The organism is Psychrobacter sp. 1Y6, assembly GCF_052258385.2.
In the GTDB taxonomy this organism is placed as follows: domain Bacteria; phylum Pseudomonadota; class Gammaproteobacteria; order Pseudomonadales; family Moraxellaceae; genus Psychrobacter.
The window spans coordinates 749,727-980,412 of sequence record NZ_JBQQEW020000001.1 but is presented as its reverse complement, the minus strand read 5'-3'; the positions used below and the strand labels follow the sequence as shown (position 1 = coordinate 980,412).

General features: G+C 42.0%; 206 protein-coding genes, 4 tRNA genes and 2 pseudogenes (2 of these 212 only partly in view). 107 read left to right on the top strand and 105 right to left on the bottom strand.

The genetic code is table 11. From position 1 onward, the window contains the following. From ACTXGF_RS17860 to secB, 3 genes are all read left to right on the top strand, one after another. On the top strand, positions 1 to 379 hold the 3' portion of the coding sequence (locus ACTXGF_RS17860; RefSeq protein ID WP_057760987.1) for a rhodanese-like domain-containing protein. Its footprint begins 77 nt before the window's first position; only the last 379 of its 456 coding nucleotides appear in the window; its start codon lies off the left edge, out of view; its stop codon occupies positions 377 to 379. 329 nt (positions 380 to 708) lie between these two features. Continuing rightward, on the top strand, positions 709 to 972 hold the full coding sequence (gene grxC, locus ACTXGF_RS17855; protein WP_021813631.1) for a glutaredoxin 3: 264 nt from the start codon (positions 709 to 711) through the stop codon (positions 970 to 972). Between the two features lie 198 nt (positions 973 to 1,170). Beyond that, positions 1,171 to 1,623, top strand: a complete 453-nt coding sequence (secB, locus tag ACTXGF_RS17850; RefSeq protein ID WP_057760989.1) for a protein-export chaperone SecB — start codon at positions 1,171 to 1,173, stop codon at positions 1,621 to 1,623. 191 nt (positions 1,624 to 1,814) lie between these two features. Here secB and adk read toward each other — a convergent pair whose 3' ends face one another. The 6 genes from adk to ACTXGF_RS17820 form a co-directional block, all read right to left on the bottom strand. Continuing rightward, positions 1,815 to 2,468: an adenylate kinase gene (adk, locus tag ACTXGF_RS17845; RefSeq protein ID WP_180952604.1), complete on the bottom strand. Its 654-nt coding sequence runs from the start codon at positions 2,466 to 2,468 to the stop codon at positions 1,815 to 1,817. A gap of 335 nt (positions 2,469 to 2,803) precedes the next feature. Beyond that, a complete protein-coding gene (gene ccmI, locus ACTXGF_RS17840) occupies positions 2,804 to 4,084 on the bottom strand; it encodes a c-type cytochrome biogenesis protein CcmI (RefSeq protein WP_443533903.1) in 1,281 nt (426 codons plus the stop codon). Beyond that, entirely contained in the window at positions 4,081 to 4,569 is a 489-nt protein-coding gene (locus tag ACTXGF_RS17835) for a cytochrome c-type biogenesis protein (protein ID WP_443534048.1), read from the bottom strand. Before ACTXGF_RS17835 ends, ccmI begins: the two co-directional genes overlap by 4 nt. Positions 4,570 to 4,634: 65 nt before the next feature. Beyond that, entirely contained in the window at positions 4,635 to 5,312 is a 678-nt protein-coding gene (locus tag ACTXGF_RS17830; protein ID WP_443533905.1) for a DsbE family thiol:disulfide interchange protein, read from the bottom strand. Between the two features lies 1 nt (position 5,313). Continuing rightward, positions 5,314 to 7,344, bottom strand: a complete 2,031-nt coding sequence (locus ACTXGF_RS17825) for a heme lyase CcmF/NrfE family subunit (RefSeq protein WP_201571266.1) — start codon at positions 7,342 to 7,344, stop codon at positions 5,314 to 5,316. Between the two features lie 280 nt (positions 7,345 to 7,624). After that, positions 7,625 to 8,959, bottom strand: a complete 1,335-nt coding sequence (locus ACTXGF_RS17820) for a DUF445 domain-containing protein (protein ID WP_101206367.1) — start codon at positions 8,957 to 8,959, stop codon at positions 7,625 to 7,627. Positions 8,960 to 9,452: 493 nt separating this feature from the next. On the opposite strand from ACTXGF_RS17820, the gene mrdA reads away from it, so the two are divergent. The 8 genes from mrdA to scpB all read left to right on the top strand — a co-directional run bounded on the left by mrdA (position 9,453) and on the right by scpB (position 17,532). Further along, complete coding sequence (gene mrdA, locus ACTXGF_RS17815) at positions 9,453 to 11,438, top strand: penicillin-binding protein 2 (protein WP_191113959.1); 1,986 nt, start codon at positions 9,453 to 9,455, stop codon at positions 11,436 to 11,438. Positions 11,439 to 11,507: 69 nt separating this feature from the next. Continuing rightward, on the top strand, positions 11,508 to 12,194 hold the full coding sequence (rsmD, locus tag ACTXGF_RS17810) for a 16S rRNA (guanine(966)-N(2))-methyltransferase RsmD (protein ID WP_443533906.1): 687 nt from the start codon (positions 11,508 to 11,510) through the stop codon (positions 12,192 to 12,194). 210 nt (positions 12,195 to 12,404) lie between these two features. Next, positions 12,405 to 12,833: a 50S ribosomal protein L13 gene (rplM, locus tag ACTXGF_RS17805; protein WP_057761004.1), complete on the top strand. Its 429-nt coding sequence runs from the start codon at positions 12,405 to 12,407 to the stop codon at positions 12,831 to 12,833. A gap of 10 nt (positions 12,834 to 12,843) precedes the next feature. After that, entirely contained in the window at positions 12,844 to 13,230 is a 387-nt protein-coding gene (gene rpsI, locus ACTXGF_RS17800; RefSeq protein WP_021813618.1) for a 30S ribosomal protein S9, read from the top strand. A gap of 332 nt (positions 13,231 to 13,562) precedes the next feature. Then, on the top strand, positions 13,563 to 14,651 hold the full coding sequence (locus tag ACTXGF_RS17795; protein ID WP_443533908.1) for an LpxL/LpxP family acyltransferase: 1,089 nt from the start codon (positions 13,563 to 13,565) through the stop codon (positions 14,649 to 14,651). A 108-nt stretch (positions 14,652 to 14,759) separates the two neighbouring features. Beyond that, a complete protein-coding gene (gene trpS, locus ACTXGF_RS17790) occupies positions 14,760 to 15,845 on the top strand; it encodes a tryptophan--tRNA ligase (RefSeq protein WP_443533909.1) in 1,086 nt (361 codons plus the stop codon). Positions 15,846 to 15,983: 138 nt separating this feature from the next. Beyond that, positions 15,984 to 16,847: a segregation and condensation protein A gene (locus ACTXGF_RS17785; RefSeq protein ID WP_443534050.1), complete on the top strand. Its 864-nt coding sequence runs from the start codon at positions 15,984 to 15,986 to the stop codon at positions 16,845 to 16,847. A 124-nt stretch (positions 16,848 to 16,971) separates the two neighbouring features. Continuing rightward, the gene (gene scpB / locus ACTXGF_RS17780; protein WP_443533911.1) at positions 16,972 to 17,532 is read left to right on the top strand and encodes an SMC-Scp complex subunit ScpB; all 561 of its coding nucleotides are present in this window, start codon (positions 16,972 to 16,974) and stop codon (positions 17,530 to 17,532) included. A gap of 120 nt (positions 17,533 to 17,652) precedes the next feature. On the opposite strand, the gene lolA is transcribed toward scpB, so the two are convergent. From lolA to rplU, 4 genes are all read right to left on the bottom strand, one after another. Then, complete coding sequence (lolA, locus tag ACTXGF_RS17775; RefSeq protein WP_185156619.1) at positions 17,653 to 18,336, bottom strand: outer membrane lipoprotein periplasmic chaperone LolA; 684 nt, start codon at positions 18,334 to 18,336, stop codon at positions 17,653 to 17,655. Positions 18,337 to 18,714: 378 nt separating this feature from the next. After that, positions 18,715 to 19,302: a hypothetical protein gene (locus ACTXGF_RS17770; RefSeq protein WP_443533912.1), complete on the bottom strand. Its 588-nt coding sequence runs from the start codon at positions 19,300 to 19,302 to the stop codon at positions 18,715 to 18,717. A gap of 276 nt (positions 19,303 to 19,578) precedes the next feature. Then, positions 19,579 to 19,836 carry a 50S ribosomal protein L27 gene (gene rpmA / locus ACTXGF_RS17765; protein ID WP_021813611.1) on the bottom strand — a complete coding sequence of 86 codons (258 nt, stop codon included), beginning with the start codon at positions 19,834 to 19,836 and terminating at the stop codon, positions 19,579 to 19,581. Positions 19,837 to 19,927: 91 nt separating this feature from the next. Further along, positions 19,928 to 20,239 carry a 50S ribosomal protein L21 gene (gene rplU / locus ACTXGF_RS17760; protein ID WP_057761012.1) on the bottom strand — a complete coding sequence of 104 codons (312 nt, stop codon included), beginning with the start codon at positions 20,237 to 20,239 and terminating at the stop codon, positions 19,928 to 19,930. A 569-nt stretch (positions 20,240 to 20,808) separates the two neighbouring features. Here rplU and ACTXGF_RS17755 point away from each other — a divergent pair. From ACTXGF_RS17755 to hemB, 5 genes are all read left to right on the top strand, one after another. After that, positions 20,809 to 21,834: a polyprenyl synthetase family protein gene (locus tag ACTXGF_RS17755; RefSeq protein ID WP_296211439.1), complete on the top strand. Its 1,026-nt coding sequence runs from the start codon at positions 20,809 to 20,811 to the stop codon at positions 21,832 to 21,834. Positions 21,835 to 22,660: 826 nt separating this feature from the next. Next, a complete protein-coding gene (locus ACTXGF_RS17750; RefSeq protein WP_296211437.1) occupies positions 22,661 to 24,064 on the top strand; it encodes an efflux RND transporter periplasmic adaptor subunit in 1,404 nt (467 codons plus the stop codon). A gap of 34 nt (positions 24,065 to 24,098) precedes the next feature. After that, entirely contained in the window at positions 24,099 to 27,329 is a 3,231-nt protein-coding gene (locus ACTXGF_RS17745) for an efflux RND transporter permease subunit (protein WP_296211435.1), read from the top strand. Continuing rightward, the gene (locus ACTXGF_RS17740; protein WP_296211434.1) at positions 27,326 to 29,140 is read left to right on the top strand and encodes an efflux transporter outer membrane subunit; all 1,815 of its coding nucleotides are present in this window, start codon (positions 27,326 to 27,328) and stop codon (positions 29,138 to 29,140) included. The genes ACTXGF_RS17745 and ACTXGF_RS17740 overlap by 4 nt, the downstream gene beginning before the upstream one ends. Positions 29,141 to 29,408: 268 nt before the next feature. After that, on the top strand, positions 29,409 to 30,416 hold the full coding sequence (hemB, locus tag ACTXGF_RS17735) for a porphobilinogen synthase (RefSeq protein ID WP_443533913.1): 1,008 nt from the start codon (positions 29,409 to 29,411) through the stop codon (positions 30,414 to 30,416). Between the two features lie 88 nt (positions 30,417 to 30,504). On the opposite strand, the gene ACTXGF_RS17730 is transcribed toward hemB, so the two are convergent. Then, positions 30,505 to 31,482 (bottom strand): glutathione S-transferase family protein, encoded by a 978-nt coding sequence (locus ACTXGF_RS17730; RefSeq protein WP_443533914.1) that lies wholly within the window; start codon positions 31,480 to 31,482, stop codon positions 30,505 to 30,507. A 311-nt stretch (positions 31,483 to 31,793) separates the two neighbouring features. On the opposite strand from ACTXGF_RS17730, the gene ACTXGF_RS17725 reads away from it, so the two are divergent. Beyond that, positions 31,794 to 31,870 (top strand) — tRNA-Val (locus ACTXGF_RS17725). A gap of 241 nt (positions 31,871 to 32,111) precedes the next feature. On the opposite strand, the gene ACTXGF_RS17720 is transcribed toward ACTXGF_RS17725, so the two are convergent. Beyond that, on the bottom strand, positions 32,112 to 32,336 hold the full coding sequence (locus tag ACTXGF_RS17720) for a helix-turn-helix domain-containing protein (RefSeq protein ID WP_238051263.1): 225 nt from the start codon (positions 32,334 to 32,336) through the stop codon (positions 32,112 to 32,114). Positions 32,337 to 32,486: 150 nt separating this feature from the next. Between ACTXGF_RS17720 and ACTXGF_RS17715 the strand changes: the two genes are divergently transcribed. From ACTXGF_RS17715 to ACTXGF_RS17700, 4 genes are read left to right on the top strand one after another with little or no spacing between them, the layout of a single operon-like run. After that, positions 32,487 to 32,702 carry a hypothetical protein gene (locus ACTXGF_RS17715; RefSeq protein WP_045447035.1) on the top strand — a complete coding sequence of 72 codons (216 nt, stop codon included), beginning with the start codon at positions 32,487 to 32,489 and terminating at the stop codon, positions 32,700 to 32,702. An 11-nt stretch (positions 32,703 to 32,713) separates the two neighbouring features. Further along, on the top strand, positions 32,714 to 33,925 hold the full coding sequence (locus ACTXGF_RS17710) for an Arm DNA-binding domain-containing protein (protein ID WP_238051261.1): 1,212 nt from the start codon (positions 32,714 to 32,716) through the stop codon (positions 33,923 to 33,925). Beyond that, positions 33,912 to 34,202: a hypothetical protein gene (locus ACTXGF_RS17705; protein WP_238051260.1), complete on the top strand. Its 291-nt coding sequence runs from the start codon at positions 33,912 to 33,914 to the stop codon at positions 34,200 to 34,202. The genes ACTXGF_RS17710 and ACTXGF_RS17705 overlap by 14 nt, the downstream gene beginning before the upstream one ends. 10 nt (positions 34,203 to 34,212) lie before the next feature. After that, positions 34,213 to 34,533 carry a hypothetical protein gene (locus ACTXGF_RS17700; protein ID WP_238051259.1) on the top strand — a complete coding sequence of 107 codons (321 nt, stop codon included), beginning with the start codon at positions 34,213 to 34,215 and terminating at the stop codon, positions 34,531 to 34,533. Between the two features lie 105 nt (positions 34,534 to 34,638). Here ACTXGF_RS17700 and ACTXGF_RS17695 read toward each other — a convergent pair whose 3' ends face one another. Beyond that, positions 34,639 to 35,685, bottom strand: a complete 1,047-nt coding sequence (locus ACTXGF_RS17695) for a TRAP transporter substrate-binding protein (protein WP_238051258.1) — start codon at positions 35,683 to 35,685, stop codon at positions 34,639 to 34,641. 477 nt (positions 35,686 to 36,162) lie between these two features. Here ACTXGF_RS17695 and ACTXGF_RS17690 point away from each other — a divergent pair, with 477 nt between their 5' ends. Both ACTXGF_RS17690 and ACTXGF_RS17685 read left to right on the top strand, forming a co-directional pair. After that, positions 36,163 to 37,326 (top strand): iron-containing alcohol dehydrogenase, encoded by a 1,164-nt coding sequence (locus tag ACTXGF_RS17690; protein WP_238051257.1) that lies wholly within the window; start codon positions 36,163 to 36,165, stop codon positions 37,324 to 37,326. Between the two features lie 49 nt (positions 37,327 to 37,375). Beyond that, positions 37,376 to 38,275, top strand: a complete 900-nt coding sequence (locus ACTXGF_RS17685; RefSeq protein WP_443533917.1) for an SMP-30/gluconolactonase/LRE family protein — start codon at positions 37,376 to 37,378, stop codon at positions 38,273 to 38,275. Positions 38,276 to 38,394: 119 nt separating this feature from the next. Here the strand turns inward: ACTXGF_RS17685 and ACTXGF_RS17680 are convergent, their stop codons facing one another. The 7 genes from ACTXGF_RS17680 to ACTXGF_RS17650 form a co-directional block, all read right to left on the bottom strand. Continuing rightward, positions 38,395 to 39,219, bottom strand: coding sequence for a M48 family metallopeptidase (locus tag ACTXGF_RS17680; RefSeq protein ID WP_443533919.1), 825 nt, complete (start codon positions 39,217 to 39,219; stop codon positions 38,395 to 38,397). Positions 39,220 to 39,247: 28 nt separating this feature from the next. Continuing rightward, the gene (locus tag ACTXGF_RS17675; protein ID WP_443533921.1) at positions 39,248 to 42,550 is read right to left on the bottom strand and encodes a type I restriction endonuclease subunit R; all 3,303 of its coding nucleotides are present in this window, start codon (positions 42,548 to 42,550) and stop codon (positions 39,248 to 39,250) included. 71 nt (positions 42,551 to 42,621) lie between these two features. Further along, complete coding sequence (locus tag ACTXGF_RS17670; RefSeq protein ID WP_443533923.1) at positions 42,622 to 43,614, bottom strand: restriction endonuclease; 993 nt, start codon at positions 43,612 to 43,614, stop codon at positions 42,622 to 42,624. Positions 43,615 to 43,693: 79 nt separating this feature from the next. Next, positions 43,694 to 44,374 carry a hypothetical protein gene (locus tag ACTXGF_RS17665; protein WP_443533924.1) on the bottom strand — a complete coding sequence of 227 codons (681 nt, stop codon included), beginning with the start codon at positions 44,372 to 44,374 and terminating at the stop codon, positions 43,694 to 43,696. Positions 44,375 to 44,724: 350 nt separating this feature from the next. Continuing rightward, positions 44,725 to 45,318: a hypothetical protein gene (locus ACTXGF_RS17660; RefSeq protein WP_443533926.1), complete on the bottom strand. Its 594-nt coding sequence runs from the start codon at positions 45,316 to 45,318 to the stop codon at positions 44,725 to 44,727. Between the two features lie 171 nt (positions 45,319 to 45,489). Further along, positions 45,490 to 46,722 (bottom strand): restriction endonuclease subunit S, encoded by a 1,233-nt coding sequence (locus tag ACTXGF_RS17655; RefSeq protein ID WP_443533928.1) that lies wholly within the window; start codon positions 46,720 to 46,722, stop codon positions 45,490 to 45,492. After that, positions 46,712 to 48,247, bottom strand: a complete 1,536-nt coding sequence (locus ACTXGF_RS17650) for a type I restriction-modification system subunit M (protein ID WP_443533930.1) — start codon at positions 48,245 to 48,247, stop codon at positions 46,712 to 46,714. The genes ACTXGF_RS17655 and ACTXGF_RS17650 overlap by 11 nt, the downstream gene beginning before the upstream one ends. An 857-nt stretch (positions 48,248 to 49,104) precedes the next feature. On the opposite strand from ACTXGF_RS17650, the gene ACTXGF_RS17645 reads away from it, so the two are divergent. From ACTXGF_RS17645 to ACTXGF_RS17615, 7 genes are all read left to right on the top strand, one after another. Continuing rightward, entirely contained in the window at positions 49,105 to 50,493 is a 1,389-nt protein-coding gene (locus tag ACTXGF_RS17645; RefSeq protein ID WP_443533932.1) for a GntP family permease, read from the top strand. A 411-nt stretch (positions 50,494 to 50,904) separates the two neighbouring features. Continuing rightward, entirely contained in the window at positions 50,905 to 51,411 is a 507-nt protein-coding gene (locus ACTXGF_RS17640; protein ID WP_443533933.1) for a hypothetical protein, read from the top strand. Next, a complete protein-coding gene (locus tag ACTXGF_RS17635; RefSeq protein ID WP_443533935.1) occupies positions 51,408 to 53,894 on the top strand; it encodes a site-specific integrase in 2,487 nt (828 codons plus the stop codon). The genes ACTXGF_RS17640 and ACTXGF_RS17635 overlap by 4 nt, the downstream gene beginning before the upstream one ends. Next, on the top strand, positions 53,881 to 57,237 hold the full coding sequence (locus tag ACTXGF_RS17630) for a tyrosine-type recombinase/integrase (protein WP_443533937.1): 3,357 nt from the start codon (positions 53,881 to 53,883) through the stop codon (positions 57,235 to 57,237). Before ACTXGF_RS17635 ends, ACTXGF_RS17630 begins: the two co-directional genes overlap by 14 nt. Positions 57,238 to 57,276: 39 nt before the next feature. Further along, on the top strand, positions 57,277 to 57,837 hold the full coding sequence (locus ACTXGF_RS17625; RefSeq protein WP_443533939.1) for a hypothetical protein: 561 nt from the start codon (positions 57,277 to 57,279) through the stop codon (positions 57,835 to 57,837). Between the two features lie 241 nt (positions 57,838 to 58,078). Next, the gene (locus tag ACTXGF_RS17620) at positions 58,079 to 58,579 is read left to right on the top strand and encodes a hypothetical protein (protein ID WP_071002016.1); all 501 of its coding nucleotides are present in this window, start codon (positions 58,079 to 58,081) and stop codon (positions 58,577 to 58,579) included. A gap of 133 nt (positions 58,580 to 58,712) precedes the next feature. Beyond that, positions 58,713 to 59,123 (top strand): hypothetical protein, encoded by a 411-nt coding sequence (locus ACTXGF_RS17615; protein ID WP_443533941.1) that lies wholly within the window; start codon positions 58,713 to 58,715, stop codon positions 59,121 to 59,123. Between the two features lie 119 nt (positions 59,124 to 59,242). Here the strand turns inward: ACTXGF_RS17615 and ACTXGF_RS17610 are convergent, their stop codons facing one another. Beyond that, entirely contained in the window at positions 59,243 to 59,662 is a 420-nt protein-coding gene (locus ACTXGF_RS17610; RefSeq protein WP_296207204.1) for a hypothetical protein, read from the bottom strand. Between the two features lie 254 nt (positions 59,663 to 59,916). Between ACTXGF_RS17610 and ACTXGF_RS17605 the strand changes: the two genes are divergently transcribed. Continuing rightward, entirely contained in the window at positions 59,917 to 60,363 is a 447-nt protein-coding gene (locus ACTXGF_RS17605; protein WP_296207202.1) for a hypothetical protein, read from the top strand. A 318-nt stretch (positions 60,364 to 60,681) separates the two neighbouring features. Here ACTXGF_RS17605 and ACTXGF_RS17600 read toward each other — a convergent pair. Both ACTXGF_RS17600 and ACTXGF_RS17595 read right to left on the bottom strand, forming a co-directional pair. Beyond that, positions 60,682 to 61,008 (bottom strand): annotated as a pseudogene (locus ACTXGF_RS17600) (DDE-type integrase/transposase/recombinase); the annotation flags it as partial. A gap of 493 nt (positions 61,009 to 61,501) precedes the next feature. Then, positions 61,502 to 61,864, bottom strand: coding sequence for a hypothetical protein (locus tag ACTXGF_RS17595; RefSeq protein ID WP_075107616.1), 363 nt, complete (start codon positions 61,862 to 61,864; stop codon positions 61,502 to 61,504). A 401-nt stretch (positions 61,865 to 62,265) separates the two neighbouring features. On the opposite strand from ACTXGF_RS17595, the gene otsB reads away from it, so the two are divergent. From otsB to ACTXGF_RS17565, 6 genes are read left to right on the top strand one after another with little or no spacing between them, the layout of a single operon-like run. After that, on the top strand, positions 62,266 to 63,153 hold the full coding sequence (gene otsB, locus ACTXGF_RS17590) for a trehalose-phosphatase (protein WP_290177299.1): 888 nt from the start codon (positions 62,266 to 62,268) through the stop codon (positions 63,151 to 63,153). A 21-nt stretch (positions 63,154 to 63,174) separates the two neighbouring features. Further along, positions 63,175 to 64,737: an alpha,alpha-trehalose-phosphate synthase (UDP-forming) gene (locus ACTXGF_RS17585; RefSeq protein ID WP_443533944.1), complete on the top strand. Its 1,563-nt coding sequence runs from the start codon at positions 63,175 to 63,177 to the stop codon at positions 64,735 to 64,737. A 19-nt stretch (positions 64,738 to 64,756) separates the two neighbouring features. Next, entirely contained in the window at positions 64,757 to 65,842 is a 1,086-nt protein-coding gene (locus ACTXGF_RS17580) for an acyl-CoA dehydrogenase family protein (RefSeq protein ID WP_443533946.1), read from the top strand. Continuing rightward, positions 65,830 to 66,690, top strand: coding sequence for a PIG-L deacetylase family protein (locus tag ACTXGF_RS17575; RefSeq protein WP_394123858.1), 861 nt, complete (start codon positions 65,830 to 65,832; stop codon positions 66,688 to 66,690). Before ACTXGF_RS17580 ends, ACTXGF_RS17575 begins: the two co-directional genes overlap by 13 nt. After that, positions 66,674 to 67,399 carry a class I SAM-dependent DNA methyltransferase gene (locus tag ACTXGF_RS17570; RefSeq protein ID WP_443533948.1) on the top strand — a complete coding sequence of 242 codons (726 nt, stop codon included), beginning with the start codon at positions 66,674 to 66,676 and terminating at the stop codon, positions 67,397 to 67,399. Before ACTXGF_RS17575 ends, ACTXGF_RS17570 begins: the two co-directional genes overlap by 17 nt. Positions 67,400 to 67,443: 44 nt before the next feature. Beyond that, on the top strand, positions 67,444 to 68,121 hold the full coding sequence (locus ACTXGF_RS17565; RefSeq protein ID WP_443533950.1) for a glycosyltransferase family 2 protein: 678 nt from the start codon (positions 67,444 to 67,446) through the stop codon (positions 68,119 to 68,121). A gap of 34 nt (positions 68,122 to 68,155) precedes the next feature. Here ACTXGF_RS17565 and ACTXGF_RS17560 read toward each other — a convergent pair whose 3' ends face one another. Next, the gene (locus ACTXGF_RS17560; protein ID WP_394123861.1) at positions 68,156 to 68,596 is read right to left on the bottom strand and encodes a hypothetical protein; all 441 of its coding nucleotides are present in this window, start codon (positions 68,594 to 68,596) and stop codon (positions 68,156 to 68,158) included. 326 nt (positions 68,597 to 68,922) lie between these two features. Here ACTXGF_RS17560 and ACTXGF_RS17555 point away from each other — a divergent pair, with 326 nt between their 5' ends. Then, positions 68,923 to 69,606 (top strand): DUF421 domain-containing protein, encoded by a 684-nt coding sequence (locus ACTXGF_RS17555; RefSeq protein WP_443533953.1) that lies wholly within the window; start codon positions 68,923 to 68,925, stop codon positions 69,604 to 69,606. Positions 69,607 to 69,609: 3 nt separating this feature from the next. Here ACTXGF_RS17555 and ACTXGF_RS17550 read toward each other — a convergent pair whose 3' ends face one another. Both ACTXGF_RS17550 and ACTXGF_RS17545 read right to left on the bottom strand, forming a co-directional pair. Further along, complete coding sequence (locus tag ACTXGF_RS17550; protein WP_394123862.1) at positions 69,610 to 70,080, bottom strand: CinA family protein; 471 nt, start codon at positions 70,078 to 70,080, stop codon at positions 69,610 to 69,612. A gap of 140 nt (positions 70,081 to 70,220) precedes the next feature. Continuing rightward, on the bottom strand, positions 70,221 to 70,529 hold the full coding sequence (locus tag ACTXGF_RS17545) for a CsbD family protein (RefSeq protein WP_423608971.1): 309 nt from the start codon (positions 70,527 to 70,529) through the stop codon (positions 70,221 to 70,223). Between the two features lie 331 nt (positions 70,530 to 70,860). Between ACTXGF_RS17545 and ACTXGF_RS17540 the strand changes: the two genes are divergently transcribed. Then, entirely contained in the window at positions 70,861 to 71,289 is a 429-nt protein-coding gene (locus tag ACTXGF_RS17540) for an MgtC/SapB family protein (RefSeq protein ID WP_443533955.1), read from the top strand. Between the two features lie 211 nt (positions 71,290 to 71,500). Here the strand turns inward: ACTXGF_RS17540 and ACTXGF_RS17535 are convergent, their stop codons facing one another. Both ACTXGF_RS17535 and ACTXGF_RS17530 read right to left on the bottom strand, forming a co-directional pair. Then, a complete protein-coding gene (locus ACTXGF_RS17535) occupies positions 71,501 to 71,818 on the bottom strand; it encodes a DUF4172 domain-containing protein (protein ID WP_394123864.1) in 318 nt (105 codons plus the stop codon). 629 nt (positions 71,819 to 72,447) lie between these two features. Continuing rightward, a complete protein-coding gene (locus ACTXGF_RS17530; protein ID WP_443534051.1) occupies positions 72,448 to 72,537 on the bottom strand; it encodes a hypothetical protein in 90 nt (29 codons plus the stop codon). 100 nt (positions 72,538 to 72,637) lie between these two features. Here ACTXGF_RS17530 and ACTXGF_RS17525 point away from each other — a divergent pair, with 100 nt between their 5' ends. Then, on the top strand, positions 72,638 to 73,066 hold the full coding sequence (locus ACTXGF_RS17525; RefSeq protein WP_290177554.1) for an MgtC/SapB family protein: 429 nt from the start codon (positions 72,638 to 72,640) through the stop codon (positions 73,064 to 73,066). A gap of 62 nt (positions 73,067 to 73,128) precedes the next feature. Here the strand turns inward: ACTXGF_RS17525 and ACTXGF_RS17520 are convergent, their stop codons facing one another. Further along, positions 73,129 to 75,321 carry a heavy metal translocating P-type ATPase gene (locus ACTXGF_RS17520; protein WP_443533957.1) on the bottom strand — a complete coding sequence of 731 codons (2,193 nt, stop codon included), beginning with the start codon at positions 75,319 to 75,321 and terminating at the stop codon, positions 73,129 to 73,131. A gap of 177 nt (positions 75,322 to 75,498) precedes the next feature. On the opposite strand from ACTXGF_RS17520, the gene cadR reads away from it, so the two are divergent. After that, entirely contained in the window at positions 75,499 to 75,930 is a 432-nt protein-coding gene (gene cadR, locus ACTXGF_RS17515; RefSeq protein ID WP_057761031.1) for a Cd(II)/Pb(II)-responsive transcriptional regulator, read from the top strand. Between the two features lie 124 nt (positions 75,931 to 76,054). On the opposite strand, the gene ACTXGF_RS17510 is transcribed toward cadR, so the two are convergent. After that, positions 76,055 to 76,858, bottom strand: a complete 804-nt coding sequence (locus ACTXGF_RS17510) for a PaaX family transcriptional regulator (protein ID WP_443533960.1) — start codon at positions 76,856 to 76,858, stop codon at positions 76,055 to 76,057. Between the two features lie 99 nt (positions 76,859 to 76,957). Between ACTXGF_RS17510 and ACTXGF_RS17505 the strand changes: the two genes are divergently transcribed. Then, complete coding sequence (locus tag ACTXGF_RS17505; RefSeq protein WP_443533961.1) at positions 76,958 to 78,616, top strand: isovaleryl-CoA dehydrogenase; 1,659 nt, start codon at positions 76,958 to 76,960, stop codon at positions 78,614 to 78,616. Between the two features lie 185 nt (positions 78,617 to 78,801). On the opposite strand, the gene map is transcribed toward ACTXGF_RS17505, so the two are convergent. The 5 genes from map to ocd form a co-directional block, all read right to left on the bottom strand. Further along, positions 78,802 to 79,575 carry a type I methionyl aminopeptidase gene (gene map / locus ACTXGF_RS17500; RefSeq protein ID WP_443533963.1) on the bottom strand — a complete coding sequence of 258 codons (774 nt, stop codon included), beginning with the start codon at positions 79,573 to 79,575 and terminating at the stop codon, positions 78,802 to 78,804. Beyond that, the gene (locus tag ACTXGF_RS17495; protein WP_057761037.1) at positions 79,568 to 79,774 is read right to left on the bottom strand and encodes a ParD-like family protein; all 207 of its coding nucleotides are present in this window, start codon (positions 79,772 to 79,774) and stop codon (positions 79,568 to 79,570) included. Before ACTXGF_RS17495 ends, map begins: the two co-directional genes overlap by 8 nt. Positions 79,775 to 79,990: 216 nt before the next feature. Continuing rightward, positions 79,991 to 81,394: a YjiH family protein gene (locus tag ACTXGF_RS17490; protein ID WP_443533965.1), complete on the bottom strand. Its 1,404-nt coding sequence runs from the start codon at positions 81,392 to 81,394 to the stop codon at positions 79,991 to 79,993. 96 nt (positions 81,395 to 81,490) lie between these two features. Continuing rightward, complete coding sequence (locus tag ACTXGF_RS17485; protein ID WP_238051837.1) at positions 81,491 to 82,507, bottom strand: arginase; 1,017 nt, start codon at positions 82,505 to 82,507, stop codon at positions 81,491 to 81,493. 30 nt (positions 82,508 to 82,537) lie between these two features. Further along, entirely contained in the window at positions 82,538 to 83,632 is a 1,095-nt protein-coding gene (ocd, locus tag ACTXGF_RS17480) for an ornithine cyclodeaminase (RefSeq protein WP_443533968.1), read from the bottom strand. A gap of 168 nt (positions 83,633 to 83,800) precedes the next feature. Between ocd and ACTXGF_RS17475 the strand changes: the two genes are divergently transcribed. The 4 genes from ACTXGF_RS17475 (at position 83,801) to ACTXGF_RS17460 (ending at position 85,886) form a co-directional block, all read left to right on the top strand. Beyond that, on the top strand, positions 83,801 to 84,232 hold the full coding sequence (locus tag ACTXGF_RS17475; protein ID WP_057761040.1) for an Lrp/AsnC family transcriptional regulator: 432 nt from the start codon (positions 83,801 to 83,803) through the stop codon (positions 84,230 to 84,232). Between the two features lie 301 nt (positions 84,233 to 84,533). After that, positions 84,534 to 84,929: a hypothetical protein gene (locus ACTXGF_RS17470; RefSeq protein WP_290177546.1), complete on the top strand. Its 396-nt coding sequence runs from the start codon at positions 84,534 to 84,536 to the stop codon at positions 84,927 to 84,929. A 10-nt stretch (positions 84,930 to 84,939) separates the two neighbouring features. Next, positions 84,940 to 85,470 carry a hypothetical protein gene (locus ACTXGF_RS17465; protein WP_443533970.1) on the top strand — a complete coding sequence of 177 codons (531 nt, stop codon included), beginning with the start codon at positions 84,940 to 84,942 and terminating at the stop codon, positions 85,468 to 85,470. Further along, positions 85,467 to 85,886: a hypothetical protein gene (locus ACTXGF_RS17460; RefSeq protein ID WP_201567283.1), complete on the top strand. Its 420-nt coding sequence runs from the start codon at positions 85,467 to 85,469 to the stop codon at positions 85,884 to 85,886. Before ACTXGF_RS17465 ends, ACTXGF_RS17460 begins: the two co-directional genes overlap by 4 nt. Positions 85,887 to 86,321: 435 nt before the next feature. Here the strand turns inward: ACTXGF_RS17460 and ACTXGF_RS17455 are convergent, their stop codons facing one another. The 9 genes and pseudogenes from ACTXGF_RS17455 to rutA form a co-directional block, all read right to left on the bottom strand. Beyond that, positions 86,322 to 86,918, bottom strand: coding sequence for a malonic semialdehyde reductase (locus ACTXGF_RS17455; RefSeq protein WP_443533972.1), 597 nt, complete (start codon positions 86,916 to 86,918; stop codon positions 86,322 to 86,324). 18 nt (positions 86,919 to 86,936) lie between these two features. Further along, entirely contained in the window at positions 86,937 to 87,713 is a 777-nt protein-coding gene (rutD, locus tag ACTXGF_RS17450; protein ID WP_443533974.1) for a pyrimidine utilization protein D, read from the bottom strand. A 111-nt stretch (positions 87,714 to 87,824) separates the two neighbouring features. Then, positions 87,825 to 88,502 (bottom strand): annotated as a pseudogene (gene ribB, locus ACTXGF_RS17445) (3,4-dihydroxy-2-butanone-4-phosphate synthase); the annotation flags it as partial. A gap of 109 nt (positions 88,503 to 88,611) precedes the next feature. Continuing rightward, entirely contained in the window at positions 88,612 to 90,111 is a 1,500-nt protein-coding gene (locus ACTXGF_RS17440; RefSeq protein WP_443533976.1) for a CoA-acylating methylmalonate-semialdehyde dehydrogenase, read from the bottom strand. Positions 90,112 to 90,151: 40 nt separating this feature from the next. Further along, complete coding sequence (locus ACTXGF_RS17435) at positions 90,152 to 91,510, bottom strand: solute carrier family 23 protein (protein WP_443533978.1); 1,359 nt, start codon at positions 91,508 to 91,510, stop codon at positions 90,152 to 90,154. A gap of 33 nt (positions 91,511 to 91,543) precedes the next feature. Then, complete coding sequence (gene rutF / locus ACTXGF_RS17430) at positions 91,544 to 92,125, bottom strand: NADH-dependent FMN reductase RutF (RefSeq protein WP_191114002.1); 582 nt, start codon at positions 92,123 to 92,125, stop codon at positions 91,544 to 91,546. A gap of 132 nt (positions 92,126 to 92,257) precedes the next feature. Then, positions 92,258 to 92,641 (bottom strand): pyrimidine utilization protein C, encoded by a 384-nt coding sequence (rutC, locus tag ACTXGF_RS17425; RefSeq protein WP_057761062.1) that lies wholly within the window; start codon positions 92,639 to 92,641, stop codon positions 92,258 to 92,260. 75 nt (positions 92,642 to 92,716) lie between these two features. After that, on the bottom strand, positions 92,717 to 93,436 hold the full coding sequence (gene rutB, locus ACTXGF_RS17420) for a pyrimidine utilization protein B (protein WP_404692613.1): 720 nt from the start codon (positions 93,434 to 93,436) through the stop codon (positions 92,717 to 92,719). A gap of 14 nt (positions 93,437 to 93,450) precedes the next feature. Next, positions 93,451 to 94,554, bottom strand: a complete 1,104-nt coding sequence (gene rutA, locus ACTXGF_RS17415; RefSeq protein ID WP_443533981.1) for a pyrimidine utilization protein A — start codon at positions 94,552 to 94,554, stop codon at positions 93,451 to 93,453. Positions 94,555 to 95,064: 510 nt separating this feature from the next. Here rutA and ACTXGF_RS17410 point away from each other — a divergent pair. Next, entirely contained in the window at positions 95,065 to 95,700 is a 636-nt protein-coding gene (locus ACTXGF_RS17410) for a TetR family transcriptional regulator C-terminal domain-containing protein (RefSeq protein WP_443533983.1), read from the top strand. Between the two features lie 272 nt (positions 95,701 to 95,972). Then, positions 95,973 to 96,251, top strand: a complete 279-nt coding sequence (locus tag ACTXGF_RS17405) for a peptidylprolyl isomerase (RefSeq protein WP_102078430.1) — start codon at positions 95,973 to 95,975, stop codon at positions 96,249 to 96,251. A 228-nt stretch (positions 96,252 to 96,479) separates the two neighbouring features. Here ACTXGF_RS17405 and ACTXGF_RS17400 read toward each other — a convergent pair whose 3' ends face one another. Further along, a complete protein-coding gene (locus ACTXGF_RS17400; protein ID WP_443533985.1) occupies positions 96,480 to 97,418 on the bottom strand; it encodes a pirin family protein in 939 nt (312 codons plus the stop codon). A gap of 268 nt (positions 97,419 to 97,686) precedes the next feature. On the opposite strand from ACTXGF_RS17400, the gene truC reads away from it, so the two are divergent. Beyond that, positions 97,687 to 98,460 carry a tRNA pseudouridine(65) synthase TruC gene (truC, locus tag ACTXGF_RS17395; protein WP_443533986.1) on the top strand — a complete coding sequence of 258 codons (774 nt, stop codon included), beginning with the start codon at positions 97,687 to 97,689 and terminating at the stop codon, positions 98,458 to 98,460. Positions 98,461 to 98,708: 248 nt separating this feature from the next. Continuing rightward, positions 98,709 to 99,080: a hypothetical protein gene (locus ACTXGF_RS17390; protein WP_198325452.1), complete on the top strand. Its 372-nt coding sequence runs from the start codon at positions 98,709 to 98,711 to the stop codon at positions 99,078 to 99,080. Between the two features lie 468 nt (positions 99,081 to 99,548). Here ACTXGF_RS17390 and ACTXGF_RS17385 read toward each other — a convergent pair whose 3' ends face one another. Together ACTXGF_RS17385 and ACTXGF_RS17380 are read right to left on the bottom strand one after the other, a co-directional pair. After that, positions 99,549 to 100,421: an alpha/beta fold hydrolase gene (locus tag ACTXGF_RS17385; RefSeq protein WP_443533988.1), complete on the bottom strand. Its 873-nt coding sequence runs from the start codon at positions 100,419 to 100,421 to the stop codon at positions 99,549 to 99,551. 7 nt (positions 100,422 to 100,428) lie between these two features. Further along, the gene (locus tag ACTXGF_RS17380) at positions 100,429 to 101,220 is read right to left on the bottom strand and encodes a class II aldolase/adducin family protein (protein WP_443533990.1); all 792 of its coding nucleotides are present in this window, start codon (positions 101,218 to 101,220) and stop codon (positions 100,429 to 100,431) included. An 85-nt stretch (positions 101,221 to 101,305) separates the two neighbouring features. Between ACTXGF_RS17380 and ACTXGF_RS17375 the strand changes: the two genes are divergently transcribed. The 10 genes from ACTXGF_RS17375 to ACTXGF_RS17330 all read left to right on the top strand — a co-directional run bounded on the left by ACTXGF_RS17375 (position 101,306) and on the right by ACTXGF_RS17330 (position 112,547). After that, the gene (locus tag ACTXGF_RS17375) at positions 101,306 to 101,995 is read left to right on the top strand and encodes a Crp/Fnr family transcriptional regulator (protein ID WP_443533992.1); all 690 of its coding nucleotides are present in this window, start codon (positions 101,306 to 101,308) and stop codon (positions 101,993 to 101,995) included. 141 nt (positions 101,996 to 102,136) lie between these two features. Next, the gene (locus ACTXGF_RS17370) at positions 102,137 to 103,855 is read left to right on the top strand and encodes a phosphoethanolamine transferase (RefSeq protein WP_443533994.1); all 1,719 of its coding nucleotides are present in this window, start codon (positions 102,137 to 102,139) and stop codon (positions 103,853 to 103,855) included. Positions 103,856 to 103,961: 106 nt separating this feature from the next. After that, entirely contained in the window at positions 103,962 to 104,657 is a 696-nt protein-coding gene (locus ACTXGF_RS17365) for a response regulator transcription factor (protein WP_443533995.1), read from the top strand. A 127-nt stretch (positions 104,658 to 104,784) separates the two neighbouring features. Then, complete coding sequence (locus tag ACTXGF_RS17360) at positions 104,785 to 106,125, top strand: sensor histidine kinase (protein ID WP_443533996.1); 1,341 nt, start codon at positions 104,785 to 104,787, stop codon at positions 106,123 to 106,125. Positions 106,126 to 106,302: 177 nt separating this feature from the next. Continuing rightward, complete coding sequence (locus tag ACTXGF_RS17355) at positions 106,303 to 106,776, top strand: diacylglycerol kinase (RefSeq protein ID WP_443533997.1); 474 nt, start codon at positions 106,303 to 106,305, stop codon at positions 106,774 to 106,776. A 134-nt stretch (positions 106,777 to 106,910) separates the two neighbouring features. Further along, a complete protein-coding gene (locus tag ACTXGF_RS17350) occupies positions 106,911 to 107,735 on the top strand; it encodes a PAP2 family lipid A phosphatase (protein ID WP_443533999.1) in 825 nt (274 codons plus the stop codon). A 230-nt stretch (positions 107,736 to 107,965) separates the two neighbouring features. Further along, positions 107,966 to 108,580, top strand: a complete 615-nt coding sequence (locus ACTXGF_RS17345; protein ID WP_443534001.1) for a YceI family protein — start codon at positions 107,966 to 107,968, stop codon at positions 108,578 to 108,580. A 121-nt stretch (positions 108,581 to 108,701) separates the two neighbouring features. After that, a complete protein-coding gene (locus tag ACTXGF_RS17340) occupies positions 108,702 to 110,087 on the top strand; it encodes a c-type cytochrome (RefSeq protein WP_443534053.1) in 1,386 nt (461 codons plus the stop codon). A gap of 70 nt (positions 110,088 to 110,157) precedes the next feature. Next, positions 110,158 to 111,759: a flavin monoamine oxidase family protein gene (locus ACTXGF_RS17335; RefSeq protein WP_443534003.1), complete on the top strand. Its 1,602-nt coding sequence runs from the start codon at positions 110,158 to 110,160 to the stop codon at positions 111,757 to 111,759. A 92-nt stretch (positions 111,760 to 111,851) separates the two neighbouring features. Next, complete coding sequence (locus ACTXGF_RS17330) at positions 111,852 to 112,547, top strand: c-type cytochrome (RefSeq protein ID WP_443534055.1); 696 nt, start codon at positions 111,852 to 111,854, stop codon at positions 112,545 to 112,547. A 27-nt stretch (positions 112,548 to 112,574) separates the two neighbouring features. On the opposite strand, the gene ACTXGF_RS17325 is transcribed toward ACTXGF_RS17330, so the two are convergent. From ACTXGF_RS17325 to ACTXGF_RS17265, 13 genes are all read right to left on the bottom strand, one after another. Then, positions 112,575 to 112,988, bottom strand: a complete 414-nt coding sequence (locus ACTXGF_RS17325; protein ID WP_443534004.1) for a PaaI family thioesterase — start codon at positions 112,986 to 112,988, stop codon at positions 112,575 to 112,577. A 142-nt stretch (positions 112,989 to 113,130) separates the two neighbouring features. Further along, complete coding sequence (locus ACTXGF_RS17320) at positions 113,131 to 113,673, bottom strand: DUF3124 domain-containing protein (protein ID WP_443534005.1); 543 nt, start codon at positions 113,671 to 113,673, stop codon at positions 113,131 to 113,133. 44 nt (positions 113,674 to 113,717) lie between these two features. Continuing rightward, entirely contained in the window at positions 113,718 to 114,419 is a 702-nt protein-coding gene (locus ACTXGF_RS17315) for a potassium channel family protein (RefSeq protein ID WP_057761091.1), read from the bottom strand. Between the two features lie 89 nt (positions 114,420 to 114,508). Further along, positions 114,509 to 116,269, bottom strand: coding sequence for a TrkH family potassium uptake protein (locus tag ACTXGF_RS17310; RefSeq protein WP_443534007.1), 1,761 nt, complete (start codon positions 116,267 to 116,269; stop codon positions 114,509 to 114,511). Positions 116,270 to 116,481: 212 nt separating this feature from the next. Next, positions 116,482 to 117,420 carry a DMT family transporter gene (locus ACTXGF_RS17305; protein WP_443534008.1) on the bottom strand — a complete coding sequence of 313 codons (939 nt, stop codon included), beginning with the start codon at positions 117,418 to 117,420 and terminating at the stop codon, positions 116,482 to 116,484. A gap of 78 nt (positions 117,421 to 117,498) precedes the next feature. Then, the gene (locus ACTXGF_RS17300) at positions 117,499 to 118,653 is read right to left on the bottom strand and encodes a flavin monoamine oxidase family protein (protein WP_443534010.1); all 1,155 of its coding nucleotides are present in this window, start codon (positions 118,651 to 118,653) and stop codon (positions 117,499 to 117,501) included. Positions 118,654 to 118,784: 131 nt separating this feature from the next. Continuing rightward, entirely contained in the window at positions 118,785 to 119,207 is a 423-nt protein-coding gene (locus ACTXGF_RS17295; protein WP_443534012.1) for a tetratricopeptide repeat protein, read from the bottom strand. Between the two features lie 443 nt (positions 119,208 to 119,650). Then, positions 119,651 to 120,139: a M48 metallopeptidase family protein gene (locus tag ACTXGF_RS17290; RefSeq protein ID WP_443534013.1), complete on the bottom strand. Its 489-nt coding sequence runs from the start codon at positions 120,137 to 120,139 to the stop codon at positions 119,651 to 119,653. 110 nt (positions 120,140 to 120,249) lie between these two features. After that, on the bottom strand, positions 120,250 to 122,295 hold the full coding sequence (locus ACTXGF_RS17285; protein ID WP_443534015.1) for a choline BCCT transporter BetT: 2,046 nt from the start codon (positions 122,293 to 122,295) through the stop codon (positions 120,250 to 120,252). A 292-nt stretch (positions 122,296 to 122,587) separates the two neighbouring features. After that, on the bottom strand, positions 122,588 to 124,288 hold the full coding sequence (betA, locus tag ACTXGF_RS17280) for a choline dehydrogenase (RefSeq protein ID WP_443534017.1): 1,701 nt from the start codon (positions 124,286 to 124,288) through the stop codon (positions 122,588 to 122,590). Between the two features lie 118 nt (positions 124,289 to 124,406). Further along, complete coding sequence (gene betB / locus ACTXGF_RS17275) at positions 124,407 to 125,909, bottom strand: betaine-aldehyde dehydrogenase (protein WP_443534019.1); 1,503 nt, start codon at positions 125,907 to 125,909, stop codon at positions 124,407 to 124,409. Between the two features lie 131 nt (positions 125,910 to 126,040). Beyond that, on the bottom strand, positions 126,041 to 126,610 hold the full coding sequence (locus ACTXGF_RS17270; protein WP_443534021.1) for a TetR/AcrR family transcriptional regulator: 570 nt from the start codon (positions 126,608 to 126,610) through the stop codon (positions 126,041 to 126,043). 1 nt (position 126,611) lies between these two features. Further along, complete coding sequence (locus ACTXGF_RS17265; RefSeq protein ID WP_057761111.1) at positions 126,612 to 126,956, bottom strand: DMT family transporter; 345 nt, start codon at positions 126,954 to 126,956, stop codon at positions 126,612 to 126,614. Positions 126,957 to 127,461: 505 nt separating this feature from the next. On the opposite strand from ACTXGF_RS17265, the gene ACTXGF_RS17260 reads away from it, so the two are divergent. The 3 genes from ACTXGF_RS17260 to ACTXGF_RS17250 all read left to right on the top strand — a co-directional run bounded on the left by ACTXGF_RS17260 (position 127,462) and on the right by ACTXGF_RS17250 (position 129,112). Next, positions 127,462 to 127,537, top strand: a tRNA-Asn gene (locus ACTXGF_RS17260). Between the two features lie 190 nt (positions 127,538 to 127,727). Further along, the gene (locus ACTXGF_RS17255) at positions 127,728 to 128,057 is read left to right on the top strand and encodes a hypothetical protein (RefSeq protein ID WP_057761113.1); all 330 of its coding nucleotides are present in this window, start codon (positions 127,728 to 127,730) and stop codon (positions 128,055 to 128,057) included. A 323-nt stretch (positions 128,058 to 128,380) separates the two neighbouring features. Further along, the gene (locus tag ACTXGF_RS17250; protein WP_443534022.1) at positions 128,381 to 129,112 is read left to right on the top strand and encodes a hypothetical protein; all 732 of its coding nucleotides are present in this window, start codon (positions 128,381 to 128,383) and stop codon (positions 129,110 to 129,112) included. Between the two features lie 693 nt (positions 129,113 to 129,805). Here ACTXGF_RS17250 and ACTXGF_RS17245 read toward each other — a convergent pair. Beyond that, entirely contained in the window at positions 129,806 to 130,333 is a 528-nt protein-coding gene (locus ACTXGF_RS17245) for a helix-turn-helix domain-containing protein (RefSeq protein ID WP_443534024.1), read from the bottom strand. Between the two features lie 272 nt (positions 130,334 to 130,605). On the opposite strand from ACTXGF_RS17245, the gene ACTXGF_RS17240 reads away from it, so the two are divergent. The 8 genes from ACTXGF_RS17240 to ACTXGF_RS17205 all read left to right on the top strand — a co-directional run bounded on the left by ACTXGF_RS17240 (position 130,606) and on the right by ACTXGF_RS17205 (position 138,559). Continuing rightward, positions 130,606 to 130,923, top strand: a complete 318-nt coding sequence (locus ACTXGF_RS17240) for a helix-turn-helix domain-containing protein (RefSeq protein WP_443534025.1) — start codon at positions 130,606 to 130,608, stop codon at positions 130,921 to 130,923. Continuing rightward, the gene (locus ACTXGF_RS17235; protein ID WP_443534027.1) at positions 130,920 to 133,217 is read left to right on the top strand and encodes a Mu transposase C-terminal domain-containing protein; all 2,298 of its coding nucleotides are present in this window, start codon (positions 130,920 to 130,922) and stop codon (positions 133,215 to 133,217) included. The genes ACTXGF_RS17240 and ACTXGF_RS17235 overlap by 4 nt, the downstream gene beginning before the upstream one ends. 96 nt (positions 133,218 to 133,313) lie before the next feature. After that, a complete protein-coding gene (locus tag ACTXGF_RS17230) occupies positions 133,314 to 134,084 on the top strand; it encodes an AAA family ATPase (protein ID WP_443534029.1) in 771 nt (256 codons plus the stop codon). A 12-nt stretch (positions 134,085 to 134,096) separates the two neighbouring features. Further along, complete coding sequence (locus tag ACTXGF_RS17225) at positions 134,097 to 134,819, top strand: hypothetical protein (protein ID WP_443534031.1); 723 nt, start codon at positions 134,097 to 134,099, stop codon at positions 134,817 to 134,819. Continuing rightward, positions 134,812 to 135,180, top strand: a complete 369-nt coding sequence (locus tag ACTXGF_RS17220) for a host-nuclease inhibitor Gam family protein (RefSeq protein ID WP_443534032.1) — start codon at positions 134,812 to 134,814, stop codon at positions 135,178 to 135,180. The genes ACTXGF_RS17225 and ACTXGF_RS17220 overlap by 8 nt, the downstream gene beginning before the upstream one ends. A gap of 276 nt (positions 135,181 to 135,456) precedes the next feature. Then, complete coding sequence (locus ACTXGF_RS17215) at positions 135,457 to 136,485, top strand: nucleoid-associated protein (RefSeq protein WP_443534034.1); 1,029 nt, start codon at positions 135,457 to 135,459, stop codon at positions 136,483 to 136,485. 2 nt (positions 136,486 to 136,487) lie between these two features. Further along, positions 136,488 to 137,759 (top strand): hypothetical protein, encoded by a 1,272-nt coding sequence (locus ACTXGF_RS17210; protein WP_443534035.1) that lies wholly within the window; start codon positions 136,488 to 136,490, stop codon positions 137,757 to 137,759. A 110-nt stretch (positions 137,760 to 137,869) separates the two neighbouring features. Continuing rightward, complete coding sequence (locus ACTXGF_RS17205; RefSeq protein WP_443534037.1) at positions 137,870 to 138,559, top strand: hypothetical protein; 690 nt, start codon at positions 137,870 to 137,872, stop codon at positions 138,557 to 138,559. Between the two features lie 113 nt (positions 138,560 to 138,672). Here the strand turns inward: ACTXGF_RS17205 and ACTXGF_RS17200 are convergent, their stop codons facing one another. After that, entirely contained in the window at positions 138,673 to 138,828 is a 156-nt protein-coding gene (locus tag ACTXGF_RS17200; protein ID WP_443534039.1) for a hypothetical protein, read from the bottom strand. Positions 138,829 to 138,943: 115 nt separating this feature from the next. Further along, on the bottom strand, positions 138,944 to 139,105 hold the full coding sequence (locus tag ACTXGF_RS17195; RefSeq protein WP_443535648.1) for a hypothetical protein: 162 nt from the start codon (positions 139,103 to 139,105) through the stop codon (positions 138,944 to 138,946). A 295-nt stretch (positions 139,106 to 139,400) separates the two neighbouring features. On the opposite strand from ACTXGF_RS17195, the gene ACTXGF_RS17190 reads away from it, so the two are divergent. After that, positions 139,401 to 139,592, top strand: a complete 192-nt coding sequence (locus tag ACTXGF_RS17190) for a hypothetical protein (RefSeq protein ID WP_443535650.1) — start codon at positions 139,401 to 139,403, stop codon at positions 139,590 to 139,592. 227 nt (positions 139,593 to 139,819) lie between these two features. On the opposite strand, the gene ACTXGF_RS17185 is transcribed toward ACTXGF_RS17190, so the two are convergent. The 3 genes from ACTXGF_RS17185 to ACTXGF_RS17175 form a co-directional block, all read right to left on the bottom strand. Next, a tRNA-Ser gene (locus tag ACTXGF_RS17185) sits at positions 139,820 to 139,910 on the bottom strand. Positions 139,911 to 140,002: 92 nt separating this feature from the next. Beyond that, positions 140,003 to 141,151 carry a type I glyceraldehyde-3-phosphate dehydrogenase gene (locus ACTXGF_RS17180; RefSeq protein WP_443535656.1) on the bottom strand — a complete coding sequence of 383 codons (1,149 nt, stop codon included), beginning with the start codon at positions 141,149 to 141,151 and terminating at the stop codon, positions 140,003 to 140,005. Between the two features lie 159 nt (positions 141,152 to 141,310). Next, positions 141,311 to 143,248 (bottom strand): DEAD/DEAH box helicase, encoded by a 1,938-nt coding sequence (locus ACTXGF_RS17175; protein WP_443535652.1) that lies wholly within the window; start codon positions 143,246 to 143,248, stop codon positions 141,311 to 141,313. Between the two features lie 326 nt (positions 143,249 to 143,574). Here ACTXGF_RS17175 and exaC point away from each other — a divergent pair, with 326 nt between their 5' ends. The 8 genes from exaC to ACTXGF_RS17135 all read left to right on the top strand — a co-directional run bounded on the left by exaC (position 143,575) and on the right by ACTXGF_RS17135 (position 153,958). Beyond that, the gene (gene exaC, locus ACTXGF_RS17170) at positions 143,575 to 145,101 is read left to right on the top strand and encodes an acetaldehyde dehydrogenase ExaC (protein WP_114700459.1); all 1,527 of its coding nucleotides are present in this window, start codon (positions 143,575 to 143,577) and stop codon (positions 145,099 to 145,101) included. 157 nt (positions 145,102 to 145,258) lie between these two features. Continuing rightward, the gene (locus tag ACTXGF_RS17165; protein ID WP_201568881.1) at positions 145,259 to 145,585 is read left to right on the top strand and encodes a DUF779 domain-containing protein; all 327 of its coding nucleotides are present in this window, start codon (positions 145,259 to 145,261) and stop codon (positions 145,583 to 145,585) included. Between the two features lie 190 nt (positions 145,586 to 145,775). Then, positions 145,776 to 147,404: a GMC family oxidoreductase gene (locus ACTXGF_RS17160; RefSeq protein ID WP_443535654.1), complete on the top strand. Its 1,629-nt coding sequence runs from the start codon at positions 145,776 to 145,778 to the stop codon at positions 147,402 to 147,404. A gap of 609 nt (positions 147,405 to 148,013) precedes the next feature. Beyond that, positions 148,014 to 149,654 (top strand): ABC transporter substrate-binding protein, encoded by a 1,641-nt coding sequence (locus tag ACTXGF_RS17155; RefSeq protein WP_443534355.1) that lies wholly within the window; start codon positions 148,014 to 148,016, stop codon positions 149,652 to 149,654. A gap of 195 nt (positions 149,655 to 149,849) precedes the next feature. Continuing rightward, a complete protein-coding gene (locus tag ACTXGF_RS17150) occupies positions 149,850 to 150,866 on the top strand; it encodes an ABC transporter permease (protein WP_057761126.1) in 1,017 nt (338 codons plus the stop codon). A 140-nt stretch (positions 150,867 to 151,006) separates the two neighbouring features. Next, entirely contained in the window at positions 151,007 to 151,921 is a 915-nt protein-coding gene (locus ACTXGF_RS17145) for an ABC transporter permease (RefSeq protein WP_057761128.1), read from the top strand. Position 151,922: 1 nt separating this feature from the next. Then, positions 151,923 to 152,990: an ABC transporter ATP-binding protein gene (locus tag ACTXGF_RS17140; protein WP_443534358.1), complete on the top strand. Its 1,068-nt coding sequence runs from the start codon at positions 151,923 to 151,925 to the stop codon at positions 152,988 to 152,990. Further along, positions 152,987 to 153,958 (top strand): peptide ABC transporter ATP-binding protein, encoded by a 972-nt coding sequence (locus ACTXGF_RS17135; protein ID WP_379543010.1) that lies wholly within the window; start codon positions 152,987 to 152,989, stop codon positions 153,956 to 153,958. Before ACTXGF_RS17140 ends, ACTXGF_RS17135 begins: the two co-directional genes overlap by 4 nt. Positions 153,959 to 153,985: 27 nt before the next feature. Here ACTXGF_RS17135 and ACTXGF_RS17130 read toward each other — a convergent pair whose 3' ends face one another. The 5 genes from ACTXGF_RS17130 to serS form a co-directional block, all read right to left on the bottom strand. Next, complete coding sequence (locus tag ACTXGF_RS17130) at positions 153,986 to 154,984, bottom strand: NERD domain-containing protein (RefSeq protein WP_443534361.1); 999 nt, start codon at positions 154,982 to 154,984, stop codon at positions 153,986 to 153,988. Between the two features lie 40 nt (positions 154,985 to 155,024). Beyond that, positions 155,025 to 155,774, bottom strand: coding sequence for a DUF3239 domain-containing protein (locus tag ACTXGF_RS17125; protein ID WP_160022247.1), 750 nt, complete (start codon positions 155,772 to 155,774; stop codon positions 155,025 to 155,027). Positions 155,775 to 155,927: 153 nt separating this feature from the next. After that, on the bottom strand, positions 155,928 to 157,274 hold the full coding sequence (locus ACTXGF_RS17120) for an RHS repeat domain-containing protein (protein WP_443534363.1): 1,347 nt from the start codon (positions 157,272 to 157,274) through the stop codon (positions 155,928 to 155,930). Positions 157,275 to 157,495: 221 nt separating this feature from the next. Beyond that, the gene (gene tkt / locus ACTXGF_RS17115) at positions 157,496 to 159,493 is read right to left on the bottom strand and encodes a transketolase (protein ID WP_443534365.1); all 1,998 of its coding nucleotides are present in this window, start codon (positions 159,491 to 159,493) and stop codon (positions 157,496 to 157,498) included. 295 nt (positions 159,494 to 159,788) lie between these two features. After that, positions 159,789 to 161,075 (bottom strand): serine--tRNA ligase, encoded by a 1,287-nt coding sequence (gene serS / locus ACTXGF_RS17110; RefSeq protein WP_443534367.1) that lies wholly within the window; start codon positions 161,073 to 161,075, stop codon positions 159,789 to 159,791. Between the two features lie 498 nt (positions 161,076 to 161,573). Here serS and ACTXGF_RS17105 point away from each other — a divergent pair, with 498 nt between their 5' ends. Continuing rightward, a complete protein-coding gene (locus ACTXGF_RS17105) occupies positions 161,574 to 162,233 on the top strand; it encodes a YcxB family protein (protein WP_296208352.1) in 660 nt (219 codons plus the stop codon). A 266-nt stretch (positions 162,234 to 162,499) separates the two neighbouring features. Beyond that, positions 162,500 to 162,985 carry a Dps family protein gene (locus ACTXGF_RS17100; protein WP_160022561.1) on the top strand — a complete coding sequence of 162 codons (486 nt, stop codon included), beginning with the start codon at positions 162,500 to 162,502 and terminating at the stop codon, positions 162,983 to 162,985. A 118-nt stretch (positions 162,986 to 163,103) separates the two neighbouring features. On the opposite strand, the gene ACTXGF_RS17095 is transcribed toward ACTXGF_RS17100, so the two are convergent. From ACTXGF_RS17095 to ACTXGF_RS17085, 3 genes are all read right to left on the bottom strand, one after another. Then, the gene (locus tag ACTXGF_RS17095; RefSeq protein ID WP_443534369.1) at positions 163,104 to 163,808 is read right to left on the bottom strand and encodes a DUF2057 family protein; all 705 of its coding nucleotides are present in this window, start codon (positions 163,806 to 163,808) and stop codon (positions 163,104 to 163,106) included. A 102-nt stretch (positions 163,809 to 163,910) separates the two neighbouring features. Then, entirely contained in the window at positions 163,911 to 164,714 is an 804-nt protein-coding gene (gene hda / locus ACTXGF_RS17090) for a DnaA regulatory inactivator Hda (RefSeq protein WP_443534371.1), read from the bottom strand. A gap of 328 nt (positions 164,715 to 165,042) precedes the next feature. Further along, complete coding sequence (locus ACTXGF_RS17085) at positions 165,043 to 166,149, bottom strand: AI-2E family transporter (protein ID WP_191114044.1); 1,107 nt, start codon at positions 166,147 to 166,149, stop codon at positions 165,043 to 165,045. 499 nt (positions 166,150 to 166,648) lie between these two features. Here ACTXGF_RS17085 and purM point away from each other — a divergent pair, with 499 nt between their 5' ends. Together purM and purN are read left to right on the top strand one after the other, a co-directional pair. Next, entirely contained in the window at positions 166,649 to 167,710 is a 1,062-nt protein-coding gene (gene purM / locus ACTXGF_RS17080) for a phosphoribosylformylglycinamidine cyclo-ligase (protein ID WP_443534373.1), read from the top strand. Beyond that, positions 167,710 to 168,402 (top strand): phosphoribosylglycinamide formyltransferase, encoded by a 693-nt coding sequence (gene purN, locus ACTXGF_RS17075; RefSeq protein ID WP_443534374.1) that lies wholly within the window; start codon positions 167,710 to 167,712, stop codon positions 168,400 to 168,402. Before purM ends, purN begins: the two co-directional genes overlap by 1 nt. A 162-nt stretch (positions 168,403 to 168,564) precedes the next feature. Here purN and ACTXGF_RS17070 read toward each other — a convergent pair whose 3' ends face one another. Next, on the bottom strand, positions 168,565 to 169,938 hold the full coding sequence (locus tag ACTXGF_RS17070) for an NAD-dependent succinate-semialdehyde dehydrogenase (RefSeq protein WP_443534375.1): 1,374 nt from the start codon (positions 169,936 to 169,938) through the stop codon (positions 168,565 to 168,567). Positions 169,939 to 170,341: 403 nt separating this feature from the next. Continuing rightward, complete coding sequence (locus ACTXGF_RS17065; RefSeq protein ID WP_057761159.1) at positions 170,342 to 171,331, bottom strand: LysR family transcriptional regulator; 990 nt, start codon at positions 171,329 to 171,331, stop codon at positions 170,342 to 170,344. A gap of 698 nt (positions 171,332 to 172,029) precedes the next feature. On the opposite strand from ACTXGF_RS17065, the gene ACTXGF_RS17060 reads away from it, so the two are divergent. Together ACTXGF_RS17060 and ACTXGF_RS17055 are read left to right on the top strand one after the other, a co-directional pair. Next, positions 172,030 to 173,616, top strand: a complete 1,587-nt coding sequence (locus ACTXGF_RS17060) for an isocitrate lyase (protein WP_101206309.1) — start codon at positions 172,030 to 172,032, stop codon at positions 173,614 to 173,616. 153 nt (positions 173,617 to 173,769) lie between these two features. After that, entirely contained in the window at positions 173,770 to 175,368 is a 1,599-nt protein-coding gene (locus tag ACTXGF_RS17055) for a CYTH and CHAD domain-containing protein (protein ID WP_443534378.1), read from the top strand. 148 nt (positions 175,369 to 175,516) lie between these two features. On the opposite strand, the gene ACTXGF_RS17050 is transcribed toward ACTXGF_RS17055, so the two are convergent. Next, positions 175,517 to 176,032 carry a L,D-transpeptidase family protein gene (locus tag ACTXGF_RS17050; RefSeq protein ID WP_443534380.1) on the bottom strand — a complete coding sequence of 172 codons (516 nt, stop codon included), beginning with the start codon at positions 176,030 to 176,032 and terminating at the stop codon, positions 175,517 to 175,519. A 140-nt stretch (positions 176,033 to 176,172) separates the two neighbouring features. On the opposite strand from ACTXGF_RS17050, the gene ACTXGF_RS17045 reads away from it, so the two are divergent. Further along, complete coding sequence (locus ACTXGF_RS17045; RefSeq protein WP_443534382.1) at positions 176,173 to 177,441, top strand: hypothetical protein; 1,269 nt, start codon at positions 176,173 to 176,175, stop codon at positions 177,439 to 177,441. A 145-nt stretch (positions 177,442 to 177,586) separates the two neighbouring features. Here ACTXGF_RS17045 and ACTXGF_RS17040 read toward each other — a convergent pair whose 3' ends face one another. Further along, positions 177,587 to 178,825, bottom strand: coding sequence for an argininosuccinate synthase (locus ACTXGF_RS17040; protein WP_057761167.1), 1,239 nt, complete (start codon positions 178,823 to 178,825; stop codon positions 177,587 to 177,589). A 335-nt stretch (positions 178,826 to 179,160) separates the two neighbouring features. Between ACTXGF_RS17040 and pyrC the strand changes: the two genes are divergently transcribed. From pyrC to ACTXGF_RS17020, 4 genes are all read left to right on the top strand, one after another. Then, a complete protein-coding gene (pyrC, locus tag ACTXGF_RS17035; RefSeq protein WP_443534383.1) occupies positions 179,161 to 180,231 on the top strand; it encodes a dihydroorotase in 1,071 nt (356 codons plus the stop codon). Positions 180,232 to 180,522: 291 nt separating this feature from the next. Then, complete coding sequence (rnt, locus tag ACTXGF_RS17030) at positions 180,523 to 181,182, top strand: ribonuclease T (protein ID WP_101206451.1); 660 nt, start codon at positions 180,523 to 180,525, stop codon at positions 181,180 to 181,182. Between the two features lie 280 nt (positions 181,183 to 181,462). Then, a complete protein-coding gene (locus tag ACTXGF_RS17025) occupies positions 181,463 to 181,660 on the top strand; it encodes a hypothetical protein (RefSeq protein ID WP_134292217.1) in 198 nt (65 codons plus the stop codon). 52 nt (positions 181,661 to 181,712) lie between these two features. Then, positions 181,713 to 181,788: transfer RNA gene (locus ACTXGF_RS17020), tRNA-Glu, on the top strand. A 242-nt stretch (positions 181,789 to 182,030) separates the two neighbouring features. On the opposite strand, the gene ACTXGF_RS17015 is transcribed toward ACTXGF_RS17020, so the two are convergent. The 11 genes from ACTXGF_RS17015 to ACTXGF_RS16965 form a co-directional block, all read right to left on the bottom strand. Then, positions 182,031 to 182,639, bottom strand: a complete 609-nt coding sequence (locus tag ACTXGF_RS17015) for a BLUF domain-containing protein (RefSeq protein WP_201608401.1) — start codon at positions 182,637 to 182,639, stop codon at positions 182,031 to 182,033. 415 nt (positions 182,640 to 183,054) lie between these two features. Then, positions 183,055 to 183,783, bottom strand: coding sequence for a 2-C-methyl-D-erythritol 4-phosphate cytidylyltransferase (gene ispD, locus ACTXGF_RS17010; RefSeq protein WP_443534385.1), 729 nt, complete (start codon positions 183,781 to 183,783; stop codon positions 183,055 to 183,057). A 170-nt stretch (positions 183,784 to 183,953) separates the two neighbouring features. Continuing rightward, positions 183,954 to 184,259, bottom strand: coding sequence for an FtsB family cell division protein (locus tag ACTXGF_RS17005; protein ID WP_191114054.1), 306 nt, complete (start codon positions 184,257 to 184,259; stop codon positions 183,954 to 183,956). A gap of 166 nt (positions 184,260 to 184,425) precedes the next feature. Then, positions 184,426 to 185,742 carry a phosphopyruvate hydratase gene (gene eno / locus ACTXGF_RS17000; protein ID WP_443534388.1) on the bottom strand — a complete coding sequence of 439 codons (1,317 nt, stop codon included), beginning with the start codon at positions 185,740 to 185,742 and terminating at the stop codon, positions 184,426 to 184,428. Between the two features lie 323 nt (positions 185,743 to 186,065). After that, on the bottom strand, positions 186,066 to 188,426 hold the full coding sequence (locus ACTXGF_RS16995) for a heavy metal translocating P-type ATPase (protein ID WP_443534389.1): 2,361 nt from the start codon (positions 188,424 to 188,426) through the stop codon (positions 186,066 to 186,068). A 236-nt stretch (positions 188,427 to 188,662) separates the two neighbouring features. Beyond that, positions 188,663 to 188,887, bottom strand: coding sequence for a heavy-metal-associated domain-containing protein (locus ACTXGF_RS16990; protein WP_201578727.1), 225 nt, complete (start codon positions 188,885 to 188,887; stop codon positions 188,663 to 188,665). Positions 188,888 to 189,144: 257 nt separating this feature from the next. Continuing rightward, positions 189,145 to 189,399, bottom strand: a complete 255-nt coding sequence (locus tag ACTXGF_RS16985; protein WP_443534391.1) for a heavy-metal-associated domain-containing protein — start codon at positions 189,397 to 189,399, stop codon at positions 189,145 to 189,147. Positions 189,400 to 189,426: 27 nt separating this feature from the next. Next, positions 189,427 to 190,302: a 3-deoxy-8-phosphooctulonate synthase gene (gene kdsA, locus ACTXGF_RS16980; RefSeq protein ID WP_201571001.1), complete on the bottom strand. Its 876-nt coding sequence runs from the start codon at positions 190,300 to 190,302 to the stop codon at positions 189,427 to 189,429. Positions 190,303 to 190,517: 215 nt separating this feature from the next. After that, on the bottom strand, positions 190,518 to 192,152 hold the full coding sequence (gene pyrG / locus ACTXGF_RS16975; RefSeq protein ID WP_191114059.1) for a CTP synthase: 1,635 nt from the start codon (positions 192,150 to 192,152) through the stop codon (positions 190,518 to 190,520). 192 nt (positions 192,153 to 192,344) lie between these two features. After that, positions 192,345 to 193,421: a porin gene (locus ACTXGF_RS16970; protein ID WP_443534394.1), complete on the bottom strand. Its 1,077-nt coding sequence runs from the start codon at positions 193,419 to 193,421 to the stop codon at positions 192,345 to 192,347. Positions 193,422 to 194,031: 610 nt separating this feature from the next. Then, on the bottom strand, positions 194,032 to 196,230 hold the full coding sequence (locus tag ACTXGF_RS16965; RefSeq protein ID WP_443534396.1) for a malate synthase G: 2,199 nt from the start codon (positions 196,228 to 196,230) through the stop codon (positions 194,032 to 194,034). A 550-nt stretch (positions 196,231 to 196,780) separates the two neighbouring features. Here ACTXGF_RS16965 and ACTXGF_RS16960 point away from each other — a divergent pair. After that, positions 196,781 to 197,578: a MiaE family protein gene (locus tag ACTXGF_RS16960; protein WP_443534398.1), complete on the top strand. Its 798-nt coding sequence runs from the start codon at positions 196,781 to 196,783 to the stop codon at positions 197,576 to 197,578. Between the two features lie 177 nt (positions 197,579 to 197,755). Here ACTXGF_RS16960 and ACTXGF_RS16955 read toward each other — a convergent pair whose 3' ends face one another. The 6 genes from ACTXGF_RS16955 to mtgA all read right to left on the bottom strand — a co-directional run bounded on the left by ACTXGF_RS16955 (position 197,756) and on the right by mtgA (position 202,278). Beyond that, on the bottom strand, positions 197,756 to 197,956 hold the full coding sequence (locus ACTXGF_RS16955) for a hypothetical protein (RefSeq protein ID WP_443534399.1): 201 nt from the start codon (positions 197,954 to 197,956) through the stop codon (positions 197,756 to 197,758). A 72-nt stretch (positions 197,957 to 198,028) separates the two neighbouring features. Then, positions 198,029 to 198,355 carry a hypothetical protein gene (locus tag ACTXGF_RS16950; protein WP_443534400.1) on the bottom strand — a complete coding sequence of 109 codons (327 nt, stop codon included), beginning with the start codon at positions 198,353 to 198,355 and terminating at the stop codon, positions 198,029 to 198,031. A 67-nt stretch (positions 198,356 to 198,422) separates the two neighbouring features. Then, on the bottom strand, positions 198,423 to 198,680 hold the full coding sequence (locus tag ACTXGF_RS16945) for a hypothetical protein (RefSeq protein WP_341610144.1): 258 nt from the start codon (positions 198,678 to 198,680) through the stop codon (positions 198,423 to 198,425). A gap of 63 nt (positions 198,681 to 198,743) precedes the next feature. Then, positions 198,744 to 198,914, bottom strand: coding sequence for a hypothetical protein (locus ACTXGF_RS16940; RefSeq protein WP_443534402.1), 171 nt, complete (start codon positions 198,912 to 198,914; stop codon positions 198,744 to 198,746). 290 nt (positions 198,915 to 199,204) lie between these two features. Continuing rightward, positions 199,205 to 201,403, bottom strand: a complete 2,199-nt coding sequence (gene ppk1 / locus ACTXGF_RS16935) for a polyphosphate kinase 1 (RefSeq protein ID WP_443534655.1) — start codon at positions 201,401 to 201,403, stop codon at positions 199,205 to 199,207. Between the two features lie 185 nt (positions 201,404 to 201,588). Further along, on the bottom strand, positions 201,589 to 202,278 hold the full coding sequence (gene mtgA / locus ACTXGF_RS16930; protein ID WP_102093061.1) for a monofunctional biosynthetic peptidoglycan transglycosylase: 690 nt from the start codon (positions 202,276 to 202,278) through the stop codon (positions 201,589 to 201,591). A gap of 297 nt (positions 202,279 to 202,575) precedes the next feature. Between mtgA and ACTXGF_RS16925 the strand changes: the two genes are divergently transcribed. The 6 genes from ACTXGF_RS16925 (at position 202,576) to ACTXGF_RS16900 (ending at position 207,847) form a co-directional block, all read left to right on the top strand. After that, entirely contained in the window at positions 202,576 to 202,884 is a 309-nt protein-coding gene (locus ACTXGF_RS16925) for a glutaredoxin family protein (RefSeq protein WP_443534404.1), read from the top strand. 56 nt (positions 202,885 to 202,940) lie between these two features. After that, positions 202,941 to 204,140: an alpha-hydroxy acid oxidase gene (locus ACTXGF_RS16920; protein ID WP_443534406.1), complete on the top strand. Its 1,200-nt coding sequence runs from the start codon at positions 202,941 to 202,943 to the stop codon at positions 204,138 to 204,140. Between the two features lie 201 nt (positions 204,141 to 204,341). Next, a complete protein-coding gene (locus ACTXGF_RS16915) occupies positions 204,342 to 205,427 on the top strand; it encodes a rhomboid family intramembrane serine protease (RefSeq protein ID WP_443534408.1) in 1,086 nt (361 codons plus the stop codon). A 147-nt stretch (positions 205,428 to 205,574) separates the two neighbouring features. Continuing rightward, positions 205,575 to 206,387: a MipA/OmpV family protein gene (locus ACTXGF_RS16910; protein ID WP_439265107.1), complete on the top strand. Its 813-nt coding sequence runs from the start codon at positions 205,575 to 205,577 to the stop codon at positions 206,385 to 206,387. 184 nt (positions 206,388 to 206,571) lie between these two features. Beyond that, a complete protein-coding gene (locus ACTXGF_RS16905; protein WP_443534410.1) occupies positions 206,572 to 207,387 on the top strand; it encodes a DEAD/DEAH box helicase family protein in 816 nt (271 codons plus the stop codon). Further along, positions 207,380 to 207,847 carry a hypothetical protein gene (locus tag ACTXGF_RS16900; protein WP_443534412.1) on the top strand — a complete coding sequence of 156 codons (468 nt, stop codon included), beginning with the start codon at positions 207,380 to 207,382 and terminating at the stop codon, positions 207,845 to 207,847. Before ACTXGF_RS16905 ends, ACTXGF_RS16900 begins: the two co-directional genes overlap by 8 nt. A gap of 270 nt (positions 207,848 to 208,117) precedes the next feature. Here the strand turns inward: ACTXGF_RS16900 and fumC are convergent, their stop codons facing one another. After that, positions 208,118 to 209,521: a class II fumarate hydratase gene (fumC, locus tag ACTXGF_RS16895; RefSeq protein WP_102092240.1), complete on the bottom strand. Its 1,404-nt coding sequence runs from the start codon at positions 209,519 to 209,521 to the stop codon at positions 208,118 to 208,120. 212 nt (positions 209,522 to 209,733) lie between these two features. Here fumC and ACTXGF_RS16890 point away from each other — a divergent pair, with 212 nt between their 5' ends. Together ACTXGF_RS16890 and ACTXGF_RS16885 are read left to right on the top strand one after the other, a co-directional pair. Further along, positions 209,734 to 210,399 (top strand): 5-formyltetrahydrofolate cyclo-ligase, encoded by a 666-nt coding sequence (locus ACTXGF_RS16890; protein WP_443534413.1) that lies wholly within the window; start codon positions 209,734 to 209,736, stop codon positions 210,397 to 210,399. Beyond that, positions 210,399 to 210,647: a hypothetical protein gene (locus ACTXGF_RS16885; RefSeq protein WP_443534415.1), complete on the top strand. Its 249-nt coding sequence runs from the start codon at positions 210,399 to 210,401 to the stop codon at positions 210,645 to 210,647. The genes ACTXGF_RS16890 and ACTXGF_RS16885 overlap by 1 nt, the downstream gene beginning before the upstream one ends. A gap of 35 nt (positions 210,648 to 210,682) precedes the next feature. On the opposite strand, the gene ACTXGF_RS16880 is transcribed toward ACTXGF_RS16885, so the two are convergent. Both ACTXGF_RS16880 and ACTXGF_RS16875 read right to left on the bottom strand, forming a co-directional pair. Continuing rightward, positions 210,683 to 210,898 (bottom strand): hypothetical protein, encoded by a 216-nt coding sequence (locus ACTXGF_RS16880; RefSeq protein WP_197176127.1) that lies wholly within the window; start codon positions 210,896 to 210,898, stop codon positions 210,683 to 210,685. Between the two features lie 127 nt (positions 210,899 to 211,025). Further along, positions 211,026 to 212,387, bottom strand: coding sequence for a Na+/H+ antiporter family protein (locus ACTXGF_RS16875; protein WP_443534416.1), 1,362 nt, complete (start codon positions 212,385 to 212,387; stop codon positions 211,026 to 211,028). Positions 212,388 to 212,821: 434 nt separating this feature from the next. Between ACTXGF_RS16875 and lon the strand changes: the two genes are divergently transcribed. Next, positions 212,822 to 215,425 carry an endopeptidase La gene (gene lon / locus ACTXGF_RS16870; protein WP_443534418.1) on the top strand — a complete coding sequence of 868 codons (2,604 nt, stop codon included), beginning with the start codon at positions 212,822 to 212,824 and terminating at the stop codon, positions 215,423 to 215,425. A 361-nt stretch (positions 215,426 to 215,786) separates the two neighbouring features. Then, on the top strand, positions 215,787 to 216,344 hold the full coding sequence (locus ACTXGF_RS16865) for a superoxide dismutase family protein (RefSeq protein WP_427621567.1): 558 nt from the start codon (positions 215,787 to 215,789) through the stop codon (positions 216,342 to 216,344). A 408-nt stretch (positions 216,345 to 216,752) separates the two neighbouring features. Here ACTXGF_RS16865 and topA read toward each other — a convergent pair whose 3' ends face one another. After that, positions 216,753 to 219,419 carry a type I DNA topoisomerase gene (gene topA, locus ACTXGF_RS16860; RefSeq protein ID WP_443534420.1) on the bottom strand — a complete coding sequence of 889 codons (2,667 nt, stop codon included), beginning with the start codon at positions 219,417 to 219,419 and terminating at the stop codon, positions 216,753 to 216,755. A 283-nt stretch (positions 219,420 to 219,702) separates the two neighbouring features. After that, complete coding sequence (locus ACTXGF_RS16855) at positions 219,703 to 220,299, bottom strand: hypothetical protein (RefSeq protein WP_101205178.1); 597 nt, start codon at positions 220,297 to 220,299, stop codon at positions 219,703 to 219,705. A 357-nt stretch (positions 220,300 to 220,656) separates the two neighbouring features. Here ACTXGF_RS16855 and ACTXGF_RS16850 point away from each other — a divergent pair, with 357 nt between their 5' ends. Then, positions 220,657 to 221,196 (top strand): DUF2799 domain-containing protein, encoded by a 540-nt coding sequence (locus ACTXGF_RS16850; RefSeq protein WP_227679306.1) that lies wholly within the window; start codon positions 220,657 to 220,659, stop codon positions 221,194 to 221,196. Between the two features lie 225 nt (positions 221,197 to 221,421). On the opposite strand, the gene ACTXGF_RS16845 is transcribed toward ACTXGF_RS16850, so the two are convergent. The 3 genes from ACTXGF_RS16845 to ACTXGF_RS16835 all read right to left on the bottom strand — a co-directional run bounded on the left by ACTXGF_RS16845 (position 221,422) and on the right by ACTXGF_RS16835 (position 223,711). Next, complete coding sequence (locus ACTXGF_RS16845; RefSeq protein WP_201548193.1) at positions 221,422 to 221,823, bottom strand: ExbD/TolR family protein; 402 nt, start codon at positions 221,821 to 221,823, stop codon at positions 221,422 to 221,424. A gap of 130 nt (positions 221,824 to 221,953) precedes the next feature. Then, positions 221,954 to 222,643, bottom strand: a complete 690-nt coding sequence (locus ACTXGF_RS16840) for a MotA/TolQ/ExbB proton channel family protein (RefSeq protein ID WP_443534422.1) — start codon at positions 222,641 to 222,643, stop codon at positions 221,954 to 221,956. Positions 222,644 to 222,751: 108 nt separating this feature from the next. Further along, positions 222,752 to 223,711 (bottom strand): energy transducer TonB, encoded by a 960-nt coding sequence (locus ACTXGF_RS16835; RefSeq protein WP_443534424.1) that lies wholly within the window; start codon positions 223,709 to 223,711, stop codon positions 222,752 to 222,754. A gap of 485 nt (positions 223,712 to 224,196) precedes the next feature. On the opposite strand from ACTXGF_RS16835, the gene ACTXGF_RS16830 reads away from it, so the two are divergent. From ACTXGF_RS16830 to ACTXGF_RS16815, 4 genes are all read left to right on the top strand, one after another. Then, the gene (locus tag ACTXGF_RS16830; protein ID WP_443534426.1) at positions 224,197 to 225,249 is read left to right on the top strand and encodes a siderophore ABC transporter substrate-binding protein; all 1,053 of its coding nucleotides are present in this window, start codon (positions 224,197 to 224,199) and stop codon (positions 225,247 to 225,249) included. Between the two features lie 82 nt (positions 225,250 to 225,331). Further along, positions 225,332 to 226,417, top strand: coding sequence for an ABC transporter permease (locus ACTXGF_RS16825; RefSeq protein ID WP_443534427.1), 1,086 nt, complete (start codon positions 225,332 to 225,334; stop codon positions 226,415 to 226,417). Positions 226,418 to 226,513: 96 nt separating this feature from the next. After that, positions 226,514 to 227,599: an iron chelate uptake ABC transporter family permease subunit gene (locus ACTXGF_RS16820; protein WP_443534430.1), complete on the top strand. Its 1,086-nt coding sequence runs from the start codon at positions 226,514 to 226,516 to the stop codon at positions 227,597 to 227,599. Between the two features lie 76 nt (positions 227,600 to 227,675). Next, positions 227,676 to 228,446 (top strand): iron ABC transporter ATP-binding protein, encoded by a 771-nt coding sequence (locus tag ACTXGF_RS16815; protein ID WP_443534432.1) that lies wholly within the window; start codon positions 227,676 to 227,678, stop codon positions 228,444 to 228,446. A 534-nt stretch (positions 228,447 to 228,980) separates the two neighbouring features. Here the strand turns inward: ACTXGF_RS16815 and ACTXGF_RS16810 are convergent. Both ACTXGF_RS16810 and ACTXGF_RS16805 read right to left on the bottom strand, forming a co-directional pair. After that, positions 228,981 to 230,252, bottom strand: coding sequence for a PepSY-associated TM helix domain-containing protein (locus ACTXGF_RS16810; RefSeq protein WP_443534434.1), 1,272 nt, complete (start codon positions 230,250 to 230,252; stop codon positions 228,981 to 228,983). Positions 230,253 to 230,474: 222 nt separating this feature from the next. Beyond that, a protein-coding gene (locus ACTXGF_RS16805; RefSeq protein WP_443534436.1) for a TonB-dependent receptor domain-containing protein crosses the window boundary here: on the bottom strand, positions 230,475 to 230,686 show its final stretch. 1,870 nt of this gene lie beyond the right edge of the window; the window shows 212 of its 2,082 coding nt (coding positions 1,871-2,082); the start codon falls outside the window, past its right edge; its stop codon occupies positions 230,475 to 230,477.

The window sequence follows — 230,686 nt, the reverse complement described above, 5'->3', positions numbered from 1 at the left end:
TACGATTGAAAACAAACGTAGCGGTAGAAAAATATCGCCTAACACGCTTGGCATGATGGTCAATTCTCAAAACGCGCAGCTTATCGATATTCGCGCTAAAAAGAAGTTTGAATCAGGCTATATTCAAGGCAGCCGCAACATACCGTTCACTGACCTCAAAGACCGCTTAGAAGAGATTCGTGCGATTGAGCAGCCAGTGATTATCATCTGCGACATGGGCGTTCAAGCAGGCGCTGCGATTCAGATGATTGGTAAAGATAGTGTCTATCGCTTAGAGGGCGGTATTGGCGGCTGGCAAGGCGCTGGCATGCCATTGGTTGGTGTAAAAGACGCCAAAGCAAAGGCTAAAGGTAAAACAAAACCAAGTCTAAGCAAGTAACAGACCTGTATAAGCGCTTAAGTGAAGCGTTTATACACATCGCTTAGCTGATGTCTATGTGACCTGACTGACGCTATATAAAAAAGACACCTTTTTATCAGGTGTCTTTTTTTGTAGCTTATTTATCATTTTTTACAGCACTAAAATACGTTTTGAGCCAAAACAGCTTGAATTTGTCATGCCCATCCCCACTTTAGTAATGAGCATCACCGAATGCATTTTTGCTTTACTCATTGATAACAGACTATACCAACGCTTAGACTATGATAATTTATCGTGCTCTTTATAATATGTTTGTTATCCCATAAATTTATAAATAAGGATTTACCATGACTGTATCTGTAAAAGTTTACACTACCCCTATCTGCCCATACTGCTCAAACGCCAAGCAACTACTAAAAACCAAAGGCGTTGATTATGAAGAAATCGGCATGCACGATATGAGCAGCGAAGAGCGCCAAGCACTGATGAAAAAAACCAATAACTACCGCACTGTGCCGCAAATCTTCGTTGGTGAAACCTTTGTCGGTGGTTTTGATGAGCTCAACCAAATGAACCAGCAAGGCAAACTTGACGAGCTATTAGCCGGTTAATCTGCTACCTTTCTTTACTGTCTGTCTTTATTTATGTAAAGATAGGCAGTGTCAGGTTTTAATAGAGCAGTAAGCAGTAAGAAGTAATAAGAAAAATATCGAGACAATACCAAAAAATAGTCTCGATTTATATTACAATGAACGTTTATTAAAATGACGATTTGTCCAATCATTTGATTTAATTTTAGAGGATTTACCATGGCTGAAGAACAAGCACAACCACAATTGGCACTAGAACGCATCTATGTAAAAGACATGTCTCTTGAAGTCCCAGGCGCTAGCGTATTCACCAAAGAGTGGAACCCAGAGCTTGACATCAATTTGTCTAGCAACGCTGAAAAACTAGATGACGATCACTATCAAATCATCCTAACTGTGAGCGTTACTGCCAAAAATGCGGAAGAAGCAGCATTTATCGCTGAAGTGCATCAAGCAGGTATCTTCTTACTAAAAGATATCCCGGAAGATCAAATCGGTCAAATTTTGGGCGCATACTGCCCTAATGTGTTGTTCCCATATGCTCGTGAAGTCATCAGTGACATCGTGACGCGTGGTAGCTTCCCACAATTGCTACTAGCACCTGTGAACTTTGATCAAGCATATGCGCAAAGCCAGCAGCAAGCACAAGTTGATGCTCAAGGTAACGCATAAGCATTAATTAAAATATATGAGCTTTATCAGTCGTATATTTGATAAAAGACCGTTTACTTATGATGAGTAAGCGGTCTTTTTGTGTGTGTTCTCATAAGGCATAAAAACATCAGCCATAAAAAAACCCTGCTATTAAACAGGGTCTTCAACGACTACATCGACTGGCTAAATTCCTTAGCTAACATCGAAAATTAGCCTTTTAGTGCAGACAAAATTTGCTGCTTAACGTCATCGATACCTTGTGTACCATCAAACTTGTCATAGTTAGGCGCATCATCGCCTTCTTTAGCTTTGTCTTGGTAAAAACCAACCAATGCTGACGTTTGCTCATGATAAGTAGATAGACGGTCACGGATAGTCGCTTCTTGGTCATCTTCACGCTGGATAAGCGCTTCACCAGTGACGTCATCGATGCCTTCAACCTTTGGTGGATTGTGATCGACATGATAAACACGACCTGAACCTGGATGCTGACGACGGCCAGACAAACGGCTCACGATTTCGTCATCAGGTACGCTGATTTCGATAACATGATCGATAGCAACATCAGCGTCTGCAAGTGCTTGCGCTTGAGGAATAGTGCGCGGGAAACCATCTAGGATACAACCATTCACACAATCAGGCTTAGCGATACGCTCTTTCACTAGGTTGATAATGAGGTCATCAGAAACCAAACCACCAGCATTCATGATATCTTTGGCTTTTTTGCCAAGCTCGCTACCTTCTTTGATTGCTGCACGTAGCATGTCGCCAGTTGAGATCTGTGGAATATCATATTCTTTAGAAATAAACTGGGCTTGGGTACCTTTACCGGCGCCTGGTGGTCCTAGTAAAATAATACGCATCATTACACGACTCTCCTTAATAGATAGGATTTTGGGATTAATAAAACTCTGGGATTAGTTGTTTGCAAAGCTACCTTACCTTGTGGCCCTGCAAAGCTCAAGTATTTTCATTATTGATATGACAAGTTGGCATGACTTATCTGTTCATACATGGTCAATTCAAGATAAAAAGTAATAGAATTGACTGCGTTTGAAACGCCCATTTATATATCTGGGTTCACTTCATATCTCTTTCAAATTAGAACAATCATAGCACTGCTGCTCGCGTCCGTACTGAGCAGCAGCGTCTATATAATAAATACCATTAGCGTCCGGTATTTATCATACTACTATGGCTATGGCACTTGCTGATTGATTTCCACGTTGACCTGATTTTGTTCTGCACTGATGACCACTGGATTGCCTGAGAGGTCGCCTGACTCTGCGGTAGCATTGCCACTATGGCTGATACGAGCGATGACCGCTAGCTGTACTTTATCAGAACGAGCCGATCCTAGAGTACGCTCTGGCATCATAGCATCAAGATCACTTAGGCTAATAACAGCTTCGCCTTGTTTGATATTGCTAATTGGTAGACGCTTAGCAGCAAATGGTGGACCACCTTTTACATCACGTATCGCCACAAACAGCGTATCGTCAGCTTTTACCAATGGTAACAGACTAGCATTAATTTTGATTGTCACTTCGACGCCTTCAGAGGCTTGCTGCTGCTGCATGACTACATTAGCACTGAGCTCGTCTAGACTTGATAGCGCTTGCGTATGATCACCTGGTTTGGCCGCGATACTGTCACGCAGACGTTTAATCCAGCCTTGCGCTTGATCGAAGTTGCTAGCACGTGCTTCACCCATCGCCATAAGCATCTGTGCGCCCTCATGCTCTGGATTTGTAGTCAGTATGTTTTCTAATACACGGCGGCTATTTGCATCTAACTGACCCTTATTAGCAAAGAAACTGATCTGCGCATAAGTGGTCGCAATCTCTTCGTTGTCAGGTGATAGACGATAAGCGCGCGACAAGGCCTCTAATGCCGAATCAGTCGCCTCTAATGACAAGAATAGCTCTGATAGGCGCATCCAGCGATTATAGTCACCGGCATGACGATAGACGTTAGTCTGCATGGCACTAATCAGCTGATTACCATCCTCAATTGCCCAAGCAGGTGGCTGATCGATTCTACCTGTTAATAGATCGTCCGCCACTTGACCGACTTTGTCCTCAGCAGCCCACAGCTCAAAGACAGGTGTGCGATCACCGACCATCAGATATGCCATGGCAGTCAATACAGGCACCCAAACCATAATAATCAATCGGCTTTTGATACCTGGCGTGACCATCGGTGACACTTCACGCTGAGCATCCAAAAGCTGACGTTCAAGCTCAAGTTTTTGGTTTTGATAGTGATGGTCATCAATGATACCACTGTCTTTGTCTGTTTTCAGCTCTGCTAGTCGCTCACGAAACACAGCAACGTTGATATCCAGCAGTTGATTATCCACAGGCTTACTATGCGAACGCGGTGCTCTTAACCACGGCTTAATGGTGATAATGCCCAATAGTAGAGCGACAAGTAAACTTAGCGCAATAAATAAGCCAACAGTAGAAAATATGGTCATTTTTTGCCCCCAAGGCTTGTAGTGTCGTCTTTGTCATCGTTATTAGCTCGTGACAATAAGCGATCAAGTTCTGCTTTTTCAGCGGCAGACAACGCTTTGACATGGTTGTCTACTGCGACACCACTCTCGCCGCTGGCGACAAGCTGACGGCGTTTACTATGCCAAAACCAACCGACCAATAAAACGATCAATAATAACGGTGGGAAAAACCATAAAATCCATGTTGAAGGACGTACTGGCGGCTTATAACTGATAAAGTCGCCATAACGCTCTTGCATATAGGCTCGAATCTCGCCATCACTACGACCATCTTTTATCAAATCATAGGTTTTTTGCTTTAAGTCTTGCGCAATTGGCGCATCAGAACCTGCTAAGTTCTGGTTTTGACATTTCGGGCAGCGCAGCTCTTCGATAAGACCGCGATACTGGGCTTCTTGTTGCACAGAATCAAAATCGTAGACATCAATGGCAGCGAAGCTTGCCATGCTGAATAGACAAGCGATAAACAAGCTTACTAACTTTATGGTCGCGTTTCTTATTTGATAGGCTATCATTTGCACGCCTCCGCAACTTGGCTTGGATCTGGACTGACACCATTATTACTAGCGTCATTGAGTACCATCAAGCAAGGCGTAATACGACTTTGCCAATTGCTCTCATTGATCTCACCGATGATATGCTGACGAATAATCCCATCACCATCGACGATAAAAGTCTCAGGCGCACCTGTCAGACCTAAGTCTAGAGCGAACTGCCCTGACAAGTCCTGAATAGACATAGAGAACGGGTCACCACCGCGATTCAGGTACCCTAACGCATCACCAATATCATCTTTGTAGTTTACGCCTACTAAGTTAACACCGCGCTCTTCTAGCTTCATCAAAAAAGGATGCTCAATGATACAAGTTGGACACCAAGAGCCCCAGATATTCATGAGGAATGGCTTATCTGGCAAGTTGTCATTGGTCATGATACGACTCGTATCTGATAATAATGGCAACTCAAAAGCAGGTACTGGACGCTCAAGCGCCGTATTGGTCACGATATCAGTCGGTTTGCCCAAACGCATATAGAGCATAGCGACCAAACCAATAAAGATAACCAGCGGAATCAAAAACCCAATTTTAAGTTTTTTCTTAGTTTTTATTTTATTGCTGCTCGCAACTTTAGGGTCTTTGACAGCCTCTTGCTGAGCTTTTTTATCAGGTTCATTGTTTGAGGTAGTCATATTAACGCTCCCCTATCTTTGTAGCTGACGTATCCAAATCTGCAACCGTCGCGAAGCCTGATTTTTTGGCCGCGATTTGCGCAGGTGTTTTGGTTTTTTTGATACGGTAACGATTGTCTAGCATACTGAGCAATGCGCCAAACGCCATGATAAGCGCACCCAACCATATCCAGCGGATAAGCGGTTTGACATAGATACGGAAAGCCCATTCATTGCTATCTTCAGCAATTGGCTCACCAAGTGCTACGTACACATCACGCATCAGATTGGCATCAATCGCAGCTTCTGTCATCGGCATCATACTGATAATATAGTTACGCTTTTCAGGATATAACGTGGTCACTTCTTGACCGTCTTTACTGACTGTTACTTCTGCTTGCGTGGCGTCAAAGTTACTGCCTTTTACTTCACTAAAACCTTTCACCGTAAAATCATAGCCTTGCACATTGACACTATCATTAGGCCCTAATGCCACATCGCGCTCAATGCTCAACGTGCTGGTAAATGCCACGCCGATGACCGCAATAATGACGCCAATATGAGCGGTTTGCTGACCCCAGTAGCTTAGACGCAACTGACGTAAGCCATTTAAACGACTTGGTGCATTTTTGGTCTTGTCTTTGAAATCGACAACCATCCATAACAACACCCAAAAGCTCACAGCCAACGTGACACCGATATTTAGCATCGCTGATGGACTGGTGAAATAGGTGATAATGGCGGCCAATACCAAACTACTCACCGCAATAACCATGCCAGCACCCAATAACGGGCGGCTGTCTTGTTTCCAGCGGATATTGGAGCCCATACCCATCGCCACCAGTAGCAGCCATGTCAACGGCACAAATAGAGCGTTGAAGTATGGAGGGCCAACAGATACCTGACCTAAATTAAAGGCATCAGCAATAATAGGATATAGCGTACCAAGTAGTACCACTAAGGTTGAAATGAGAATAATAACGTTATTAATCACCAAAAATGATTCACGTGAGATAAGTCGATACTGACTCTCGACCGTCAAACGCCAACCACGTACAGCAAACATCAACAGACCACCGCCGACGATGATACCGAGGATGACTAAAATCACTAGACCACGCGTTGGATCAGCGGCAAACGAATGCACTGAGGTAATGACACCTGAACGTACTAAGAACGTACCAAGCAAGCTAAGCGCAAAAGCAAAGATTGCGAGCATAATCGTCCATGCTTTAAATACACCGCGTTTTTCAGTGACAGCAAGTGAATGCAGTAGCGCTGTTCCTGCCAACCATGGCATCAATGAGGCGTTTTCTACTGGATCCCAGAACCACCAACCGCCCCAGCCAAGCTCATAATAAGCCCACCATGAGCCAAGCGCGATACCGACTGTTAAGAATCCCCAAGCAGCCAATGCCCATGGACGCGACCAGCGTGTCCATACTGCATCCAAACGCCCTTCCCATAGTGCTGCCATACAAAACGCAAATGGCACAACCATGCCTACGTAGCCCATATAGAGCATCGGTGGGTGAATAATCAGACCAAAATCTTGCAATACAGGATTTAGATCCGCGCCATCAACAGGTAGATTGGGTAATGTGCGATCAAACGGCGATGAGGTAAAGATAAGCATCGCTAACATCATCATCTGCACGCCTGCCAGTATCACCAGCACTCGTGCACGCATAGACAACGGCAACCCACGGCTAAAGTAAGAGACCAGCGCACACCAAGTGGCCATGATGGTCATCCACAATAGCAGCGAGCCTTCATGCCCGCCCCATGTCGCCGATAGCTTGTAATACCAAGGCAGCAATGTATTGGAATGCTGAGTGACATAGACGAGACTAAAATCGTTGTAATAAAAGCCTGCCATCAGCGCAGCAAATGAGGTAATCATTGCCGCAAATTGTGCCCATGCCAGACTTGGCGCCAAACGCTGCCAAGCGACGTGGTCACGCATGACGCCAATGGTTGGTAGTACCACCTGCAAAATCGCCAATATAAAAGCGGCCAGCAAGGCAAAATAACCCAATTCTGTGATTAACATACGGTCTAACCTTGTTTACCTTGGATACAATTAAGGGTTCACCGATGGCATTGCTAGCCACTGGCAAACGCTAATAGTCCTTTATGCGGTCATAGTTTACGGTTAAAAACTGAGGTTTCAATTGCTGTAAAAGCACATAAAACCCGCTACTATCATTGTGACGTATCAATATGAATGATTGATACAAAATGCTTATCTGTTGCTAATTTTACATTTTTTAGTTATTCAAAGCTTATTCAATACAGCCGTTCATGACTAATTAAAAATACTTATTAATGCATTATTGCATCGAGGGGAAAAATACTAACACTAAATGCAACCAACCTGCTAGAAAACCAGTCAAACCGCCCAAAACAATCAACGTCATCTCATCCTCTCGGAAAGCGGGACGCAACAGATTTTGAAACTCATTTGGCGTTAGCGCACGTATTCTATCGCGGAACAGACCAAATATCTTACTGGCTCGGCTTTCATTTAGCTCAGGATCTCGTAGTGGTACCATCGTCGCGACAATAGATTTGTCGATAATGGTATTTTTAAGTTGTCCATAATCACGGCGACCCAATCCCACACGTAATGTCGTGCTAATCACTGGTGACTCTAGCACCGTATATAGATGCGATTTCATCAAATCACGGGTTTGCGCTGAGCGATCACCATACATCATCTCATTCATGATGTTCTCTAAAGTGACCAAATCCTTTACCACAATTTCAGCAAAAACCTCAGAAACTTCCTCTTGGCGCTTCATAAAGCCACCTTGTAAGCGATACTTTGCGATATGCGGTATAACGGGTTTGATAAATGGAAAGCGACTCTGCACCGTAAACAGCTTCAAATAAGGTATGAAGTGCGGCTCTACTGGATTAAACACCATCCAAATGGCAATCCAATTGGTGAGAAAACCCCAAATGGCGGCAAAGAACGGTACGGTCCAATGCTGCGGCACCACCAAAAATATAAACATCTGGATAATACCAAATACCAAACCAATCAAAGCACTAATGTGCCAGATAAAGTCTATCTCTTTTTGACCGACCTTTAAAAACATATTGACCATCAGACGACGATCGTTTTCCATGGTATTGACAATCATTTTACGCATATCGACCAAGTCTTCGACATGATAAGTCAAATCTGTCACAAGCGACTGCATAATACTAGGTAGCTCTTTATGAGCTTGCGCATAGACACGACGCTTTAGGGCGTAAGGCAAATTGCCCCATAATGCTGGCGAGTGATCCAGCATAATCTCATCAATCAATGGCTCAAGGTTTTTGTCCACCGTATCAGTGACAAATATCGCCATTTGCTCAGGTTCCATCGCCTTAAAAAACTCATCAAGCGAACCGAGTTTTGAGAGCGTCTGGTCAACGATAACCCCTGATATCTTGCCCGCTTTGCGCGGAACAATACCTTGCCAACCGATACCTGGCAACCCAAAAAATGGGAAGTTAGGAATACGAATACCCCAGAACTTGACCGGATAGAACAGCATCTTGAGCGCCATCCACACATGTACCCAAGTGACGAATGCCGTCACTGGTGGAATGGTCAGCATTGCAAAGAACTCTGGGTGTTCAGCTATCGTCTGCCATAATGAATTTACGTCCATGACTTATCTAGTCCCTGACAGGTTGATTGTCGTTGCTAATATTGTCGCTACTGATAACGAGACTTTAGCAAAATGAGAACGTTTCAAAAGACGCTCCGCCCATAATAACTACTATAAAATAAATCGCCTGATTTTAGCATACTTGCCATTTATTAGCACATATAGACCAGCGGCAAGTTGTGACTAAAGATGACATGGTTCATATCGTCTGCTACCCAACAAAAACCTAAATATAAGCCAGTTATTGGTCAGTAGATAATCAAGACAAAATATATGACTGAGTACTGCGCCTGCTCATTTGTTCTGTTATAATTTGTAGTGCAATAACAAAGACTACCTGCGTATAAATGACTGCATGACGATTTCACACCATACCCTTCTATGTGATTGAAATAATTTGCATTATCTTTTAGACTCACCGCACTTTGGTTAACCAACCTGCCCTCTTATTTTTCTTTTATTGACTCACTGACCGTTTGGGCTCTGATCTTCTATGAATAAACCGATAACTCCCAATACCGAACAGGTCAACAGCACCTTTACCAATCGTATTATCATCTTTGGGATCATAATATTGATTGGTTTGGGCGGTTTGATAACACGTTATGGATATTTGCAGGTCTACGCTCATGATCAGTACACAACGCAAGCCGATAACAACCGTATTAAACTGATATCTGCGCCGCCTAGTCGTGGCTATATCTATGATCGTAATGGAGTAATACTGGCAGACAATCAGCCAGTCTTTACAGCGATGCTCAGCCCTGATGAGGTCGAAAACCCTGAGCGTACGTTGCATCTGCTTGCGCCGATTTTTGATTTAACCGATACAGATATCACTGACATCTTGGCGCGTCTAAGTAAAAATAAAAACGATCCTGTGACGATTAAGATTGATTTAACAGAAGCACAGTTGGCTCAGTTTAGTGAACGTAAGCCATTCTTCCGTGGGGTCTCTATCCAAAGCAAGCTTACGCGCTCTTATCCTTATGATGAGCTGTTTGCTCATGTCATCGGCTATGTCGGACGTATCAATGACAAAGAGTCAAAGCGTATCGATAAAGACCGTTACGCTGGTACTGACTTGATTGGTAAAATCGGTATCGAGGACTACTATGAAGATATTTTGCTTGGGCAACCGGGTTATCAATCGGTAGAGACAGACGCACATGGTAATATCTTACGCCAACTGGATACCAAGCCGCCGATAGCGGGTAACGATATTACGTTGAGCTTGGATTATGGTTTGCAAACTATTGCCCAACAGCAGCTCGATGGACGCCGCGGCGCAATCGTTGCGATAGACCCAAAAAACGGTGACGTCTTGGCATTTGTTAGTAATCCAAGCTACGACCCTAACCCTTTTATATCGGGTATCTCTTTTAAAGATTATGATGATCTGCGTGAAGATTTGGATCAGCCGCTGTATAACCGTGCGCTACAAGGTACCTACCCACCTGGCTCTACTATCAAGCCATTTGAGGGTTTAGGCGGTATTCATTATGGTCTACGCGATTGGAACAGTACTATCTATGACCCTGGCTACTTTAGCTTACCTGGAGACACGCATCGATTCCGCGACTGGAAACGTGGCGGTCATGGCACGGTAGATCTAAAAAAATCCATCGCGATGTCGGTCGATACTTATTATTATAAGTTGGCTTATGAGATGGGTATTCAGCGTCTGCACGATTGGATGGTACGCTTTGGTTTTGGTGAGGATACTGGTATTGATTTACCTAATGAAAAATCAGGCATCATGCCATCACCAAAATGGAAAAAAGACACTTACGATAAGGACTGGCTACCGGGTGAGACCATCTCGGTCAGTATTGGACAAGGGTATTTCTTGGCAACACCATTACAGATTGCTAACGCTACAGCCATGACAGCCAGTAAAGGTCAGCATATCACCCCGCATTTATTAAAGAGCAGTGACGGCGCCGCGGACGTCAAAATTATTACTAAGCCAGATGGTAAAATTGACTATAACGGTAAGCCGTCTGACTGGTTGCGCATGCATGATGCGATGGAAAGCGTGGTAGAAAACGGTACAGGACGCGGTATCTATACCCCACGCTATCGTATCGCTGGTAAAACAGGTACTGCACAGGTGAAGTCTATCGCGCAAGGCAAACGCTACGACAAGTCAGCGATTGATAAGCGCCACTGGGATCATGCTTGGTTTAATGGTTTTGCCCCAGTAGAAGACCCGCAGATTGCCCTCGCAGTATTGGTCGAAAATGGTGGCGGTGGTAGTGCTGTTGCAGCGCCTATTGGCCGTGCTCTATTTGATTACTGGGTATTACAACGCAAGACAGATCCTGTGTTGCCTCCTTCTGCTGATGAGCTAAAAGTCATTAAACGCCAAAAGGCTTTTGAAAAAGCCATGCGTGATGCCATTCGCGATAAAGAAGCAAAAGCATTGGAGGAGAAAGAAGCCGCGGAAGCCGAAGCGGCAGCAGCGACATCTGAGTAACTAGACGTTTAAGTACTTAATAGTATAAAAAGCAAAACCTAGCAAAGAATTGGTAAGCGAGACACAATAATGAAAAAAGCCTCAAATGGACGCGCACCAAAGAATAACCGTAAGGCGAAAAGTGTGTCGGTGGGTGATGTGCGCATCATTGGCGGTCAGTTTAAGCGCCGTATTGTAAGTTTCATCGATGCAGATGGCCTGCGCCCGACCCCAGATCGCTTGCGGGAGACTTTATTTAACTGGCTACTCGCTGACATTCATGATGCCCATGTGCTCGATAGCTGTGCTGGCAGTGGCGTACTAGGGTTTGAAGCGTTATCTCGCGGTGCGGCCCACACAACATTTATCGAAATCAATCCAGCACAAAGTAACATGCTACGTCAGAGCGCTGAGCAATTACGCCTTGAATCTGCTGCTTATCAAATCATCACTGGCACTGCTGAGCAAGTATTGCGTCAAGAGCAGCTGACTGCGCGCCCTTTTGACATTGTATTTATCGATCCGCCTTATGCTCAGGATTTATGGCAGCCTATTTTGACTGCGCTTATTACCAATGTTTTAATAAATACTGAAACATTGATTTATTTAGAAGCTGATAAAGATTTGTCAGCACAGCTTAAACAATTGGAAGCGTCGCTAAATGAGAATTTAGACCCTCAATCAAGCGTTACTCAGCAGCCAATCACTTTTGAATGCTTGAAACAAACCAAAGTCGGACAAGTTGTCGCTGGACTTTATCGTCTATCATCGTCATAATTGTCGGGTTAATGAAAGCCGTTAACGTATTTTACAAATGTTTAGAACCGCTAAAAACTGGCCGACGCTGCAGTTTAATGTATATAAGGCGAAAATAAACCCCAATGCAGCTTGCAAGCGTAGGCGCTACTGCTTATAATGTGCAGTCTGTTTTTTGAGAGCCCCGTTCCCAGCTAAACTCTCAACGAATTCTAATTTTAAGGTTTTATCATGAAAACACTTAGTGCAAAACCAGCTGAAGTGACCCATGACTGGTATGTCGTAGATGCTGACGGCAAAACCCTTGGTCGCTTAGCCACTCAAATCGCAACTCGCTTACGTGGCAAGCACAAGCCTTCTTTTACTCCGCACGTTGATACTGGTGACTTTATTGTTGTCATCAATGCTGACAAAATCACGGTAACGGGTAAAAAAGCACAAGACAAAAAGTACTATCGTCACAGTGGCTACCCAGGTGGTATTAAAGAAACCAACTTCAATAAGTTGCTTGCACATAAGCCTGAAGATGTTCTACACAAAGCAGTTAAGGGTATGCTTCCAAAGGGCCCTCTTGGCTATGCGATGATCAAGAAGCTGAAACTTTATGCGGGTACTGATCATCCACATACTGCACAGCAACCTAAAGAACTAGACATCTAAGGATATACTTATGGAACGCAATTACGGAACTGGTCGCCGCAAGACGTCTACTGCTCGTGTATTTTTATCAAAAGGTACTGGTAGTATCGTTGTTAACGGTAAGCCACTTGACGAATACTTCAGTCGTGAAACTTCACGCATGGTTGTACGTCAGCCATTAGAACTACTCGACTCTGCTAACGCATATGACTTATATGTAACTGTTGCAGGCGGTGGTATCAGTGGTCAAGCTGGCGCAATCCGCCACGGCATCACACGTGCATTAATCGAAGCTGACGAAACTTTGAAGCCTGCCCTAAAAGCAGCTGGTTTTGTTACTCGTGATTCACGTCAAGTTGAACGTAAGAAACTGGGTCTACGTAAAGCACGTAAACGTCCACAGTTCTCAAAACGTTAATCAAAACTCTCTCTTATCTTTTTGCTGCGGTTGTCTTTTTCTCAGAGCTTCAGTAGTAAAGTTAAATAAGAGTCTGGTTTTGCAAAACCTTATAAGCTGGTCACAGCTTATAAGGTTTTTTTATGCCTACTGATAGCGTGTTGATTATCTGATTGACTTAATCAAACAAGCTTTGTTTTATGGTGATAATCAACATGAGCACCTTGTTTCGACACTACAAAGTAGATCGTCTATAGAAATTCTAACTTGCAAAGCATTAAACGCTACCCCATCATATCAGTAACTTTTTATTATTAGCCATGATGCCTCAAACCGTGCCGCAGAAGGATATTATGAAAGCGCCAGAACAATTCGACCCTAGCAAGCCATCTGCCAATAGCAGCGTGCTCCCTAGCACGAAACAGTCGGCTAAGTCGCCTGCGATACCGGCTGGCACACCGACGATTACCCAAAATCATAAGCGTACAGCGCAAGCAGATAACAAGCCATTTCAGTGGCAGTTCTTATCACCTAAGAATTGGGGCATTTGGCTGTTGTTTTTGATAATGCTACCCATGATATATCTGCCGTTACGTTGGCAGTTTTGGCTAGGCCGTAAGCTTGGTATATTGATTTATAAAGTTGCTGGCTCACGTAGACGCGATACATTAATCAACCTGAAGTTGGCGTTCCCAGAGAAGCCTGAAGCTGAACGTGAATTAATGGCCAAGCAAGTCTTTGTAAATCAAGGCATTGGTGTGTTTGAAACGTTATGCGCTTGGTTCAGGCCAGATATATTTACTAGAACTGTATCCATCTCAGGGTTACAGCATATTGTTAATGCGCAAAATGAGCAGCGACCAGTTATCCTGCTCGGTGCACATTATACGATGCTAGATTTGGGTGGCCTATTATGTGCACAGTTTTTCCCAGTAGATTGTATGTATCGTACACAGAACAACCCTTTATTAGACTGGTTTATTTATAATGGTCGTACCAATATTTTTGGTAAGCAAATCTCTAGTCGTGATATGCGAAGCTTAGTTACCTCTATCAAAGCGGGACACGTCATCTGGTACTCTCCTGATCAAGATTATGGTCTTAAGCAAGGTGTCATGGCGCCATTCTTCGGTGTGCCAGCCGCAACGATTACTGCATCGCGTCGCATGGCGAAACTGGGTAGCAAAGCACAGCCGCCAGCTGTCATGGCACTGCATACTTATCGGCAAACGCCTGACAACTTGCCGCGCGGTAAACGTCCCCATTATCATTTAACAATTACGCCAGAATTAGACAATTATCCAAGTAAAGATGAAGTCGCTGATGCTACTCGGGTTAATAAAGTTTTAGAAGGACTCATTCGTATTGATCCCACTCAGTGGATGTGGTTTCATCGCCGCTTCAAACATGGGCCAAACGGTCGTACCGATATCTATAAGTAAGCCTTTATTCCCAAAAATACTGGTGAAGTTTGCTATACTTTGCGGCTAATATTTTGCATTTTAGCTATGCACTGATAATAATTTAATAAACAAAATAACGGATTTTCCATGAGCAATAACAGTACTCCTGACAATCAAACTTCTGATACTTCAACTGAAGCCAAGCGCATCCTGACTGGTATCAAACCGACTGGTATTCCGCATTTAGGTAACTATGTTGGTGCGATTCGTCCAGCTATTGAGTCTATTCAAAACAGTGATCATGAAGCGTTTTTCTTTTTGGCAGACTACCATGGCATCATTGGTTGTTATGACCCTGCTATCATTCATGAATCGACGAGAGCCATTGCCGCTACGTGGATTGCTTGTGGTCTAGACCCTGAGCGTGTGACGTTCTACCGTCAGTCAGACGTGCCTGAAATTCCAGAACTTGCTTGGATTTTGAACTGCTCATGTGCCAAAGGTTTGATGAACCGCGCCCATGCCTATAAAGCAGCCGTTGATATCAATACAGAAAAAGCCGATGTCGATCCTGATCAGGGTGTCACCATGGGGCTGTTTGGTTATCCAGTACTAATGGCGGCTGATATCTTGATGTTTAATGCGACCCATGTACCTGTTGGGCGTGACCAAGTGCAGCATATCGAGATGGCGCGTGATATCGCAGGTACTTTTAATCATCGTTATAAGTCGCTTTTCACGCTACCGTCAGCAGTCGTTGATAACGATATACCGCTGCTTACTGGGCTTGATGGCCGCAAGATGAGTAAGAGCTATAGCAATACTATCCCCCTATTCGGTGAGCCAAATCCACAGGTTAGTCCTGAAAAACAGATGCATAAAGCCATCATGAAAATTGTGACTAACTCACAGCTACCTGATGAGCCAAAAGATCCTGATGATTCAGCTACCTTTGAGATTTATAAAGCATTTGCTACCACTGAAGAGATTGCTGCTATGCGTGCGCGTTATGCCGCTGGTATTGGTTGGGGCGACGCTAAGCAAGCCCTGTTTGACAAGATTAATGATGAAATCGCGCCATTCCGTGCACGTTACGAAGAGCTGATGGCCAATCCAAAAGAGCTGGAAGAAATCTTGCAGATGGGTGCGAATAAAGCCCGTCGTCATAGTCGTAAGCAACTAGACAAAGCTCGCCGTGCTATCGGCATCCGTCCGCTTGCTAAGCTTAAATAATCGTTGCTGGAATAGTCGTTTCACTGACGCAATTTATGATCAAAGCGGGTGCTAAACGTGCAAACTGAACCAAACACCAAACAGGCGGCTTTGTCTAATGCCGCCTTATCTGCTATGGCTGATTCAACTTCTGAGCCTATGGACAATCAGAGCGATCATGATAAATCAGTCAACCATGATATGTCGCTACGTATCTATCAGACGCCTGTACAGCATTTGCCAGAAGATCTATATGTACCGCCGCAAGCCTTTGCTATTTGGTTAGAGCAGTTTGCTGGTCCATTGGATTTTCTATTGTATTTGGTCAAAAAGAACAACGTCGATTTGACCCAAATGCCTATTCTGCCTATCACTGAACAGTACTTAGCTTATATCGGTGAATTGGATACCGAGCACTTTGAATTAGCAGGTGATTATCTGTTAATGGCATCAACGCTCATCGCTATCAAAACCGAACTGCTATTGCCTGCCCCTGATACTCCAACCGACGAGCGTGATCCAAAAGCAGAACTTATCGAACGCCTCGAAGAGTACGCGCAAATCAAAGTGGTCAGTCAGCGCCTAGACAATCTAGTACGTCTAGAGCGCGATGTGTTTTTGGCCATGGTTAGTATGCCTGGTCAAGACGTTATGAATGCGGAACTGCCAAGCTACTCACCTAACTTGCTGATTGATAGCTTATTTAAAATGCAGTTACAGCCTGACTATCAAATGCATACGATCAAAGTTGATGCAGTACCCCTTGCCGATCGTATTGCCAGTATTAGCAGACAATTAAGTACAGATGGGGCGCGCTCCTTTTATGAGCTACTGGATAAGGCACAAGGTAAAATAGGCGTGGTCGTGAGTTTTGTCGCCGTACTTGAGCTTATAAAGCGGCAGTTAGTTGGTGTGGTCAATATTGAGACAGATAGCGGTATCGTCAACTCTGTTTCCAATAATTCTGATCAGAATAATATGAATAATGAATCCACAAATCTCACATTACAGTGGTTAGCCTAGTAGGCTCTAAGACTGTCTCTTAGACTACTCTCTATTAAAATCACAATATTGAAATAAGAGCATACTTTAGATGGTAGATATTGAAGACCCAAAGCAACATGACGAGACCCAAGAACCAATAACTATGACTACATCTCCATCGGTTGAGGCACAGCATGATTCTTTGGAAGAGTTGAGTAAATGTATTGAAGTACTGTTGCATGCCTCAGAGGCACCGCTGACCGCTCACGCGTTAAAGAAACATTTGTCATTATCTACTAAAGAATTAAATCAAACCCTAGAGGTGCTGCAACAACGCTTAGATACAGGTGTGCTTAGGCTACATGAGACAGCCAGCGGTTATCGTTTACAGATATCTGATGACTACAGCAGTCTAATCCAGCGTACTTTTCCGCAGCGTCAAGAACGTCTGAGCCAAGCCTTACTTGAAACCCTAAGTGTCATTGCTTATAAACAACCTGTGACACGCAGTGATATCGAGCATGTGCGTGGAGTGACATTATCGAGCAATATACTGCGCCAGTTATTTGATAAAGGATGGATTGTGGAGAAAGGCTTTAAAGATACTCTAGGTCGTCCTGCATTGCTGCATACTACTGCGCAGTTTTTAGACGCGTTTGGATTAAGCCATCTGGATGAACTGCCACCTATGCCAGATATGGAAACCATACGAGCCATGTCTTAAATTTTCTGCTAAACAAAATATAGTTACTCACACAAAAAAGGACAGACCACATAGGATCTGTCCTTTTTATTACGTTGCTGATTTTGAACTGATATCAAAACCTAGCAATATATCTGTTAATTACTGATTGATAACGTCAACACCCTTTGGTGGTGTAAATTTAAACTGACTGCTACCAATACTTGGGTTCATCTTAATACCGCTGAACTTAATAGAGGTTGTTTGACCCAAAGTATCATTCAATACCATCATGACAGGTTTGCCACCACTAAAGCTTATTGAAAGACTTTTGAAACTTGCACTGTCTGACTTAGGATAGAGCACATAGTAGTTTTTGTTGTCATATGGCTGAGTGATTTTGAAGTTTTGATCAATTTTGCTTGGATCACCTGACAGTAGCAAAGCTGGCGTATTACCTACTTGGCTATCAACATTCTGCTTAGTCGCTTGCTCTAAATCCTTGTCATAAACCCACATAGAGTTACCATTAGCAACGATCAATTGCTCTGATGGTGACTTGGTTTCCCAACGGAAGTTATTTGGACGTTGTACACTCATAGAGCCTTTAAACGTACCACTACTCGCGCCTTTAGTCGTTTGACTAAAATTGGCTGTCATACTCTTGGTATTGGTCAGCAATTTGTTCAGACGTTTAGCAGCTGTTAGGTTATCAGCAGGAGCTGCTGTAGCCGTTTGAGTCAATGCCATCATTGGCGCTGCGATACCTAGCGATGTCATTAATACACCTGCTAAAGCACCACTCATCATCTTTTGTTTAGTTGATTTTTTCGTAGATAAGTTCATCATAAATCCTCTCTAAAAAAGCATAATCGCTTTAAAGTTGTTGCTAAAAATAAAATGTTCTATTGAAATTTTTGTTTTCTATAAATACTGATTTTACCAAGTTAAAACTGGTAACCATCAGCAATGGCAACAGTGTGCCAGTTTTTTTATTACGCGCCTAGTCATGATTTGCAATCTTTACTACGGCTGCCATACACGCTTGTAACCAATGCAGTTACACGGTAAAAGTTTACATTTAGCATCATTAGTTGGCAAAACTGTATTAATAAATACAGCTAAACTTTTAAACAGGTAAGTTAATAGTTTAAAAAAGCAAGAAATATGTCTGCTACAACCGAATGCTCATCTCAATTTTGGTAAGCAATTTCATTATTATGACTAATACTTTCCTTGAAAGATAACGTGCTTTCTGCCTTCCATCATTAATAATGCATAAATTAATAAATAAAAATTCGCTAGAAATCCTAAAAAAATAGCCATGATGATGAAAGTTTCAGTTCCCTCTAAATAACTTCTCATTACTTTAGAGCTACCCGCTGATGTAAAACCAAAAAACCAAATCCAGCCTAAGTTGATAGCGATAAGTAGCGATGCAGTTATAAAAATAGATCTTTTGGGATTTTCTCCCACTTCATGATTCAACTTATCTGAGTTTCTTGCAGCCAGTTTAAATTCTCTGACAACCTCGAATGACAACCCTTTTAAAAAATAAGCAGCTGTTATAGCAATAAAAATCATTATGAAATACAAGACTGTAAGGTCACTCAAAAGTCTTATTCTACCCGGTGCTAGCTCCATGGATTGAGCGAAGGGTGTTATTCCCGTAAAATCCGAGAAATAACTTCCAAACATTAACGGCGTAAAAAACACGAGCACGAATCCATAAAGATAGATGTATTTGAAAGGTGATAAGTCATTAAGGATATTTAGCATGGTCTTATGAGAAATATAGTGCTGTTTTTTCATTTTTCCTTCAAACCTATCTACGATTCATTTACTATCTCATCAAATCTTTTATTCAAACTATCCGTCTTTCATAAAAAGATATTAGTTAAGATTGTTGAAATAGTATATTTTAAGAGCTAGCGTTGAGTGATATTGTTCAAAATACCATTTCTTAATTCTTATCATTAACTTACGATACCCTACAAACGTAAAAAGCCCCTACTACCATAAGGCAGTAAGGGCTTTTTTAATTATCTGATCATTTTATCCAAAGAATGAAACGATCTAAATAGATAATTATGCGTTTTCAACCGTAACATAACGACGGTTAAATTTACCTTTGGTCGCAAACTTTACAACACCGTCATTCAGTGCAAATAAAGTATGGTCACGACCCATGCCAACGCCTTCGCCTGCATGGAATTCTGTACCACGTTGACGAACGATGATGTTACCAGCTGTGATAGCTTGGCCACCAAAGATTTTTACGCCTAGCATTTTTGGGTTTGAATCACGACCGTTACGGCTCGAACCGGCAGCTTTTTTATGTGCCATGAGAAAATCTCCTTGTTAATTTGACTTATCGCTGATGCGATAACTCTTAAGCATTTAGTGCGCTATTTAGCAATAATTGCTAAATGGATAATTAGGCATTAATCGCTTTGATTTTTAACAAGGTGTACCATTGGCGGTGACCTTGTTCTTTGTGATAATGCTTACGACGGTTGTGCTTGATGATACGGATTTTTTCGCCGCGACCATGCTCAACAACTTCAACTTCTACGCTAGCGCCGTCAACAACAGGCTGACCGATTTTGACGTTATCGCCGTCAACAACCATCAACACGTCTTCAAATTTGATTGTTTCGCCTTTTTCTGCTTTTAGTAGTTCAACTTTAAGCAATTCATCGACGACTACACGGTGCTGTTTACCACCAGTTTTGATTACTGCGTACATTGTATGACTCCGTTTAACCCGTGTGCCGTGGCTGATGTTATACCAACGCTTTTACGACGAACACGACAGGGAAAAATTAAAGGCAAGATTTTACGGCTTTTTGCTCATAAAAGCAAGCCGCGCCTCTTGTTTTTGCAAGGTGGTTACACTAATGACCATCTCTCATTTAACTATAACGGCTGCTCATCAAGGAAAGTCGATAAACGACAATGCGAATATAAACATGAGAAATAGTAATGATAAGTGATAGATTAAGCCCAACAGCGGCCATTATAACTTATGTAATCAGTTACTTACAGCCTTTTGTGAATCATTTATGTGACCAATAAGCTTAAAATGCGCTAGAGGATATATTTTTAAAACATAAGACATTTCTTATCGTTTTTATTCTATTCAATAGGCATAGTAAGCCCTATATATCATACGCTTGACCTACTTGTGCTATATACTTTAACCAACAATTTAAGCAGATAGCTATGCTATCATAAGCGAAATAACACCTTACCTATAGATAGATAAAGTCAAGGTTATACCAACTCTCTTTACTCTTATTAATATGACTATTTATTATGACTAGTACCTCTTTAAATAATACCGTGCCTGCCTCTCAATCGACGCCTAGCTATGCTGATATTCAAAGTATTGTAGCCAATGACTTTAAGGTAATGGACAAGCAAGTGTTTGGCAGTTTGAACTCAAAAGTACAACTCGTCATGAGCGTTTCGCAACACGTGATCAACGCTGGTGGCAAGCGTATGCGCCCACTGATTACCTTGCTCTGCGCACGTATGTTTGATGACAATCCATCAGAAAAAGCCATGCATCTAGCTGCTATCACTGAAATGCTACATACCGCTACCCTAGTCCATGACGATGTCATCGATGAGTCAGGGCAACGCCGTGGAAAGCCGACGGCAAATGCAACGTGGGACAACGCCACTGCAGTGTTAGTCGGTGACTATTTGATTGCGCGCGCGTTCAATCTGTTGGTTGGTTTTCAGAGCTTGCCGTTGTTGCAAGTGTTCTCTGATGGGACTTGTGACATTGCTGAAGGCGAAGTGTTACAACTACAGCACCAACATAACCCTACCGCGACAGAGGAAGATTACTTACGCATTATCGATGGCAAAACTTCACGCCTTTTCATGATGGCGACCCAAGGTGCTGCTATATTACAAGACAAGACAGAATATATGACGGCATTGGGCGATTTCGGACAGCATTTTGGTAATGCGTTTCAAATTATCGATGATGTGCTCGACTATAGTGGCGATAGTGAGGTGATGGGCAAAAACTTAGGCGATGATCTTGCTGAAGGCAAACCTACCCTACCGACTATCAAAGCACTCGAGCTACTCAAAGACAGCGACATTGAAGGCTATGAGCAGTTACGTATCGCCGTTCAAACGGGTAAGACACCAAACGCTGAGCAGCTGATTGAATTGGTACGTAGTTCTGGCTCATTGGCTTATTGTAAGCAGCGCGCGTTGGAAGAAACCAAACTGGCACAAGATGCACTGAGCATGCTACCTGACAACCGTTATCGTACAGGCTTATATCAATTGACTGAACTCGCTAGCGCCCGATTACTATAATTAAAACTGAGTCGTCTGTGTTATTAACTGATTAAGACGACTCTTTTTTTGACAGAATTTTTTAGCATGGATTTTTATCAATTTCTTTAGCAATTGATAAATAAAAGCCCATAAATTAAAAACTACCCTCTTAAAAACTAGCATGTCAGCCAAATCGTTACCTTTCTTTAAGTTTCATACATCCTTGCAGTACTATAATCGTATAAGGCTTTTTGGCAGTCGGTTAAAGTTTGACAACGCTTGGTAGAGAGATACTGATAGTTATTTTTTATGACTGTAATTAGGGGTTGCTAAAATTGTCATTTTGTTGACAAAGTCGATTTTCTATCGTTTAAAAACCTTAGTTACTATAGGGTTTTAGATTTATAACAAAAGTTTACAATATATTTTGATACTAGGTTGTGCATGGTTCTATTAGCTGTTAATAGAGACGACGCTTACTATGACGGTAATCTATTAATTCGTAAACTGTAATATTACCGCTTTTCGGTCCAGCTTGTATCGCAAACTACTTGACTGTGGGGTTACCCCAATAGTTTATAATGACTCATTAAATTTATTAATCCATTCTGTGGTTTGCTTAAACAGTTAATGCTAAATAATTCTTTCGATACTTAATCCATATCGATGTCAGACTTTCTATTAGTCATATTTCACTGACGGAATAATCTGAAACTGGAATAAATAATACTAGCTTAGGCTATTTATTCTCTTTCTTCAGCATTAGCAAGTTATTTAGCATTAGCAAGACCCTTATATTCAGTACGCCAAACTTATTGATCGATTTTTATACTGTCACTATTTATATATATTGCCGAGGACATTGATGAAGCACTCTTATCTTTCGCTTGTAATAGCATCTGTACTATCTGGAGCTGTACTGGTTGGCTGTGACAACAACGAGGACGCCGCTGGTGAGCAAGCTGCACAGCAGCAAATGCCGCCTGCGGTTGTCAACGTTCAGACAGTCACTCTCGATACCGTCCCTCAAGTACAAACTTTTTCTGGTCGTACTGCAGCTTATCAAACTGCTGACGTCCGCCCGCAGGTCAACGGCGTGATTGACGAAGTACTATTCCGTGAAGGAAGCAACGTCAAAAAAGGTCAGCCACTGTATCGTATCAACACCGACAACTATGCCTCATCTGTAACGAGTGGCCAAGCCGCCGTACAGCAGTCACAAGCTAACTATCAAACTGCTGTGGCAAACAATGCCAATGCAAAAGCTGAATTGGTCAGCCGTCAAGCGTCATTAGCACAAGCGCAAAATGACTTACAACGTCTGCAGGGTCTGGTCAGTATTGATGCCATCTCAAAGCAGCAGTACGATCAAGCACAAACAGCCGTACGTACAGCACAAGCAGCAGTACAAAGTGCCGCCGCCGCTGTCGGTCAAACTCAAGCAGGTATTGAGAGTGCAAAAGCAGGCATCCAGACTGCAAAAGCAGGTTTAGAGGCCAGTACATTAGATCTAAACCGTACAATCGTACGCGCACCGCTTACTGGCCGTACTGATCGCTCTAGCGTTACTGCTGGTACTCTGGTCAGTGCTGGCCAAGCAGATCCATTGGTGACTATTTCACGCTTAGACCCTATCTACGTTGATATTAGCCAGTCTTCTTCTGAGTTGCTAAAGCTTCGTCAGCAGATAGCAGATGGTACTGCTCAGCCAGGTATGAACTCAGTTGAATTGGTACTAGAAGATGGTTCTGTCTATCCAGTACGCGGTAAGCTTGCACTGTCTGAAGCCAAAGTTGACGAGTCAACAGGCGCTGTCACCTTGCGTGCTATTTTCCCAAACAGCAATAACATCCTGCTACCAGGTATGTATGTCACGGCACGTTTGACACAGAGTGTTATTACCAACGCAGCCCTTGTCCCGCAAAGTGCGGTCACTCGTACGCCTAAGAGTGAGACGCAAGTCTATATCGTTGACGAAAATAACAAAATCCAAGTACGTCCGGTCACCATTAATGGTACTTACGATGGACAATGGGTCGTTACTGAAGGCTTGAAAGCGGGTGACAAAGTGGTTGTAATTGGCGGTGCTAAGGTCAAGCCTGACCAAGAGGTGGTCGCCAAACCACTAGAAAGTGCAAATCCAGCACCAGCTGCTGCAAAGAATGCGCCTAATACCAAAACGCCGCAGCAAGCCGCAAAAACGATGGATAAAGAGCCAGCTGGCGATGAGACTTCTACCAAAAAACCAACAGAAGCCGCTGCCAACTAATTCCATTCAAGACAGGAAGACTTAGGGATACACTATGTCACGTTTTTTTATTAATCGCCCTATTTTTGCATGGGTGCTGGCTGTTTTGGTCATGCTCATCGGGGTGATATCCGTTCTTAATCTACCGATTGAACAATATCCACGTATCGCACCACCAACGATTTCAGTCAGTGCAAGCTATCCTGGTGCCAATGCGCAAACCGTAGAAAACTCAGTGGTACAGATCATTGAGCAGCGTATGAAAGGCCTAGATGGTCTGATGTATATGTCGTCATCGAGCTCGTCAAATGGTAGCGCTTCAGTGACGCTTACCTTTGAAAACGGCACAGATCCTGACACAGCTCAAGTACAAGTACAGAACAAACTGCAAGCAGCGATGAGCTCCTTGCCTGAGTCTGTTCAGCGTCAAGGTGTCAACGTCAATAAATCGTCTAGCAGCTTTTTGATGGTGCAAGCATTTATTTCTGAAGATGGCACCATGGATCGGGCAGATATTGCCGATTATATTAACTCTAATGTCGTCGATTCGATCAGTCGTGTAGAGGGTGTGGGTGAAGTTCAAGTCTTTGGCTCTACCTATGCGATGCGTGTTTGGTTAGACCCATCACGCCTACGTAGCTACAACATGATACCTTCAGATGTCGTCAATGCGATACGAGCACAGAATGCTCAGGTATCTGCTGGTCAATTGGGTCAAGCACCTGCCGACACAGACAAACAAGTTATCAACGCCACTGTTACTGTACAAAGCTATCTTCAAACGCCTGAAGAATTTAAAAACATTCTACTAAAAACAGATACCTCAGGCGCACAAGTGCGCTTAGGCGATGTGGCAGATGTCGAGATTGGCAGTGAAAACTATAGCGTTGTCTCTCTCTACAATGGTCAAGAAGCAGCCGGTTTAGGTATTTCACTCGCTGGTGGCGCAAACGCCCTTGAGACTCGTGAAGCCGTCGGCGCACGTATGGCTGAGCTGGAAAAAAACTTCCCAATTGGTCTAGCCTCAGTCGTTCCGTATGACACCACACCATTTGTACGCTTGTCTATCGAACAAGTCGTTATGACCCTCATTGAAGCGATTGTGTTGGTATTTATCGTTATGTTCATTTTCTTACAGAACTGGCGTGCCACCATTATCCCGACCCTTGCCGTACCTGTCGTACTCTTGGGTACCTTTGCAGTGTTGTATATTGCAGGCTTTAGTATCAACGTCTTGACCATGTTTGCCATGGTATTGTCCATCGGTCTGTTGGTCGATGATGCGATCGTCGTCGTAGAGAACGTCGAGCGAATACTAGAAGAAGATCCTCACATCTCTATCAAAGATGCAACTATCCAGTCGATGGGTGAAATCAGTAAAATCGTTATTGGTATTGCGCTTATCTTGTCTGCAGTATTCGTACCGATGGCCTTCTTTGGTGGCTCAACAGGTGTGATTTATCGTCAGTTCTCTATTACGCTGATTACCAGCATGGTGCTCTCTGCCATGGTCGCGCTTGTATTCACCCCTGCCCTATGTGTGACCTTGCTAAAACGTGGCAAAAGTCATGAAAAAGGCAGTACCGAAAAGCAAAAAGGCTTCTTCGGTTGGTTCAACCGCGGCTTCTTCAAACTTAGCCGTTCGTACGAAAACTTTGTCGGCAAAAGTATTCGTTTTAAATGGTTATACATGATTGGCTACGCAGCCATTATCGGTATCATGGCGGTCGTATTCTTACGTATTCCAGGCTCGTTTTTACCAGAAGAAGATCAAGGCATTATGTTTACCTTGGTTCAGCTTCCGGCTGGCTCTACGTTAGATGAGACGCAAGACGTATTGGATAAAGTTAGAAACTATTACGATACCCAAGAAACTGATAATATCGCTTCGGTCTTTACCATTGCAGGCTTTAGTTTTGCAGGTCAAGGTCAGAATATGGGTCTAGCGTTTGTGCGCTTATCAGACTGGGAGGAACGCTCGGGCGATGAAAATACCGCTCAGGCTGTCGCTGGTCGAGCGATGGGGTACTTCTTTACTCAGCTAAACGAAGCACAAGTATTTGCCATCGTACCACCAGCAATTACCGAGCTTGGTAATGCCAGTGGTTTTGACTTAATGATTCAGGACAGTGGCAACCTCGGACATGATGGGCTACTTGAAGCTCGAAATATGCTCTTAGGTATGGCTGCACAGAACGACCAAGTAGCTGGTGTACGTCCTAACGGTCAAGAAGATTCGCCACAACTTAAAGTAAACATCAATCAAGAACAAGCGGCGGCTTATGGCCTGTCACTAAGCAATATCAATAGTGTCATTTCAACAGCGTGGGGCTCAAGCTACGTTAACGACTTTATCGATCGTGGCCGTATCAAACGCGTCTATGTACAAGGTGAAGCCAGCAGCCGTACCAACCCTGATGATATTGGTAAATGGTATGTAAGAAATGACATGAACGATATGATTTCGTTCGATGCATTCTCTAGTAGTGAGTGGCAGTCAGGCTCACCGCGTCTTACTCGTTACAACAGCCTACCGTCCATGAACATCCAAGGTAGCGCCGCACCAGGACTAAGTACTGGTGAAGCAATGAGCTCGATGGAAGCGATGATAGACAAGTTACCTGAAGGTATCAGTTATGAGTGGACAGGCATGTCATTGGAAGAGCAAAAATCAGGTGCCCAAGCGCCGATGCTCTATGCGCTTTCAATCCTAGTTGTATTCTTATGTTTGGCAGCGTTGTATGAGAGCTGGTCTATTCCTGTCTCTGTGCTACTAGTGATTCCACTTGGGGTATTGGGTGCAGTGATATTTACCTGGCTACGTGGTTTTGCCAATGATATCTACTTGCAAGTTGGTCTACTGACTGTCGTTGGTCTATCCGCCAAAAACGCCATTTTGATTATTGAATTTGCGAAAGAACACCAAGAGGAAGGTTACAGTCTCAGAGAGGCCGTCATGACCGCAGCACGCCAGCGTTTGCGTCCGATTATCATGACCTCACTTGCCTTTGGTCTGGGTGTTGTGCCATTATTCTTGGCGAATGGGCCAGGTTCAGGCAGTCAAAATGCTATTGGTACTAGTGTTGTTGGTGGGGTAATCACAGCAACCCTCTTAGGTATCTTCTTTATCCCAATGTTCTATATCTGGGTGCGTAGTGCGTTCCCGCATAAATATGAGAACAACACACCCAATGATAAAGATGGTGGCAATGGTACGCCTAACTCGCATAACCCAACACCTTCTGAGAGTTATCAGCCTGCAAGTCTTGGAGACAATACACAATGAGTGCTCAAAAAACATCTATCACTAACTCGTCATCGGTAGCTATTACAGCTATTGATGCGCAGCCAGCACTATCTCGTTTGCGCAAAAACAGTGGCCGTCTGTTAGGGCTGACTGCATTGGCAATCAGCATGGCCGCTTGTAACACCATTCCAAAAGCGGATATGCGTCCTGTGCTAGCAGAGCCAAATATTCCTATGCAGCAATCTTACGGTGCATTTGATAAAGAGACTGTCAGTAGTGCTGACCAAGCAAGCATTGCCAGTCAACGCTGGCAGAATTTTTATAGCGATGAGCGCCTAAAAGGTCTGATTGCTCTCGGTCTTGAAAATAACAAAGACTTTGAGAGTGCGCGCCTAGCCATTGAAAAAGCACGTGCACAGTATCAGATTACCGATATTAATGACTTGCCCGCTATCAACGGCAGTGCTGGTTATACTCGTTCAGCACAGAATCGTACTGATCGAAACGCTAATAGTAGCTACAGCGTTAACTTAGGTCTTGCCAATTATGAGCTCGACTTTTGGGGTAAAATCTCAAGCTTAAAAGATCAAGCATTGCAGAATTTCTTGGCGACGACAGCAGCCAAAGATGCGACCCAAATCAGCTTGATTAGTAATATTGCCCAAAGCTACGCTAATCTAAGCTACAGCTTAGCGCAATTAAAACTGGCTGAAGCTACAGTCGAGAGTCGTGAGCGTTCATTATTTATCGCGGATAAACGTTTTGAAGCAGGTATTGATCCTAAGCTACCTTCACTACAGTCTTCTGCCTCATTAGAGAATGCCAAGCTTGCCGTATTACGTGCACAGACCAGCGTTCTTCAATCACGCAATGCATTGCAGTACTTGGTTGGTGGCGCGATTCCAAACGAGCTTATCCCAACACCTGCTGTCAGTAATATCACCAGCCAGCAGATATTCAATGCAGGTCTACCAAGTGAATTACTGCGCTATCGCCCTGACGTGCTACAGGCAGAATATAACCTAAAAGCGGCTGGTGCGAATATCGAAGTGGCTCGTGCCTCTTACTTCCCTTCTATTAGCTTGACCAGTAGTGTGGGCGTCAGTAGCGGCAGCCTAAATGACTTGTTCAAAAATGGTGCCGTTGGCTGGTCGTTTGGACCTAGCGTGAGCGTCCCTATCTTTGATGCAGGCCGTTTAGACGCCAATTACGATGTGGCTCAAATCGAACGTGAGCAAACGCTTGCTAGTTATGAGAGCTCTATTCAGACGGCATTCCGTGAAGTATCAGATGTACTTGCTACACGTGCAACACTTGGTGAGCAGTTAGAGGCGCAGTATCGTCTGCAGGATAATTTTGAACAGACATATCAGATAGCAGATGCGCGCTTTAAAGCAGGTATCTCGAACTATCTGGACGTACTTGACGCGCAGCGTTCACTGTTCTCTACTCAGCAAGGTATCCTAGATTTAGAGCTACAGAAAATCGTTAGCCAGATTGAGTTGTACCAAGCACTTGGTGGCGGTGCGAACCTTGATGTACCGTCTGTCATTCCTGTACCGCAGCACACCAACTTGGCGCAGATTGTCACTGGAACTGCTACTAGTGCAAAAACCAAAGCGACAAATGCCATCAAAGCAGCTGGTTCAGCGCGTGTGACTACCCCGCAAGAAGCTGTTGCCATTAAGCAGTCGCAAGCGGTAGAAACGACTACTTTCAAACCGACTGCTATCGTCGATGTGAATGACGATGGTAAGAAGGATGCCGCTGTCGGCATAGTCACTGAAGAGACTCGCTTCAATAACAATAGTGTTGAGCAAGTTCCTGTGACCCAGATTGTTGAACCTTAAATGACCCAGCCTTGATCTGATGACGTAGCTCTATCATCACATTGACAGTCGATACGTACTATCAGCCCTACCGACTTAATGTGGTGGGGCTTTTTGCTTTTATTGACATCTTTTGGTTATAGCAGGCTCACTTTATACAAGCTCTCTTTATATAAAGCCACTTATAAAGCACAGATTTTGATAAGCTGATTCTATAAAATACCGCTTATAGCGATATTATTTTAACCATGTAACATGATAACTATTAAAACAATCATAAGGAATTATTATGAGCTATACTTTTAACCGTCAATACCCTGCTACTCGCTTACGTCGTCTACGCTACAACGACAATGTACGTTCAATGATTCGTGAAGTGGAGCTGCACCCTAAACACTTTATTGCCCCTGTCTTTGTATTAGAGGGTGAAAACCAGCGCGAAACCATCGCTAGTATGCCGGGCGTTGAACGCTTATCGATTGATTTGCTAATCAACTATGCCAAAGAGCTGTTAGCAGAAGGTGTGACAACTATTGATCTTTTTCCTGTGATCGATAACGCTTTGAAAACACCGGATGGTAGCGCCGCTTATGACGAAAACGCCCTGACTGCACGTACAATAAAAGCGGTCAAAGATGCTGTGCCAGAAATGGTCGTCATGACTGATGTAGCCCTAGACCCTTATACCTCACATGGTCAAGATGGTCTACTTGATGACAGTGGTTACGTCATCAATGATGCAACTATCGAAGTACTGGTCAAGCAAGCGCTAGTACATGCGCGTGCCGGTGCAGATATCATCTCTCCTAGTGACATGATGGACGGCCGTATCAAGGCCATGCGTGACGCGTTTGAATCAGAGGGTTTTGTGAATACGGCTATTATGGCCTACTCAGCCAAATATGCTTCTGCTTACTATGGTCCATTCCGTGATGCCGTTGGCAGTGCTGGCAACTTAAAAGGTGGCCATAAGAAACAGTATCAGATGGACTTTGGCAATCGTGCTGAGGCGCTACATGAAGTGGCTATGGATATCAATGAAGGCGCGGATATGGTCATGATCAAACCAGGACAGCCTTATCTTGATTTGATTCGCGAAGTCAAAGATACCTTTGGCGTACCAACCTTTGCATATCAAGTATCTGGCGAATATGCTATGCATATGGCAGCCATTCAGAACGGCTGGTTAAGTGATGCAGTGATCTTAGAGTCGCTGATTGGCTTCCGCCGTGCTGGTGCTGATGGCATCTTGACCTACTTCGCTCTAGAAGCGGCCCGTCAGCTAAACAACGCCTAATAGTAATTACACTAACTTTTATAATGTAATAACCCCAGTTACCTATTAGTAGCTGGGGCTTTTTTTGAATATTTTTTGATGAATAAAACTATAGACATGCACGGTCATGTGACTCATTAAAATCAATCACTGGGCCAGCAGGGACAATACGCGTGGGATTGATATTGGCATGACTGGTGTAATAATGCTGCTTGATATGATCCATATTTACCGTCTCTGCGATACCAGATACCTGATATAAGTCACGCAGATAGCCCCAAAGGTTTGGATAGTCAACGATACGACGCAGATTGCATTTAAAGTGCCCAACATAGACAGCATCGAAACGAACCAACGTCGTAAACAGTCGCCAATCGGCCTCAGTTATAGTACTACCTGTTAGATAACGCTGATGTGCTAAGCGCGTCTCAAGTGTATCTAATGTCGCAAATAGCTCAATCACGGCCTCTTCGTAAGCCTCTTGTGTGGTAGAGAATCCTGTCTTATACACGCCATTGTTGATAGTTGAATAGACAAAAGTATTGATATCATCAATTTCTTGCAATAACTCTGCTGGCACAAAATTACCTGCTAGTGCCCCAACCTCGTCAAAGGCAGAGTTAAACATGCGAATGATTTCAGATGACTCATTACTCACGATTGTGTTTGTTTTTTTATCCCACAAGATAGGTACGGTGACACGGCCTGTATAGTCTGGTTTGGCCTTGGTATATAGCTCATAGGCATAGTCTGCATTGATAACTGGATCAACAACGACACCTGCACCCTCTGCAAACGTCCAACCATACTCACCCATATATGGATGTACTACAGACAACGGAATGATGTCTTCTAAGCCTTTAAGCTTGCGGTAAATAAGGGTACGGTGTGCCCAAGGACAGGCTAGCGACACGTATAGATGATAGCGGTCAGGTTCGGCTTTAAAGCCCTCAATACCTGTTGGCCCTGCGCTACCATCTACCGTTACCCAGTTTCTAAAACCAGCATCTTCACGCTGAAAGCGGCCGCCACTCTCTTTTGTCTCATACCACTTGTCTTGCCACTGCCCATCTACCAAGAGACCCATGTTATTCTCCAACTGTTTTTAATATTTGTTTAACGCTTAGTCAGCATGATTGATTTCAAACCGTTATTATCATGACGATTACGTTGTTTAGAGAGATATCATACCAGTTATAAGGGTTTAATCATTAGCACCACCCCTTTTATTAACAATAAAAACTAAACCATTTAAATTTAATGTTTAGCAAATATATACAAAAGTGTATCTAAATAACTAATATAAGCCTGAATAGCAGATATTATGACAATAAAAGAGGTTTATGCTAAAAAAGACTTGCAAAGTCTGGGAAACTTGCTAAAATGCTCAACCTAAATAGGCGTATAGCTCAGTTGGTTAGAGCGCTACCTTGACATGGTAGAGGTCGTTGGTTCGAATCCGATTACGCCTACCAGATTCGAAAAGTCCCAATCTTAAGATTGGGGCTTTTTTTTGTCCGTGAAATATAGGCTGTAGCGGAAAAGGAAACTATACGTCGATGCAAATTTCCTCTTTTCTCACTTTCAGCAAACGTCATCAAAAAACGTGTGTGCCCAAATTGTGCCTAAGTTGTGCCTGCTCTCTATTTAGCATTCCTTCCAGAGTAGCACTTTTGACCTCTACCCTGAATCATCTAAAGCGCTCTCAAGATTAATTTACTTCTCTTTATCTAGCGACTCGTTAGGTACATAAGTAAATAAATCACCTACTTCAATATCTAGTGCCTCACAAATTTTATCCATAGTGTCAAAATCTATTCTTGAAGTCTGTTCGTTATAGATCTTGTGCATTGTCGACTTACTAATTCCTGTCATTCTTATTATATCTGCCACCTTCATACGTCGTTCAGCTAGTAGCACTGGTAAATTACATAAAATCATTAATAATTCCTTAATAGACTAGAAAAGTACTTGCATCAACTAACTATAGCTAGTAAAGTACTTCTATCGAATAACAAATTACTTTCATAGAATTATTTGTTATTTCGATAAAACAACCTAGTTATTTAATTGGCTTACAAGGAATTTATTATGTCACATACCTACCTAACTACCCAAGAGCTTTCTGAGCTCATCAAATATAACCCTCGTACTATCCGTAATGAGCTAAAGGATAGTGTGCTTATCGAGGGTATTCATTATATACGCCCGTTCGGTGGTCGTAAGATTTTGTACATTTGGGAAGAGATTGAAAAAGATATGCGCACTGGTATCGCCGGTAGCATCAATGCCATGGCACTACAATAAGGAGAAATAGGATGGCTAGTATCAGAAGGCGCAAAGGGAGCAATATGCTATTTGTCGATTTTTATTATATGGGTATACGCTGTCGGGAGAGGACAAACCTGACAGACACACCAGCGAATCGCAAGAAGCTTGATAAGGTGGTTGAGAAAATGAAAGCAGAAATCATCTTAGGACTGTTCAATTACGCTAAGTACTTTCCAAAAAGTGACAAAGCGGCACAGATGGTAGCGTTAAACGATCGCAAGGAATGTATTAATACCGATACGCCCTCTTTTGAACAGTTTGCAGAATTGTGGTTCTCTGAAAAAGAAATTGAATGGCGCGATACCTATAAGCGCAAAATAAAGGAGATTATTGATATGTACTTGATTGCTAAGTTTGGGACTAAACCCATTCATCTCATAAAAAAGACAGATGTATTAGCCTTCCGTTCATCGCTCGCCAAAGTAACGTACGGAAAAGCTAACAAACATCTGTCAGCGGCACGCATCAATTCGATAATGGTACCTTTAGGTATGATACTAAAAGAAGCAGCTAAACGCTATAAATTTGATAATCCTTACTACGATATCAATGCGCTCAAACAGCCTAAAACGGATATTCAACCATTCACACTAGATGAGGTTTGGAAATTTATTAATGGTGTAAGAGCAGACTATCGCAATTATTATCTGGTACGTTTTTTTACAGGGATGCGTACGAGTGAGATTGATGGGTTGACGTGGGAGAACATTGACTTTAATCGACGTGAGATTGTGATCAAACAAGCTTATGTCAAAGGCAAAATTGTTCCTCCTAAGACTCAAGAGTCTTACCGTGCAATCCAAATGTCACCTTGGGTCTACGATGCTCTGAAGCAACAGCAGACCATCACTTATAAGCGATCTGACTATGTATTTTGCGCGCATACGGGTGAGCCACTTGACTACAACAACGTGAATAAACGTGTTTGGCACCCTACTCTTAAGATTTTGGGTCTGAAGAAGCGTAATGCTTATCAGTCTCGTCATACCGCAGCAACGCTATGGTTGGCTGCTGGCGAAAGTCCTGAGTGGATTGCCAGTCAAATGGGACACTCTACAACTAAGATGCTATTCAACACATATAGCCGTTACGTACCGAATATGACTCGGCAGGATGGTAGTGCATTTGAAGCATTGGTCAATCGCAGTCAGATTGCTCAGGTATCTACCGATAAGGGACCTCACAATGAAAATGATTGATTACGATATATTGCATGCGACGTTTAAACCTAGTGGCTATGTCAGTAATGGCGCAGATAATATTGCTAACTACCTCATTTGTGAGCTCTATATTCAGTCAGGTACTGGTTTGGCTAGGTTCCTAAGTATTGATAGTTGCTTTGATAATCATACGGCGCTGCGCATATGGGTACAGAAGCGCTTAGAAACTAATCTCGACTATGTCTTTGATGATATGTGTAGTCAGCTACAGAGTGAGCTCTACGAGCTACTACCACAAACTGGCTATGGATACTAAGGAGGGTATTATGAGCATGAACTTCGTCTTTGATTCAGCTCTCGATGATACAGCAAAGCGTTTGTGCCATGAGTATTGGTCCTATGTGTCGCCCAGTGATTATATAGCGCATTTAGAACTGCTTTGTTATGAACACAACACGGAGACTGATGTTTTATTTGCTACACTTGCAAAATGTCAGGTTTATTTAGATGACGTACACTGTGAATACTGTGGTCGTCCCTATCAATTAGATGTCCCAGCAGATATTCCTCATGCAAGGAGATTGAACTCTTGGTTTTGTGAGGGGTGTATTAGCTTTTCTGGTGGACAGTTTGTCCTAGGTAGGTAAATCTTGAAATAGTTAGAATCAAAAAAACAAAAAAGCCTCAGCTCAAAGTTGGGGCTTTTTCAATTTAGTCAGTTCAGCTATATTTTAGCTAAAATTTTTATCAGATTACACTTTACAGACTACACTAGCTTCTTTAGCCTTATCATAGACCCCGTAAGCATCTAGTCCTAAAGACTCCACATCATCAAGATATTTCTTTGTACCTTTTTCAAGTGGGCCTTTCCAATCTGGGTCATTGAGTGGGTCTAGGATATCGACAACTTCGTCTCCTTGATCGATAGCTGCTTGTAGCTGCGTTGAATAAGTCTTATCCCACATGGCCCCTACTTTCTTGCTAAGTGCCATACCTGAATTGTCATCAATAACTTGTTTCAAGTCCTCTGGCAGACCTTCATACTTAGCTTTATTCATAGTTACCATTAAAGCAGAACTATAAAATGGCATATTAGTATGATACTTCGTCAACTCATTTAGTTTGAAAGTCTCCATAGCTTCCCACGGAAAGCTTAATCCATCAACTACACCACGCTGTAAAGAAGTATATATATCATTGGCAGGTAGCCCCACAGGAGAAGCTCCCATACTTTCGATGATATCACCTGCAACTGCTGAAGGCCTACGAATACGCATACCTCTCATATCCTCAGGAGTTCTGATCAATTTATTAGTACTGTGCAAGGTTCCAGGTCCTGTGGCAAACATAAAGAGCAAGTGAGAATCTTTATACTCGTCAGCAATCGTACCATTGTCATACAAGGTTTGCAGCATACAGCCTGTTTGTGTTGATGAGTTAGATAATCCTGGAAGCTCTGCAATCTGAGATAATGGGAATCGACCACTTGTATAACCTTGTACTTGTGAGCCAATATCAATGGTTCCTTTTACAGCAGACTCATAAGCTGTATCCGCTTTACTAATAGTGGCCGAAGGATATACCTCAACTTTAAGACGCCCGCCCGAATCAGCTTCGATTTTTTTTGCCCAAGGTTCAAAAATCTCTTTATTAATATCAGATGTTGCAGGATAGAAATGTGAGAAACGTAAAACAGTGGTCTCTTGTGAAGAAGTCGTACCATTACTAGATTGGTTTGAACAACCTAAAAGGCTCATCGCGGCTAGCACACTTATCGGAAAAATGGGTGCTAATTTCATTATCAATTCCTTTTGATAGTAGTCATAAGTTCATTAATTTAACTTATGTTTTTATAGTATTTGACAGGTAAGTTAAATACACCATTAGTAGTGGTTATAAATAATTAGGTCAATATATACTTAACGTACAACTGAAATTAGCAACTAAAGTGATAGCTGTCAAATCATTTAATGACTATTCTCTAATGTTTATGATAATGTAATACCTTACAAACATCGGCTAGTTAAGCATGCTGATAAATTCAGATATTGCTTGCTTTTATGGTACCTAGAATTTTTTAATACGTTTTTTTGCAGCTCACTGCACACTGCTCTTGTAAAAATGTATTGAAAGTAAAAATGTTAATAAGGTAAGTAGTTACCTAATACGCTTGAAAAGCATTGACGCCTTATAAGAGTCTAATCAATACAAAAGCACTCTTACTTTTGCATCGTTTGTTCTCAACAAGTGAGTATATATATACAAGGAAGAATAAAATGACAGGGATTGAATTTTATACTAATGGTCATATTGTCAGCGAAGCTGACAGCATGCGCCAAAAGCTAGGTGTTTTAGCAAAACAATATTCTGCAACATCAGCCATCATTATTACAGATGCTGGTATCTCCGAACTAGGCTATGTCGATATCGCCCAGCAATCCTTACAGGAAGCCGGTGTTAATGTCGTTGTGTTCGATAGTGTCGTTGCAGACCCGCCCATTGAAATTGTTGAAAGCGCTATTGATCGTGCAAGAGACAATCAATGTGACTTGATCATTGGCTTAGGTGGCGGAAGCTCTATTGATACAGCGAAGATTGTCGCTTTGTATCCAAATGACTTTCAGTCCGTTAACGATATTTTAGATAGAGATATTAGTGGTTTCAAAAAGCTGCCGCTATTTGCCATACCGACTACTGCTGGTACGGGCGCAGAGTCTACCTTTGTCTCCGTGATTACCTCAAAAGATGGCAGTAAAAAAGCCATTTATACTCCTAAAATCCTACCTGACGTCGCCATTTTAGATGCAACATTAACACTAAAATTACCCCGTCATATCACTGCAGCAACTGCGCTTGATGCCATGGTGCATTGTATTGAAGCCTATACCAGTCGCACTAAAAAGAATCCTATTTCAGATGCACTAGCCCTAAAAGGCTTACAGATGCTTTGGAATAATTTTGAAAAAGTGTTAAACCAAGGTGACGATATTGATGCTCGTGCCGATATGCTGTTAGGTTCCACACTGGCAGGCATCGCCTTCGTCAATGCCTCTGTAGCCGCTGTTCACGGGCTCTCCTACCCTCTTAGTATTAACTTCCACATTCCACATGGACATGCTAATGCACTCGTCATGTGTGGTGTTTTCACATTTAACTTATCAGAAGCTGCTCCTCTATACGCAGAGCTTGCTCGTGCTGTCATGCCTACTCAGACAGCTGGAATGACAGATTTAGACGCAGCGACTTCATTTATTAGTCAACTAAAAATGTTTTTGGAAAACAGTGGTCTTAAATACCGTTTGAGTGAATTGGATATTACAAAGAACGATATTCCTGCCTTAGCCGACATAGTTATCAATACCTATGCACGACTAATCGCGACCAATCCCAAAGATATGACTTTAGAGGAAGTCACTGCAATATATGAAGAAATAGCCTGATAAGAAATATTGTTTAAATAATTTTGTCTATCAATCAAGGAAGATGATTATGTCGAAATATAAAATAGAAGTTGCTGTTGATGGCTTTCACTATTTAGAAGGACCTCGCTGGTATCAAAATGCGCTATGGTTTGTCGATTTCTATACTCAAGGCGTTTATCGAGTTAACAATGAAGGAGTAGCAGAGAAAATCATCCATGTTGAACAGCAACCTTCCGGTTTAGGATGGTTGCCTGATGGGCGCTTGCTGGTTGTGTCGATGAAAGACCGCAAAGTCTTACGACTAGAAAATGATAGTAACTTGGTCGTTCACGCTGATATTTGGGAGCATTGCGGTGGTCATGCAAATGACATGGTGGTTTCAGCCAATGGTAATGCTTATGTCGGCAACTTTGGTTTTGATTTGATGGGTGGCGCTGACCATGAAAACACAGGGCTTGTGTTGGTTAAGCCTGATGGAAGCTCACAGGTTGTCGCTGAAGGATTGGCATTTCCAAATGGGATGGTTATCTCTGCAGATCAGAAAACATTGATCGTTAACGAGCTATTTGGTAATAAAGTCACGCAGTTTGATATCAAGGAGGATGGTAGCCTCGGAGAAAAGCGTGACTTTGCTAATTTTGGAGAATTAGGTGATGAGCCAAATCTTGGTCTACGTATAGAAAATGCTAGCATATTACCTGATGGTTTGACCTTGGATGCCGAGGGTGCTGTGTGGATCGCAGATACCATAAATCAGCGAGCGGTACGCATAGCAGAGGGTGGTGAAATTTTAGAAACTATCGATACTGCACCTGATGGTATCTTTGCGGTTACTCTTGGTGGACAAGATGGTAAGACACTATTTATGTGCGCGGCTCCAGACTGGGATGAGGCCTCTCGCAAGGCAGAAACTAAAGGACGTATGTTAGCTGTGCAAGTTAAGGTGGGGCATGCAGGTACGCCATAGTTAAAAAGCATCTCAGAACTGGACTTAAAATAACCCATCTGATATGGGTTATTTTAGTTGATAGCTAGCTACTTTTTTGAAGGTGGTTTTCATGCTAATTATGATAAAGGTGTTATGACTCACTCATTCAAATATAGCTCAGCCATCCCGTCGAGCCTAGCCTTTACCTCTTTCCAGTTTGGCATTACTTGCGTTAGTAGCCGCCAGAAATGCTCACTGTGGTTGTGTTCAGCTATATGACACAGCTCATGCAGTATCACGTAATCAATGCATTCCTTTGGTGCTTTTACTAAGTGCGGATTGAGTATTAAATTGCCTTTAGTTGAGCAGCTTCCCCATTGTTTTTTCATGGTCATTAATTTTATTGAAGGACTATTTTTAACCCATGAAGCCTTACTTATCAAGGCTTCAAGCCTCTCTCTAGAGATCGACCTAAATTTATTTTTATACCATTCATCAATAAGACGTTTAACTAAGACAGCTCGTTCTTCAGCGTCCAACTCAGAATCGCTTTGAGACAATTCCACATTCAGCTTACCGCGACTAAGCTTCACAGTACTGTTGATCCCATCGTTAGCTTCTGCATCGGTTATCACTTTTAACACATAACGACGACCCAGATAAAACTGGGTTTCGCCGCTAACATAACGTTTGGGCAATACCTGATCTTGTTGCTTGGCAAAATCTTGTAGGCTTTGCCATATCCAGCGCGCACGTTTCATCATGGCATCTTGTATCATTTCATCGCTGGCATCGACAGGTGCGGTGGCAACCACACGCTGATCAGGATGTACTTTGATAACCACTTTTCGAGGCTTGGTCTTTTTAGCAATCAGCTTGTCGCTTTCAGGCTTATTTATCTTTTCTTTATCAGTTGCTTCTTTACGCACTATTTCATAATCAATCTTATCTTGACCATAATAAAACACACCATTCTCAGTCATTGCCTACTACCCTATTGCTGCTCTTAGGCTACTTGTCTCTGGAAAGTCCAAGGCGGGTAATCTTTAGTACTTCCTCGATGAGCTGTTGTGCTTTATCGATACCCAAATCCATAAATAACATCGGTAGCAATTTGACACTAATAGCATTTTCGATCTCTGCTGGATTGATAGAGTACTCAGCTACCGCTGTCTTGACGATCTTATCAATCTCAAAGGCGTAAGCGACTAGCTTGTCGTTATCTAGCTCTTTATCTATCAAGAAATCAGCATCGAATAAATGCTTAAACAAACCAAAGTACGCCTGAGCATGTTTGTTCAATTTACCACTATCATCGACAAACTCATTTGGTACATCGGCGACATCACGGTCTTTGACAGCTTGCTCAAAGTCAGCAAACATCATGTACTGCTTCACTGGCGCATCGAACATGGCTTTAGCATCAGCAATCGCTTGCTTGAGCAATTTAGAAAAATACTCTTGGGCATAAGGATCATCAGCCAGATCCTGCTCAATCATCTTAGTGACACGACCAGTGATTTTATCCGTTTGGTTGCGCGCTTCATCATCGCTTAATTCTTCAGGCTTAACATCCTTACCTAAGTTACCAACCAAGTAAGCACCTTTTGCCTCACGAACCTCAAGTCCAGCGATATGCTTATCAAGTAAGCTACGAATATCTGCTTCATACTCATCATAATCGATGGTTTCATCAGCATCCTCGCGCACTTGCTTACGTAGATTGATAAAGGCTTTTAGATCGGCTTTGTAGCGATCACGCTTGCTATCAAATGATTTGTCTGCAAAGAAAGACGCCGATTGCAACGCAATTTTCATGGCGTTAGAAAATGCGGTTAAAGCTGCATAAAAGTCATCACGCTCTTTGAGCTTGGTATCGACTACTCTACCATCAATGTCCTGCATCTTTGGTGCAAGCACCTGTCTTAACGCTTGCCCATCTTGTTTATTTTTCACCGATGAGAATATCGCCCACAGCTCGCTATGTAGTCTAGGTAACTGCTTGTACTCAGTATCCATCGCGTTATACAAACCTTTGAGGTCATCGATATCAAAGCCACCTTGCGTACGTTCTGCTAAGTCTTGGTATTTTTCAATGGTGATATCCAGCTCTTTTAAGATGCCGCGATAATCAATCAAATAACCAAAGCGTTTCTTCTCATGCAAGCGGTTTACCCGTGCAATCGCCTGAATCAGGTTGTGCTGCTTTAAGGGCTTATCGATATACAGTACGGTGTTTTTTGACTCATCAAAGCCCGTTAGTAGCTTATCGACAACGATCATAATGTCAGGACCATCATCCTGACTAAAAGCTTCTATAATAGCTTTGGTATATGCCTTTTCATCACCGCCATACTCTTTGGCGACATTATCTTGCCACCAATTCTGGACGATGTCTTTTGACTCTCCATCGACAGTATCATGCCCTTCACGAGTATCAGGTGGTGACATAGCGACCACTGAGGTCACTTTGCCAATCTTATCTAACGCCATTTTATAGCGGATAGCTGAGGCTTTAGAGTCACAAGCCAACTGACCTTTAAGGTGCTGCTGTTTAAAGTTTTGGAAGTGATCAGAGATATCATGAGCGATCAGCTCAATACGACCCTCAACCTGATAGATTTGACCTTTTTGGGAGAACTTACGCTTGAGATCCGTTTTTTGATCATCGGTGAGCTTTTGGGTGATACGGTCAAACCAAGCATCAATGGCTTGATCGTTGGTATTCAGCTCAGGGATACGCTCTTCGTATAACAGTGGCGTGACCGTTTTATCTTTAACCGCTTGCTGCATGGTATAAGAGTGGATGATGCTACCAAATTTGTTTTCGGTCTTGTCATCTTTTAGCAATGGCGTACCTGTAAAGGCAATAAAAGCAGCGTTTGGCAAGGCTTGCGCCATACGAATATTATTCTCACCGTTTTGGCTACGGTGACCTTCATCGACCATAACGATGATATTTGGGCTGTCGTTATAACATTCATCATATTTAACGGCTGAGCCAAACTTATTAATAATAGAGAAGATAACACGCTCATTACCCTGCCCAATCTGCTGCGCTAGACGGCGACCAGAGGTTGCCATCGCATCTGTTTTGTCCCGATCACTAAGCACACCACCAGAAGCAAAGGTTTTACTAAGCTGAGTTTCAAGATCAACACGGTCGGTGACCACAATGACACGGCACTTGGCGAGTTCTTCTAACCAAATAAGCGCCTTAGAGAAAAACACCATCGTGAAAGATTTACCACTACCTGTGGTATGCCAAATGACACCGCCCTCACGACTGCCCTTCTCGTCAAAGGTGCTGATACGTTCAATCAAGGCTTTGATGCCAAAGACTTGCTGATAGCGGGCAACAATTTTGCCAGCCTTTTTATCAAACAAGGTAAACATGCGCGTCATCTCAAGCAGACGCTCAGGCTGCAAAAGACTGATGATTAAGCGGTCTTGGTCAGTGACGGCTAGATCACCGCCTGCAATTAATGATTTATATTCCTCTTTAATAGAGGTAGGACGATCACCAAACAAGTTCTCAACTTGCTTAGGACTGAGTGCTTGGTTCTTTAAACGATGAAACTCAGGCTCAGAAATTTCTTCCTCGACCCATTTTGCCCAAAACTTCTCAGGCGTACCGCAGGTAGCATACAGACCGTCATTACCATTGACCGCCAGTAGTAGTTGGCTATAGGCAAATAGATGCGGGATTTCTTTTTGACCTTGGTTACGGATGTGCTGGGAGACGGCTTGAGCATTGGTCGATTGCCACTCTCTACTCGAATCAGGGCGTTTGGCTTCGATCACTGCCAGCGGTAGACCATTCACAAAGCAAACGATATCAGGTCTACGACTACTCGTACCTTCACTATTGAGTACTACCAGCTCTTCGGTAACGTGAAAGCTATTATTATCGATATTATTCCAATCTATCAGAGCGATAGTCTGCGAGGTTTTTTTACCTTCAATAAACTCAGTCACGGTCACGCCATAGAGCATGGCGTTATATAGCGCCTCGTTTGCTGCCTGTAAGCCTAAGTTCATGGCGGGATTCAGCTCATGCATGACCTTATCAATGGCGCTGTCTGATAAAGGATGTAGCTTGCCCTCAAACATAAAATTTTGCTTAGCTAAAAATGCACGCATGATAGGTAGTAATACAACTTGGTCAATAGCCTTATTTGAAACCACTTTTGAGCGCATGGCACTGCATTGGCTAGGCGGAATAAACTGATAGCCCAGTGTGGTAAGTAAGGTTAAGGCAGGAATCTTTGAGCTGAATTCTTCGGCAAAATTGATGCTAGGGCTGGTATCCATACGGTAGCTCGTTATTTATAAGCATTAATAGCTATGCATGAAATGAATTTCATGCATATTCTGAATTTACATCATAGCAGCGTAGGCAAGCTCGAAATCCCGAGTGATGAGAGACTGTCATCTGATAACAGATTAAGATTATCGTATATCCAGTTGACGAAATCAGCTCCTGCTAATACAGTAATATTGTGCAAATCTGCAAAATCATTATTTTTAAAGTCGGCAGTGGTAATCAGAACTTTATCGATTTGGGAGTAATCATCTTCATTGACCTCATACTCTGCAACTTGCTTTATACCATGATTCCCTGTTGTACCATCATGGTGCTTAACTTGAATAAAAATGCCTTCCTTCTTTTCTGAGAATTCTGAAAAACGTGTCGCAATGACATCGACATCTTGTATGCCCGATTTCTCATTTTTCGCAGGTATACGTGCAGTGTAGTTTTTAGCTTCTAAAATTTCTTTAATAAGGTGTTCAAGACCAATGCCACCAGACTGAAGGTTTATATCTTTATTACTGCGCAATCTAGATAGTAGATCAACTTTAAACCTCTCAGTATTTTGCTGTATTTTAAGTTCTTGTTCGTTGTTCCATGTATATAGCTTGTCGTTCTTAATCGATTCTATATGCTTATATAACTCATCCGAAAACTCATTCAAATCACAAACAGTCATACGTATTTTAAGTCTGTTCTGCAGGGCAGTTGATAAGTTACCTCTAGGGATAAAGTAACCATCCTTATGCTTTAGATATCTGACAGATATTCTATTTTCCCCATACTGAATGCCTTCGGTAACAGGTTGATAACTTTTCTCACCAACTATTTCCGCAACAGCAACTGCTCCAGAAAAAGGAACAATTACATAGTCGCCTTGCTTAAGATTAAAATAGCGCTTTATTTGATTGGTTTGTCGCCCTCTACCGATATCTTTAAATCCTTGGTCAATTAAATCTTTGACAGTCTCAAACTGAGAAAAATTAACGCTCGCCCAACCATAGCCAATCTGATTATTTTTAATAAGCTTAGGACTTCTGACCATCACAAAATTAACTTGAGCCATTTACCAATTTCCTTTTAGGTGAGATATACAAACCAACTATATTCTATATGTATATTAGTATTGCCTAAGAAATGTGAAGCTAGTCACGACATTTTTTATAAAGTGATGAGTTGTCATTCCAATCAGCTTTAACACGTACACTTTTATCCGGCAAATACTTATAATTTATTGTGTGTATGACTGGGTCAGCTTCGTAATAAAAAGCGCCTGTGACATTTAACTCATTTGAAGATATAGGATCTACTCTAATAACTTTGAATCGCTGAGTACCATTTGAAGAGCCTTCACTCTCACTTAAGAATGCTTGCTCGCGATTTGATTTGGGATACTGACATTCACCCCAAGCGCCTTGATACTTTCTAGGAACAATACTAGATTTTTTCGAATAGACGTAAGAACCGTTAAACGCCCTTTCAGTAGACATACAGTTGCTTAAATTTTTTAACTGAATTTCATTGGGTGAAAATCTCGCTTCAACTTGGCAACCTAAGTTAGACTGATAGTCTAGATAACCACTCTCTGGTACCGTAAAAACAACAGTGCTATTGTCTTGGATGGGTTTAGCTTTACTAGCGATAACAAAGCTAGAGTCGCCAATCATATTAGCAAGAAACAGCTCGTAGTGTTTAGCACCCTCATATTCAAAACTGCTTAGATGTACTCGTTTATTGGTGCCGCTGACATAGACACCTTCTACTACAGGGGCAGCCATAGCCGTTAAAGGTAGTATGGAAAATAGGACTAAAGCTCGTTTTAACATTAAGTGACGCCTTTTTAGATTCGATTTTTTGGATAGTAGTTTAATGATAAAAGGCAACAAAAAACCGCCAAGGTTACGCGTTGCCCGAAGGATAGTAAGCGTGGCGGTTATATTGAGTATGCTTTACATGCGGGCTAATAAGGAAACTGTCTTTAAAAACACTATCACCCTCTATTGAAAGTGCTTTTATCTAAAGAGACTTGCTATTGCTCTTAAAATTAGTAAACCAATAGAAAACACAACGACTAAACCTGATCCAGTAATGACCAACACAATCAACGCGCCCATAAAAAATCCTTTTCTTTAGTCCGAACATAGAATAGATGATCTAGTAGAGAAGAAACATTCTATCAAGCACGATAATTTGGGTTCGTTTGAGTCCAGCCTGTATCTCTGTCCACGCTAGTATCACCGTCACCATCTACCCAAATAACATCTCCATTTGGTAAGACTCTTTCATGAGGTGAAACGTCATGTACATTGTAGTTTTCAATTTGAGTACTGTCGGCGACTGTAGAGCTGTCCGCTGCTGCTAAGCTTTCTGCTCCAGAAGTGTCAACGCCATCTACTGCATCTACTACACCAATGGCGATGGTAGAGACAGCCACAACTTTTGCTAAGCTTCTACCTGACGTTTTCACTTTATCCCAGTCACGCTCAAGCAAACCATCTGCGGTATCAATGGTATCTCCTACAATTTGACCAGCAGCCACTAATAGTTGATTGCCCACGGCTTTTGTTGTTTTTCCTAAGTCTGAAAAGCCTTTGTCACATCGAGCACTATCACTGTCAAAAGCGCCAATACCTACCTCAGCTATACCATCAGCTACATTGCCAAGGATATTTCCCGTATTTCTCATTGAGCCATCAACGGACTCTCCAATTTCTTGAATAAAGTCATTGTTTACGAATTTTCCTGCGGCTTTAACGCTACCGCCAAGCACAAAACCCGCGCCCTCTCCTAAACCCTTCCCTAGATTTTTTAAAAAAGACATGTCGTATTACTCAAATTATGTTTAATAAATGATAATAACAACAACTCACATTTTTTACTAGAGTATATTTGACATTAATAATGTAGTAATAAATTAAGCGGTTAGTAGTATCTATAACGCTTAAGTTCTATCGTTTATCACCACCCGCTTCTTACCCGTCAACAACACCTGCATCAAAGCCTTTTTCTCTTGCTGAAAATCAGCCAATTGCTGCTGGAGCAACTCAATCTCTTTATCAGCATTGGTTAACACGGTAGCGATTTTTTGTTGTTCTTCAAAACTTGGTAGGAGAATTTTTAATTTACCAAGCTCACCTAAGTAAACTCCTGCTTGAGCAGTAGAGTTTGATTTTCTATGAAGTAAATGAGTGAAGTCACTACTACTAAATAATTGCATCAGAAACTGGTTACAGATACCTTTTGCAACTCTGATAATAGCTACACTTCTTTGAAGCGTAAATTTTTCAGCCAACTCCTCTGGTACTAGAGCTACACGTCCAAGTGTTCCAACAACTGTTAGTAGAATATCACCACTTTTAATCGTATATCTAGCATGAATCTTATTATAATCTTCTTCGCTAATGTATGGCGCGTCTTCAAAATCAACCGTGTTTTGCTTAGTGATATTTTTAGCTGAAAGCATTGGTACGCCACTTTCGTATCTTTTATGCGTTCCGTGAGTTCCATCTCTTATAAAGTCAGTTATTTCACCGAGTTTATACTCTTCCCACTCACCCTCAAACCTTTTCCCCGATTCATCGAGCAACCTTTTTTTACCCGTCAACAATTGCTGCATTAAGGCTTTTTTCTGCTGGGTACTGTTCTCAATTAAACGCTCAGTCGTGCCAATCGCTTTATCCCAAGTGGATAGGATTTTGGCGATTTTTTGTTGCTCTAGGAGAGGTGGAAGAGGTATATCCAAGTTTCTAATTATTTTTAAGCTAACTGTTTTGTGTGATGACCCATCGACAGTTCTTTCAATTTGTCGCTTAATATACGAACCTTTTAATACATTAAATATATACTTTGAATCAGCACTATCATTAGATTCTGCAATTACCGTGTTTTGACCTAAACAAAATCTTTCATTTGTCGCAGCATAAGCGCTAACCCCATAGCTCCCAACACGACTAAAAACAATATCATGCTGTTTAGGTTGATATTTCTTCGTATATTCTGCAAATACTTCATTAGAGACTTTTATTGTTTTTGATAGATCTAATAATCCACCTTTAACATCAGTAACTCTTACCATTGGTAAGCCTGAGTCACTAAATTTAGGAGTTTGATGCAAAGAGTCAATTATTTTATAAATATCATGAAGTTTTTTAACCTCCCAACCATTAGGCATCATAACCCAACTCCTTTAAAAACCCTGCCATCTCAATCTCTAAACTATACAATTCAGACTTTAGCTCAAGACGCTCAGTACGTACCGCGTCCAGATCAATCTCCGCCTCTTCTTTAAAGGTATCGACATAGCGTGGGATATTTAGGTTAAAGTCGTTTTCTACTATCTCATCAAAGCTCGCTAAATACGCGTATTTATCCACGCTTTCCCGCGCCTTATACGTCTCAATGATTTTAGCAATATTGTCTTCAGTCAGTTGGTTTTGATTTTTACCGGATTTAAACTCATTACTGGCATCGATAAACAGTACCGTGTCATCAGTTTTGTTCTTTTTAAATAGCAGAATAGCGGCTGGAATCCCCGTACCAAAGAAAAGCTTTTCAGGTAAACCAATCACCGTATCGAGCAGGTTTTCTTCGATCAGTTGCTGACGGATTTTACCTTCACTTGACGCACGGAATAGCACGCCATGCGGCACGACCACACCCATACGGCCAGTCGCAGGCTTGAGCGTTTCGATCATATGACTGATAAAGGCATAGTCGCCCTTGGTCTTGGGCGGGACACCGCGATGGAAGCGACCATAGGGATCGCTACTGGCATCCTCATGGCCCCATTTATCCAATGAAAACGGCGGATTGGCCGTCACCACATCGAACTGTAATAAGCGCTTGCCGTCTTTATCGAGTAGCAGCGGATTACGGATGGTATCGCCCCACTCGATACGGTGGTTGTCCTCACCGTGTAGGAACATATTCATCTTGGCCAGTGCCCATGTCGAGCCAATGGCTTCTTGACCGTATAGCGCATACTTCTTAGAGTTTGAGTTTTTGCGTACCATCGCCCCGCATTTAATGAGTAGCGAGCCTGAACCACAGGCTGGGTCACAGATTTCATCACCCTCCACAGGCTCAAGGATAGTCGCTAGCAAATTGGACACTTCGGGCGGCGTATAGAATTCGCCAGCCGTCGCCCCACTACTAGCAGCAAAGTGTTTGATTAAAAACTCATAGGCATTACCAATCACATCGAGGCTACCGACACGCTCAACGCTTAGATTAAGGATGTCTTTGCCAAAATCCTCTAATAAGTGGCGGAGTAGCTCGTTCTTTTGCTTTTCTTGACCGAGTTTATCCGTGTTGAAACTAATATCTTGGAAGACGTTTTTGAGCTTAGTGCCGTTGGCTTCTTCAATCGCGTGTAGCGCCTCATCGATGCGCTGACCATTGCCGGGTTGATGACGCTGCTCATACAAGTCCCAAAAGCTTGCACCTTCAGGCAATACAAAACGCTGCTTGGACATCATGGCGTGGATGAGCTCAGGGTTGTCGCCGAACTGCTCGACCAGCTTGTTGTATTCATCTCTATAGACGTCTGATAAATACTTTAGGAACAGCATGGTTAAGATAAAGTCTTTATAGGTATCGGCGCTGATGACCCCGCGAAACGTGTCACAGGCATTCCAGACGGCTTTATTGATGTCGTCTTGATTGATTTGGGTAATATGACTAGCAGTACTGTCGGGCATTGGTTATTCCTTAACGCGCTGGAAAATTGCTGGTTGTTATAGTGAGGTAATGATAGCAGGGTATATAGTCGATATCTTAAAATGATGGGCTTTTAGTTATTAGAATTTATCAAAGTAGCGGCATTGGAAGTACCAAGCTATCGCCTTGGTTGTTCTTACTCATAGCACACTCATCACTGCATCATTAGTTTACCGAATTTGTCTCTACAATCTCTTCAATATAGTACCGTCTTATTTTTCAGAGTAAACCACTGAGACTATCTAATGACTACTAAGGTTTAATAGTTGATATTTGTTTATATCTCTGTTAGATTTTAACTCGATACATAATGTATCGTTTTATATATAACTGCATTTAAACAATGGCAAACCTTTCAGTGTTTGCACATCACATTGTTATAGCAGTTGTATTAATCGTATTTCATTCATGCTAAGGATAGCTATTATGAACAACCATTCAGTCAGTTCACTCTTATAAGCCAAAACTCTTCAGGTACCGATCAAATAGTATTAACTTGAGCTATAAAGCCATAGTTATGTGTGTTTGATGCTATGAGTACGCCTTGATATCGAGAATAATTCGAGTCGTATATATCGCTGTGAATACGCTAGGCATTAACCCTAATGCTCTATCTACGAAATGATTAGATATCAGTGATCCTTTACGCTATGGCATAAGGTGCTTTTATTTATTCGATATTCATGACGATATTTCACCGTCTAAATATCAACTACTGAGAAGATCCTAGAAATTTTTATCACGTAATAACCAGACTAAATTCTGTTTATCAGAAGCATTATCTTATTCACAAAGTATAATTTTACAGCGTATTTTTCCATGGAAGGGAATTTAAACTATGAGTATTTTTGCAATTTTTTTGTCTTTGTCACTCTTAATATATTTTGCTTATAGGGGAGTTAGCGTATTAGTTTTAGCGCCCCTACTCGCTATCTTAGCTGTTGTTTTAAGTGGTGATAGCAGTCAAACCATGGGGATTTATACTGAAGTATTTATGCAGGGGCTTGGTGGCTTTGCTGTGAAATATTTCCCGCTATTTATCTTAGGTGCGATTTTTGGCAAGTTGATGGAAGACTCTGGTTACGCCTATAGCATCGCACGCAACATCGTGGATAAACTGGGAGACAAACATGCTTTGTTAGCCGTCGTCTTAGCATGTTCAATCTTGACTTATGGAGGTGTATCAGCCTTTGTCGTCACTTTCGCAATATATCCCATTGCTGCCGCCTTATTTAAGCAGACGAACATACCTAAAAGACTGATACCTGGAGCCATCTGCATCGGTGCCCTAACCTTAACCATGACGGCATTGCCAGGCTCACCTGCCATTCATAATGTCATACCGATGCCTTATTTTGAGACCGATGCATTTGCAGCTCCTGGTTTAGGCATTATTGCCTCGATAGTCATGCTAGGCGGAGGTATGTTGTGGATGAATCGCCAAACGCGTATTGCAAGTGCAAATAATGAAGGTTATGGAAATCATACGTTAAATGAAAAAGAGCCTTACTCAGGTATCGACATACCCAATTTTTGGCTCGCATTATCGCCTATTCTCATTGTGATAATAGGCAACTATGCTTTTTCAAAAATTATAATACCGTTATGGAACAACAGTTACTTAGCTGACGAAAAGTTTGATGGCGTAGCCTTGAGCTCAGTTATTGGTATATGGGCCATTATTTTATCGTTGTTTTTAGCTTGTGTGTTTGTTATTGCTTCGAGTTTCAAAAGAATAGATAGTGTGGCAGAAAGTTTAAACAAAGGTGCTACCGGATCTTTACTGCCTATTTTTAATACAGCTTCAGAAGTGGGCTATGGCTCCGTGATTGCAACTCTTGCAGGTTTCGCTATTATCAAACAGTCTCTTATGGGAATTGCGCCTGGCAACCCTCTCATATCAGAAGCCATTATGGTTAACGTTTTAGCAGGTATTACTGGGTCAGCTTCAGGTGGTTTGGGTATAGCGTTAGAAATCATGGGTGCAAGCTATATGCAATTGGCAGAACAATATAATATTGACCCTGAATTAATGCATCGTATTGCTTCTTTGGCTTCCGGCGGTTTGGATTCATTACCACATAATGGGGCAATAATAACAATGCTAACTATTTGTGGTTTGACTCATAGAGAGTCTTATAAAGATATATTTGCGACTGCTGTGGTCATTCCTTTAATTGCTCTTGTCCTAGTGATTATACTCGGTACCCTATTCGGATCTTTTTAGAAAGATGCGATTTCCTGTCTATGTAGCTATGGACGTTTGCCATACGTCTTAGCTACAACTGCTTTTTCCGATAAAGCTCTATCAATAAGCACTATCACTTGATAGCTGGCAAATAGCATCACAAAAATCAAATAAAACCTCCTAGCTTTTTTATCTCATCATAAACGTCCTCTATATTCTTCAACGTTAAGACTTTCGGTCTATAAATAGAATTGTCATCAATTTTGTCTATAGAGGCTTAAAAATACAGCAAGACGTCATTCACTGTCGCTTAGTTTAAGTCTTTGCCCTAAAACCTCATAAATTGGCTTTCAATTATTAGTTGGTCCTCGTAAAGTATTAGTGGAGGTCATCTGAAGGATATATGTAAAGAGTAGTTCATCTACAAGACACTGAATAATTGAGGAAGATATGGATAGGATATCAATAGCTAAGCTTCAAAAAAACACAGTGACGATACATCCAGATATCGTTAGTTTGTTCGATATTTACGTTAATCATATTCGACCTTCAATGGATAGCCATAATATAGAAATGGAGCAAAACCGAGTCTTCTTCAGACCTACATTATTTGTTAAAGAAAAGACAGTATGGTCGATGGTCAATAATTTCGAACTCCACTTCTTAAAACCGTTTGAAATAGATCAGAAAACAGCCAGAAAGGATGTGAGTATAGGTAGTATAAGTGAAGATCAGTTGGTGTTTGGCATACCTTTTTATGAATTGGTTGACATCATCGCACGGTATAAAAAGAGCTTAGATATAAAACTTATCTATAGTTGCTTAAATGAGATTTTAACTGCGAGTATCAATCAAGAGTTATTCAACAAGAATACCTTTCCCATCACTACGTTTTGTCAACTCATAAACATCAATGAGCAAACCTATCATAGACGTCCTTCTAAGAGTGTTTTATGATGGAAAATACTGAAAGTATTGATGAACAGTTAGAATGGCTTAGTACTCAAGCAATGACAGATATCGTTAATACACTTAACGATGATGAAACATTTACATATCCAGAAGAAGTTTTAGCTGCCATATCTGCCATAGTGATTGCAGTAAATGATAGCTATGTATATCCGGATGGCTCTGTTCAAAATTTGTTCGAGCGTATCGTACAGATATTACAGAAGCAACCAGTGGCTCGCCGCTATATGGAGACTAGCAAATCAGCACTGGCACAAAAGCCGCTGATGATGCAGCTACTCATTCTCATGCAGAACCCTATAAACAGAGTCCCCCATGATTTTCTAAGAAGAAACCTGATTTGGCTAGCTATAGCAATGCACACAAGTGTACTGCTGATGCCGAATGGTATAAAAAAGCACACTGATAATATATTAATGCAGTTTAAACAAGCTCAGTTTTCAAGCTCTATAAGACGAACGTGGATTTGGCGTGAACTACCCGACTTGTCTCAGATGACCATAAGTGTGGAGTACATATCTACCATTCTCAATAATCTATTAGAGCAGAAAAAAGGTGAATTTGAGGCATTAACTAACAACCCTATTAGTGACTCAGTCAAAGCAAAAAACGAAGAATCTATAGCAAAGGCTAAGCTTGGTCAAATAGATAAGATAACGATTGCCTACCAGCACGCATATAATTTACAGGCAGCAAAACCTAAGCGTAAAAAACCACCAAAAAACAACAGTATCAAACCTATAAAATTATCCAATGATACTCCGATATATTTGGCTGGTCCCAATACGTTGGCTCATAACTGGGGTAGTACACATAGCGATAATAACTGGAGCAGTACACCGGATGATATCGAGCATAATACTACTGCTGTAGATCTGCAGTTTTTGGACGCCCATACCGAAACTCACGAAGGGTTAACAACGAGTTTCGAAGAGTATGTCGATCACAATGAAGCACCTTATATTAGCTACGACAACTATCCTGACCCTCTCATACAACAGTCTATACCACTACAAAATATTGATTTGTCACTGCAGCAAAACTATATGTCTCAGCGCAATCTTGCGCTCAATTCTAATACACGACTGCTCCCTCTTGTTGGTTACCAATCACTGTTTGCTGCACTACACCAAGACGCCAAGTCTTTACCAGAATCAGAAACATATAAAGTCTGCGCTGGTATTCTATTACTCTCAATGCTCACTGGTCTTCCATTTAAATCGTTGCTCATATCAGGTTATATCGGACATCCTAGTATTTTTGGTATATACGATAAAAGAGCTTATATCAAACATAGCCTTAGTATTACTAAACGCCCTATTAGTCAGACATTAACAAAGCAAGATTACGAAAACCACTCTGATGACATCAAAATCCCACTACCCTTATGGCTAATTGATAACCTGATTGCTTGCAAATTGCCTGTGAAAGCGGACTTTATAGCTTATCTCGCTGACTTACGTGGTAGCCTTGGTCTATCTTACCTTTCAGTCAATCGAATAGAAACGGCTTTACACGTCGTACTCTCTCGCTATACGCCAAATTGCCATGCACATATCGCCGATATTATTTGCCGCACGGCCGCGCCTCATGCTCCAGCAATGTACTACAGCAGCCATACCAGTGAGGAACTCCTTGCACACTATAAATCAGCATTGAGCGTATTTAATAGTCATAGTGACTTTGACTTAACTTATATCACCCCTTGGCATAAATATACGGTGGGCTCAGCATTTGCGCTGAAGATTGGAACAGTTTGCGACATCTTAAATGAGATGAAGTACTGGACCGATCAAAGTTCAAACGATGAGGAGCACTTTAATAGAACCAGTCTTTTTGTATGGTTTGTCTTTTGCCTTTTAACTGGCGTGCGACCAAATAATGGTCTTGGAAAAATGTGCGATATCGATCTCGATATGGGCTGGCTTGTTATCAATGATAAACCCGTTAAAAAAGTGCAAACTGATCGGCTAATTCCATTATGCCCTACTATTGTACGCCTTCTAATAGAATATAGAGACTATTTGAGTGACTATGAAACTAGACATCCATCAAACCAGAAAATCAGCGAAACTATTAAGAATATTGGCTTAGGTAACGATGAAGCACTATTAAAGCTCTTATCTGCAAGTATAAATCACTTAAAAGATATTAAGCGCGGTGATGCCTATCATATGACTAAAGATATTATTGATGCCAATCCTTATTGGACAAGGCACTTCGTACGTACGCAGCTTGAGAAACGTGGCGTTCAGCTTCCACTCATTAACACTATTATTGGTCATGAAAAGTCTCGACAAGAAGTATTGGGACGTTTCTCATCGTGCAGTAAAGCAGATATCAGGCGTGTTGCACCTATATTTGAGCAGATGGCTGAGTATTTAGGGTTAAATATTATAGAAATTAAAAGCTATTCTAAACTCAGTCGTATACAGAGAAGACATATAGGGGTAGAACATGCTAATAGATAATATCCATCTGCCAAAAATTATTGATGGCTTAGCAAAATTTGATGGTAGAAAAAAGCGCTATGTACCATATCCTTCGCTACTTAACGATAGTAACCCTGCAAGAAAACGTGAATTACAGCTATTAGTAGATCTACAGACCCAGTGGGAACTCTTACTTGAAATACATCCTGGCAACATTAGGTTCGTCCAATCTTTTAATAAATATTACGGGCACTACGAACAAGTACTTTGGCCAGATAGTCGCACCTTTTTAGCTATACCGAACCCTGTAAGTTTTGCTGATGAGTTATGGTTACCAGAAAGCCAGATGCTAGGTCAGTTTCAGCGTGATTTTAATAATAAGCTAAAGCCTTTATCGGGCGAAGGGTTCGATAAGTTTCAAGAGATTGTTCAGAATAAAATTTCTCAAGCTTATAAAACTACCAAAACACTAAAACAAGCATGGCAAACCGTTAGTCAGTTTATCGATTATCAAAATAAGCACTATATGCTTGCTGAGCATCACTATCCTAAGATAATCGCGCCACAGCCTATAAAGTTTAACCCATTAATTACTGATAAAAGCTGGGTTAAAAACGGTAAGGTGCTAGTCAAAATTGTTCGCGCAGTAGAGCATAATTGGGAGCAAACAGCCGATTATAGCCAAGATCAGATTATTGGCTGGCTGATATTCTCAGGAATTGTATATGGCGGTATCAATGAGGTGCAAATGCTACAAGGGTGGCTTACCTCATTGCTCGCCAAAGAGTATCAGCCATTTATCAAAGAAAGGATAATGGTCTCGCCGCGCTTTGTGCAAAAGCGCTTTGGTAACGAGCGCGAAGAAGGTAGTGACAAGCTTTATAACACCAAGCAAATCGTTGTAGATATGGTCAGTCAGTGTTGGTTGATGAATTACCATAAAAGCAGCAGTCCAGCAGAGACCACACATATCATTGCCAAGCTGTCAGAAGATAAGATTAAACAATACTTGACCATGGTTTTGTCTGATTTGATCAAGCCTTTAAATATTGACTTGCTTCCCTTTCTAAGGTTTTTACGTTACGCCAGTTATTACTGGGAGGGTCTCGATGACGCTGATATTGATCATGCCTCAGTTGGGGTACTGCGAGGTATGCATAACACTGCAGGACTGAGTACGCAGGACTTTTATCGGTTTTTGAATCAGAAATATCAGCATACAAATGAACCTTATGATCTAGAACATATTTTAACGCTGTCTATCAGCAAAAACTCTACTAATCAAAAAGAAAAAACTAACATTTCCACCAAAAAGATAGAGGTTAGAAAGTCTGATTTGATTGTAAATCTCACTAAAGACTTCAAAATGGATGAAAAACAGAAAAAGCAAAAAACTAGTAAAAAGCCGCCTACCCTTATCGAAAGAGTACAAAAGCGTTATAAGCAATACGATGATTTAAGTGAAAAGATTTTATTAGATTGGGTACTCAGTTTGCTAAGCCGAGAAGCACCACCGAACAACGTAACTATTTTGAAATATATTAAAACCATAGGCTATGAGTGGTTGTATTTTACAACAGCGCAGCCGCTTGATATTTGGTCAGAGGAAGAGTTTGAAGAGCTCTATGAAGATATTTTAGAATACAAAGCTGTCGTACGAAACAATACTGACATTGGATATTCTGCCAATTTATTAAAGAGTATGCACAATTTTGCTAAGAGCAAATACAACCTTCCCTCCGTGAACTTTCAACACGCCAAAAATGGTCGGCGTGTACGTGCGGAGCTGATATCACCGCAAGTGTACCAAGCCATTATTACGCAGATACTGGGTTCTGTAGATATATTGGAGCGGGAGATGTTCGCGCTTTTATTTATCTTAGTCTATCGTACTGGGATGCGCAAAAAAGAGCTGTTAGGACTTAAGTATAATGACATCGAAGGTCTAAAGGCAGCCACACCCTCAGTGGTGATCAGGCCCAATAGCTATCGTCCAACTAAGACTCAAAGTAGTATTCGCCGCGTTCCCTTATTTGCCCTATTAAAGCCTAATGAACTGAGTTTTTTTATTAACTTTGTGCAAAGTAATATCGGCGGCAATTCAAGCAAATTTATCTTTACCTTATCATCAGAGCAACGCCCTATTGATGACCATGTTCCGTTAAAGTTACTCAAACGAATCTTAAAAGACATATCGGTAAATGATAATGTTACAGACCATACTTTTCATGGGTTTAGGCATACGGCAGTGAGTAACCTATCTCTGGTGCTAGTAGGCCATTCAGATCTCGTAGAAGCCCTTACCGATTATGACGAAAGCGACGTACTCCGCATCAAACAAGGCATACTCGGAGAGCATATCAATGCACAAGATCGCTGGTATGCTCTCTCAGGTATTATGGGCCACTTATCGCCTGAGCGGAGCTTTGAGTATTACAACCATTTTGCCACACTGATGGCGACCTATACGCTTAGTAAAGCAGATATAACATTGCCAGAGCGGACGCTGTATAACGTAACAGGTTTTACGAACAAAAAGCTTAAGGAAAATAATGCGACTGTTCGTAATAGTAGCGTCAGCATACCTAGTATTCGTACACTCTTATTTAAAAATATTATAGAAGGCAAACGCAAGTCACCGAAGTTTACGGTCGAAAGCTGTGATAAGCAACTTCTCTTGAATACCAATACGCCAGCCGCTGATGAATTGTTTGGTCGTTATGGTCTAAACCGAGTACAGCTGCTGTTACAGACTTATGATAAAGAGATGCCATTAAGTAAGGCAGCCCAGTTAGCAAATATTTCTATTCACGATGCAAAGGTTCTAATAGAACGTGCCAGCGAGATTATCGACATCACTACCAAACGCGGCAAACCTCGCTTTGTTAAGCTATCAGATTCAAATACCCCTGTACTGAGTCCACTGAACATTCAATACCAAAGTGACTTAAGATTGCTATCGCTTTTGTTAAGTAATGCTTACCGTCTACGAGAAAAATCAGAGACTGATTGGACTTGGTTTATTGAGATATGTCGTGAAAAACTATCTGTTAGCAGAGCATACCTACCATTTAGAACAGAGGATGAAAAGGAGTTGCAGCGTTTCATTGATATTGCTGGGAAACTGCTACCTTTGAAGCGTTGGCTAGTGAGTAGCAACGAAGATTTATTGATGAAAACTATGTCATCTACTGACTATCGAGATATTAAGCAGCAATCTAATGATTCGAAAAATGCTCTCCATATCGGTATTGCTAGCCGAGATCCTAGAGATCAAACGAATAGGTGGCAATACTCACCGCTACTACGGTTTTTTGTGCATATGATGCTGATTACAGACGAGAAACTATCTATTGGAATTTTTGAGCAGACAGATGGATAAGAATTTAATGGCAGATTTGGTAAAAGGGCTTGATACTGAGTGAGACACTTAACAAGACAACTTAAGCAATTCAAAGTATTAACATTAACTAGAAAAGTTCAAATAGTCATTCTGCTATTAACTTGGATATCGCTAGTAATTTGGGCAATACTGAGTTGGCAAGGTAGAGACTTCCCTTTAGAGTCTGAGCTTAATTATAGTGAAGGTATTGTAGGCAGTTTGGACGTAGGTGAGGGAAATCACATTTTTATGTTGTTAGATCTCAGTAATCTTAACCGTAAAGAAGTATATGGGTGCAGCTATTCAGCTTTTGATACTGACTCCTCTTGTTTTGGCAAAAAATATTTAGAACCGATTGAAGGTAAAAAAGCCGTGATAGGGTGGTATATACAGAAAGATTTTCTAGGGTTTCATAATGGAATTAGACAGATGGTAAGTCTTAATGTGGAAGATGTCGAAGCTGGCATTAAGGAGGTAATCACCTATCAAGGGACTTTAGACGCTATAAAGGGTATGAACATCTACGTGAATGCGGGTTATATTATATTTATAGCATTCTTTTCTTACTGGTTTTGGCGTTTTATGGATTTTATAGAGTGAAAAGGATACGGTTCCCTAGTGAGGACTTGAACCTTTGGCTGTAGGCTAATGATATCGCGGTTTTGAGTTGTTGTGATAACTGTAGTGTACTTCACAGTGTACTGATTAAGCGATGGAGTACTCATTCTAACTACCTGATATCAGTTACAAGCACTATAAATCAATTTCCAATATCGTTTGAGGTTTCAGGATAGAGCTTATCTTATCTTGATAAAAGATAGAAAGTTAAGTGGAGAAGGTTATGAATCGCATAATTAACTGGCGGTATGAAAAATGGGATAATAATGAGAAAAACAATGATAAAAAATATTCAGAAGATGATATTTCCGACTATATTAGCTGGGAGATCTATCCGGAAGATATAGAGCTCTTTATTACAGTACTAGCACCTAGAACAATTATATATAAAGGCTGTGTAATACGTTGTAAAAATGAAAATAAAAAACAGTCTATATGTCAACGTTTTGATTCATGGCTATTACAAGGCAAAGATTTACACATTGCTCAAGCACAAATAAATATGTGTAGTATTGCAGATATATTTTTGAATACTTCTGAAAATACTTCAGACTCTACCATAGAAAACTTAGCCAATTTAATCAAGGACAACTGGGAGCTTCACTTACAAAAAACATATCCAGATAGGGATTTTGTGGTTTATATAGCTGGAGAAGGAGTTGATCTAGTTGTTATTTTTTTTGAACAAACATTACCGAGTGAAATTGAGCTTTATGACTCCTAACATTCCTAAAAGTCGCATTATTTTATATTAATTCAGGATCGGTGCGCTATACAGGCATCGAACTATATGATGAAAATTTTCCAAGTTACTTCCTACGAGATTAACGGTAGGGTCAGATGTAAGGATAGTTATAATGAAATACATCAAACACTTTGTAAATTCTTATGGAGAGCATACTTGGGATTTTACGTACTACTATCATGAAGTAGTTCCTAAGATACTTAAACATAGGGATGAGTTAAGCCCGATTTTATCAAGTGATTTAAACGGAATAGATAATAGAGAGAAGACGCTTAATAAAGGCATAATCCAGACGATTTATTATGATTTAGAAAATGATAGGATTTCGTTGAAGATCGAGCAAAGACAAGGCAAAGATTTAATAGAAATCACCTATTCCGGTATTGTGAATGTTAATATCAATTGTTGTATATTACCAATCACCATAATGGTACATGAAGTAGACGTAACGCCTGATAGTAATATCATACATTCACTATTTTTATTAGGTGATACAGAAATAGTTTTTGAATGCAAAAAATAGAATTAAAGACTATACCTCTTGAAAAAGTGAGAGCATCCTACATTTTGTGTAATTATTGATGAAAGCCACATAGCTGTTACACAGAATATAGGATGCTCTCCATTATTAAGCTTACATACCTATAGAATAGATACTTCTAGCCAATATGGAGGTGTTTTTCCTTTAGAAGCTTGAGAACGTGGCTGAAGAATACGTAATTCATATTTACCTGAATATGGAAGCGTGTAATAACCTTGGTCATCCAGCTCAGAGGCGTACTCTCCTACGTTAACAGAGTCTGCTAAATTCTTATGGAATAAATAAGAATCTACATTCCCTCCCATTGTTTTAACAGAAAGCTTTTGGTTCTTTTTGGCATAAAATGTATAGGAATCGTACTTACTACCCTTTAATTTCCCATAATAGTTAGCTGAACTAGCGCCTTTTTTAAATTGAACATCAACAGTTTTAGCCACTGCATCTGAAGATGCGGCCATTACTGTAGGACTTACCATTAGAACAGGAAGCGCAATTAGAATAGCAGCAGTTAAGTTTTTCATATTTTAAACACTCAAAAAGTAAAAAAAACGATTTTATCTTACTGCACACTGTCAACCTTTATAGATATGTTATATTAGTATTACTAATATAGAGAGTGCGTTGGTAAGTTACTGAATAAGGCCACCTGTAACGACCCTAACTTCTAGTTCTACCGTAAATCTACCTATGGTAGTAAAAACCTGAATTTCATCACGTAAACAAAGAGAACACTGCTAAATAGTGGTGTTCTCTTATTATATTTAAAGGAAAAATTATGCGTTCTTTGCTTCTAACGACAATGTGCTTAACGAGCAGCTTAGCTCTAGTGGCTTGTAATAACCATCGTGCCGACACCACGGATCTGAGTAAGCAGCCTACAATAGAAGTGCCGGTAGCGTCAGCGGCATTTACTGCTTTTGGAAACACCGCTAAAGAAAAAATTTGGCGAATAGTGATTGAAGGAAATGAGCTAAGTATAGAGGCGAATTTCTTAAAGCCAACGACAGCAACAGTTATCGTGGTGGGTTCTGGTTCTGTCAATACTGAAGGTGTCGAATACGCGAGTACTATCAATGGACAGCCTATTGTTGTGAATATAAAAAATAACCTTTGTATCGATGACAATGGCTATCAAAATGAACTTACTGCAATATTAACTTACGCAGGCGAAGTATATCAGGGTTGTGCCGTTGCCGGTGCAATAGAAATTGCGCCCACATAGAAGATAAGCCTAACCTATGAATAAACCATTGAAAAAATTTAGCCTAGTATTCTTACCATCATTTTTGTGGGTCGTATTAACTGGGCTAGGATTTGGCTCTCAAAGTCTATCTAATTTGATTGAAATTATAGGAATTTTTATAGTATCTGTGCTGTGTTTATTTATCCCAGAACGATTTATAAAATATCAACTCCTTCTTCTAATACTCTTAATAATCACTGCCTTAGTGCGTTTTTTAACCCCATATATACCGGAATAATATTAAACCAGTTGGCTATCTGAACCGCCCCGACTATATCGGAGAGCGTTTTATTTGAGTCAGGCAACTTTGCCTGACTCATTAAGACTATCATAATATTGCTTTTCAAACTCAAAAAGTGATACATAACCAATCGTACTATGCATTATCATATGAATTACCCGCGTTCCAACAAAGGTAATAGCGCCAGAATCAGCCATCTTATCAGTATAACAAATAGATAAATACTGAACGCCTCTATCACTACGATGAATAACGTCTTTTGGGTTGTTTCTGTCTGCAATGGCTTGATTTAACGCTGCCATCACCATATCGATGTTCATACGATTAGACACCTTCCAGCCAACAATAATACGGACAAACACATCTATAATAAACGCAGTATACCTCAACGGAACCAGTTATCTCACTCTTCAAACCTATTAATAGACTACTTAAAACAGACTGATATAATGGAACCATCTATAACAGACTTTTGAACTATGAGACTAGTCGCTATGCTTTCTTCTATCAATAGCCTATAGCTATAGTTGAGTTTGATAGTTTCTTTTAGCACATTGTAAAAGATTGAGCTTACCCTGATATATTACGCTTTTTATTGGATAGACTTTTTAATACTCATCAGAATTTTTTGATATCTCTATAAAAAGTTAATGAGTAAGTCATGCTCTTCAATTATCAAAGCTATTTGAACCTAACTCTCAATAAAAAGACAGCTTTACTATAATAAGAAAATTACTTTTCTCATTATAGTAAAGCCGTCGGTATTGCTAAGTATTCAGCACACAACTTATTAGTTTTTGTGAGCTTAAGAGAAGTTGTTATCCCTACTTTAAGTTTAATCCAAATATAGGTCGATTCTACTCTGACATCTACGATTTATTGAGCACTTTCTACTGGGTCTTGATTGAAACTCGTATTGTCTTCGTCTACCATTGTTGTATCACTAGTGACTGAGCCATCCATCATTTCATCGGTAGTGGTACTATCCATCATTGTGTCGGTAGTGGCTGTACCAGCTGGATCCATAGGACTGTTTGTATCGGCCATGTCCATATCCGTGGTTGTTTCACCCATAGTAGAGTCCGTCCCTACTTCAGCGGCAGTAGCTTCAGTCGTGTCCATCGTACTATCTGGCGTCTCTTCCACTTCATTACTACAAGCACTAAGTCCTACAACGCTGACCAGTAATGCCATCCATAGTTTACTTTGAAGTGAATGGCTAGAGATTGTTGTCTTCATTTTAATATCCTTAATAAAGTTAAGATAAACCATTAATTATGGTATTGAATAATTTCTACTTAACTATTACTTTAAATGAATTCCAATATTAATACATATGCCGACTAAGATGTTTTTGTTAAATTTTAATAGCTTTTTTAAGTAATATAGTTATATCAGGCTATTAAAATAAAATTTATTACAGTATTTTAAATAAGCCTTAAATTAAAAATAAAACTGTGTAATAAATTTAATTAATTACAAAAGTCTAGTAATTTTACTATAAAAGCTGACAATGTTTGGCTTTTTTTATGACTATATTATTAAAAAACTTACTGATTATCAATTTTTATCTATAAGCGTTTGGAATCTATAAGCTAAAAAACATATAAGGAAGTATTACTTCAGGAACTATTTTTAGTATGGAAAGTCACCCTATATATATGCAACCGAATTTACTAGTAGATTATCTAAAACATCAGAAAAATTGCTATTTATTTTTAGATATAGACGGTACGCTTTCAGATTTTACACTAAACCCTAAAGATAGCATCGTACCATATTCAACTTTAAGTATATTACGGGAACTACAAAAACATGGCATTGTAGTCGCTATTGTAACGGGTCGCAGTCTTGTTGAAGCTAGAAGTTTACTGGCACCTATAGAGTTACCGATTGCAGCAACTCACGGTCTAGAAATAGCATTAAATAGTAGTTTTAGTAAATTCGAAGACGAAGATCTGAATGAGGTAAATACGCTTTTTATTGATACCTTAGAACTAGATAAAATAAAGCAAGATATCCTCCGCTCTTGTGCCCTCTATGACGACTTCTTCGTAGAAAGTAAACCTTATTCCGTCGCTTTACACTTCAGAAAGAATCCCGTTTTGGCTGATGAGGCTTATCGCCTGATGAAGGAAGTATTAAAACCCTATCCTGATTGGGTGTTAAAACCTGGAAAATATGTTTGGGAAGCGGTACCAAAAGGTGTAAATAAAGGGACTGCCATTCTATACCTACTAGGCAAAATAATGAACAAAGCTAGCAATGATACTTGTGCAATTTTTATTGGTGATGATATTACTGATGAAGCCGGTTTCAGAGCCATACAAGATTCAAAAAAGATAGTAGAAGGCTTAGAACAACCACCAAAAGGGCTAGGCATTAAAGTAGGAAGGGAGTCGACCTGTGCTCATTATTATGTCAACGATATTAAGGAAGTAACAAACTTACTCCGTAACCTTCTAAGTTTTTGCCAAACACGTGATAGGTCACTATCTGGAGTAATAAAAGTCAATTCTCACTATTAAGGAAAAGTTGAGGTCAATTTTATGAGTCGTTTAATTGTCTTATCAAATCGGGTTAAGGTGCTCGACAACAAACCGATGGCTGGCGGACTGGCAGTAGCTCTACAAAACGTATTGATAGGGAACTCAGTGGTTTGGATGGGTTGGAACGGTAAAGTCGTAAAGAGCGGTGATAATGCTAACGGTTCTACTGGCTCATTTACTAGCCAGCCAGCCAGTTTGACAGGTGAAGGCACTTGTATTACTTATATGACCACAGCTCTTACCACTGAGCAATATAATCAATTTTACTGTGGTTTCGCTAACAATGTCTTATGGCCACTATTGCACGAACGAATCGACTTAATCAGTCAAAAATCCCAAGATTACGCAGGCTATCAAGACGTAAACCAGCTTTTTGCCAAACAATTAAAGAAAATCATTAAGCCTGACGATGTGATTTGGGTTCATGATTATCACTTTTTAAGCGTGGCATATCATTGTAGACAGCTAGGTATCACCAATCGTATCGGATTTTTCTTACATATTCCATTTGCCTCATTACGTTTTTGGCAATCGCTTGAACAAAGTTCTGAGGTCATTAATCACTTGGCCCATTATGATTTGTTGGGTACGCAGACTCAGCAAGACAGGACTCATTGCTTGAATGTCTTGCAGTATTACTTAAAAGACCATTTTATACAGGACCAGCTTGTAGCAAGCGCACCGATAAATGTGTTAGACATGAAGCGAAATTTTGCTCAGCCCTATACCTATACTAGAGCAAAAATGACGCTCGATTTAGCGCTAAAACCTCAGCACGCTTTAATGGTTGATGCTTATCCAATAGGCGTCAATGTGACACAAATTCAGCAGCAGGTTAAACACTTATCTTCCGCTATCCCCTTGCACTCCACCCCACTTTATAAAAGTAAAAACCTTACTTTTCAACAGATTATTGCAGTTGATAGGATTGATTATTCAAAAGGGCTGTTAAAACGCCTTGCAGCATATCGTGATTTTTTAGCGCAAAATCCATCGTATCAAAATCACCTGCAGTTATTACAAGTCGCCTGCCCTAGTCGTTTAGATTTGCCGACGTATCAAAGTCTTTACGATGATGTCAAAAAAGAGGTCTATGACATCAATCAGCAATATCTGTCTGAGAATAGCAATTGGCAAGCCATTAACTATAGCGAAACCGCATTGAGCCATGAGAAATTGATGACGATGTTTTGGCAAAGTAACGTCGGTTGGGTGAACTCGCTTAAAGACGGTATGAACCTGGTGGCCAAAGAGTATATCGCTGCCCAAAATCCTGATAATCCTGGTGTTTTATTACTGTCCCGTTATGCTGGAGCCGCTGAACAAATGCAGGCTGCCGTCATCATAGATCCCCATCAGCCGCAAAGCATGATAGAGGGCTTAAAAACGGCCCTCAAGATGCCGTTGGAAGAGCGTCAGTCTCGTTATCGGTCATTATTGCAAGGACTACAGAAAGACAATTTGCAGATTTGGCAGCAGAGTTTTTTGGATGATTTATACAATGAAAGCAGCAGTCAAATAAGTAGCATGGAGCCCGCCAATGTTCAAATGTCTGACTCATAAGTATAACTAGGAGACTCTGATGCGATCGACAAATATAAAAAACGATTTATTAAAAGATATTAAAGTCGCTGTCGATAAAATAATAGCTACTGACACCCAAGCAATGAGTACGCTTAATCTTACCGCTGCATTACGCCATAAAATTTTAGATATATTAGTGTCTTATAGCAAAGATATCCCTCATCCCGCAAGCGGTATGGCTGAGCATAGCGGGCTTTCAAATACTTTAATACGCTGGCAAGTTTTGGCGTATGTTGCAAGTATTGATCTAACGATTGTCAAATGGTTTGAATCGCATTTAGACGCTTTAAGTATTTTGAATGAAATTGGGTATGGCAAGGTAGCCAAAGGTTTATGGGCCGTTTGGGCAGCAGAAGGCCATCCCGACCCTCTACGTTATGAGCAAGGAAAGGCCATTGGTCACAAAGCATGGTGTTCAGGAGCTGGCATGGTAGATTACGCCCTTGTTACTTATCGCAATAGCAATAATCAATCACAACTAATGATTATAGACATGCATCAGGCAGGTATTGAAATTAACAATAGTGAATGGCAGGCAGTAGGAATGCAAGCCACAGATACAGCTACTGTGAAGTTTTGTGGCGTATCAGCGAGTTTGGTTGGAAAAGAGAATGCCTATCTAGATCGTGTGGGGTTTTGGCACGGGGCTGCAGGGGTTGCTGCGTGTTGGTATGGCGCATCAGCTTACCTAGCAAGCTATTTGACCACTGCTTATCAGCAAAAACCGAATGACTACAAGGCCATGTATTTAGGTGAAATTGGTACTGCATTGGCAATTACTCAACAATATCTCTATTACGCCGCCGATCTGATAGACACAGAGCCGTCATTTTGCCATGAGCTTGCTATACGTCAATTGAGAGCCCAAATTGAAAAAGTCGCGCGCCACACAGTAGAGATAGTGGGTCAAGCATTGGGAGCCGCACCATTTTGCCGTAATGCTCATTTTGCAAGACTATCAGCAGATCTTCCCGTGTTTATTCGCCAAAGTCATGGTGCTTTCGACTTACAAAAAATTGGTGAGTTGACCAACCTTTTACACAGTAATTCGACTCATGGACAGGCAAACGTATGGCAACTATAGAATTAAATAGGAACATACAGCTTATCTTCAAAGATAATAACGCTAAGTCTACTACCCTGCTTCGATATCCCCATCCAATCGTAGGAGACCGTATTATTGAAGGTGCTGGTACTAGCTCAGACACATGGCAAAACTGGGCAGGATTACAAAAACTGCCTCAATTAAATATTCAGACAAGCTTCAACTCCCATCAACGCGTCTGTATCTTTGCACCGCATCCTGATGATGAGATATTAGGCTGTGGCGGATTATTGCAGCAACTAGCAGATAACGGCAATCCCATAGTCCTCATCCACGTAACTAATGGTACCCAAAGTCATCCAGACTCGAAGATTTATTCTCCAGAACAGCTTAACACCCTCCGTCCAAAAGAAAGTGTTGAAGCTCTAAAAACATTGGGCGTGAACCATCAGGTTATGGCACTTTCTTTAAACTTAACAGATGGCAATGTATTCGCGCAGCAAACGCTCTTTTATCAGAAATTAGCGACCATCCTCCAACCTGATGACATTTTAGTCACGACTTTCACACATGATGGGCATCCTGACCATGAAGCTACAGGGCAAGTAGTCACCTCATTTGCCAAGCAACATCGCCTACGTTGCTATCAAGTACTGATATGGGCATGGCATTGGGCAAAGCCTGATGACAGTCGAATCCCTTGGCAACATACTGTGAGGTTGGACTTAACGCCTGAGCAATTAGAGAAAAAAATCAAAGCTATCCACTGCTTTAAAAGCCAAACCACTGAAGATGTAAGTACAGGCAACTCGCCTATTCTAACTAAGCAAACGATTACTCGAATCACCCAACCTTGGGAGGTTTATATATATGAACCATATCTCTAAAGAAAGCTTGGCTAATTCTAGTCAATACAGCGCCTATTCGGATTCATATTTTAACGAATTATATAATGACAATGCCGACCCATGGCAATATCAAACTCGTTGGTATGAAGAGCGAAAACGTAATACTTGCTTGGCTCTACTACCCCAACCACACTATGAACGTGCGATTGAATTGGGCTGCGGTAATGGCGTACTAAGCGAGTTATTGGCTCATCGTTGTCAGGATTTAATCAGTATCGATGGCAACCATCAAGCAGTGAAACTTGCTAAAGAGCGTTTAGCGGTACTACCTCATGCTAGAGTCATACAAGGTATTGTTCCCGATAAACTATTTTCTTTAAAAGAGTTATTGGAACAGAGAAAACCTCTATCAGAAAATACTTCAATCAATCAACCGCCCTTTGATTTGATCGTTATTAGTGAGATTTTATACTATTTGTCATCCAGTGATATTGATGTGGTCATCAACTGGGCACTACACAATCTTGCCCTAAATGGTACTCTGCTTTGCTGCCACTGGCGCTATGCTATTGATGGTTTTGCAATGACAGGTGAAAGCGTACATCAGCGTTTACATCAAACATTTATTAACAATAACGAAAATCATCACGCTTTCAATCATCAGAGCCAAATGATAGATAGCGACTTTTTACTAGATATTTGGCAACGTTCTTCCACGTCAGTTGCTATGCAAGAAAACTTAATATAGAAAACCAAAAATAATCTTAAATTATATCGGGATTGGTAGATATTATGAAAATTAGTATTGTAATTCCTGCTCATAATGAAGCAGAGACTATCGCCCAGTGCCTGGCGTCTGTACAGATTGCAATCGATCAGTTACCTTCAACTTTCACTGCTTCTGTACTGGTGGTACTAGATAGCTGTACTGATGACACATTGAGAATTGTCCAAGCGGCAGGGGTCGACTACTTATGCTGTTATTATCAGTGCGTGGGACAAGTCAGGGATATGGGCATCCGCTATGCAATTGCTCATGGGGCAACATGGCTTGTCTGTACCGATGCTGACTCAACAGTGCCTATGGATTGGTTAGTGCAGCAAATGGAACATCTTGACCAGCAGAGGGCCGATATGATTTGCGGCGTAGTGTCTATCAATAACTGGGGGCATTTGTCATCACAAACACAACAAGCTTATATTACGTATTATCAAGACAAGATGGGGCATCGACATATTCATGGGGCAAATTTGAGTTTTAGTAGTGACGCTTATTTAGCCACTGGCGGCTTTGCACCTTTGACTTGTCATGAAGATGTAGATCTAGTTAATAAGTTCGAAGCACATTGCTATGCGATTACTTGGAGCAATCGCGTCCGTGTACTGACCAGTAGTCGATTGCAAGCTCGAGCAAAAAAAGGTTTTGGTGCATTTTTAGCAAACCTTGAAAAAGTCAGCTGGTCATATTAAACCCATCATAGTTCAAAGCTATTAAAAGCTGAAATTAAAAAACATCTCTTTCACTTTCATCAGGCTTATCTACACTTTCTGTAACAGGTATTGCACTATAGGTATTACTGTTGCTTCTCTCTTCTATTATCTTTCTCTTGCTACTATTCTCGTCATGTATGAGATCAGAGGCAAATGCATACTCATTCGATATTTCTGTATTGTCACTATCGCTAAGCAAGATACTCTCCGTAGACTTGTCAAAGTTTAAGAGCAAAATATTATTTTTTTGAATATCATTTGTATGAAACATATCAAATAAAAAATATAAAAAAAATGGAATAAGAAAGAGTGCTATTAATAATCTTTTAGTCAGTGACTTAGAAGGTTGGTATTTCCATGAAAATAATGGCGCTAACAACATTAAGATGCAAACACCTAAAAGTAAAAAAACACACAAGTTTTTTATGTTTGAATCGAGTGCGCTTATCAACATAATAGACCAGTCCCAATATTATTATATAAGATATTAATTTGAATACTCTATTAAAATATTACTATTAATTTTCTTTCTTATCTATAATAATTACATATTATTTTTAATTATAAAAAATATTAGTAACCAATGAGGATTTATATAACTACATCATAATTATTCTTTATATTTATTATTAGTAATATATATTTAATAGCTTATATTTTTGCAACCTATCAAAACTATGAGTATTTATGAAATTGATTTTATCCAACCTAATCTGCAGTGCTGTAAAATTATGACTACTATAAATATAAGCGGTGAAAAAATAATAATAGGAGAATAAGATGAACTGGTTCAGTATCTTTATTTACGATACGACGTGGTCCTTTGCCGTAGAAATAGTCATACGTACTGTTATCATGTTCAGTCTAGTGATTTTATTACTGCGGTTGACAGGTAAGCGCGGTGTTCGGCAACTAACTATTTTTGAGCTAACTATTATCTTATCACTCGGCTCTATCGCTGGTGACCCTATGTTCACTGAAGACTTACCGCTGATTCAAGCCGCACTTATCATGAGTATCGTGCTGTTGCTTTATAGACTATGTACTTGGTTTGCCTCCAAACATAAAGCATTTGAGCTACTACTAGAGGGCAAGCCTACTTACATTGTCGAAAACGGATTGCTTGTGTTAGAAGATATCGAAAAAGGCAGGATGTCTCATGATGAGTTTTTTACTGAAATGCGTAAACAAGGCGTACGTCATTTAGGTCAAGTACATATGGGACTATTAGAAACCGACGGGGAATTTAGCGTATTATTGTTTCCAGATGATGAGACTCAATACGGCTTACCCATTTTCCCTAAAGAGTTTCAGCCAGCCCAATTTATAAAACAGGGGCATCCCTATGCTTGTATGCATTGCGGTCAAGTCGAATATATCTCAGATCTAAACAAAATCTGCGAACGTTGTCATCATAATACTGTGGGCTGGGCAAAAGCCCTCAATAATAAGATTGTGAACTAATCGTCAATGCTTGCTCACTACATCGATAATACCTTTACAAACCAGACTATAGATACTCCGTAATTTTTGCTGGGATGGCCCATTACATAAGCTGCGAAAACTATACACCTCATCCTTATAGCCAATGCAATAAAAAAACGTCCCAACTGGCTTCTCTTCAGTTTCAGAGCCTCCAGGCTTTAATAGCCCAGTACATGCCACGTGTAAATCTGCCTCGAACTTTTCTGGAGACTGTTTGACGAGCTCTTGGGTCACTTCCAAGGATTCGGGCGTATATTTGTCAATCAGCTGACTCGATATGTTTAACATATTCTTCTTAATCACCGCGTCATAACATACCAATCCTCCCATCAGTACATCGCCTGAATAAGGACTGACAGAAAAACGATGGGCAAGGTAGCCAGCGGTTGCACTTTCAATAAAAACGATCGTTAAATTCTTATCCGCCAATAATTTGACACAACTATCTGACATAACACCCTCCTTTCATGATTAGAATAAGAGTAACTCCGTATTTTTATGATTTTTCTTATAAAAAAAGAGGCCACATAAACATTATATGACCTCTTTGTAGTTTTAGTATCAACTACCATGTTAGTAGACTAACGCAATATTTAATATTGGTTTTCGCGACGCCAATTATCTACATCACGCTCTGCATCTTCTCTTGAATGACCATAACGTTCTTGGACGCGGCCGACTAGTTTGTCACGATCACCTTCGATGTGAGTTAGGTCATCATCTGTTAACTCAGCCCATTTTTGTTTTACTGTACCTTTAAGCTGATTCCACTCACCTTTTAGAGTTTGGTTATTCATATCTCTATTATTAATGTCTTGATTGTTCATATCTTCACCTTCCATTTTTTGGTTGTTTTTATACTGTGCATCCATACTTTGCTCGTTAGTATTTGGATTATCCATTACAATTATCCTTTTATTAGAGACTTTGCATCAGCCATAGCTATCCTGACCGATAAGAATAATATAATACATTTTATCCAATACTTTCTGTATGAAGAGTGTTTTTGTTTATATAATATTATTAATATTCTAACCAAATTTATTATTATACTTAATTAATGTGAACAATTTTATTTTTACTACAAATATAGCTATCATTTTTAATTTATATTTAATTAATTCTCTTAAAAAAATATACATTTTATTATATTGTATTAAATACAATTTTTTAGGTACACTATATTTTATCCTGAAAATAGCTCTAGCCTTAAATATATTTTGAGTAGCCATTATGTTTAACTTTGATATTAGTTTAAAGATTTTTATATATCACTCTCTTCAACTCAGTATTGCCTTTATACTGTCTTTACCTATTGCTCTCAATCGCGAGCTTGAAGATAATGGAGCTGGTCTCAGAACCTTTCCCTTAGTTACCATTGCTTCATGTGCTTTTATGCTAGTAGGGATGGATATTTATCAAGGGTCTGATGCAGAAGCCAGAATTATGTACGGCATAATTACTGGTATGGGTTTTATCGGCGGCGGTGCAATCTTTAAAGATGAGAATGGCGCGAAAGGAACGGCTACAGCCGCTGGATTATGGAATACAGCCGCAATTGGGATATCAGTGGCTTATAGCCGTTACGAAATTGCTATTATATTATCAATAGTTGGTTTTTTAATCCTACAGTTCTCAAAACCTTTTAAACCAAAATTTTAATGTTGTAACTCGATTAAAGTAAGTAATTAAGGGCTACCTTTATCAAACAAGCTCATAGCTTGTACTACGCCCTGATGCTACAGATTTTTGTATCATACCCTTTTCTACTAAATCATTAATATCTCGTAGTGCCGTACGAATACTACCTGCTTGAATACGATAGAGACCACTATATCCATCTGGAAATAATGCTCGATGCCATCCAAGTAAATCATCTTACAACAGGCTGTTGGTAATAATAGGTGGCACTTAGTATCATCTCTACCACCGCATCAATTTCACGAGTAGTGGTTGGCATGCTGGCACTATCTAACCCTAAATACCGCGCAACTAAGGAGCGCATTTGTTCACCATTTAGCGTCTCACCTTCTATCTCAGAATTTTTAATAATCTCTAAGGTCACCGCATCTAACTGTGCCTCAACTTTCAGATCGAATCCTAGTGTTAGCAGCTTTCCTAGTAAACTTCTTTGTAATATCCGCACACGACTGATAAATGGCAACGATAGCTTTTGTCCGACCATTGCCATTCAGTTCAATTTGAATGCTAATCAATATAAGTAATACGCTTCGTATGTTCCCCAGAGATATGCAGAGATTAGAACATTAATCTCCTTATATCATGCAGAGAATAAGCAATAGAAACAATATGTATAAGTTCAAAAACGACAATAGTAGACGTAATAAGAATAGATTCTCAACGAACACACATAGTTTCCTATCCTAAGAAGAGTTTGAGTAGAGGTAAAAACACTATAGAAATACAGTGCCCAAATACGAGTTAAATTTTATTATATTATAATTTACATCGCGATTATTCGATCATATAATACCTACAGGCTATAAATATCAATATATGTAAGATATTATCATAATATGTACTTTGGTCGAGCTACCTTGACATGGTAGAGGTCGTTGGTTCGAATCCGATTACGCCTACCAGATTCGAAAAGCCCCAATCTTAAGATTGGGGCTTTTTTTGTCCGTGACATATGGGCTGTAGGGGAAAATTCTTGCTTGCATCGACTCATAGTCATGATTATTTAATCAGCTTTAAATCATTTGAAAAAGCGACAATGACCAAATGGTGACCGACCCTTAAAAACCATTAAAATTAAAACCCTCTTTTTGACCTATACCCTGAACCTATAATTAATACTTATTTCTCGTTGTTCTTTGCTTTTATCTCTTCTACATATTCAAAAATATCCCCTGCCCTAAGATCTAGTGCCTCACAAATTTTATCAATTAAATCTTAGACACTACAACTTACTAATTTCTGTTATTCTTTATTTATACTTATATTTTTTAAAGTAAACCATGCCCCAAATACCTTTTGAGTTATTACTATGTTTAACTTCGATTTTAGTCTAAATGTTCTGGTGTATCATGCCTTTCAATTAGGTATTGCTTTCATATTGTCACTACCAATCGCGCTTAACCGTGAACTTGAAGATAATGGTGCAGGTTTGAGGACTTTTCCTTTAGTCACGATTGCTTCATGTGCTTTTATGCTAGTGGGCATGGACATTTATCAAGACGCCGATGCTGAGGCTAGAATTATGTATGGCATAATCACTGGAATGGGTTTTATTGGCGGTGGCGCTATCTTTAAAAATGAAAGTGGCGCAAAGGGTACTGCTACTGCGGCTGGATTGTGGAATACAGCCGCCATTGGGATATCGGTGGCGTATAGTCGCTATGAGATTGCTATCATCTTATCAATAGTTGGTTTTTTGATCCTACAATTCTCAAAACCTTTTAAACCAAAATCTTAACGATGCCACTCTTAGTCATTAGAATAGAGAATCAAACCGCGACTTTAACAATAACTTCATACTTACTTTGCATTGGACAAAGTTGTTAGTGGTTGAGCTCCTTTAAACCTTAACAAGCGTAAAGCATTGAGAGTTACTAGTACCGTTGCACCAGTGTCCGCTATCACAGCAATCCATAGTCCGGTAATACCTAGTAAAGTAGTGATTAGAAATATGAATTTTAGACCAAGCGCAAACATCACATTTTGATGAATATTGGACATGGTTGCGCGCGATAAGGCAATGAGATAAGCAACGTCTGTAACACGACTTTTTAATAATGCGATATCGGCCGTTTCGATAGCGACATCCGTGCCGCCACCCATGGCAATGCCCACATCTGCGGTTGCTAATGCTGGCGCATCATTAATACCATCACCAATCATTGCTATCTTGCTATTATCCTTCATCTCATTGAGCAAACGTAGCTTATCTTCGGGCAATAGCTCAGCTTTCCATTCTATATTTAAATGACTAGCAAGAGCCTGTGCCGTCAGATGGTTATCACCTGTCAGCATCACAGAGCGCACACCCATCGCTTTGAGCTGTGCCACTCCTGCCTGAGCATCCTCTCGCAATTCGTCTCGTAGCGCAACCAACCCAAGCACTTCGCAGCTCTGCTCATCGAACAAAACTGAGACCGTCTTACCCTCGTTTTGTAGTGCTTCAATTTTTGCATCTTGTTCTAGTGATATCGATGTTTCAGTGGCAGCATAAACCGGTGATCCAATGGCTAAAGGGCGCCCGGCTACCGTTGCATGTACTGCTTTTCCCGCAGTAGCATAGGCATTTGAAGCTATCGGTATAGAGATATTAGCGGCTTTGGTATGATCAATAATCGCTTTTGCCAGTGGATGACTAGAAGCGGACTCAACGCTGGCAAACAGCGCTAGTATCTCATTATGACCTTCAGATCCTGGATATTCGTGTACTGATTGCTTCTGTGTAAAGGCAATAACATCGGTCACCTGTGGCTTGCCTTTAGTCAACGTACCTGTCTTATCAAAAGCCACGACATTTACGCGACCCATGGTTTCTAAAGCACTGCCGCCTTTGATAAGTAAGCCGCGGCGTGTACCAACAGCCAACCCTGATGCAATGGCGGCCGGAGTAGATAGGACGAGTGCGCAAGGACAGGCGATTAGCAATAGTGCAAAACCACGATATAACCAAGTCGACCATTCACCTCCCATCGTTAGCGGCAGAACAATAATAACCAGTGCAGCGATAGCCATCACCGCTGGGGTGTAATAACGACTAAATTTTTCAATGAAACGAGCCGTAGGGGCTTTAGAGGTTTGCGCTTGCTCTACCAAATTGATAATGCGTGCAATGGTGTTGTCAGCAGCTGTCTTTTCTACACGGATTTGCAGCGCTCCTTGCATATTGATTGATCCTGCAAATACCGCATCACCTATCGCCTTGGCAACGGGAATTGATTCGCCAGTAACAGGTGAGTCATCAAGACTAGAGCTACCTTGAACAATGACACCATCAGCGGATACTTTATCGCCAGGACGTACCAATACCAGATCATCGACCTGCAACGAAGCTGCCGGAACGTCACGTTGTCCGCCTTGTGCATCAAGTAAAATCGCAGTCTTTGGCACTAATGATGCCAATGCCCTGATACCAGCACGGGCACGATCTGCTGCCACACCTTCTAACAATTCACCGACAGAGAACAAAAAGACAACCGCCGCCGCCTCTTCAGCTTCACCAATAATAAGTGCACCAATTGCCGCGATAGACATCAGCATTTCAATAGAAAACGGGGTGCCTGTCATTGCCAAGGTTATAGACTTTCGGGCAAAAGGGAAAACACCCACAACGACGGCAATAGCAAATGCCCACATGCCATAACCAGGAAAAAGTAATGCCAACGCGTAGGCGACGCTCATCAAGATACCGAGACCAACCACTTGCTTACCTTTTCTGGTTTGCCACCAATGCTGTTGCTGCGTATCTAATAGATTATCACTAATGCTGTCTGCTGCGTTTGCTTGATCAGTAGTGGCAGATATGCCAAAACCCAGACGCTTGATGGTCTTTTCAATATCGCTGCACTGAGTATCTGAATCAGGGGCAAGCGATAGCTCTAACTTTTCAGTCGCAAAATTAAGCTGTATGTCAGAGACACCAGGCATACGTTCTAATGCAGCTTCAATCTTTCTGACGCAACTGGCACAGTCCATACCTTCAATACGATATTGCATAATAAACTGCCTCATTATAAGAATTCATTTGATAACGCTATTGTGAACCCTCTAGTGGCTTCAGAGTCAAGGCCGTTTATATGCAATTGTATAAACTTGATTTACTTAGAGCTAAACCTTATAGTTACTTTAATGTTTTCAGTTTTGAAATGGCTTTGATTTAACTTTGAGAGAACCATGCTAATAAAAATTGGAGAGCTTGCTAAGCGTACAGGCGCTACAGTAGAGACCATTCGCTATTATGAAAAAGAAAAGCTATTACCAGAACCTTCCCGTAGTGAGGGGAATTATCGCTTATATCGCGAAAGTCATATCGAGCGTCTACAATTCGTTCTGCACTGTCGTACACTAGATATGACGTTGGATGAAGTACGGACTTTACTTAAGTACTGGGAAGAGCCTAGCAGAGACTGCGCTGATGTCGATACCTTGTTGGATGAACATATTCGCGCTGTAGAAACACGTATAGAAGAGCTAAAACAGTTAAAAAAACACTTAAGTGTTTTGCGGCAGAAATGCGTCAGTAGCGCACCAGCGAAGTCATGTGGCATATTAAATGCGCTTGCTGATCATTCTTGTCATGAAAATTCTCCATATGGCTCACATTAAATACTATCTGAATAGATGCAAATAATTAATACTTATTCATCGCTATAGATAGCACCTCTGCTGTCTGATAATTACTGTACCGCAATTTCACTTTATTCTGTTTAAGCGCATTCTAATGACTTGGTTAAACGGATTCTAACGATTTAGCCTCTTCGAAAAAGGCAAACCATAAACGCCTACCCTCCTCATTAATACGCCGCACCGTCTCAAAATACTTTTGCCGTGCTTCTTCATCTACTAAGGGAGCAGGAAGTAAGGGGTCAAAAACAACACTGCGGATACCTGCATCTCCAAGCATGAATATTTCTCGAAGCGCTACATGGGAGGGCAATTCGTCCAAATCACTTAGCCAGTCGGTGAGCTGCTGCGACTTTTCCTTATAATGCTTTTCAAGATGCATGTCTGACCAAAGCGCTCGTGCTTTTTTCTGCCTAACCTCATCAAATTCATTGGCTTTAAAAACTGCAGCTTCCTCTTCTAAGCCCAAGTCCAATAGACGCTGACGGACGACATCAACACCGCCTAGTAAATTATTGGGGCGCAGATAAAGCCCCTTATCAAGTTCACGAAACCCCAATAATGATAAAGCGCGAGCACGGGCACGCAGCACTTTACGATCACTGCGAGGTAACCCACCAGTAGCTACCGCTATCCATGAACCATCGGATTTTATCGTTCTTTTATCTGCTGTTTGCCATAAGGCCACATCGGCGCCCAATTTTTGAGCTTTCGGTCCGAGTTTGTAGGTGGCAGGACCAATCGACTCAGCAAGATCCGCTTGGATCAAACGAGCCAACGTCACACGTATACTATTTTCTGTCATACCAAAGATAGAGCCTGCCAGCACCGCTTCGGAAGCACTAAGTGTGGTTGCCTCTGCCACCATAAGTAAGCGTAAAAGCAATAAACGAGGCGTTGGTTTGTTCATATTACACCTATTGACGTAATTATTTTTTATATGTAATACTAATCATCGAAATTACTGAAACTTAGCAAATAATATTCAAAATCAGGGAAGATAACCATCATGTCAATTGTAAATCAATTTAAGACCCATGAGGTGCAAAATCAACCTTTTGCCTTAGCCAATTATAATGCATGGGAAACAGATACAGCGCTTAAAGAAGCTGTCGCACGAGAGGGTGCTGCTTGGGCAGAAAGCCACTTGAAAGAGTTTGGCGCACTGACTGGTGGAGAGCTGATCACCAGCGGATTCTTAGCCAATGAAAACAAACCTAAATTGCGCAACTTTGATAGCTATGGTCGGCGCGTAGATGAAGTAGAGTTTCATCCGGCTTACCATGATTTGATGCGTGCAGGGATGAAATATGGCATGAGCAATTTTGCTTGGTGCAATGAAGAGCGTGATAGTGCTCACGTGGCTCGAGCGGCAGTCATGTATCTAGGCTCACAGCCTGAAGCTGGGTTTGGTTGTCCTATGTCTATGAGTTATGCCGCTATCCCTGCCCTACGTCATTCGCCAGCGCTGGCTGAAAAATGGCTGCCAAAGCTATTATCCGAACACTATGATCCGCGCAGCTTGCCCATGGAAGAAAAACTAGGCTGTACGATGGGCATGGGCATGACAGAAAAACAAGGTGGGTCAGACTTACGCCGCAATACGACTCGAGCCACACGACAAGAAGATGGCTCTTATGAAATCATTGGACATAAATGGTTTTTCTCAGCGCCAATGTGTGATGCTCATCTCGTCTTGGCTCAATCTGATAGTGGTCCTAGTTGCTTTTTAGTACCACGCTTTCGGCCTGATGGGACACGTAATGCCGTACAAGTTCAACGCTTAAAAGACAAATTAGGAGATTGGGCAAACGCTTCCTCCGAGGTAGAGTTTCAAGGCGCATTCGGTGAACTAGTAGGCACTGAAGGTCGCGGTATTCCTACCATTATCGAAATGGTCGCGCTAACCCGACTTGACTGTATGATTGGCTCCTCAGCTCAAATGCGCCAAGCGATCGTTCAAGCGATTCATCACACCAGTCAGCGCGGAGCCTTCGGTAAATTATTAGTCAACCAACCTATTATGCGTAATGTGTTGGCAGACTTAGCATTAGAGTCCGAAGCGGCTTTGGCCCTAACAATGAGGATTGCGCGCGCTGTTGATAGGATAGAAACAGATCCTCATGAAGCCGCGCTCGCTCGTATTGCTACTGCGATTGGGAAGTATTGGATATGCAAACGCGCTCCCGTTCTTATCAATGAGGCACAAGAGTGTTTGGGCGGTAATGGCTATGTCGAAGAGACTATTATGCCACGTCTGTACAGGCAAGCGCCGCTAAACTCAATATGGGAAGGCAGCGGCAACGTGCAGTGTTTAGATGTGCTACGTGCATTAAAAAAGGAGCCAGAAACTCAGCGAGCTTTATTTAAGGAAATGCAGCAGGCAGCAGGGAAAAATGCTGATTATGATGCAGAATTACACCTACTGATAGAGCGATTTGAGGATACGCAAACCTTGGAGTTCCGTAGTCGCTATGTTATTGAGCGCCTAGCACTGATGCTACAGGCTTCGATACTACTACAGACTGAACATACGGAGATCGCTCAGGCATTCTGTCGTTCTAGGATTGGGAATGAGCATGGGCTGGCCTTTGGTACATTAACTCCTGATGCTCCTGTGGATTTATTAATCGAACGGGCGGCTGGCGCGACCAAAGCAGTTCTCTAGATATCTTTATATATAAAATAGTCCTTTGCTACTGATTGCTAACGTAGCAGAGGCTTTTGCCCTTGATGTTAGTCACTTTCTTCTCAGCCATAACTGGCTAAAAAACGGTCACATGACATCCTAAAAAAAGGCCCTTCTGAATTATAAAAGCGCCTTACCGAATCGACGTTCAAATATCAAATCGTTTAAATAAGCTCATCTCTTCGCAAAGTAAGAACTTCATAGCCGTCAGAAGTAACCGCAATGGTATGCTCCCACTGAGCAGATAGCTTTTTATCATTGGTGATTACGGTCCAGCCATCTCTTTTGACTTTAACTTTGGCTTTACCTTGATTGACCATTGGTTCAATGGTAAATGTCATACCTTCTTGTAGGACTAGACCTTTTCCTTGATGTCCGTAATGTAGCACTTGCGGTCCCTCATGCATTTCGCGTCCAATACCGTGACCGCAATACTCTCGCACTACTGAATAGCCTTGCTTCTCAGCGTAACTTTGGATGGCATGACCAACATCACCCAGCGTTGCTCCAGGTTTCACCACTCGTATTCCTTCCCACATGGCTTCATAGGTCTGATCAACCAAGCGTTTTGCAAGTGGTGCCACCTCACCTATCAGATACATTTTGCTAGAATCAGCGATAAAACCACCTTGTTCTAAGGTAATATCTACATTCACAATATCACCTGATTTGAGTATTTGCTGCTCTAAAGGAATACCATGACAGACCACGTTATTCACTGAGGTATTCAATGCATATTGATAACCATACTGACCTTTACTGGCTGGGCGTGCACCTAGCTGATCGACAATATAGTGCTCAGCAAGGTTATTAATGTCCATCGTAGAAGTACCAACTGTAATTTGCTCATCAAGATAATCAAAGACAGAGGCTAGAAGTCGCCCAGACTCGCGCATGATTTCCAATTCCGCTGCGCTTTTAAGTATGACCTTATCCATCTATAAGGTTCCTTACATTGACATCAGCTTGTCTCATTTGCTCATTGATAATTTGGTTGTAAGACATATTGGGGTTGGCTTCAGCGAGCATGCCTATCTTCATCCAATATTCAGCTTGAGCGTTGATGGAGCGCACCATGACGGCACTTGCTTTACGAATATCTTCATGCAGTTCATCATCAATTTTCACAATACCCATAAAAACACCTTAATATACGAAACGTATATGAATCGTATATCTATTTTTGTATGGTTGCAAGAAATAATGTATCGCTTGAACTCGGTCTCCTTGTATTGAAATTATGTGAATTAAACTATGGCTTGATACTGATAGCAAAAAACCACCTATCAAGGTGGTTTTTTGCGACTGATTCTTTGTTCAGACGTAGTGTAGCTAATTTTTAATAAGGTCTATTTAGAAAATCATATGAGCACACACCGCAATGATTGGTAATGAGATAATGGTTCTCAATAGAAAAATGACTAATAACTGGAAAAAGCTTACTGGAATTTTTGTCCCTAAAATCAATCCGCCGACTTCTGACATATAAATCAATTGAGACACTGACAAGCAAGCGATGACAAATCGCGTTAACTCTGACTCTATTGAAGAACCGATAATAGCCGGTAAGAACATATCGGCGAAACCTACCATGATCGTTTTTGACATTTCTGCGGCAAAAGGTATGTTCAGTAACTCTAAGAATGGAATAAACGGCATACCTAGATAATCAAATACAGGTGTTTCTTCTGCAACGATTAGACCCATAGTGCCAATTGCCATAACGACAGGCAGTATCCCAATCCACATATCCAAAATATTTTTTAGACCATCTCTTAAGAAAGTAAGAAAGCTTGGACTCTTATCTGCTTTTTGGACGGCTTTATGTAAACTGTGGGTAAATAATGTTTTCCCTTCGGGAATGGTTTCATGATCTCTATCACTGTTTTCGATAGTATAGGTATCTTCAATTCTAGATAAAGGCAATAACCTTGGGACTATTAGCGCACAAACAATGCCGCATAGAGCAACGACGCCAATCATATTGATAAAGTAGCTCTCGAGCTTAACCTGAGAGATGACAACCAAACAGAATGTAATCGACACTGCTGAAAAGCTTGTAGCAATAATTGCCGCTTCTTTTTTGGTATAGAACCCACCTTCCAATTGTTTATCGGTTAATAACACACCGATAGTGCCATCGCCCAACCATGACGTTAAACAATCTACAGATGACCTACCTGGTAAGCCAAATAAAGGTCTCATCACTTTACTTAGTAGAACCCCGAAAAATTCTAATAAGCCAAAATCAAGCAATAACGGTAGCAGCAATCCAGCCAAGAAAAATACGATAAAAAGTATAGGCATTAACTCATATAATATTAAGCCGCCAATATTGTCTGAATATATTGCCTCAAACCCAAATTTAAAATAGGTCACGACAACGAAGAACGCACCAAGCATCCTAATAACAAGCCAAGGCGTTGTAACGTTTAATAAATTATTTAGAAACGCATTATTCAGAATAAATGCAGGTTTCATGATTTTAGTATATAAGGTACAACACAAGGTAATCATGATTGAGGTGACAACCAATAACGGCAAAAGGTTACCGATATAACCCTGTATATAATCCTTCAATACAGATATAGGAATGGTAAATCCTTCTGCATAGGTGACAAACTTACCGTCAACATAAGGAATTGGAAATACGAAAAGCATCAAACCTATGATGGATGGGATAAAGAACTTCAAAAATTGTCTGATATTGATACCGCTAACATCTCGACTTGCAGCGCTGGCTTTAATAATGTCCATATTATTTTTACTCGCAGTCCCTTTTTAACCAACCTAAAGAAGGTTTTAACAACCCCCTTTAGGCTAGATTCTTTTACTCATTTTAAATATTCAGTACTAGTAATTGCTCAAAAGTGTGTGGGTCACTTTTTCTAAAATTTTAAATATTCTGGTCGAGTCATCTTTTGAGTTGTTGTACAAAGGATTTATCTCTGCCATCTCCCAGCAGCACACTTTCTTGTTCTTAATTAACTCTATATTAAGTTGCATCGCTTGCTCGTATGACAGACCATTCATTGCAGGCGTACCGGTTCCTGGCACATATAAAGGATCGACACTATCAACATCAAACGACACATAGATATGATCGCAGTATTCTAGTTTTTTGAAAATTTCCTCTACGGTAGAACTGATGCCTTTTTGGGTTATCTCAGCCACGCTATATAAAGGGATTTTATGTCTTCTGATTAGATCCATCTCTTCTTCTTGATAATCTCTAACAGCACAAAACACCACGTTTTCTGGCTTAATTGATGGCTCGCTTGATGCCATAAACTTTAACTTTTCCCAATACTCTTTTTCTTTTTCAGAAAGCTCGTTACGCTGACATTCCAAATTATCAATGGCACAAGCCATCGCCAAAGGCATGCCATGCATATTTCCTGATCCACTGGTATATGGTGAATGAAAATCAGCGTGAGCATCTATATAAACCACGCCAATTTCAGCATCAGGATGCGCCATTTTTAGGCCATGCATCGTGCCTGCGCAGCTAGAATGATCGCCTGCAATAACAATCGGAAACTGATTCTCATTTCTTATATCTTTGATTTTATGCGCCAATTTAGAAATAACAGGTTCAATCACATCGGCGTATTTTGCATGCTTAAATGACGACTCTTCTTCATGTATATATTCATTTTTTATACTATCAAGTTGCAACTTTTCATAGTAGTCTGCATTCATCTCTTTTGATGACGCGCGCAATGCATCAATGCCTAGTGACGCGCCTTTTTTATGCCCTGCGACATCTGAATAAACTTCTACTATTCGCACGTTTTTCATTAAATCATTCATTATTTTGTCTCTATTAAATAAAACAATTTTTTCATCATTTGAGTCCAAATCTGGCATTGAACACCTATTTTTCCATATTCAAATGACTTATGATGCGGCCATCGCTTCATCCGTCTCTAGGCTACGATCTTTGCTATGAGCTTTGACTACCGAATAGAGGTTTTTAGGGTCTTGTTGCTGAGGAATCAAGTCAAGCAGCTCATATGCGTCTTGCTTTTTAATCAAATCACGCAAAAATACCAAAGCCGTAAAGTCTTCTGAGGCAAAACCAACACCATCAAATACAACCAAGTTATCTTCATTGGCGCGTACTGTTTTTTCACCATTTACGATGCGGTGAAACTCTGTCACAGGGAAATCTTGAGAGAGCTGTTGAATGTCGCCTTCGATACGGGTTTGTGGTTCAAACTCCACAATCACATGATCGGCTCTTAACAAGATATTGGCATCCAGCTCCGTTTTGCCAGGACAGTCACCACCGATGGCATTAATATAGACACCTTTTTTGACCATATCATCACGCAGAATGGTGGCATTTTTCTTATCTGCGGTACAGGTAGTGATGATATCTGCACCTTCAACCGCCTCTTCTGCCGTTTTGCAAATAGTAATATCTAGGCCTGAATCGGCAAGATTGCGCGCTACTTTTTCAGATGCGGCTGGGTCGACATCATACAAACGCACTTTTGAGATACCCACGACTGCCTTCATACCCATTGCTTGGAACTCACCCTGAGCACCATTACCGATAAGCGCTAAAGTCTGGGCGTTTTTGGGTGCACAATGTTTGGCAACCAGTGCAGAAGTCGCCGCAGTGCGTAAGGCCGTTAAAATACACATTTCTGTCAGCAGAATGGGATAGCCGGTATCGACATCAGATAATAAGCCAAAAGCGGCTACCGTCTGCAAATCGCGCTTGGTGTTGATAGGATGGCCATTGACATATTTGCACGCAAACATTTCACCATCGCTGACAGGCATCAACTCTATGACACCGTCTTTGGAATGAGAAGCAAAACGACTGGATTTTTCAAAACTATCCCAACGAGAAAAATCTTGTTCTAAAGCATCTACCAATTCTTTTATCGTCTGTTCTATACCATAATTACTAATGATTTCAGCCATCGCCTGTACGCTAACAAATGGCACACCCTGCTTCTGTGATACGATAAATTTAGACATTAATTTTGCTCCATTCCATGAATATTATTTATTTAACCGACAATTAATATGCTACCAATTATAATTGTCAGTTAAAATGTCAATAATTTACTAAATATGGACATTTTTTTGACACATTGTTAGGTATTACTTAGCAGAATGTCAAAATCCAATGAAGGAAGCACTTTTATGGCGTATTACACTTATGACTCTTTAGATAGCGAACTGATATCTGAACTTCGACAAGATGGTCGAGCAACCATCTCAAATCTGGCTAAAAAACTTAAAGTCTCTCGTGCCACTGTCCAAAATAGATTGGATAGACTGATTCACAACGGTGCTATTTTAGGATTTACGATTCGAGTGCATGAGGCACTAGATAAAGAAACAGTCAAAGCGATGATGATGATTGAAGTAACAGGAAAATCTACTTCACAAGTAATTAGGAAGCTGCGAGGTATACCGCAATTGATTAAGCTACATACGACCAATGGGGCATGGGATTTGGTAGGAGAGATACACACGACAAGCTTAAGGGAATTTGATGAAGTACTGCGTCAAGTCAGAGAGATTGATGGCATTTTGAATAGTGAAACAAGTGTTCTGCTTTCGAGTTTGTAATATAGCGACACTTGTATCACCAATAATATTGAATACTTAGTTGGCACTCCCTTTGCCATTATAGGTAAGTCTACTATTCACGTTAATATCAAAATAAATAAAAGATTTATTTAAGTTTATTTTCTTAAATCATATAAAAGTATGAATGTAAATAAAGAACAAAAGCCTTGTATTGTATAGTTTTTTATTTACATTTGTTAACTAAACCGTTACATTGTGTCTATCTAAGTTAGGTGTGAAAATATCATGTTTTCACACCTAACTTATACTGTGCATATCACTCTATTAAAAAGGAAATAAGATGAAAGCTATATTTACTCTAATAGCCGCTTTATCACTTGGTGGCTGTGTTTCAGCAGCACATCATGCTGGACAAGTTCAAAGCAATTCAAATATATCTGTGGGCGTTGTTCAAAAACAAATCAAAGTAGGCATGAGTGGTGCAGATGTATTACAAGCACTTGGGTCACCGAATATGGTCTCTACAGATGATCAAAGAAGAGAGGTCTGGGTTTACGATAAAGTAGCTACAGATAGAGTTCAGTCATCAAGTACAGGTTGGGTATTTGCTGTTCTAGCTGGTGGTCAATCTAGTTCAGGGGCGTCATCTACCTCACAGAGAACACTTACTATAATAATAAAATTTGATGAACAAAACTTGGTAAGAGACTTTGCCTATCATTCATCAAAGTTCTAGGGTCAAACTAATGAAAAAAATGAAATATATCTTTGTCGCTTGTACTTTAGCAATGACTGGTTGCGCGACAACTGCACCAGAAAACTTATTTCAAGCTTCTGAGACCTCTCTACAAGAACGACAAATGCAGTCTAGATTTTTTGAGACAAAAGATGAGATCTCACTTCTTTCAGCTGGAGTAGCTGTATTACAAGATATGGGATATTCGATAGACGAAACCGAAACAAAATCAGGTGTTATTACAGCGTCTAAGACTGTAAGTGCCACCAATAACGCGCAGATAGCAGGCGCGGTACTATTAGCCGTCCTTGGTGGTGGCAATATGTCAGTTGATAGCGAGCAGCAAATTAAAGTTAGTTTCGTCACACTACCTTCTAAGCTCAACAATGAAGGTTATTTAGCTAGAGCTACTTTTCAGCGTATTGTGACAAATACTCAAGGACAAGTAACCAAAGCCGAAACCATGAAGACAGAAAAGCTATATGTTGAATTCTTCAGTAAGTTATCTAAATCAGTATTTTTAGAGGCTCAAGAAATATGAAATCATTAAAAATAACTTTTTTCGCTGCCTTCCTCGCTATTACAGGTTGTGCAACACATGATGCTAGAATTTTGGGCGCTGACAATCAAGTAGAGCTACGCAGTATGCAAACGCGAGCTTTTGATACCAGTGATAAAACTATAGTAGTTAGAAATGTAATATCAACCTTACAAGATTTGAGCTTTGTCATTGATAAAGCTGATACAGATCTTGGTACAGTTTCAGCTACCAGACTAGTCAGCGGTAATAAAGTTAGAATGACTGTTACTGCAAGACCTTCTAGTTCTGGAAAATCTGTAATTGTTAGAGCAAACGCGCAATATAACTTGAAACCAATTGAAAATCCCAAAATATATCAAGATTTTTTCTCGGCTTTATCAAAATCTCTTTTCTTATCAGCTAACGCTGTAGAGTAAGAAATATAAAAACCGTAAATCTCGGAAGTTTGTTTATATTCTAATATAACCAATTCTCTATAACGTGGATACATGTCAGTTTCGCTTAGCCTACTATATAGTCATATACAGAGAAATATATGTAGCATAGCTCAGATAGCCATAGGCTGATACAAGAAATATCTATAAGAAAGTGTAATAATACGTTGCTTGGTCAACCTACTCAAACATGATAGAGATCGTTGGTTCGAATCATATTATGTTTGCCAAATTTAAACAGCCCCAATCTCAAGGTTGGGGCTTTTTTCAGGGCTGCAATAGAAGAGCTGTAGCAGAAAACCTTTAGTTTTAGAGATCTTTAATTAAAAATGGTTATTAAACGTCATCATGTTTCACTTAATAACCCAGACCCAGTCGAAAGCAGCTACCCTTCCACATGGTTGAATGACTTGTTTCTTATAAAATCTGACAAGCTTCATCAAAGTCTAGTCTTGGAAGACGGCTATATAATTGGTCTTCTTGACCATAACCTATATTAATCAGTAGATTTGAAGTCCATTTGCTATCTTTAAGAAAGGTGTCGTCCACTAATTCATTATTAAACCCAGACATTGGGCCCGTGTCTAAACCCAAGGCTCTACAAGCCAAGATTAGATAAGCCGCTTGCATAGAACTGTTTCTAAACGCCGTCTCTTTTATGAGTTCAGGGCTAGAGTTAAACCATGATCTGGCATCCGTATGTGGAAATAATTTGGGAAGCTGCTCATAAAATTCATTATCATAAGCGACAATCACTGTGACAGGTGCTGTCATTGTTTTTTCAATATTACCTGATGACAGTGCTGGCTCTAATTTCGCTTTAGCGTCATCAGATTTGAGAAATACAAACCGCGCCGGTGAACAATTGGCCGAGGTAGGCGCCATTTTAATCAAGTGATAGATCTCTTCAAGTAGTGCATTTGGTACGTCTTTTTTTTGCCAAGCATTAAAGGATCTGGCCTTACCAAACAGCTGATCTAGATCTTCTGAAGATAACGATAGGGAGTCAGTCATAGTACGTCCTAATTGATATTAATTTTTGGATAAGAATTGAAGGATTTTGCTATTGGTTGAGCAGGTTTCTGTGATTGTACTGGCATGTCCGCCCGTCACCATTAACTCAAATTGGGCATTTTGCATATTTTCAGCCAAAGCCAGACCGCGTTGCCATGGCACCAAAACATCATCAAGATTGCTTAAAACTAGCGTTTTATTTTTGATATGCTTGGCATTTATCAGGGGCTTATAAGCCTGCAAGGCTTTTAGTCTCGTTGAGACGTTCTCGACTGGCGCAAAGTGAGCGATGGCTTTATCTTCTTTTTGTGTGAGTGTATCTATGTTGTCTGAGATCCAGATCGGTGGGTACAAAAATATTGCTTGGGCACGTACAAATGCCTCTACCCCTGTATCTTGTAGCAAACTGGTTCGCATACGAAAACATTTAACAGTATGAGGATCTAGGCTTTCCCAACCATTTAAGATAACCAGTTTATTTAACAATTCTGGCGCTTTATAAGCAACTTCCATACCGATAAATCCGCCAAGTGCGTGACCGACGAAATGACAGTTAGAAAGCCCTTCTTGTTTTAATATTTCGATTAATTGATCCGCTAAATCTTGCATAGAATAGTCATCGGGCAAGAGATCACTGTCAGGTGATACCCCCTCTTGTTCATAGCAAATCACATTGTAATGCTCGGTAAAACTCTCAATTTGAGGTAACCAAAAATCAGCATGCCCGCCTAAACCTGAACTAAATACGACCGTTTCTAACGTGTCATTCTTACAAGGATATTTTTTAACTAACATAGGGTTTCATCCAATTTCAGTAAAATTCAAATTGCGGTAAAAGTATCTAATAGCTTATAAAATCAAGTTAAATTAAACTGACTAAATCAATTCAACGGTACGCTCATCGCTTTCATCATATTCATACGTTACGGTTTCTTCGAAACTTTCGACTTCGCTTTCACCTTTGCTTTCGATGGCCTCTTGAGACTTAATATATTTGATTAACGCGTCTATGGTGCCGACCTTTAGATTATGAGTATCAGCGAATTTCATCAGATCATTTCTACGAGCCATTTCACCATCTTGGTTGATAATCTCTACAATAACCGCAGCAGGTTCTAAACCAGCCAGTCTCGTTAAATCGCAACCTGCTTCGGTATGCCCAGCCCGCTCTAAGACACCGCCTTCTTTAGCCACTAATGGAAAAATATGACCTGGGGTTACGACGTCATCAAAGGTAACGTCTTGAGACACGGCAGTTCTGATAGTCTGAGCTCTGTCTGCCGTTGATATTCCGGTACTCACCCCTTTTGCTGCATCAATGGAAACAGTGAAATTTGTACTATAAGGTGCTTGGTTGTCTTTGCACATGAGAGGCAGTTTTAATTTTTTGCAACGTTCGGAGGTCAAGGTCAAACAAACCAAACCTCTGGCATGTGTAATCATAAAATTAATATCATCAGGTTTGGCGAGACTTGCAGCCATAATGAGGTCACCTTCATTTTCCCGATCCTCATCATCCATGATTATGACCATCTTGCCTGCTTTAATATCTTCAATGATTTCTGGTATTGTATTGATATTCATAAAATCCACCATTTGCATTTATATTTGCTTTTGTATGTTGTTATGTAGAGCCTATTGTCAATTAATCACACGCTCTACATAACGTCCTACGTTTGATACGGCCGTATAGCTACTTCATAGAAATAGTAGTATTTACGCCTTCACTAGCATCTTCATCAAACCAACGTGATATCACCGTTTTAGTCTGCGTATAAAACTGCACCGCTTGCTTACCATAAGGACCTAAATCACCGAGCTTACTGGCTCTAGATCCTGTAAACGAAAACATCGGTAGCGGTACTGGAATTGGTAAATTAATACCAACTTGTCCAACATCGATATCTTGTTGGAACTTATGTGCATGGGCACCAGACTGGGTGAAAATTGCAGTACCATTACCATTTGGATTGGTATTGATAATCTTAATGGCTTCCTCAAGCGTGTCGGCATACATAATGCATAGGACAGGACCAAAAATTTCTTCGGTATAACAGCTCATATCAGTGGTTACATGATCTAAGATGGTTGGACCAACAAAGTTACCCTCTGCATAACCTGCTACCTGACAACCACGGCCATCTAGCCTGAGAGTTGCCCCTTCGTCTATACCGGCTTGGATTAAGCGCTCAACACGGGCTTTGGCTTGCTTAGATATTAGCGGACCTAAATCTTTATCATCCTTGCCAGCAGACACTACTAGCTGTGCTGATTTTTCTACAATCTCATCAACCCACTGTTTAGACTCTCCAACCAATACCACGACAGACAGTGCCATGCATCGCTGACCTGCTGCACCAAATGCTGCCCCTGCTAGCTGATTCAGACTTTGTTCTTTATTGGCGTCAGGCATGATAATGGCATGGTTTTTCGCACCCATCATACATTGCACACGTTTACCCGCATGACCTGCACGGTCATACACATGCTTACCCACCGCTGTTGAACCAACGAAAGATATCGCTTTTATGTCAGGGTGATCACACAGTGCATCCACTGTATCTTTACCACCATGAACCACATTTAATACCCCTTTTGGTATACCTGCCTCAAGCGCCAATTCGACCAATCTCATGGTAACGATTGGGTTTTGTTCAGAGGGTTTTAAGATGAACGTGTTGCCTGTGGCGATGGCCATTGGAAACATCCATAGCGGTATCATGGCAGGAAAGTTAAAGGGGGTAATGCCTGCACAGACGCCTATTGGCTGCTGAACGGTATACATATCGACACTACTGGCGACATTTTCAATGTAGCCACCTTGCTGCAAGTTGCCGATACCTGATGCATGTTCTACGACCTCAAGACCTCTAAATACATCACCTCTAGCATCTGCCAGTGTCTTACCTTGTTCTTCAGTCAGTAGCGCTGCCAGCTCATCCATATTTTCACGTATCAGTTGTTGATACTTTAAGAAAACACGGGCTCGTTTACTGATGGGTGTGACACGCCAACTCTGAAAGGCCTCAGATGCCGTTTTGATAGCTTGCTCGATTTCCGCAGGTGTTGATTGTGGTACCTTGGCGATAACTTCTTGAGTGGCTGGATTGGTGATATCAATCCATTCTGTGGTAGTTGATTCGGTAAATTCGCCATTGATCAATTGTTGTACGCTGCGTGGTTCTGTATTCATGACACGATTCCTTAAGGTAATATCAAATAGGGATTAAAATTTATGGATTGAGTTTTAAGAGCGGCTCTGATGTAGCGATTTCTCTCTCAGTGGTCACGCTCACCTCTTTTTGCTTATTTTTAAAATTGAAAATGAGGTTCATAAGAATGGCCAAGAAAGTAGCGGTACCGATACCACCTAAATCAAAGCCTGCAATGTTTAGTGAATAGTTGCCAGTACCTAAGATTACTGGGACGGCGGCTACCAACATGTTGCCATTCTTACTAAAATCAATTTTTGCATTCATCCAGATACGCGCACCAGCGATCGTAATCAAACCAAAGACAACGATTGAAGCACCGGTCAAAATAGGCACAGGAATGGTACTTACCAAGGTTCCAAACTTAGGGGATAAACCCAATAAGATTGCAAAGACACCTGCTATGACAAAGACGACTGTAGAATAAATTTTGGTCGCGGCCATCACGCCGATGTTTTCTGCATAAGTCGTCATACCAGTGCCGCCTACCGAGGCTGAAAGCGTGGTACAAAGGCCATCAGCGAAGAACGCTCTACCCATATAAGGTGAGATACTTTTGCCAGTCATGGCCTCTACTGCTTTGAAATGCCCAAGATTTTCAGCGATCAAGATGATAAAGACGGGTGCAATCACTAATATGGCATTGGTCTCAAAGACAGGAGAATAAAGGGTTGGTATACCGAACCAAGCAGCATTTGCAATTGGACTAAAATCAATAGGCGTGCCCATGCCCAAGACATTGGTTAATAGGAAATAAATAAAATATGCGGCGACCAATCCGATTAACAGTAACAGGCGTCTGACCATGCCTTTGGTAAATACGGCGACTGAACAGATACATAATACGGTGACTAACGCCATCCAAGAATCAAAGCTACTGCCGATGACGCTTTGTATGGTGACAGGCGCTAGGTTCAACCCGATAATCATGACAATGGACCCAGTGACCACAGGTGGCATCAAGTTCTCAATCCACTCTGTCCCTGTTCTCATCACCAGTAGACCCATCAGTGCGTATAAAACCCCGCAGACAACGGTACCTCCCAGGGCAATACCAATATTTGGATTGATACCAGTGCCGCTATACCCTGTTACTGCTGCAACCGCTCCGATAAATGCAAAACTAGAGCCCAAATAACTTGGTACGTGACCCCCAGTAATCAGAAAGAAAAGTATCGTACCTATACCCGTAATCAGCATGGTCAAGCTAGGATCAAAGCCCATCAGTAAGGGAGCTAAGATTGTCGCACCGAACATTGCGAATGAGTGCTGTGCGCCTAACACCACACTTTTACCCATTGGTAAGTATTCATTGATACCTACCGGTGTCGTTTCTAGGTTCCCAGTATAGGGACGCCATTTCACAAACCATTTATCCATTTTGAATATCCTTAAAAAGTAGAGGTGTGATACTTAGTTTTTGCACTTACTCAATTGATGGTAGTCTCGATTGAAATAGATGAGACTTTCACAATCAGGCTTGTGTTTGATATCCAATACTTCACAAATAAGAATATCGTGGGTTCCCACCGAGCTGATGAGTTTGATTTTGCAATCAAAAGAGATACTGGCATCTTCTAGTACAGGCGATCCTGTTGACAGCGTGGACCAGTTGCCTTGCTCAAATCTTTCTTCCAGCGCCTTTTTACCACCGAACACACCGCTTAAATCTTTATGCTCAAGACCAAGTGTGTTGACGCATAGCACCATATTTTCTTTAAAAAATTTGTATACAGAAGCGCTTCGGTTTAGACACACTAATAGGGTTGGCGGTTCGTCAGTGACACTGCATACCGCTGAGGCTGTAAATCCTGCGCGCCCTGCTGGACCCTCAGTGGTAATAATGTTCACGGCAGCCGCCAACTTGCTCATTGCATCTCTAAAAGACTGCTGCATGTCGGTTAAGTTTCCTGCCGTAGAGGTGAATGATTCTTTAGACTTATGTTTCATTAATGAGGATTGCGTTACTTGGCTTTCTTTAATTACTGTATTCATCTGTCATTTCCTTTTAAACAATATTCCGCCACATGTGTAGTCAACTAAAGCGCCCTACTACAGTCCAATGCTAGGGGGTTCGATGTCAGGTAACTTTAAATTCACTAACTGCAGTTATTTTTAAACAGGTTTTTATCCAATGTGCGCTATGGACGCGATTTCGACCAAAGCATCTGGTTTTACCAACCCGCATTGGATACAAAATCTTGCTGGCTTTTCATTGGGAAAAAATTCTGCATAGACCTGATTGACCGCATCATAATCTGCCCAATCTTTTACAAAGATTGAATTAAATGTCACATCATCCATATCGCCGCCAGCGGTTTGAATAACGTTTTGAATCGTTGTTAACACATGGCGGGTTTGAGCAGCGGCATCACCCACATGTACGACATCGTTGTTTTCATCAAAGGGCAAGGTGCCAGAGACATAAACGATGTTGTCGGCCTTAGTCGCTGGGACATAAGGGGCTAATGGCTTGCTGGTACCTTCAGGGATAATCACTTGTTTAGACATATCTACATTCCTAGTGTGGTTGGATTAAGTATGAAGCGCTTGGTTTAGGTTGCTAAAAACTGGCTAGGTAAAACGTTAGCTATCTGAAAAACACTGCTGCATGCTGGCAACATCAGACACCCAACCAAAAAAGGTTTTTACGTTATATAGTGTGGCGTCATGAGCTTCTACTGGCCCTGCCTGATAACAAGCGTCATCTAATAACACCCCAAAATACTCAAGGAAAAATCCATCTCGAAGCGTAGATTCAACACAGACGTTAGTCGCGATACCAGTGAGTAATAAGTTACGTATGCCACGTGACCGCAATACGCTATCGAAATTGGTGTTAGCAAAGCCGCTATATCGAGGTTTATCTATAACGATGTCTTGAGGTGCAGGGCTAAGCTCGTCGACTAACTCGTAATCCCAGCCGCCTTTTGCCAATAGCGTCCCCTCAATTTCAGGATTCTTACGCATGGTTTTTAGGGCATTTGATTTGTGATAATTGGGCGATCCACTACCACCCGCTTCGACATACTTGTTGTCCCAGCCATTTCTGAAATAGATGACTTGTATGCCAGATTGATGCGCAATATCCACGGCTTGCTTGATTTTATCGATGACGGGCTTGGTCGCTGTGACATCAAACCCAGCCAAATCTAGATAACCACCTTGGCTGGCATACGCGTTTTGCATGTCCACGACGATCAATGCCGTCTGGGATGGATCTAACTTGATAGGTTCAGGCAACGACTCTAAAACAGGAGAGGATTCCTTGGTAAAGTCTGCACAAATTGTATTAACCGAATTCATATTTGCTCCTTTTATTAGGCTTCGCTGACAGCTTGGCTGGTAACTGGTGTATCAACATTGATGCGGCTCTGCATCAGCGGTTGAATTCTGCTACCAAAATCCTCAACGCCTTGCACGAAATCATCAAAGGTCAATAGAACGCCATCCGTACCTTGTACTTCAGCGACTTCGTCTAACATACTGGCGACATTTTCAAAAGAGCCGACAAGCGTACCCATGTTGATATTGACTGGTGAAACGCTTGAGGCCATATGGCGAACGTTGGTATCTTTGCCTGATGTTTTGTCCTTACCGCCTTGCGACTGCAACCAATCAATGGCTTCGAAATCCGCACCATCATTGTATGATTGCCACTTTGCTTGGGCTTTTTCATCGGTCTCATCTGCAATGACCATAAAGAGGACATAGGTCGGAACGTTACGACCCGTCTTATCCGTGTGTACCTTTAAGCGATCATTGATACCGGCATAGGCAGTTGGCGTGTTCAGACCTTTACCGAAGACAAAGTTGTAATCAGCGTATTTTGCAGAGAACGCCAAGCCTGTATCTGATTGGCCCGCACAGATAATCTTCATATCCGCTTTTGGAATAGGCTTCACCTGACAATCATTCATCTGAAAGAACTCACCCTTCAAATCAGATTGGCCTGTTGCCCACAGATCTCTTAAAATTTGTACATATTCAGATAGGTAGTCATAGCGCTTACCAAAATAATCATCACCTGGCCACATGCCCATCTGTCCATATTCTGCTTCTTGCCAGCCAGTCACGACATTCAATCCAAAACGCCCGTTTGAGATGCTATCAAGCGTTGATGCCATTCTCGCTACGATCGCAGGTGGCATAACCAACGTCGCCGATGTGGCATAGATTTTTATCTTGGACGTGACTGCGGCCAATCCCGCCATCAAGGTAAAGCTCTCGAGGTTGTAATCCCAAAACTCCGTCTCCCCGCCAAAGCCGCGCAGCTTGATCATCGAGAGCGCAAAATCGAACCCATAGTGCTCAGCCCGTTGCACAATTTGTTTATTTAGCTCAAATGTTGGCTTGTATTGCGGCGCGTTTTTCGAAATTAACCAGCCGTTGTTGCCAATCGGACAAAAAATACCTATTTCCATGATTTCACCTATACGTTTGAGGAAAAAAAGAGCGATAAAAGAAATAAAGATTATTTCATGTTTTTTATGTAGCATAATCTATGCCAAATTAATTAGTTTTTATTTATCAATAACTTATATAATTTTCATACAAAAATTATTAAACCATATGGTCTAAAAATATGCAGAAAAATAGTGCGGGCTGTTATAAATTGGTGCAAAGTGTTATAAAATAGTGCACAAATGTATAAATTGTTTATAAGTATATTTTGATGGTGATTTGGATGAAGATAAGGTGGAATAAGCAGCAGAAAAGACTGGTCAACAGCAGGTTGCTTTAGTCTGTAAACCTGTAAACCTGTAAACCTGTAAACCTGTAAACCGATATGGTATTGCTCGCTGTTGGAGTAGTTGGCATACCCGTTTTGATCAACCAGTAGCATCTGCCTTTGGTTACTTCTACCCTTTTTTAAATTGAATCAACTATCATTTAAAACTAGGTTTTTTGGCTTTACGATGAGGGAAAATATAGTGAAAGAGTACGCACTAAAAGAAGAGACAGAGACGAGTGCAAAGATATTAAAAAAGAAAGAACATATCATCAATGCTGCATTGATCGTATTTTCCCAAGAGGGGTTAAATGGCGCGCGCATGGAGCAAATTGCCGAAGAAGCTGACATATCTAAATCGAATATATTTTATTACTTCCAAAGTAAAGAAGTTCTGTATGTTGCTGTTTTAGAAAAGGTGCTGAGTAAGTGGTTATCACCTTTGAGTGAGATTAACGCCAACCAAGATCCAAGGGTTGCCCTTAAGACCTATATTGAAGAAAAATATAAAATCTCAAAAAAATCGCCTGCAGCATCGAGACTATATGCGTTAGAGATTATACAAGGGGCACCTCATTTAATGACCGTATTAAAAGGCCCTTTGAGGTCTTTGGTTCGTGAAAAGGTGGCAGTGATTGATGGCTGGATTGCAGATAACAAGATTAAGTCCGTGTCTGCCATCCATTTGATTTTTCATATTTGGGCAGTTACTCAGCACTATTCTGATTTTTCTACGCAAACTGAAGCGGTGTGTAATCATAGCTTGAGAAATAAGAAGTTCGCTAATGAGGCATTAAATACTAGCATTCAACTTCTGGTAGATAGTTTGATTCCGTGATTTGATATGAGTAAAGTACGGCTACCCAATTAGGAAAGCCCCAATCTAAAGATTGAGGCTTTTTTTATGTCCGTCATTTAAGGACTGTAGTTTAAATAAAGACTATAGTTTAAATAAAACATTACATGACTAAAACTCCTTTTCTCTAACTTCTGCAATCACGATTGTATAAGGATGACTTGAGAGAACTCAGCACCTACAAGTGAGTTTAGCAACCAAGGTAAGTAGTGATATAATGTCCTGATAATCGATATTTTATAAAAGGTTACATTATGGCTCGTACCGCTAGCGCATTGCACATTTTAGTAAAACATAAAGAACAAGCTGAGGACATTATTGCCAAGCTTAAAAAAGGTGCTAAGTTTGATGTACTGGCCAAGCGATACTCAACCTGCCCATCAGGGAAAAAAGGTGGCAGCTTAGGCGAGTTTGGCAAAGGTGATATGGTAGGGCCATTCGATAAGGTTTGCTTTACCGGCGAACTATTTACCCCGCATTTAGTAAAGACCAAATTTGGCTGGCATGTCGTAAAAGTCCTTTATAGAACTTAAGCGTTGACGCTCTGATTGTAAGCCAACTGGAATATATCTCAAATATTGTCCTGATTCATATATGATTTATCATCGTGGTAATTATGTGCGAATCAGGATTTGGTTTTTGGTCGACCTACCCCTTCTAATCCTTACGTCAAACTCCCCTTATTTTATTTAAGCAGTATTTTACTTAAGCAGCTTTCTACGAGTTAAGGTCAAATATTGAGGTGGCGAGACAAACTGTAATCAGCCTTTAAAACCTTTCGGTAGTTCAGGTGCAGGCAAGCACTTCATATCAGAGTCAACGTTACCGAAACGCTCATGACCATTATTCCAATCAACAATAGACTGCTCAATCTCAGCTTTGTTATCAGCAACGAAGTTCCACCACATTAGCACTTGATTACTAAGCGGTTCGCCGCCGATAAACATAATACGTGTGCCCTTTTTGGCAGCCAACTTAATACTTTTATTATTGGCGACATCACTATCATGAAAACGGAACAACTGATCTTGCCGACAAACCTTGCCTTCAGACTCTACCTCCCCTTCTGAAACCAAAATACCGTACTCAAAGTTTGGCTCTAAATTCAATGTCGCTTCGCCATCTTGCTTGAAGTACACATCTATACCGACCAGTTTAGAATACTGAATGGTAGGCGCTTTAAATGTCTCACCTGATGTATTGGTATAACTGCCTGTCGTCAGTATCACCTCTACGTTGCCCTCACTCCATGTCGGTAGCTCAAGATAATGATGAAAACTGCGTTCGATTTTCTGATCGGTGGGAAGCGCAATCCATAGCTGCACCATACTGATACCACGTGCAGCATTTTCTGAACCGCCCATATCTGGAAAGACACTTTGTTCTGTATGACTGATGCCTTGGTGTAGACCCGTACCTGCGGTCATGACATTAACTTGGTTTTTGGTAATAACCTGATGATTGCCCAAACTGTCTTTATGTAGCACTTCACCATTTAGCATCCAGCTGAAAGTCTGCAAGTTAGTATGCGGATGGCGTCCCACCTGCATCCCTGCATCATCTTCCCCAAAATCAGCAGGACCTGCATGATCTAAAAAGCACCACGCACCGATAGGTTTTTTGCCTTTGTTAGGTAGTAAACGTGCGATTGGAATACCGCCGACATTAGCCAGTTTTGGCTCAAACGTTTGAATACTCATGAATCTACTCCTTTCTTGATACTCTATATATTACAAAGAATGAGCGTAGAAAAGTGTTGAATGGTTGTTGGTACTTCCATGCTCAACACATCGGCAGCTGACATCTTATCATTTAGCGTTTTACTATTTACCTTGACGCTTCTGCTAATGGCAAAGATATAAACATCGGTGCGGTAGTTTTACTGCTTACTTTCTCTGCAGCACTATCTAAATTTATTATGCCACTACAGGTACAATAAAAAGGATATATAATTGACGCATCTAAAATATGAGCAATGAAAACATGGATATCGAAGGCAATACTGCTGATCAAATAGAAATTATCTATGAAGATGAGTATATAGTAGCGATTAATAAAGAAGCTGGTCTGTTGGTGCATCGTAGTTGGCTGGACAAAGGTGAGACACGCTTTGCCATGCAGCTCACCCGTGATGCGGTAGGCTGCCATGTGTTTCCAGTACATAGGTTAGATAAACCCACATCAGGTGTATTGTTGTTTGCCAAGAGCTCAGCCGTGGCACGTAGCCTTACCGAAGCGTTTACTGAACGCAAAGTGACCAAGCAATATTTGGCTGTGGTGCGCGGCTTTATGTCTGAACAAGGCACTGTTGATTATGCGCTGAGCTTTAAGCCTGACGCCATTGCCGATAAATTTGCGAACTTAGATAAACCTGCTCAAGAAGCGGTCACCCACTGGCAAAGTTTGGCACAAATTGAGCTGCCATTTGCAGTATCAAAAAAGCATACCACTAGCCGTTATAGTCTGGTGCGCTTAACGCCTGAAACTGGGCGCAAACATCAGCTGCGTCGGCATATGAGACATGTATTCCATCATATCGTGGGTGATACCAGTCACGGCGATATACGTCATACACGGTTTTTTCGTACTCACTATGATTGCACGCGTATGTTGCTGCATGCACAGACTTTGGCGCTCAGCCACCCCGTCACTGGTGAGCCACTAGTACTAACAGCAGGATTAGACGATCAATGGATGAGTATCTTAGAAGAGTTCTCTTGGGTAGACAGCGCTAAAGCCTAAACTTATCTAAAATAGTCAGTGAAAAAAGCCAAAATACGGCTGCTAAAGGTTCGGTTCCCTAGTGAGGACTTGAATCTTTGACTGTAGGCTAATGATATCGAGGTTTTGAATTACTGAGATAGCCACAGTGTACTTTATGGTGTACTTACCATACATACTCTATCTATGATCGGTGCGCTATACAGGCATCGAGCTGCTAGTATTCGAGAATACTTTAATCACTATAAAGTTAAAGGAACTATCACACCATGATCGTTAAATACACAAAGTTGGATGATAATAATAGCTCTTTAACGCTGGGAAAGAACTATATCGTTATTTCTATTAGTATAAGACCAGATGAAAAACAACCTTTAATTACTATCCGAAGAAATGATGATGGAACACCTTGTGTTTTCAGCTTAGCGCTCTTTGATGTGATTGACTCTCAAATACCTCAAAACTGGGAGTGGTATGAATTGAATAGTGGTTTTAAGGGCTATTATCGATTACAACCAATCGAGTTCCATGGAAATTTTTGGCATGACTATCATGATGGTCATGAGAAAGCTGATGAGCTATTTGAAAAAGTCTATAGCCTATTAAATGATCGAGCTATAATAAATGGGTATCAAGTATAAATTTTTACAAATAAATTATTTTCTCTCAAAAGGTATACCCCAGCGTAACCAGCTATTTCACCCTTTAAGCCTATTAACAGACTACTGAAAACAGACTGGTATAATGGAACCACTTATAATGGCCTTTTTGAATAGTTATATCTGTTAGGCTTTATTCGAGTACTTTATATTCTCATAATACACTTAAAAGATAATCTCTTATACTACGCTCCAAAACCTCAAGTTTTTCAAAATATCTTTTTATCAAGTCATCAATATCTTGTAGCACTGCGCATATAGGCCACTTAATGATAACTCGCCGTTTTTTGGTGATCATTTTATCAAAAACCTTTTGCACAGTTTTGTGATTACGCTCACGGATATTAGTCTCATTTAGAATGATGCATTTTTTGAGAGTTAAAGGATGATAAGAGAATAACAAACGCAGAGCACCGTTTGATGCTCTGCGTTTGTTAGATTGAACTGTATTTACAGAATACTGCGTCTAAATTGTAGATAGGCCGCTGTGATCGCCGCGGCATCTTCTATCTGCGGATAATGACCTAACATAGGCATATTGGTTATATCAGCATTGGGTATCAGTTGACGATAACGATCAATCATATGCTGACCCGAGATAGGATCTTTGGCACCTGCGATCAATTTAACCGGTACAATACTGTTAATAATCGCGCCTACCCATCGCTCGCGGTACTGCTGACGTTGGGGTATATAATTAATCAGCTTATGCATCACACCCAACCCATCATTGTGACTTAACAGCTGCCATAGCGTATCTATCACTTCTACTGTGGGCTGCGTGTCGGGGCCAAATATCCGCTGTAGACTGCCTGCAAATTTCTGTTTATTAATCAGCTTTGATACCAGAGGGCCTAATGGCGATAGCAATAGCTTCTGTACCAAGATAGGTTTGTGCGTTTCAGGGAACAGGCCACCGTTTAAAAAGCATACGCTAGCAATGTGTCGCTCAGCACTCCCTTCCACTTGTCTTGCCAGCAATTCCTGAGCCACCGTATCACCATAGTCATGCGCTAATATATGATAATCACTGATGCCTAGCTTTTGCAAAACCGCTTGATAAATATCGGCCTGCTCACTGATTAGATAGCGCGCGTTTTTTGGTTTATCTGATAACCCAAACCCCAGCATATCGAGGGTGATGACATAATAATGCTCGGTTAGCGCATCCCACATGCCCTCCCAGTCCCAACTGGCACTAGGATAACCGTGAATCAATAGCAATGCAGGCGCACTCTTATCCCCTGCATACCGAGTAAAGATTTGATGCCCGTTAATGGATTCACATTGCCCCTGCCGTTGCCACTCATCAAGAGTTATCATTAGCGACTTACTCCTCAAATGATGGGTCAGTGCGGCGTAGCTTTCTTAATAAGGCGGGCCATGCGATGTCACCGTTTGCGCCTCGGGTCACTTGCTCTGATGCAGCTTGGATACCTGCCAATATTTGTGCTGGTATTGGCGTCAATGCACCGCCGCCGCTCTGCGCTTTGATCTGAATCTCACACGCTCTTTGCATGATATACATGTATAAAAACGCATTGGCGACCGTATCGGCACAAGTAAGCAGACCATGGTTACGCAAAATCATAAAGTGAGCATCACCTAAATCAGCAACCAAACGGACCTTTTCTTCAGGGTTTAATGCGACGCCTTCGTAGTCGTGGTATGCCAAGTTAGATAGTGGAAATAATGATTGTTGCGAGATAGGCAGTAGGCCTTTTTCTTGCGCTGAGACGGCAACACCATCATTTGTGTGCAAATGAATGACGCAATGTGCATCGTCGCGAGCTTCGTGCACAGCACTATGAATGATAAATCCAGCTGGATTAACATCAAACTCTGATGGCGCTACTTTTTCGCCTGCTTTGTTAACCTTAACCAGACTAGAAGCGGTAATCTCTTCAAATAACATGCCATACGGATTGATTAAAAACTCATCCTCAGTACCTGGTACGCGCGCAGAGATATGAGTGAATACCAAATCATCCCAGCCATAAGAAGCAATCATTCGATAACAGGCGGCAAGATTTACACGCATTTGCCACTCTTGTTCGCTCATATTATGGTGTACACTCGAGGTTGAATCGGTTGATGTCACGGTTTGCATAGTTGTTTGCATGGTGTATTCCTTTACTGTGTTAGATATCCTGAATAATTACTTTACACCATTTCATAAAACCAAATCTGTCAAAAACATTACACTTATGAATATCAATCATTATTTAAATAACGACCCATGGTTTAGTCAATTACCAGCCATTGTGCAGCCGCTACTGGCAGGCGATGCGGTGCTAAAGGTATACCAAAAAGGTCAAATGATTCATGCCATCGGTGATAACGATGATGCCGCTCTACACTTTGTCGTGTCGGGTACGATTAGGGTCTGTAATGTGAGCGCTAGTGGCCATGCTATGACACTGGCGCATCTATCTAGTGGTGAGTGGTTTGGTGAGATATCTATCATAGATGACAATCCTCGCACCCATGATGCGTGGACGATTAACAAAGTAACGCTTATCTCAATCCCAAGAAATCTAGTCATTCAAACAGCGCAGTTGCATCCAATTTTATACAAGCACCTCGCGCTTATAACCTGCGAGCGAATCCGCCGAGCATTTGATTGGATTGACGATGCTACCTCACTCAATACCCCGGCGCGACTGGCTAGCATGCTGATTGGACTGATCGACACTTATGGTAAGCAAATAGGAGACGACATCAAAATAGAGCTACGCTTATCGCAAGAAGAGCTGGGCTTTATGCTTGGCACTACCAGACAAACCATCAATAAAATCATTCAATCGTGGCAAAAGCAGCACCTTATCGATATGCACTATGGTTTTATCACTATAAAGGACAAGCCCCAGTTAATGGCAATAATGAACCCTGCCTAATTTGAATATATAAAACCATCTCAGAAAACACCCCAACATCTAACGTATTATAGTTAGCATCAATCGCCTTAACATCTTCTTAACAGACCACTTGCTATGGTAAGGAATGACGTTTCCTACCATCTGTTGAGAAGTATCTGTATGTCCATACCTCAAGTCATCAAGACCAATGTGCTAAAAATCAACACACCCAACGCCAATGCAAAGACTAGCTACCTTAACAGGCTCTATGATCGTGAGGTAAATCTCAGTTATCTTATTATCATCGTTGCCTTATATTTGGTGGCGACTGCCAATATTGGCTTTTTTGAGCAGGTGTTAAATGTCTATCCATTTAGCACAAACATGGGTTTTATACTCTCCATCACAGGCTTGTTATTCGGACTGATGTGGCTGGTATTACAGCTGCTGTGCTATCGTCCCATTGCTAAACCAGTATTGATTGCGCTGCTAATCACTGCCGCCGTCTGTGGCTATTTTACCGATGCTTACGGGACAATATTTGACACAAACATGCTGATCAACAGTCTGGAGACCGATCAAGCAGAAGCCATGGGATTGTTTGCCCCTAGCATGGTCATTCGGGTGCTGCTACTGGGCGTGTTGCCAGCATTTATCATTAGCAAAATTCGTCTAAAACGCTTTACTTGGCAACGCAGCATTCTACAAAAGACAGCCACGTTGATATTGTCTATCGCACTGATCGCCGTTTGTATTTTGCCGTTTGGTGACCAGTACGCCAGCTTCTTCCGTCAACATAAACAAGTTCGCTCTTATGCCAACCCGATCACGCCTATTTACTCTACGATCAAACTTGGTGAAAACTATATCGATGAGCTACGCCGTCCTGATACTTTGACGCTGCATGCGACAGATGCGAAACGCGTGGCACCTGCGAATAGTGTGAATGGCAGCGGCAAACCAAAACTAATGGTGTTTGTGGTTGGCGAAACGGCTCGCGCCGATCACTTTGGCTTGAACGGCTATACACGCAATACCACACCTTTGCTCTCAAAGCAGTCAGATCTCTATAGCTTTCAGAACGCCGTCTCCTGTGGAACCTCTACGGCCTACTCCGTACCTTGCATGTTCAGCTATGCAAATCGAGCAGACTACGATATCGATACAGCCAAGTATAATGAGAACGTACTAGATACGCTCAGCAAGCAAGGGATCAATGTCATTTGGCGCGACAATAACTCTAGCTCAAAAGGCGTGGCCGATCGCGTTACTTTTGAAGACTACAAAACAGCTGACACAAACCCCAACTGCGATGTTGAATGCCGAGATATCGGTATGCTTGACGGGTTTGATGCACTGGTTAAATCAGGTAGCTCACAGAAAGAGATGCCTAAAGACACGCTTATTCTGCTGCATCAAATGGGTAATCATGGACCCGCCTACTATCAGCGCTATCCAAAAGAGTTTGAAGAGTATAACCCTGTTTGCATGACCAATGAGCTGTCTAAATGTGATGCTCAGTCTGTGATAAATGGCTATGATAATGCGATTCGCTATACCGATTACTTTTTGAATAATGTGATTGATACGTTAAAGTCTTATGAGCAAGATTATGATGTAGTAATGGTATATATTAGTGATCACGGGGAGAGTTTGGGTGAAAATAATATCTACTTGCACGGCTTACCCTATAAGTTCGCACCAGATACCCAAAAACACGTGCCTACGATAGTTTGGTCGCCTAATAGCAATAGTATTGATACGGAGAGTCTTTCTAGTATGGTCAGTCAACCCGTGTCACACGATTTTATTACGCCGACATTGCTTAGCTTTTTTGGTATTACGACCGATGAAGTTAAAGGTGCACCAACCTTTTTTAAACTGTCCCATTCTAATTGAGTGGTTAAAAGTGAGTTATACCAAATAATTTGTTAAAACAGCTCACTACATACGTTCTTATATTACTCAATTTTTTTAGGTAACCATTATTTTTTAGGTCAGCATCATGTACAAGATACTCGTTATTGAAGACAACCCCGATATCGTGGCCAATATTTATGCTTTTTTTGAGCCAAAAGGGTTTGAATTGGACAACGCGCACAACGGCTATAGTGGGCTAACACTTGCCTCAAACAATCGTTATGATGTGATATTGCTAGATGTGATGCTGCCAGGTATGGATGGCACACAGCTGTGCAAAAAACTCAGAGAAGAGCTGCATGACAAGACGCCCGTGCTAATGCTCACGGCTCGCGATACAATCTTGGATAAAGTGGCTGGATTTGACAGCGGCGCTGATGATTATTTGGTCAAGCCGTTTTCGTTGGTTGAGTTGGAGTGCCGTATCAAAGCGCTCATACGTCGCACCGAGGACGATCATTTTGCCCACAGTATTGCCGTCGGAGCACTATCCTTAAACAATAGTGAGCATACCATTATGCGCGACGGACAATCACTAAAGCTTACCCCCACTGGCTTTAAAATATTGCACATCCTAATGAGTGCAGCGCCTAGAGTCGTCAGTAAAACTGAGATTGAAGAAAAGGTATGGGGACTAGACATACCCAGTAGTGATGCACTGCGCACCCATATGCATAGCGTACGGGCGCAGGTTGATAAGCCATTTGACACACCCATGATAGTCACAGTACCTGGCGTGGGCTACCAAATTGTTGACCCTAATAAATCAGCAAGCGCGTAGTCATGATTGCAGTATGGATTGAATAAACCTTATCCAATTTACTAACTGACTGACCGTATCGTATTTGTCGCTCTGTTATATATAGCCCTGTTATATATTGCCTTCTTCTATTAAGTTGTCTCATGCCATGCTCAATATAGACTCGATAGCCAATAAGTTCAGACTGTCTTACTTCATATTCGCGTTATTACTGTGCGCAGCTTTTGTCAGTATTTTCTTGTACGCAGAGAGCCGAATAGAGCAAGATTTGGTCAAGGCTCGCCTGTTGCAGCAGCTAGAGCTTAGTCAAGAAAAGTACGGTGACCAACCTATCTATATCGCTGATCCAGGTATCAAAATTTATCGCTATGACAAAGCACCTGCCAGCTTGCAAGCGATAGCCAATGACACAGTGCAAGAGACTTCTGTCACTATTAATAAAGCCTCTGGAGCAGGTCATGCCAACCTGCATCTTTTCGCCTACACCCAAGACGGTCAAGCTTATATTTTGACTTACTTAGAAAATACCGAAATGGTGATGGAAAATTATCCAGTCTTGGCGATATTTGAGCACCTAGAAGACATATTTGCAGATACGCTAAAGGTAGCCGTGATTCTAAGCTTACTTATCGCCGCTATCTTCTCTCAGTTGTCTTCCAAGCAGATTATTAAGCCTCTGTTGGATTTGAAGCGAGCTGTCGAGACCGACCATCACAACTTAAGCGATTTGACACACTTGCCATCTGAGGTTGGTGTCTTGGCACGGGCTATCGATGAAAAAAACCACAAGTTAGAGCAATATCTCAAACGCGAGCAACTATTTACTGGCGATGTCAGTCACGAGTTACGCACGCCGTTGACTATTATTATGGGGGCTTCCGAGGTGTTGGCCTCGCAATTAGACGCTGACAGCCACTTAAATGAGTTTACCAATCGCATTAGCACTACTGCCAAAGAAACTTCTGAGATTATCACCGCCCTGCTTCTACTATCGCGCGCACCTGAAAAGTTAGACGCACCGCAAACCTGTATCAACAGTATCGCCTTAGCAGAAATGCAACGCCTGAAATATTTGCTGCGTTATAAGTCTGTCACTTGTCAGATCATTGCTGAGCAGGAATACAGCGCTTACGTACGGCCCGAACTACTAAAAATGGCACTAGGCAACCTCATAAAAAATGCGTTTCAATATACCGATGATGGCGAAGTAGCCATTACTATCGATGATGAAAAAATCACGGTGACTGATACTGGCTTAGGTATTCCTGAGGCAATGATGCCTTTACTTTATGAACGGTTTGAGCGATTAGAGTCTCAGTATAAAGACGAGCAAACAATCTTGTCGTCAGAGCATGAGACAAAACATAAGGTTGAAGGTTCAGGTCTAGGACTCAGTATCGTCCAGCGTATCATGTCGCATATGGGCTGGCAGCTCACTCACCAAGCCAATCGCTCAGGTGGTAGCACCTTTAGTATTTATTATAAATAACCTTGTGATAGTCCAAAGACATCTTCATTTCCTAATCATAATTACTAATTGGGAAATGAAAATTTAAACAACCATTACGCTTTATTCTCATCCCTCTATATCCTCTTAACGTTTTCTTAACCTCTCTCATCTTATACTCAGGCTATCTTAATTTTAATAGACCGTTAAGAATGCCCTATGAAGCAAATCACTCATACCAACCTTGTAGGCCCATCAGCCGAGCATAGTTCTGTCAACCAAACAGCACATGATAGTCCACTTGCAGCTGACAGCTTTGCAGGTCATGCCAAAGGCAAAACGGGAATCCAACGCATTATAAAAGCCACTGGTTACTCTATAGATGGCTTTAAAGCCGCATATAAATTTGAAGCGGCTTTTAGACAAGTTGTGTGGCTCAACCTTATACTGCTAGCTGCTGTCATCGTTATGCCTTTTGCGCTTGGTATAAAAATGATGCTAGTCATCGCGTCTTTTTTATCTTTAATTATTGAGCTGATCAACACGGGTATCGAAGCTTGCGTCGACCATACCTCAACCGCCAAGCATCCACTCGCAAAGATAGCAAAAGATGTCGGCTCTGCTGCACAGTTTTTGTCTTTGTGTTTGTTAATGGTTTTATGGGTAATGGCGTTGTCTGCGCTATTTTATTAAAGTCTGCTCTATTTTATTAAAGCATGGCGAGCACTCGCTTAACAGCGAAACGCGCTGCTAGCACTATCTTAAATAATAAAACGAAGGTCGTATTAGGATCTATCAACATCGCATATACGTTATCAGGTGTAGTCATGACTTCAGAAAACAACGCAATGACTTGGGACTGGCTAAAACTACTGTGCGTGACCATCATGGCCACCTTGGTTTTTGAGCATAGCCAATTAGATGTACGCATCAGTGAGCTTTTTTATAACAATGGTCACTGGCTACTTGAAAAAGGCGCGCAGCCTTATGCATTTATCTTTTATGATTTGCCCAAAGTATTATTGATTCTATTGGCTGTCTACCTCATAGCGGTTTTAATCATCAAGTATAGACAGTCAAGGCTTAATACTACTGCCCTAAACTGCCATAAGCTCAATCGCAGTAAGCTCAGTCATAATAAGCTTGATAAATTTATGCTTCCTTTACCTATACGCGAGATAAGCTACCTACTGATTATATTGGCGATTGTACCTGCTACTATTGCCACGCTCAAAGGCGTCACCCATGTCAGCTGCCCAAATGACTTAGTTATTTTTAATGGGGATTTGCCCTACCTCAATCTTTGGCAAAACATCGTAGCAGCAACGCCTGCCAGATGCTTTCCAGCAGCTCATGCCAGCGCAGGATTTTCTTTATATGGACTGGCTTTTTTACCGACATTGAGAAAATACCGCTATCAGATAGTCATATCAGTAACCGTTTTGGGCTGGACAATGGGACTGTATAAAATGCTGTTTGGCGATCACTTCTTTAGTCATACATTGGTCTCAATGCTGCTGTCATTAACGATAGCTTGTGCGCTCGCAGCCTTATTTTTTAAACAATCGATTAAAAATAAAGCATACAGCACCAACGATGATAAAGGACATACTGGTCTGAGCTTGTCTAACATTGAGCACTCTAACACTTAAAGTCAGCACTTAGGTTCAGTGCCGATGCATCAGTACTTAGCTTCAATACTTAGAATTGACGTTCGGGCATAACAGAGTTGTTCGTTATCTCTTTACTAAAATAGCACTACTAAGTATTTGAAAAACCCTGTATAAATAATTGACAATCATTGGCTTATTGTTAAGCAAACGCAAGGATAGCGCTTGTGAATAAGCTCTTCTATTTCAGTAACTTGCAAAGGAATGTAGCTATGCGCTTGTCGTTTATTAGGCTAAAACCGTCGCATATCTATTCTTTTCTGACCATTCCATTATTGCTCGTAGGCGCTGAAAATAGCAGTCAAGCTGCCAGTTACGCTATTAATCCTGCCAGCACTCATATTCGATTTGCTATCGAACGCTTTAAGAGTTCAGCCACGACTGGTGGTTTTTATAATATCAAAGGTCAATTGCGATACGATCCAAACTTAAGATCAGGTGATATCTCATTAATCATACCGATAAACTCCTTAAATACGGGCAACCCTTCTTTTAATAATAGTCTAACGGGGCCTGAATTTTTCGATATGCAGAGATTTCCTTCAGCGCATTTTGAATCGACAAAATGGCATTTTAATCAAGATAAAAAGAGGCCTCAGGTTACTCGGGTAGATGGACAATTGACACTGCATGGCGAGACCCACCCAATTAGCTTAACCGCGACTAAGTTCGATTGTTATCTAAACACGAGCATCAGAAAGGATGTTTGCGATGGCGAGTTCACTACTACGATTAATCGCACAAAATGGAATATCAATAAATTCGCTTGGTTCGGACTGACCAAAAACCTTGACTTAAGTATCAAGGTCGAAGCAGCCAGACTATAGTATTTTTAATGTTTCGCCATTGTCTGAATGGATACTGGTAGTGATTTGCAGAAAGCTTAAAAAGGAATTAGACATGATTCATCAGTATTATAAGAGTATTGCGAAACCACTTTCTGCCGTCATGCCAGCATTGTCATTTTCTTCGATAATAACACTGACATTGGGATTCAGCTTAGTGTCTAACGTCGTGATGGCAGGCACGGTCAGTTTGCCAAGAGTTACTTTGCCCAGTCGAATAACCCTACCAAATGTTAGCCCTGCTAATAGTGTGCTTGCCAATCGCGGCGCTTACGTGGCGCGTACCGCTGACTGTATGGCTTGCCACCGTGATGACTATAGTGGCGGCGTACCAATTGAGACGCCCATTGGCAATATCTACTCAACCAATATCACACCATCGACGCGCTATGGTATCGGCAACTATACTGAAGCCGATTTCAAAAAGGCTTTGCAAAAAGGTCGTGCACCCAGTCATCAGCTTTATCCTGCCATGCCTTACCCGTCTTATCATGGCATGACAGATAAGGATATCAGCGCCTTGTTCGCGTACTTTCAGACCGTTGCTATCGTAGACAAACCACCTGAAAAAACCACTCATTTGCCTTTCCCGTTAAATATTCGTAGCTTGATGCTGGCATGGAATGTCATCAATGTGCCTTCTACCGAAAATCGCTCAGGGCTGACGAAAACTCAGCAGCGCGGTGAATATCTGGTCAATAACTTAGAGCACTGCGGTACCTGTCACACCCCGCGCAATTTAACACAAGGTCTTGATAAAGATCTTTATTTGTCTGGCGCGCCACTTGGTAAATGGTTTGCACCAAATATCACGCCTGACAACGATACGGGTATCGGACTTTGGAGCGAAATGGATATCGTGACTTACCTGCGTACAGGAACACTTGATAAGCGCGCTTATGCGGGCGGCCCGATGGCAGAAGCCGTGGCGCACAGTACGCGTTATCTTACCGACGAAGATCTAATTGCTATGGCATCTTATCTAAAAGTCGTTCCAGCCATTAAGACTGATGACTATCTCATACCTGTCAATGTGTCTCGCCTACCTCCACCTGTTAGCGACTCCATTACTTATGACTTACTGGAACAAAAAGATTATCTGGCACATGCCAAAACCAATACTGTCAGCAGTGCCAACAATAGCGGCAGCAATAATAACTTGGACAGCAATTCGCCAAAAGATTTATATCTCATCCATTGCGCCAGTTGTCATGGGGTCGATGGTTACGCCCAGCCCGATGCACGCTACGCCTCCATCGTTGGTTTGAGTAGTATTCGCCGCGTAAAACCTGATGCACTCATTGGTGTGATTGCTTTTGGCGCGAAAAGTGCCTTTAACACAGCACCAAAAATGCCCGGGTTCTCAGAAGATTTAAGCCCTGCACAGATTGCTAATATTACTAACTATGTACGAGTCAAATTTGGTGGTTTATCAAATAGCGATGTTAGCGCCGCTGACGTCACGCGCGTGATAAAAGAAAAAAGTTAGCTATAAAGAATAGGCATAAATTAGTATTTTCAATAACACCGCAAAGACTTAGCACGATAAGGATAGTCCTATGAATGACCTGCTCCAATCTCCCACGCGGCGGCAACTGCTCTCAATGATAGGCAAGACGGCAGGCGCGACCGCGATGTATCAAGCGATGACCACGTTGGGGTTTGCATCTGAGTCGAGCTTTAAAGAAGAAATGAATCTTAAGGGCGCACCGGCTGACGCCAGCATAGTGATTTTGGGTGCAGGATTGGGTGGTCTAACTGCTGCTTATGAGCTCCGCAAAGCAGGCTACAAAGTTACCGTGCTTGAATACCAAAACCGTGGCGGTGGACGTAGCTGGACACTTAATAGCGGTGATAAATATACAGAGCTTGGCGGCGCTGAAGTCGCGTGCGACTTTAAAAAAGGCAATTATTTTAATGGCGGTCCATGGCGATTGCCCATCCATCACTACGCGGTCTTTCATTACTGCAAAAAATTTGGCGTGGCATTGCAACCCTTTATCCAAACCAACGACCGCGCTTATCTACACCGTACCAATCACTTCAATGGTGCGCCGCAGCGCTTGGGCGAAGTACAGAGCGATATTCGCGGTTATGTATCAGAGTTATTGTCCAAAGCCGTCAATACAGGCAACCTCGATAGTACGGTCAATAAAGAGGATAAAGAAAAACTCCTTGAAGGACTAAAAGGCTGGGGCGTGCTAGATAACAGCTATCGTTACGTCAAAAGCCATGAAACTGGTAAGCATCGTGGCTATAGTGTATATCCCGGTGGTGGTCTGATGCCAGATGCCAAGCCATCAACCCCCATACCAATGGACAAATTATTAGACTCAGGTATGTGGTCGGATATTTATACCAACTATACCGTCCATGTGCATCAACCAGCGATGTTTCAACCTGTTGGCGGCATGGGAAAAATCGGTGATGCTTTCACACGAGAATGTCGCGAGATGATTACCTTCAATGCCAAAGTCACCAAGATCAATCAAGACGAAACTGGGGTCAACGTTGACTATGTCGATAGCAACAGCCCTAACGGTGCAGCCAAAACAGTGCGCGCAGATTGGTGCATTTGTACTATTCCTTTGTCGATATTGACTCAGATGGATATCAACGTCTCCGCGCCAATGAAACAAGCGATGGCAGCCGTTCCTTATGATAGCTCTTACAAAGTGGGTTTGGAATTCAAACGGCGGTTTTGGGAAGAGGATGAATGGATCTATGGCGGCATCACTTATACCGATATGCCCATCTCGCAAATCTCCTACCCGTCTCAAGATATGTTTAGCTCAGGCTCAGGTGTGCTACTTGGCGCGTATGGATTTGGGGAAGCCTCATACAAATTTAACGCATTGACACCCAAAGAACGTATCAATGCCGCGCTCGCCTATGGCAAACAGATTCATCCACAATATACCAAAGAGTTCCGTTCGGGCACCTCGGTTGCATGGCATCGTATCCCATGGACGCTGGGTTGCTACGGTATCTGGAGCGAGTCAAGTCGTGAGCAATATTACGACACACTCTGCGAGATTAATCACCGTATCGTACTGGCAGGTGAGCACTGTTCGCACATTCCTGCGTGGCAAGAAGGCGCGATGCTATCCGGTATGGATGCCGCCAAACGCTTGCATCAAAAAGCCAAAAAGCTTGGGTAGCAGTGTTTTTCAATAAGCTTCTGTATAACACGTCTATCGTTGCAGCAAGGATAGTAATAATGAGACTAGACACATTAGGAGTAATTATGGATATGGTGACAGTAAACCCGATAAAATCGTCTAGCTCGCTCAGCTGCGGCAAAGCAATAACGATGCTCATGGTCGGCGGATCGATAGCGTTAATAACATTGTCAGGCTGTAGTCAGAATAGAACAGAGCGCGCAGCCACTATCGCCAATCCACAGACAGCACCCATGGTATTTGGCAACAGTTTCGACAACAGTTTTGACAATCAAGCCAGTCGCAATCAGGGCGCATGGGGCGGCGTATATATGTACAAAGCAGAATTGGCTGAACCTACTACCAATATTGTCGATGTGCGCTCAATACCAAAAATGAGTGAAGATGCTAGCATGCAGAAATGGCTCACTAAATTTGAAGGCAGCACACAAGGCAAAACGGGGTTCTTTACCACCAATGGTAAAAAGCTTTACGATGACTCTTGTGCTGGTTGTCATATGCAAAAAGGTGAAGGTGCACAAGGCGCTGGCTACTATCCACCGCTAGCTAATAACAGCAAGATGCAATCGAAATACTATATTATTAGTGTGTTAATTAATGGCCTGCGCGGTATGCCATCGTTTCATCGTATGATGAGTGATGAACAAATAGCAGCTGTCACACAATACGTGCATAGCGATCTAAATAGCTTCACTGATACAGTGACTACTGCTAATGTCGCACAGCTACGCCATGATTTTCCACCAGGATCAGACCCTAGTGAGTAAGTAAAATACACTGCAAACTAGCTAACTTTAACTACGCTTAGGCGGCACCGAATACGTGCCAACTACGTGAGCCACAATGTCATCAGAGCCTTCTGAATAAAGAGATACCTCTCCTACTATCAACGTGCGGCCTACTTTCATCAAGGTACATTCGGCGATAATACGAGCACTTGCTGATGGCTTACGTAAAAAGTTAATAGTTAGACTCGTCGTCACCGTTAACGGGACAATACCGATTCTTCCGAGTATCGCCACATAAATGGCAACATCAGCAACGGCCATCATGACAGGTCCCGAGACTGTGCCACCGGGACGCAGCTCATTTATACCAATCTCGTGCGATAAGGTCGCGCCTTTTTCACTGACCGCCTCGACGACGCATTTGGTTTGGGGAAACTCCAATGCCATAAAGGCGCTGATTTCTTCTTTGGTTGCAGACATAACTCTTCCTTGAATTGAACTGTCCATGTTGATTTTTTTAATACATTTATACGATCATCGCTAGTTAGCAAAGTAGAAACTATTTTCGCCTATGCTACAGTGCTCTTTTAATATTCTAAACTACGCACCGACGATACATATCTCAATGTGTCACAGGCGTGCCTTCTGTACTAAAGGCAAATCCTTTATTGCTAAAGTTACCGATCATGACTGCTTCTATCACTGGTTTGACGGTTTCATCCACACCTTCGACTTCTATGATAAAGTTAGCGCCAGAACCGCCTTTATCCTCTTCTTTTTCGACGATATAGTTAAGCGTGGCCATCGCTGGTAGCTCGATAGGCTTATCTAGATATGATTTAACCAGTGCCCCATCTGTATCGTAATAATCAATTTTATTGATATACAGTGACTTTTTGAGCGTGGTATTACGTACACTCAACGTTGCTGATAGCAGCACTTTGCGAGCGTCTCTATCGGTATAGATATCAGAATAAATCGGCACATAAAAGGTTTGCTTGTAACCAAACTGACTGTGATCCACGTCTGAGGTAATCGCCAACTCTTTAATCGGGTCTTTTTGATGCTCGGACAGAAGAACGTTTGGGTCTTGCGCTGATTGATCACAACCTGACAGTAGTGCCATTATAGTGATCAGTAGGACAGATATACTTCGCTTATTCATAATCATTTCCCTATACCTTCTGGTATCACTGCGATGGCAAGCTACTATTTGATTTTCACACCCACACTACGTAAGAACTGATTGATGTGTTTGTTGGCGCCATAAATCACCAGTACATCGCGCTCTTGCAATACTTGCTCAGGCGTCGCCAAACCTTGGATACTAGGCTTGCTCTGCGTACGACCAAAGCTGTCTTCATAATACTCATAGCGCAACGTACTAAGCAATCGGATATTGAACTTTTGCTCTAACTGTAAGTCGTCGACAGTCTTACCAATCAGCACATTTGGAATCTTAATCTCTACCATACTGAAGTTATCGCTCAATTCAAACGAATCGACAAAATAGCGTAGTGACAGACGCTTGGCCCAACGATTGGCCGCTTCTTTTTCAGGGTGAATCAAATCATCCACGCCAATAGCTTGTAGGACTTTTTCATGTAGCGGATTGATACTACGGCTGATCAAACGTTTGGCTTTTAACGTCTTAAATAGCGCTGTTGCCATAACATTGGCCCCTTGATCTTCGCCAATCGCTACAATGACAATATCGGTATCAACGATTGGTAATCCGCTAACCGTATACTCGTCCGTGGCATCCATACACAGCGTATGCGAAATCACTTCTTTATAAGCTTCAACCCGTTGCATACTACTATCAATAGCAATTACTTCATGTCCTTGACTGGTCAATGCCGAGCCCAATGATGCACCGAAATTCCCTAGTCCTACGATGATGTACTTCATAACTTAAACAACCTTTTTTAATATTTTTTGCTACTTACTAAGAACGACTCAGTGTGTTTACGACGGTTTATTTAACTGTTTGCGACGAATTAGTTAATCGTAATCTCTTCAGTAGGATAGCGATAATTGCGTTGTCGCATATTTTTAAGCAGTGCAATAAAGATTGTCAGCATACTGACGCGGCCAACGAACATAATGACCGAAACCACTATTTTACTAAAATCTGATAAGTCTGCTGTCAGGTTTAAACTTAGGCCCACCGTGCTATAAGCTGAGAAGCACTCAAATACCACTTTGATCAAATCAAGCTCTGGCTGATCATAGCTGATGAGTGTCACACCCGTACCAATGACCAGTAGCGACAGCCACATAATAGAAAACGCGCGGCGTACAGAAATCTCAGCAATCTCCCGTTTAAACACCTCTATCTTGGTCTGTCCACGAGCTAGGCTCAATGTATTCAATAACGCAATCGCAAAGGTACTGGTCTTGATACCACCACCTGTCGAGTTTGGTGACGCACCAATCCACATCAGAAATATCGTCAGCATTACCGTAGGAAAAGTCAGCTCACCCATATCAATCACATTGAATCCTGCCGTACGCGGGGTGGCCGCCGTAAAGAACCCTGTTACTAGCTTGCCAAGGAAGCTCGTGTGATCAGCGAGCACATTGTTGTATTCAAATATCATTACCCCAATCAGACCGACCAGCAGTAATGCGCCTGTAGTAATCAAAGTAATACGGCTATTAATATTAAGTAACCAAGGCTGATAAATATAGCGTTGGTCATGGCGATTTATCAGCCGCTGAGCACGATAACGTAAATATCTAAGCACATTGACCACGATGGTGAAACCCATACCACCGAAGATAAATGTCATCGCCAGAATCAGCTGTAGCGAATAATTAAAACGTAGCGAATCATCGTATAAGCCAGCACTAAAGGTCGAAAATCCAGCATTACAAAAAGCAGAAATCGCATGAAAGACTGAAAAAAACAGCTGCTCAGACCAATCCATATTGGGTATGTCATAAATACTGATATAAATCAGCGCAGCCGCTACCGCCTCGACAGCAAATGTGACGTATAAGATAGACTTGAGTGTCGACACCACATCACCCATACCGCGCATGTAAGACATCTCGCTGATGCTGGCTTGTGTCTCATAGCTGACACCGCCCTTAAAGAAATAACTAAAATAGGTCACAAAGGTCAAAATACCTAAGCCGCCAATTTGTATCAGACCCATAATAATGACTTGGCCAAAAGTCGTAAAATAGGTGGCAGTATCCACTACGATAAGCCCTGTCACACAAACCGCGCTAGTCGCAGTAAAAAGCGCATCAACAAAAGACAGTGGCTGCGTCGTCGCATTGGGCATCATCAATAGCAATGCACCAACCAACACCACAACTAAAAAGCTTAGAATAAAAAACTGGGCAGGATGTAGAAAGGTACGATTGAGATTGAAATTGTGATCGGAGAGTTCGCGGACGAAAGTGACAAACACCGCTATCTTTATCGCGACAAAGCCATCAACGGCAGCAGATAGGCCCGAACGTACTAAGTCCGTAAAATGCGCGGTCAATAAAATGATAATGGCCATGCTAGTCAGTGCGTCAAAGACGGCGACTTTATTAAGCGTTAATGGCTTTTTGGTATAGATGTAACGACCAGCGGTCACCATAAAACTAAGGAAGATAATGACCAAATAGAAAATATGGAATACTTGCTGGAGCCACGTCGGTAATGTGAAACCACTATCTAACAAGGCAATCGCTACCCCGATGACACTAATAAGAATCGTAAAATTGTTTAATAATCGATAACGCGTGGCTGCATTCATAGCCTGAGTCCATGACAACGATAACCACGATACTTATACTCCTTTTTTGTCGTATCCACAAAAAGTGATTTAAGTTAATCGTAACCAATTATTGAGTCATAGTAGCTATTGATAAGCTAGATACTGATAACCAGAGCGAGATAAGAAGTGCGCATTAGGAAGTAACGGTTTTAATAACTCTATAGTTTAATGCTATCGCCTATACACACTTATTAAACCTCTTCTTTTACTCTTGCTATTTTTACGCCGCCCCATGTCACCAATGCCACGCCAATAGCAATTAAAGTAGCGCCTAAAAATAAACCTTCTGGTGGACTCTCCCCTTGCAAAAAAATAGCGACGGGTACGCCCACGATGGCCCCTACCGCACCTAACAAACTCAGTAACACAGGACCACCTGTCTTTTGCAATAGAAATAATAGTAAAAACTGTCCAGCGAATACGCATGCTTGTATAGCTATCATGCTTAGCGGTAGCCAATTCTCTAAAGGTACAGCAATAGAGAAATCTGACATCATACTGAATAACCCTAGCAGCAGCGCTGCCGCAATCAACATGCCTGGAGCGAGTGCGCCAGAAGACGCATTATCAGGCCAGCGTAATGTCCGATATATGTTACCAATAGCAAGTAGCACTGGACCACAAAGCGCAATTAGAATCCAAAACACACTAGAATCTGGCGCAGAGAATTTATGCACGGCTAATGCTCCTGCCCCGATGAGTGCTGCGATGACTCCAAGCGCACGGACAATATAAAATTGCTCTATACGTAGTATCAGCGCGCCAAGATAAGTTAGCAGTGGCGGCAATGAGAGGATTAAGGCGACAAAACCTGCGCCCACATGAGGAATAGCAGAAAATAATAATAAGTTGGCGGCCGCGACACTGACCAGCGCCGCGACAAAGTAATACTCTAAGCTGCGCGCATTAAGAGGAGGGAGCTCTTTTCTGATGAGCGCTGTTATAAATAAAATAACAGCAGCGCCAGTAATCGACCAAAACAAAAACCCTAATGGGGTGAGACCTACATCGATAGCGTACTTTGCCACATTGGTCGAGATACCAGTGAGTGCACCGCCTGCCAGTAGACAAACAAAAGGCACCAGCCAAGTGGTTTTGTGAGAAGTCTCTTGCTTGAGCGAATCATTCATCGACTATCCTATTGGATGATGAACTTTCTTAATCATGTTTGATGGCCTTTGTAATAACTTATAGCAGCACCCTAATAGCTACTGGCGCAAAATGTCAGTAGGTAAGCTTTGTACAGCGACGGTTGCTGCATCAATTGCTCCAGCGACATAGCCAGAGAATTGCGCTGACCACTCACTACCACAACCTGTTAGACAGTCTTGCCACACGCCTGTTTTTGGCTTGGATGGCAGGGCTACTGCATGCTGACCGTTGCCGCTAGCATCAGCAGGCATCGCTGTTAATGGATCTTGTGCCCAGTCTTTGAGATATTCAGCTTTTGGGTTACTCGCCTGCTCACCAAATAGCCGCACTAACTGGACACGGCAATGTTCTTTTAACACTGTATCAGAGACACTCTGTCGTACTTGAGCGGGCACGCCACAGAAACCAAACAATGCCCCATCGTTCTCTAATGTCGAGGCATCATGTATCTCAGTAAGCGGCCCTATCGCACTGCGCGCGGCACCCGAGAGACCAGCATCTCGCCAAAACGATGACTCATAAACAGCGACGTATTTGGCATGGGGCGCCATCCAAGTAGCTGTCTCGCGCCACTGTTCACTTAAGTCTTGCGGTAGCGCTGGCTGAAATGCTATCCGACCTTCTACCAATCGAGGCGGTAACGCAAGTAGCACATGCTGCGCGCGGAACGTCATCACATGTCCGTTCACATGTCCAGAAGTATCTTCGCTCTGTACTTCAATATTTTGAGACGTCTTGTTCAACTGCCTTACCGTTTGACTGGTCATAATACAACTAGCATCTAGGCGAGCATATAGCGCATCAGTTAAAGCAGCCATACCACCGACTAGACGCATAGAAGGTGGTGCGCTTTTATAACCTTGCATACGCACAGGTGGCTGATTGGCAGCGCGCTCAACCATCATATCGCCTTCTTCGAACTGCGCAAAACGTGATAAATTTAACGATTCAATAAGTGTACTTAACTGCGTTTGATAATCTGGCCAAAACCAAGACGGTCCTAAATCAAATGCCGCGCTTGATTCTGCTTGATCAATATCAGTACTGTTATTAACAGTGTGTGCATCTGAATATTTAGCAACTGTAATGCGACCACCCAAGGTATCACGCGCCTCTAGGAGTCTATACGCTATACCCTTTTGCTCTAATAAAAAGGCGGCATATAATCCACTTAACCCACCACCAACGATTACTACAGGTATGTCTTGCATAACTGATTACCCTATTTATAATCGGTTCAATATAACTTGAATACAAGGAAGCCGAGTGAAAGCACTACAAGTAGTAGGCTAGGCAAGACTGACACCGTACCCAGTTTATAGAGGATTGACTATAATCAAAACTACTCTGCCAATAGCTTCGCAAGCATCTCATCAATCTCAACCTTGAACTCTTTGTCTTCTATTTTATTGGCTGTAACTTTGGCGTTTTGTAGGCTTTGGATAGCGGCTTCTTTTTCACCCGTCTCAAGCTGTAGCACCGCCATAGAAAAAGCGATCGATGACATATGATCTTTTGAGTTAATGGCAGTAGCCTTGGCCAATGCTTTGTCATAAATCACCAGTGCTGCGTCCAAATCTTCTGTGAAGTCAGCGAGCGTTTCCCATTGTTCTGGGTGGTCTTTGTCAGTGCCTTCATTATCGGTACAAATGGCGTTTAGTTCAGCATACAGCGAATCAAATTTTTCTTGATTGCTTCTGTGATCCGCTTCTAACAATTCTTCGGCTAAGGTGTAAATGGCTTTATATATTTTGGTATTAATCATTGTTTACAACCTTTTATTGACTATATCGTGTGTGGTTAGGATTATAACGTAATTCTAGGGCGTGTCCTCATTTTAAAAATGGTGATAAAAATGAGATAAATTGCAGTCAAACAAGGAAAGTAGCGCAGATAATATCGGGATATTAACCAGCTATTTAACGATGTTTGGCAAAATTTAGCCATTTTTAGCCCGTTTAGATATGATCAATTGAATTGAGGACACGCCCTAGCGGCTCAGATGATTGTTACAGAGAAGAACACGATATTTATGTGGCTGTTATTAAGATTACTATGAACCTTATTAAGGTTGCTATTCATACTATAGTCGATTCAATTTAAAAGTAGTACAAGGCAACCGAGTGCAGAGGTATATTTGATACTCCAAGCGAGGTTAACGCCGTAATAATTTTATAGTGGAATGACTATATTAAGACTATATTAGGGTTACAACTCTCGCCAGTGTAACCACAGTCGCGTATCCAACTCAAATTGATGATACTCAGGCTCCATATGGCAGCATAATTGATAAAACGCTTTGTTATGCTCATGCTCTTTGAAATGGGCAAGCTCATGCACCACTATCATGCGCAAAAACTCTGGCGGCGCGTCTTTAAATAGACTGGCTACCGTGATGCTATTGTGCGATTTGAGCTTACTCCCCTGTACGCGTGATTGCGTCGTATGGATACCCAGGGCATGTTTTAAAACTCTTAGTTTACTGCTATAGCTGACATTTGATAGCTGACCAATCTTACGCATGTATTGGGTTTTTATCTCATTTATATACTGATAGAGCGCTTTGTCGCTTTGGATTTGATGCTGAGTCGGGTACTTTTTTTCCAGATACTCGCCCAACCTACCATCAGTTATAAGCTGAGCAGCTTGAGTTTGAATCTGCTCTGAGTAATGTGCTATGTACTTTAATTTGGTCACAAATGTATCCTTTGCTAATACGTTGCAGCGTATCAGTCGATCAATTTAATCTTAGGGAATTTTACCTTATATTTGCGGTGCTTGTTTGCCACTTATTAAAGTGTGCCTGATTAACGCTCTAAATGCAGATACTGCAAGTGACGCTCGTACTGATTTAAGATATCAACCAATACTTGCTCTTTTGAGTAGCCAACCAAGTCATACTCTTGCGAGCCTTCACTTAAGAACACTTCCGCACGGTAGTAATACTCTGCGTGCTTGGTAGATGTGCTCAATGTAAAGTTAGGACGATGAGCTTTAATCAGATTAACTTCATAAATAAAGTCATCTTCATCGCCATGACCGACACGCAGTTTTAGACCGTCTACCTGACCACTGTCTTGATCCATGCCTGCATCGATACCTTCTCCGATACTGGCAAGGTTTTTGGTATCTAACGAGGTTTTGAGACCACCTGCCTTAAACTCTTTTTCGACCTCAGACATCGCTGGCATCACAACCGTATGCAAGAATTTTTCAACCTGTGCATGTCCTGGGAAGCTTACAATACGTTGCAAGCGCGCTTTCCAGCTCTTCCCGCTATCCAACACATTTGCTGTGCCGATTGTACTGGCTTTACGCTTGTTGCCTTCTTCTTTTAGCGACTTCCACATAGACATCATATAAAGCACAAGAATAATAGAGAATGGCAATCCTGCAATGACAGAGACAGACTGTAGTGAAGAAAAACCACCTGCAAATAGCAGTCCTAACGTAATAAGACCAGTCGCTGCTGCCCAAAACAGACGTAACCAAACAGGAGCATCGGTATCATTGGTCATACCTCTTGAGCTCAAGTTCGCCAATACTAACGCGCCTGAGTCAGCAGAAGTCACAAAGAAAATAAGACCAATAACCACACCAGCAAATGACAATACTTCACTGTAAGGGAAGTATTCAAACAGTGCAAACATGCCCATTGCCGCATCATTGACCGCGATTTCGCCAAGCTCTGTTGCGCCATTGGCAACCAAGTCTATCGCTGAATTACCAAAGATAGAGAACCATGCAAAAATAAACCCAAGCGGAATAAACATCACGCCAAATACAAACTCGCGCAACGTACGGCCACGGCTAATACGTGCAATAAATAGACCTACAAATGGTGCCCAAGCAACCCACCATGCCCAGAAAAATATCGTCCACCAAGATTTCCACTCGGCACCAGCAGCACCGTCATAAGCATAAACGTCAAAGGTTTTATAAATGATGGTTTGGAAATATTGACCGATATTTTGAGTAAAGGTATTTAATAGATACACCGTATTGCCCATTACCAATATGGCAAGCAACAACAGTATTGACGACAACATGTTGAATTCAGATAGACGACGAACGCCTTTTTCGACACCTGTCATAGCAGAGACAGCAGCAGCAGCGACGACACCTACGATGATGAGCGCCTGAACCGTTTTGCTAGATTCGATACCGAACACATGAGTCAAGCCAGCATTTGCCTGTAATACCCCAATACCCAAACTGGTCGCAATACCCATCAACGTACAGACGACGCCGAAGGTATCAATACCATCGCCTAGCCAGCCCTTGATTAAGCGTTCACCAAATATCGGTGTCAGCGGCGAGCGTAACGCCAGCGGCATGTTTTTGCGATAAGCAAAGTAAGCCAGCGCCATACCAATCAGCGCATAAATACCCCAACCATGCAGACCCCAATGCAAAAAGGTTTGCGCAAGTGCTTCGCGCATGGCCTCAGCACTCGCAGGCTCTAGGCCTGTATGCGGGGTCAAATAATGCATCAAAGGCTCAGAGGCCCCAAAGAACAACAGGTCAATACCGATACCTGCTGAGAACAGCATGGCCGCCCACGCTAAAAACGGAAATTGTGCTTTTTCGTGATCTTGACCAAGCTTTATATCACCGTACTTAGAAAAACCGACAAATAACGCAAAGATACTATAAGCGGCAACCACCAACATATAATACCAGCCAAACTTGTCTGATACCCAAGTCATGCTCGCGCTCAACAAGGCCTCACTATAATCTGGAAAAACAATGGTCCAGATTATCAATAGAATAGAAATAATAGCTGAGCCCATAAACACCGTTTTGTTTAGGGTCAGAGGTTTCGTCACATCTTGTGATGGCGAACTGTACATAAAAGACCTCAATAGGTAAATTAAACAGGGTCCGATATTGCTTTGTCCGGCATCGTCTAATAGTAGACTGATGATCTATAACCGTATAACGTGGAACCAACCGCATGACGGACAAAGCAGTACCAATAAATAAAAAGCTAATAAAATTATAAACAAATTCAACCTGAACGGTATTCATTATTCTAATACGTTAGCGCTGATAGAAAAGGCCTCTACTTGGAAAGGCCTTTTGGTTAAAATTTTCTCATATCGTTATTTATTCAGTAACCTGTATGCAGGCTTGTATCACAGCCTACACCGTCGAGAGATAATCGCGCATTGGCTCTGAGCGCAGCGGTGCACCATTGGCTACATAATAATCTGCCGTTGAACGTGGCAACTGTACGCCTCTCATCTTGTCGACGATTTTTTCTGCCAACATGATAGTTGTAGCATTGAGATTACCACTAATAATGTTTGGCATGATAGACGCATCGACGACTCGCAAGCCATCAATACCATGTACCAGACCTTCGCCGTTTACTACCGAATCGTTATCTTCACCCATCGCACAGGTACAAGATGGATGATAAGCCGTCTCACTATGATTGCGTACGTATTCATCTAATTGAGCATCGGTAACCAAATCATCGGTCGGTGCAATCGCGCGACCACGATAAGGATCAAGCGCTGGCTGATGCATGATCTCACGCGTGATACGCATTGCAGCACGGAACTCTTGCCAGTCTTGATCATGCGACATATAGTTAAACAAGATGCTTGGATGTGCTTTCGGATCACGTGATTTTAGTTTGACGCGGCCACGGCTTGGTGAGCGTAATGAACCGACGTGTGCTTGGAAGCTGTGTGATTTCACAGCACTGCGGCCATCGTAGCGTACAGCTAGTGGCAAGAAATGATACTGAATGTTTGGATGGGTAAACTTCTCATCGGTACGGATGAAGCCGCCACCTTCGAATTGGTTAGATGCACCAAGGCCTGTGCCATTGAACAACCATTCTGCACCAATCGCAGGCTTATTCCACCATTTATTGGCAGGCGCGATCGACACTGGCAGTTTGCATTCATACTGCATATATAGCTCTAGATGGTCTTGTAAATTATTACCGACACCTGGCAGATCCAATATTTCAGTCACGCCAGCTTCTTTTAACCACTGACCAGGGCCGATACCTGAACGCTGCAGTAGTTGCGGTGAGGCAATCGCACCAGATGAGACAATTACTTCACGAGCGGCATGGAAGTTTTTGGTCTGGCCTTCGTGCTCGATTTTGACACCGACAGCGCGCTTGCCGTCGAATAAAATCACGTCAGTCAATGCACCTGTCAAAATTGTGATATTGCTACGCGGTTTGGCACGGTCAAGATAGCCGCGAGCCGTTGATGCACGGCGACCATTAGGCGTCACAAATCGATCCATCGGACCAAAACCTTCTTGCTGATAGCCGTTTAGATCTTCGGTACGTGGATAGCCCGCTTGTACGCCCGCTTCAATCATAGCTTGGAACAGTGGATTGACCCCTGGCTTTGAGGTAGTCATTTCAACAGGACCGCCCACGCCATGATAGTCATTCTCGCCAGCGTCACAGTTTTCTAGCTTTTTGAAGTATGGCAGGCAATCAGAATATGTCCAGTCTGATAGGCCTTTTATCTTAGACCAGTCATCAAAATCTAGCGCATTACCACGGATATAGCACATACCGTTAATCAGTGATGAGCCACCTAACCCTTTACCGCGGCCACAGTCCATGACACGATTATTCATATATGGCTCAGGGTCTGTCTTATAACCCCAGTTATAAGTCGTCCCTTGTAGCGGCATGGCGAGCGCAGCTGGCATTTGGGTACGGAAATCAAAACGATAATCTGGACGACCTGCTTCTAACAGCAGTACTTTAATACTGGCATCTTCGGTCAGACGCGTGGCCAGCACATTTCCTGCTGAGCCTGCTCCAACAATAATATAGTCATACTCAGGTGTGGTTGATGTCATAACATACTCCATAATATTGAAAAAACATAAATCGTTTAGGGTCAGTAAGGTGTCCTAAAAAGGCTAAATTAAAGCTAATAAGCAACCTTACTGGCTTCGTTTTTCTCAATAAGATTGATTAAAAGACAGATTCAAACGCACCCAGCTCTACTTGGATAGATTTGGTCTGAGTATAATGTTCGAGCGCTTCGATACCGTTTTCGCGGCCGATACCAGAATGCTTATAGCCGCCTACTGGCATTTGTGCTGCCGACTCGCCCCACGTATTCAACCAGCAGATGCCAGCTTCGATCTGAGCGATGACTCGATGCGCGCGTTTTAGATCTGTAGTCACAACCCCAGCTGCCAAGCCATAATCGGTATCATTAGCGCGGCGAATAACCTCTTCTTCGGTCTCGTAAGTCAATATCGACATTACTGGACCAAAGATTTCTTCGCGTACGATAGTCATATCGTCCGTGCAATCAGTGAATACTGTCGGGGCGACAAATGCGCCGTTTGCAAGCTCGTTCGTTGTAACGCGCTCGCCACCTGTTAGCAGACGTGCGCCGCCTTTTTTACCTTGCTCGATATAGCCAAGCACGCGTTCCATATGCGGGAAGCTAACCAATGGACCCATATTAATGTTCTCATCCATAGGGTCGCCCAGTCTAATACGCTCAACACGAGTTAAGATGGCTTGCTCAAACTTAGCTTGTAGCGCTTTAGGGACGAATACGCGCGTACCGTTGGTACATACCTGACCAGTACTGTAGAAGTTGGCCATCATAGCGATGTCAGCAGCGGTATCAATATCTGCGTCATCAAATATGATTAAAGGTGATTTACCACCAAGCTCTAAAGTTACGTCTTTTAGAGATGAGCCTGCCGCGCTCGACATGACTTTTTTACCAGTTGGTACGCCACCTGTGAACGATACTTTTGCGATATCTGGGTGTTCAGTTAGCGCTTGACCTACTTCGTAGTTACCTTGTACGACGTTAAACACACCATCTGGCAATCCAGCTTCTGTCAATATCTCTGCCAGTTTTAATGCCGTCAATGGTGTCACTTCTGATGGCTTAAAAATCATCGCATTACCAGCAGCCAGTGCAGGTGCCGCTTTCCACATCGCGATTTGAATCGGATAGTTCCATGCGCCAATACCTGCGACCACGCCAAGTGGCTCACGGCGAGTATAGACAAAGCTAGTATCACGCAATGGAATCTGACGACCTTCAATCATCGGTGCTAGCCCTGCATAGTATTCAACGACATCAGCACCAGTGACGATATCGACATACTTAGTTTCAGAGTAAGCTTTACCTGTGTCTTTGGTCTCTAGTAGTGCCAACACATCATTGCGATCGCGCAATATTCCAACAGCCTTTGATAAAATACGGCCACGCTCAACTGCTGTCATCGCCGCCCAAACTTTTTGACCTTTATGTGCGGCCTTCACGGCCTCGTCAATCTGCTCATTGCTGGTTTGCTGAATCGTCGCCAATACTTCACCAGTGGCTGGATTAATATCTTCAAAAGTCGCTAGCGACTCATCCACCGCTAGATAGCGACCGTTGATATAAGCTGTTTGTACTTGGTCTAAATCGATAATATCTGTCAAATTATTAAAATCAATCATAAATTCTCCTTAGGACGATTAGCAAAAGTAACTATATAAAGCTACTCAGGCCGAATAATGTCGTCGTTAGTTAAGTTTCGAAATTTAGTCTTTAAGAAATCTAGTCTTTAAATAGTAAAATAAAAATTGTTTTACAAATCAAAGTCTTGTTGTGTCATTTTTATCAAGCGATCGCGTAATGACTGTTTGTCTGCGATATCGATACCTGAAAAGTCTGAGAGCCAAATACCGTCCGCGACAAGGCGAACCATACATAACGTCTCGGTATTATCCGTTGCCGCATGTTTTTTGAGTTGCTCATTCGCCCATTTAGCCCACAATTCACGCAGCTCACTATCACCTAGCATTAGCACATATAAGGTTGCTTGATTGTCATATTCTTCCTGCCCTTGCTCGCCGAGGCTGATAGTGGCATCTATATAAGCACGGGTAAATGAACCGTACTTAACAGGATCGTCAGCCATTGCTGAATTTACTTCTGCCTCAAACTTAGCCATTGCATCATTGAAGACTTCTAGCACGAGTGCATTTTTGGTAGAAAAATGATGCATTACACCACCCTTTGTCACCCCAACCGCATCAGCGACTGCCTGAAACGTCACTTTAGATAGACCTTGCTCCAGCGTGATACGTGCTGCTTGATCTAACAACGCACGACGAATGACTTCTGGCTGTTTTTTACGCTTATAAGCATTTCCCATATCAATGCACCACAGAATTAGACAATAAGTTCATCACAACAACACCGCCGACGATCATCGCGATACCGACCACTGCTGCTGTATCAAGATTTTGCTTGAATAGCACCACACCAGCGAGTGAGGTTAGTACAATTCCAAGCCCGCCCCACAGTGCGTACGCAATGCCTAGCGGTATGGTCTTGAGCGTCTGAGCCAATAGATAAAATGAAACCGCATAGAGCGCACCCATCATCAAAGTTGGCACCAAACGGGTGAACTGTTCTGACTTTACCAAAAAAGTCGTACCCACTACTTCGCATATAATGGCAATAGTCAGATAACCGTAAGCAATCGTAGTAGGACTCATCTTTAGAACACCCGCTTTTGTTCAACGCATGCTATGAAAAAACATAGCAAAGAAACCACATGGTCGGTATTTTATAGAATACTACTGCCAATGTGAAGGGCTGTCTTGCAACTTTATTGTGTCAAACGGTATCGCACCACCCTTATATTCAAAAATACCAAGCGTCAAATCCAGTTTTGCTTTGCCAAATTGATATCTGGTTCTATATTTTTATCGTTTGTCCTATGTGCCATATAAAATTTCCTAAAAATAATTTTTATTTCTAAAGCACATTTTATTTTTAAAACACATTTATCGTCATTTTCTATTGAGTTCTATCTTGAAATAGCCTATCTGATAAGGGATTGGCGTTAATTTTCAATAATTGCGATAATATTTATAATTAAACGCATAATAAGGTTGACAGCCTGTAGTGACTTGGCTAAAATGTGCCCCACATAACGCAAACAAGCTAATTAACTGCTTTTATATGAAGCGTCAATAACTTGCTGTTATGACCAGCTATTCTCCAATAGCTCAGTTGGTAGAGCAACGGACTGTTAATCCGTGTGTCCCTGGTTCGAGCCCAGGTTGGAGAGCCATATACTAAAAACCTTCATCATAATTTGATGGAGGTTTTTTTATTGCTGTGTTTTTTATATTTACTTCTAATAATATTAGCACGGCTGTGGTGTTCTTTTAGACATTTTTGTTGTATGGTAAGATTAGTTTTGATTGGGTTCGTTTTTGTTTGAGTGCTTCGCTCTTACTCACTAAAAGTAATGGTTTATTATGATACCTGTACGTATAAAAAATAAGTTTTCTGATCATCCGCAAAAGATCATGCGCCCGATTAGTATTCGTTTGTCTGAAGAAATGATTGGCCTATTAGAAACGACGTCATCAGACTTGGGCTTTAAGCGCATCCAAGGGCTTATTCGTCTTTATATTCGTCAGGGCTTGGATCGTGACCATCAGGATTATACGCTTGCCCATGATGAAGTATTCATCGAAACGCTACGTAAGCGCGGTGTTAGCCAGCATATTATTGATGAAGCGATTGTAGTGACGCATAATAACAACATCACTCATCCGCTATCTGAGTTGCAAGACAACGATTAAACAATTAATAGTATCGTTGCTCATCAATAGTATCGCTGCTAAATAATATTAAAATAAAAAAGACCAAGTTTGCTAACGCGAGCTTGGTCTTTTTTGTGGCTGTTATAAAAGTTAAAGCATTACTGATATTTCTCTAACTCTCTTCTTGCTACGTCCTGTTTCCATCTTATTCATAGTACGTATTTTTTTAAGTACTCTGCGATATTTGCGGTTTTAGTTAGCCATAACTAAACACAACAGATGTTTAAACAAGGTATATTAAGAATATAGTCGCGACTATTTATAAGGTTTCAACATAATAAAGATCTGCAAGGAGGGGTACGATGACGGGCTTACATCAGCGTTTCAACAAAACTTTGTTTTCAACCATGACGGTAGCAATGCTAGTGATTGCGACTGGCTGCTCATCGCCGCAGACTGATCCAAGTAAAACAACCATACCGACAGATTCAGACCAATGGCAAAAAAAGCTAGGACAAACTTTTGAGCAATTGTCTGAGGCCGATCAACAAGTACTCAGCCGATATATGCTACGTATGAAATTGAGCGATGCCTATGAATCAGGAGCCATGCCGCGCACCACTATCAAGCAGGCGCTAATACAACAGCGTGAATACGAGCGGCTGCATCCAAACAACCCAACGGGCAAGAAAAGCCCAATTGTCAAAGGTCAGGCAGCTAATGCTACTGCACAGATGTACCCTGTCGCCCTGCTCCCTGTGAAAACCAGTGATAGCGATAGCTTAAATCAGGTCAAAATGCAGTTTATGCTATCCAATCATGGCAAAAGCGCGATAAAAAGCTTTAAAGGGACGCTGACCATGAAGGATGCCAATCTGACAAAAGGTAAAAACTTTAATGTGCCTTTGACAACGTTTGATCCACCTATCGCAACAGAACAGTCTGGCAAGATCATTATTGAAAGCAGCATTGAGGATATCAATGTCATGCGCGCTATCAAAAATGCTAGTGGCATCACTATCGAGATTAATAAAGGTACGCTTATCTTAGTAGACGATCAGACAATCGAATTTGAAAACTCGTTAGTGAAGTAGTGAAGTAGTGAAGTAGCTGTACAACCTACTATTGAGTATTTTATAGAAGTGTGAGTTAGTACTTTATATTGCACTAGATAGTAGCGGGACTAAATGAACTGAAGTGGGATAGGAATCCTTTAGTTATACGGGATACAGTCAAAGGTGGCTAGGATTTATCTGATTGCCTGAACTGAGAGCATTTATAAGTTATTCTGCACTAAATAGGCGGTGCAAATAGGTTTCAAAGATAGTTGTAATTTATTCTGCACTAAATCGGTACACAGTCATACATTAAAGGCGATCAGTATGATGATTATCATATAGGTAAAATTGTGGCAGCAGCATAGTATGGATAGGGTTTGCTATGATTATCGTATTTTTTACTAGAATTATTACTTATCTATACTAAGTTTGCATTGGTTACTTTTACTCGTGGTCATCGTGGTGCTATTGATCTAAGTAGCCCATCGCTAGCTTAAACGGACTGGCAGGGTCATCAGTGCTATATTTGATAGTGACTGCTTTAACTGTTGTGCTAGACATGATTAAAGTGGTGTTTTGATCGAAATGGACATAGTTGCTGAGATAGGCAACTATGTCCTTTTTTTGCTTGTCAGTCTGTGATTGTGTTCTAGATGTCTGCGTATCCTTGCTGCTTCAATTTTGAGAATGGTAGTATCACTATGCACCCAACAATCTATATCGCCTATATTAACTGGCTTTTATCATCTGCAATAATGATGATAGCGTTTGCTTGACTTTGTCTTTATCCTCTTCGGTGTTCAGTAGCGAGCATAGCTTCATGATAAATTCGGCCTTGGTATGATTATCGATACGGATTCCCGTGGTAGCTACTACGTCATCAATGATGTCTAGGGCGTCTGCTATATAGTCTGGATTGAATCCTAGCCTCATTTCGATTCCTTCTTGCATGACCTCATTTGCTGATCTCGATCTCTGCCTCACCACTTCTTGCTTCAGACCCTCTGCTATGTCCTTGGGGAAACTGTCAAACTCTTTACCATCACTAGGGTGCAGTACTCTACCCTCATGTGGATAAGGTACGCCCACCCCTTTATGCAACCAGTCGACGTCTACCCCGGTAGCTTCGGCTATTTTTTTGGCAGTACCTCTGTGGATACTGGTACTGCCCTTTGTCCAAATTCCGTGAAAAGTTGAGCTGCTTATTCCGACACGAGTGGCAAACGAGAACGGTTGCTCTTTTTCTTCTTCCGTCATCAATTCGCAAAGTCTTTTCTTGAGCGGTGTTTCCATTGCCATATTATTTTCAGGTAATTGCGCAGTCATACCAATCCCTCCTATTTTTTGCTTAATTTATAAACTATTGATATTTATATAAAAAATAAAATACTTCAAATTAATTGCGCAATCTTAATTACGAAGCCTTTACAACTCGTAAATTACGAATTATTATGTTTATAAGTTGATTTTACGAAGTATGAATCAAACTTAATAAAAATAAACCAGCTTCGCTGATTAGGGTTACTACTATGTTGAGCTTTGAGAATTTTTCACTGTTTAGTCAGCTTGATTGTTTGCCTAATGGTAGCTGGCACTCTGAAGATATAAAATCTGTTATCCGTAAGCGGGGTATGACTTTGGCTGAGCTATGCGAACAGATGGGTTTGGATAATCGTGCCGTTAGTAAAGCCTTAGCTGAGCCGTTTACAAAAGGTGAGTTGGCTATCGCTCAAGATCTAAATGTGCCTGTGCAACTGCTGTTCCCTACCCGCTGGGCGGTGGACAAAAAGCGCGTTAGACCAAGGTATTCCGCTAAATATACCACGGTTGCGGAGCTATTGTCATGAAAAATCAATTCGCAATTTCGGAAATTACGAAGTTATCTTTAGAAGAACTTCCTAAATCCCGTCGTGGTATTGAAATGTATGTAGCAAGAAATGGTTGGCAGTTTATTGAAGTCCCCAGCTCAGGCCGTGGTGGTATGCGCCGTGAGTATGTTTTGCCTGATGAGATGTTTGTCGCAGTGAAATTGCAAGCATTACAAAAATTAGCCGATGAAGCTGTGATAGCTGATGCTGCAAAAAGCGTCTGTACTGAGCTTGCTACTACGAATAATAATGTCATCTCTAACGCAGCGATACTCGCAGACTGGCAGCGAGAGTGTGCCATTGCGCGGCTAGCCGTGGTGCGCAATGTGCTGAAAACCGCTGAGCTGATAGGTAAAACTAAAGCAATAGAGGCCTTTGCAAAAGCGAGTAAAGATAATCGTTTGGACAATACGCTGATCGCTACTGTTAAACGTGCCAATGCTAAGTCTGGTGGCGCTGACTCTAGTAATGAGGGTCGCGGTAATGTCAGTCGTCGCACCTTATTTGACTGGATAAAAGCATTTGAGACTAGCGAGTCTAATCCTGATGCCAGTGCAGTAGCACTACTTGCTCCTAAAGCACGCACTACTGAGATACCAGAATGGGCCGGAATACTGCTAAAGCTATGGGCTAATCCTGCCAAGCCAGAGCTTGCCGAGGTCATGCGCCGTATTGAGGCAGCTTACGGTGATAGCGCTGTGAATGTGCCCAGCTATCATCAGGCGCGGTATTTTTTAGATATGCATGTCGGTAATGTCGAACGAAGGCGCGGCCGAATGGGTAGCCGTGAAATTAAAAACATTAAGCCGTTTGTGCGCCGTGATGACAACGTCTTATTACCCACTGACGGATATACGGCGGATGGTCATACGTTCGATGCTGAGATTATGCACCCCTTAACGGGTAAGCCTTTTCGCGTTGAGATTACCACTGTGCTGGATATCTGTACGCGAATGGTAGTGGGCTATAGCGTTGATTTGGCAGAATCAGGCTTGGCAGTACTAGACGCTATAGCAAGCGCAGCGTGTGATTACGGAGTGCCAGCAATACTTTATGTCGACAATGGCCCAGGCTATAAAAACGTAATGATGACGGGTGAAGCTACTGGCCTGATGATACGGCTAGGCACTGAGATGAAACACTCTACCGCTTATAACTCACAAGCACGCGGGATGATTGAGCGGGTGCATAAGACTATTTGGATAAGACTGGCCCGTCGATTGCCTACTTATATAGGTGCAGATATGGATCGTCAAGCAAAGCAAGCTGTGTTTAAGAAGACACGCAAAGATATCAAGGAGAGTGGGGTGTCGAACACATTGATCAGCTGGGATGATTTTCTTGTGCTCGCCTCTGAGGCAGTGCATAGCTACAACAATGAGCCGCATTCTGGACTACCGCGTCGCTATAACAAAGTGATCGGTCGACGTGAGCATCTAACCCCGCAAAAAATGTGGGATGAGCAAGTAGAGGCAATGACTAAAGCGGGCATTGAACTTTTCACTGTGAAAAATGCTGAGCGCGATGATCTATATCGTCCTTATGTGCAGCGTAAGTGCCTGCGCGGCGAGATCAATCTGTTTAGCAATAAATATTTTAGCCGCGATCTTGAACAATATCACGGTGAGATAATGCTAGTCGGTTATGACATTCACGACGGCAGTAGGGTCTGGGTACGTGACCTCACCCATCGACTAATCTGTATCGCTGAGTTCGAAGCCAATAAGCGCGCCTACTTTAGCCAGTCAGCAGTGGATAACGCTCGTGAAAAACGGGCTATCGGACAAGTCAGACGAGCACAGGTACATGTGGATGCAGCATTGGAAAATCTTGTACCACATAGAGTGCTTGAGCATGTGGAGAATCAAATAATTCCAACGGCTGATATTGAGCGGGCACAAAATCTACTTAATGAGCGGTTGGCAGAAATAGAGGGTGCACAGGTCGTAGAACCACAGGTATCCATGCAGGCGACGTTTGACAAGTTAAATAGCTTACATAGTGGAGACGCTGAGCTAGTACAAAAGCCTTTTATTCCCATGCAAGAAGCCGTTATGCCGCAGCCTAAAACAAGTAATACGAATATGACACCAGACGAGAAATTTGAGCTGTGGCTGGCTCTTTATGAGCAAGACAAAGCTGGCAAGGAGCTGGCGACTAGCGATCAAGATTTTTATGAGCTGTATCCAGAGTCAAATATATTCAAGATAAAGATGAAAGCGTATCAAGTTACTCATGAGGAGAAGCATGGTACTAAGATGTTTTTTACGTAAGGTTAGCTATTTAGGTAGCCAAAAAAAGGTGACGACAATCACGTCAATGACTGCCGTCTAATCGAGTACGCATATTCAATCATAGGAGATTAAATCGTGCGTGAAGTAATAAATAATATCAATACTGGCTTACCCCCTACCGCTGTCGGGGTGGCGCAAGTCACGAACGTCGCGGTGTGCTTTGAAGCTATAGAGCGTATACAGAGCCGCCATCCAAGCTTACCAGGGATCGGGGTGTTCTATGGCCGAAGTGGTGACGGCAAATCCTCTGCTGCCAGTTATATCGCTAATAGGCTTAACGCCTATTACGTACAGGCCACGAGTATTGCCACAAAAAAGAGCTTCCTTGAGTCGGTGCTGCGCGAAATGACTATTCCAGCTACCAAAACCTCTGCTGAGATGCTTGAACAAATCGCAGAGGAACTAGAAAAATCAGGACGTCCGCTGATTATAGATGAAGCTGATCACCTTGTAAAAGGTAACAAGATTGAGATAATAAGGGATATTTATGAGTCATCGCAGGGCACGATATTAATCATCGGAGAGGAGATGCTACCCAAAAAGCTTGAACGCTGGGAGCGCTTCCACGGTCGTGTGCATAGCTGGGTTCCAGCACAGCCCGCGACGGCATATGATGCAGCATTGCTAGCAAAGGTCTATGCACCAAAGATCACTATTGATGATCAAGTACTTAAACAGCTAGTCGGTGCGGTGCGCGGTTCAACACGCCGTACTTGCACCAATATTGAAATGCTCGGGCAGCGTGCTCTTGAATGTGGTATGCGGCAGGTCAGCATGAATGATATCCAGCAGCTGCTACCTAATGGATTCATCACTGGTCAATCACCTAAACCACGTTCATTTTAAAAGGAATATCCTATGTGTTGTAATTGTCAAAACTCACTCGAAAGTGACTATAAAAAAGGCATGACTATCAACTCAAATCCCCTACTCTCTGTTTCAAATTCACGTATTATCGTGCGTAGCGACTATGAGAAGTTGTGGGACATGCTTCGCGCATCAGTGGATGGTATCATCATCCGCGATGTACCGCGCACTATCCCAACCATCAACTACGATAAAGCCAAGACGTGGCTTGGCATGTTACTGAGCGCGGGCTATGTCTCACGTGAACAAATCAGTCTCACACGCAAGCTACCAACCTATCGCTATCAGCTAATACGTGATATCGGTCAAAAACCACCGCGTATCGACAGTAAAGGCTCACCGAAGCCGCCCTCTGTCAGCGAGACAATATGGCGTACGATACGCATCCTCAAAACATTTAACGCCAATCAAATCATAGCTAGCGGTTCAACGCCTGAGCTGGTACTCAATATTGCCAGTGTACGTCAGTATCTGCGGCATCTGCATAGCGCGCGGTACTTACAAGTACGCCAAGCAGGAAAGGCAAAGCAGTTGGCCATTTATCAGCTGATACACAATACAGGACCCAAAGCGCCTGAAGTACAGCGCGGCAAAAAAGTCTATGACTGTAATCTCGGTCTCGTTGTTCATGACCCTGCTAAACCATTACCGCCTTCACATCAAAGCGATAAAACCAACTCTAAACAAGCTAAAAAGAGAGCGGGTCATGTCTAATCAATCACTGTTTGATCAATTCAAAACTGATGCTATCGCTTGCGATAACAACTTTGGTCACTATCTGGCTCAAACGCACCAACGTGCTGCGCTCACATGCCTAACGCTCTTTGAGCAAACGATTAGTGAGGTATCATGGCGAGTGCGTCCACCCAAGGTCAATCTACGCGGTGTCGACAAGCTGCTGGAGATGCTAAAAGCTGATCGTAAACTTAAGAATTTTGTCCGAGCTAAGGAAGAAATCAACAAAGACGCTATCTTAGCTGACCCTAATGCGGTGCAGGATATTAAAGGGATTGGCATCAGCTCAGGCGTTGAGGATTTTGTGATTAAACCGTTTGAAGTTGAGACTGGAGAGTAATACATGCATACGGTTTTATGGTTGTAATCAGTACGGTGCATACCAATAAGTTTTACTTAATTTAGTAATGTTTGAATAGTAATTTCATCCATAAAAAAAGACATTTTTTCGATGTCTTTTTTTATGGATGAAATTTAGTTGGCTAAAATACTTTATAGTATCAATCAGTAAAGTTATGATAGCGAATACGGCTACTATTGTAATAATGTGTATGTGACAGGTAATGTCGTGCATCTTCAATTTCCATTAATAATGATTGTAAATAAAGGGTAAAATATGATTCATAACAGTACATATCACATATTAATAAAAGAACATAGAAGCACCGAGAATGTTGATATTATTCTAAATCCTAACGTACTACCTATTGACGATTCTACAGATAAGCTATTAGCAAATTTAACAGAACGTTATCGTGGTAGAGCTGGTAAAGGATACGGGGTTTTTGAAGAAAATACAGATAGTTATCCAACTTCAACTATTCTTGACGATTATCTCGATGAAGATATTCTAGATGACTTTCACTCTTGTACTGAACGTCTTATGAATCATCTCATGGCGGAAAGCAAAGATGAAGCAGGAGCAAAAGGTGGTAAGGTTGCTTTTATTCACTATTCAGAAGGTGATCAAGAGTATTTCTTAGTTGCTATTTTGACTGAAAAAGTAGGGATAACAGCTAAAGATTGGACTTTAACTCAAAATGATGTCTTAAATTTTGAAAATGTGCGTTTCGCTGGTCGTGTTAACATCAGCAGTTGGAAATCTAAAAGTGGGAAAACCCAACGATATATTAGCTTTTTGAAAGGTCAAGGTGAGGTTTCAAATTATTTCAAAAGATTTATGGGCTGTAGCGATGTATTGATGGCTAACCAAGAAACTAAAGATTTAGTAACTCAAATTAAGCTTTTTGCCACCAGTAAGGATCTAAAACTAGAGGAGCGTGCGCATTTACTCACAAATGCTAACGAGTATTTAAGAGAATTAGCCGATAATAAACCTCATCCGCTCCAATTTTCTATGCACGCGTTCACCAATAGAGTTTGGCCAAACGAGCCACAAGATTTGGTGGATTTTTTTGAAGGTTACGGTGAAGAGCATGACTGCCCTATTTCAGATGGATTTGTACCTGATAAGGGTTCTCTAAGAGGATTGGCAGTTCAGTTTCATAGAACAAAGCATTGGGCATTCTCATTTGATGACGAAGCAATTAGCGACGATGATGTTACAGTTACAGGTGGTAAAGTTATTTTCCATAAACCTCCACAAGATATTTTAGATGCTTATGATAAAGGTGGTTCAAAGTAAATATGACTATAAATTTTTCAGACTTAGTGACACTATATCGCAAAGTGGATCTCAAAGAATCCACTCAGGCTGAATGTTGCATCGAAAATGATACAACGTTATCACTAATCAAAAATTTAACGTCAGATGATAACTCTGTAGTAACTCGTATAAATATACTAGGAGGTAAATTACAGGTTGGAGAGATTGTAAATTTAGAAATACGGCAACCTGAATTAAGCTTAGGCTGGCTTTACGACAGTATTGATAAGTTCATCAAAGGAGATTTTGTTCGCAGCCTACCTGATAATAATAGAAGTAAGAAGCCTTATTACATCAAGGATATAAAATATTACTCTGAAGATATTAATACTCCAAAAATTATTGTCGCTTATAAGGCGGTACGAGAGTTATTAATTCATCTTGAAAGTATGTCGTCATATCTTGACGATTCAGGTAGAAAGATTATCTTTGTAGGTAAACAAACTTTTGAGCTTCATTATGATGTAAGTAGTAATCTCGGTGCTTTTAAGACTATTCTGGAAGGTCTCGCTAACAATTCGGAAAATAAGCTAAAAACCATAGAAGATTTTTGCAAATGGTTAAAGGTTGATGATGTAAATAGACATTCAAATGAAAAAAAGTCAATTTTGGCATCAGTACTATCTGATATTCAGACTAGCTCTCAACCCCTTGAAATATGTACAGTAATAGAAAATACTGAGCGCCTGTATGCTGCCGCCAAAGGTCAGTTCGATAATTACCTCGAAGATTTCAAGTATGAAAAGTTTGTTCAAAAGCTTGAGGAGAATAGTGAGAAGTTCATCAGCCGAGTCAATGATAGTATCTCTAAAGTACTCTCACAAATACTTGCATTGCCTATTGCAGCAGCAGCTCCAGTAATACTAAAAGGTAGTAGCTCCAATAGTCAGGTGATTATTTATATTGCATTATTAGTGTATGCAATTATTTGTAGTTTTGCTCTATCTACCCAGAAGGCCGTACTTGATAATCTAATCTCAGAAGTGAAAGGCTTTGAGAGCCAAGGCAAACTGCCACAAAGTCTAAAAGATCGGTGGGTGATTGAAAAAGCTAAAATCTATGACCTTATTGAAAAGCAAACACATTTGTACTGGGTTATGATAACCGTTGTGTATTTAGCTGTTGTCTATAGCTTTTATAACATTTCTAGTGCTATGCCAGTATTTTGGTCTGGAATACTATTTATTTTGGTTGCTATATTGGGAGTTGCTATATATAGGAAAATAAAACCTAAAGTACAAAACCCTATCTAGGATCTTTTAAAAAAACCCGCTACTCGTTAGCGGGTTTTTTTATTGCTTATCATTTTTAAATTGTACTCTCAGTATGTGCAATAATACTAGTCAAATGTTAGGGGGCTCTTATGCAAGAATTATTACAGTTGCCACTGCAAATACAAGCCACATTGGTTGCAGGTTACTGGGGCTATATTGTACTAAACCGTGACTATAGAAATACTGAAAAGCTTACCGATGTTTGGATGTTGGTATTGCTCTTAGGTTTACCAACAGCGCTTGCCATACAATTTTTGGAATCAAACTGGGCATATCTAGCAGTATTATCTGGACCAATTATTGCTTTTATTTGGGTGAAGTTTGCTGAAGCTGGCTGGACAGGATTTTTGCATCGTAGCAAAGTTAGCCATACAATTAGTTCAGGTGATGTATGGAAAACATTGTCTTCTTATAAAGGCATAGAAGCAACTCAAATAAAATTGATTCACAAAGATGGTAGACAATATCTATGCGATGACACTAATGAATTTTGCGGGGATGTGTTCTCCCCTTTTATAATGGATGATGATGGTATAGCCTTTTACGTTACAGATACCAAAAATGCAGGCGGTACAGATTGGATAGAGGTTGCCGACGTTAAGCTCAGCTCTGAATACGGAAGTATGATTACTTACTTCCCCCGTACTGATATACATTTTCTGCAAATGAGATATATAAAGGACATAAGAAAAAGCTATTTAAAAGAGTTTATATATTTGGGTTGTGTTGTGGTTTTGGCGGTTTTGGTCTATTTGGTGTTGGACTTTGACCTATTATAGTATCGCCTCTAGGTTTGCCGATAGAACCACCTTGGTCTGATTTTATTCTACGACCTGCATCTGAATTGCCACTATTTGGACTGCTCACATCTGTATCCTAGTAGTTTAAAAACTTATATATTCGGGTTGTGCTGTGGTTTCGGCGGTTTTGGTCTAATTGTTGGGCTTTGTCCGATTGCAGCATCACCTATAGAGCCGCGAATTTTGCTACCTTGGTCTGATCTTATATTACGGTCTGAATCTGTACGGTCATTATTTGGTTTGCTCATATCTGTATCCTAATATTCTAATATTCTAATATTCTAATATTCTAATATTCTAATATTCTAATATTCTAATATTCTAATATTCTAATATTCTAATATTCTAATATTCTAAAGAAACTTATATATTTGGGTTATGTTGTGGTTTTGGCGGTTTTGGTCTATTCGGTGACGAGGTTCGACCTTGATCCGTAGATTTCTTGTTTCCACCTTGGTCTGACTCGATACCAAACCCTATTCTACCTCCTGAATTTTTATCATCATTTTTTTTTGGATCGCTCATTTCTACTTCCTTATAATATAGTCTGATGAATAAAATACCTATGGATGGAATCCACAAGCTATTTTTAATCTATGCTATACCACAATGAATGTAAAGCCTTAACTTAAGCCCGCCACCTAATACATAAAAACCCGCTATTACGTACCTGATAGTGGGTTTTTTGTGTTTAGAATCAATGTTTAAAAAATTCGTGCTCATAACTCTAAACACTACCTTTTAGATATAATAACAAACATCTATTGAATCATATGGTTATGCGAGGTCTCACATAGCGCACTCTCCCCAAAAAAAGAAGATGATGCAGCTCGTGCATATCGGCAAAAATAAGCTAGGACTGGATGAAGGCGCGTATCGCGAGATGCTGTATCAAGTGACAGTAGATACCACAGATGACGAAGAAGATTATGTAGGTTGTACTGGCGGCGGTCAGCCGCACAAAAGGATGCAGCCATTTAAAACATTAGACTGTTGGAAAAGAGTAGCATAAATAGAACGGAGCAGTAGTGCAATACTCAATAATGGTGCGGGCATTTGTAACGTCATTGTATTAATTTTTAGTAGGTTATCTAGTGCAAAATGAATTACGAAAACTTAGTGCAGAATGAGATTCAAATTAGTGCAGAATAGATTCGCAAATTACAGGGACTAATTAATACTGTTATCAATACCATAAAAAAAAGCCCCAATCATTGCTGATTGGGGCTTTTTCGAATTTGGCGGAGACGGAGAGATTCGAACTCTCGAAGGGCTATTAACCCTTGTCGGTTTTCAAGACCGGTGCATTCAACCGCTCTGCCACGTCTCCATTGGTGCATCATTATATAGATATCATTTTATAATGCAAGCCCCTAAACTAAAAAAATCCAATTAATTTTCGAATACTTGTAAATTGGTGCATTATCGCTTGCTTGAGGCCAGATGTAAGCACATATCGAGCAGCCTATTGGCATAACCCCATTCGTTGTCATACCATGCAAAAACCTTATATTGACCACCCACTTGCATAAGCTGTTGCCCATCAATGATAAGCGACTCAGTCTGATGGATAAAGTCACTAGATACTAACGGCTCATCGGTATATGCCATGATGTCATGCAGATGTGCCTGACTGGCAGATTTAAGTACTTCTCGCACTGTCTCGACATCGACATCTGGCGTATCAAATACAAAGGTGACATCAATCGCAGCCACGTCGATAGTGGGCACCCGTATCGAATGTCCATTTATCTTGCCGACCATGGCTGGTAGCACTCGTTCTGTCGCAGCAATACTACTGGATGTCGTTGGGATAATGTTATAGCCAGAAGCGCGCGCCCGTCTTGGATCTCGATGTGCTTGATCTAGCACTGTCTGATCGGCAGTAACTGCATGAATCTCTGTCATCATGGCTGACTGCACACCAAACGCTTTATCAAGCGTATCAATCAACGGTACCAATGCCTGCGTGGTACAAGAAACACTGGAGATAATCGGTAGCTCAAGCGTGAGCGCATCGGTATTCACACCCATGACGATACAGGCATCCACATCGTCAAACGGCGCGGCACCGATGATCACTTGTTGCGCGCCAGCATCGATATGTAGCGTCGCCTGCTCATACGAGCGAAAATGCCCAGTACATTCTAAAACCACATCGACACCCAGCGCCTGCCAAGGTAAATTTTTAGGATTAGGCTCTGATAGCATATTGATGCAGTAAGTCAGATTGTTTTTTGTCAGACAGAGTTCGGTCTTGCTCGTATCACCTGACTCACTTTCTACAATCTCAGCATTTACCCCTAATCGACTGAGGCGGCCATGGGTGCTGTCAAACTTGAGTAAATGTAACAAGATATCCGCTGGCGCTAAATCATTAATTGCCACTACATGAATCGCACGGCCCAACACTTCAAAGCGCTCTAGCAAAGCACGAAGTACATTGCGCCCTATACGCCCAAAGCCATTGATAGCGACTCTCAGTGGCTGTGTGTGCTCACCAGTAGTACGGAACGTCGCCGCTATCGGGTCAGAGGTCAATTGATAAGTAGCGCTCGAAAAATCAGGCATAACATCGGACATAAAGGGTATCGCTATAAATGGGGGTAAAAACTGAGCGTTATCACGTTGAGTGCGCTAATGATTGCTAAATACTAAGAAATAGCAAAGATAAAGCCTATAAAAATAAAGGTAATAAAGTTATAGGCTATAAAATTATAGGCAGCAAAACTACGGCGTGATAAAAATCAATGCGAGGCGAATGGTATTGTAGTCAATACTTTGCTTGAGATGATCATATATCGGACGCAGCTTGATGCTACCGTCATCATTAAAGTCATTTGGATTGTTAGCGACTTTAATAGCGATATAGGCATTACCTACGGCTGTCATTACCTCATCATCTGGACGCAGATGATCGCAGGCAAGGCTTGGATCTTGTGATTTTAGGTCAGCAATATGACGCATGATGGTCGACTGTGACAATTGACGGGCTTGTGATATCTCCGCAATGGTCAAACTCTCCTCTAACAACACTCTGGTCGCAAGTAGAGTACTGTCTGATTTGTCAGAGACCTGATTGCCTAACTTCTGTTTTTTATCGATTTTCGCTTGCTGTTGTTCGCGTCGCTTCTTTTGTAGGGTGGCGTAAGCATCGATTACCGACTTGCTCAATGTTCCACCTGACTTCAGGACGAATTTTTCATGTGCCTGCTGCATACTTTCTTCATCTAGCATCGCATAATTAGCATCCGCTTCTTCAGACAGTACCAAAAACCGCTTATCCGCGCCGCGAGCCAATGGATCGAGTTGCAAGCTCATATCGTTCATACCCAGCAGCTGTAAGCCAGATAGCGACTTAAGGCGTGACAATGCCACATAACCTTGTCCCAACTCAAAAGTACGCGACAAATCGATTTCAGCCGCATCGAGGGTCATGCCTTGCGATTTATGAATGGTAATCGCCCATGCCAGACAGAGTGGCACTTGTAAGTAACTTGCCAACACGTCACCCGTTTCATCTTCGATAATCCACTCTTCAGGCTCAGCGATAACTTCTCGTCCTGAATTAAGCCGCACGACAGGCATTTTCTGGGTCGTTGGTTTCTTCGACTTTGGCTTTTCCTTATCTTTTTTAGCAGCGGACTTTTTACCTTTTGTCGTTTTTTCGCCAGCAGCATCCTCATTAGCGTCATCACTGCTATCGTCTTCGATTAACGCGTCACTACTGTCTTTATCGTCTATTTTGACAGCAGCAAATCCTATCAACTCGCCCATCGTTCCGTTAGAGACACCAAGCTCAGCGTTGTTTTTGATAAACATTACCTTGGCGCCGACTTTAAGAATCAGCTCGTCTTGGGTTCGCACGGTCTTTTTTAGCGTCTCAACCAGCTTACTATCGCCTGTCGCCGTCGCCTCAAAACGCATCATCTCGCCATCTAGAGACGCCAGTTCTTTGTCATTAATTTTATTGACGTTGAGGTTATGGGTATAGAGACGCGTACGTTTGATATCGACACTTTGGTCATAAGTCGCTTCTAAAGCGGCAATCGCCTCAAAGGTTACTTCCTGACGGCGAATTTGGTTAAGAATGTCATCCAAATCCAGACCACCATTGGCTGCATCGCTCACTTGACGATGCTGCTCAGACAAATAGCAAATATGGAACTTGGCATCGAGCCACGCTTCGGACATAAACGCGAATTTTTCACGATTCGTCTCGCCTTTACTACCAATCGGCGGTAACTGAAAAAAGTCTCCTGCGACTACCACCTGAATACCACCAAACGCTTTGTCATTTTTGCGAATATGCTTGAGCACTTGGCTAACCAAGTTAAGCTGCTTGGCATGTAGCATCGAGATCTCATCGATGACCAATACCGCAGTATCTTTTAATCTGTCTGCTAAAAACTGCTTGCGTGACAAGGTAGACAAATCTCGATCAGTCAGCTCATCTTTGATACCGATGCCTGACCAGCTATGAATCGTCGTGCCGTTCATGTGCGTGGCGGCAATACCCGTACTGGCGGTCACCGCGACAGGGACACGGCGGGCGCGTAAATAATCGATATATTGATTGAGAGTATAAGTCTTACCTGAACCTGCTGAGCCGGTCAAAAAGACGTTTTGACCTGTTTTTAGGATATCAAGAGCAGAAGATTGACGCATAGATCCAAACCAACCAATATTATGAAGAAGAAATAGTACAAAAAGAAAGCCGCCATGATTAATCAAGTAACCATAGCAAGCCAAAGCAGATGCTCACAATTATAACAGCTGCATACCGTTTGCGAACCATTTTAACCGACTCATATCACATAACTTAAAGTTATACGATACAAAATATATCATTATAAAAAGTCATTATCGTTCTGCTAAAAAGCTCAGTACGATAGGATGATAACTTGGTTAGGAAGACCAAGAATGTATTTTTAAATGGTCATACGTAAGTAACCATATTTTAAATAACCATAATACACAACAAGGAGTGGTTAATGTTATACGCTTATCCCAATACTGAAAACAGTCCTGTCCAATTCCGCGAAAAATACGATAACTTTATTAATGGTGAGTGGACCCCTCCTGTCGATGGCGAGTACTTTGACAACCCAAGTCCTATCGATGGTAAAACCATTTGCCAAGTCGCCCGTTCAAAAGAAGCAGATATCGAAAAAGCCCTAGATGCCGCGCATGCTGCCAAAGACGCTTGGGGCAAAACCAGCGTCGCTGAACGTGCCAATTTACTATTAAAAATCGCAGATAGCATGGAAGCCAATCTAGAAGCGATCGCTATTGCTGAGTGCTATGAAAATGGTAAGCCTGTACGCGAGACCTTGATGGCAGATATTCCACTAGCCATCGATCAATTCCGTTATTTCGCCAGCGCCATCCGCGCACAAGAAGGCGGTATCAGCCAGATTGATGAAGACACTGTTGCTTATCATTTCCATGAGCCGCTTGGCGTTGTCGGGCAGATTATCCCATGGAACTTCCCTATTCTAATGGCAGTATGGAAAATCGCCCCTGCTCTAGCCGCTGGTAACTGTATCGTCATGAAGCCTGCTGAGCAAACGCCTGCCTCTATACTATATATGTTAGAAGCGATCGGTATCGCTGACATTTTACCTAAAGGCGTGTTAAACATCGTCAATGGCTTTGGTGTCGAAGCTGGTAAACCACTTGCTTCTAACCCACGTATCAACAAAGTTGCCTTCACTGGTGAGACCACAACGGGTCGCCTCATCATGCAGTACGCTAGCGAAAACATTATTCCAGTGACGCTAGAGCTTGGCGGCAAAAGCCCAAATATCTTCTTTGCTGATGTCATGGACGAAGACGATGACTTCTTGGACAAAGCGGTCGAAGGCCTAGTCATGTTTGCCCTAAACCAAGGTGAAGTATGTACTTGTCCATCACGTGCGCTCGTACACGAAAGCATCTATGACGAATTTATCAAACGCTGTATCGCTCGTGTCGAAGCGATCAAAATGGGCAATCCACTAGATACTGAGACTATGATTGGCGCGCAAGCCAGTTCAGATCAGTTAGAAAAGATTTTATCTTATCTTGATATTGGTAAAAAAGAAGGCGCAAAAGTCCTAGTCGGTGGCGATCAAGCCAAACACGATGGCGACCTAGCAGACGGCTATTATGTTAAGCCAACTATCTTTGAAGGTACCAACGACATGCGCGTGTTCCAAGAAGAAATCTTTGGGCCTGTGCTCGCTGTTACTACCTTTAAAGACGACGAAGAAGCCATGCAAATTGCCAACGATACGCTATATGGTCTAGGCGCTGGCGTTTGGACGCGTAGTGTACATAAGGCCTATCGTTTCGGACGTGGTATTCAAGCGGGCCGCGTATGGACCAACTGCTATCACCTATATCCATCACATGCGGCATTCGGTGGCTATAAGCAATCAGGTATCGGCCGCGAAAACCATCTGATGATGCTCGATCATTATCAGCAAACCAAAAACATGCTGGTTTCGTACAGTCCTAAAAAAATGGGTTTCTTCTAATCTAACCTGTGAACGCATGACAGTACTTAGAAAACAAATGCAATCTGTCGCAAGATAGGTTGCATTTTCACTTTAAGAAGTCGTAAAAAGCCATGTTTTGAATAATAGCTTTTCAGAACGATATGGTTTTTAGACACTGATAGCATAGGAGTTGAGTATGAAAATTACGGCAACAGAGTCTTGTAAAGAGCTAATTGAGCTATTGAAATCCAAGCACGGTGAGCTAATGTTTCATCAATCAGGCGGCTGCTGTGATGGTAGCTCGCCCATGTGCTATCCATTAGGAGAGTTCAAAGTGGGTGGTCAAGATGTGCTGGTTGGTGAGCTTGCTGGCTGTCCATTTTATATGGGCAAGGCACAGTACAATTTATGGCAGCATACCGATCTCACTATTGATGTCGTCAATGGTCGCGGTGCGAGCTTTTCGTTAGAAATCCCTGAAGGTAAACGCTTTATCGTACGCTCAGAAATCTGTGCGATATAAGAACGTTTGATGCAACATTAAGTAGCATTAATCTTAAATAATGTACCGAATATAACAGTCTTAGCTTGTCCTACGATATTGACGCGAACAGATACCGCAGAGTCATTTTTATTTTATTATTTCAGCAGAATAATAGTTACTGTAAAGCGTACCCTATTTTAATTAGCATGGATGCTATAAGGAATATGAAATGGAATTTGACACAACATTTGACTATGTCATCGTCGGCGGAGGTTCGGCAGGTTGCGTGCTCGCCAGCCGTCTCACTGAAAACCCAGATATCAGTGTTTGTTTATTAGAATACGGCGGTGATGGCAAAGATCTAGCAGTTCGTGTGCCTGCTGGACTGATTCTGATGGTTCCTGGTAAACCGCTTAAATTGAACAATTGGTGCTTTCACACCACTCCGCAAGAGCACCTTAATAACCGTAAAGGTTTTCAGCCGCGTGGACAATGTCTGGGCGGCTCATCAGCGATCAATGCTATGATCTATACGCGTGGTAGTAAGCTAGATTATGAGCGCTGGGTAGAGCAAGGCTGTACTGGCTGGGGATTTGACGATGTATTGCCCTACTTTATCAAAGCTGAAAACAACGTTCGTGGTAGCGATAACCTACATGGTGATAGCGGGCCGCTGCATGTTAGCGACCTACTCAGTCCACGAGACATCTCCAAAGCATTCGTAGAAGCTGCGATTGCCAATGGCCTAGATCATAACCCTGACTTTAATAGCGAAAAGCAAGACGGTACAGGGTTGTATCAAGTCACTCATTTCCATGGTGAAAAACAAGGCCAACGCTGCTCTGCCGCGGCTGCCTATCTGCATCCTGTCCAAAACCGCTCCAACCTGACGGTTATCACTTATGCGCAGGCTAACCGCGTCATTATCGAAGACAATCAAGCGACAGGCGTCGTCTATGAAAAAGACGGGGTCGAACATACTGTCACGGCGCGTCATGAAGTCTTACTATCAGGTGGCGCGTTTGGTTCACCCAAAGTTCTGATGCTCTCAGGTATCGGCCCTGCAGAGCATTTGCGGTCTCATGGTATTGATGTGGTGGTAGATGCACCTGAGGTCGGTGGTAATTTGCAGGATCACTTAGACGTCGTCTTTGATTACGAGGTCAATACGACTGATGTCATCGGTATTGGCATGGCATCGATTTCGACATTAACCAAAAGTATTCGGCAGTGGAGAAAAGACGGTACAGGGCTGCTGTCTACCAACTATGCAGAAGCGGGTGCGTTCTTTAGCGTCGGTGATGACCCAAAAGAGTGGCCAAATACTCAGCTGCACTTTGTCATCTCGCGCGTGATAGAGCACGGTCGCGATCTCAGACGCGGATTTGCTGTCTCTTGTCACAGTTGCTACTTACGGCCTGAAAGTCGAGGTACTATCAGATTGGACTCAGCCGACCCTTCCGATGCTGTCTTAATCGATCCAAACTATCTGTCGCATCCAAAAGACGTAGAGTATATGGTAGCCGGTGCCGAGCGTACTCGCGCCATCATGCAAGAGTCTGCACTTGCTAAGTACATCACTGAAGACTACCCTGCCCCTTACCTCGAAAAAGACGGCATGCTCGGTTATATCCGAAATAAATCTGACACCATTTACCATCCAGTAGGCACTTGCCGCATGGGCTCAGATGACAGCTCTGTGGTTGATTTGGAATTAAAGGTACGAGGTGTGAGTGGATTGCGAGTTATCGACGCTTCAGTGATGCCAACGCTTATTAGCGCCAATACCAATGCGCCAACTATCATGATTGCCGAAAAAATAGCCGATTTAATTAAAACAAATCATAGCCCTGTTTAGTGCTGCGTTGGACAAACGGATTATAGCTGAGTACCTCAAAGAGACATGACTTTATTATTTCTAATTGTTTACATCTAGTAAAATTGTAACTAATTAGTAATCTAAAAATATGCCTCTTTGCTATTTATAATGAATAAACAAAAAACAATATAATCTAGTATTTAATGTCTTATTGATGCTAAACACGGTAAAACCGTGCATTTTTTATCAAAATTAGTCTATTTATCGCTTGCATTACCACATATTAAGAGAGTATATTCGAACGACTTGTTTATATTTTTAGTTTCCATCTACATAATTTAAAGTTATGACAAGCTTTAATATGTTTTATTTTGTATATAAGAAACATTATATAAATAGATACTTTAGAGGTCATTAAACGCTTTCTCATTGTATTCATGCTCGAGTACGAACGACTTGTTTATATTTTTAGTTTCCATCTACATAATTTAAAGTTATGACAAGCTTTAATATGTTTTATTTTGTATATAAGAAACATTATATAAATAGATACTTTAGAGGTCATTAAACGCTTTCTCATTGTATTCATGCTCGAGTACGAACATCTGGATACATGAGTACCTACCTACCATTACATAGGATGTAATAATGCAAAAATCACTCTTCAAACTTACGATGTTGGCGACGTTTGTCTTAGGTATCACCGCCTGTAGTGGAGACAACAAAACTACGGATGACTCTGCTGCTAGCTCAGATGCCAAAGCCGCCAAAACATTGCTCTATTGCTCAGAAGGTAGCCCTGCTGGATTCGATCCAGCGCAATATACTTCAGGTACGGATTTTGATGCGAGTGCCTTCCCTATCTATAATGGCTTGGTAGAATTCAAAAGAGCGGAGACTGAAATTCAGCCAGGACTTGCTGAAAGCTGGGATATTAGCGAAGACGGCAAGACTTATACCTTTAATCTACGCAAAGGGGTTAAGTTCGGTACAACCGACTACTTTACTCCGACACGCGATTTCAACGCGGATGACATTGTCTTTACGCTAGAACGTATCACTGACCCCGACTTTGAATTTAACAAAGCTTATCCTGCTGAATTCCCATATTCAGTCGGCATGGGACTACCTGATATTATCTCTAATATCGAAAAGGTCGACGACTATACGGTAAAAATCACCCTTAGCGAAACCAATGCGCCGTTCCTACAGAACCTAGCAATGCCTTTTGCTTACATTGGTTCTGCTGAGTACGCAGATCAATTGCTAGCTTCTGGTAATGCTACTGATATCAATACTAAGCCCGTCGGTACTGGACCTTTCGTCTTTACCTCATATCAAAAAGACGCGCAAATTCGTTATACCAAAAACCCAGACTATTGGAATAAAGACGACATCTATATCGACAACCTAGTGTTTGTCATTACTAAAGACTCAGCAGTCCGCGCACAGAAAGTGCAAGCTGGCGAATGTCACGTGTCCGCTTATCCAAAACCTGCCGAAATCGAATCTGTCAAAAAATCAGGTAAAGCCACTGTTCTCGATCAGCCTGGCTTCAACGTCGGCTATGTCGGTTATAACGTAGAAAAACCTCAACTGAGCGATCTTAAAGTGCGTCAAGCATTAGATATGGCGATCAACAAAGACGCTATTATCAATGCGGTTTATCAGAGCGAAGGCCTCAAAGCAACCAACCCAATGCCGCCAACGCAGTGGGGCTATGACGAGTCACTTAAAGATGCACCTTACGATGTCGAAAAAGCAAAAGCACTAATCAAAGAAGCTGGCGCGGATAACCTTTCTATCAATCTATGGTATATGCCAGTTCAGCGTCCATACAACCCAAATGCCAAGCTAATGGCTGAAATGCTGCAAGCAGATTGGGCGAAGATTGGCGTCGATACCAAGCTTGTGACTTATGAGTGGGGCGAATACCTAAAACGCGCTGCTAAAGGCGAGCCTGATGTCATTCTAGCAGGTTGGACTGGCGATAATGGTGATCCAGACAACTGGCTTGGTTCGTTATTGTCTTGTGACGCGGTCGGTGGTAACAACTACTCGCGCTGGTGTAATAAAGACTTCGATAATTTGGTGACCAATGCCCGTCAGATTAACAATCAAGATGAGCGTGTCAGTGAATATGAGCAAGCTCAGCAAATATTCAAAGAGCAGCTTCCTTGGACGACGATGGCGCATTCGGTAGTAACCGTATTCACCGCACCAAACGTGGTCGATTATAAAATCAGTCCACTTGGCTCAATACGCTTCGATGGTGTGAAAGTTGAATAACCTTGACTGATTAACTCCGTTACAACATAAGCAATTTATTCATTTTATTCATTCATATAAGTGCGGCTGGGTCAGATACTCTGCTCCAGCCGAATTTATATAAATGATATGAACAATATGAATTAAGCGCTTTGTCACGGATCTCTTCATCATCGCTAATACTCTAATCATTGAACCACAACTATTGAGCAGCCCATGCTACTTTATATTCTGCGTCGTATTGCCATTTTAATACCCGTCTATCTTGGCCTAACGCTATCGACTTTTACTCTGATTCGTCTCGTACCTGGAGATGCGGTCGAGATTATGATGGGCGAGCGTATGGTCGATCCCGAGCTACATGCTCGTGCGTTAGAAAGGCTAGGATTAGACAAACCGCTCGTTGCCCAGTATTGGGATTATTTGACTGGCATCTTAACGGGTGATTTTGGTCAATCCTTTCGTACTCGTACGCCTGTACTACAAGACTTCTTTGCTCACTTTGTTCCTACTCTAGAATTGGCATTGTGCGCTATTGTTATCGCTAGTGTCATTGGTGTCAGCTTAGGTATCTTTGCTGCCCTGCGCCGTGGTACATGGATTGATTACACCCTAATGTCAGGCGCGTTGGCAGGCTACTCTATGCCCATCTATTTATTGGGCCCTATCCTGACTGGTATCTTCGCTCATTATTTAGGTCTACTGCCCGTCGCTGGGGTGATATCTGTCGCACAGTTTTTAGATGTGCAGCCACTGTATGGGTCATGGTTACTTGGCTCACTAAGCTCAGGAGAACCTGGTGCGTTTTGGAACGTGGTCAAACACTTTATATTGCCCTCTATTGCTCTATCGACCATTCCGTTAGCGATGATTGCGCGGATGACACGCTCTGCGATGCTAGAGGTACTAGATGAGGATTACGTGCGTACAGCGCGAGCCAAAGGCTTATCTCCACGCCGAGTGATACTAGTCCACGTAATGCGTAACGCCTTGATTACTGTGGTTACCGTCGTTGGCTTGCAGATGGCGACATTGCTTGCAGGTGCCATTATTACCGAGACTATCTTTAGTTGGCCAGGCGTCGGTAATTGGCTACTCGATGGGTTTTTCACTCGTGACTACCCTATTGTACAAAATGGTATTTTATTGGTCGCCACCGCTCTGATTTTGGTTAGTTTATTTATTGATATTTTGTATGGTCTGATCAATCCACGTATTCGCCATACTTCTTAATTTAACATTGATAAATACTCACATTATAAATAGTGATGATTAACGCTTACATGGTTCTAAAAGTTTTTAGCAAATTTCTAATAATTGTTAGGAAGGAAGCCCAAACAAACCCAATGCGCTAGCCACTATAGGAAATGCTCATGAAGCCTTCTGTTCTCCCCTCTGATGTCAATCTGATGGCAGCCACACCGCCGTCATCTTGGCAGCTATTTTTATCGACGTTCTGCCGAAACAAAGGCGCAGTGATTGGTTTTATCGTACTGGCATTAATGGTTCTAGTTGCCATACTTGCGCCTGCTATTGCGCCTCATGATCCTTACGAGCTGTTCACCGGTCAAGAGCAATTACCGCCTGCCTTTCTTGATGGTGGCAATGCGATGTTTTGGCTAGGTACTGATGATGCGGGCCGAGATACCTTATCTCGAGTGATGTATGGCGCACGTTATTCGTTGTTTATCGGTCTAAGCGCAACGACTCTGGCGATGTTGGTTGGTATCTCATTAGGTCTAAGTGCGGCGTTTTGGCCAAAGGTTTGGGGCAAAGCCGTCATGTTGGTCAATGATATCTTGATGTCATATCCGAGCTTGCTATTGGCGATTATCATTGCCGCTATCTTAGGGCCATCTATGACCAATACGATTATTACGATCGCACTGGTCTGTACGCCGCCTTTTATTCGGTTAACTCGTGCCACTGCGATGGTAGAGCTGCAACGTGAGTATTTTATTGCCTCACAAGTGATGGGCGCTGGCGTACTCAGATTGTTGTTTATCACCATTTTGCCCAACTGTATGGCACCGCTTATCGTACAGGCAACGATGATTTTCTCGTCTGCTATTTTAGAAGCAGGTGCGATTGGTTTCCTAGGTTTTGGCGTACAGCCACCAGATGCCGAATGGGGCGCGATGCTAGGTACGGCACGTCAATATATTCAAAGTAATGTTTGGCTAGCCATCTGGCCGGGTGTCGCTATCTTCTTAGCTGCACTATCAATTAACCTGACTGGTGATGGCTTACGCGATGCGCTAGATCCTAAATTAAAGCAGGTGACCTAAGATGACTGAACCATTAATTAATACGCCTATCACTCATACGTCTATGAATGGTGCATCAACAAAAGACTCTCCGTTATTGCTAGATATCGAAAACCTGTCGGTTACTTTTGGACAAGGGGTGCGTGCCTTTCGCGCAGTGGATGATGTATCGTTAAAGATTACCCAAGGTGAGGTCATCGCTGTCGTGGGTGAATCTGGCTCAGGTAAGTCAGTCACTATGATGGCACTAATGGGTCTGTTGCCACCTTCCGCGACCGTACGCGCACAACGAGTGGTCTTTGACAATAAAGACATGCTCAGTATGTCAGCCAAAGAGAGACGCGGCATCATTGGTAAAGATATCTCTATGATTTTTCAAAATGCGATGTCTTGCCTAAATCCAAGCTTTACCGTTGAAATGCAGTTAGGTGAAGTGCTACGCAAGCACCTTGGTTTACGAGGCGCAGCAGTACAAACTCGCATCTTAGAGCTGCTAGAGTTGGTCGAAATGCCCGATGCCAAAAACAGACTTAAGGTCTATCCGCATCAACTATCAGGCGGTATGAGTCAACGGGTTATGATTGCGATGGCGATTGCTTGCGAGCCAAAACTACTTATCGCAGATGAACCAACCACAGCTTTAGATGTCACAGTACAAGCGCAGATCATGGATTTGCTCAGCCGATTACAACGCGAAAAACAAATGGCCATGGTATTAATCACCCACGATTTAGGTCTGGTTGCACAAAACTCGCGTGATGTCGCGGTTATGTATGCGGGACAAGTGGTCGAAACCAGTACCGTGCCAGAAATTTTCCAAAACCCTGCCCACCCTTATACGGAAGCATTGCTACAAGCCATCCCTGAATTAGCCATCGGTCAAGATAGATTAAATAGCTTACCAGGGGTCGTGCCAAGTCAATATGACAGGCCAACTGGTTGCTTGTTGTCTCCTCGTTGCCCGTATAAGGAGCCTGCTTGCGAAGTACCGCCACCTATTTTAGATACGCCCAATGGCAAGGTGCGTTGTATTGATTCTAATATTACTTCTCGCCCCTCTCACGCTGCTATCTTGGAGTCACAAGTATGAGTAACAAAGTGGTCCTAAAAGCAGACAATCTACACAAGCACTACCCAGTATCACAAGGTCTGGGCAAAGCAAAGGCCTACGTGAAAGCGCTCAATGGCGTCTCATTCGAGCTTGAAGCTGGCAAGACATTGGCCGTAGTTGGTGAGTCAGGCTGCGGCAAATCCACGCTTGCCCGCCAGTTGACACTGATCGAAGCGCCTACACATGGTGAGCTATTTATCAACGATGAAGGCACCACAGGCTATAGCAGAAAAGCGCTAAAAGAGTTGCGTACTGAAATTCAAATGGTCTTTCAAAATCCTTATGGTAGCTTAAATCCGCGTCATACCATTGGTTATCAATTGACAGAACCATTAGATATCCATACCAAATTGTCCAAAGAGGAAAAGCGCGACAAAATCAACGAGATGATGAGACATGTCGGTCTACGTCCCGAACACGCTGGGCGTTTTCCACATATGTTTTCAGGGGGTCAGCGCCAACGTATTGCCCTCGCCCGCGCCATGATGCTCAATCCTAAAATTGTCGTCGCTGATGAGCCAACTTCCGCTCTCGATGTCTCCATTCAGGCGCAGGTTCTAAATCTATTTATGGATTTGCAGGATGAGTATCGCACCGCTTACGTCTTTATCTCGCACAATTTATCCGTCGTGCGCCACGTCGCTGATGATGTGATGGTGATGTACTTGGGTCAGGCCGTCGAGCACGGCCCCAAAGAAGCGATTTATAATGCGCCAAAACACCCTTACACCATCGCGTTACTAGCTGCTGCCCCAACGGTAAATGGTCATAAAAATGATTTGACCCTACAAGGTGAGCTACCAAGTCCACTAAATCCACCAAGTGGCTGCGCCCTACATAAACGCTGCCCCTATGCCAAGCAGCAATGCAGCGAAGTAGAGCCACAACTGCGCGAATGGGACGGTCGATTGGTGGCTTGTTTACGTTTGGAAGAAATATATGGGTAATGTGACTAAGGTGAAGATGATTAACGACTAATCAATATTCACCACACCGCGACACTTAGGAAATTTGCTACAACCAAAAAAGGCCTGCCCTTGATTCAGGCCTTTTTTTGCCACGCGCTTGATCATCTCACCGTTACATCTCGGGCAGGTTGGTGTTTGAATCAAATCAGCTGTATGGTCTATCACCACATCTATCTCAGAGGAAATCGCTGCTAGTTCAGGCTCTACAACCTCAAACGGCGTAAGAAAAACCTTATCAGCAATATCATATGGTGTATTTATCTGCTGAGTATTCATACTGTCAGTTATTAATTCGCTAGATTCAATCTCAGTCTGACCAGACCATTGCAGCACTTCTCTACTTTTCAACGTGGCACGTTTAGCGGTTTCTTTTACTATCGGCTCAGGTATTGGCTTACTGGCAGTTTTAACAATTGGTTTATCAGTAGCGTTACCGCTAGGCTGCTCTTTTAGATAGGCTTTATGCTCTCTATTGGTACGCCAAGATTTACTAAATCTATTGCCATTAATCTGCTCAACGATAGATGCAACCTCATCTTCAGTGAGTATCTTATCTTGCTTTTTTTTCACATAAGATACCATACCACTCGTCAATACATGCTCGGGCAACTCATCGCGGGTTTTTAGCTCACACTCACCGATGAAAGCAATCATCGAATGAAAATAGCTCAGCTCCAAGCCTAATAAATCTGCGAGCGTCTTAATGTGTAGATAATTTTGATGTAATGGATTTTGGAATTTAAATTTATTTCCATTTGGGAAAACTTGTGTCCACTGTCTTTGGTTCTCGCTACCATATATCCAGCCTTTATAGTTTTTCGTCTCAATCACAAAAATGCCGTACACAGAGACGATGATATGATCGATTTGGGTACTGCCACCATTGGCTCTTGGCAAGGTAATACCGTTTAAACGGTGGTAGACGTCTTTTTCAAGCTTTAGCCACATGGCGACGTTAATGACGGTTTCACCTAGGAAGCCTTTAAAGCTGGATTTTAGGGACATGGTAGATTTCTCGAGAAATAACTCATTAGATTGATACCTGTCAAATGAAAATCTTTAGCCCATATAAAATAGCTATAAATACCATTACGCTAATTACAATCTTCATTAGATTAATTCGTCCACCTCCTCCTTCAAGTTCAATACTACTTAAAATACTTAGAGAGTCATTCAGTTGCTCATTCCAATTACTCTGTTCTTTATCAACCTGATATAAACCTGGTTTATATGGCTTCTCTAATTCTAATAAATATTTTTCCAACTGCTCCCACTGTTCGTTCGAATAACTTTGCATAGCTAACTTTACTGTCTTTGCATCATTAGTTGCGTAAGATAAAGGAATAGGGTTGAAGTCTAGCCAATGTGCTAAATCGTCATTAGTTGAGGCAGTATAGAGCGCAACTGTTGGTACTCTATCGCCAACAGACACATTTTTTAATGAAGTACATTTCATTATTTTGACTACTGGGAAATGACCGTAACCTTTAGTTAAACTTGTATTAACTGCAATGAGAGTAGGATAAGTATCTACAACAATACCTCCATTTGAATCTCCACTTAGAAAATGCTCCTTTTTATTTACCCAGTAATAAAGGTTCATCACTACTGCAATAACAGTAACTAAGAAATACATAACATCGATGACCATCGTAGCTAATAATGAGCAAATCAGAAATAGTGTCAATAAGCTTACGAACATTTTATTATGACAAAACCATACCCATTTATTTAGCTCCGTATTACCGGGATTTGAAGCAATGCTATTGTCGTCGACTGTATAATTATTGCTCATTCAATATCTCGCTCATCAAACCGCTCATCAAACTTGGTGTGCAACTAAAAAGAGCTATTAGATTACTCTAACGGCTCTCTTATAAACTAAAAATTTAGTTTATGCTTAAATTACAGTAAACTCTTTATAGACATAACAATCTCAGATATATAGTTAGTCATAATAAGACTCTTTAATCATATCTGCGGTATATCTAGCATTCACTTTATTCAATAAACTAGTCGCAGTAGGAGCTCTATTATTAGATAATCCAAAATCTATAAATGTTGGCATATTAAACTTTAGTGGGACGCTTCCTTCATAGCTGTAAGTAATCTCTTGGTTGATTTTTCCATTTTGACTAACATCTACTAGAGTTTTAGTTAAGTATCCTGCATTGTTATATTCAGCTTTATTAGTAACATTCTGAACGTTAGCTCTAAACCCTTCATATGTTTCCGTAGCATTAGTCGCTAAGCCTAAATTATTATAAGAAACTTCAATATCGATAACAGATGGTTCGTCATTAGTCGTCTTTCTAATAATATTTTTTTGATTATCATATGCATAGGTGACAGTTCGAACACTTCCATAATCGATTGAGCTATCAACAACTTTTGTAACATTACCTTGATTATCGTAGCTGAACTCTAAAGTATTACGCAATTCTCTAACATCATTGTTAGTATCTTCATCAACTCTTACAAAAGATAGAGCAGACTTAGCTAGGTAATTATTAATACTAAAAGTTATATCTTCAATTCTGTCTATACTACCGTCATTATATTCGTCAGTCTTTATTTGTTCTAACTGGTTCTGGCTATTATATATGTACATTTTAGTTGAATTATAGAAAAAGCTCGAATCACTTGAATCCTTTTCTACTATCTGTTCGATATTACCGTTTGAATTATATTGATAAGTTACTGTTCTCTCAAAAATACTATCTCCATTAGAATTGGTATTGAACTCAGTTAGCTGACCTTTTTGATCATATACCCATACTTCGATACCATCATTTCGCTTATCGAGACCACGGGTTTGTTCGCGGCGAATTAGGCGATCTTTATTGTCGTAAGTAAACTGCGTTGAGGTATTAGCTCGATCAGGATTGCTAGATGACAGGTATTCTTGCTCAACCAGCTGATTTTTGCCATTAAAGTAAAAACTTTCAGTTGCATTTATATAGCCAAAACCGTCTCCTTTATAAGATCTAGTGCTGATGCCAGCAATAGTGGCATCCAAAGGTCTTGCGTCTTTTGCATTCACAACGCCGTCACCATCAATGTCATCGTCGCAGTCATCAGTGATCTCATCTTCGTCTAAGTCAGCCTGCCCTGAATTACTAGCAGTTTTATCTTTGCATTTATCGGTGGGCGTAGGAGTATTAGGCTTAACAATGTCATCATTACTTTCACTTCCAGAGCCACCCCCAGAACCCCCACACGCAACTAACGAGGTAGTAAAAAAAATAGCGAAAAGGGTTAAACCAAGGTTTTTATTTACGCGAGGATGTGGCATATGAGTACTCACTCAAAAGAGCTGTTTAAAGGTTCGTGCTACGCATCAAACCATGATTATTTGTTACATATCAAAAACTTAAATTAACTTTTTACTACAAACTGAATTATAGATTCTTATAAAAATTAGTCAACATATTTTCATCTTCCCATCGTAAAAAAAGAGCCACCAGATTTCTCCGGTAGCTCTTTCTTGTTTAAACGCTAACTAAGTTAGGTTTATTACACCAAACTATTTACAGCTTCAACCACAGCATCAGTCGTGATACCGAATTCTTTATACAAGTCACTAGCTGGAGCAGATTCGCCATAAGTGGTCATTCCGATGACTTTGCCATCTAGACCAACGAACTTATACCAGTAATCTACATGCGCGGCTTCGACTGCTACGCGAGCACGGATATTGGCAGGCAATACGGCTTCGCGATAGCTAGCATCTTGCTCAACGAAAATCTCTGCACACGGCATAGACACCACACGGACGCCAACACCATTTGCGCTCAATGTCTCATACGCTTCCATCGCTAGGCCAACTTCTGAACCAGTGGCGATGATGATGGCTTGTAGCTCGCCTTGCTCTTTCGCAAGTACATAGCCACCTTTGGTGATGTTGGCTACTTGCTCACTATCACGTGCTTGATGTGGCAAGCTTTGACGACTAAAGATTAACGCTGATGGGTTGTTTTCTGACTTGATTGCTTCTACCCAAGCGCTAGCAGATTCAGTTGCATCACACGGGCGCCATGTGCGTAGATTTGGCGTGGTGCGTAGGCTAGTCAATTGCTCAACTGGCTGATGCGTTGGACCATCTTCACCCAGACCGATAGAGTCATGCGTATAGACATGGATGACGCGCTGCTTCATGAGTGCGCCCATGCGTACCGCGTTACGTGCGTATTCCATAAACATGAGGAACGTTGCTACGTAAGGAATAAAGCCGCCATGCAATGCGATACCATTGGCAATCGCAGTCATACCGAACTCACGTACACCATAATAGATATAATTGCCGTCAGCGTCTTTTTCGATGCCTTTAGCGCCTTTGAATAGCGTTAGGTTCGAGCCAGCTAAATCCGCTGAGCCGCCTAGCAATTCTGGCAATAATGGTTGCAAGCTGTTGATAGCATTTTGACTGGCTTTACGACTAGCGACATCACCGCCCGCTTCTTGCGTTTGCTGAATATAGGCTTGCGCTTGGCTAGCAAAGTCATCAGGCAACTCGCCATTTAGACGACGTGACAGTTCTGCTGCAAGCTCTGGATAGGCTTTTTTGTATGCTTCAAAGTCTGCGTCCCAATTCTTTTGCTGAACGTCGCCTTTGGCTTTAGCATCCCACGCTTCATAGATTTCGTCATCTAATTCAAATGGAGCATGTTTCCAAGATAGTGCATCACGGGTCAAGGCGATTTCGTCATCACCAAGTGGAGCACCATGACTGGCGGCTAGACCTTGTTTGTTCGGGCTACCAGCACCGATTGTGGTTTTGCAAATAATTAAACTTGGCTTAGCAGTCTCTGCAATCGCTTGCTCAGTCGCTTGCGTAATTGCATCAGTATCATGACCGTCAACTTTGATAACTTGCCAGCCGTATGACTCAAAGCGCGCTTCGGTATCATCAGTGAACCAGCCTTCGACATTACCATCGATTGAGATGCCATTGTCATCATAGAAGAATACCAATTTGCCAAGCGCCAACGTGCCAGCCAGCGAGCAAACTTCATGACTGATACCTTCCATCAAGCAACCATCGCCCAAGAACGCATAAGTATTATGATCGACGACGTTATGACCGTCACGATTGAACTGTGCGGCTAGCGTCTTTTCTGCGATCGCAAAACCAACGGCATTGGCAATACCTTGTCCTAGTGGACCAGTCGTCGTTTCTACACCAGGCGTGTAACCAAGCTCAGGGTGACCTGGGGTTTTTGAATGCAGCTGACGGAAACCTTTCAGATCATCAACGCTCACATCGTAACCTGATAAATGTAGCAATGAATAAATAAGCATCGAGCCATGACCGTTTGACAGTACAAAGCGATCACGGTTGTGCCAATTAGGATCTGCTGGATTGTGCTTCAAAAATTTGCGCCACAAAACTTCGGCAATATCAGCCATACCCATTGGCGCACCCGGATGTCCAGAGTTGGCTTTTTGAACCGCGTCAAACGACAGTACACGGATGGCATTGGCTAGTTTACGTTCGCTAATTGGAGCTGGCATAGAGTGTCCTAATATTCGAATGAGTAGTATGAAGATAAGAGGAGAGTTTACTCAGAGGATAATCCATCAAAAACGCGACAGGCGTCCTCAATGGATAGGCTATAAAATAAAAATGCAATATTAACATATTTGCTATGAGCCTAGCCAAAAATGCGGTGACAAGACCGTTTATATTTAGCAATGACTTACATCAGTTTTTTTAAACGATAAGCAATGACGGACTTTGATTTAAGTTATAAATAACAAGCTGCGAGTGACCCAAGTGACAAGCAGCTCATTACTTATAGTCAATCTATTAAACTGAAATAGCCTCAGCACCGCCCATAAACGGACGCAATACTTCTGGAATCGTAATGCTGCCATCAGCATTTTGATGATTTTCCATCACTGCTAGTAGCGTACGACCCACGGCCAAACCGGAACCATTTAAAGTATGAGCCAAGCTGGTTTGTTTACCATCTTTGACACGAGTACCCATACGGCGCGCTTGGAAATCACCACAGTTAGAGCAGCTAGAGATTTCACGATAGGTGTCTTGGCTCGGTAGCCATACTTCGATGTCATAGGTTTTTTGTGCAGCAAAACCCATATCGCCCGTACATAGTTGTACCGTGCGGTATGGCAACTCAAGCTGCTGCAAGATATATTCGGCTTGTCCTGTCATTGCCTCAAGCAACTCATCAGATTGCTCAGCGGTACCGACATTGACCATTTCAACTTTTTCAAACTGATGCTGACGGATCAGACCACGAGTATCACGACCATGAGAGCCTGCTTCACTACGGAAACATGGTGTATGCGCCGTGAATTTTAATGGGAGCTCTTTAATATCCAAACGCTCGCCGCGTACCAAGTTGGTCATTGGTACTTCAGCAGTTGGAATCAAATAAAAATCCATCTCATCGTTATTGGTGTGATTGCTTAGCTTAAACAAATCATCTTCAAACTTAGGCAACTGACCCGTACCTTTTAAACTATCGCTATTGACGATATAAGGCACATAGGTCTCAAGATAGCCGTACTTCATCGTATGCGTGTTCAACATAAATTGAATTAGTGCGCGATGCAATTGTGCCAATTGTCCTTTAAGCACGTTAAAACGGCTACCAGTCAATTTGGTCGCTGCCTCAAAGTCCAGCATACCAAGCGTCTCACCGATATGCGTATGATCTTGAATTTCAAAATCAAACGTACGCGGCGTGCCCCACTTACGCACTTCTACGTTATCGTCTTCTGACGTACCGACTGGTACATCCGCCGCCGGAATATTCGGAATTTGCAAAGCCGCTTGAGTGATACGCTCTTGTAGCGTACGTAACTCGTCTTCCGCAGCTTTAATCTCACCGCTAACGCTTTGCATCTCAGCCAATAGCTCACTGGCATCTTCGCCTGATTTTTTTAGGGCACCTACTTGCTTAGCACCAGCATTACGGCGCGATTGCAACTCTTCGGTTTTAACTTGTAGAGACTTACGCTCGTTTTCAATCGTTTGCCAGAACTCCATATCAAGCTCATAACCACGGGTGGCTAGCTGCTGTTGTAGGTCGCTTAAATCGCCGCGTAAGAGTTTCGGATCAATCATAGTAGTTGCCTGTAACACTAAAGGTGAGTAAAAGGTTTAAAAGTATTATTAATAGAGTAATTGCCTAGCGCATCGCTATCACGGTCTTTGTGATAACTGGCTATGACGTTATATTTTATATCAACATATCTGGTAGACGCTATAATACCAAGACACGGCAGATTTGACCATGTTTTGGATATCTTTGACTGCTTTTCCCTGTTTTTGGCTGACTTTCACTAGCTTTTGTTCATTATGCCAATCGCTTATCGCAAGTTATTCTGTTTTTAATTGCTCACTTTTGCTTTCATCTAGTCTTAGTAAGCTGAGTATAGAGCGTGAACTACGTCATTAATATGACATCTATCCGTGAACAGTCTTGCTTATATGTTTCATTTAGGAGTACTTTTCGGTAAGATAAGCGCATACCTTTATTCACGTCTAGCCAAGTACAGCATCGCTGCTTCGCTTTGGCAGTTTTAATCCAACGCTTTTAATATAAGTATTTGAGAAACCTTTATGGCCCTGTACCCCTACACGCTCCAACCTGTCGCCTTAAACCTAACTGAGGCTGAATTTCACCAAGCACAGTATGAACTGTTTGCCAGTGCCAGCCCGTCTTTTGGTTTATCAAGCTTTAAGACCAAAGAGTGGATCATCATGGCCGTGGTTGTGGTACTCGCTATTGCAGGACTTATCTTTGTCACAGGCTATTCAACCATTATATTTTGGTTAATGCTGGTTGGTGTGGTGATTTATCTATTGGCACGTACTTTAGGTTTTAAATGGTACGTAAAAAGAGAGTTTGACAAACAAGTGGCTGACCAAGAGATGCCAGATGAAATGCGCCAGATGAAGTTAGGTGTGCAAAAGCATGGTCTAGTCATGGCGATGCCAAGCAACCAGCCTGATATGATGAAAAACTCGCAAATGCGCGGTATGCAGATGCGTGCAGGCGCTACTCAACAAGCGGTTATTCCTTGGACCTCTATCAAGAGCTGGGACGAGACTGACGACTATATCTTTATGATGTTTGAGCTAAAAGGTCAACAAGGTAGCCAAATCGTACCGAAACGCTTGCAAGCACAGAAGTTTCCTATCGATACGATACGTCAACACTTACAAGAAGTGGTTCCTATGAAAGGCTTAAACCCTGAAAACTTGCAGCCACCAGCGTAAATGTAATGGGGTTTCTCTATCGTTTAGAAAAACAGTAGAGAGACTTGATTTAAGTTTTATAAAACCAATCGTAAAATTGTATTTATTAAATTTAACTTATTAATAATAGTTTGCTATTATTATAAGCATCAAAGGAAGAGATAGAGTCTATATTGATAGATACAGATGAAAAATAAAGTATTTTTCTCTGCATTTTAATTGATTAGACCCTTTATTCTTCTTTATTTATTATCATATAACTACACTCACACTATAAGGACAATACTATGAGTAATTCTAATAATGCTACTAACCAGATCGGTCTAGAAAAAGCAGACATGAGCGAAGTCATCGCCAAATTAAACAATCTACTATCAACATATCACGTGTTTTATTTAAACGTACGTGGCTATCATTGGAATGTAAAGGGTGAGCATTTCTTTACTTTGCATCCACAATTTGAAGAACTGTATACGTCACTACAACTTCAAATTGATGAAATTGCTGAGCGTATCTTAACCTTGGGTGGTACACCACTTCACGCTTATAGCGATTTTACGCAGCATACTAGTATCAGTGAAGATAAAAATGTCAAAGATGGTACAAGCTGCGTCAAAGGTGTGGTCACTGGCTTGCAAGCGTTAATTGCAGAACAGCGTCAAGTATCAGCCCTAGCAGAAGAGAGCGAAGACCAAGGTTCAGCTGACCTAGTTGATGCTTACGTACAAGAGCAAGAAAAACTGGTATGGATGTATAACGCGTTTTTGGGTTAATAGTCGTTAGATTCTACTAGGCTAAATTTTAATAAGCCTAATGATTATCAAATTCTAAATAATAAAAAAGCACCTAATTAGGTGCTTTTTTATTGTCTATCTTTTAGAAAAGACTGTTTTATTTTTGGATCCATTGACGCATTTTTTCACGTTCAGCAGGTGTGGCTTGTAGCCATACTTGCATAAAAGTATCTAACGTACTAGTAGAAGTGTTTACGCTAGTAGTTTGCTTAACAGTAGTCGTGCCAGTGTTGACGTTGCTAGTAGAATTTACTACTGGTTGATCTAAAGAGGCAATAGCACGTTGATTCTGTAGCTCTGCATCACCTGCACCGCCGAATACGCCGCCTAGCGCTTTACCAAGGCCTGAAAATAGACCGCCTTGGTTACCGGCCATACTTTGCTGGCTAGCAATGACTGTATTATTTTGTTGCACAGCGAGCGTTGGCTGCTTGGCATACTCTCTAGCAGCTTCATAATCTTCTGGTTGATCAGGCATAGTCAAACGATATGTTTGATTGTCGGCCAATTGTGCCGTCACACTGACATTACCTGAACGCAAATAATCATGCTCATCACGACGCAAGTTGTATAAACGGTCATACTTAGCAGTAATAGCGTGTTGTCCAGGCTGTAACGTAAATGTTTTTTGCAGCGGCTGAAAAGCACTCTGCTGAATTTCCTGCCCATTAATAGCAGTTACTTTAATATGGTCATCAACCTGTAGAGTAACTGCTGCCTGTGACAACATAGAAACCGAGGCAGCCCCCACCAACAACGTGCCTATCGTTAATTTCTTTAGCAAAAGAGTATCCGATTTCATAAGTTATTCCATTAATAGTAAAAGCGAGTTGGACAAAGTATTTGTATTCTAACGGTTATTCATTTTTTGCTGCTAAAAGCCTTACTGCTAAGAGTCTTGCTGCTAAAAATCAAGTGGCATCGTATGTTGGTCTTGATCAGGCGTGTCGTTATCTACTTGCCTCTCTTGAGCGATATCCGCCAGCTCCGCGGCAAGCGTCTGCTCATCGATGGTACGCAGAGCATCACTTATGACTGCTTTTGAGATATTACTGCGACCAAGGTTAGAGAACATTGGTTGAATATAATTAAGTACTTCCATCATCGCACCGATACGATGCGGTCCATCGGTCAGTAAGTGATCAATAATTCGATCGTCAAACTGCCATCCACGTCGACGCAAAATAGACTGTAATAGTGCTTGTCTGTCTGCTAAATCATGGCCAGTAGGTACTTTAAAGGTCGGTGCTTGTGCCAAGCGCGTCATTAAATCTCTTAACTGGAATGGTAAGTCATCAGCTGGTTTATTAGCGGCAAACAATAACTGGCGTTGCCCTTCTCGACTACGATTAATCAAATGAAATAAAGCTTCTTGCCACTGACTGCTTTGCTCAAGCACTTCCAAATCATCGATAGCAATCAAATCGAAGTTTTCTAACGATGACAGTACGTGAACATCTGTATGAATTAGCTCATTGAGGGACAAACAGATAGCCGATTTGTCCATTTCGATAAATGACTCGCAAATAGCAGACAGCAAATGGGACTTACCTGTAGCAGGGCTACCAAACAGATATAGTTGACCGATCAGGCCGACATGTAACTGTCGTACTGCATCAATAATCGACATCCAACCGGGACCGGCAAAGTCACTGAGACTTGCATCATGCTTAATGTCCAGATTGAGACTTAGCTGTGCTTCTGCCATGAATCATCAACTCGTGTTGCGTAGTGCAATGAAAAAATATAATAAAAAAGATAGGTTGCTTTGAGCTGTATTCATTACTGTCAATACTAGCCGATACAGCTGTAAGTAATGGCCCTATAGTCTTTGCAAAAATCGGTCAGTCACTTTGTCGAAAACAACGTTAGCAAAACTGGTACCAAAACGGTTGATACTATCAACACTGCGCCTATATATAACATATTTACAAAATGACTGACAAGTCTTTTACCCATTAAGCCTTATCAATCATTACGTTCATATCTTAATATTGCATATCAATATTTATCTAGTATGTTCAATAATAAGATAATTATCTTTTTTCAAACAGTGCCAGTTGTTTACGACCTTTATAAAAGTCAGTGGTTCGATAATAGCTGTATAAATGGCGGAACAGGACGTTTAAGACAGCGGACACTGGTAAGGCGATCAACATACCGACAAAGCCTAGTAGACTGGCACCTGCCAATACGGCGAATATGACCCATAATGGCGATAGACCAATCTTATCACCTAACAGCAATGGTTGTAGAATATAACCTTCTGCAGCTTGTCCAATCAAGAACGCACCTACGACCAATGACAAATATGTCCAGTCCAATCCGAACTGAAATAAGCAGGCGATAATAGCCGCGATAAAACCAATACCAAATCCTAAATACGGCACAAAACTGGCAATGCCTGCTACCATACCAATGATAAGCCCAAGCTCTAGCCCAATAAGCTGCAACTGTACAGCATAAATAGCGCCTAGCAAAACCATCACCAACAATTGACCTTTGATAAATGCCATCAATGCTAGATCACACTCTTTAGCTATTTCAGTCACTTTTTGACAGTAAGCACCTGGTATCGCCATCTTCCAGTTATGCAAACGCTGATCCCAATTAAATAGGAAATAGAAGGTCAAAATAGGGACCAATACAATAAGGCCAGCATTATTGATGAAGTTCATACTTGAGGTCAGTATTTGGCTCATCATGGTGCTAGCATCAGCGAACTTATAATTCGTTTGCATATAATCGACGAGAGTATCGGAAAACTCTTTCGACTCTAGTTCGGGCAGTTTGATACGAGTATTACTATTGAACCACTCTCGTACGACTTGGTTATACCAATTAAATATCTTTGGCAAATAATCCCAAGCCGCTTGCAACTGATGCCATAGTGTCGGTACCAACCACCATAATAATAACGCCATCCCCAAAGTAATCGTCGAGTAGACAATAATAATCGCGACCCAGCGCTTGATGTATTTTGATAGGCGCTTGACTAGAGGATTAAATAGGTAAGCCAGCATAAAGGCAAAAACAAAAGGCACGATGACGGGCATCATTAAATACAAGAGAAACACAGCCACAACTAACGCCACGACAATAAATAAACGCCGAAAAAAAGGATCTATTGGTTGATTCATCATGGCAAGTAATCCTATAGTTGGACGAAGTTAACAATTGACAGTGAGTCATATATTGATAGTATTTTCTAAAAAATAAATGCAGTTATCACAATGTGTCACTAGGCGAATTGCTTTTTTCTCATTAGCTTTAGCTAGCTAAACTGAGACGTATCAACGTTCCTAAAAAGCATAATTCTTAATAAATTTATGTTTATTAGTTTTTATTCTGTCAATCACATTTGGACTTGTATTAAGGCCATTATTGACAATAAATTTAGCGTTCTATTATCGCAGAGTACAACAAAAAATCAGTCATTTTTTGTTTCTTAACCGCTTATTTGCCACTTAATGCAAATCTTAGTCAAATATTGGCAAGTTGCTTTGCGAGTACGGTCTGTTTTTGGGTATAATGCGCGCACTGTCTTTAAACTTTGCTTTTGAACTTTATAACGCTGATTTTTGCGTGCTCAATTACTTTACCTTCTAATCCCAATTATCTATCCCCAACTGTGAGATGACTATGAGTGACAAGCCTTCTTTAAGCTACAAAGATGCCGGTGTTGATATCGATGCAGGCGATGCTTTGGTTCAGCGAATCAAGTCCGTTGCAAAAGCCACTACTCGTCCTGAAGTCGTGGGTGGACTTGGCGGTTTTGGTGCGTTATGCCGTATCCCAACAGGTTATACCTCGCCACTATTGGTTTCTGGCACTGATGGCGTCGGTACCAAACTAAAATTGGCGCTACAGCTGAACCGTCATGACACGATTGGTATTGATTTGGTCGCGATGTGCGTCAATGATCTACTAGTTTGTGGTGCAGAGCCATTATTCTTCTTAGATTATTATGCAACTGGTAAGCTAGATGTTGATGTAGCGGCGACTGTCGTGACTGGTATTGGTGATGGTTGTAAACTAGCTAACTGTGCGCTTATCGGTGGTGAAACTGCTGAAATGCCAGGCATGTATCAAGACGACGATTACGACCTAGCTGGATTTTGTGTAGGTGTGGTTGAAGAAGCAGAAGTTGTCACTGGTGAAAATGTCGCAGAAGGCGATGTACTGATTGCACTTGCCTCAAGTGGCGCACACTCAAACGGCTACTCATTGGTTCGTAAAGTCATCGAAGTTAGCGGTGTGGATGTTACGAGTAGCGACGAGCAACTAGACGGTCAGCCTATTCAAGACGCTCTAATGGCTCCTACCCGTATCTATGTAAAAGCAATCAAAGCATTACAAGACTCGCTTGGTAGCTCAGCCTTACATGCGATGTCACACATCACAGGCGGTGGTCTAACGGATAACTTGCCACGTGTACTACCTGATAACTTAGCGGCTAGCATCGATACCAATAGCTGGCAGTTCTCAGAGCTATTCACTTGGCTACAGACCCAAGGTAATATCGCGCAGAGCGAGATGTACCGTACCTTTAACTGCGGCGTTGGTTTTGTCATCGTTATGCCAAAAGATAAAGCAGAAGCTGCTATCCAGACGTTGACTGATGCAGGCGAGACAGCTTGGCAAATAGGTGAAATGATCAAACGCAGCACTGATGACCAGGCGGATGCAGTGGTGTACCGTTAATGTCAATTGATAACGCAAGCCAGCCTATCAAACCATTGCGTATTGCTGTTCTAGTCTCAGGAAGTGGTAGCAACCTGCAAGTGTTAATCAATGCCATGCAAGCAGGTGCGCTACCAGTCGAAATCGTTGGTGTCATTAGTAATCGTGAAGATGCTTATGCATTGACACGTGCTAAAGACGCCAATATTCCAGTTGCGGTATTGTCACACGTTGCTAATGGCAAACGTATGGGCATCAAAACATTTGAAACCCATGCCAACGAGCAGCTAATAGCATGGCAACCTGACTTAATCGTCTTGGCTGGGTTTATGCGTGTATTAAGTGGCTCATTTATCGATAATGTACCAACGCCCATGATTAATCTTCACCCTTCTCTACTTCCAGTTTATAAGGGTTTAGATACTCACAAACGAGTCATACAAGCGGGTGAACGTCGTCACGGCTGTAGTGTTCATAAAGTCACAGCGGAGCTTGATGCAGGTCAGGTGTTGACTCAAGCCGTATTGAATGTCGATACCGACGATACCGTAGAGAGCTTACAGTCACGGGTACAGAAACTTGAGCATCAGCTACTACCTTGGACGATTTTACTATTAGCAAAAAACGTATTATCACTTGAAACAAATAATACAACATCGCAAACGGAAACTTATTTACCTAAGTTGCCTTTGCAATTGCTTATAGACGGATAAAAATCTCAGCTTATTAAGCTGCTTTTAATACCACTTTATATAGCTCAATAAAAAGCCCAGTTACTCATTACGAGCAACTGGGCTTTTTTATTTGATAACTATTTATTATTTACTATCATGTAAAATCGTAAATAATTATCTATTTAGCTAATTAGTTCATTCCTAGAATACATGAACTGCTTTAATATTGACAAACTCTTTGATACCGAAGCCGCCATGCTCACGACCATAGCCTGAGTTTTTCACGCCACCAAATGGTAGTGCAGGATTGGCAAGACCATAACCATTGATATAGACCATACCTGTGTCGAATTGCTCACGTGCTAGACGAACAGCTTTCTCTTCATCTTTTGAGAAAATCGCGCCACCTAGACCATAACGACTGTCGTTAGCAATGCGCATTGCATCGTCTTCATCTTTGGCACGAATCAACGAAGCGACAGGGCCAAATAGTTCGTCATCGTATGCAGGTTGACCTTTCTCAACATTCTCTAGGATAGTTGCTGGATAGAAGCTACCTTTACCTTCAGGTACCTTGCCGCCAACAGCAATCGTTGCACCCTTAGCAACACTCTGCTCTACTTGCTCATGTAGCTGCTCACGCAAATCTGCACGTGCTAATGGACCGATATCTGAGTTATCATCCATTGGGTCACCCGCTTTAGTACCTTCAAATTTCTCAACGATACGTCTACGGAATTCGTCATATACGCTATCAACTACGATAAAGCGTTTGGCTGCTACACAAGTTTCACCGTTATTGATTAAACGTGCTTGAGTACAAGTTTCTACAGCAGTTTCGATATCAGCATCTTCTAATACGATGAATGCATCATTTGAACCTAGCTCTAATACCGCTTTCTTAATTGCTTTAGCTGCTTGCTGACCAACGATCACGCCTGCTTTGTCACTACCTGTTAGTGTCACGCCGCGTACTTTGTCATTGCCAATCAATGCTTCTGATTGATCATGATCAATAATAATCGTACGGAACAAATCATTTGGTAATTCAGACTCGTGAAGAATTTTTTCAATTAATAAACCAGAGCCTGTTACATTAGATGCGTGTTTTAACAGGACGCTATTACCCGCCATTAGATTTGCAATGGTGTAACGGAATACTTGATACGCTGGGAAGTTCCAAGGCTGCATGCCGTAGATGATACCGATAGGTTGATACGTCACTAGTCCTTTTTTCATGCTTTCGATATCACGTACATCATCAGCCAAAGAAGCAACGCCGTTTTCAGCAGTGTAATCACAGATAGCTTTGCAAAGATCAATCTCTTGTATGCTCTGGCTATATAACTTACCGCGCTCTTCAGTCATCAGCTTAGCCAGCTCTTCTTTATATTCCATCAGCTTATCACCGATAGATTTGATGACACGACCGCGCTCTTTGTGACTCACTGTACGCCATTCTAGAAATGCGTTATGTGAAGCGTCGACAATCTTGTTGACTTCGTCGTTGCTCATATAATTGTAGTTACTGATTTCTTCGCCCGTGGTTGGGTTAATAGTAGTAATGTCTGACATAGTTACTGTCCTTATTATTCGAATTTATATTTGGGATCTATAATCGGGTTTATTGTCACTTGTAGTTATTTTGCTGTGACAGTTTTAATTATTAAATTTATGTCGATAGCACAATCTATTGGTAGCTCGTTTTCTATCTGCCGTTATCTTAACAAGCTATTTGATGAAGAGTTTTACAATATATTGTGAAGTGTGTTGAAGATGTTAATAGTGTGACTGACTTATTAAGTAAAGCTAAATTCAACATATTAACTATTAACCCTTAGGACATAAAAAAACCAGCCTAGTGGCTGGTCTAATAACTATATAGAGTGGGAGCTAAAGAAAAATACTCTTATTAAAAATTCAGATAATCAAAAATATTCTGCTCTAATAAAAGATAGATACAACTCACACAAACCAATCAAAACAAATGATTAATAACCGGTATCTCTTGTGGTGGATTTTCTTCTTCAGCAACGACTTGTCGTGCCACATGCATAATTAGCTGACGTAACCAGCGATGGGCTGGGTGATGCTGCAACAAAGGAGACCATGCCATCGTAAGCTCAAACTCAGGAATAAAAAACGGCGGATCTTCCATCATAATGCTGTCGTTATTTGCCTGCATTCTTGCCACACGCGTGGGCAAAGTCGCTATCAAATCCTTATTTGCTGCAAGCATAGCAGGCATTTGATAATGTCGAGTAAAGACACTGATTTGGCGTTTTTGCCCAAGGCGCTGCAGGGCTTGATCGATAGATCCTAGTCCACCAGATTTTTCTGGATTGACACCAAAGCCCACGCCCATCCCTGTTTTAGATACCCAAACGTGCTGTGCTTTAAGGTAGTTTTTCAGATTAAAACGATTGGCATAAGGACTGTCAGAAGATAATAGGCAACTAAAAGTATCACGCCACACTAGAACCTGATGGAAACTTTGAGGTATCTCGTTAAAACGGTTAATCGCTAAATCAACTCGTCCCTGCTCCATATCTCGATAAGAGACGTCTGATGGAGTCAAAAAGTCCAAAATCACATTAGGCGCTTCAGAACGTAGTGCTTTTACCAACTTAGGTACTAGGGTCGCTTCGGCATAATCTGATGTCATGATACGGAACACACGAGAGGTACTATAAGGGCGGAATTCGGTACGCGGCTCCAACACCTGAGTCAAGTCAGCGAGTATCTCGCGGATACGTGGCTGTAGCTCAAGGGCGCGTTCAGTCGGCGTCATACCCTCAGATGAGCGTACCAATAATGGATCATTAAACAGCTTACGCAAACGGCGCAAGATATTACTCATAGCAGGCTGAGTAATCCCAAGCTGCTCGGCTGCGCGAGTGACGTTTTTTTCTCGTAGCAACACATCTAGATGGACTAATAAATTTAAATCAACCCGCTGCAAATTCATATTTGGTTCTCTTGGCTTTTGAATAAACGCCATATTAAGGCTGGCATTTGTAGTGCTGCTACGATGATTTGGACGTTATAACAGCATAATTTCATTATTTTTTACTAATTTCGTTCTATTTTTTTCTGATACATGTGCATTACAACCCATTCAACCTATCGTAAGGCCCTGTTATATAAACATTATATCATACAGAAATACCAAAGATAACTATCATAAATTAGATAAATCTTGGTAAGGTGGTTATAGTGAGTTCTATAAAGGATTTGCAGCATAGATGACGAACCTTAGGTTCATAAGCTGTTTTTATCCGATTAAATATTGTCGCTAAGTAATATATTAATGGTTTTTATCAGTCATTAAATACGGTTAATTGACCTCATTATTGTAACATCTCTTGCTACCAATTATGACATCACTGGCTATTAAGTATTCAGATACCTTTTAGATATATAGTGAGAATCGATAAATATTTATAAATCAGCAATTATTTTCAACTGTTGAGTTCAGCAAACTTCTTGTAATAGCGTAGCGGTTTGTTTAGGGTAAATAGAGATTCGATAGATAAATGATAGACCAAATTTTGAATATTACTTTTTAGTACAAAGGTTTTAGTAAAGCGGATTTTAGTAAAACGACAGACCTATTATTTTAACAATTAACTTATTTGTTTTTACACCCCACCAAGGAGACTATAGATGTCAACTGCATATAAATCAGCGATCGACTTAGTACGTGAATTAAAGCAAAAGCACGGCAACTGGCAGAACATTAGCGAAGTTGATGCTGCACGTATGATGTCACAAAACCGTTTCAAAACGGGTTTGGATATCGCAAAATATACTGCAAAAATCATGCGTCAAGACATGGAAGATTATGACAATGATACGTCTCAGTACACGCAGTCTTTAGGTGCATGGCATGGTTTTGTTGCACAGCAAACTATGTACGCTAAGAAAAAATATTTCGGTACGACTTCTAAAACTTACATCTACCTTTCAGGTTGGATGGTAGCTGCCCTACGCTCTGAGTTTGGTCCACTACCTGACCAATCTATGCACGAAAAGACGTCAGTACCTAAGCTAATCGAAGAAATCTACACCTTCTTACGTCAAGCAGATGCTAAAGTGTTGAACGACTACTTCCGTGAGCTAAACGCTGCTGAAGAAGCTGGCCAAGATACTTCTGCTATCCTAGAAAAAATCGAAAACTTTGATTCACATGTTGTACCAATCATCGCTGATATCGATGCAGGTTTTGGTAATGAAGAAGCTACTTATCTATTGACTAAGCAAATGATCGAAGCTGGTGCTTGTGCCATTCAGGTTGAAAACCAAGTATCTGATGCTAAGCAATGTGGTCACCAGGCTGGTAAAGTAACGGTACCGCATGAAGACTTCATCTCTAAGCTAAACGCTATCCGTTATGCATTCTTAGAGCTTGGTGTTGAAGACGGCGTTATCGTTGCTCGTACTGATTCTGAAGGCGCATCACTAACGCAAAAAATTCCAGTATCAAATGAGCCAGGCGATCTTGCTTCTAAATACATCGATTTCATCGAAATGGAAGAAGTAACGCTAGAAAATGCTCAAGAAAATGACAGCCTACTTAAGCACAACGGCAAGCTAGTACGCCCAGTTCGTCTACCTAACGGTCTATATCAGTTCCGTGAAGAGACTAACATTGACCGTGTTGTACTTGACTGTGTAACTGCTCTAGAAAACGGCGCTGACCTACTATGGATCGAAACACCGACTCCAGACGTAGAACACATCAAAATGATGGTTGACCGTATTAAAGAGCAACAGCCTAAAGCCAAGCTTGTATACAACAACAGCCCATCATTCAACTGGACGCTTAACTTCCGTAAGCAAGTTATCGCTCAGTGGGAAGAAGAAGGCAAAGACATCTCTGCATACAATAAAGATGACTTGATGAGTGCTGATTATGACGGTACTGAACTTGATGCAGCCGCTGACGTAGCCGCTAAGAACTTCCAACGTGATGCGTCACGTGAAGCTGGTGTATTCCATCACTTAATCACGCTACCGACTTACCACACAACTGCTCTTAGCGTTCATGAACTTGCTAAAGGCTACTTCGGTGAAGAAGGTATGCTTGCTTATGCAGCTGGCGTACAGCGTAAAGAAATCCGCGAAGGCATCTCTTGTGTTAAGCACCAAGCAATGGCTGGTTCTGACCTTGGCGATGACCACAAAGAAATCTTCTCTGGTGACAACGCTCTAAAAGCTGGCGGCGGCAAGAACACGATGAACCAGTTCTAATAACCGACAGACTAGCAGTATTTATCAAAAAACCGCTCTACATCATGTAGGGCGGTTTTTTATTGCAGTTTAAATAATCAGAGAATGGTAGACTAATAATGGTTTATCACAACCATCGATCAGAGCCATCAGTCAGAATTATTAGGAGCTAATATGCAAGAGATAGAGCTGAAGTTTTTGGTACCAGAGTCACGGCTAAAGGGTTTAATGCGTCAAACGCACGTTAAATCCTCACAAGTGACGCAACTGGCTGCACATTATTACGATACGCCTGACCAACAGCTTGCACAGGCAGGTATCGGTCTGCGTATTCGCAAAGAAGGCGATACATGGGTACAAACCATTAAAGCTGGTGGTGATGGTATCGCGGCACGCTTGGAGCACAATGCCGTACTCGATAATGAGCAAGTACAAGCGATGCTCGATAATAATGAGATGATGCCTGATTTGACAATATATGCAGGCACTCCAATCGCTGAGGCATTGACTGATTTTAAACTCAAAAAGTTAGCGAAAAATCTGACACGACTTTATGTTACTGACGTCGAGCGCACTACGCGGTTGCTAACAGAAAGTAATGAAGATGAAACCGATAATTGCATCGAAATGGCTTACGATCAGGGAGAAATCATCCATGGTACTGATGACTCGCTACGCAAAGCTATTCAAGAGATAGAGTTTGAACTGGTGTCAGGAGATTTAGATTTTCTATTTACGACTGCCAAAACATGGTGCAAGCGCTATAAGCTGTGTCTATCTACCGTTACCAAAGCTGAAAACGGCGGTTTACTTATTAACGGACAAAAACACAGTCCAGCGGTCAACGACAACCTAGGTCAATTGCAAATAGACAAAGACAGTAGTGCACCTGCCTTTATACGTGCGGTCGTACATAATTGCTTATTGCAGATACTACCAAACAGCAGTGCTATCGTCGCTGGCAGTATAGATGACGATCATATTCTACAGTTAAGAGTTGGTATTGATCGCTTGCGTACTGCGTTGAAAGCATTTGCTGACTTCTCTGATGAGATTAACCCTGAATGGCTGCCAATACTAAAGCAAACTGCAACCTTGCTTAGCGATTACTATCAACTTGCTTATATCAACGCACAGATCGAACCTGAACTACAAGCATGTGGCGCGCCTGCCGTTGACTGGACAATAGATATCGAAGATATCAAGATCACACCCATTAATACGCTGCAAGCCAATGACTTTCAGATAACCTTGCTAGAGCTGATTGCCTTTACTATGAGCGACCCAAGCATTGAACCTCAAACTGATCAGCTTGCCCGCGATAAGCTAACAAAAGTTCTCTCTAAACAATATAAAAAATGTCTCAAGACCAACAAAAAAACTGACGAAGTAAGTGATGAAGTAAATGATACCGAGCTTGTGAGCGATGACGTGGATCTAAACACAGATGTTGCAGATAATGACCAACCTGAAATCGAGCTGCTTAATCAGTTAAGCGATTTACGTTATATCAGTGAATTTTCTACGCCTTTATTAAGTAAGAAAAAAGCTAAAAAGAAAACTAAACGTTGGCTAAAAAAGCTGATAAAAGCGCAAAAAGCATTAGAACAACTGAACGATGATAATCAATATCAGCAGTTTTATGAATTGAAATCAAAGACAGATGCTAATGCTTTATATGGTGCAGGTTGGTTTACGGCCATACTGACTGATGACCAGAGTCATATTGATGCACGGTTAGCAAAATTTGCAGATAGCTCAACGTTTTGGTAATAGTAATATCATATTTATGACGGATACTACTTTCATAAAGTAAACTCACTTCATAAAAAAGACAGCTTGTTATATAACCAGCTGTCTTTTTTTATTGTGTTTAAATAGCTTTTGTCAGCGTCATGGCTAAATTTGTGTGCAACACGATCTAGTCAACAACGATCGTAACAGGCATACCCTCTTCTACTTGCTCAAATAATTCTACGATATCTTCATTACGCATACGGATACAGCCATGTGACAGCGGAATACTCATTGGTTCAGTATCTGGAGTGCCGTGAATATAGATATAGCGCTCATAAGTATCGCAACCACCTTGGCCATTACTACCTTTGTTTAACCCTTCTTCAAGACCGCTTAACCAAAGAATACGGCTCAATATCCAGTCACGCTTGGGATGTAGCTCACCAAGATTGGCATCATATATCTCACCTGTCGGCACACGCCCGACAAATACCGCATTCATAGGCTCGCTACCACCTATTTTCTGTTCAATGATATGCTTGCCGAGCGGCGTGCAACCACTATCCTGCTGACTACCAATTCCATTCTTTGCAGTGGAGACTACGTATCTCGCAACCTCAGTTTGCTCCTGGTACAGCATCAATGTTTGCTCAGCGATATTAATCACGAGTTGTTTATCAAGCGTCTTATTATTGGTCATAAATGCTTCCGACTATCAGTCATTCATCAGATTACTATTAAGGTTATTAGCAAAATGATTGAAAATTTCTATTATCAAGGGATTGTATCAAGACATTTGGCACCGTAATATAGGGGCACACTTTTTGATGCTAGCAGATTATGACGACTATTTCACCGACACGTGTGTCGATGTATGATTTTTTATATCATGATACCCAGCCTATGCTGTCACTTTTGGCCGATGCGGCACAGCTCTCTCTACCGCAAGCTCGCTTAGGGATGGATGCCAGTCTACAAGCCATCATAAGTGCGCTGCTCGCCTATCAGCAGCGTCATCAAGGACAGGCAGTCAGTAAAAAGCTGTTTAGTCGTAGTGCTGTCAAAGAGTTACGACAGTATAACTCAATGAACTTTGCCACCATTAGCGCCACACTCTACCATCGTCACGATGCAGCAGATGCTGTATTTAGCGATAATGCCCGTGTCATAAAGGCAAGCGAACATATCGCTGAAAAGATCGATGCAACGACGCAGCAGGCTCAAACTCTACTCACCTCTTTATGCGTGATTGTGCTGCGTGAATTGGCTATTCTGACAGAATACAGTCAACTAGACAGTGATGAGATCAATAAATGGTTTGCGCTACAACCACAGTTTTTATCAGTGGCACGTTTTAGCCCAGAGCATACGCATACCTTATCTGCTGAGACAGAAAGCAATAGTGACTTGCCCCAATCAACTACTGAAACTGTTGAAGCGATAGAGAACAACTCAGAGAGTAATGCGGAGCGTACGTTATTAAATGCTGAGCAGCTATCAAGCACTCCACCTCCTTTTGATCCTTACTGGTATGAACTGTCCGGATTCAAACCTGAAAACTATGAACCTGTGCAAGACATGCAAATGGCAACAGGTAATTACTTAAAAGCCATTGGACGCTCACCTGACAATCTACAGCAGGGTCGTCACAATGATATGCTGGTATTTACGGAGATGCATGCCGTTGCCTTACCGCATCAGCGCTGGCTACTACAATTGGCCAAAATCTCAGATATCTATCTCAGTCGAAATCGACTACGTGTTAACTCTGAACCAGCTAATCCGCCCAAACCGCCTTTGGTGAGTTTGGGACTAATCGGTGGCAATAACGACAATACACCGACCACTACTAGTGAAAAGCCCATCAAATATGAGGCTTCTACACCACTATGGAAGAATCCTGTCATTCTTATCATCATACTTGTCGTTGGTGTCCTTGGTGCGCTCGCTACCTTAAAATACCAATCGCAAAAATCTGACGGTGCCATCCTTGAAACTGAAGAAGTATTAGAACAAGATGCTATTGATGAGCGGCAACAGCAAGACGTAGCCATCGTAATGGTAGACGAAGATGAATCTGACGTTGTAGAGACAGAAAAAACTGAGTAAAAAGCTTTACTATTAAGACAGCTATTCTAAAAGTGATGGTTTTAGCAATCATTTATTAGCCATAAAAAAAGAGGATCTACATTAATAGAGCCTCTTTTTTGTTGTGCGATCTAAGTTACGGATTGGCTATAAGTAGCCTAAAAAATTACTTAGATAAATCACGACCACGGCTAGCTTCGATAGCTAAACGTAGGCCATTTAGACGGATAAAGCCTTCTGCGTCTTTTTGATCATAAGCGCCCGCATCATCTTCGAAAGTGGCGATTTTTTCATCAAATAATGAATCGTCCGATTTACGGCCGACGACGCTCACGCTACCTTTATACAGTTTTACACGTACAGTACCGTTGACGTATTCTTGTGACTTGTCAATCAATGCTTGTAGCATCATACGCTCAGGGCTGAACCAATAGCCATTGTAGATGATTTTTGCGTAGCGTGGCATTAACTCATCTTTTAAATGGGCAGCTTCACGATCAAGCGTTAGTGATTCGATACCGCGATGCGCTTTTAGCATAATCGTGCCCGCTGGCGTCTCGTAGCAACCACGTGACTTCATGCCAACGTAACGGTTTTCAACGATATCTAAACGGCCGATACCATGTTTGCCGCCGATTTCGTTCAGCTTAATCATGACTTCATAAGGCTTAAGCGCTTCGCCATCGATAGCAACGATGTCGCCTTTTTCGTATTCTAGTTCTAGATACTGTGCTTCATCAGGTGCTTCTTCTGGGCTGACAGACCAGCGCCACATGTCATCTTCTGCTTCAGTATACGGTTCTTCTAGGACACCGCCTTCATAAGAGATGTGTAGTAAGTTAGCATCCATTGAGTAAGGAGATTTTTTCTTATTGCCCGCATAATCGATTGCGATATCATGCTCTTCAGCATATTTCATCAAGCTTTCACGGCTTGATAGATCCCACTCGCGCCAAGGAGCAATAGTTACTACGTCTGGTGATAAGGCGACTGCACCTAGCTCAAAACGAACTTGGTCATTGCCTTTACCAGTCGCACCATGACTGATGGCATCGGCGTTATGCTCTTTAGCAATCTCAACCAAACGCTTGGCAATCAATGGACGGGCAATAGACGTACCTAGCAAGTACTCACCTTCGTAAATGGCGTTAGCACGGAACATAGGGAATACATAATCACGAGCGAACTCTTCGCGCAGATCTTCGATATGAATATGCTTGATACCCATTGCTTGAGCTTTGGCTCGTGCTGGCTCAACTTCTTCGCCTTGACCGATATCAGCGGTAAAGGTGATTACTTCCGCATCATAAGTTTCTTGTAGCCATTTAGCGATGATTGAGGTATCAAGACCACCTGAATAAGCCAAGACGATTTTATTGATATTTTTTGGATCAAGTTGAGCCATGAAGAACTCCCATTATGAAATATAGTTTTAGAAAAGGCGACGATCAAATCGAAAGCAAGTCGAACGATAATTACCTGCTCAGTGTACATCATATTTACTATGGGCAAAAGTCTAACTGCCACAAGGCGTGCGCTTTTGACTTAAATTCTAGTCAACCTCATTTTTGCCACCAGCATTTAAACCTCATTTAAAGATAAGACATTCATCTTAGCTCGATGAATTATGTACAGATATCTAGCCTTATATTTAGTCAAGTGGGCAAATCTGTTATGATAGACCCACAGTATTACTCCCTTTTGTTTCCTTTATTTGACGATATAGAGCGCTTTGACACTATGACTGATTCGATTAGAGAATTGACCATCCTTCAGCCAGATGACTGGCATATTCATTTGCGTGACGATCTCGCCTTGAGCACGACCGTACCTCATGCAGCAAGCAGCTTTAACCGTGTCATCTGTATGCCTAACCTTGTGCCTCCCGTCAAAAACGCGCAAGATGCGATTGCCTACCGCGCCCGTATCATGGAGCAATTAGCAGCTAGTGATTTAAGTCTTGAGCGCCAGTCAGCTTTTGATCCGCGTATGACTCTATATTTAACGGATAATACCACTGCTCAAGATATCGAGTTGGCAGCGCAGTCAGGTATCGTACAGGCAGTCAAACTCTACCCTGCTGGAGCAACTACCAACTCCGCAGACGGCGTCACCAACATCAATGCCTGCGTCGATGTCTTTGAAGCACTAGAAAAGCACAACCTGCCATTGCTAATTCATGGTGAAGTGACCCAAGACCATATAGATATCTTTGATCGCGAAAAGCGTTTCTTAGATGAAGTACTGGCACAAATTATCGTAAAATTCCCTACATTGAAAATAGTAGTAGAGCATATAACTACTAGCGATGCGGCAGATTTTGTATTGTCACAAGGTAACCATGTTGCTGCGACTATCACGCCGCAGCATTTAATGTTTAACCGCAATCATCTCTTGGTTGGTGGTATCAAACCACATTTTTATTGCTTACCCATTTTGAAGCGTGAAAGCCATCAAAAAGTGCTATTAGATGTAGCTACTAGTGGTAATCCAAAGTTTTTCTTAGGTACTGACTCTGCACCGCATGCGACAGACAAAAAAGAAGCCGCTTGTGGCTGTGCAGGTTGCTATAGTGCAGCCACGGCGCTGCCTTTGTATGCGACCGCCTTTGATAGTGTTGGAAAAATAGACAAGCTGGAGGGTTTTGCCAGTCGTTTTGGTGCCCAGTTCTACGGCTTACCTCTAAATGAAAGCACGATCACGCTTGTCAACACGCCTATGCAAGTACCGACTGACTATCCTTATTTTGACGGCGCATCATTGACGCCCCTAATGGCAGGTGAGACGCTACCCTGGTCAATTAAGGCTTAACGCCCGCAAAGCTTAGCATCCAATAAATGACCTATTATTTTATCCTATGATATTGATGATACCTTTGTAGTAGATTTTTTTGTACTAAAGGTGCAGTTAGTATCATAGGATGCTTATTTCTTATTCAATATATTAGTACGACTGATAAAAGTGATTTAACTTTATATGACCAATCAAAACATAGCGACCTTGCCTGACGAAGACTTATCACACCCTAAATCGGCCAGTCTTGATGCTACTCTAAATACTTCTCCTAAAGATGCAGCCTCAGCGACAGATGAGCAAGCGCCTATGGCCTTAAAAGACCGCTTTCGCAAGTTCTTGCCTGTCGTCGTCGACGTGGAAACAGCAGGCTTCAACGCCCAGACCGATGCCCTGTTAGAAATTGCCTGTATCCCTGTCTTACTGAATGAGCAAGGTGTATTTTATCCAGGTGAAGCTTTTAACGCTCATATCGAGCCTTTTGAAGGCGCAAACTTAGAGCCAAGTGCGCTTGCCTTTACCGGTATTGACCCTAAAAACCCAATGCGCAAAGCCATTGCTGAAGATGAAAAAACAGCATTGCGCCGCATATTTAAAGGGTTAAAAGACGTACGCCGTGACGAAGAATGCCGTCAATGTGTCTTAATTGGGCACAATGCCCATTTTGACTTGGCTTTTTTAAATGCAGCTGTGCTACGAACCAATAGTAAAAACCACAATCCATTTCATAACTTTTCAGTATTTGATACCGTCACCTTATCAGCATTGGCATTTGGTCAAACTGTCTTAGCACGTGCTTGTAAAGCAGCAGGGTTAGAGTTTGATGGTAAGAATGCTCACTCAGCTCTGTATGACACTCAAAAGACTGCTGAACTATTCTGTCATATACTGAATAACTACCCTATGTTAGCCAATGCGCTGCATAATGAAGACGCGAAAGAAGAGTCAGCAGATAGCGACAGTCAATAAGTCACATATCCTATATTGCCAATCATACATAATAGTGCTATTTGTAATACTTGATGACTTTGACATCTTGATTTTGCAATCAATAGGGATATGATTGATATCATAATAAATAGACGGAACTATTTATTGATTACAGATGTGGTTGTTTTATTCGATATGAATAACGGTCTGATGATAAAATATCACTCTTAAGCGATGTAGTTATATCCTATAGATGGTTTAAGTTGCTCACACTGTCTTGATAGTAAGTATTATCAAGATTAATAGGAGGGACTTTATTATGGATCCACAGCTCAAGTTATGGGGTACCATTCTCGGTTATATGCTGCTTGCATTGACGATTAGCGCCTGTACTTCTTTATGGATTCGCTATCATTTAAAGCGAAATGACCTACATCCTCGTCGCGCAATTAAAAAAAGATATTTAATTTTAAAAAGACGTAGAAAAAGGCTTGACAGGAAGCGCCGACGCTATTAAAATACGCACCACTTCAGCATAAATGGTGAAAGCAGTTGAAGTGTTGTTACTAGTCCCCATCGTCTAGAGGCCTAGGACACCGCCCTTTCACGGCGGTAACGGGGGTTCGAATCCCCCTGGGGACGCCACTATTTGGCGTCACTTGTTAGCACTATTGCTTAGCATTAGATTAGACTAACAAGCGTACCACCAAAAACCCAGTTCATAATAAATTATGAACTGGGTTTTTTTATGTCTCTCATTAAAAGCCAACTTATTCTTTTAAATAAAAAAGCCAGCATCAATTGAATGCTGGCTTTTTCTATTTGGTTGTCTTATTAATTATAAAATATAGCTAGGCTCAATGGGCAACTTTATTCATATCTATCGATTACAGCAGCAACCATAGCAACGTAGCAACTATCATCAATCCCAATATCGTCTGGATTAAAAAGAACGCCTGATGCTGCCCTACAACTTTACTTAAAGTCACCCCTAACGTGCTGTATTTGACAGGAGGCGTATCAACGTTACCTGTTCTCGTTTGCTCTTCATAGTAGCCCTGCAACACGTCCAAGAACTTCTGCCACTCATTAGAATCCCACTCATACGGCTTGAATGGCATTAACTTTTTAAGCTCAGGCTCTTTAGTCATCCAACGCTCAAGGGTAATCGAACGTAATGACCAACTGGCAAAACGACGTTTGGTAATTTCAGAAAAATCTAGAATCTTTAATTCTTTATGTCGATCATCTACCAACAAACGATTTTTTAGGTTGGTTAGTGCCTGCTCTGATCCCTCAACACACTGTAAAAAGTAGCCATTGCCATAGCAAAGAATACCGGTGACATTATCTATTTGATTGCGTTCAACCGCGGTCTCTGAGATATCATTAAGCGTGCTAGGACTTGAAAGACCAGTAGAGGTAATCCGGCTTATATATACAAGCTGGCAGAGATCTGTCGTTACTGGATTTGTTGAATCGTTGATTGTTGACAATCAGCTTCTCCCTATTATCAGGTAAATGTCGCTAAAACAATCATACTAACTTCAGAAAAAATATAGAGACAACATAACTAAGCGTAATGAATCGGTCTGATATATTATTGATTTTATAAGTTTTTATATTAATTGTATTAAGTTAGTTACATCATAGGTTAGTTTGGTCATTAAAGCAACCTATTACTGGATATAGGCCCGCTCAGACACAAAAAACATATGTAATAACCATATTATATTCCAAAGTAGATTATATATATTCTTGGTATAGGCTTTAGTAATAGTTAATTTTTTAGAATAGTACAGAAAAGTATAACGAGGATATAGTGGCTACTGAAGTCATAATACTTATCATGACCATTATTAAGCATAAAAGGAGTAAAACTGATGCTCGTTAACAGAAGTAGGATTGAGGCTAAGACTGAAGCCCCATAATCGCTGTTAACAGTACCGCATCATCAGGATAGGTCAGTTTTATATTCTGGCGACTACCAGAGACTAAGCGTATTGGTAAACCTAGTTGTTCAAAAGCACTGGCTTCATCTGTGATGCTTAGCTGATGTTCAAACACATGATTTAGGACTTTTCTTAATTGACCTAAGCGGAATACTTGCGGGGTTTGTGCTTGCCACATGTTGCTACGATCAATGGTAGATTTGGTATAAGAATGTGGACGACTTTCTTCTGCGGAGATAGCTGGCTGATAGGAAGCTTTTAACGTATCGGCCACTGGTGTCGCTAGAATAGCGCCGTAAGGCTCCAGCATCGCTGCTTCAATCACTTGATCGATATCTACATTCGGTACAGCGGGACGTGCTGCATCGTGAATAAGCACCAAATCTGAATCATCAGCACCTGTCTGACTAATTGCTTCAACGCCTGCTTGTACTGACTGCCAACGCTCTGCTCCGCCGACTGCATATCGTACAGGAAGTGCAAACTCTAATTGTTGAGCCGTGCTGTCATCGGCTGATATGACCAATAGACACTTATCAATGTAATCGCTATAAGCAAGTCGTGCCACGCTATGCTGCAATAGCGTCTGACCTTCTAGCATTGTATATTGCTTGGCAATAGACGCACCAAAACGGCTGCCGCGACCAGCTGCGACGATCATAGCATGTATATTAGGGGTTGTATTCATAGTAGTGTACTCATGGTTTGAGCCCATGACAGTATATGTAAAGAGGAATAAAGCAGGTGTTAAGTGTGATGAATGGTGTCAGATAACAACATTATGATGCTGCATCATGAAAATTAATTCATGTCGTAAAAATTAGTGTATTCGTTAAAGCTAGTGTATTTATAAAGCTACTAGTTGCTGTGCGTGGTTGGTGCGGTGGATACTTGGACAAAAGTCTCATTGGGTTTGATTAAACCTAAATCTAAGCGAGCATGCTCTTCTACGGCCTCAAGTCCCGTTTTTAAATCTTGAACATCGGTGCGTAGTAAGTTGTTTGCTGCAACTTGATTGTCATTCAAGCGTTGTTGCTCTTCGATTTGAGCTGTCAACTTATTATGCTCAAATCGGCCATTTTCACCCAACCAATACTGATATTGCAGTCCTAAAAGCACTGCAACGGCTAAAGCAAGTAGTATAAATTGGCTAAAATATTTCATAAGGTGATAACGCCAAACGGTATAAAAGAGGATAGTAAATTTTAAGCTGATTAGGCGATATACAAATGATTATATATCGCCTAAATATTGACTTCAGCTGATGAGTTTAGGCTTTTTAGCGTATATTACTTAACGTATATTATACGCCAAAGAGCCAGTCAAACTCTTAACCACGTAGACCGATAAACTCTTTACGGCCACGATAGCTTGCGCGTACTTGCTGCTCGATACGTAGCAATTGATTATACTTCGCTACACGGTCTGAACGGCAGAGTGAGCCAGTTTTGATCTGGCCAGCCGCTGTACCAACTGCCAAATCTGCAATGGTGCTGTCTTCAGTTTCACCTGAACGATGCGAAATGATGGTTGCATAGCCATTTTTCTTAGCCATATAAATCGCATCTAGTGTTTCTGACAAAGTGCCAATTTGGTTGAATTTAATCAAAATAGCATTGGCAATGTGCTTATCAATACCTTCTTGCAAGATCGCAGGATTGGTCACAAACAAATCATCACCAACCAATTGAACTTTATCGCCAATCTGCTCGGTCAAATATTTCCAGCCATCCCAATCTGACTCATCAAGACCATCTTCGATAGAGATAATAGGATACTGACGTGCCAGCCCAACTAGGTAGTCTGAGAACCCTTGGCTATCAAAGGCTTTATTACCTTCGCCTGCCAAAACGTATTGACCGTTTTTGTAAAACTCACTAGCTGCACAATCTAGCGCAAGATGAATATCTTCACCAGCTTTGTAGCCGACTTGTTCAATCGCTTGCATGATAACCGTAATGGCTTCTTCGTTGCTACGCAGGTTCGGTGCAAAACCACCTTCGTCACCAACGGCAGTGTTGAGACCCTGTGATTTTAATACAGACTTTAAGCTATGAAAAATCTCTGTACCAGCACGCAGCGCTTCTGAAAAGCTAGTGAAGCCCACAGGCTCAATCATAAACTCTTGGATATCAACTGTGTTGTCCGCGTGCTCACCACCGTTCAAGATGTTCATCATCGGCACAGGCATGGTCAACGACGTTTGATTACGTAGATTGGCAATGTATTGATGTAATGGCAAATTCTGTGACTTGGCTGCCGCTTTGGCCGTAGCAAGTGACACAGCTAGCATGGCATTAGCACCCAAGCTTTCTTTGTTTTCTGTACCATCTAGCGCAATCATGGCATCATCAATGGCCTGTTGCTCAGTCACATCTTTGTCAATCAAGGCACTGCGGATTTGACTATTGACATTAGAAACGGCTTTTTTGACGCCTTTACCCATAAAGCGGGTTTTGTCGCCATCACGTAGCTCAAGCGCTTCACGTGAGCCTGTTGATGCGCCACTTGGAGCAGCAGCACGGCCGACAGTACCGTCAGCTAAAATGACATCGGCTTCGATAGTTGGGTTACCGCGCGAGTCTAAAATTTCACGAGCGCGAATGTCTTTAATTGCGGTGACGTTGTTGGTTTCTTCAGCGTACATAATGTCTGTTAATTCCTTTGGTCATGCCAAGTTTGTGAGATAAATAACGGCAGCTAGCATACAAAAAAGATAAAGCAAAATATCATATAGCGCGTAACCCTAAAAACCCTTTATACCTTTCTATCTTGCGGCTATCGTTGCCTAGCAATTAGAGGGGTATCAAGTAGATTAATAGTCGGCTATAGTGCTTGGCATCATAGCATATATTTTACCAAACTTCCCTTATCTTACACCGACTTGCCGTCATAAAAACAATCTTAGAGATACATATATGCGATGGCTATCTGTTTTATATTTATAGAAGCATTTAGCAAATATGATAGCTATCCTTTTGCTAAATGCTTTTTATCTGTATGAGAGGTAGATATCGTATTATCTAGCTCAACCTCTGTCTTAAACCGTGTCAATCGTAGTGCATTCATAAGTACTGAGATGGAGCTAAGTGCCATAGCAGCGGCAGCAATCATCGGATTCAAAAACCCAAACGCAGCAAGCGGAATACAAAGACAGTTGTAAATAAAGGCAAAAAACAGATTTTGCTTGATATTGCGTAGCGTTGCTTGAGCGATTTTTTGTGCCGCATCGATATGCATGAGCGACTCACCCATTAGCCGTGCAGAGGCACTATGCTGAGCGACATCAGTTCCCTCAAACATCGCAAAGCTGGCATCGGCAGTAGCCATCGCTGGCGCATCGTTGACGCCGTCTCCTGCCATCGCTACCTTATGACCAGCAGTTTGCAATAGTGCAATTTGACTGGCCTTGTCACGTGGGCTCATCTTGCCATAAGCCTTATCAATACCCAACTGCCCTGCTACATGATCGACGACGGACTGCTTATCACCACTCATCAGAATCACATTAATACCCGCATCTTGTAGTGCAGCGATTGCTTGCGGCGTATCTGCCTTTAAGTCATCGGCTAGTGCAAACGCACCTAGTGGCTCATCATTGATACTAATCGCAACAGTGCTCGCAATTTGCCATACTTTTGGCATCAGTTTAGGCAGCGTCAAGTTCGCAAACTCTGCTGTCCCAACTTTTATCAGCCCAAGCCCTTCGATATTTGCTTGTATACCAGCGCCTTTTATCACACTGATATCGTTCACATTAAATAGAGACAGTTGATGTTCTTTAGCCGTATTGACGAGGGCAGTTGCTAATGGATGACTGGCGTGCGCTTCGACACTGGCCGCAATCTGCAATACATCGTCCACAGCAAGCGACTTATCCACCATGACATGATCGACGATAGTAGGCTTGCCAATGGTCAATGTGCCTGTTTTATCAAGCACTACCGTATCGATATTACCTGCTGCCTCAAGACTTTGCGCATCCTTAAACCAAACACCATGACGTGCAGCAATGCCCATACCAGCCATGATCGCCGCTGGCGTGGCCAAACCAAGCGCACAAGGACAAGCAATGACCAATACCGATACCGCGTGCATTAGTGCAGTATCAACCATACCTGTTAGCCACCATGTGACGACAAAAGTAATCAATGCAATCGTAACTACCACGGGAACAAAAATAGCCGTTACTCGATCCGCGAGACGCGCTAGATTGGCTTTTGAGCCTTGTGCATCACTCAACGCTTGTACCATATCACCAAGCTTAGTATCACTACCCTTGGCACTCACACGATAGAGCAGACTGCCATTCTCTACCAAAGCGCCTGCCAGCAATCCATCACCTTGTTCTTTTTTGAGAGCTACCGACTCGCCAGTTAAATGACTCTCCACGCACCAACCGCTGCCTTCTATGACGGTACCATCTGTAGCGACGCGGCTGCCTTGCTTTGCACGTAGGATGTCACCTACTTGTACATCAGACAACGCAATATTATGAAATTCACCATTTGGCTGCTGCTGCTCTACTTCATCAGGTGTCAATGACAATAATAAATCAATACTGTTTAGGCTGTGCTTCTTGGTACGTTCCTCAAGATATTTACCTGTACGTACAAAGGCAATGACCATCACCCCTGCTTCAAAATATACGGCTGGGCTGTTACCAGCACCGTGTCCGCCCAGATGCCCACTTTGCAATAGACTGTTTAAAGTACCATCGCCGTGCGTGAGCCATAGATAAGTCGAATATGCCCATATCGTCACGGTACCAATGACCACCAGTACATCCATATTGGCAAGGCCACCTTTTATAGATGCCCATGCGCTCTTATAAAACGGTAGCGCCAAGCCAAACTGTACTATGGTCGCTAAAATAAATTGCACCCAGACTGGCGGCATCCACGCCATACCAGAACCCGTCAACATACCTGCCATACCCACTAAAAATGGCACCAAACAAACCCATAATCCGATCAAACGCCATGGGTATTGAGTGGCGGTATCTTCGTCAGTCTGAGCAAATAAGCTATCGGCTGCCTGCACATTGGCCACAAAGCCTGTTTTATTTACCCACTCTGTCACCTGTTCAGGCGTCGTTTGGGTCGGATCATAATCAACATTGGCGGTCTCGCCAGCAAAACTCACACTTACCTCGTACACCGAAGGCTTTTTGCTAAGCACCTTCTCAATCCTTGAAGCGCAGGCCTGACAAGTCATGCCATCAATCGCTAATTGTAAATGCGCGCGTTGCGGTGTCAGTGGCGTGTTGGACTCAACATCAGTTTCGACATCATAAGACTCATCTTTGGTAGTACGGGTGGTATCGTTCATAAATAAAACTCGTCATGGTGCCTATAAATTTGTAGGAACCACGATAAAATATCAGTGGGTTGATAAAAAATTCAAATAAAGTAATTGGGTAACATCGTATTCAGTATGAGTGTTTTAGACAAAGTAGCAATTTATCAAAGTATCGAGACTGAATACTCGTAATCGTTAATCATTAAAAAACCAGCTATCATGCTTGTAATAACATGTTAGCTGGTTTTTTACATAGAAGATGAGATTTATGAGTTAGCAACTGTCGCCTCAAATCCAGCATCGTCAATAACTGAAGCAATAGCCTCTGCACTGGTTTTGCTATCATCAAAGGTTATCGTCGCTAGGTTATCAGCTAGGTCAACGGTAATAGTTTCTAATCCATCAATATCAGCTGTTGCTGTATGTACGCTTGCTACGCATCCGCCACAAGTCATACCGTCAATTTTAATAATACGTGTTTGATCTGCCATATTGGGCTCCTTATTTTTATTAGTAATGAGCAACTCTAATAGTGATTCTGTTAATGCTTACTTTGATATTTTTTAAGTTATCAAAGTAAGAGCAACTATCAAAGCTACATTAAATAAGCATAAGCCCTATTATCCTCGACAACAAGACCGTTTGGTTGTTGCTTTATTAACGAGATGCTATTAACGAAACAGGAACTTATTAATAAACACGTAAAAGAGCTCATCGACAAGTTTATAACAATAGCTATTTGTATCGTCTAGTCGTCATGTTGCGGGTTCTGCGGTGAATCAATCGGAAATGGCTGAGTCACATAGTCCACCATACTAATCGCTGCTGTTAAGGCATGGATACTAGTATCTGTATCATCATAGCTCACCGTTGCGACATTGTGCTTAGGATCCAAATTAATAGCCGTCACGCCTGAGATGTTTTTGAGAGCGGTCATCACACTATCTAAGCCCTCTGCATCATCGATATTTTCGATGCTTACTTGCGCCATCTGAATTGCCATTGTATAGCCCTCTTATCGCGTACCGTATTAATGAGTATCCAATACTTCAAAACCTTTGACCAAATCATCAATTTGCTTAAGCTGACGTAAGAACGGCTCTAGTTGGCTCATACGCAGCGCACATGGACCATCACATTTTGCAGTTTCTGGGTTTGGATGCGCTTCTAAAAATAACCCTGCCAACCCTGTAGCCATACCTGCACGGGCAAGCGTTGTAATCTGCTCACGACGTCCACCAGCACTATCACTACGTGCACCTGGCTGTTGTAAGCTATGCGTCACGTCAAAGAATACAGGGATATCCATCTGCTTCATGGTATCAAAACCAAGCATATCCACGACCAGATTATTATAGCCAAAGGCACTACCACGCTCACAAAGTATCAATTTATCATTACCACCTTCTAGGCACTTATTAACGATATGACGCATCTCGTGAGGAGCCAAAAACTGCGCCTTTTTGATATTGATAATGGCATCTGTTTTTGCCATCGCATGTACTAGATCTGTCTGACGCGACAAAAATGCAGGTAGCTGAATAATATCGGCCACTTCAGCGACTGGTGCTGCTTGATGTGGCTCATGCACATCAGTGATAATCGGTACTTGGAATTTTTCTTTGATCTGACCTAGCCAATCGATACCCTGCTCTAAACCAGGCCCACGATACGAATGCAGACTTGAGCGATTGGCTTTATCAAAGCTCGCTTTAAAAACATAGCCGATACCCAAGCGCTGGCAAATATCAACATACTGCTCAGCAATCTCAAATGCCAATTCTTTAGACTCTAAAACATTCATACCACCGAACAGTACAAAAGGCTGGTCGTTACCAATTTTAATCGTATCGTTGTTAGGAGTGTTAAGCGTGATATGTGATTGTGCGGTCAATAAGTTTTCCATGAAGCCATTACCTCTTATTTTGTTATTAATATGTCTATCACATATTGTAACCGATAGGCTGATTAAAAAAAGTATGCAAGCGTAATTAGACCCTATTAATGAGGATGTTGACTCTTTAATAATGTCCAGCAGTTTGAATTAAGCAAAAAAAAGACCAATCCGGAGATCAGTCTTTTTTATAGTAAACGCTTTCACTTTGCACTATGTTGTAAGAACTACTTTTTTTCGCTATGGTTCTTAGCGGCTTTTACAAAGCTATTAAACAGTGGATGACCACCACGTGGTGAGCTAGTGAACTCAGGATGGAACTGCACAGCGACAAACCATGGATGCTCAGAAATCTCAACCGACTCTACCAAATGCTGCTTGGCAGAATAACCAGAAATGGTCATACCTGCTTGCTCTAACGGCTCGATATAACGGTTATTCATCTCATAGCGATGGCGATGACGCTCAGTGATATTGCTCGCACCGTAAATTTGGCTTAGCTTACTACCAGAAACTAGCTCTGCTTGCTGTGCGCCTAGACGCATCGTGCCACCAAGGTCTGAATCATCACTACGAATCTGTAGCTCGCCGCGCTCATCTAACCATTCAGTGATCAGACCAATGATAGGCTCAGCTGTCTTACGATCAAACTCAGAAGAGTTGGCGTTAATATTAAGTACGTTACGTGCATACTCAATCACAGCCAACTGCATACCAAGACAAATGCCTAAATACGGAACGTTGTTTTCACGAGCATAAGTGATGGCTTTTATCTTGCCCATCGTACCGCGCTCACCGAAACCGCCTGGTACTAAGATAGCATCAGCATCGTTTAGCTGAGCAAGCAAAGTATCATCATCTTCTAAACGTTCAGCATCAATGTAGTCAATCTTCACGTCTACTTTATGCGTGATACCAGCATGTAGCAATGCTTCGTTGATAGACTTATAAGCATCTGGAAGCTCAACATATTTGCCAACCATCGCAACTGTCACTGTCCCTTCTGGATTCAACTGTGCTTCAACCACTTTATCCCAATCGCTCAAATCAGCTTCAGGCACATCAAGACCGAAACGCTCACAGATTAGATCATCAAGATCCTGCTCGTGCAATGTACGCGGTATCTGATAGATACTCTGTGCATCTTCACACATAATGACTGCACGCTCTTCAACGTTGGTAAATAGCGCAATCTTGCGACGGTTGTCTTGCGAGATATGATGGTCAGAGCGGCAGATTAGGATATCAGGCTGTAGGCCAATAGAGCGTAGCTCTTTTACTGAATGCTGCGTTGGCTTAGTTTTGGTCTCACCCGCGCTAGCAATATAAGGTACCAAAGTAAGATGCATTAGCATGGCTCTATTACGGCCAAGCTCCACTTGCATCTGACGTACGGCTTCCATAAACGGAAGCGATTCGATATCACCAACAGTACCGCCAATTTCGATAATAGCGATATCATACCCTTCGCCACTGGCAAGGATTTTGTTTTTAATTTCATCAGTAATATGCGGAATAACCTGTACAGTACCGCCTAGATACTCACCACGGCGTTCTTTATTCAACACATTCTGATAAATACGGCCACTGGTGAAGTTATTACTTTTACTCATTTTTGAGTGACGCAAGAAGCGCTCGTAATAACCCAAATCTAGATCGGTCTCTGCGCCGTCTTCAGTGACGAATACTTCACCATGCTGAAACGGGCTCATCGTACCTGGATCAACGTTAATATACGGATCCATTTTGGTCATCGTGACAGTCACGCCACGTGCTTCTAAGACCGCTGCAAGAGAAGCTGCGGTGATACCTTTTCCTAGTGAGGACACTACCCCACCGGTCACGAATATAAACTTGGTCATAGTACTCTGTCGGTAATTGGTAAAGAAGGATTTTACTAAAAATACGCCATAAAATATAGGGCAAAAATGCAAACTGTCTGAAACTCTTATGTTTTCGTGCTAGTAGCAAACATTTTTCTATTATTAAAACGCTACGCAACAAAAAACTCACCCCGAAGGATGAGTTTTTATGAAATCAGATTCTAGTTGTTACTAGAATAAGTATTCTAGACCAGTACCAACTACGACTACTTGCGCATCACCGTTTGACGTTGCGAATATATCTTCGTTAGTAATAGGATCTTGATTACCAGTATTATATGTATATCCAACATTATCAGCATTGTTTACGCCAGCATAGGCATGAGCAATGATATTGTCTTTGAAGAAGTATTTACCACCAACAACGATTTGGTCTGAATCAACGTTGTTAAAACCGTTTAAATTGTCAGTTTTGTTGTACTGTGCATATACAGCTGCTGGACGAGCAAAGTTATTTAGACCCATCTGAGCACTAACAACTAGACCTTTCTCATCTTCATCTTGACCGTCGTAGTCGCCTACTTGGTATAGCGCGCCTAGAGTAACAGGAGCTGCCATATACTTACCTAGATCAACAGTCGCTGTACCACGGATGATTTCACCATTGATGTTTTGGTCTTTATCGTACGCAATACCAGCAGTATAGCCAGCACCTTGGTCAAACAACATTGCTACACCAAAGCCTGCGTTGTCATTACCATTTGCATCGTCAGAGCTATACATTGCAGACAATTGTAATGGTAGGCCGTCATATTTTGGTGCAGTCCAAATAACTGAACTGTTGATACGGGCACTATCCGCCATGTTTAGAGCGTTAACAACTTCGCTTTCGTTTTCAGTTTGGCCTAGGTTATCCCAGTAACCTTGGTTAACAACAACGTTGTCAATACGAGCTAGGCTTGATTGGTTTTTACCAACACGGAACTCACCGAACTGCTTGTTTACAACACCAAGATACGTATCACGGTTAGTGAAAGTAGCGTTATCACCATCGATGCTTGTGCCATACTCTAAACGATAGATAACATCAGTATTAGCAGTCATGGCTTCAGAACCTTTAAGGCCGATACGTGAAGCATGAGAGTTAATCTGTACTGTATCTTCGTCATACATATTATTACCAGCAGCATCAAAATCAGCATTTTCATAGTCAGCTGCTAAGAAAGCTTTACCGTATAGAGTTGGTGCTGCATTGGCTGCAGATACAGATAGGGCTGCGATTGCTGTAGCTAAAAGTAGTTTTTTCATGGGGTATCTCCACTTTACAATTGTAGTAATGAGCAAGCTATTATTAGCTGGCGCCCATAATGGTATCGTCACAAATCCTCAAAGATATAATGTGTAACTGGCTACCGAGATTAGTCAGAAACAAGTGTGGCGAAGTTCTATTACAGTAAGATGAAAAAAACCATGATTTACATAACTGGGATTAAAAAAGTAACTGCCATGTAATCTTTAGTTTTCATCCTTCCATTGCGTAACATCCGTTACCAAACTCATACTTCGAGTACAAGCATAACAACTTTGACATAATTTGCAACATATTTTTTTGTCTTTTCGATACATCTATTATCAAATAACAGACAATTCATTTTATTTGAACGATTGTGAAAAAACTTCTACTTACTCAACTAGATACAAATAATATTGGTTAATGTGATTACTAATATTATTAAATTTTTATAATTAACATCTAGTAATAGTCCAAAATAAAGCGCTATTTACTAAAAAATAAATAGCGCTAATTAAGAAGTTAATAATCTATTTGAGCAAATTTATCAGTTACAAACGAGCAAGACTGACTGGCATACTTGCTCACCAAATATGCTCAAATACCTGTCATATTTAGTCTATTGTTCTAAGCGTTTGCTTTAAGATCCAAACGTGCTTGATGCAACAATGGCTCAGTATAACCACTAGGCTGCTCACGTCCTTTGAAGACTAAATCACAGGCTGCTTTGAACGCGTAAGAGCTATCAAAGTTATCTGCCATTGATTGATAGTCATCATCGCCTGCATTCTGCTCATCAACGACCTTGGCCATGCGTTTCATCGTATCCATCACTTGCTGCTCACTAACCACGCCATGATGCAACCAGTTAGCAATATGTTGGCTTGAGATACGCAAAGTAGCACGATCTTCCATGAGGCCGACATCATTGATATCAGGCACCTTGGAGCAACCAACGCCTTGATTTACCCAGCGTACGACATAACCCAAGATACCTTGAGCATTATTTTCAAGCTCTTGCTGCTTCTCTTCAGCAGTCCAGTCGGTATTTTTTGCTAATGGAACGGTCAAGATGTCATCCAAGCTAGCACGCTCGCGTGATTTTAGCGTATCTTGTACATCAGCTACGCTCACTTGATGATAGTGTATGCTATGCAAGGTAGCGCCCGTTGGTGATGGTACCCATGCAGTGCTAGCGCCAGATTTAGGATGAGCAGCCTTAGTATCCATCATCTCTTTCATTTCATCAGGCTTAGCCCACATACCCTTACCTATTTGCGCATGACCTTGTAGGCCTGTCTCTAGACCGATATCGACGTTCCACTGCTCGTAAGCAGGCTGCCATGCTTGCGACTTCATTTCACCTTTTGGTACAAATGGACCTGCATTCATGCTGGTATGCATCTCATCACCAGTACGGTCTAAGAAACCTGTGTTAATAAAGATAACGCGCTCTTTGGCTTGGCGGATTGCTTCTTTTAAGTTAACCGTCATACGGCGCTCTTCGTCCATGATGCCGATTTTGAGCGTATTGCGTTCTAAACCTAATAAATCTTCTGACGCATTAAATAAGTCATTGGCCATTTTAACTTCTTCAGGGCCATGCATTTTTGGCTTAACAATATACATTGAGCCTTGACGCGAGTTTGATAGCTCGTTTTTGCCTTTGATATCATTAAGTGATAATAGTGGCGTGATTAAACCATCCATTAAGCCTTCAAATATCTGCTCTTGGCCCTCGCCCAAATCGACTAAGATTGCAGGATTCTGCATTAAGTGACCGACGTTACGAATTAATAATAACGAACGACCTGGTAAGATCAGCTTGCCACCATCTGGCGTGTTATATTCACGATCTGGGTTTTGCTTACGGGTACGCGTCTTGCCACCTTTTTCAAAGGTTTCTTGTAGGTCGCTATTCATCAAGCCAAGCCAGTTACGATAGACTTCGACTTTTTCTTCTGCATCTACCGCAGCGACTGAGTCTTCACAATCCTGAATGGCTGTCATAGCCGACTCAAGTAGTACGTCCTTGATGTTTGCTGGATCATCTTTACCCACTGGATGGTTGCTATCGATTTGAATCTCAGCATGCAAGCCGTTGTTCTTTAATAGTACTCCTGTAGGAGCTTCAGCCTCACCGACAAAGCCGACAAACTTAGCCGTATCTTTTAGATCAGTACTGCTATTACCTTGTACAACTTCTAGCTTGCCATCGACTACTTTAAAACCAGTCACATCATTGTAAGAGCCGGATGCTAGTGTGAAATGCTCATCTAAGAACGCTTTGGCGTAAGCCACAACAGCAGCACCGCGAGTAGGATTATAGCTACCACCCGCTTCTTGACCATTTTCGCTACTGATAACATCGGTGCCGTACAAAGCATCGTATAAGCTACCCCAACGCGCATTGGTCGCGTTAAGCGCATAACGAGCGTTACGAACTGGTACGACTAGCTGCGGCCCTGCGATGTGCGCAATTTCATCATCGACGTTTTTGGTATCAACCGTAAATGCTTCGCCTTCAGGTAGCAAATAACCAATTTCTTGTAGAAATGTCTTATAAGCTGGATAGTCGATTTCGCCATCTTTTGCAGGATTATCTAAGTGCCATTGGTCAATTTGCGCTTGAATCTTGTCACGAGTCGCAAGCAACGCTTTATTGCGCGGGGTAAACTCTTTAATAATCTTTTCGAAACCTGACCAATAATCGTCTGAATCCACACCGACTTTCGGTAGCACTTCGTTTTCAATAAAGTCATATAACTGCTGATCGATGGCAAGACTGCCTTTTTGAATACGATTGGTGTTAGAAGACTGGCTCATATTGTTATCCTTATCTGTTCGTGAGGGGTACTAATACTGAGTTGTGACAGTAACTGTTTAAGAGTTTTTAATCTTGTGAGGTTTAAACGTTCATATTTCATTCGTTGTGGAATCTTTGATTCTCTAATTTTTCTGAGGAGATATATCTACAAGTTTTACGTTCTAATAAAAGGTGACCTATTAATATTAGACTTACTCTTTACTAATAGTGAATCATAAAAGTAAAACGAAATGCTTAAAGAGCAAAATCTCATCCTACTATCAAATAATAAAATTAACAAGGAAACACCATTTACTAAGTAAATACTTAGGCTGTTTAATAATGATAATGTATAAGTGGCCTACTCTAGGAGCTATAATCATCATCTAGGAGTTAGATGCAGCAAAATTAATATAAACAGTAAGTAATCATTGATATCTTTAATTATGCTTAACCGTTATCTATTAATAAACAGCTATTGATGAATGTCAGTTATTTAGCATCGTATCTAGGACAGACTAACGATATAATTACTCGTATCATCATTCATAAATAAAGCTTCCTTAGACTATGACTATCAATCAACAAGACCTCGCAACATTACAATCAACAGCAAATACTATAGATAACGATAATATCGAGAAAAAATCTGTCGAAGAAAGCATCTCTCAAACTGTGAATAATAGTGCAGAAAAAGATCTAATCGAAAAAGAGCTGCCTGAAGAAGATAGCATCGATATTACGCATCTGCGCACTCCTATAAAGGTAGACCTATCTCCTGTTTATAACTTTTTAGGGGCTCGAACCACGCAATCTTGGGTAGATGCCGCGATTGAAAACCTACCTATGATTATTCAAGACCATGCTAACTGCGAAAAAAAGGCCGCTGGTACTGCGATGAATTTGATATTTCGTTATGAGTTCTCGTATGACTTGCAGCGTAAACTCGCACAGCTGATACGAGAAGAGATGCTGCACTACGAGCAAGTACTGGGTATCATGAATGAGCGCGGCCAAGAGTGGAAATATCTAAGTGCTGGACGCTACGCCAAAGGTATGTTGAAGCACAAACGCACTTACGAGCCAGCAGCGATGGTCGATGTATTGATAATTGGGGCATTTATTGAGGCGCGCTCTTGTGAGCGTTTTGCAGCGTTGGCCGAGGTCATCGATGATGAACGCTTAGCGAAGTATTATCGTTATCTACTCAAGTCAGAGAGTCGTCATTTCGAAGATTATCTTGCGCTTGCTCAAACATTATCGGACGAAAATATCGATGAGCGAGTTGATTTCTTTAAGGAAGTAGAGGCTGAATTAATAAATAGCCCAGATGCTGAGCTACGCTTTCATAGTGGTACACCTGCTTAAAGTCCACGCCTTACTTAAACCTATTACCTATATAATGTAGAAAGTAAAAATGCAGGAAGCAAAAAAGGCACCGTGTTTGATACGAGTTATATACTCTTACCAAACATAGTGCCTTTTTATCTATGTACAAATGCCTATTTATGTACAAATACTAATAGCTATTGATATAGTGAATTCTTACTTGTCATCTTCCATCAATGGACTGTCATACTGTTTGTTGTTCTTGGCGACATTATGCGGATCATGATCTTCCGTAGCCTTTTCTGCTGCGGCTGGATTTGCTTTTTGTAATGCATCATCAGGGACAATACCATTATTGTCATCTGCATCTTTTAAGCTATGATCGTTATTGACGCTTTCGTTATGTGAGTTATTCATTAATACTCCCTACTATGATAATTACTCGTCTAACCCAAGAAACACTATAGATCTGTCGAAATTTAAACCTATCTAATCTTTTTCATCAGGATTTAAAATACGGGTTTGTGCGTTATCAATGTTGGCATAACGATTTAAATCATTAATACCCTCACTCTTTGGTGCTGCACTACCGACAGTATCTTCATTAATATTATCGTCAAATGCGGTACTGCCCTCTTGGTCACGGCGATCTGGTTGGCGTGCTGGGTTGTCATTATCATTTACGTGTTCTGAGTCGACCACAGATTCATCAAAAGTATCAGTCCCTTTGTTCTCAGTAGTATTTCTTTCAATTGCACTATGATCATCAGATTCTAGTACTTCTTTCTTGTCTATTGCTGAGTCTTTGGCTTGCATTATCATATCCTCTTTTTTATATTTATAATTTTGTAGATTTAGTTAGCCCGCTGTTATCTATAGTCCTTTACTCATTACCTTTTTGGCTTAAGTCGTAGGCACTTAGTTCTGCTGCATTCTTGCCACCAGCTGGAAGATTCTCTTCTTTACGTGGATCAGCATAAACTTCGTCAGTCTCTTGTGAGTCTTGCTCAGGGCCATCAATTTCAGGCTTGTGCTTGCGCCCTGCATAGCTATTTTTAGGGTTTTCTAATTGATTAGCAGCAGGGTCATCCACGATTACTTTTTCTTCTGGATCTGTTGCTAATGGTTCTTGCATAGTCATGGCATATCCCTCGCTTTATTATTTGTTGTTATCGTATATTAGGTCGATGTTTGATGTCGTATATTACTTATCAGTACGTAAATCATCATCGATAAAAGGCGTTTGCTCTTCTTCGCTCAATGATTCAGGAGCGTCGAATTTTTTATTCTCTGCTAAGTTCTTCTCAACTTCCTGACCATTTACCTGTTCTGCAGCTTGCTTGATATCTGAATTGTCATCATTAGTAGTACTCATGGTTTATTTCCTATTTTTATGATTTTATTAAATTGTTTTGAACTTGCACCTACGCCCAAATGAGTAACCAATACTTATCAAGTAGCGTCAGAATCGATATTAATTATAGGTATGACCTTGGGTAATGCACCAGTGTACTGCCGTATCAATATGTGAATAATTGTGAGGTTGCAAGTCAGTTTGTAACTTTTGCAATTGGTAAGCACAAAAAACCAAGCACCAGTATTTACCAGTGCTTAGTCAGATAGATAATTGAATAGTTGAATATCAGCTGAAAATACTTTTACGAATTAGCTAGACTCTTCGACACGATTAATCGTTTTTAATAAATGCTCTTGTGCGACGTGTGGCTCCTCACCTGCTGCTGGCTGTAACTGCTGCCAAACGCCAGTGCCATCAAGTGTCCACGCTTGCATATTATCCTGTAAGTAGTTAATCAAGCCATCTTGATAAATCTGCTTAAACAGTTTCTTGTTCTCAATCGGGAATGCTACTTCTACGCGATGGAACAGGTTACGATCCATCCAGTCTGCACTACCGCAGTATAGACGCTCATCACCATTGTTATAGAAATAATAAACGCGCGTATGCTCTAAAAACCGACCGATAACAGAGCGCACAGTGATGTTTTCAGAGAGGCCTTTTACTTGTGGACGTAGACAACACATAGACCGCAAAATCAGCTCAATTTTAACACCTGCCTGCGAGGCATCGTATAACTTATCAATGAGGCGTCGCTCAGTTAACGCATTGGCTTTGATGATAATATGAGAACGTTTGCCCGCTTTGGCATGAGCGATTTCATCATCGATAAAGCTCATCAATTTTTCATGCAAAGTAAACGGTGCATGTAGCAGTTTTTTAAGGTTGGCAGGTTTGCCCATGCCGGTTAGCTCTTGGAATATTTTGTGAACATCTTCTGAGATATCAGGATCAGCGCTAAACAGACCATAATCTGTATAAACCTTAGCATTTGCCGCATGGTAGTTACCAGTGCCTAGATGAACATAACGACGGATTCGGTCTTCCTCGCGGCGTACGATTAACATAAGCTTGGCATGGGTCTTGTAACCGACGATACCGTAGACCACGACCGCGCCTGCTTCTTGTAGATAGTTGGCAACTGCGATATTAGACGCTTCATCAAAACGCGCACGCAGCTCAATGACGGCCGTGACTTCTTTGCCATTACGAGCAGCGGCAGCAAGTGCTTTGACAATTTCTGAATTGGTGCCTGAACGATATAGCGTTTGTTTAATTGCCAATACTTTGGGATCGCTGGCTGCTTGCCAAAGTAAATTGATAATCGGTGAGAACGCATGAAAAGGATGATGAACCAACACATCACTTTTACGCATGGCAGCGAACATACTGGTCGATTTATCGGACTTATCCATTTCTCGGCGAAATGCCTTTGGCACGACATGAGTAAATGGCTGGTAGCGTAGCGCAGGAATATTAAAGTCAAACAGCAAACGCGTTAAGTTGACTGGGCCATTGACACGGTATAGCTGATTGTCATGCAGCTCAAACTCATTAAGCAGATACTCACTGATATGCGTTGGGCAATCAGTTGTGACCTCAAGGCGCACCTTATCACCGAAGCGGCGGTTTTCAAGCTCGCCTTCTAGTGCTTTGGCAATATCTTCGACATCATCGGCCAAGTCTAAATCAGCATTACGTGTCAGCCTAAATTGGTGACAGCCTGTCACACTCATGCCAGGGAATAGCTCACCGATATGCTCATGAATGATAGCGGATAGCATTACATGATGCTCTTTACCACCAGTTAGCTCATCTGGCAGACGAATCACACGCGGTAGACTGCGCGGCGCAGGTACAATCGCTAAGTTGATATCACGTCCAAAAGCGTCTTTGCCTTCCAAGGTAGCGATAAAGTTTAAGCTTTTATTTACAAGACGCGGGAATGGATGCGCCGGATCAATACTAATCGGCGTCAATACGGGTACGACTTGCTCCGTAAAATAACGCTTCATCCATGCAGACTGCTCAGCGTTTAGTTCATCACGTTTGAGATAGCGAATATCTTCGAGCGCAAGTGCTGGCAGGATATCCTCATTGAGAATACGGTACTGCTCACTGATTGCGGCATGAGTGATAATAGATATCTCGTTTAGCACTTCGCTAGGACGCATGCCATGAGCACTGGTCGATACATCACCGATGTTGAGCTTTTGCATGATACCAGCGACACGAATCTCAAAAAACTCATCGAGATTGGATGAAAAAATAATCAAGAAAAATAAGCGTTCAAGCAATGGATGACGCGAACTAGATGCCTGCGCTAATACTCGCAGATGAAACTGTAGTAAAGACAAATCACGATTGATATAACTGCTAGGTGAATAGCTGCCATCTGCTGAGCGTTGCCATTCGATTTCGGCCAAGTCGTTCTGGCTATTATCTATATTGATGTCTTTATTAATATTATCATTAGCGCCATCTTCAACATTATTAACGTCAATCATATCGTTAACATCACCACTGCCCTGATTACTAGTCATCTCTACCACGTCACTACTCCTTTTGCGTTATCGATACGCCATCATCTTTTATCGTTCTGTCTTTATTAGGGTCTGTCCTAGTTTTATTCGAAATAGCCGAGCCTACAACATTCGATCCTATAATCTAACTCAACCCTAATGCTTTATATTTACGAAGCTGCTTGCGGTAATACAGCATTTTTCATGCGTTTTTTGATAATACGTTGCTTGTTACGTAAACGCTTATCGCCTTGATTGTCCTCGTAGTACTTTGGATTGGTAAGCATCGCAATCAGAAGCGCTGACTCATCTCGGTTTAGATTGGCCGCAGACTTATCGAAATAATGATGCGCTGCCGCGTCTATACCATAGATACCATTACCAAACTCCGCCACATTTAGGTAAGCGGTCATGATGCGCTGCTTATCCCATAGCGTTTCAATCATCACAGTGATGACAGCCTCTTCCGCTTTACGCACATAAGAGCGATGCGAGGTGAGGAACAAGTTTTTTGCCAATTGCTGAGTAATCGTTGAGCCGCCAGCAGACATTTTTCCTGTTTCTTCATTTTTCTTTTGTGCGGCTTTGATACCTTTAAAATCAAAACCACTGTGCTGACTAAACGTCGAGTCTTCACTCACAATCGCCGCTTGCTTGGCAGATTTGGCAATCGCATCATATTCAGCCCATGTCTGAGTGACCGTGCCGCCCGTTAGGCGATGCGTCAACATAAACATACTGTTGTTAATTGGCTGCGTTTTCCAAATTAATAGTAGCCCAACGACCAATATATGGAATGCGACAACCAATAGCATAATTGCCAATAACAGACGTTTGATAAATGTGCCAAAACTTGCCATGCGCGATATCCGAGTGGTTAAAAAAGTAATAAGATAAGGTTGATACTCTATTAATGACTATAAAACATCAACTAAGAATCAATGATTGTAAACGTGCTATTTATAGCCAATCATTAACTGTTGAGCATTCGTCATTAATAACGATCAATAGCAGGTCATCTTACCTAATCTCACAATCGCTGTCATTATTTACCCCACTTCTTTATGATGTAATGACCGTTAAAGTATTTCATGTTTTAGATAAGCGCGTACTGAGCATCAGCGCTTTGCAATCAGTATGAAGATAAGAGACTACCCATGTACGATGATAATATAGAAGTATTACGAGCGCGTGTTATTGCAGCAAACCCAAGCCTCGGCATTGATGAAAATAGCAATCAATGGTGGCTACTAGGCACTTCGGGCTGTCATTTATGTGATATCGCTGAGCAAATAATCACACAATTTCAGGCGGTACAACCGATTAGTTACCAACATGTCGATATTGCAGACTTTGATGAGGCACTTATGATGGAATTTGCCACAGCTATTCCTGTGATTTTGACACCATCCAAACGATTAAACTATCCGTTTTCGGTGATGGATTTGCAGCAGCTACTCGCTTAATAGCATTATACTTATAACAAAGACGTCCTATTACGATGATAAAGTGGTGAGAAATCATGAAAGATTTAAAACCTGTCTTAAAGAAAGTAACAGAGATTGAAGACCTGCGCCGTGTCGCTGAGCGCAAAGTACCGCGTATGTTTTATGACTATGTCGATTCAGGCTCATGGACTGAGACCACGTATCGTAGTAATGAAACTGACTTTGACCGTATTAAGCTACGCCAACGAGTATTGGTCGATATGGACAATCGCAGTCTAGCGACACAAATGATTGGCGAGTCCGTCAATATGCCCGTCGCCATCGCTCCGACTGGGTTCACTGGTATGATGTGGGCAGATGGCGAAATTCATGCTGCGCGTGCCACCGAAAAATTTGGCGTGCCTTTCTCGCTCTCGACCATGAGCATCTGCTCTATCGAAGACATCGCCACTCATACCAGCAAGCCGTTTTGGTTCCAGTTATATGTCATGCGCGATCAAGACTATATGGCCAATCTGATTCAACGAGCCAAAGATGCCAATTGTTCAGCATTGATATTAACTGCCGACTTGCAGGTCATGGGTCAACGTCATAAAGATATCAAAAACGGCTTGTCTGCACCGCCTAAACCGACCCTTACCAACATCATGAATCTAATGACTAAGCCGCAGTGGTGTATGAATATGCTAGGCACCAAACGTCGTAGCTTTGGCAATATAATCGGTCATGCCAAAGGCGTTGAAGACTTGTCATCATTGAGCTCATGGACAGAAGAGCAGTTCGATCCACGTTTGAGCTGGGATGATGTGGCGCGTATCAAAGATATGTGGGGCGGCAAGCTCATCATCAAAGGTATTATGGAGCCTGAAGATGCCATCATGGCTGCCCGTAGCGGTGCCGATGCACTGGTCGTCTCCAACCATGGAGGCCGTCAATTAGACGGTGCGCTGTCTTCTATTTCTGCGCTGTCTGACATCGTACAAGCCGTCCATGCTGAGAATAGCGATATCGAGGTATGGTTAGACAGTGGCATTCGCTCTGGTCAAGATGTGCTAAAAGCGATATCACTGGGTGCGAAAGGTACGATGATTGGGCGCGCTTTTCTCTATGGATTGGGCGCTTATGGTGAAGATGGCGTACGCCGCGCGCTTGAAATCATCTATAAAGAGTGTGATATCTCAATGGCATTCTGCGGTCATACCGATATCAATAAAGTTACGGACGATATCTTGGTAAAAGGTACTTATGAGAATCTTAAAGTTGGTCACTTTTAGAGCTATTCATTTTTAAGAGCTATCCGTTCTTAAGAATTTTCGATTTCTAAGAATTTTCGATTTCTAAGAGCTTGCTAGTTTTAAAAGCTATCAGCCATCAAGATTATGAAAACTTGTACCATGATGACCTGCGGATACATAACATTATCTGACCATACCCTTTATACTATATATACAACATTTTGATGATATCTCGCTTTTATGACCATTCAACAACTATTAAAAACAGCGCCCGTCACTACCCTGCTACTAGCCAGCTTTATCGGGCTATTTATTATGCAGATATTGACGGGCGTCGATGCCAACAACCCTTCTACTGAGGCACTGCTCAAATGGGGTGCCAATGCATTGCCATTTACCATGGGTGATGATCCTTGGCGACTGGTCAGTAGTGCATTTTTGCACATTGGTCTGATGCATTTATTGTTTAATGGGTTTGCCATGTATTTCTTTGGGCAGATTGCCGAGCCGATGTTTGGCTCAGCCAAATTTTTAGCGTTATTTTTGCTGGCGGCAATCGGTGGTAACTTACTCAACAGCTATGTCACGTGGCAAAGTATTTTGGATGGCACGGGACAGCCTGGACTATCAGCTGGTGCCTCAGGCGGTATTATGGGTATTGGCGCGGCATTATTAATCGCTGCACTGTTTAAAATATCGGTCAATGGCATGGTGCTTAACCTCAAAAGCCTGATATTTATTATGGGCATCAACCTCGTCTATGGGTTTGCCGTACCGGGTATTGATAATGCTGGTCATATCGGTGGCGCAATCACGGGGCTAATAATTGCTGTGGCTTTTGCGATTGGCTACCGTCAGCGTCTGGCAGTCGCTATACAAAACGCAGCGATTCAGCAGCAGCGCACGTTCAACGCTTATCAAACCAACTACTCATACAGCGCTCACGACAACCCACCATATGACAGTCAGTATAGCGGTCAATATCGTGAACAACACGATAACCAAAGCCGTTATGATGCTACTCCTCTCGATCAATCACCTCACTTTGCTGCCAATTCAACCGAGCAAGATGCTGCTTTTGCTAACAATATAACGAATGTGTCTGATATAAATGCTAACAATAGTGCCGAAAGCATTACTGCTAACAATTCACCGTTAAGTCATGAAGCTGTTCATAATAGTATTGATCCCAAAGCACTTAAAAAACCTTCCATTATCTGGCAACTATTACCATGGCTTGCGATGTTATTGATCAGCATTGGTTTTGTCTGGTGGTGGCAAGATATTCATCAGCAATTACTGCAAGTACTAAAAGCCATTGAGTAAATGCTCATACTTATCTATCATTGCTATATAGACTCCAAAAACAGCATACTGACCTATATTACTGATTCGTTTTATTGTTTGTCCTTTTGAACACGTTTTGTCTAATCGCACCACTCAGTTATTTATACTCACTTACGAGATCCAATTATGTTAAAACTTGCAGCGCTACCTAATATCTCTACACGTACTATGTTTAGCGCGTTCACAGCTACTGCACTACTTAGTGTGGCTAGCCTGTCTAACGCCGCACTTTTTAATGACAACTTGCCGACTGACAAAGATGCTGAGCTCAGCGTTGGGGTCAATGTCATGGCGGTTAAATCAGCCTATGATCTCGAAGACAGTACTGAAGTGCGCGTGCTACCAGGCGCATTTTATGACAACAACAAAGTCTATGTACGCGGTGCGCAAGCTGGTGCGTATCTGATCAATGATGGTGTCAATCAGTTATCTGCTTATGCCAAGCTTGCGGGTTCTGAGTTTGAGCCTGATGATGCTAATGGCGCACTGCAAGGTTTGGATGAGCGTAAATCATCAGCAGAAGCAGGTCTAAGCTATCAGCGTCGTACGGCTATTGGCGGCATCCGCGCGCAGATAGGTGCTGATGTATTAGATCGTAGTGGTGGTAACACGGCTCGCTTGACCTACCTTTCTAGAATCACTAAAGGCAAGCTAACGGTTTATCCAAGCATCGGCTTTGAATATCATGATGCTGACTATAACGAGTACTACTATGGCGTCAGTGAAAAAGAGTCAGCAGAGACAGGCGTTGACGCTTATAAATCTAACTCAAGCCTGAACCCATATATTAATATCAGTGCTAACTATGACTTTAATGAGCGCTGGGCAGGATTTGCCAATCAAAGCGTGAGCTATGTACCAAATGAGCAATACGATAGCCCAATGGTCGACTCACGTACGGAAGCAGCGACGACGCTTGGTTTGCTTTATAAGTTTTAATTAAGGTTAGGTTTTCGCTTAGACTTTTCTTATCAGTGCATACACTGTAAAGTAAATCATAAACTCCTACTTATTAGCAATGTAATAATGCTTAAGCTAGCTATATCTAGCTTAAGCATTAACTTAAAAAATACATCAAACATCAAACATCAAACCAAAAACAAATGTTATCAGGGTTCGGAAAATGGATTTTTATACAGTAGCTGGAGGTATTAGCTCTGCAATAACAATTGCAGATAAGAAAAAACATATAAGTTCGTTTTTAATAAAAATACGCAAATACATACAATCCGGTAGAACTAATATCATTATTTTTGGAGCAGGAGGTACAGGCAAAACAACATTATCAAAGATCTTAACCCATCAGGATATTGTTGACCATAAATATAATGAAACAGCAACTATAGAAAAAATAAAAATCGCACAAAATGTATTCGGAGATTATTTAGTTGCGCCTGGGCAAGAACTTAGAGTTGAAATGCATTGGCCTGAATTATTTAGAAAAATAAATAAAGGTGAGATTGCTGGTATCATTAATGTAGTTAGCTATGGATACCATTCGATTGAAATAGCCAATTCATACAAGTCTACGAAATATTTTAATAATGAAAGCGAAGAGAGTTTTATAAAAAAATATACTGAATTGCAAAGGAATAATGAAATCAGCTACTTAGAAAATGTTATTAACCATGTTAAAAATACTGAAAATAAGTTTTGGATAATTACGTTAGTGAATAAACAGGATTTATGGTGGGATGAAAAGGAAGAAGTGAGAAAATATTATCAAGAAGGAGAATACAATAAAATCATTCAAAAAGCTTTTGAAGCTAAAGGGAAAAATGATTTGGTTCATGAGCTTATTTCTTGCTCTTTAACACCTTGTAATCTCAATATTGGTAATGATTTAGTAATTAATACAACTAGCGGTTATGATCTTCCTACACAACAACAAAATTACAGTAAGTTTTTAAATTTACTAAGCGCCTTAATCGATGGATAACATATACATTGACAGCAAAAAAGACTTAGATCTTTTGAATGAATTACTTGATAGTTACTCTCTTCGTCTAGAGGAATTAGTAGCAAATTATCTCAATTATAAAAAAACAGTAATCACGCTCTTAGCATCAGCAAGCCTTTTTCTACTTATATTTGTCTATCTTTATGTTTTGACTGGGATGGTAAGTTCAACAAAATATGTAAACTTATTCTATGGAGCTCCTATTATCCTTACTATATATGCTTCTCTAATTTATACCTTTATTGGTCGAAGGAAACATGAGAATATGCGGGACGAAGCATTTTTAATTTGCAAAAAACTAGAACAGTTGATTAAGATTACTTCGCAAACTCGAGAACACGTTATTCCAGTAAGCAATCTTGAGCTATTTGTTTTTGATTTAAAATTAATAGAAGCTGAAGAAGTTTTACTCCGAGCGAAAAAAATATTCAATTTATAGACTGCTTTGAATATACAAACTATCTAATACAACGCAGTATAAATATCTGGTAAAAAATTCATTATAACTAGCTCTTTTCTATATTAGTTAATAAAAATCTTACTTTATATAAATACAAATAAAAAGACCTTGCCACACGACAAGGTCTTTTTATTTCTAAATTCTCAGTGGAACAAGTATAACACTGCTACCAGAAAGACAAGTGCAAATAGTACTTATCGTACATTAAGCAAGTCTGACGCCGTAGCAGGTCATTATTTGGTCTACTACTTACTTAGGATGTACCATATCAGCAGGAATAACCCATTCATCAAACTGCGCTTCAGTTAATAGCTCTAGCTCAACCGCCACTTGCTTCAACGTTTTGTTTTCTTTATAAGCTGTCTTAGCGATTTTTGCAGCGTTTTCATAACCAACATGACGGTTCAATGAAGTCACTAGCATCAATGAGTTATGCAAGAAGTCATCGATTTTGTCTTTTACTGGCTCGATACCCACTGCACAGTTTTCGTTGAAGCTGTTGCAAGCATCGCCAAGCAGCTTGATAGATTGTAACAAGTTAAACGCGATAACTGGTTTATACACGTTTAGCTCAAAGTTACCTGATGCGCCAGCCATGCTGATGGTTGTGTCGTTACCCATGACCTGAGCGACAACCATAGTCATTGCTTCTGACTGAGTTGGGTTTACTTTGCCTGGCATAATAGAAGAGCCTGGCTCATTTTCAGGAATCGTCAACTCGCCAAGACCACAACGAGGGCCAGATGCCAACCAACGTACGTCGTTAGCGATTTTGTTTAGGCTACCTGCTAGTGTTTTTAGTGCGCCTGAAGCGAATACTTCTGCATCACGAGCGGCTAGTGCTTCAAATTTGTTTGGTGATGTGACAAATGGCAAGCCAGTCAAAGTCGCTAGTTGCTCAGCTGATTTTACTGCATAGTCAGGATGGGCATTTAGACCAGTACCAACCGCAGTACCGCCTAGTGGCAATTCATATAAGCCTTGTAGCGCGTTGTCGATACGAGTCAATGAATGGTCAAGTTGGCTGACATAGCCGCTGAACTCTTGGCCTAAAGTCAAAGGCGTCGCGTCTTGTAAATGGGTACGACCGATTTTTACGATGCTATCGAATTCTTTGGCTTTTGCCGCTAGCGTATCGCGTAGTGCTTTTACCGCTGGAATCAGTAAGCTGTTGATTTGACGAGCAGCAGCCACACGAATCGCCGTTGGGAAGCTATCGTTGGTAGACTGTGCATGGTTCACATGGTCATTTGGGTGAATTGGCGTATAGCTGCCACGCTCAGAACCAGCGATTTCGTTGGCACGGTTGGCCAATACTTCGTTCATGTTCATGTTTGACTGAGTGCCAGAACCTGTCTGCCATACGACCAATGGGAACTGATCGACCAGACCGCCATTGATGATTTCGTCAGCGGCTTGTACGATGAGATCACGCTTGTCGCCTTCGATACGCTCTAGGCTTGCATTGGTAATCGCAGCGGCTTTTTTGACCAGTGCCATCGCTTCAATCATTGGACGCGGCAAAGTCTCGCCACCGATTTTGAAGTTTTCGCGGCTACGTTGAGTTTGCGCACCCCAATAAGCATCAGCTGGGACTTCCACGTTGCCCATGGTGTCTTTTTCGGTACGAGTTGCCTGATTCTGTGTCGACATAACTACCCTCTTTACTGGTTTGTTGTTAAATAACTGAACGATAAAAAGTGCAACAGCTGCTGCACATAAACGGAAATACGATGTAAAGTGGCGTTATGATAGCATGACTAAGGCGTGTTGAATATTCACAAATAGCCTTGAGCGATGCCTAAAAACGAATGTCTAAAAACGCCTATCATCCCCAATCTGATACTTCATTGGATAAGATACCTATGCACTCTGAAATTATGCCCACTGAGCCAAAAACTTTTAACTCACAAGAGCCCACACTAAGTAACCCGCCTAGACGACACTTTACTCGCCAACGTCGCCAGTTAAGCGCTGGTGCGCGTAGACAACTTGCTCAGTCTGCAAGCTTGCATCTATCTAAGCTACAGCAGCGCTTGCCAGCACATGCGCGTATTGGACTGTACTATGATGGCTTTGGTGAGCTACCTACTCAGCCAATATTGGATTGGTGTCAACGCTTAGGCTATTTACCTTATTTACCAGTTGTCGGTTCACTTGGACGTACTAGTAATGGCAATGACGATAAGCGATTGCGCTTTGTACCAATTTATCATTCAAAACTGCTTAATATTCCTACCCGCATTCATCAGCTCGGCATGAAACAAAACCACAGTCGCGCTCTATTATGGGCGGCAGAACTAGACGTGATTATTTGTCCATTAGTGGCGGTCGATCTAAATGGTAATCGTATGGGCATGGGTGGCGGCTTTTATGATACGACGCTTGGCAAAAGCTATCGTTCAGGGGCTTTAAGGCCGTTAAAGATAGGCTGGTGCTATGACTTTCAAGTGGTTGAGCAATTAGAGCGCCAACCGTGGGATGTGCCATTAGATGGCCTAATTACGCCAAGCGGCATAAGGTGGTTTTAATGAAAGACTATAAACAATTTGAAAAAGACTCTAGTGCTGCTTATTCCAGTGCAGACAGTGTGGATGAATATTTACAAACATTAGGCAACGAGGACGCTAGGGAGCAACGCTACTACAGTCAAGAGCAGCCCTTTAGCGCTGATGAAATGGCACGGCTCGTCAATGAAGAACGCTTAAACGAACTACTGGCGCAAAGCGATGCGTTTTTGAATGGTTTAAGTGACGAGTTGAGAGGTTTCGATGAGTGATTTACTAGTTAATTTAACATCACTTTATTACTGAGCTAGCCTTTTTCTAATTTACGAATTAAATCTATTATATGATTGCGGTCTTCTTCATATTTCGCCTTATCTACAGCAAATACTTCCATGTAAGGATCACTTCTCACATACGACCATTGTATTAATTCAGGATCGCTCTTTGCTTTTTCAGATAATAAAACTCTAAGCCCTTTTAACAATAACTCTACTTCATTTTGACTAAAACCTTGACTGTCCATGATGTCTAGCCTGCATATAATAGATTAGATTGTTTAAAGGTTAGCATCAATTAAATACTAATGGGAGCTGTAAGGTGCGCACAGCACACCTTACAAAGCTACTGAGCATTTTACACATATCAAAAATCTACAGCACCATCGCTGCAATCCAACCAAATGCTAGTAGCGGAATGTTGTAATGCAAGAATGTCGGTATCACACTGTCTTTAATATGGTCATGTTGACCATCGATATTTAGACCAGACGTTGGTCCTAATGTCGAATCTGACGCTGGCGAACCCGCATCACCCAGCGCGCCAGCCGTACCGATAATAGCTACAGTAGCCAATGGCGAAAACCCTAAAGAAATACACAGCGGCACATAAATCGCAGCCAAAATAGGAATGGTCGAAAATGAAGAACCGATACCCATGGTCACAATCAAACCAATCAATAGCATAATAAATGCCGCCATCGCTTTATTACCAGCGAATAGTGAGGCTGCGCCATCGACCAATGGTTGAATCTGCTCAGTGGCTTTCATTACTTCAGCAAAGCCTTGCGCGGTAATCATAATAAAGCCAATCATCGCCATCAGCTTGATACCGTCATTAAAGACGCCATCAGCATCACGCCACTTCACCACGCCGGTCGCCATAAACACACCAAAACCAAACATTGAGCCAAGTAGTAGTGAATCAGTGTATAACTGCACCACAAAAGCAGTCACGATAGCAGCCAGTGCAACCAGTGTCTTTAGCTTGCTTTGCGACTGTGCACCAGCGGCAGTTTTGCTTAATGCATCGCCTTCTACGACGGCATCATGCGCTTGCTGATCTATCGCAATCTGCTGATATGCGCGTGGCTTACGGTAGCTGAAAAATACGGCAACCAGCAAACCAATTAGCATACCCAATGCAGGAATCGCCATGGCTTGCACCACAGAAATATTGGCAACATCAATACCCGCCTCACCTACGTTTTTTAGCATAATCTGATTGAGGTAGATATCACCAAAACCATAAGGAATAAACATATAGGTAGTGACCAGTCCAAAAGTAATCAGACAAGCAATCAGGCGTCTATCAATCTGCATACGATTAAATGCTAACAATAGTGGCGGTACCAGTAGCGGAATAAAGGCAATATGAATAGGGATTAAGTTTTGGCTAAAGCAGCTCATGGTAATGAGGCCTGCAAACAGCATATACTTAATCATGCCACTCGTACCAGCAGCATCAATACGCTTGATGACCGTGCCTGCCAATGACTGCGGCAAGCCCGAATGAGCAATCGCTACCGCAAAAGCCCCCAGCAGTGCATACGACAGCGCAATCTCTGCGCCATTACGGATGCCTTCTTGAAAAGCATTGAGCGTATCAGTAATACCAAGCCCTGCTAGCAGTCCACCTGCCAGCGCGCCGATTAATAAACTGAGCACCACGTGCACTCGCGAAAGTGACAGTCCTAGCATAATAATAACTGCTAGCAATACTGCATTGATGGCCATGTGTTGCCCCTTGTTCTTTATACTTTGGTCGTATTAAAACCTATGAATATTGAAACTAATGAATATCGCCCTGTTGTCTAAAACGTCTCAATATGAGAGCCTGTTTTAGACGCGCGCCAGTTTACCTTATTTTGCTTATAAAGCCTACGCATAGAACCGATTAGACATCATCATAGGTAGCCATATATCATTTACACATCTAAACCCTCTTCTGTAATTTCTAACTGTCTTTATCATTTATAGACCAGTCATACCATTGACAACACATCGTTACCGACGTTAATGCCGTCGTTTACTGGGCGCTCAGATAACTATTTAACAAAGATAAGCAGACGACTTCACCATTCAGCCTTGCAATTTTTTTCGTGAGCACCATTTATCTAAACATGAACCACGAACTTGACTTTACAAGTCTGGGGAACGAGGAAAAACATATGAGTGAACATAATATTGATAAAGACAACATCGACATCGATGTATCATCTGCCCTGAACACTGACACGACGTCTGACGCAAATACTGACACTGACGCTAACATCAGTGCTGACGCGAATAATGAGACAGAAAGCTCATCTACGGATGCGTTAAATGCCTCATCCAACGTTGTCAAAGACAATGAAGATGAAAGCTATCTGCCACTGCTGGCATTACGCGACGTCGTCGTCTATCCACATATGCAGATTGCATTGTTTGTGGGACGCGCGCCATCGGTGAAAGCGGTTGAGTTGGCACAAGCTGAGTATGGCAACAAAGTACTGGTAGTCGCGCAAAAAGACTCACTGACCGAAGATATTGATCAAGATAACTTGTATCAGTACGGTACGGTGTGCCGCATCGTCAGCACTATGCCACATGATAGCGATGAGAACTGCATTAAAGTATTGATCGAAGGTCAATACCGCGCTCGTGTCGATAACATAGAAGGCCATGATGATTTATTGATGGCGAGATTTGAACGTGCCGACCTTGATGTCAGCATGGATGAGAGTCAACAGAAAAACACCATTCAAGCATTAACTACATTATTCGAAAGCTATGCAGATGCGCGACTTCGCAATGCACGTGAGCTGACTCGTGTGGCCAAACGTATTGACGACTTGCTTGAGTTGGTTTATTTCATCTCGACTCGTGTGTCGATGGACCTTGATATCAAACAGTCTTTCTTAGAAGAAGACGATATCAAAACGCATATCAATACTTTGACTGAATATTTGGTCAAGCAAAGTGCTGAGCAAAACATCGAACAAGATATCCAAGATGCTGTCCGTCAGCAAATGGAAGACAATCAGCGCGAATACTTCTTAAATGAGAAGATGAAAGCCATCAAAAATGAGCTGTCAGATATGAATGACGGCGCGTTCGATGGTGAAGATGATGTGGCAGAACTAGAGCAGCGTTTAGAAGATGCTGACTTGCCAGAAGATGTGCGCAAAAAAGCTGAGCAAGAGTTCAAAAAGCTCAAAATGATGCCACCTGCATCAAGTGAATCATCAGTGGTACGCAACTATATTGAATGGATTTTGGACACGCCGTGGAATGCGACGACTAAAGTATCTATTAATCTAGATAAAGCGAAGACTGTATTAGACGAGGATCATTATGGTCTACAAGATGTAAAAGACCGCATCTTAGAGTATCTCGCCGTACAATCACGCGTGAAAAAACTGCGTGGTCCGATTCTATGTCTCGTCGGTCCTCCAGGTGTCGGTAAAACCTCACTAGGCGAATCTATCGCCCGTGCCACTGGTCGTAAGTTTGTACGTATGGCGCTTGGCGGCGTACGTGATGAAGCAGAAATTCGTGGTCATCGCCGTACTTATATCGGTGCGATGCCAGGTAAAATCGTTCAGTCACTTGCAAAAGTAGAAGTCAAAAACCCGCTGTTCTTATTGGATGAAATTGATAAGATGGCGCAAGACTTCCGCGGTGATCCAGCATCAGCGTTGCTTGAAGTATTAGATCCATCACAGAACGATACGTTTAACGACCATTATTTAGATATGGACTTAGATTTGTCGCAAGTGATGTTCATCTGTACTGCCAATAGCATGGATATTCCACCTGCACTGCTTGACCGTATGGAAGTTATTCGTCTGCCGGGTTATACCGAAGAAGAAAAGGTCAATATCGCACAGAAATACCTAGTGCCAAAAGCAATTAAGCAAAACGGTCTCAAAGAAGGCGAAATTGAGATTGTTGAAGCAGCATTGCACAGCATCGTGCGTAGCTATACGCGTGAAGCAGGTGTGCGTAACCTTGAGCGTGAAGTGAACAAGATCTGCCGTAAAGTGGTTCGCGGTTCGGTTGAAACTCATGGCGCACGTGCTCCGAAAAAAGCAGAACGTCAGCTAGTGACAGTCAATGACAAAAACATCGATGACTATCTAGGTGTACATCAGTATGACTACGGTCTGGCTGAAGAAGAGCCTGAGATTGGTCGTATTACTGGTCTTGCATGGACACAAGTCGGTGGCGAGCTACTGACCATCGAAGCGGTCGGTATGAAAGGTAAAGGCGAGCTTAGCTTTACCGGTTCACTAGGCGATGTGATGAAAGAGTCAATTCGCGCAGCCATGAGCGTGGTTCGTGCTCGCGGTGATAGCTTAGGTATCGACTACGAAACGTTTAAAACAACAGACGTCCATGTCCATATGCCAGAAGGTGCCACGCCAAAAGATGGCCCATCTGCTGGTGGTGCACTGACGACCGCGCTCGTCTCTGCATTGACAGGTATTGCTATTCGTCCAGATATTGCGATGACAGGTGAGATTACTTTACGCGGTAAGATCCTACGTATCGGTGGTCTTAAAGAGAAGTTGTTGGCGGCACATCGTGGCGGTATCAAGCACGTCTTGATTCCAGCGACCAATGAGCGTGATCTGGCTGATATCCCTGATAACGTGAAAGAAGGCTTAACCATTCAACCAGTTGCGACGATTGAAGAAATCTTAAAGGTTGCTTTGGTCAGTATGCCAACACCAATCAAACCTGCCAAAGTGACCGTCGATAAAACTTCTGGCAAAGCACTGCACAATTAATTGAATTTTTATTAAACTCCTCCTATAGATTAAGAAGCCGCTTATCACAATGATGGGCGGCTTTTTTATGCCTATTTATTATTCATTTTCTTGCAGTTCATAGCTTTCTTAGTAGGTTTCTCACATACTTAAAGCCATTTAATTTCAGAAATTATTTATCTTAGTTCGTTTTTCAAACCCATACGTTACTTACATTTATTAACTGATTGTTGCGCATTTGATGAATAACTATAGAGTTAGCTTGGCTATACTGACTCCGATGTTAACGAATATTGACGCCCATTTTTATAGAACAATAACGATAGATATTCGTGGCTTTAATGAAGATTAAAAATAACAACTCAAACAATTGGAGATAATAATGAATAAGACATTAATTGTAAGTACCCTATTATGCGGTTCAGCGTTAGCAATGACTGGTTGTCAAACGGTAGAAAGTCAAATGCAAACAGGCAATCCTTTAGCACAACCGACGCTAAAATCAACCATACAAACAGTAGATGGTGAGAAGAAAGAAGTTGGTCAAGTTTTCTTACGTCCAGTCGATGGCGGCGTCCAAGTTTACGGTAAACTCACTAACCTACAGCCAGGCAGAACTGTTTCATTACATATCCATGAAACAGGTAGCTGTGACGTCATGGGTAAAGCAGCAGGCGGTCACTTCAACCCAGACAACAAGCCACACTCTAATCCAGATGACATGAATGGTCATGCTGGTGACTTGCCAAACTTAACTGCTAATGAAGATGGTGTTGCTACTATTAACTATGTGAACAAGAAAATCGCAGCGACTGAAGCAGGCAAATACAGCGTAAATCGTTTGGCCTTTATCGTACATGCTGGCGTTGACGACTATACCAGTCAGCCTTCAGGTAATGCAGGCGATCGTATTGGTTGCGGTATCATCGTAAAAAACTAATACTATCTAAACCTATGAACTTAAGCTAGGTTTGCAAACGTAGAAATAGCTTAAAAGAAATATTATAGGCGCAAAAAAAACCCTCTTAAACTGTAAGAGGGTTTTTTATTAGAAGTAACTATTAGGTTTGTTTAAGCCAATATAAAGCTAGGGCATGTCTTCATTTTAAAAATGGTGATAAAAATGAGATAAATTGCAGTCAAACAAGGAAAATAGCGCAGATAATATCGAGATATTAGTCAGCTATTTGACGCCGTTTGGCAAGATTTAGCCGTTTTTAAACCATTTAGATAAATATCGATTGAATTGAGGACACGCCCTAATACAAGAAAGACCAATGCAAATTGTACCTGTAGTACATCAGATGAGTCTGACGCTATAAAAGCACTATATTGAATTTAACAATAGTTACTCCTCTACCCATTCACCTTTACGCCAGTAAACACCCCAACGTGTGGCCTTGCCGTTTTTCTCAGAGCCGATATACTGCTCTTTTTTCTTACGTGACCAGCGCAAGATGGTTGGGTTACCTTCAGGATCCTCATCTGGTCCTGCAAACAGATACTGGAACTTATCTTCCATCTTGTCTTTAATTTCTCGTAGCTCAGCCAGCTTTGGCGGACGTGTCTCGCGCACTTTTGGGAACTTAGACGCTGCTAAGAACATCCCAGCTGCCCCTTCACGCAAAATGAAATAATCATCATGCTTGGTCGACTTTAGCTCTGGTAGATGGATTGGGTCCATACGCGGCGGCGCTGCTTCGCCTGTTTTTAGTACCTTGCGCGTATTATCACAGTTCTGGCAAGCAAAGTACGGGCCAAAGCGTCCTGTTTTAAGCTCCATCTGCCCATCGCACTTGTTACAGTCAATGGTTGGTGCATCTGAGCCAGGAACTTCAAACTTACCTTCTTCTAGGATATAACCATCGCAATCAGGGTTGTTACCGCAAATGTGTAGTTTGAGGCCACCATCTACGATGTAACCATTCATCGCCGTGCCACATTTCGGACAGCGTTTTTTCTCCATCAAATCTTTAACTTCTGCCGCTTCGTCATCACCTTCCGCATCATCTAGATTGGCGAATGCTTCGACTGGCATTAGATTTTTGGTACCTTTACAGCGCTCTTTTGGCGGTAGATTGTAGCCAGTACAACCTAAGAATACACCTGTTGACCCGGTACGCAACTGCATCGGACGATCACAGATATCACAATGGACATCTGGCACATCGGTCGGATCATTCGGACGCATACCATCTTTGCCTTTGGCATGCTCAAGGGTGGTTTTGAACTCACCATAGAAATTATCGAGCACGTCTTTCCAGTCTTGCTCACCCTCAGCAACATGATCGAGCTTGTCTTCGAGCGCAGCAGTAAAGGTATAATCCATCAAGTCTGGGAAACTAGCCGTCAATCTATCGGTGACGATATCACCCATTTTTTCGGCAAACAGACGCTTATTCTCAAGCTTCACATAACCACGATCTTGAATGGTTGAGATAATTGAAGCATACGTCGATGGGCGTCCGATGCCTTTTTTCTCAAGCTCTTTTACTAGACTGGCTTCAGTATAGCGAGGCGCAGGTTTAGTAAAGTGCTGACTTGGATCTAGCTTATCTAGGTTTAACTTATCGCCTTTTTTGACGTCAGGCAGTAAGGTATCGTCAGTCTTGGCTGGTGGCATCACTCTTGTGTAGCCATCAAATACCATGGTACGACCACGGGCTTTTAGCTCAATATCATCTGCGCCGACAAACAGGTTCACTGACAGATATTTGGCAGGTAACATCTGACACGCCACAAACTGACGCCAGATTAGCTCGTATAGACGTATCGCATCACGCTCAACACCTTTGAGCTGTGTTGACTTCATATTGACATTAGAAGGACGAATCGCTTCATGCGCTTCTTGTGCGCCCTGCTTGTTACCATAGAAATTTGGTTTTTCTGGTACATATTTTGCGCCATAGCTGTCTTCGATATGACCACGGACAGCTGCAAGCGCATCGCCTGATAAGAATGTCGAATCAGTACGCATATAAGTAATATGACCCGCTTCGTATAGACGCTGCGCTAAGATCATGGTTTTCTTAACAGAGAAACCTAAGCGGGTACTAGCAGCCTGTTGCAAGGTCGAAGTAATAAACGGTGCGCTTGGACGTGATTGCGTTGGTTTCTCTTCACGCTCTTTGACGATAAAGTCGCTTGCTTTGAGCACCTCTAAAACTTTATCGGTCTGCTCTTTATTACCAAGCTTTAAGGTTTTACCGCCTTGTTTGGTCGCCTCTAAGCGGATACCGATTTGCTCAGCGTCTGAGGTTTTTTTGGCTTTACCATTAGCAATGTGCGTGTCCGCATGGATTTGCCAGTACTCTTCTGGAATGAACGCGCGAATTTCATGCTCACGCTCGACGACCAAGCGCATAGCGACTGACTGTACACGACCTGCCGACAGTCCTCGGGCAATCTTTTGCCATAATAGTGGCGATACCATAAAGCCGACAACACGGTCCAAGAACCGACGCGCTTGCTGCGCGTTCACGCGGTCAATGTCTAATTTTGAAGGCTGTTTAAACGCACTTTGGATAGCTGATTTGGTAATCTCGTTGAAGACCACACGTTGATACTTACTATCAGGGCCACCGATGACTTCTTTTAAATGCCAAGCGATCGCTTCCCCTTCTCTATCCATATCCGTTGCTAGATAGATTTTATCAGCGTCTTTGGCTAGTGCTTTAAGCTCTTTGATGACTTTGGTTTTATTTGGCAGTACTTCATAGACTGCCGCCCAGTCATGCTCTGGATCTACACCCATGCGGCGTACCAGTGCTTGCTGCGCTTTTTCTTCTTTGGTCAGACTGTCATCTTTTTTAGCGGTTGTTGCTTTCTTTGCGCTTTTGCTCGCACTGACCGGCAAATCACGGACGTGACCGATACTTGAGCGTACGATAAAGTCATCACCAAGGTATTTATTAATCGTTTTTGCCTTGGCTGGTGATTCTACAATCACCAAAGACTTACCCTTTGGGCTGTCAGCAGCTGGTGCTGGACTTTTTTTGGTTGTGGTTTTTGCCATGTTTGACGACACCATAATATAAGTAAATTAAAAGTAAGGTTAAATTCAGCAGCACGGCAATTTATGGAAGCGGATACTCACGGTTTGACCATGGTTCAGCTATTTATAGTAATAATCGCTGCTGATAAAAAAGGTTATAAAACAAATAATAACCATAAAATAAAGATATAGTTATAAAGACGTTACACTGCTAAGCGTTAAACTGTCAACTTTAAATAATTTGAATATGACAAACCGCTTGCATATTGCCCTTTAATGGAGACGAAAAAACGCTTTACTAGGTTTATGCTTGTTTTTGCATCTGTAGCGCCCATTTCTCAAGGTTTTCTTTTAGCACTAATAAGTCCGCTTCGATCCGTTTTTGATGGTACGTTGGGTTAGATGCTGGACGTACATAAGCAATATCTTCCCAATAAATAATAATGCTATTCGCCTTGGTCAATAGACCTTTAACAAACGGTTCGATACTTACTGGCAGCTCTAACGGCACTTGATCCAAGCTAAAATCAGTCTTTTTGACTACTGGATTATTGCTGATTTGACTAGATCGAATCGCACTGGGAATAGTAAGCGTTTTATCATCTGTACTAGTATCAACAAAACTGCTGTCTGGTCGCCACTGTCCATCAATCACTTGATAACGGGTATGCGGCAGTTTAGTGTCTTCAAATATTAGGCAGTACTGTCCAAGCATGCCCCGACCATACTCATTATCACGGCCTTTGATCCAATCAGGGCACGAAACGAGCTTTGGATTGAGCTGTAAACGACGCGCGGTCATACGCAGCTTATCCAAACGCTGATCGATACCGTTCGGTTTGAGCGCCATCATACTCCCTAATACGAATAGTACAATGATAACGCCAATCAATGTTCCCATGATGGTCTGGCCTTTTGACTAAATAAAAAAGATACTAAGAGATATAGCGATAAATATCGCTAATGAACCGTTATTTATAAATAGTACATATAGATTTGCGATTAGCACGATAACAAACAACGATATATAAGGGCTTATAATGAGCACGAACCATTAAAAATCAAGCGTTGTCGTCCAATCGCGGTGCAACGAGTGCTGTTAAAGCATAAGACAATTTAGCAAGTTACGCTATTAAATCAGCTATTTAGCGCATACAAACTTACCGAACACAGCACGCTATAAAAACCAGATACGAAAAGTGGTCAGCGCAAAAAAGTGCTATGATAAACCATAATTTTAAACGCGCGCAGGTTTATTATGAATTATCTTATTGAGTCAAACTCATCGGGCGCTTATCACGCTCGCAAGCTGACAAGTAAAGTCATGAGCAAAGCAGGCATGAGCTTATCGCTACTTGGCGCGGTCGTACTGACATTATCGGGCTGTGCCACGACTCAGAGCCTAACTCCGCAGCAGTGTCAAAGCAGTAACTGGCAAGAAGTCGGCTATGCTGATGGCTCGCAAGGACGTTCAGGCGCTTACTTCGGTCACTATACCAATAGCTGCGCCAGTGTCGGCGGTGCTAGCCCTAACCGTATCCAATGGGAGCAAGGCCGTCAACAAGGTCTCAAAAACTACTGTACCGAGCTGAATGCTTATAAGCTCGGCCGCGAAGGCTATGACTGGCAACCTGTCTGTTCGTTAGAGGGTATTGATAAGTTAGAAGAAGCCTACTCCCAAGGGCGCTACTACTATATCCGTCAGCGCGATCTCGACTACTTACGCTCACCTTACCCATTTGGCTACAGACATGCAGGCTTCGGTTACGGCTATCGTCCATTTGGCTACGGCTGGTAAAAAAAGAAAACCTCACTAACGACTTAATTTGAGGTTTAAGTAGTTAATGAGGTTGGAGAAAATTTTATTATTTTAATTGTTTTTATTATAGCGGTGCTTGTCGTCTTACTGGTCGGGCTATTGATTTATCTAGCCAGTTTTCTACTATAGAGCCAAAGCTACTAGCACTGACTCACAGTGCTTAAACTATTCAATGCTTAAGTTCTTAAAGATTTAGCTACTAAGCTACTCATTCACAAATGCGATTTTGGTCAGTCCAGCGTTACTTGCCGCTGCTAAGACTTGAGCGACCGTATCGTACCTGCCTTCTTTATCCGCACGTAACTGTACCGCTGGATTCTTACCAGTCGCGCCTTGTTGCTGCAAGCGATTCTCTAACTCTTCCATACTGATTGGATCGCTATCCCAGAATATACCCGCGTCTTTATCAATACTGACTTGAATCGCTTCTGGCGGCGTTTCATTGAGCGCGGCACTAGTCTCTGGCAAATCTAAAGGCACCGTCGGATTCAACACGGTCGCTGTCAATAAAAATATAATCATCAATACCAGCATGATATCGATCAGCGGAATGAGGTTCATCTCATCCATGCTTCGTACGTCATCATCACCCAATTGAAATGCCATAGTTACTCTCAATGCTTTTGGTTATTTTCACACAGCCAAGCCGTTTTTTGACTTGTCGTTTTAGCCTTTATAGACCTATCGCTTACAGACCTAGCCTTTACAAAATCAGTATCTGTAGAATTAGCAGTATCTATAGCTGCTTTGGTACAGAATTACTATAGTTGCTAGTATGCTGCGTCTCGCTCGTCGTTGAACGACTGCTTGTAGCAGCGTGCACTTGTGAGGCGCTAGCAGCATGGCTCGCAGTTACCTTGGTCGTATCCACAAGACCCGTTGATTGCGCCAATAGATCATGCGCTCTGTCATTGGCTTGATACATTATGCGGCGATTGATACGTACTGCAAGGTTGTAAAACACCACGGCTGGAATCGCTACTGCAATACCAAGACCTGTCATAATCAGTGCTTCACCGACTGGCCCTGCAACCTGCCCCAATCCTGCCTGACCACTCATACCGATGTTGTGCAAGGCATGGAAAATACCCCATACCGTACCAAACAAGCCAATGAACGGTGCAATCGCTGCTGTCGTACCAAGAATTGGCAGACCGCGCTCACTAGCAAAACGATAGCGGCCGATATGCTTGAGCAAAGTCTGCTCAGTGACCAAACGACGAGTGGCAGCATCAGTACCAGCCAAGTCAGACTGCCTGGCTTGTAATTGCTGACTCAAATCATCTGCTACATTGGTCGCCAGTTTACGGCTTTGCAATACGCGGACGATACCTGTCACCCAAGAGAGAATAGATAACGCAAGCAACAAAAAGAACAACGTTTTTGTCACCATGTCGCTGATCTGCCAGTATTGCATAAAGTCCATGTCAGACTCCTTAATGTGTAATGCCATTACATGATACTGAGGTAAATATCACGTTTAGTTTTATAATGAAAGATGATCAATAAATACGTTGTTATAAAGTATGAACTATCAAGGAACTGCGTAACTGATCGGTAGGGTCACATCACCTACCACGGGTACGCCATTCTTAGTAAAGGGTTTGAACTTGCCCGATCGCACTTGACGTCTGGCCTCTTTGTCTACTAGCGGATTACCTGATGATTGAGCAACGCGCACGTTATCGATACCGCCTTGCTTGTTGACTCGTAATACCAAGACAACGTTGAGCGTATCACCAGAACGGGCTCTACGTGCGGCGCGCTCAGGAAAACTAAAGTTAGGCGCAGATGCCCAGTTGGCTGAGCTAGCAGTAAAACTCACAGGCTCATTACTCTGTGCTAAAGCAGCTGCTGCTTCCGCCTCAGCTCTTGCTTGTGCAGCGGCGGCCTCTGCGGCAGCCTTCGCTTGAGCGGCAGCTTTGGCATCAGCGACTCTCTTGGCCTCTTGCTCTGCCCTAGCTTGCGCCTCTTGCTCAGCTTTTCTGGCTTGACGCTCTGATTCAGCGTGGGCAGCTGCTTGACGTTGTGCTTCAGCTGCTGAGTTATCAACCTTTGGTTTCGGTAGCGGCTCTTTTGGGGCTACTTTTTGACTGGTATCAGGACGAGGCTTTTCTGACGCTATCACAGGCGTCACTTTCGGCTCTACATTTTTTACAACAGGCTCTTTTGGTTTTACTGGTGTCTCTGTTGGTTGTTTAACCGGCTCTTTAGGCTTTGGTTCAGGTTGCGGCGCTGGCTGAACTTGTACCTCAGGCTGTACTTCTTTTTTGGCTGTGACTGTTTGCTTTTCTACTTCAGTTGAGACCGTTTTTGCCGGTAATGACACAAACTTTATCTCAAGTGGTGACATCTCTTTTTTTAGCTCAGGTTTGAGTTCAGGCGTTTTTATTGCCACTAGTGCAATTGCGGCAAGCACATGGAGTCCTAAGACTGCAACAATAGCTAGCAATAACGACTTAAGTGGTGGCGCGTCTAAATCCGTTGAACTCATAACAGCCTAATGTTTATTACTCAGAGTAGAATGGCGTAGATAATAATGCAAACGATAATTATTATCAATAATAATTTACAATATTTTCGCTATTTAATACATCTCTGACACGTGACATTGCTTAGTAGCCTTACTTATCAGAACGCTTATTTCTATGAACGTTACCTACTTTTATACCTCACTACTATGAATCTTATCTTTTTATCAAATGATACGTTGCGTTTAATATAGCAAGTACTGTTAATAAAAACCATTATCATTTATATTGATAATGAGTCTCAACTACTTTATTATAACGTCTGTCCTGTCAACTCATACTATTTTATAAAAACTATTCGTATAAAAAATTAGTGAGTGGTACTAAGTAGACTATTTATTTTATGCTTTTTATCTCAAGCATCGTTCAGACTTAATATTTTTAGCGTCATTCATTTGCAATTATTTTAGACAATTGCTTAAACATTTTTTGATAGACCGAGTTCATTATGCCGACACCTTTATTATCTAGCAGACCTACCGCCTCTTTTTTCAAACGTCCATTACTGACTGCCGCCATGACAGCTTTGTTAGCTACCGTAGTGGCAGGATGTAGCTCGCCTGAATCCAATGACTCTGAGCCAGCAGACGCCAAAACTGAAAACCCAACGGCTGATGAATCACAGAACGTTGCTAATAACGATGCTGTATCTGCTGAGAAAATCATGGTCAATACCGTAAAAGGTGATGTTGAGCTGGCCATGAACCCATCGCCACTTGTCGTTTATGACATGACGTTGATGCAAGATTTGGCGGCGCTAGATGTAGCAGTCGATGGTATGCCTGGTGGTTTACTACTAAAGAATCTACACTCAGAAACACAGCCTGATCCAAAATCGGTAGGTACTGTGTTTGAGCCAGATCTTGAAGCGTTGAATGCAATGCAGCCGCAAGCTATTTTGGTCGGTTCACGCATGGCAGAAAAATACGACGAGCTATCAAGTATCGCCCCAACGTTAGACATGAGTATTGATACAGCCAATATCTATGAGTCAAGCAAGCAGCGCCTGCATGATCTAGGTGCATTGTTTGGTAAAAGCGATCAAGCTGCTAAGCTACAGCAGAACATCGATGGACTTATCACTGAGACCAAAAGTCTAACGAAAGAAAATAAAGGCACTGGCCTAGTCGTCATGGTCAATGGCAACAAAATGTCAGCCTATGGTGACAAGTCTCGCTATGGTTTTATCCATACTGTATTAGGGGTATCAATGGCAGATGACAAAATTGCCGATGCGCCTCATGGTCAACCGATATCGTTTGAATATATCCAAAAAGCCAATCCAGATTGGTTATTTGTCATCGACCGCAGTGCCGCAATTGGTGAAGACGGTATTGGCGCCAAGGCCGTATTAGACAATCCACTGGTTGCTCAGAGCAATGCATGGAGCAAGCAGCAAGTAGTTTATCTAAGCCCAGACTCTTACTTAGCATTTGGCGGCTACTACCAGTGGATGCAGGATCTAACGACGATCAAAGATGCTTTTACTAACGCTAAATAACGTCGTTGGTGATAAAAACGATTGTTGCTCAAGTAGGTAATTATTACCGTTAACCCTGCTCATTTTTAAGCCAGTAGAGATTATGTCGTTATTTTCACCCCGTACTCATGCTAGGCTCAAATCCAGTACTGCTCCATTAGCGTCAAGCTGGCAGCGCGGTACTGGCAATGCGTTACATCGACGTACTGTCATACCACCATGGTTCATCAATACAGCAAGCCTCATTCTTATGGGGCTTTTGGTGTTATTGAGCTTATCTATTGGGGTGGCTGACTTTTCGTGGTCAGGTATCTTGCAGAGCCTGCTGACTCAGAGTGCCAATTCTGATAGCTCGCTGCTATTGGTTAGTCGTATACCGCGTACCATCGCCATTATTTTGACTGGTATTGCGATGGCAGTGGCTGGCATGATTATCCAAGTAGTGCTAAAAAACCGCTTTGTAGAGCCGTCCATGGTTGGTGCGACTCAAAGCGCTGCACTTGGTTTGCTAGTGATCAGCTTACTATTCCCTGCAAGTGCGCTCATTGTCAAAATGGGCGTGGCAACCATCGCTGCCGTTTTTGGCATGATGCTATTTATGCTGCTCATTCACCGCATTCCGCCCACTGATTTTTTGATGGTTCCACTGATTGGCATTGTCTTTGGCGGCATTATTGAAGCAGTCACTACCTTTATCGCCTATCAAACCGAATCACTACAGATGCTGAGTGTTTGGCAGTTTGGGGATTTCTCAGGCGTATTGGCAGGGCGCTATGAGCTGCTGTGGCTCACAGGTGGACTGTGTGTGCTAGCTTATATTATTGCCGACAAGCTGACTATCGTTGGTTTGGGTGACAATATCGCCTTAAACTTAGGCATTAGTAAGCGTCAAGTCACTTGGATTGGCGTGGGTATGGTAGCCATGATGAGCGCTGTCGTGGTCGTGACTGTAGGCATGATTCCTTTTATTGGGCTGGTCGTGCCAAACATTGTGAGCCGTCTAATGGGAGATAAGTTGCGTCGAAGCTTGCCAGCAGTGGCCCTACTTGGTGCTTCAGCCGTGCTGCTATGCGATATTATCGGACGCTCTATTCGCTATCCATTTGAAGTGCCGGTCGCCACCATTTTTGGTGTGGTTGGTACGGTGCTGTTTTTATGGCTGTTATTACGTGCACCAGCTGAGCAGTAGCACTATGTTTACTAACTATGTATTAGTTTTCAACACTCACTTACCGTCGTTCATTTTTTGCCTTATTAGATAAGCTTGGCCCCATAGGATTTTTGTATGTTCTCATCAACTAAGCTTACTTCCACCAAGACTGATGCTACCGACACTAGCACAGCGATAGATAACTCATCTTCAGCAGATGGTCAGTATTCAGCCGCTGCACAAGGTCATTTGGCAAAGCTTTGGGCATGGATAGCTGCCCATCCAAAATCCATAGCAGCTATTATTCTACTGATCTCGATGGCCTTGTTTATGACGCTCAATGTCAATGGCTATTGGGACTTTGCGCTACCATTACGCGGCAAAAAACTGCTGGCACTGATGGTGGTTGGCTACGCGATTGGCGTGTCGACGTTACTGTTTCAGACGTTGACTCACAATCCAATTCTAACGCCTTCCCTACTCGGATTTGATTCACTCTATGTTCTGTTGCAGAGCTTGCTGGTTTTCTTTTTAGGTGCGATTAGCTTTACCAGTCTCGATCCTATTGTTAAGTTTACGCTAGAGATTGTCCTGATGTTTGGCGCATCTTTATTATTGTTTAAGCTATTATTTTCTAAAAGCAGTCAGGATTTGACGCGGCTAATCTTGGTGGGTGTTATCTTTGGCGTGTTGTTTCGCAGTCTATCAGCACTCATTGCACGGCTGATTAACCCTGATGATTTTGTGGTCGTACAGTCTGCTAGCTACGCGCAGTTCAACACAGTCAACCCTCAGCTACTAGGTATCAGCTTATTTATCTGTGCCATCACTGCGATATTTGTGTGGCGCTGGCGTTACCAGTGCGATGTGTTGATGCTCGGACAAGCACAGGCCCTTAACCTTGGTATCAACTATCAACGTCTGGCATTTGGTCTATTAACTATTATCGCTGTACTGGTTGCCACGGCCACTGCACTGGTCGGTCCAGTGACTTTCTTTGGTCTATTGGTTTGCGCATTGACCAATCGTATCGCGCGACATATGTATCACACCGAGCGGCTGATATTGGTCAGTTTGGTCGCTATGATTTGCTTGGTGCTGGGTCAGACTATCTTTGAGCAAGTGCTAGATATGGCAGGCGTATTGTCAGTGGTGATAGAACTAGCGGGCGGATTGATGTTCTTAGCATTGATATTTATGTCTCAGCGTCGTGCGTTATAACTACTTAGCTGACATTGTTTGTTTAGCCAATGCTGTTCATCAAGAAAAACCTAAGACTTTTTAAATAAGACTGACTATGATTAAACTGAATAATATCTCTCACCATATTGGCAAACAACAAATCTTGCATGACATTACGTTGTCCCTCCCAACGGCGCAGGTTATTGCTTTGATTGGGCCTAACGGTGCTGGAAAGTCTACGTTGTTTTCTGTTATGGCCCGCTTGCAGCCGCTACAATCTGGGCAGGTGAGCTTCGCTGTAGATAATGAGGAACGTGACATTGTCAGCTGTCAGGCGCGGACGCTGGCCAAGACTGTCGCGATGCTTGGGCAAGACAATCATGTACAAGGACGCCTGCGCGTACATGAACTACTGATGTTTGGTCGTTACCCTTATCATCAAGGACAACCAACCGCTGACGATCAGCAAAAAGTGCAAGAAATCCTTGAGCGCTTTGAGCTTGAGCCACTTGCCGAGCGTTTCTTGTCAACGCTATCAGGTGGACAGCGACAGCGCGTGCTGATCGCTATGATTGTCTGCCAAGATACGCCTTATCTATTGCTCGATGAGCCACTGAACAACCTAGACATGTATCATGCTGGTCGACTCATGCGTGAACTACGTCAGCTTAGCCACAATCAGCAAAAAACCGTGGTAATCGTCCTACACGATATCAATCAAGCAGCACAGTTTGCCGATACAGTAGTTACGATGAAAGCAGGAGAAGTGATGGCTGTTGGTCGTCCTGCTGATGTTATTACTAAAGAGACAATGAAAGATCTGTACGACGTCGATGTCACTGTCCTAAATCATCAGGGTCGTCCAGTGATTGTTGATACGGTTTAAATAAAGAATTTCGCAAATAATAAAAGAAATTATAGATGCATAGAGAGCTATTAAATAATCGATGGATAAACTACAAGAACCTATCTCTATTAATTTTAGTGATTAGCCTTTGCCTGTTCATTTATTATGCTCTAAATAAGGAGATATCAAATACCTTTTTTTGGTTAGGAATGACCTTATATGGTCTAAGATTAGTGGTTATTCCTATGGATTTTACTCAAGACATTTCTTCAGTAGATTACACAAAGAACTATGATGAAAATAATAGTTGGCATAGATGGGTCATGATAGGTGAGACGTTTGCTTTCTTCATTTTTACTGTCTCGATAGCATACATAATATTTTTGCAATTAAATTTATAACTAGGGCATGCTTTTGATTCAGTAAATAGCCATAGTCAATTCAACTTAAAAGTGGTACAAGGCAACCGAGTGTAGATGTATATCAAATACTTCAAGCAAGGTTAACGCAGTAATACTGTTATAGTGGAATAACTATATTTAAATAAAAACACGCTCTAGCGATTTGGAAATATCATCTACCTTTTTGCAGCACCTTTAATCGTTGCTGTCGACCTTTCCACCATAGATAGACGCCCGTACCTGATAGTACCGCCACCGCCAGACCAATCATTACTAAAAATATTTGATACAAACGATGCCCCAACCCTTGGCTGATATGCCCCATGTGCAGGGTAGAGAGCCATTGGTCTGCTTTATTACCAAAGGCAGCTTGATGACCAAAATTAACGCGCTCAACATGGCCTGTTGCCGCATCAACAGTGATAGAAGATGCCCCGCCTTTTTTGCCAATATCTCTGTTTGTTTTGAAACGCATCTGCCATTGCTTGTCTTCTTCGACCCAGCGGATACCCAATAGCTGCTGCACCGACACGCTATTCTGCTGGGCAGCGATGTTTGCTTGCTCACTTAAATAAGCAATGCTATTGGCTTTGTTGACCACATCAACAGCCTCGACAGCGACAGCCTCATTGTTTACAGCTTCAACTCTAGTCGCTGTTTCTGCACCAGAAGCCTGCTCCGCTTTTTCCAATGGTTTTCTTGAGTTCTCCTGTCTTTCATCTCTTCCCTCAAGCCCTACGACAGCGTGCATCACAGGTTGATAGACCTCTCTTAAATTAAAACCAACACTCGACCACGCGATGACAAACAAGATCCCCCAAAGCCATAACCCAAAGGCATGGTGTAGATCATAATTCAATTTGAACATATTACTTTTAGTACGAATTTTCCACGCTGGTAACCAGCGTTTCAAAAAGGAGGCACGTTTTTTAGGCGAGGTTTGGTTCTGTGCTTTTTTCTTGATCGCTCTAGGAAACGTTAAGTAAAAGCCAATAAAGCAATTAATCGTCCACACGAGCGCGACAATCCCTAGTAGCAATTTTCCAATGTCACCCAGTAATAAATCGCGATGTAACCAAAACACTTTCCACATGGTGTTGTGCCATGCCCACTCATCTCTATCACGAGTACCAATAATATCGCCAGTATAAGGGTGGACATAAACTTGTTGAAACGGTGCTTTTGGTTGGTTTTGGGCGGCTTTTCCTCGTGCTCTATCTACCGAAAATACAGCCGACCTCTCTGCTGCTATCGAGGTTGGCATGCTAGAAAAAGCATATTGAGGGTACGCACTAATGACCTTATCATGAAGCTCTGCAATAGACAGATGTGATGCGTTTTGTTTCTCAACCTGAGCCAGTTTATGATTGAAGACATCGTCTAGCTCGTCATGAAATGCCAATAATGTGCCAGTAATACCAGTGATAATTAAAAAAGCTGCCATGGCAAGCCCAGTATAACGATGGAGCCATAGGCAAGCTTGACGAGGATTGAGTGAAATCATTAGTGTTGGTTCTTTGTCATATGTTGTTTTAGTAGGTACTTATCAGTTGGCACGTCATTGCTGTTACAGCCAATGTAAAAGCTAGTAGGCAATAAAAAGCCAGCTCCCGTGTAAGACAGCTGACTTTATAAGTACGATTAGATTTAAATTCGATAAGCTAGATTAGAACTGATAAGTTAAAGACGTTTTGATATTACGTCCCATGTCGAAATCAGTAGCAGCATCACTGGTTGAGCTTAATCGAGATGAGTGGTTAGCATAAGTTTCATCAAAGATATTGTATACACCTAAAGTCGCTTTAATACCTTCGATTTGAGTTGGCGTGTAAGTCATAAAGATATCGTGAACATCGTAGCTTGGCTTAGTATCTCGAT

Excerpts from the sequence above, each read along its gene's own strand:
- grxC (WP_021813631.1), top strand. The coding sequence starts at position 709 with ATGACTGTATCTGTAAAAGTTTACACTACCCCTATCTGCCCATACTGC.
- secB (WP_057760989.1), top strand. The coding sequence starts at position 1,171 with ATGGCTGAAGAACAAGCACAACCACAATTGGCACTAGAACGCATCTAT.
- adk (WP_180952604.1), bottom strand. The coding sequence starts at position 2,468 with ATGCGTATTATTTTACTAGGACCACCAGGCGCCGGTAAAGGTACCCAA.
- ccmI (WP_443533903.1), bottom strand. The coding sequence starts at position 4,084 with ATGACCATATTTTCTACTGTTGGCTTATTTATTGCGCTAAGTTTACTT.
- ACTXGF_RS17835 (WP_443534048.1), bottom strand. The coding sequence starts at position 4,569 with ATGGCAAGCTTCGCTGCCATTGATGTCTACGATTTTGATTCTGTGCAA.
- ACTXGF_RS17830 (WP_443533905.1), bottom strand. The coding sequence starts at position 5,312 with ATGACTACCTCAAACAATGAACCTGATAAAAAAGCTCAGCAAGAGGCT.
- ACTXGF_RS17825 (WP_201571266.1), bottom strand. The coding sequence starts at position 7,344 with ATGTTAATCACAGAATTGGGTTATTTTGCCTTGCTGGCCGCTTTTATA.
- ACTXGF_RS17820 (WP_101206367.1), bottom strand. The coding sequence starts at position 8,959 with ATGGACGTAAATTCATTATGGCAGACGATAGCTGAACACCCAGAGTTC.
- mrdA (WP_191113959.1), top strand. The coding sequence starts at position 9,453 with ATGAATAAACCGATAACTCCCAATACCGAACAGGTCAACAGCACCTTT.
- rsmD (WP_443533906.1), top strand. The coding sequence starts at position 11,508 with ATGAAAAAAGCCTCAAATGGACGCGCACCAAAGAATAACCGTAAGGCG.
- rplM (WP_057761004.1), top strand. The coding sequence starts at position 12,405 with ATGAAAACACTTAGTGCAAAACCAGCTGAAGTGACCCATGACTGGTAT.
- rpsI (WP_021813618.1), top strand. The coding sequence starts at position 12,844 with ATGGAACGCAATTACGGAACTGGTCGCCGCAAGACGTCTACTGCTCGT.
- ACTXGF_RS17795 (WP_443533908.1), top strand. The coding sequence starts at position 13,563 with ATGAAAGCGCCAGAACAATTCGACCCTAGCAAGCCATCTGCCAATAGC.
- trpS (WP_443533909.1), top strand. The coding sequence starts at position 14,760 with ATGAGCAATAACAGTACTCCTGACAATCAAACTTCTGATACTTCAACT.
- ACTXGF_RS17785 (WP_443534050.1), top strand. The coding sequence starts at position 15,984 with ATGGACAATCAGAGCGATCATGATAAATCAGTCAACCATGATATGTCG.
- scpB (WP_443533911.1), top strand. The coding sequence starts at position 16,972 with ATGACTACATCTCCATCGGTTGAGGCACAGCATGATTCTTTGGAAGAG.
- lolA (WP_185156619.1), bottom strand. The coding sequence starts at position 18,336 with ATGAACTTATCTACGAAAAAATCAACTAAACAAAAGATGATGAGTGGT.
- ACTXGF_RS17770 (WP_443533912.1), bottom strand. The coding sequence starts at position 19,302 with ATGAAAAAACAGCACTATATTTCTCATAAGACCATGCTAAATATCCTT.
- rpmA (WP_021813611.1), bottom strand. The coding sequence starts at position 19,836 with ATGGCACATAAAAAAGCTGCCGGTTCGAGCCGTAACGGTCGTGATTCA.
- rplU (WP_057761012.1), bottom strand. The coding sequence starts at position 20,239 with ATGTACGCAGTAATCAAAACTGGTGGTAAACAGCACCGTGTAGTCGTC.
- ACTXGF_RS17755 (WP_296211439.1), top strand. The coding sequence starts at position 20,809 with ATGACTAGTACCTCTTTAAATAATACCGTGCCTGCCTCTCAATCGACG.
- ACTXGF_RS17750 (WP_296211437.1), top strand. The coding sequence starts at position 22,661 with ATGAAGCACTCTTATCTTTCGCTTGTAATAGCATCTGTACTATCTGGA.
- ACTXGF_RS17745 (WP_296211435.1), top strand. The coding sequence starts at position 24,099 with ATGTCACGTTTTTTTATTAATCGCCCTATTTTTGCATGGGTGCTGGCT.
- ACTXGF_RS17740 (WP_296211434.1), top strand. The coding sequence starts at position 27,326 with ATGAGTGCTCAAAAAACATCTATCACTAACTCGTCATCGGTAGCTATT.
- hemB (WP_443533913.1), top strand. The coding sequence starts at position 29,409 with ATGAGCTATACTTTTAACCGTCAATACCCTGCTACTCGCTTACGTCGT.
- ACTXGF_RS17730 (WP_443533914.1), bottom strand. The coding sequence starts at position 31,482 with ATGGGTCTCTTGGTAGATGGGCAGTGGCAAGACAAGTGGTATGAGACA.
- ACTXGF_RS17720 (WP_238051263.1), bottom strand. The coding sequence starts at position 32,336 with ATGATTTTATGTAATTTACCAGTGCTACTAGCTGAACGACGTATGAAG.
- ACTXGF_RS17715 (WP_045447035.1), top strand. The coding sequence starts at position 32,487 with ATGTCACATACCTACCTAACTACCCAAGAGCTTTCTGAGCTCATCAAA.
- ACTXGF_RS17710 (WP_238051261.1), top strand. The coding sequence starts at position 32,714 with ATGGCTAGTATCAGAAGGCGCAAAGGGAGCAATATGCTATTTGTCGAT.
- ACTXGF_RS17705 (WP_238051260.1), top strand. The coding sequence starts at position 33,912 with ATGAAAATGATTGATTACGATATATTGCATGCGACGTTTAAACCTAGT.
- ACTXGF_RS17700 (WP_238051259.1), top strand. The coding sequence starts at position 34,213 with ATGAGCATGAACTTCGTCTTTGATTCAGCTCTCGATGATACAGCAAAG.
- ACTXGF_RS17695 (WP_238051258.1), bottom strand. The coding sequence starts at position 35,685 with ATGAAATTAGCACCCATTTTTCCGATAAGTGTGCTAGCCGCGATGAGC.
- ACTXGF_RS17690 (WP_238051257.1), top strand. The coding sequence starts at position 36,163 with ATGACAGGGATTGAATTTTATACTAATGGTCATATTGTCAGCGAAGCT.
- ACTXGF_RS17685 (WP_443533917.1), top strand. The coding sequence starts at position 37,376 with ATGTCGAAATATAAAATAGAAGTTGCTGTTGATGGCTTTCACTATTTA.
- ACTXGF_RS17680 (WP_443533919.1), bottom strand. The coding sequence starts at position 39,219 with ATGACTGAGAATGGTGTGTTTTATTATGGTCAAGATAAGATTGATTAT.
- ACTXGF_RS17675 (WP_443533921.1), bottom strand. The coding sequence starts at position 42,550 with ATGGATACCAGCCCTAGCATCAATTTTGCCGAAGAATTCAGCTCAAAG.
- ACTXGF_RS17670 (WP_443533923.1), bottom strand. The coding sequence starts at position 43,614 with ATGGCTCAAGTTAATTTTGTGATGGTCAGAAGTCCTAAGCTTATTAAA.
- ACTXGF_RS17665 (WP_443533924.1), bottom strand. The coding sequence starts at position 44,374 with ATGTTAAAACGAGCTTTAGTCCTATTTTCCATACTACCTTTAACGGCT.
- ACTXGF_RS17655 (WP_443533928.1), bottom strand. The coding sequence starts at position 46,722 with ATGATGCCTAATGGTTGGGAGGTTAAAAAACTTCATGATATTTATAAA.
- ACTXGF_RS17650 (WP_443533930.1), bottom strand. The coding sequence starts at position 48,247 with ATGCCCGACAGTACTGCTAGTCATATTACCCAAATCAATCAAGACGAC.
- ACTXGF_RS17645 (WP_443533932.1), top strand. The coding sequence starts at position 49,105 with ATGAGTATTTTTGCAATTTTTTTGTCTTTGTCACTCTTAATATATTTT.
- ACTXGF_RS17640 (WP_443533933.1), top strand. The coding sequence starts at position 50,905 with ATGGATAGGATATCAATAGCTAAGCTTCAAAAAAACACAGTGACGATA.
- ACTXGF_RS17635 (WP_443533935.1), top strand. The coding sequence starts at position 51,408 with ATGATGGAAAATACTGAAAGTATTGATGAACAGTTAGAATGGCTTAGT.
- ACTXGF_RS17630 (WP_443533937.1), top strand. The coding sequence starts at position 53,881 with ATGCTAATAGATAATATCCATCTGCCAAAAATTATTGATGGCTTAGCA.
- ACTXGF_RS17620 (WP_071002016.1), top strand. The coding sequence starts at position 58,079 with ATGAATCGCATAATTAACTGGCGGTATGAAAAATGGGATAATAATGAG.
- ACTXGF_RS17615 (WP_443533941.1), top strand. The coding sequence starts at position 58,713 with ATGAAATACATCAAACACTTTGTAAATTCTTATGGAGAGCATACTTGG.
- ACTXGF_RS17610 (WP_296207204.1), bottom strand. The coding sequence starts at position 59,662 with ATGAAAAACTTAACTGCTGCTATTCTAATTGCGCTTCCTGTTCTAATG.
- ACTXGF_RS17605 (WP_296207202.1), top strand. The coding sequence starts at position 59,917 with ATGCGTTCTTTGCTTCTAACGACAATGTGCTTAACGAGCAGCTTAGCT.
- ACTXGF_RS17595 (WP_075107616.1), bottom strand. The coding sequence starts at position 61,864 with ATGAAGACAACAATCTCTAGCCATTCACTTCAAAGTAAACTATGGATG.
- otsB (WP_290177299.1), top strand. The coding sequence starts at position 62,266 with ATGGAAAGTCACCCTATATATATGCAACCGAATTTACTAGTAGATTAT.
- ACTXGF_RS17585 (WP_443533944.1), top strand. The coding sequence starts at position 63,175 with ATGAGTCGTTTAATTGTCTTATCAAATCGGGTTAAGGTGCTCGACAAC.
- ACTXGF_RS17580 (WP_443533946.1), top strand. The coding sequence starts at position 64,757 with ATGCGATCGACAAATATAAAAAACGATTTATTAAAAGATATTAAAGTC.
- ACTXGF_RS17575 (WP_394123858.1), top strand. The coding sequence starts at position 65,830 with ATGGCAACTATAGAATTAAATAGGAACATACAGCTTATCTTCAAAGAT.
- ACTXGF_RS17570 (WP_443533948.1), top strand. The coding sequence starts at position 66,674 with ATGAACCATATCTCTAAAGAAAGCTTGGCTAATTCTAGTCAATACAGC.
- ACTXGF_RS17565 (WP_443533950.1), top strand. The coding sequence starts at position 67,444 with ATGAAAATTAGTATTGTAATTCCTGCTCATAATGAAGCAGAGACTATC.
- ACTXGF_RS17560 (WP_394123861.1), bottom strand. The coding sequence starts at position 68,596 with ATGTTGATAAGCGCACTCGATTCAAACATAAAAAACTTGTGTGTTTTT.
- ACTXGF_RS17555 (WP_443533953.1), top strand. The coding sequence starts at position 68,923 with ATGAACTGGTTCAGTATCTTTATTTACGATACGACGTGGTCCTTTGCC.
- ACTXGF_RS17550 (WP_394123862.1), bottom strand. The coding sequence starts at position 70,080 with ATGTCAGATAGTTGTGTCAAATTATTGGCGGATAAGAATTTAACGATC.
- ACTXGF_RS17545 (WP_423608971.1), bottom strand. The coding sequence starts at position 70,529 with ATGGATAATCCAAATACTAACGAGCAAAGTATGGATGCACAGTATAAA.
- ACTXGF_RS17540 (WP_443533955.1), top strand. The coding sequence starts at position 70,861 with ATGTTTAACTTTGATATTAGTTTAAAGATTTTTATATATCACTCTCTT.
- ACTXGF_RS17535 (WP_394123864.1), bottom strand. The coding sequence starts at position 71,818 with ATGGCAATGGTCGGACAAAAGCTATCGTTGCCATTTATCAGTCGTGTG.
- ACTXGF_RS17525 (WP_290177554.1), top strand. The coding sequence starts at position 72,638 with ATGTTTAACTTCGATTTTAGTCTAAATGTTCTGGTGTATCATGCCTTT.
- ACTXGF_RS17520 (WP_443533957.1), bottom strand. The coding sequence starts at position 75,321 with ATGCAATATCGTATTGAAGGTATGGACTGTGCCAGTTGCGTCAGAAAG.
- cadR (WP_057761031.1), top strand. The coding sequence starts at position 75,499 with ATGCTAATAAAAATTGGAGAGCTTGCTAAGCGTACAGGCGCTACAGTA.
- ACTXGF_RS17510 (WP_443533960.1), bottom strand. The coding sequence starts at position 76,858 with ATGAACAAACCAACGCCTCGTTTATTGCTTTTACGCTTACTTATGGTG.
- ACTXGF_RS17505 (WP_443533961.1), top strand. The coding sequence starts at position 76,958 with ATGTCAATTGTAAATCAATTTAAGACCCATGAGGTGCAAAATCAACCT.
- map (WP_443533963.1), bottom strand. The coding sequence starts at position 79,575 with ATGGATAAGGTCATACTTAAAAGCGCAGCGGAATTGGAAATCATGCGC.
- ACTXGF_RS17495 (WP_057761037.1), bottom strand. The coding sequence starts at position 79,774 with ATGGGTATTGTGAAAATTGATGATGAACTGCATGAAGATATTCGTAAA.
- ACTXGF_RS17490 (WP_443533965.1), bottom strand. The coding sequence starts at position 81,394 with ATGGACATTATTAAAGCCAGCGCTGCAAGTCGAGATGTTAGCGGTATC.
- ACTXGF_RS17485 (WP_238051837.1), bottom strand. The coding sequence starts at position 82,507 with ATGCCAGATTTGGACTCAAATGATGAAAAAATTGTTTTATTTAATAGA.
- ocd (WP_443533968.1), bottom strand. The coding sequence starts at position 83,632 with ATGTCTAAATTTATCGTATCACAGAAGCAGGGTGTGCCATTTGTTAGC.
- ACTXGF_RS17475 (WP_057761040.1), top strand. The coding sequence starts at position 83,801 with ATGGCGTATTACACTTATGACTCTTTAGATAGCGAACTGATATCTGAA.
- ACTXGF_RS17470 (WP_290177546.1), top strand. The coding sequence starts at position 84,534 with ATGAAAGCTATATTTACTCTAATAGCCGCTTTATCACTTGGTGGCTGT.
- ACTXGF_RS17465 (WP_443533970.1), top strand. The coding sequence starts at position 84,940 with ATGAAAAAAATGAAATATATCTTTGTCGCTTGTACTTTAGCAATGACT.
- ACTXGF_RS17460 (WP_201567283.1), top strand. The coding sequence starts at position 85,467 with ATGAAATCATTAAAAATAACTTTTTTCGCTGCCTTCCTCGCTATTACA.
- ACTXGF_RS17455 (WP_443533972.1), bottom strand. The coding sequence starts at position 86,918 with ATGACTGACTCCCTATCGTTATCTTCAGAAGATCTAGATCAGCTGTTT.
- rutD (WP_443533974.1), bottom strand. The coding sequence starts at position 87,713 with ATGTTAGTTAAAAAATATCCTTGTAAGAATGACACGTTAGAAACGGTC.
- ACTXGF_RS17440 (WP_443533976.1), bottom strand. The coding sequence starts at position 90,111 with ATGAATACAGAACCACGCAGCGTACAACAATTGATCAATGGCGAATTT.
- ACTXGF_RS17435 (WP_443533978.1), bottom strand. The coding sequence starts at position 91,510 with ATGGATAAATGGTTTGTGAAATGGCGTCCCTATACTGGGAACCTAGAA.
- rutF (WP_191114002.1), bottom strand. The coding sequence starts at position 92,125 with ATGAATACAGTAATTAAAGAAAGCCAAGTAACGCAATCCTCATTAATG.
- rutC (WP_057761062.1), bottom strand. The coding sequence starts at position 92,641 with ATGTCTAAACAAGTGATTATCCCTGAAGGTACCAGCAAGCCATTAGCC.
- rutB (WP_404692613.1), bottom strand. The coding sequence starts at position 93,436 with ATGAATTCGGTTAATACAATTTGTGCAGACTTTACCAAGGAATCCTCT.
- rutA (WP_443533981.1), bottom strand. The coding sequence starts at position 94,554 with ATGGAAATAGGTATTTTTTGTCCGATTGGCAACAACGGCTGGTTAATT.
- ACTXGF_RS17405 (WP_102078430.1), top strand. The coding sequence starts at position 95,973 with ATGGCTCGTACCGCTAGCGCATTGCACATTTTAGTAAAACATAAAGAA.
- ACTXGF_RS17400 (WP_443533985.1), bottom strand. The coding sequence starts at position 97,418 with ATGAGTATTCAAACGTTTGAGCCAAAACTGGCTAATGTCGGCGGTATT.
- truC (WP_443533986.1), top strand. The coding sequence starts at position 97,687 with ATGAGCAATGAAAACATGGATATCGAAGGCAATACTGCTGATCAAATA.
- ACTXGF_RS17390 (WP_198325452.1), top strand. The coding sequence starts at position 98,709 with ATGATCGTTAAATACACAAAGTTGGATGATAATAATAGCTCTTTAACG.
- ACTXGF_RS17385 (WP_443533988.1), bottom strand. The coding sequence starts at position 100,421 with ATGATAACTCTTGATGAGTGGCAACGGCAGGGGCAATGTGAATCCATT.
- ACTXGF_RS17380 (WP_443533990.1), bottom strand. The coding sequence starts at position 101,220 with ATGCAAACAACTATGCAAACCGTGACATCAACCGATTCAACCTCGAGT.
- ACTXGF_RS17375 (WP_443533992.1), top strand. The coding sequence starts at position 101,306 with ATGAATATCAATCATTATTTAAATAACGACCCATGGTTTAGTCAATTA.
- ACTXGF_RS17370 (WP_443533994.1), top strand. The coding sequence starts at position 102,137 with ATGTCCATACCTCAAGTCATCAAGACCAATGTGCTAAAAATCAACACA.
- ACTXGF_RS17365 (WP_443533995.1), top strand. The coding sequence starts at position 103,962 with ATGTACAAGATACTCGTTATTGAAGACAACCCCGATATCGTGGCCAAT.
- ACTXGF_RS17360 (WP_443533996.1), top strand. The coding sequence starts at position 104,785 with ATGCTCAATATAGACTCGATAGCCAATAAGTTCAGACTGTCTTACTTC.
- ACTXGF_RS17355 (WP_443533997.1), top strand. The coding sequence starts at position 106,303 with ATGAAGCAAATCACTCATACCAACCTTGTAGGCCCATCAGCCGAGCAT.
- ACTXGF_RS17350 (WP_443533999.1), top strand. The coding sequence starts at position 106,911 with ATGACTTCAGAAAACAACGCAATGACTTGGGACTGGCTAAAACTACTG.
- ACTXGF_RS17345 (WP_443534001.1), top strand. The coding sequence starts at position 107,966 with ATGCGCTTGTCGTTTATTAGGCTAAAACCGTCGCATATCTATTCTTTT.
- ACTXGF_RS17340 (WP_443534053.1), top strand. The coding sequence starts at position 108,702 with ATGCCAGCATTGTCATTTTCTTCGATAATAACACTGACATTGGGATTC.
- ACTXGF_RS17335 (WP_443534003.1), top strand. The coding sequence starts at position 110,158 with ATGAATGACCTGCTCCAATCTCCCACGCGGCGGCAACTGCTCTCAATG.
- ACTXGF_RS17330 (WP_443534055.1), top strand. The coding sequence starts at position 111,852 with ATGGTGACAGTAAACCCGATAAAATCGTCTAGCTCGCTCAGCTGCGGC.
- ACTXGF_RS17325 (WP_443534004.1), bottom strand. The coding sequence starts at position 112,988 with ATGTCTGCAACCAAAGAAGAAATCAGCGCCTTTATGGCATTGGAGTTT.
- ACTXGF_RS17320 (WP_443534005.1), bottom strand. The coding sequence starts at position 113,673 with ATGAATAAGCGAAGTATATCTGTCCTACTGATCACTATAATGGCACTA.
- ACTXGF_RS17315 (WP_057761091.1), bottom strand. The coding sequence starts at position 114,419 with ATGAAGTACATCATCGTAGGACTAGGGAATTTCGGTGCATCATTGGGC.
- ACTXGF_RS17310 (WP_443534007.1), bottom strand. The coding sequence starts at position 116,269 with ATGAATGCAGCCACGCGTTATCGATTATTAAACAATTTTACGATTCTT.
- ACTXGF_RS17305 (WP_443534008.1), bottom strand. The coding sequence starts at position 117,420 with ATGAATGATTCGCTCAAGCAAGAGACTTCTCACAAAACCACTTGGCTG.
- ACTXGF_RS17300 (WP_443534010.1), bottom strand. The coding sequence starts at position 118,653 with ATGCAAGACATACCTGTAGTAATCGTTGGTGGTGGGTTAAGTGGATTA.
- ACTXGF_RS17295 (WP_443534012.1), bottom strand. The coding sequence starts at position 119,207 with ATGATTAATACCAAAATATATAAAGCCATTTACACCTTAGCCGAAGAA.
- ACTXGF_RS17285 (WP_443534015.1), bottom strand. The coding sequence starts at position 122,295 with ATGTACAGTTCGCCATCACAAGATGTGACGAAACCTCTGACCCTAAAC.
- betA (WP_443534017.1), bottom strand. The coding sequence starts at position 124,288 with ATGACATCAACCACACCTGAGTATGACTATATTATTGTTGGAGCAGGC.
- betB (WP_443534019.1), bottom strand. The coding sequence starts at position 125,909 with ATGATTGATTTTAATAATTTGACAGATATTATCGATTTAGACCAAGTA.
- ACTXGF_RS17270 (WP_443534021.1), bottom strand. The coding sequence starts at position 126,610 with ATGGGAAATGCTTATAAGCGTAAAAAACAGCCAGAAGTCATTCGTCGT.
- ACTXGF_RS17265 (WP_057761111.1), bottom strand. The coding sequence starts at position 126,956 with ATGAGTCCTACTACGATTGCTTACGGTTATCTGACTATTGCCATTATA.
- ACTXGF_RS17255 (WP_057761113.1), top strand. The coding sequence starts at position 127,728 with ATGATACCTGTACGTATAAAAAATAAGTTTTCTGATCATCCGCAAAAG.
- ACTXGF_RS17250 (WP_443534022.1), top strand. The coding sequence starts at position 128,381 with ATGACGGGCTTACATCAGCGTTTCAACAAAACTTTGTTTTCAACCATG.
- ACTXGF_RS17245 (WP_443534024.1), bottom strand. The coding sequence starts at position 130,333 with ATGACGGAAGAAGAAAAAGAGCAACCGTTCTCGTTTGCCACTCGTGTC.
- ACTXGF_RS17240 (WP_443534025.1), top strand. The coding sequence starts at position 130,606 with ATGTTGAGCTTTGAGAATTTTTCACTGTTTAGTCAGCTTGATTGTTTG.
- ACTXGF_RS17235 (WP_443534027.1), top strand. The coding sequence starts at position 130,920 with ATGAAAAATCAATTCGCAATTTCGGAAATTACGAAGTTATCTTTAGAA.
- ACTXGF_RS17225 (WP_443534031.1), top strand. The coding sequence starts at position 134,097 with ATGTGTTGTAATTGTCAAAACTCACTCGAAAGTGACTATAAAAAAGGC.
- ACTXGF_RS17220 (WP_443534032.1), top strand. The coding sequence starts at position 134,812 with ATGTCTAATCAATCACTGTTTGATCAATTCAAAACTGATGCTATCGCT.
- ACTXGF_RS17215 (WP_443534034.1), top strand. The coding sequence starts at position 135,457 with ATGATTCATAACAGTACATATCACATATTAATAAAAGAACATAGAAGC.
- ACTXGF_RS17210 (WP_443534035.1), top strand. The coding sequence starts at position 136,488 with ATGACTATAAATTTTTCAGACTTAGTGACACTATATCGCAAAGTGGAT.
- ACTXGF_RS17205 (WP_443534037.1), top strand. The coding sequence starts at position 137,870 with ATGCAAGAATTATTACAGTTGCCACTGCAAATACAAGCCACATTGGTT.
- ACTXGF_RS17200 (WP_443534039.1), bottom strand. The coding sequence starts at position 138,828 with ATGAGCAAACCAAATAATGACCGTACAGATTCAGACCGTAATATAAGA.
- ACTXGF_RS17195 (WP_443535648.1), bottom strand. The coding sequence starts at position 139,105 with ATGAGCGATCCAAAAAAAAATGATGATAAAAATTCAGGAGGTAGAATA.
- ACTXGF_RS17190 (WP_443535650.1), top strand. The coding sequence starts at position 139,401 with ATGATGCAGCTCGTGCATATCGGCAAAAATAAGCTAGGACTGGATGAA.
- ACTXGF_RS17180 (WP_443535656.1), bottom strand. The coding sequence starts at position 141,151 with ATGCCTGATTTTTCGAGCGCTACTTATCAATTGACCTCTGACCCGATA.
- ACTXGF_RS17175 (WP_443535652.1), bottom strand. The coding sequence starts at position 143,248 with ATGCGTCAATCTTCTGCTCTTGATATCCTAAAAACAGGTCAAAACGTC.
- exaC (WP_114700459.1), top strand. The coding sequence starts at position 143,575 with ATGTTATACGCTTATCCCAATACTGAAAACAGTCCTGTCCAATTCCGC.
- ACTXGF_RS17165 (WP_201568881.1), top strand. The coding sequence starts at position 145,259 with ATGAAAATTACGGCAACAGAGTCTTGTAAAGAGCTAATTGAGCTATTG.
- ACTXGF_RS17160 (WP_443535654.1), top strand. The coding sequence starts at position 145,776 with ATGGAATTTGACACAACATTTGACTATGTCATCGTCGGCGGAGGTTCG.
- ACTXGF_RS17155 (WP_443534355.1), top strand. The coding sequence starts at position 148,014 with ATGCAAAAATCACTCTTCAAACTTACGATGTTGGCGACGTTTGTCTTA.
- ACTXGF_RS17150 (WP_057761126.1), top strand. The coding sequence starts at position 149,850 with ATGCTACTTTATATTCTGCGTCGTATTGCCATTTTAATACCCGTCTAT.
- ACTXGF_RS17145 (WP_057761128.1), top strand. The coding sequence starts at position 151,007 with ATGAAGCCTTCTGTTCTCCCCTCTGATGTCAATCTGATGGCAGCCACA.
- ACTXGF_RS17140 (WP_443534358.1), top strand. The coding sequence starts at position 151,923 with ATGACTGAACCATTAATTAATACGCCTATCACTCATACGTCTATGAAT.
- ACTXGF_RS17135 (WP_379543010.1), top strand. The coding sequence starts at position 152,987 with ATGAGTAACAAAGTGGTCCTAAAAGCAGACAATCTACACAAGCACTAC.
- ACTXGF_RS17130 (WP_443534361.1), bottom strand. The coding sequence starts at position 154,984 with ATGTCCCTAAAATCCAGCTTTAAAGGCTTCCTAGGTGAAACCGTCATT.
- ACTXGF_RS17125 (WP_160022247.1), bottom strand. The coding sequence starts at position 155,774 with ATGAGCAATAATTATACAGTCGACGACAATAGCATTGCTTCAAATCCC.
- ACTXGF_RS17120 (WP_443534363.1), bottom strand. The coding sequence starts at position 157,274 with ATGCCACATCCTCGCGTAAATAAAAACCTTGGTTTAACCCTTTTCGCT.
- tkt (WP_443534365.1), bottom strand. The coding sequence starts at position 159,493 with ATGCCAGCTCCAATTAGCGAACGTAAACTAGCCAATGCCATCCGTGTA.
- serS (WP_443534367.1), bottom strand. The coding sequence starts at position 161,075 with ATGATTGATCCGAAACTCTTACGCGGCGATTTAAGCGACCTACAACAG.
- ACTXGF_RS17105 (WP_296208352.1), top strand. The coding sequence starts at position 161,574 with ATGGCCCTGTACCCCTACACGCTCCAACCTGTCGCCTTAAACCTAACT.
- ACTXGF_RS17100 (WP_160022561.1), top strand. The coding sequence starts at position 162,500 with ATGAGTAATTCTAATAATGCTACTAACCAGATCGGTCTAGAAAAAGCA.
- ACTXGF_RS17095 (WP_443534369.1), bottom strand. The coding sequence starts at position 163,808 with ATGAAATCGGATACTCTTTTGCTAAAGAAATTAACGATAGGCACGTTG.
- hda (WP_443534371.1), bottom strand. The coding sequence starts at position 164,714 with ATGGCAGAAGCACAGCTAAGTCTCAATCTGGACATTAAGCATGATGCA.
- ACTXGF_RS17085 (WP_191114044.1), bottom strand. The coding sequence starts at position 166,149 with ATGATGAATCAACCAATAGATCCTTTTTTTCGGCGTTTATTTATTGTC.
- purM (WP_443534373.1), top strand. The coding sequence starts at position 166,649 with ATGAGTGACAAGCCTTCTTTAAGCTACAAAGATGCCGGTGTTGATATC.
- purN (WP_443534374.1), top strand. The coding sequence starts at position 167,710 with ATGTCAATTGATAACGCAAGCCAGCCTATCAAACCATTGCGTATTGCT.
- ACTXGF_RS17070 (WP_443534375.1), bottom strand. The coding sequence starts at position 169,938 with ATGTCAGACATTACTACTATTAACCCAACCACGGGCGAAGAAATCAGT.
- ACTXGF_RS17065 (WP_057761159.1), bottom strand. The coding sequence starts at position 171,331 with ATGAATTTGCAGCGGGTTGATTTAAATTTATTAGTCCATCTAGATGTG.
- ACTXGF_RS17060 (WP_101206309.1), top strand. The coding sequence starts at position 172,030 with ATGTCAACTGCATATAAATCAGCGATCGACTTAGTACGTGAATTAAAG.
- ACTXGF_RS17055 (WP_443534378.1), top strand. The coding sequence starts at position 173,770 with ATGCAAGAGATAGAGCTGAAGTTTTTGGTACCAGAGTCACGGCTAAAG.
- ACTXGF_RS17050 (WP_443534380.1), bottom strand. The coding sequence starts at position 176,032 with ATGACCAATAATAAGACGCTTGATAAACAACTCGTGATTAATATCGCT.
- ACTXGF_RS17045 (WP_443534382.1), top strand. The coding sequence starts at position 176,173 with ATGACGACTATTTCACCGACACGTGTGTCGATGTATGATTTTTTATAT.
- ACTXGF_RS17040 (WP_057761167.1), bottom strand. The coding sequence starts at position 178,825 with ATGGCTCAACTTGATCCAAAAAATATCAATAAAATCGTCTTGGCTTAT.
- pyrC (WP_443534383.1), top strand. The coding sequence starts at position 179,161 with ATGACTGATTCGATTAGAGAATTGACCATCCTTCAGCCAGATGACTGG.
- rnt (WP_101206451.1), top strand. The coding sequence starts at position 180,523 with ATGGCCTTAAAAGACCGCTTTCGCAAGTTCTTGCCTGTCGTCGTCGAC.
- ACTXGF_RS17025 (WP_134292217.1), top strand. The coding sequence starts at position 181,463 with ATGGATCCACAGCTCAAGTTATGGGGTACCATTCTCGGTTATATGCTG.
- ispD (WP_443534385.1), bottom strand. The coding sequence starts at position 183,783 with ATGAATACAACCCCTAATATACATGCTATGATCGTCGCAGCTGGTCGC.
- ACTXGF_RS17005 (WP_191114054.1), bottom strand. The coding sequence starts at position 184,259 with ATGAAATATTTTAGCCAATTTATACTACTTGCTTTAGCCGTTGCAGTG.
- eno (WP_443534388.1), bottom strand. The coding sequence starts at position 185,742 with ATGTACGCTGAAGAAACCAACAACGTCACCGCAATTAAAGACATTCGC.
- ACTXGF_RS16995 (WP_443534389.1), bottom strand. The coding sequence starts at position 188,426 with ATGAACGATACCACCCGTACTACCAAAGATGAGTCTTATGATGTCGAA.
- ACTXGF_RS16990 (WP_201578727.1), bottom strand. The coding sequence starts at position 188,887 with ATGGCAGATCAAACACGTATTATTAAAATTGACGGTATGACTTGTGGC.
- ACTXGF_RS16985 (WP_443534391.1), bottom strand. The coding sequence starts at position 189,399 with ATGGCAATTCAGATGGCGCAAGTAAGCATCGAAAATATCGATGATGCA.
- kdsA (WP_201571001.1), bottom strand. The coding sequence starts at position 190,302 with ATGGAAAACTTATTGACCGCACAATCACATATCACGCTTAACACTCCT.
- pyrG (WP_191114059.1), bottom strand. The coding sequence starts at position 192,152 with ATGACCAAGTTTATATTCGTGACCGGTGGGGTAGTGTCCTCACTAGGA.
- ACTXGF_RS16970 (WP_443534394.1), bottom strand. The coding sequence starts at position 193,421 with ATGAAAAAACTACTTTTAGCTACAGCAATCGCAGCCCTATCTGTATCT.
- ACTXGF_RS16965 (WP_443534396.1), bottom strand. The coding sequence starts at position 196,230 with ATGAGCCAGTCTTCTAACACCAATCGTATTCAAAAAGGCAGTCTTGCC.
- ACTXGF_RS16960 (WP_443534398.1), top strand. The coding sequence starts at position 196,781 with ATGACTATCAATCAACAAGACCTCGCAACATTACAATCAACAGCAAAT.
- ACTXGF_RS16955 (WP_443534399.1), bottom strand. The coding sequence starts at position 197,956 with ATGAATAACTCACATAACGAAAGCGTCAATAACGATCATAGCTTAAAA.
- ACTXGF_RS16950 (WP_443534400.1), bottom strand. The coding sequence starts at position 198,355 with ATGCAAGCCAAAGACTCAGCAATAGACAAGAAAGAAGTACTAGAATCT.
- ACTXGF_RS16945 (WP_341610144.1), bottom strand. The coding sequence starts at position 198,680 with ATGACTATGCAAGAACCATTAGCAACAGATCCAGAAGAAAAAGTAATC.
- ACTXGF_RS16940 (WP_443534402.1), bottom strand. The coding sequence starts at position 198,914 with ATGAGTACTACTAATGATGACAATTCAGATATCAAGCAAGCTGCAGAA.
- ppk1 (WP_443534655.1), bottom strand. The coding sequence starts at position 201,403 with ATGATTGACGTTAATAATGTTGAAGATGGCGCTAATGATAATATTAAT.
- mtgA (WP_102093061.1), bottom strand. The coding sequence starts at position 202,278 with ATGGCAAGTTTTGGCACATTTATCAAACGTCTGTTATTGGCAATTATG.
- ACTXGF_RS16925 (WP_443534404.1), top strand. The coding sequence starts at position 202,576 with ATGTACGATGATAATATAGAAGTATTACGAGCGCGTGTTATTGCAGCA.
- ACTXGF_RS16920 (WP_443534406.1), top strand. The coding sequence starts at position 202,941 with ATGAAAGATTTAAAACCTGTCTTAAAGAAAGTAACAGAGATTGAAGAC.
- ACTXGF_RS16915 (WP_443534408.1), top strand. The coding sequence starts at position 204,342 with ATGACCATTCAACAACTATTAAAAACAGCGCCCGTCACTACCCTGCTA.
- ACTXGF_RS16910 (WP_439265107.1), top strand. The coding sequence starts at position 205,575 with ATGTTAAAACTTGCAGCGCTACCTAATATCTCTACACGTACTATGTTT.
- ACTXGF_RS16905 (WP_443534410.1), top strand. The coding sequence starts at position 206,572 with ATGGATTTTTATACAGTAGCTGGAGGTATTAGCTCTGCAATAACAATT.
- ACTXGF_RS16900 (WP_443534412.1), top strand. The coding sequence starts at position 207,380 with ATGGATAACATATACATTGACAGCAAAAAAGACTTAGATCTTTTGAAT.
- fumC (WP_102092240.1), bottom strand. The coding sequence starts at position 209,521 with ATGTCGACACAGAATCAGGCAACTCGTACCGAAAAAGACACCATGGGC.
- ACTXGF_RS16890 (WP_443534413.1), top strand. The coding sequence starts at position 209,734 with ATGCACTCTGAAATTATGCCCACTGAGCCAAAAACTTTTAACTCACAA.
- ACTXGF_RS16885 (WP_443534415.1), top strand. The coding sequence starts at position 210,399 with ATGAAAGACTATAAACAATTTGAAAAAGACTCTAGTGCTGCTTATTCC.
- ACTXGF_RS16880 (WP_197176127.1), bottom strand. The coding sequence starts at position 210,898 with ATGGACAGTCAAGGTTTTAGTCAAAATGAAGTAGAGTTATTGTTAAAA.
- ACTXGF_RS16875 (WP_443534416.1), bottom strand. The coding sequence starts at position 212,387 with ATGGCCATCAATGCAGTATTGCTAGCAGTTATTATTATGCTAGGACTG.
- lon (WP_443534418.1), top strand. The coding sequence starts at position 212,822 with ATGAGTGAACATAATATTGATAAAGACAACATCGACATCGATGTATCA.
- ACTXGF_RS16865 (WP_427621567.1), top strand. The coding sequence starts at position 215,787 with ATGAATAAGACATTAATTGTAAGTACCCTATTATGCGGTTCAGCGTTA.
- topA (WP_443534420.1), bottom strand. The coding sequence starts at position 219,419 with ATGGCAAAAACCACAACCAAAAAAAGTCCAGCACCAGCTGCTGACAGC.
- ACTXGF_RS16855 (WP_101205178.1), bottom strand. The coding sequence starts at position 220,299 with ATGGGAACATTGATTGGCGTTATCATTGTACTATTCGTATTAGGGAGT.
- ACTXGF_RS16850 (WP_227679306.1), top strand. The coding sequence starts at position 220,657 with ATGAATTATCTTATTGAGTCAAACTCATCGGGCGCTTATCACGCTCGC.
- ACTXGF_RS16845 (WP_201548193.1), bottom strand. The coding sequence starts at position 221,823 with ATGGCATTTCAATTGGGTGATGATGACGTACGAAGCATGGATGAGATG.
- ACTXGF_RS16840 (WP_443534422.1), bottom strand. The coding sequence starts at position 222,643 with ATGGACTTTATGCAATACTGGCAGATCAGCGACATGGTGACAAAAACG.
- ACTXGF_RS16835 (WP_443534424.1), bottom strand. The coding sequence starts at position 223,711 with ATGAGTTCAACGGATTTAGACGCGCCACCACTTAAGTCGTTATTGCTA.
- ACTXGF_RS16830 (WP_443534426.1), top strand. The coding sequence starts at position 224,197 with ATGCCGACACCTTTATTATCTAGCAGACCTACCGCCTCTTTTTTCAAA.
- ACTXGF_RS16825 (WP_443534427.1), top strand. The coding sequence starts at position 225,332 with ATGTCGTTATTTTCACCCCGTACTCATGCTAGGCTCAAATCCAGTACT.
- ACTXGF_RS16820 (WP_443534430.1), top strand. The coding sequence starts at position 226,514 with ATGTTCTCATCAACTAAGCTTACTTCCACCAAGACTGATGCTACCGAC.
- ACTXGF_RS16815 (WP_443534432.1), top strand. The coding sequence starts at position 227,676 with ATGATTAAACTGAATAATATCTCTCACCATATTGGCAAACAACAAATC.
- ACTXGF_RS16810 (WP_443534434.1), bottom strand. The coding sequence starts at position 230,252 with ATGGCAGCTTTTTTAATTATCACTGGTATTACTGGCACATTATTGGCA.